General features: G+C 41.0%; 241 protein-coding genes, 2 pseudogenes and 6 riboswitches (2 of these 249 only partly in view). Of the genes and pseudogenes, 192 read left to right on the forward strand and 51 right to left on the reverse strand.

The features are described from left to right. The 4 genes from MHB69_RS06145 to MHB69_RS06160 all read left to right on the forward strand — a co-directional run. Nucleotides 1-256: the 3' end of a glutamate-5-semialdehyde dehydrogenase gene (locus MHB69_RS06145; RefSeq protein ID WP_342496082.1), read on the forward strand. 992 nt of this gene lie to the left of the window's left edge; 256 of the gene's 1248 nt are visible here — the last part of the coding sequence; its start codon lies beyond the left edge, outside the window; its stop codon occupies nt 254-256. 124 nt (nt 257-380) lie between these two features. Beyond that, nucleotides 381-1517: a Rap family tetratricopeptide repeat protein gene (locus MHB69_RS06150; protein ID WP_034281507.1), complete on the forward strand. Its 1137-nt coding sequence runs from the start codon at nt 381-383 to the stop codon at nt 1515-1517. Beyond that, entirely contained in the window at nt 1471-1641 is a 171-nt protein-coding gene (locus MHB69_RS06155; RefSeq protein ID WP_235362209.1) for a phosphatase, read from the forward strand. The genes MHB69_RS06150 and MHB69_RS06155 overlap by 47 nt, the downstream gene beginning before the upstream one ends. Before the next feature lie 175 nt (nt 1642-1816). Continuing rightward, on the forward strand, nt 1817-2245 hold the full coding sequence (locus tag MHB69_RS06160) for an organic hydroperoxide resistance protein (protein ID WP_041116420.1): 429 nt from the start codon (nt 1817-1819) through the stop codon (nt 2243-2245). 33 nt (nt 2246-2278) lie between these two features. Here MHB69_RS06160 and MHB69_RS06165 read toward each other — a convergent pair whose 3' ends face one another. After that, nucleotides 2279-2725, reverse strand: a complete 447-nt coding sequence (locus MHB69_RS06165) for a MarR family transcriptional regulator (RefSeq protein WP_024424644.1) — start codon at nt 2723-2725, stop codon at nt 2279-2281. Between the two features lie 161 nt (nt 2726-2886). Here MHB69_RS06165 and MHB69_RS06170 point away from each other — a divergent pair, with 161 nt between their 5' ends. Beyond that, the gene (locus MHB69_RS06170; RefSeq protein ID WP_034281509.1) at nt 2887-3303 is read left to right on the forward strand and encodes an organic hydroperoxide resistance protein; all 417 of its coding nucleotides are present in this window, start codon (nt 2887-2889) and stop codon (nt 3301-3303) included. Nucleotides 3304-3361: 58 nt separating this feature from the next. On the opposite strand, the gene MHB69_RS06175 is transcribed toward MHB69_RS06170, so the two are convergent. From MHB69_RS06175 to MHB69_RS06185, 3 genes are all read right to left on the reverse strand, one after another. Beyond that, the gene (locus MHB69_RS06175) at nt 3362-3832 is read right to left on the reverse strand and encodes a nucleoside deaminase (protein ID WP_342496083.1); all 471 of its coding nucleotides are present in this window, start codon (nt 3830-3832) and stop codon (nt 3362-3364) included. Nucleotides 3833-3971: 139 nt separating this feature from the next. Continuing rightward, nucleotides 3972-6260, reverse strand: coding sequence for a 5-methyltetrahydropteroyltriglutamate--homocysteine S-methyltransferase (gene metE, locus MHB69_RS06180; RefSeq protein ID WP_046310735.1), 2289 nt, complete (start codon nt 6258-6260; stop codon nt 3972-3974). A gap of 149 nt (nt 6261-6409) precedes the next feature. Continuing rightward, nucleotides 6410-6601, reverse strand: a riboswitch (cobalamin riboswitch). 113 nt (nt 6602-6714) lie between these two features. Beyond that, on the reverse strand, nt 6715-7674 hold the full coding sequence (locus MHB69_RS06185) for a S8 family peptidase (protein WP_024424648.1): 960 nt from the start codon (nt 7672-7674) through the stop codon (nt 6715-6717). Between the two features lie 453 nt (nt 7675-8127). On the opposite strand from MHB69_RS06185, the gene MHB69_RS06190 reads away from it, so the two are divergent. From MHB69_RS06190 to MHB69_RS06230, 9 genes are all read left to right on the forward strand, one after another. Beyond that, entirely contained in the window at nt 8128-8427 is a 300-nt protein-coding gene (locus MHB69_RS06190) for a hypothetical protein (protein ID WP_039178021.1), read from the forward strand. Beyond that, the gene (locus tag MHB69_RS06195) at nt 8428-8631 is read left to right on the forward strand and encodes a helix-turn-helix transcriptional regulator (RefSeq protein WP_039178022.1); all 204 of its coding nucleotides are present in this window, start codon (nt 8428-8430) and stop codon (nt 8629-8631) included. Nucleotides 8632-8843: 212 nt separating this feature from the next. After that, nucleotides 8844-9530 carry a response regulator transcription factor gene (locus MHB69_RS06200; RefSeq protein WP_034281512.1) on the forward strand — a complete coding sequence of 229 codons (687 nt, stop codon included), beginning with the start codon at nt 8844-8846 and terminating at the stop codon, nt 9528-9530. 3 nt (nt 9531-9533) lie between these two features. Continuing rightward, on the forward strand, nt 9534-10883 hold the full coding sequence (locus MHB69_RS06205) for an ATP-binding protein (protein WP_034281513.1): 1350 nt from the start codon (nt 9534-9536) through the stop codon (nt 10881-10883). Between the two features lie 66 nt (nt 10884-10949). Continuing rightward, nucleotides 10950-11639: a PepSY domain-containing protein gene (locus MHB69_RS06210; RefSeq protein WP_034281514.1), complete on the forward strand. Its 690-nt coding sequence runs from the start codon at nt 10950-10952 to the stop codon at nt 11637-11639. A 93-nt stretch (nt 11640-11732) separates the two neighbouring features. Further along, complete coding sequence (locus MHB69_RS06215; protein ID WP_061109744.1) at nt 11733-12251, forward strand: PepSY domain-containing protein; 519 nt, start codon at nt 11733-11735, stop codon at nt 12249-12251. Nucleotides 12252-12532: 281 nt separating this feature from the next. Further along, nucleotides 12533-12673, forward strand: coding sequence for a hypothetical protein (locus MHB69_RS06220; RefSeq protein WP_003212346.1), 141 nt, complete (start codon nt 12533-12535; stop codon nt 12671-12673). Between the two features lie 132 nt (nt 12674-12805). Continuing rightward, a riboswitch (M-box (ykoK) riboswitch) is annotated at nt 12806-12970 on the forward strand. A gap of 207 nt (nt 12971-13177) precedes the next feature. Continuing rightward, nucleotides 13178-14536: a magnesium transporter gene (gene mgtE / locus MHB69_RS06225; RefSeq protein ID WP_024424654.1), complete on the forward strand. Its 1359-nt coding sequence runs from the start codon at nt 13178-13180 to the stop codon at nt 14534-14536. 308 nt (nt 14537-14844) lie between these two features. Next, entirely contained in the window at nt 14845-15243 is a 399-nt protein-coding gene (locus MHB69_RS06230; protein ID WP_268456748.1) for a hypothetical protein, read from the forward strand. Nucleotides 15244-15277: 34 nt separating this feature from the next. Here the strand turns inward: MHB69_RS06230 and MHB69_RS06235 are convergent, their stop codons facing one another. After that, on the reverse strand, nt 15278-15607 hold the full coding sequence (locus MHB69_RS06235) for a MerR family transcriptional regulator (protein WP_024424656.1): 330 nt from the start codon (nt 15605-15607) through the stop codon (nt 15278-15280). A gap of 192 nt (nt 15608-15799) precedes the next feature. Between MHB69_RS06235 and MHB69_RS06240 the strand changes: the two genes are divergently transcribed. From MHB69_RS06240 to MHB69_RS06250, 3 genes are all read left to right on the forward strand, one after another. Continuing rightward, nucleotides 15800-15955: a hypothetical protein gene (locus tag MHB69_RS06240; RefSeq protein WP_087975683.1), complete on the forward strand. Its 156-nt coding sequence runs from the start codon at nt 15800-15802 to the stop codon at nt 15953-15955. 37 nt (nt 15956-15992) lie between these two features. Next, entirely contained in the window at nt 15993-16157 is a 165-nt protein-coding gene (locus MHB69_RS06245) for a stress protein (RefSeq protein WP_342496084.1), read from the forward strand. Between the two features lie 356 nt (nt 16158-16513). Further along, nucleotides 16514-16978 carry a MarR family transcriptional regulator gene (locus MHB69_RS06250; protein ID WP_087975546.1) on the forward strand — a complete coding sequence of 155 codons (465 nt, stop codon included), beginning with the start codon at nt 16514-16516 and terminating at the stop codon, nt 16976-16978. Between the two features lie 30 nt (nt 16979-17008). On the opposite strand, the gene MHB69_RS06255 is transcribed toward MHB69_RS06250, so the two are convergent. Next, the gene (locus MHB69_RS06255; RefSeq protein ID WP_268481369.1) at nt 17009-19429 is read right to left on the reverse strand and encodes an EAL domain-containing protein; all 2421 of its coding nucleotides are present in this window, start codon (nt 19427-19429) and stop codon (nt 17009-17011) included. A gap of 246 nt (nt 19430-19675) precedes the next feature. Here MHB69_RS06255 and MHB69_RS06260 point away from each other — a divergent pair, with 246 nt between their 5' ends. The 4 genes and pseudogenes from MHB69_RS06260 (at nt 19676) to MHB69_RS06275 (ending at nt 23507) form a co-directional block, all read left to right on the forward strand. Further along, nucleotides 19676-20290: a DedA family protein gene (locus MHB69_RS06260; RefSeq protein ID WP_098677349.1), complete on the forward strand. Its 615-nt coding sequence runs from the start codon at nt 19676-19678 to the stop codon at nt 20288-20290. 77 nt (nt 20291-20367) lie between these two features. After that, nucleotides 20368-20474: riboswitch (yybP-ykoY riboswitch) on the forward strand. Then, nucleotides 20470-21361 (forward strand): annotated as a pseudogene (locus MHB69_RS06265) (TerC family protein). It overlaps the preceding riboswitch by 5 nt. A 215-nt stretch (nt 21362-21576) precedes the next feature. After that, on the forward strand, nt 21577-22332 hold the full coding sequence (sigI, locus tag MHB69_RS06270) for an RNA polymerase sigma factor SigI (RefSeq protein WP_003210952.1): 756 nt from the start codon (nt 21577-21579) through the stop codon (nt 22330-22332). Next, entirely contained in the window at nt 22329-23507 is a 1179-nt protein-coding gene (locus tag MHB69_RS06275; RefSeq protein WP_342496085.1) for an anti-sigma factor domain-containing protein, read from the forward strand. Before sigI ends, MHB69_RS06275 begins: the two co-directional genes overlap by 4 nt. A gap of 36 nt (nt 23508-23543) precedes the next feature. Here the strand turns inward: MHB69_RS06275 and MHB69_RS06280 are convergent, their stop codons facing one another. Together MHB69_RS06280 and MHB69_RS06285 are read right to left on the reverse strand one after the other, a co-directional pair. Continuing rightward, nucleotides 23544-23741: an alpha/beta-type small acid-soluble spore protein gene (locus MHB69_RS06280; protein ID WP_034281522.1), complete on the reverse strand. Its 198-nt coding sequence runs from the start codon at nt 23739-23741 to the stop codon at nt 23544-23546. A 123-nt stretch (nt 23742-23864) separates the two neighbouring features. Beyond that, nucleotides 23865-24581, reverse strand: a complete 717-nt coding sequence (locus MHB69_RS06285; protein ID WP_025092320.1) for a DUF1836 domain-containing protein — start codon at nt 24579-24581, stop codon at nt 23865-23867. 278 nt (nt 24582-24859) lie between these two features. On the opposite strand from MHB69_RS06285, the gene htpX reads away from it, so the two are divergent. The 5 genes from htpX (at nt 24860) to MHB69_RS06310 (ending at nt 28400) form a co-directional block, all read left to right on the forward strand. Next, nucleotides 24860-25759, forward strand: a complete 900-nt coding sequence (htpX, locus tag MHB69_RS06290) for a protease HtpX (RefSeq protein ID WP_065214289.1) — start codon at nt 24860-24862, stop codon at nt 25757-25759. A gap of 144 nt (nt 25760-25903) precedes the next feature. Further along, the gene (locus tag MHB69_RS06295) at nt 25904-27250 is read left to right on the forward strand and encodes a TrkH family potassium uptake protein (RefSeq protein WP_080701186.1); all 1347 of its coding nucleotides are present in this window, start codon (nt 25904-25906) and stop codon (nt 27248-27250) included. Between the two features lie 294 nt (nt 27251-27544). After that, complete coding sequence (locus tag MHB69_RS06300) at nt 27545-28063, forward strand: YetF domain-containing protein (protein WP_034281527.1); 519 nt, start codon at nt 27545-27547, stop codon at nt 28061-28063. Between the two features lie 6 nt (nt 28064-28069). Continuing rightward, nucleotides 28070-28234 carry a hypothetical protein gene (locus MHB69_RS06305; RefSeq protein ID WP_087975542.1) on the forward strand — a complete coding sequence of 55 codons (165 nt, stop codon included), beginning with the start codon at nt 28070-28072 and terminating at the stop codon, nt 28232-28234. Continuing rightward, the gene (locus MHB69_RS06310; protein ID WP_170825835.1) at nt 28227-28400 is read left to right on the forward strand and encodes a hypothetical protein; all 174 of its coding nucleotides are present in this window, start codon (nt 28227-28229) and stop codon (nt 28398-28400) included. The genes MHB69_RS06305 and MHB69_RS06310 overlap by 8 nt, the downstream gene beginning before the upstream one ends. Nucleotides 28401-28427: 27 nt before the next feature. Here the strand turns inward: MHB69_RS06310 and MHB69_RS06315 are convergent, their stop codons facing one another. Next, nucleotides 28428-29447 (reverse strand): acyltransferase family protein, encoded by a 1020-nt coding sequence (locus MHB69_RS06315; protein WP_342496086.1) that lies wholly within the window; start codon nt 29445-29447, stop codon nt 28428-28430. 293 nt (nt 29448-29740) lie between these two features. On the opposite strand from MHB69_RS06315, the gene MHB69_RS06320 reads away from it, so the two are divergent. From MHB69_RS06320 to MHB69_RS06330, 3 genes are all read left to right on the forward strand, one after another. Next, entirely contained in the window at nt 29741-31951 is a 2211-nt protein-coding gene (locus tag MHB69_RS06320) for a PAS domain S-box protein (protein ID WP_342496087.1), read from the forward strand. Nucleotide 31952: 1 nt separating this feature from the next. Beyond that, nucleotides 31953-32444 (forward strand): methylated-DNA--[protein]-cysteine S-methyltransferase, encoded by a 492-nt coding sequence (locus MHB69_RS06325; RefSeq protein ID WP_046310751.1) that lies wholly within the window; start codon nt 31953-31955, stop codon nt 32442-32444. An 89-nt stretch (nt 32445-32533) separates the two neighbouring features. After that, nucleotides 32534-32671 (forward strand): hypothetical protein, encoded by a 138-nt coding sequence (locus MHB69_RS06330; RefSeq protein WP_162860203.1) that lies wholly within the window; start codon nt 32534-32536, stop codon nt 32669-32671. Nucleotides 32672-32695: 24 nt separating this feature from the next. Here the strand turns inward: MHB69_RS06330 and mtnA are convergent, their stop codons facing one another. Further along, on the reverse strand, nt 32696-33757 hold the full coding sequence (gene mtnA, locus MHB69_RS06335; protein WP_342496088.1) for an S-methyl-5-thioribose-1-phosphate isomerase: 1062 nt from the start codon (nt 33755-33757) through the stop codon (nt 32696-32698). A 6-nt stretch (nt 33758-33763) separates the two neighbouring features. After that, the gene (gene mtnK, locus MHB69_RS06340) at nt 33764-34957 is read right to left on the reverse strand and encodes an S-methyl-5-thioribose kinase (RefSeq protein WP_041116443.1); all 1194 of its coding nucleotides are present in this window, start codon (nt 34955-34957) and stop codon (nt 33764-33766) included. Between the two features lie 79 nt (nt 34958-35036). After that, nucleotides 35037-35196, reverse strand: a riboswitch (SAM riboswitch). Between the two features lie 163 nt (nt 35197-35359). Between mtnK and MHB69_RS06345 the strand changes: the two genes are divergently transcribed. From MHB69_RS06345 to MHB69_RS06370, 6 genes are all read left to right on the forward strand, one after another. Beyond that, nucleotides 35360-36550, forward strand: a complete 1191-nt coding sequence (locus tag MHB69_RS06345; protein ID WP_176967484.1) for a pyridoxal phosphate-dependent aminotransferase — start codon at nt 35360-35362, stop codon at nt 36548-36550. 44 nt (nt 36551-36594) lie between these two features. After that, a riboswitch (SAM riboswitch) is annotated at nt 36595-36696 on the forward strand. A 72-nt stretch (nt 36697-36768) separates the two neighbouring features. After that, nucleotides 36769-38019, forward strand: a complete 1251-nt coding sequence (gene mtnW / locus MHB69_RS06350) for a 2,3-diketo-5-methylthiopentyl-1-phosphate enolase (protein ID WP_268480768.1) — start codon at nt 36769-36771, stop codon at nt 38017-38019. Continuing rightward, nucleotides 38019-38714 (forward strand): 2-hydroxy-3-keto-5-methylthiopentenyl-1-phosphate phosphatase, encoded by a 696-nt coding sequence (locus MHB69_RS06355; protein WP_041116448.1) that lies wholly within the window; start codon nt 38019-38021, stop codon nt 38712-38714. The genes mtnW and MHB69_RS06355 overlap by 1 nt, the downstream gene beginning before the upstream one ends. Continuing rightward, on the forward strand, nt 38678-39316 hold the full coding sequence (locus MHB69_RS06360) for a methylthioribulose 1-phosphate dehydratase (RefSeq protein WP_034281536.1): 639 nt from the start codon (nt 38678-38680) through the stop codon (nt 39314-39316). Before MHB69_RS06355 ends, MHB69_RS06360 begins: the two co-directional genes overlap by 37 nt. 16 nt (nt 39317-39332) lie before the next feature. Beyond that, a complete protein-coding gene (locus MHB69_RS06365) occupies nt 39333-39863 on the forward strand; it encodes a cupin domain-containing protein (protein WP_034281537.1) in 531 nt (176 codons plus the stop codon). 300 nt (nt 39864-40163) lie between these two features. Then, the gene (locus tag MHB69_RS06370; protein WP_024424676.1) at nt 40164-40406 is read left to right on the forward strand and encodes an aspartyl-phosphate phosphatase Spo0E family protein; all 243 of its coding nucleotides are present in this window, start codon (nt 40164-40166) and stop codon (nt 40404-40406) included. Nucleotides 40407-40452: 46 nt separating this feature from the next. Here the strand turns inward: MHB69_RS06370 and MHB69_RS06375 are convergent, their stop codons facing one another. Beyond that, a complete protein-coding gene (locus MHB69_RS06375) occupies nt 40453-41958 on the reverse strand; it encodes an ATP-binding protein (RefSeq protein ID WP_034281538.1) in 1506 nt (501 codons plus the stop codon). Between the two features lie 204 nt (nt 41959-42162). Between MHB69_RS06375 and MHB69_RS06380 the strand changes: the two genes are divergently transcribed. Further along, on the forward strand, nt 42163-42618 hold the full coding sequence (locus tag MHB69_RS06380) for a MarR family transcriptional regulator (protein ID WP_034281539.1): 456 nt from the start codon (nt 42163-42165) through the stop codon (nt 42616-42618). A 193-nt stretch (nt 42619-42811) separates the two neighbouring features. Here MHB69_RS06380 and motB read toward each other — a convergent pair whose 3' ends face one another. The 3 genes from motB to MHB69_RS06395 all read right to left on the reverse strand — a co-directional run bounded on the left by motB (nt 42812) and on the right by MHB69_RS06395 (nt 46849). Further along, on the reverse strand, nt 42812-43582 hold the full coding sequence (gene motB / locus MHB69_RS06385) for a flagellar motor protein MotB (RefSeq protein ID WP_034281540.1): 771 nt from the start codon (nt 43580-43582) through the stop codon (nt 42812-42814). Continuing rightward, complete coding sequence (motA, locus tag MHB69_RS06390; protein WP_024424680.1) at nt 43575-44369, reverse strand: flagellar motor stator protein MotA; 795 nt, start codon at nt 44367-44369, stop codon at nt 43575-43577. The genes motB and motA overlap by 8 nt, the downstream gene beginning before the upstream one ends. Nucleotides 44370-44746: 377 nt before the next feature. Beyond that, nucleotides 44747-46849: an ATP-dependent Clp protease ATP-binding subunit gene (locus tag MHB69_RS06395; RefSeq protein WP_120207160.1), complete on the reverse strand. Its 2103-nt coding sequence runs from the start codon at nt 46847-46849 to the stop codon at nt 44747-44749. Between the two features lie 244 nt (nt 46850-47093). Here MHB69_RS06395 and MHB69_RS06400 point away from each other — a divergent pair, with 244 nt between their 5' ends. The 5 genes from MHB69_RS06400 to queF all read left to right on the forward strand — a co-directional run bounded on the left by MHB69_RS06400 (nt 47094) and on the right by queF (nt 50747). After that, complete coding sequence (locus tag MHB69_RS06400) at nt 47094-48137, forward strand: hypothetical protein (RefSeq protein ID WP_342496089.1); 1044 nt, start codon at nt 47094-47096, stop codon at nt 48135-48137. Between the two features lie 71 nt (nt 48138-48208). Then, nucleotides 48209-48253, forward strand: a riboswitch (PreQ1 riboswitch). A 159-nt stretch (nt 48254-48412) separates the two neighbouring features. Beyond that, complete coding sequence (queC, locus tag MHB69_RS06405; RefSeq protein ID WP_024424683.1) at nt 48413-49069, forward strand: 7-cyano-7-deazaguanine synthase QueC; 657 nt, start codon at nt 48413-48415, stop codon at nt 49067-49069. Next, entirely contained in the window at nt 49070-49510 is a 441-nt protein-coding gene (gene queD, locus MHB69_RS06410) for a 6-carboxytetrahydropterin synthase QueD (protein ID WP_034281544.1), read from the forward strand. Next, a complete protein-coding gene (queE, locus tag MHB69_RS06415; protein ID WP_041116452.1) occupies nt 49503-50234 on the forward strand; it encodes a 7-carboxy-7-deazaguanine synthase QueE in 732 nt (243 codons plus the stop codon). The genes queD and queE overlap by 8 nt, the downstream gene beginning before the upstream one ends. Nucleotides 50235-50249: 15 nt before the next feature. Continuing rightward, nucleotides 50250-50747 (forward strand): preQ(1) synthase, encoded by a 498-nt coding sequence (queF, locus tag MHB69_RS06420; protein ID WP_024426839.1) that lies wholly within the window; start codon nt 50250-50252, stop codon nt 50745-50747. A 464-nt stretch (nt 50748-51211) separates the two neighbouring features. Here queF and MHB69_RS06425 read toward each other — a convergent pair whose 3' ends face one another. Continuing rightward, nucleotides 51212-51580, reverse strand: a complete 369-nt coding sequence (locus tag MHB69_RS06425; RefSeq protein ID WP_342496090.1) for a winged helix-turn-helix transcriptional regulator — start codon at nt 51578-51580, stop codon at nt 51212-51214. 168 nt (nt 51581-51748) lie between these two features. Here MHB69_RS06425 and MHB69_RS06430 point away from each other — a divergent pair, with 168 nt between their 5' ends. Next, nucleotides 51749-52495 (forward strand): glucose 1-dehydrogenase, encoded by a 747-nt coding sequence (locus MHB69_RS06430; RefSeq protein ID WP_034281548.1) that lies wholly within the window; start codon nt 51749-51751, stop codon nt 52493-52495. A gap of 389 nt (nt 52496-52884) precedes the next feature. Further along, complete coding sequence (locus tag MHB69_RS06435; RefSeq protein ID WP_070325762.1) at nt 52885-53103, forward strand: hypothetical protein; 219 nt, start codon at nt 52885-52887, stop codon at nt 53101-53103. A 123-nt stretch (nt 53104-53226) separates the two neighbouring features. On the opposite strand, the gene MHB69_RS06440 is transcribed toward MHB69_RS06435, so the two are convergent. Then, complete coding sequence (locus MHB69_RS06440) at nt 53227-53415, reverse strand: DUF2187 family protein (RefSeq protein ID WP_003211747.1); 189 nt, start codon at nt 53413-53415, stop codon at nt 53227-53229. 167 nt (nt 53416-53582) lie between these two features. Here MHB69_RS06440 and MHB69_RS06445 point away from each other — a divergent pair, with 167 nt between their 5' ends. From MHB69_RS06445 to MHB69_RS06470, 6 genes are all read left to right on the forward strand, one after another. Next, nucleotides 53583-53777: a hypothetical protein gene (locus MHB69_RS06445; protein WP_034281552.1), complete on the forward strand. Its 195-nt coding sequence runs from the start codon at nt 53583-53585 to the stop codon at nt 53775-53777. Nucleotides 53778-54083: 306 nt separating this feature from the next. Next, nucleotides 54084-54734 (forward strand): cell wall hydrolase, encoded by a 651-nt coding sequence (locus MHB69_RS06450; RefSeq protein ID WP_034281553.1) that lies wholly within the window; start codon nt 54084-54086, stop codon nt 54732-54734. Nucleotides 54735-54847: 113 nt separating this feature from the next. Further along, complete coding sequence (locus MHB69_RS06455) at nt 54848-56164, forward strand: polysaccharide biosynthesis protein (protein ID WP_024424690.1); 1317 nt, start codon at nt 54848-54850, stop codon at nt 56162-56164. Between the two features lie 54 nt (nt 56165-56218). Beyond that, a complete protein-coding gene (gene stoA, locus MHB69_RS06460; protein WP_034281555.1) occupies nt 56219-56707 on the forward strand; it encodes an endospore biogenesis thiol-disulfide oxidoreductase StoA in 489 nt (162 codons plus the stop codon). A gap of 288 nt (nt 56708-56995) precedes the next feature. Continuing rightward, the gene (locus MHB69_RS06465; protein WP_342496091.1) at nt 56996-58915 is read left to right on the forward strand and encodes a heavy metal translocating P-type ATPase; all 1920 of its coding nucleotides are present in this window, start codon (nt 56996-56998) and stop codon (nt 58913-58915) included. A 104-nt stretch (nt 58916-59019) separates the two neighbouring features. After that, nucleotides 59020-60114: a Xaa-Pro peptidase family protein gene (locus tag MHB69_RS06470; RefSeq protein ID WP_034281559.1), complete on the forward strand. Its 1095-nt coding sequence runs from the start codon at nt 59020-59022 to the stop codon at nt 60112-60114. Nucleotides 60115-60167: 53 nt separating this feature from the next. On the opposite strand, the gene MHB69_RS06475 is transcribed toward MHB69_RS06470, so the two are convergent. Further along, complete coding sequence (locus MHB69_RS06475) at nt 60168-60311, reverse strand: hypothetical protein (RefSeq protein WP_162842493.1); 144 nt, start codon at nt 60309-60311, stop codon at nt 60168-60170. A 93-nt stretch (nt 60312-60404) separates the two neighbouring features. Between MHB69_RS06475 and MHB69_RS06480 the strand changes: the two genes are divergently transcribed. The 10 genes from MHB69_RS06480 (at nt 60405) to MHB69_RS06525 (ending at nt 71958) form a co-directional block, all read left to right on the forward strand. After that, nucleotides 60405-61394 (forward strand): LacI family DNA-binding transcriptional regulator, encoded by a 990-nt coding sequence (locus MHB69_RS06480; RefSeq protein WP_342496092.1) that lies wholly within the window; start codon nt 60405-60407, stop codon nt 61392-61394. A gap of 55 nt (nt 61395-61449) precedes the next feature. Next, on the forward strand, nt 61450-62304 hold the full coding sequence (locus MHB69_RS06485; protein WP_024424695.1) for a transcription antiterminator: 855 nt from the start codon (nt 61450-61452) through the stop codon (nt 62302-62304). 202 nt (nt 62305-62506) lie between these two features. Further along, a complete protein-coding gene (ptsG, locus tag MHB69_RS06490; protein WP_024424696.1) occupies nt 62507-64606 on the forward strand; it encodes a glucose-specific PTS transporter subunit IIBC in 2100 nt (699 codons plus the stop codon). 93 nt (nt 64607-64699) lie between these two features. Then, nucleotides 64700-64966 (forward strand): phosphocarrier protein HPr, encoded by a 267-nt coding sequence (locus MHB69_RS06495; RefSeq protein WP_003211078.1) that lies wholly within the window; start codon nt 64700-64702, stop codon nt 64964-64966. Further along, nucleotides 64966-66684, forward strand: coding sequence for a phosphoenolpyruvate--protein phosphotransferase (gene ptsP / locus MHB69_RS06500; protein WP_041106058.1), 1719 nt, complete (start codon nt 64966-64968; stop codon nt 66682-66684). The genes MHB69_RS06495 and ptsP overlap by 1 nt, the downstream gene beginning before the upstream one ends. Before the next feature lie 100 nt (nt 66685-66784). Next, complete coding sequence (locus MHB69_RS06505) at nt 66785-67027, forward strand: transcriptional regulator SplA domain-containing protein (RefSeq protein ID WP_044331928.1); 243 nt, start codon at nt 66785-66787, stop codon at nt 67025-67027. Between the two features lie 82 nt (nt 67028-67109). Further along, nucleotides 67110-68138, forward strand: coding sequence for a spore photoproduct lyase (splB, locus tag MHB69_RS06510; protein ID WP_342496093.1), 1029 nt, complete (start codon nt 67110-67112; stop codon nt 68136-68138). A gap of 113 nt (nt 68139-68251) precedes the next feature. Then, nucleotides 68252-70213, forward strand: coding sequence for a methyl-accepting chemotaxis protein (locus MHB69_RS06515; RefSeq protein ID WP_335370593.1), 1962 nt, complete (start codon nt 68252-68254; stop codon nt 70211-70213). Nucleotides 70214-70286: 73 nt separating this feature from the next. After that, the gene (locus MHB69_RS06520; protein WP_342496094.1) at nt 70287-71072 is read left to right on the forward strand and encodes an SDR family oxidoreductase; all 786 of its coding nucleotides are present in this window, start codon (nt 70287-70289) and stop codon (nt 71070-71072) included. A gap of 13 nt (nt 71073-71085) precedes the next feature. Continuing rightward, nucleotides 71086-71958 (forward strand): NAD(P)-dependent oxidoreductase, encoded by an 873-nt coding sequence (locus MHB69_RS06525; RefSeq protein WP_061109765.1) that lies wholly within the window; start codon nt 71086-71088, stop codon nt 71956-71958. A gap of 97 nt (nt 71959-72055) precedes the next feature. Here MHB69_RS06525 and MHB69_RS06530 read toward each other — a convergent pair whose 3' ends face one another. Beyond that, nucleotides 72056-72850, reverse strand: a complete 795-nt coding sequence (locus tag MHB69_RS06530) for a CAP domain-containing protein (protein ID WP_061109766.1) — start codon at nt 72848-72850, stop codon at nt 72056-72058. A 337-nt stretch (nt 72851-73187) separates the two neighbouring features. On the opposite strand from MHB69_RS06530, the gene MHB69_RS06535 reads away from it, so the two are divergent. Together MHB69_RS06535 and MHB69_RS06540 are read left to right on the forward strand one after the other, a co-directional pair. Then, the gene (locus MHB69_RS06535) at nt 73188-75314 is read left to right on the forward strand and encodes a penicillin-binding protein 2 (protein WP_101677255.1); all 2127 of its coding nucleotides are present in this window, start codon (nt 73188-73190) and stop codon (nt 75312-75314) included. A gap of 156 nt (nt 75315-75470) precedes the next feature. Then, nucleotides 75471-77300 carry a PAS domain-containing sensor histidine kinase gene (locus MHB69_RS06540; RefSeq protein ID WP_034281571.1) on the forward strand — a complete coding sequence of 610 codons (1830 nt, stop codon included), beginning with the start codon at nt 75471-75473 and terminating at the stop codon, nt 77298-77300. A 25-nt stretch (nt 77301-77325) separates the two neighbouring features. On the opposite strand, the gene MHB69_RS06545 is transcribed toward MHB69_RS06540, so the two are convergent. Then, complete coding sequence (locus tag MHB69_RS06545) at nt 77326-78495, reverse strand: aminotransferase A (protein ID WP_024426854.1); 1170 nt, start codon at nt 78493-78495, stop codon at nt 77326-77328. A 293-nt stretch (nt 78496-78788) separates the two neighbouring features. On the opposite strand from MHB69_RS06545, the gene MHB69_RS06550 reads away from it, so the two are divergent. Next, complete coding sequence (locus tag MHB69_RS06550; RefSeq protein ID WP_144496613.1) at nt 78789-79673, forward strand: cation diffusion facilitator family transporter; 885 nt, start codon at nt 78789-78791, stop codon at nt 79671-79673. Nucleotides 79674-79737: 64 nt separating this feature from the next. Here the strand turns inward: MHB69_RS06550 and MHB69_RS06555 are convergent, their stop codons facing one another. Next, on the reverse strand, nt 79738-79890 hold the full coding sequence (locus MHB69_RS06555; protein WP_162842519.1) for a hypothetical protein: 153 nt from the start codon (nt 79888-79890) through the stop codon (nt 79738-79740). A gap of 302 nt (nt 79891-80192) precedes the next feature. On the opposite strand from MHB69_RS06555, the gene MHB69_RS06560 reads away from it, so the two are divergent. The 3 genes from MHB69_RS06560 (at nt 80193) to MHB69_RS06570 (ending at nt 83144) form a co-directional block, all read left to right on the forward strand. Continuing rightward, entirely contained in the window at nt 80193-80732 is a 540-nt protein-coding gene (locus MHB69_RS06560) for an RDD family protein (RefSeq protein ID WP_024424707.1), read from the forward strand. 119 nt (nt 80733-80851) lie between these two features. Continuing rightward, a complete protein-coding gene (locus tag MHB69_RS06565) occupies nt 80852-82162 on the forward strand; it encodes an MFS transporter (protein ID WP_342496095.1) in 1311 nt (436 codons plus the stop codon). 73 nt (nt 82163-82235) lie between these two features. Continuing rightward, on the forward strand, nt 82236-83144 hold the full coding sequence (locus MHB69_RS06570; RefSeq protein WP_024424709.1) for a chemotaxis protein: 909 nt from the start codon (nt 82236-82238) through the stop codon (nt 83142-83144). Between the two features lie 34 nt (nt 83145-83178). Here the strand turns inward: MHB69_RS06570 and MHB69_RS06575 are convergent, their stop codons facing one another. After that, a complete protein-coding gene (locus MHB69_RS06575; RefSeq protein WP_008356877.1) occupies nt 83179-83640 on the reverse strand; it encodes a YkyB family protein in 462 nt (153 codons plus the stop codon). A gap of 495 nt (nt 83641-84135) precedes the next feature. Here MHB69_RS06575 and MHB69_RS06580 point away from each other — a divergent pair, with 495 nt between their 5' ends. After that, complete coding sequence (locus MHB69_RS06580; RefSeq protein ID WP_252050393.1) at nt 84136-84312, forward strand: hypothetical protein; 177 nt, start codon at nt 84136-84138, stop codon at nt 84310-84312. Nucleotides 84313-84438: 126 nt separating this feature from the next. On the opposite strand, the gene MHB69_RS06585 is transcribed toward MHB69_RS06580, so the two are convergent. Then, on the reverse strand, nt 84439-85356 hold the full coding sequence (locus tag MHB69_RS06585) for an AraC family transcriptional regulator (protein ID WP_342496096.1): 918 nt from the start codon (nt 85354-85356) through the stop codon (nt 84439-84441). A gap of 113 nt (nt 85357-85469) precedes the next feature. Here MHB69_RS06585 and MHB69_RS06590 point away from each other — a divergent pair, with 113 nt between their 5' ends. Beyond that, the gene (locus MHB69_RS06590) at nt 85470-86366 is read left to right on the forward strand and encodes an EamA family transporter (RefSeq protein ID WP_176967474.1); all 897 of its coding nucleotides are present in this window, start codon (nt 85470-85472) and stop codon (nt 86364-86366) included. Nucleotides 86367-86518: 152 nt separating this feature from the next. On the opposite strand, the gene MHB69_RS06595 is transcribed toward MHB69_RS06590, so the two are convergent. From MHB69_RS06595 to MHB69_RS06610, 4 genes are all read right to left on the reverse strand, one after another. Then, entirely contained in the window at nt 86519-86734 is a 216-nt protein-coding gene (locus tag MHB69_RS06595) for a hypothetical protein (protein ID WP_024424712.1), read from the reverse strand. Nucleotides 86735-86993: 259 nt separating this feature from the next. Continuing rightward, nucleotides 86994-88271, reverse strand: a complete 1278-nt coding sequence (locus MHB69_RS06600; protein WP_034281582.1) for an MFS transporter — start codon at nt 88269-88271, stop codon at nt 86994-86996. A 73-nt stretch (nt 88272-88344) separates the two neighbouring features. Beyond that, nucleotides 88345-88842, reverse strand: coding sequence for a L,D-transpeptidase family protein (locus MHB69_RS06605; protein ID WP_081124328.1), 498 nt, complete (start codon nt 88840-88842; stop codon nt 88345-88347). A 156-nt stretch (nt 88843-88998) separates the two neighbouring features. Beyond that, the gene (locus tag MHB69_RS06610; RefSeq protein WP_342496097.1) at nt 88999-89856 is read right to left on the reverse strand and encodes a metallophosphoesterase; all 858 of its coding nucleotides are present in this window, start codon (nt 89854-89856) and stop codon (nt 88999-89001) included. Nucleotides 89857-89994: 138 nt separating this feature from the next. Here MHB69_RS06610 and fadH point away from each other — a divergent pair, with 138 nt between their 5' ends. The 14 genes from fadH (at nt 89995) to MHB69_RS06680 (ending at nt 100648) form a co-directional block, all read left to right on the forward strand. Then, nucleotides 89995-90759, forward strand: a complete 765-nt coding sequence (fadH, locus tag MHB69_RS06615) for a 2,4-dienoyl-CoA reductase (protein WP_081124330.1) — start codon at nt 89995-89997, stop codon at nt 90757-90759. 64 nt (nt 90760-90823) lie between these two features. Next, nucleotides 90824-92044, forward strand: coding sequence for an EAL-associated domain-containing protein (locus MHB69_RS06620; protein ID WP_034281946.1), 1221 nt, complete (start codon nt 90824-90826; stop codon nt 92042-92044). 426 nt (nt 92045-92470) lie between these two features. Continuing rightward, complete coding sequence (locus MHB69_RS06625) at nt 92471-93367, forward strand: manganese catalase family protein (RefSeq protein ID WP_081124331.1); 897 nt, start codon at nt 92471-92473, stop codon at nt 93365-93367. A 184-nt stretch (nt 93368-93551) separates the two neighbouring features. Beyond that, nucleotides 93552-93794 (forward strand): DUF1797 family protein, encoded by a 243-nt coding sequence (locus MHB69_RS06630; protein ID WP_003212254.1) that lies wholly within the window; start codon nt 93552-93554, stop codon nt 93792-93794. 146 nt (nt 93795-93940) lie between these two features. Further along, on the forward strand, nt 93941-94456 hold the full coding sequence (locus MHB69_RS06635) for a ribonuclease H-like YkuK family protein (protein WP_034281591.1): 516 nt from the start codon (nt 93941-93943) through the stop codon (nt 94454-94456). A 149-nt stretch (nt 94457-94605) separates the two neighbouring features. Beyond that, a complete protein-coding gene (gene abbA / locus MHB69_RS06640; protein WP_003210802.1) occupies nt 94606-94797 on the forward strand; it encodes an antirepressor AbbA in 192 nt (63 codons plus the stop codon). Between the two features lie 146 nt (nt 94798-94943). Further along, nucleotides 94944-95387: a cyclic-di-AMP-binding protein CbpB gene (gene cbpB / locus MHB69_RS06645; protein ID WP_034281593.1), complete on the forward strand. Its 444-nt coding sequence runs from the start codon at nt 94944-94946 to the stop codon at nt 95385-95387. Between the two features lie 96 nt (nt 95388-95483). Then, nucleotides 95484-96365, forward strand: a complete 882-nt coding sequence (locus MHB69_RS06650; RefSeq protein ID WP_120207134.1) for a LysR family transcriptional regulator — start codon at nt 95484-95486, stop codon at nt 96363-96365. Between the two features lie 123 nt (nt 96366-96488). Further along, nucleotides 96489-96965: a flavodoxin gene (locus tag MHB69_RS06655; RefSeq protein ID WP_176967468.1), complete on the forward strand. Its 477-nt coding sequence runs from the start codon at nt 96489-96491 to the stop codon at nt 96963-96965. Continuing rightward, the gene (locus MHB69_RS06660) at nt 96955-97848 is read left to right on the forward strand and encodes a hypothetical protein (protein WP_070325768.1); all 894 of its coding nucleotides are present in this window, start codon (nt 96955-96957) and stop codon (nt 97846-97848) included. The genes MHB69_RS06655 and MHB69_RS06660 overlap by 11 nt, the downstream gene beginning before the upstream one ends. A 16-nt stretch (nt 97849-97864) precedes the next feature. Then, complete coding sequence (locus MHB69_RS06665) at nt 97865-98323, forward strand: flavodoxin (RefSeq protein ID WP_176967466.1); 459 nt, start codon at nt 97865-97867, stop codon at nt 98321-98323. Nucleotides 98324-98432: 109 nt separating this feature from the next. After that, a complete protein-coding gene (gene dapD / locus MHB69_RS06670) occupies nt 98433-99143 on the forward strand; it encodes a 2,3,4,5-tetrahydropyridine-2,6-dicarboxylate N-acetyltransferase (RefSeq protein WP_008347987.1) in 711 nt (236 codons plus the stop codon). A gap of 33 nt (nt 99144-99176) precedes the next feature. Continuing rightward, nucleotides 99177-100355, forward strand: a complete 1179-nt coding sequence (locus tag MHB69_RS06675; protein ID WP_342496098.1) for an N-acetyldiaminopimelate deacetylase — start codon at nt 99177-99179, stop codon at nt 100353-100355. A 50-nt stretch (nt 100356-100405) separates the two neighbouring features. Beyond that, nucleotides 100406-100648 (forward strand): YkuS family protein, encoded by a 243-nt coding sequence (locus MHB69_RS06680; protein WP_024424725.1) that lies wholly within the window; start codon nt 100406-100408, stop codon nt 100646-100648. Nucleotides 100649-100670: 22 nt separating this feature from the next. On the opposite strand, the gene MHB69_RS06685 is transcribed toward MHB69_RS06680, so the two are convergent. Next, the gene (locus MHB69_RS06685) at nt 100671-101480 is read right to left on the reverse strand and encodes a mechanosensitive ion channel family protein (protein ID WP_024424726.1); all 810 of its coding nucleotides are present in this window, start codon (nt 101478-101480) and stop codon (nt 100671-100673) included. Nucleotides 101481-101751: 271 nt separating this feature from the next. Between MHB69_RS06685 and ahpA the strand changes: the two genes are divergently transcribed. The 3 genes from ahpA to rok all read left to right on the forward strand — a co-directional run bounded on the left by ahpA (nt 101752) and on the right by rok (nt 103889). Beyond that, nucleotides 101752-102294, forward strand: coding sequence for a biofilm-specific peroxidase AhpA (ahpA, locus tag MHB69_RS06690; RefSeq protein WP_003211758.1), 543 nt, complete (start codon nt 101752-101754; stop codon nt 102292-102294). A gap of 82 nt (nt 102295-102376) precedes the next feature. Beyond that, nucleotides 102377-102835 (forward strand): TlpA disulfide reductase family protein, encoded by a 459-nt coding sequence (locus MHB69_RS06695; protein ID WP_024424727.1) that lies wholly within the window; start codon nt 102377-102379, stop codon nt 102833-102835. Between the two features lie 481 nt (nt 102836-103316). Beyond that, nucleotides 103317-103889, forward strand: coding sequence for a transcriptional regulator Rok (gene rok, locus MHB69_RS06700; RefSeq protein ID WP_024426871.1), 573 nt, complete (start codon nt 103317-103319; stop codon nt 103887-103889). 47 nt (nt 103890-103936) lie between these two features. Here rok and MHB69_RS06705 read toward each other — a convergent pair whose 3' ends face one another. Beyond that, on the reverse strand, nt 103937-104854 hold the full coding sequence (locus MHB69_RS06705) for a hypothetical protein (protein ID WP_046310808.1): 918 nt from the start codon (nt 104852-104854) through the stop codon (nt 103937-103939). 85 nt (nt 104855-104939) lie between these two features. On the opposite strand from MHB69_RS06705, the gene MHB69_RS06710 reads away from it, so the two are divergent. The 6 genes from MHB69_RS06710 to moaD are packed head-to-tail and all read left to right on the forward strand — an operon-like array spanning nt 104940 to nt 109074. Continuing rightward, nucleotides 104940-105521 (forward strand): molybdenum cofactor guanylyltransferase, encoded by a 582-nt coding sequence (locus tag MHB69_RS06710; RefSeq protein ID WP_046310811.1) that lies wholly within the window; start codon nt 104940-104942, stop codon nt 105519-105521. A 29-nt stretch (nt 105522-105550) separates the two neighbouring features. Then, on the forward strand, nt 105551-106567 hold the full coding sequence (locus MHB69_RS06715; protein WP_342496099.1) for a thiazole biosynthesis adenylyltransferase ThiF: 1017 nt from the start codon (nt 105551-105553) through the stop codon (nt 106565-106567). A 9-nt stretch (nt 106568-106576) separates the two neighbouring features. Beyond that, nucleotides 106577-107854 carry a gephyrin-like molybdotransferase Glp gene (glp, locus tag MHB69_RS06720; RefSeq protein WP_342496100.1) on the forward strand — a complete coding sequence of 426 codons (1278 nt, stop codon included), beginning with the start codon at nt 106577-106579 and terminating at the stop codon, nt 107852-107854. Beyond that, nucleotides 107836-108360, forward strand: a complete 525-nt coding sequence (gene mobB / locus MHB69_RS06725) for a molybdopterin-guanine dinucleotide biosynthesis protein B (RefSeq protein ID WP_101677244.1) — start codon at nt 107836-107838, stop codon at nt 108358-108360. Before glp ends, mobB begins: the two co-directional genes overlap by 19 nt. Then, nucleotides 108357-108848, forward strand: a complete 492-nt coding sequence (locus MHB69_RS06730; protein ID WP_034281605.1) for a molybdenum cofactor biosynthesis protein MoaE — start codon at nt 108357-108359, stop codon at nt 108846-108848. The genes mobB and MHB69_RS06730 overlap by 4 nt, the downstream gene beginning before the upstream one ends. Beyond that, on the forward strand, nt 108841-109074 hold the full coding sequence (gene moaD / locus MHB69_RS06735; protein WP_342496101.1) for a molybdopterin converting factor subunit 1: 234 nt from the start codon (nt 108841-108843) through the stop codon (nt 109072-109074). The genes MHB69_RS06730 and moaD overlap by 8 nt, the downstream gene beginning before the upstream one ends. A gap of 47 nt (nt 109075-109121) precedes the next feature. Here moaD and MHB69_RS06740 read toward each other — a convergent pair whose 3' ends face one another. After that, nucleotides 109122-109499 carry a hypothetical protein gene (locus MHB69_RS06740; protein ID WP_034281609.1) on the reverse strand — a complete coding sequence of 126 codons (378 nt, stop codon included), beginning with the start codon at nt 109497-109499 and terminating at the stop codon, nt 109122-109124. A gap of 517 nt (nt 109500-110016) precedes the next feature. Between MHB69_RS06740 and MHB69_RS06745 the strand changes: the two genes are divergently transcribed. From MHB69_RS06745 to lepB, 8 genes are all read left to right on the forward strand, one after another. Beyond that, nucleotides 110017-110643, forward strand: coding sequence for a YIP1 family protein (locus MHB69_RS06745; protein ID WP_342496102.1), 627 nt, complete (start codon nt 110017-110019; stop codon nt 110641-110643). 9 nt (nt 110644-110652) lie between these two features. Then, nucleotides 110653-111759 (forward strand): efflux RND transporter periplasmic adaptor subunit, encoded by a 1107-nt coding sequence (locus MHB69_RS06750; protein ID WP_342496103.1) that lies wholly within the window; start codon nt 110653-110655, stop codon nt 111757-111759. Continuing rightward, nucleotides 111756-112457 (forward strand): ABC transporter ATP-binding protein, encoded by a 702-nt coding sequence (locus MHB69_RS06755; protein ID WP_034281612.1) that lies wholly within the window; start codon nt 111756-111758, stop codon nt 112455-112457. Before MHB69_RS06750 ends, MHB69_RS06755 begins: the two co-directional genes overlap by 4 nt. Continuing rightward, on the forward strand, nt 112444-113637 hold the full coding sequence (locus MHB69_RS06760; protein WP_034281613.1) for an ABC transporter permease: 1194 nt from the start codon (nt 112444-112446) through the stop codon (nt 113635-113637). The genes MHB69_RS06755 and MHB69_RS06760 overlap by 14 nt, the downstream gene beginning before the upstream one ends. A 318-nt stretch (nt 113638-113955) precedes the next feature. Continuing rightward, entirely contained in the window at nt 113956-114711 is a 756-nt protein-coding gene (locus MHB69_RS06765) for a DeoR/GlpR family DNA-binding transcription regulator (protein ID WP_034281614.1), read from the forward strand. Beyond that, a complete protein-coding gene (gene pfkB / locus MHB69_RS06770) occupies nt 114708-115619 on the forward strand; it encodes a 1-phosphofructokinase (protein WP_034281616.1) in 912 nt (303 codons plus the stop codon). The genes MHB69_RS06765 and pfkB overlap by 4 nt, the downstream gene beginning before the upstream one ends. 13 nt (nt 115620-115632) lie before the next feature. Beyond that, on the forward strand, nt 115633-117525 hold the full coding sequence (locus tag MHB69_RS06775; protein ID WP_024424741.1) for a PTS fructose transporter subunit IIABC: 1893 nt from the start codon (nt 115633-115635) through the stop codon (nt 117523-117525). Nucleotides 117526-117736: 211 nt separating this feature from the next. Beyond that, on the forward strand, nt 117737-118309 hold the full coding sequence (gene lepB, locus MHB69_RS06780) for a signal peptidase I (RefSeq protein ID WP_029706712.1): 573 nt from the start codon (nt 117737-117739) through the stop codon (nt 118307-118309). Nucleotides 118310-118372: 63 nt separating this feature from the next. Here the strand turns inward: lepB and MHB69_RS06785 are convergent, their stop codons facing one another. Further along, nucleotides 118373-118648 carry a hypothetical protein gene (locus tag MHB69_RS06785; RefSeq protein WP_070325775.1) on the reverse strand — a complete coding sequence of 92 codons (276 nt, stop codon included), beginning with the start codon at nt 118646-118648 and terminating at the stop codon, nt 118373-118375. Between the two features lie 143 nt (nt 118649-118791). On the opposite strand from MHB69_RS06785, the gene MHB69_RS06790 reads away from it, so the two are divergent. Then, the gene (locus MHB69_RS06790) at nt 118792-120411 is read left to right on the forward strand and encodes an ATP-binding cassette domain-containing protein (RefSeq protein ID WP_024426884.1); all 1620 of its coding nucleotides are present in this window, start codon (nt 118792-118794) and stop codon (nt 120409-120411) included. 35 nt (nt 120412-120446) lie between these two features. On the opposite strand, the gene MHB69_RS06795 is transcribed toward MHB69_RS06790, so the two are convergent. The 3 genes from MHB69_RS06795 to mreBH all read right to left on the reverse strand — a co-directional run bounded on the left by MHB69_RS06795 (nt 120447) and on the right by mreBH (nt 123000). Beyond that, the gene (locus MHB69_RS06795) at nt 120447-121679 is read right to left on the reverse strand and encodes an aminopeptidase (protein ID WP_342496104.1); all 1233 of its coding nucleotides are present in this window, start codon (nt 121677-121679) and stop codon (nt 120447-120449) included. Between the two features lie 107 nt (nt 121680-121786). Continuing rightward, nucleotides 121787-121918 (reverse strand): protein YkpC, encoded by a 132-nt coding sequence (locus MHB69_RS06800; protein ID WP_003210922.1) that lies wholly within the window; start codon nt 121916-121918, stop codon nt 121787-121789. 74 nt (nt 121919-121992) lie between these two features. Then, nucleotides 121993-123000 (reverse strand): rod-share determining protein MreBH, encoded by a 1008-nt coding sequence (gene mreBH, locus MHB69_RS06805; RefSeq protein ID WP_024424745.1) that lies wholly within the window; start codon nt 122998-123000, stop codon nt 121993-121995. 276 nt (nt 123001-123276) lie between these two features. On the opposite strand from mreBH, the gene MHB69_RS06810 reads away from it, so the two are divergent. The 5 genes from MHB69_RS06810 to ade all read left to right on the forward strand — a co-directional run bounded on the left by MHB69_RS06810 (nt 123277) and on the right by ade (nt 128551). Then, nucleotides 123277-123555 carry an AbrB/MazE/SpoVT family DNA-binding domain-containing protein gene (locus MHB69_RS06810; RefSeq protein ID WP_024424746.1) on the forward strand — a complete coding sequence of 93 codons (279 nt, stop codon included), beginning with the start codon at nt 123277-123279 and terminating at the stop codon, nt 123553-123555. Nucleotides 123556-123700: 145 nt separating this feature from the next. Beyond that, nucleotides 123701-125011, forward strand: a complete 1311-nt coding sequence (locus tag MHB69_RS06815) for an ATP-binding protein (RefSeq protein ID WP_111927327.1) — start codon at nt 123701-123703, stop codon at nt 125009-125011. A 4-nt stretch (nt 125012-125015) separates the two neighbouring features. Continuing rightward, nucleotides 125016-125852, forward strand: coding sequence for a gamma-glutamylcyclotransferase family protein (locus MHB69_RS06820; protein WP_070325777.1), 837 nt, complete (start codon nt 125016-125018; stop codon nt 125850-125852). 37 nt (nt 125853-125889) lie between these two features. Next, nucleotides 125890-126558, forward strand: a complete 669-nt coding sequence (locus tag MHB69_RS06825) for a TrkA family potassium uptake protein (protein WP_008345123.1) — start codon at nt 125890-125892, stop codon at nt 126556-126558. A gap of 262 nt (nt 126559-126820) precedes the next feature. Next, nucleotides 126821-128551, forward strand: coding sequence for an adenine deaminase (gene ade, locus MHB69_RS06830; RefSeq protein WP_342496105.1), 1731 nt, complete (start codon nt 126821-126823; stop codon nt 128549-128551). A gap of 92 nt (nt 128552-128643) precedes the next feature. Here the strand turns inward: ade and rnjA are convergent, their stop codons facing one another. Further along, nucleotides 128644-130311, reverse strand: a complete 1668-nt coding sequence (gene rnjA, locus MHB69_RS06835; RefSeq protein ID WP_012009818.1) for a ribonuclease J1 — start codon at nt 130309-130311, stop codon at nt 128644-128646. Between the two features lie 5 nt (nt 130312-130316). Beyond that, the gene (locus tag MHB69_RS06840; protein WP_008345114.1) at nt 130317-130526 is read right to left on the reverse strand and encodes a DNA-directed RNA polymerase subunit epsilon; all 210 of its coding nucleotides are present in this window, start codon (nt 130524-130526) and stop codon (nt 130317-130319) included. 397 nt (nt 130527-130923) lie between these two features. Between MHB69_RS06840 and MHB69_RS06845 the strand changes: the two genes are divergently transcribed. Beyond that, complete coding sequence (locus MHB69_RS06845) at nt 130924-131703, forward strand: Cof-type HAD-IIB family hydrolase (RefSeq protein WP_340889206.1); 780 nt, start codon at nt 130924-130926, stop codon at nt 131701-131703. Nucleotides 131704-131741: 38 nt separating this feature from the next. On the opposite strand, the gene def is transcribed toward MHB69_RS06845, so the two are convergent. Both def and MHB69_RS06855 read right to left on the reverse strand, forming a co-directional pair. Then, complete coding sequence (def, locus tag MHB69_RS06850; RefSeq protein ID WP_034281628.1) at nt 131742-132299, reverse strand: peptide deformylase; 558 nt, start codon at nt 132297-132299, stop codon at nt 131742-131744. A gap of 111 nt (nt 132300-132410) precedes the next feature. After that, nucleotides 132411-132599 (reverse strand): YjcZ family sporulation protein, encoded by a 189-nt coding sequence (locus tag MHB69_RS06855; RefSeq protein WP_034281949.1) that lies wholly within the window; start codon nt 132597-132599, stop codon nt 132411-132413. A 233-nt stretch (nt 132600-132832) separates the two neighbouring features. On the opposite strand from MHB69_RS06855, the gene MHB69_RS06860 reads away from it, so the two are divergent. From MHB69_RS06860 to lpdA, 5 genes are all read left to right on the forward strand, one after another. After that, entirely contained in the window at nt 132833-133501 is a 669-nt protein-coding gene (locus MHB69_RS06860) for a YkyA family protein (protein ID WP_034281630.1), read from the forward strand. Between the two features lie 410 nt (nt 133502-133911). After that, on the forward strand, nt 133912-135027 hold the full coding sequence (gene pdhA / locus MHB69_RS06865; protein ID WP_024424754.1) for a pyruvate dehydrogenase (acetyl-transferring) E1 component subunit alpha: 1116 nt from the start codon (nt 133912-133914) through the stop codon (nt 135025-135027). Nucleotides 135028-135030: 3 nt separating this feature from the next. Continuing rightward, the gene (pdhB, locus tag MHB69_RS06870; RefSeq protein WP_012009824.1) at nt 135031-136008 is read left to right on the forward strand and encodes a pyruvate dehydrogenase complex E1 component subunit beta; all 978 of its coding nucleotides are present in this window, start codon (nt 135031-135033) and stop codon (nt 136006-136008) included. A 107-nt stretch (nt 136009-136115) separates the two neighbouring features. Further along, nucleotides 136116-137456, forward strand: coding sequence for a dihydrolipoamide acetyltransferase family protein (locus tag MHB69_RS06875; RefSeq protein WP_024426891.1), 1341 nt, complete (start codon nt 136116-136118; stop codon nt 137454-137456). 4 nt (nt 137457-137460) lie between these two features. Then, nucleotides 137461-138873, forward strand: a complete 1413-nt coding sequence (gene lpdA / locus MHB69_RS06880; RefSeq protein ID WP_024426892.1) for a dihydrolipoyl dehydrogenase — start codon at nt 137461-137463, stop codon at nt 138871-138873. A 326-nt stretch (nt 138874-139199) separates the two neighbouring features. Here the strand turns inward: lpdA and MHB69_RS06885 are convergent, their stop codons facing one another. Beyond that, nucleotides 139200-139580, reverse strand: coding sequence for a hypothetical protein (locus MHB69_RS06885; protein WP_227001729.1), 381 nt, complete (start codon nt 139578-139580; stop codon nt 139200-139202). A gap of 320 nt (nt 139581-139900) precedes the next feature. Between MHB69_RS06885 and MHB69_RS06890 the strand changes: the two genes are divergently transcribed. Then, nucleotides 139901-140020 (forward strand): GapA-binding peptide SR1P, encoded by a 120-nt coding sequence (locus tag MHB69_RS06890; protein WP_003212464.1) that lies wholly within the window; start codon nt 139901-139903, stop codon nt 140018-140020. A gap of 43 nt (nt 140021-140063) precedes the next feature. Here MHB69_RS06890 and MHB69_RS06895 read toward each other — a convergent pair whose 3' ends face one another. Further along, a complete protein-coding gene (locus MHB69_RS06895) occupies nt 140064-141536 on the reverse strand; it encodes an aminotransferase class I/II-fold pyridoxal phosphate-dependent enzyme (protein WP_340889211.1) in 1473 nt (490 codons plus the stop codon). Nucleotides 141537-141726: 190 nt separating this feature from the next. Here MHB69_RS06895 and MHB69_RS06900 point away from each other — a divergent pair, with 190 nt between their 5' ends. Continuing rightward, nucleotides 141727-141996 (forward strand): UPF0223 family protein, encoded by a 270-nt coding sequence (locus MHB69_RS06900; protein WP_342496106.1) that lies wholly within the window; start codon nt 141727-141729, stop codon nt 141994-141996. A gap of 27 nt (nt 141997-142023) precedes the next feature. Here the strand turns inward: MHB69_RS06900 and MHB69_RS06905 are convergent, their stop codons facing one another. Continuing rightward, a complete protein-coding gene (locus MHB69_RS06905; protein WP_024426894.1) occupies nt 142024-142659 on the reverse strand; it encodes a DUF1054 domain-containing protein in 636 nt (211 codons plus the stop codon). 286 nt (nt 142660-142945) lie between these two features. On the opposite strand from MHB69_RS06905, the gene MHB69_RS06910 reads away from it, so the two are divergent. The 6 genes from MHB69_RS06910 (at nt 142946) to MHB69_RS06935 (ending at nt 147175) form a co-directional block, all read left to right on the forward strand. Then, nucleotides 142946-143134 carry a hypothetical protein gene (locus MHB69_RS06910; protein ID WP_024424761.1) on the forward strand — a complete coding sequence of 63 codons (189 nt, stop codon included), beginning with the start codon at nt 142946-142948 and terminating at the stop codon, nt 143132-143134. A gap of 133 nt (nt 143135-143267) precedes the next feature. Next, nucleotides 143268-144074 carry an inositol monophosphatase family protein gene (locus MHB69_RS06915; protein WP_024426895.1) on the forward strand — a complete coding sequence of 269 codons (807 nt, stop codon included), beginning with the start codon at nt 143268-143270 and terminating at the stop codon, nt 144072-144074. Between the two features lie 111 nt (nt 144075-144185). After that, nucleotides 144186-146111 (forward strand): hypothetical protein, encoded by a 1926-nt coding sequence (locus MHB69_RS06920; protein ID WP_342496107.1) that lies wholly within the window; start codon nt 144186-144188, stop codon nt 146109-146111. Next, nucleotides 146101-146364, forward strand: coding sequence for a hypothetical protein (locus MHB69_RS06925; protein WP_252050404.1), 264 nt, complete (start codon nt 146101-146103; stop codon nt 146362-146364). Before MHB69_RS06920 ends, MHB69_RS06925 begins: the two co-directional genes overlap by 11 nt. Beyond that, entirely contained in the window at nt 146364-146882 is a 519-nt protein-coding gene (locus MHB69_RS06930) for a sigma-70 family RNA polymerase sigma factor (RefSeq protein WP_252050405.1), read from the forward strand. Before MHB69_RS06925 ends, MHB69_RS06930 begins: the two co-directional genes overlap by 1 nt. Beyond that, the gene (locus MHB69_RS06935; RefSeq protein WP_061109793.1) at nt 146879-147175 is read left to right on the forward strand and encodes a zf-HC2 domain-containing protein; all 297 of its coding nucleotides are present in this window, start codon (nt 146879-146881) and stop codon (nt 147173-147175) included. The genes MHB69_RS06930 and MHB69_RS06935 overlap by 4 nt, the downstream gene beginning before the upstream one ends. Before the next feature lie 42 nt (nt 147176-147217). Here MHB69_RS06935 and MHB69_RS06940 read toward each other — a convergent pair whose 3' ends face one another. Both MHB69_RS06940 and MHB69_RS06945 read right to left on the reverse strand, forming a co-directional pair. After that, complete coding sequence (locus tag MHB69_RS06940) at nt 147218-147853, reverse strand: hypothetical protein (RefSeq protein ID WP_034281643.1); 636 nt, start codon at nt 147851-147853, stop codon at nt 147218-147220. Between the two features lie 275 nt (nt 147854-148128). Then, nucleotides 148129-148308, reverse strand: coding sequence for a DUF5325 family protein (locus tag MHB69_RS06945; protein ID WP_070325786.1), 180 nt, complete (start codon nt 148306-148308; stop codon nt 148129-148131). A 113-nt stretch (nt 148309-148421) separates the two neighbouring features. Between MHB69_RS06945 and typA the strand changes: the two genes are divergently transcribed. Both typA and MHB69_RS06955 read left to right on the forward strand, forming a co-directional pair. Next, nucleotides 148422-150260 carry a translational GTPase TypA gene (gene typA, locus MHB69_RS06950; protein ID WP_041084955.1) on the forward strand — a complete coding sequence of 613 codons (1839 nt, stop codon included), beginning with the start codon at nt 148422-148424 and terminating at the stop codon, nt 150258-150260. 54 nt (nt 150261-150314) lie between these two features. Beyond that, the gene (locus tag MHB69_RS06955; RefSeq protein ID WP_003210819.1) at nt 150315-150638 is read left to right on the forward strand and encodes a YlaH-like family protein; all 324 of its coding nucleotides are present in this window, start codon (nt 150315-150317) and stop codon (nt 150636-150638) included. Between the two features lie 31 nt (nt 150639-150669). On the opposite strand, the gene MHB69_RS06960 is transcribed toward MHB69_RS06955, so the two are convergent. Both MHB69_RS06960 and MHB69_RS06965 read right to left on the reverse strand, forming a co-directional pair. Then, nucleotides 150670-150903 carry a YlaI family protein gene (locus MHB69_RS06960; protein ID WP_223250959.1) on the reverse strand — a complete coding sequence of 78 codons (234 nt, stop codon included), beginning with the start codon at nt 150901-150903 and terminating at the stop codon, nt 150670-150672. A gap of 99 nt (nt 150904-151002) precedes the next feature. Then, entirely contained in the window at nt 151003-151620 is a 618-nt protein-coding gene (locus tag MHB69_RS06965; RefSeq protein ID WP_214755226.1) for a YhcN/YlaJ family sporulation lipoprotein, read from the reverse strand. Between the two features lie 140 nt (nt 151621-151760). Between MHB69_RS06965 and MHB69_RS06970 the strand changes: the two genes are divergently transcribed. Continuing rightward, complete coding sequence (locus MHB69_RS06970; protein WP_025092370.1) at nt 151761-153083, forward strand: PhoH family protein; 1323 nt, start codon at nt 151761-151763, stop codon at nt 153081-153083. A gap of 15 nt (nt 153084-153098) precedes the next feature. Here the strand turns inward: MHB69_RS06970 and MHB69_RS06975 are convergent, their stop codons facing one another. Continuing rightward, nucleotides 153099-153581 (reverse strand): peptidyl-prolyl cis-trans isomerase, encoded by a 483-nt coding sequence (locus MHB69_RS06975; protein ID WP_342496108.1) that lies wholly within the window; start codon nt 153579-153581, stop codon nt 153099-153101. Between the two features lie 120 nt (nt 153582-153701). Here MHB69_RS06975 and glsA point away from each other — a divergent pair, with 120 nt between their 5' ends. The 5 genes and pseudogenes from glsA (at nt 153702) to MHB69_RS07000 (ending at nt 161508) form a co-directional block, all read left to right on the forward strand. Further along, a complete protein-coding gene (glsA, locus tag MHB69_RS06980) occupies nt 153702-154631 on the forward strand; it encodes a glutaminase A (RefSeq protein WP_034281651.1) in 930 nt (309 codons plus the stop codon). 122 nt (nt 154632-154753) lie between these two features. Beyond that, complete coding sequence (locus MHB69_RS06985) at nt 154754-155035, forward strand: YlaN family protein (protein WP_003212509.1); 282 nt, start codon at nt 154754-154756, stop codon at nt 155033-155035. Nucleotides 155036-155245: 210 nt separating this feature from the next. Beyond that, on the forward strand, nt 155246-156457 hold the full coding sequence (ftsW, locus tag MHB69_RS06990; protein ID WP_046310843.1) for a putative lipid II flippase FtsW: 1212 nt from the start codon (nt 155246-155248) through the stop codon (nt 156455-156457). A gap of 79 nt (nt 156458-156536) precedes the next feature. Continuing rightward, on the forward strand, nt 156537-159983 hold the full coding sequence (gene pyc, locus MHB69_RS06995) for a pyruvate carboxylase (protein ID WP_327827899.1): 3447 nt from the start codon (nt 156537-156539) through the stop codon (nt 159981-159983). Between the two features lie 134 nt (nt 159984-160117). After that, nucleotides 160118-161508, forward strand: a pseudogene (locus MHB69_RS07000) (deoxyribodipyrimidine photo-lyase). A gap of 37 nt (nt 161509-161545) precedes the next feature. Here the strand turns inward: MHB69_RS07000 and MHB69_RS07005 are convergent. After that, nucleotides 161546-162469, reverse strand: coding sequence for a heme A synthase (locus tag MHB69_RS07005; protein ID WP_041118118.1), 924 nt, complete (start codon nt 162467-162469; stop codon nt 161546-161548). 393 nt (nt 162470-162862) lie between these two features. On the opposite strand from MHB69_RS07005, the gene cyoE reads away from it, so the two are divergent. The 6 genes from cyoE (at nt 162863) to ctaG (ending at nt 169035) form a co-directional block, all read left to right on the forward strand. After that, nucleotides 162863-163780, forward strand: a complete 918-nt coding sequence (gene cyoE / locus MHB69_RS07010) for a heme o synthase (RefSeq protein WP_034281660.1) — start codon at nt 162863-162865, stop codon at nt 163778-163780. A gap of 279 nt (nt 163781-164059) precedes the next feature. After that, nucleotides 164060-165127: a cytochrome c oxidase subunit II gene (gene coxB / locus MHB69_RS07015; RefSeq protein ID WP_034281662.1), complete on the forward strand. Its 1068-nt coding sequence runs from the start codon at nt 164060-164062 to the stop codon at nt 165125-165127. A gap of 175 nt (nt 165128-165302) precedes the next feature. Continuing rightward, nucleotides 165303-167174, forward strand: coding sequence for a cytochrome c oxidase subunit I (gene ctaD / locus MHB69_RS07020; RefSeq protein ID WP_342496109.1), 1872 nt, complete (start codon nt 165303-165305; stop codon nt 167172-167174). Further along, entirely contained in the window at nt 167171-167794 is a 624-nt protein-coding gene (gene ctaE, locus MHB69_RS07025; RefSeq protein ID WP_087977219.1) for a cytochrome c oxidase subunit III, read from the forward strand. The genes ctaD and ctaE overlap by 4 nt, the downstream gene beginning before the upstream one ends. 2 nt (nt 167795-167796) lie before the next feature. Further along, nucleotides 167797-168126, forward strand: a complete 330-nt coding sequence (gene ctaF / locus MHB69_RS07030) for a cytochrome c oxidase subunit IVB (RefSeq protein WP_024426910.1) — start codon at nt 167797-167799, stop codon at nt 168124-168126. A gap of 30 nt (nt 168127-168156) precedes the next feature. Next, nucleotides 168157-169035, forward strand: a complete 879-nt coding sequence (gene ctaG, locus MHB69_RS07035) for a cytochrome c oxidase assembly factor CtaG (RefSeq protein ID WP_034281665.1) — start codon at nt 168157-168159, stop codon at nt 169033-169035. A gap of 67 nt (nt 169036-169102) precedes the next feature. Here ctaG and MHB69_RS07040 read toward each other — a convergent pair whose 3' ends face one another. After that, nucleotides 169103-169468, reverse strand: a complete 366-nt coding sequence (locus tag MHB69_RS07040) for a YugN family protein (protein ID WP_024426911.1) — start codon at nt 169466-169468, stop codon at nt 169103-169105. 161 nt (nt 169469-169629) lie between these two features. Between MHB69_RS07040 and MHB69_RS07045 the strand changes: the two genes are divergently transcribed. The 9 genes from MHB69_RS07045 to coaD all read left to right on the forward strand — a co-directional run bounded on the left by MHB69_RS07045 (nt 169630) and on the right by coaD (nt 174688). Continuing rightward, a complete protein-coding gene (locus MHB69_RS07045) occupies nt 169630-170052 on the forward strand; it encodes a CBS domain-containing protein (protein WP_029707658.1) in 423 nt (140 codons plus the stop codon). A gap of 122 nt (nt 170053-170174) precedes the next feature. Continuing rightward, entirely contained in the window at nt 170175-171218 is a 1044-nt protein-coding gene (locus MHB69_RS07050) for a CAP domain-containing protein (RefSeq protein ID WP_024426913.1), read from the forward strand. Nucleotides 171219-171328: 110 nt separating this feature from the next. Beyond that, nucleotides 171329-171742: a YlbD family protein gene (locus tag MHB69_RS07055; protein WP_061109800.1), complete on the forward strand. Its 414-nt coding sequence runs from the start codon at nt 171329-171331 to the stop codon at nt 171740-171742. A 19-nt stretch (nt 171743-171761) separates the two neighbouring features. After that, a complete protein-coding gene (locus tag MHB69_RS07060) occupies nt 171762-172010 on the forward strand; it encodes a YlbE-like family protein (RefSeq protein WP_024424278.1) in 249 nt (82 codons plus the stop codon). A gap of 70 nt (nt 172011-172080) precedes the next feature. Further along, complete coding sequence (locus MHB69_RS07065) at nt 172081-172491, forward strand: hypothetical protein (RefSeq protein WP_340898775.1); 411 nt, start codon at nt 172081-172083, stop codon at nt 172489-172491. A 57-nt stretch (nt 172492-172548) separates the two neighbouring features. Next, nucleotides 172549-172998, forward strand: coding sequence for a YlbF family regulator (locus MHB69_RS07070; RefSeq protein WP_061109802.1), 450 nt, complete (start codon nt 172549-172551; stop codon nt 172996-172998). Between the two features lie 65 nt (nt 172999-173063). After that, complete coding sequence (locus MHB69_RS07075; RefSeq protein WP_024424276.1) at nt 173064-173336, forward strand: YlbG family protein; 273 nt, start codon at nt 173064-173066, stop codon at nt 173334-173336. Between the two features lie 280 nt (nt 173337-173616). Next, complete coding sequence (gene rsmD, locus MHB69_RS07080) at nt 173617-174204, forward strand: 16S rRNA (guanine(966)-N(2))-methyltransferase RsmD (RefSeq protein WP_342496227.1); 588 nt, start codon at nt 173617-173619, stop codon at nt 174202-174204. Between the two features lies 1 nt (nt 174205). Next, on the forward strand, nt 174206-174688 hold the full coding sequence (gene coaD, locus MHB69_RS07085; protein WP_024426917.1) for a pantetheine-phosphate adenylyltransferase: 483 nt from the start codon (nt 174206-174208) through the stop codon (nt 174686-174688). Nucleotides 174689-174701: 13 nt separating this feature from the next. Here the strand turns inward: coaD and ylbJ are convergent, their stop codons facing one another. Further along, entirely contained in the window at nt 174702-175910 is a 1209-nt protein-coding gene (gene ylbJ, locus MHB69_RS07090; protein WP_120207105.1) for a sporulation integral membrane protein YlbJ, read from the reverse strand. 156 nt (nt 175911-176066) lie between these two features. Here ylbJ and MHB69_RS07095 point away from each other — a divergent pair, with 156 nt between their 5' ends. Both MHB69_RS07095 and MHB69_RS07100 read left to right on the forward strand, forming a co-directional pair. After that, complete coding sequence (locus MHB69_RS07095; RefSeq protein ID WP_342496110.1) at nt 176067-176846, forward strand: patatin-like phospholipase family protein; 780 nt, start codon at nt 176067-176069, stop codon at nt 176844-176846. 4 nt (nt 176847-176850) lie between these two features. Next, nucleotides 176851-177879 (forward strand): SepM family pheromone-processing serine protease, encoded by a 1029-nt coding sequence (locus MHB69_RS07100; protein ID WP_024426920.1) that lies wholly within the window; start codon nt 176851-176853, stop codon nt 177877-177879. Between the two features lie 233 nt (nt 177880-178112). Here the strand turns inward: MHB69_RS07100 and MHB69_RS07105 are convergent, their stop codons facing one another. Further along, nucleotides 178113-179360, reverse strand: coding sequence for a nucleotidyltransferase (locus tag MHB69_RS07105; protein ID WP_342496111.1), 1248 nt, complete (start codon nt 179358-179360; stop codon nt 178113-178115). Between the two features lie 206 nt (nt 179361-179566). On the opposite strand from MHB69_RS07105, the gene MHB69_RS07110 reads away from it, so the two are divergent. The 3 genes from MHB69_RS07110 (at nt 179567) to gerR (ending at nt 180958) form a co-directional block, all read left to right on the forward strand. Further along, on the forward strand, nt 179567-180085 hold the full coding sequence (locus tag MHB69_RS07110) for a DUF177 domain-containing protein (RefSeq protein WP_019743276.1): 519 nt from the start codon (nt 179567-179569) through the stop codon (nt 180083-180085). Nucleotides 180086-180106: 21 nt separating this feature from the next. After that, entirely contained in the window at nt 180107-180280 is a 174-nt protein-coding gene (gene rpmF / locus MHB69_RS07115; protein WP_008354700.1) for a 50S ribosomal protein L32, read from the forward strand. A gap of 138 nt (nt 180281-180418) precedes the next feature. Continuing rightward, nucleotides 180419-180958, forward strand: a complete 540-nt coding sequence (gene gerR / locus MHB69_RS07120) for a sporulation-specific transcriptional regulator GerR (protein WP_176967451.1) — start codon at nt 180419-180421, stop codon at nt 180956-180958. Between the two features lie 46 nt (nt 180959-181004). Here the strand turns inward: gerR and MHB69_RS07125 are convergent, their stop codons facing one another. Next, nucleotides 181005-181484, reverse strand: coding sequence for an N-acetyltransferase (locus MHB69_RS07125; RefSeq protein ID WP_007499784.1), 480 nt, complete (start codon nt 181482-181484; stop codon nt 181005-181007). 210 nt (nt 181485-181694) lie between these two features. On the opposite strand from MHB69_RS07125, the gene MHB69_RS07130 reads away from it, so the two are divergent. The 46 genes from MHB69_RS07130 to MHB69_RS07355 all read left to right on the forward strand — a co-directional run. Next, entirely contained in the window at nt 181695-182594 is a 900-nt protein-coding gene (locus tag MHB69_RS07130; RefSeq protein ID WP_214755223.1) for a 2-dehydropantoate 2-reductase, read from the forward strand. A 65-nt stretch (nt 182595-182659) separates the two neighbouring features. Beyond that, nucleotides 182660-184279, forward strand: coding sequence for a bacillithiol biosynthesis cysteine-adding enzyme BshC (bshC, locus tag MHB69_RS07135; protein WP_061109805.1), 1620 nt, complete (start codon nt 182660-182662; stop codon nt 184277-184279). 128 nt (nt 184280-184407) lie between these two features. After that, nucleotides 184408-184839, forward strand: a complete 432-nt coding sequence (gene mraZ, locus MHB69_RS07140) for a division/cell wall cluster transcriptional repressor MraZ (protein WP_003211163.1) — start codon at nt 184408-184410, stop codon at nt 184837-184839. Nucleotides 184840-184905: 66 nt separating this feature from the next. Next, nucleotides 184906-185838, forward strand: coding sequence for a 16S rRNA (cytosine(1402)-N(4))-methyltransferase RsmH (rsmH, locus tag MHB69_RS07145; RefSeq protein ID WP_034281682.1), 933 nt, complete (start codon nt 184906-184908; stop codon nt 185836-185838). 37 nt (nt 185839-185875) lie between these two features. Then, nucleotides 185876-186223, forward strand: a complete 348-nt coding sequence (ftsL, locus tag MHB69_RS07150; protein WP_024424265.1) for a cell division protein FtsL — start codon at nt 185876-185878, stop codon at nt 186221-186223. Nucleotides 186224-186230: 7 nt separating this feature from the next. Then, nucleotides 186231-188381 (forward strand): penicillin-binding protein, encoded by a 2151-nt coding sequence (locus tag MHB69_RS07155; RefSeq protein WP_034281955.1) that lies wholly within the window; start codon nt 186231-186233, stop codon nt 188379-188381. Between the two features lie 128 nt (nt 188382-188509). Then, a complete protein-coding gene (locus tag MHB69_RS07160; RefSeq protein WP_024424263.1) occupies nt 188510-190429 on the forward strand; it encodes a stage V sporulation protein D in 1920 nt (639 codons plus the stop codon). Between the two features lie 211 nt (nt 190430-190640). Then, complete coding sequence (locus MHB69_RS07165) at nt 190641-192116, forward strand: UDP-N-acetylmuramoyl-L-alanyl-D-glutamate--2,6-diaminopimelate ligase (RefSeq protein WP_342496112.1); 1476 nt, start codon at nt 190641-190643, stop codon at nt 192114-192116. Between the two features lie 135 nt (nt 192117-192251). After that, nucleotides 192252-193226 carry a phospho-N-acetylmuramoyl-pentapeptide-transferase gene (gene mraY, locus MHB69_RS07170; RefSeq protein WP_003211854.1) on the forward strand — a complete coding sequence of 325 codons (975 nt, stop codon included), beginning with the start codon at nt 192252-192254 and terminating at the stop codon, nt 193224-193226. Then, nucleotides 193227-194582 (forward strand): UDP-N-acetylmuramoyl-L-alanine--D-glutamate ligase, encoded by a 1356-nt coding sequence (murD, locus tag MHB69_RS07175; RefSeq protein ID WP_211042811.1) that lies wholly within the window; start codon nt 193227-193229, stop codon nt 194580-194582. 59 nt (nt 194583-194641) lie between these two features. Further along, nucleotides 194642-195742 carry a stage V sporulation protein E gene (spoVE, locus tag MHB69_RS07180; protein WP_024424259.1) on the forward strand — a complete coding sequence of 367 codons (1101 nt, stop codon included), beginning with the start codon at nt 194642-194644 and terminating at the stop codon, nt 195740-195742. Between the two features lie 197 nt (nt 195743-195939). Further along, on the forward strand, nt 195940-197034 hold the full coding sequence (gene murG, locus MHB69_RS07185; RefSeq protein WP_046310860.1) for an undecaprenyldiphospho-muramoylpentapeptide beta-N-acetylglucosaminyltransferase: 1095 nt from the start codon (nt 195940-195942) through the stop codon (nt 197032-197034). 31 nt (nt 197035-197065) lie between these two features. Continuing rightward, nucleotides 197066-197977 carry a UDP-N-acetylmuramate dehydrogenase gene (murB, locus tag MHB69_RS07190; protein ID WP_034281685.1) on the forward strand — a complete coding sequence of 304 codons (912 nt, stop codon included), beginning with the start codon at nt 197066-197068 and terminating at the stop codon, nt 197975-197977. Nucleotides 197978-198102: 125 nt separating this feature from the next. Then, nucleotides 198103-198882 (forward strand): cell division protein FtsQ/DivIB, encoded by a 780-nt coding sequence (locus tag MHB69_RS07195; protein ID WP_061109806.1) that lies wholly within the window; start codon nt 198103-198105, stop codon nt 198880-198882. Next, nucleotides 198879-199568, forward strand: a complete 690-nt coding sequence (locus MHB69_RS07200) for a DUF881 domain-containing protein (protein WP_034281688.1) — start codon at nt 198879-198881, stop codon at nt 199566-199568. Before MHB69_RS07195 ends, MHB69_RS07200 begins: the two co-directional genes overlap by 4 nt. Nucleotides 199569-199588: 20 nt before the next feature. After that, nucleotides 199589-200314, forward strand: a complete 726-nt coding sequence (locus tag MHB69_RS07205) for a DUF881 domain-containing protein (protein ID WP_342496113.1) — start codon at nt 199589-199591, stop codon at nt 200312-200314. Continuing rightward, nucleotides 200314-200682 (forward strand): small basic family protein, encoded by a 369-nt coding sequence (locus tag MHB69_RS07210; protein WP_003210988.1) that lies wholly within the window; start codon nt 200314-200316, stop codon nt 200680-200682. The genes MHB69_RS07205 and MHB69_RS07210 overlap by 1 nt, the downstream gene beginning before the upstream one ends. A gap of 159 nt (nt 200683-200841) precedes the next feature. Beyond that, on the forward strand, nt 200842-202164 hold the full coding sequence (gene ftsA / locus MHB69_RS07215; RefSeq protein ID WP_342496114.1) for a cell division protein FtsA: 1323 nt from the start codon (nt 200842-200844) through the stop codon (nt 202162-202164). A gap of 33 nt (nt 202165-202197) precedes the next feature. Next, nucleotides 202198-203343, forward strand: a complete 1146-nt coding sequence (gene ftsZ, locus MHB69_RS07220) for a cell division protein FtsZ (protein WP_024426931.1) — start codon at nt 202198-202200, stop codon at nt 203341-203343. Between the two features lie 308 nt (nt 203344-203651). Next, complete coding sequence (locus MHB69_RS07225) at nt 203652-207962, forward strand: S8 family serine peptidase (RefSeq protein WP_342496228.1); 4311 nt, start codon at nt 203652-203654, stop codon at nt 207960-207962. A gap of 250 nt (nt 207963-208212) precedes the next feature. After that, the gene (gene spoIIGA, locus MHB69_RS07230; protein WP_342496115.1) at nt 208213-209142 is read left to right on the forward strand and encodes a sigma-E processing peptidase SpoIIGA; all 930 of its coding nucleotides are present in this window, start codon (nt 208213-208215) and stop codon (nt 209140-209142) included. 58 nt (nt 209143-209200) lie between these two features. Further along, on the forward strand, nt 209201-209920 hold the full coding sequence (gene sigE / locus MHB69_RS07235; RefSeq protein ID WP_007499746.1) for an RNA polymerase sporulation sigma factor SigE: 720 nt from the start codon (nt 209201-209203) through the stop codon (nt 209918-209920). Between the two features lie 143 nt (nt 209921-210063). Then, entirely contained in the window at nt 210064-210843 is a 780-nt protein-coding gene (gene sigG, locus MHB69_RS07240) for an RNA polymerase sporulation sigma factor SigG (RefSeq protein ID WP_024424250.1), read from the forward strand. Nucleotides 210844-210993: 150 nt separating this feature from the next. Beyond that, nucleotides 210994-211932, forward strand: coding sequence for a sugar-binding transcriptional regulator (locus MHB69_RS07245; protein ID WP_046310871.1), 939 nt, complete (start codon nt 210994-210996; stop codon nt 211930-211932). A gap of 244 nt (nt 211933-212176) precedes the next feature. Then, nucleotides 212177-213421 carry an SAF domain-containing protein gene (locus tag MHB69_RS07250; protein ID WP_342496116.1) on the forward strand — a complete coding sequence of 415 codons (1245 nt, stop codon included), beginning with the start codon at nt 212177-212179 and terminating at the stop codon, nt 213419-213421. 12 nt (nt 213422-213433) lie between these two features. Then, entirely contained in the window at nt 213434-213865 is a 432-nt protein-coding gene (locus MHB69_RS07255) for a transcriptional regulator GutM (protein ID WP_024424247.1), read from the forward strand. Between the two features lie 18 nt (nt 213866-213883). Next, complete coding sequence (locus tag MHB69_RS07260) at nt 213884-214414, forward strand: PTS glucitol/sorbitol transporter subunit IIC (RefSeq protein ID WP_024424246.1); 531 nt, start codon at nt 213884-213886, stop codon at nt 214412-214414. Nucleotides 214415-214427: 13 nt separating this feature from the next. Beyond that, a complete protein-coding gene (locus tag MHB69_RS07265; protein ID WP_024426936.1) occupies nt 214428-215438 on the forward strand; it encodes a PTS glucitol/sorbitol transporter subunit IIB in 1011 nt (336 codons plus the stop codon). 24 nt (nt 215439-215462) lie between these two features. Beyond that, the gene (locus MHB69_RS07270; protein ID WP_007499733.1) at nt 215463-215819 is read left to right on the forward strand and encodes a PTS glucitol/sorbitol transporter subunit IIA; all 357 of its coding nucleotides are present in this window, start codon (nt 215463-215465) and stop codon (nt 215817-215819) included. Nucleotides 215820-215949: 130 nt separating this feature from the next. Beyond that, entirely contained in the window at nt 215950-216726 is a 777-nt protein-coding gene (locus MHB69_RS07275) for an ABC transporter ATP-binding protein (RefSeq protein ID WP_041118122.1), read from the forward strand. A 79-nt stretch (nt 216727-216805) separates the two neighbouring features. Next, a complete protein-coding gene (locus MHB69_RS07280) occupies nt 216806-217042 on the forward strand; it encodes a YlmC/YmxH family sporulation protein (protein WP_008344958.1) in 237 nt (78 codons plus the stop codon). 235 nt (nt 217043-217277) lie between these two features. Then, entirely contained in the window at nt 217278-218117 is an 840-nt protein-coding gene (pgeF, locus tag MHB69_RS07285) for a peptidoglycan editing factor PgeF (protein WP_342496117.1), read from the forward strand. Between the two features lie 6 nt (nt 218118-218123). After that, nucleotides 218124-218813: a YggS family pyridoxal phosphate-dependent enzyme gene (locus MHB69_RS07290; protein ID WP_041118124.1), complete on the forward strand. Its 690-nt coding sequence runs from the start codon at nt 218124-218126 to the stop codon at nt 218811-218813. A 1-nt stretch (nt 218814) separates the two neighbouring features. Continuing rightward, entirely contained in the window at nt 218815-219273 is a 459-nt protein-coding gene (gene sepF / locus MHB69_RS07295) for a cell division protein SepF (RefSeq protein WP_024424241.1), read from the forward strand. Nucleotides 219274-219279: 6 nt separating this feature from the next. Further along, nucleotides 219280-219561, forward strand: coding sequence for a YggT family protein (locus MHB69_RS07300; protein WP_024424240.1), 282 nt, complete (start codon nt 219280-219282; stop codon nt 219559-219561). 53 nt (nt 219562-219614) lie between these two features. Next, nucleotides 219615-220391 (forward strand): RNA-binding protein, encoded by a 777-nt coding sequence (locus MHB69_RS07305; RefSeq protein WP_024424239.1) that lies wholly within the window; start codon nt 219615-219617, stop codon nt 220389-220391. Between the two features lie 26 nt (nt 220392-220417). Further along, the gene (locus tag MHB69_RS07310) at nt 220418-220912 is read left to right on the forward strand and encodes a DivIVA domain-containing protein (RefSeq protein ID WP_008344947.1); all 495 of its coding nucleotides are present in this window, start codon (nt 220418-220420) and stop codon (nt 220910-220912) included. Nucleotides 220913-221266: 354 nt separating this feature from the next. Further along, the gene (ileS, locus tag MHB69_RS07315; protein ID WP_342496118.1) at nt 221267-224032 is read left to right on the forward strand and encodes an isoleucine--tRNA ligase; all 2766 of its coding nucleotides are present in this window, start codon (nt 221267-221269) and stop codon (nt 224030-224032) included. 160 nt (nt 224033-224192) lie between these two features. Next, on the forward strand, nt 224193-224567 hold the full coding sequence (locus MHB69_RS07320; protein ID WP_024424237.1) for a hypothetical protein: 375 nt from the start codon (nt 224193-224195) through the stop codon (nt 224565-224567). Between the two features lie 94 nt (nt 224568-224661). Continuing rightward, the gene (lspA, locus tag MHB69_RS07325; RefSeq protein WP_024424236.1) at nt 224662-225129 is read left to right on the forward strand and encodes a signal peptidase II; all 468 of its coding nucleotides are present in this window, start codon (nt 224662-224664) and stop codon (nt 225127-225129) included. Further along, entirely contained in the window at nt 225126-226040 is a 915-nt protein-coding gene (locus MHB69_RS07330) for an RluA family pseudouridine synthase (RefSeq protein WP_024426940.1), read from the forward strand. The genes lspA and MHB69_RS07330 overlap by 4 nt, the downstream gene beginning before the upstream one ends. 170 nt (nt 226041-226210) lie before the next feature. Beyond that, nucleotides 226211-226753 (forward strand): bifunctional pyr operon transcriptional regulator/uracil phosphoribosyltransferase PyrR, encoded by a 543-nt coding sequence (pyrR, locus tag MHB69_RS07335; protein ID WP_024424234.1) that lies wholly within the window; start codon nt 226211-226213, stop codon nt 226751-226753. A 155-nt stretch (nt 226754-226908) separates the two neighbouring features. After that, nucleotides 226909-228237, forward strand: coding sequence for a solute carrier family 23 protein (locus tag MHB69_RS07340; RefSeq protein ID WP_025092549.1), 1329 nt, complete (start codon nt 226909-226911; stop codon nt 228235-228237). 130 nt (nt 228238-228367) lie between these two features. Continuing rightward, nucleotides 228368-229291: an aspartate carbamoyltransferase catalytic subunit gene (locus MHB69_RS07345; protein ID WP_024424232.1), complete on the forward strand. Its 924-nt coding sequence runs from the start codon at nt 228368-228370 to the stop codon at nt 229289-229291. Then, entirely contained in the window at nt 229275-230561 is a 1287-nt protein-coding gene (locus MHB69_RS07350; RefSeq protein WP_024424231.1) for a dihydroorotase, read from the forward strand. Before MHB69_RS07345 ends, MHB69_RS07350 begins: the two co-directional genes overlap by 17 nt. Further along, nucleotides 230558-230686 carry the beginning of a carbamoyl phosphate synthase small subunit gene (locus MHB69_RS07355; RefSeq protein ID WP_024424230.1) on the forward strand. Its footprint extends 966 nt past the window's final position, so the window shows 129 of its 1095 coding nt (coding positions 1-129); the start codon lies at nt 230558-230560; its stop codon lies off the right edge, out of view. Before MHB69_RS07350 ends, MHB69_RS07355 begins: the two co-directional genes overlap by 4 nt.

Below are 230686 nucleotides of genomic sequence, written 5' to 3' on the forward strand. Positions count from 1 at the left end.
TCAAACATATAGCTCTAAGCACTCTGAAGCGATCATTACGGAAAGCGATGAGCATGCAGCCCTGTTCTTAACAGCTGTCGATGCTGCCGCTGTTTATCATAATGCCTCTACTCGTTTCACAGATGGCTTTGAGTTTGGCTATGGAGCGGAAATAGGAATTAGTACACAAAAACTTCATGCAAGAGGGCCAATGGGTCTGCCAGCCTTAACGTCTGAAAAATTTGTCATTCGTGGTCAAGGACAAATAAGAGAATAACGAATTTAAAAGAGAGTCTTGTGACAACAGGCTCTCTTTTTCCTTTCATTTTTGTATTTCTCCGGTCAAGTATGATAAAATATGGTAATGTTTTATATTTTGAGAAGATTGGAGAAGGCAACGTATGGCGAAAATCATTCCCTCTTCGGATATTGGAGTGAAAATCAACAAGTGGTATGAATTAATCCGCAGATTTGATTCAGAACAAGCAGAACAGTTAAAACAGGAAATTCGCACCTCTCTTGATTCAATGGAAGAAGATCAGAATTTGCTTCTCTATTTTTCTTTAATGGAATTTAGGCATGAGGTCATGCTCGATTATTTAAAGCCATTAAAGGAAGGAAAGCTTCGCGCCAACTTTTCCGAGCTTTCGAAAGAAATAGATGAGCATCAAACGCATGTTACAGGCATGCTTGAATACTACTATCATTTTTTTAGAGGCATGTATGAATTCGGACGTAGGGAGTACATTGCTGCCATATCGTCTTATCAAAAGGCAGAGCATAAGCTTTCTTTTGTATCAGATGATATTGAACGTGCGGAATTTCATTTTAAAATGTCAGAAATATATTATCACATGAAACAAACACATATCTCGATGCACCATGCTAAACTAGCGCTGGATGTTTATGTTCAGCATGAACTGTATGCGCTTCGCACGATTCAGTGTGAATTTATTGTGGCAGGTAACTACGATGATATGAGAAGGCATGAAAAAGCATTACCACATCTCGAAAGAGCACTTGCGAGATCAAGAGAGTTTCAGAATGTGCGTTTTATTGCCTCCTCTTTGTTTAATATGGGCAACAGTTATTACCGAATGGGAGACTTGACCCGCGCACTCGAATTAATGAAAGAATCCATCTCGTTATTTGATCAAAATCAATCCGATCATCTTCGTCGATCTATAGACCCTCTTTATACAGCCGCTCAGATATTATACAAACAAGGAAAACACGAAGAAGCATTACACTACAGAGAAGAATGTATGAAGCGAGCAGAAGCTCTTCAAGATGACATTCATCTTCAGAAAACCATATTTCTAGAAGCATTGTATTTAAGACAAGATGCTGAGCATATCAAACGAATTTTCCATTTTTTAGAGTCTGTCTATGCATATCCAGATATAGAGGAGTTGGCATTAGATACCGCAAAGTATTATAATGAAATGGGGGATTATGAAAAATCTTCCATGTTCTATGGGGAAGCGGAACATGCTCGAATCTATATTCAGAGAGGGGATTGTTTATATGAATTTTAAAAAATGGGCAGTCGTCTGTACAAGCATCACCATCATGGCATTGTGGCTGGCAGCAGCAAATGCCGACCCAGATAACAGAAACCATACGCTGGAACAACCGAATCCGCAGCACGACACGATCTAAAAGCCCTTGTTAAAGGGCTTTTTTTACTGCCTAAACACCATTCTGCGGGACATGCTCATAAAAAGGAAACGAGGAGGAAAACTTAAAAAAGAGTATTTATTGATTGACTCTACAATTTAAATTGTGTACAATTCAATTGTAGGAAATATTATTGGAGAGAAAGAGGGTTATATTCATGTCAGACGTTTTATTTACAGCAACGGTATCAGCTGTCGGAGGAAGAGAAGGTAAGGTTGTTTCAACAGATGGTGTACTTGAGCATGATGTAGCAATGCCTGGAACACCAAGAGCAAAAAAAATCGAAAAAGCAACAAATCCAGAGCAATTATTCGCAGCAGGCTACTCTGCATGTTTTGATTCAGCCCTTCAAATGGTAGCAAGACAAGAGCGTATCCGTTTTGAAAGTGAAGTAACAGCACATGTCAGCTTATTAAAAGACAGTTCAGATGGCGGCTTCAAACTAGGTGTTCAATTAGAAGTAAAGGGAACTGGAATTGAGCAGTCAGCATTAGAAGAACTTGTTCATAAAGCGCACGGCGTATGCCCATATTCAAAAGCAACTCAAGGAAACATCGAAGTAGAACTAGTAGCTGTCGCACAATAATAGATATCAATAAAAGGCTGAGGGAACATTCCCTCAGCCTTTTGATTGTGTTAAATTTTGCAAAAGCTCATGTAAAGAGGCACGCAGTGTTTTTAGCTCTTCTTCCGATCTTCCTGTCCCAGTCAGCATGTGAGACGGAATCGCAGTGGCCTTTTCTTTTAGCTGCTCTCCATATTCCGTTAAACGAATTTGCACAGACCGCTCATCCTCTTTCGAACGTTCTCGGATAATGAGTCCGTTTTGCTCCATTCGTTTCAGCATGGGCGTGAGTGTACCGGAGTCTAAATAGAGAAGCTCTCCCATCGTTTTCACATTTAATGTTCCATGCTCCCACAATAAAAGCAGTGCTAAATATTGCGGATACGTAATGTTTAATTCTTCTAACAACGGTTTATACTGCTTCGTCATCTCTCGTGAACTTGCATATAACAAGAAACAAAGCTGATTTTCCAGCTTCATATGTTCAAATTCATTTGTCATGTCAGTCACCAACTATTTTTTGTCATACTTATCATTGTATAAGATTTTCTTCCTTTTTAAAATAAATACAGACGAAAAATGAAAAATTCTTCAATGTGCCATCAATGTTTGAGAAATGAAGAGAACGTGAAAAGGATGAATAGATGAAGGAGGAGATGAAGATGAAACCATTATTCACAGCAAAAGTAAAGGCGCAGCATGGAAGAGCTGGACATGTTCGTTCAGAGGATGGTGTGCTCGATCATAACATTGTCATGCCTAACGCTAAGAAAGATGGAGAGACTGGTACAAACCCAGAGCAATTATTTGCAGCAGGCTATGCAGCTTGTTTCGGAGGAGCACTTGAGCAGGTAGCGAAGAAGCAAGGGATAGAAATAGAATCGGAAGTAGAAGGACATGTCAGTCTTTTAAAAGATGAAAGTGACGGCGGCTTTAAGCTTGGCGTAAAGCTGATTGTATCTGCGAAAGGTCATGATCATGACAAAGTGAAAGAGCTTGTCCATGCTGCACATGAATTCTGTCCATATTCAAAAGCAACAAGAGGGAACATTGAAGTAGAGCTTGAAGTGGCTGAATAAAAAAGTTTTCTATCACGCTGAAAAGAGAAACACCTGCTGATGAGCAGGTGTTTCTTTTTTAATATTCTTTCTTTTGTTCGTATGCTTCCCATGCTTCAAATGGCGCAAGGGTTTTTTGAGGTGTCAGCTTGTAAAATGGTATATTTCTTGATTCGTATTCTTTGTTGATTTCTTCATAAATAAATGAGTCATCAAAACCAGAATCCGCTGCATCCTGGTGCCCAGCGGCAAAATACACAGCTTTTGGTCTAGCCCAGTAAATAGCGCCAAGGCACATCGGACAAGGCTCGCAGCTTGTGTATAGAGTGCAGTATTCTAATTGGTATGTATTCAGCGTCTGGCACGCCTTTCGAATGGCTGTGACTTCAGCATGTGCGGTTGGATCATTTGCTGTTGTCACGTTGTTGCTTCCCTCGGCAATAATCTGACCATCCTTGACAATGACTGCTCCAAAAGGGCCGCCAGTACCACTATTGACTCCTTCTACTGCAAGATCAATTGCTCGTTGTAAAAAATCTTCGTGATTCATTGTCTTCCTCCCTTTGTTCGACTGACTTCTCTAGTATAAACGAATCATGCTAGAAAAGAAATCATCATAGTAGAAGATCGAACAGGCCAAATTACGCATAAAAAACCCCTGCCGCGTTCAGCAGGGGAGAGACATTCAATTATGCATGCTGCGCCAGCTTTTTGCGAGCGACTTCAGCAGCTGTGACCATGTTTTTCAAAGCAGCAATGGTTTCAGGCTCTTGTCTAGTTTTTAGACCACAATCCGGATTCACCCAGAAGCGATCTGTCGGACAAACGTTCAGCGCATCATCAATGATTTCGCTCATTTCTTCAACAGATGGAACGCGCGGGCTATGGATGTCATAAACGCCTAGTCCAAGTCCTTTCAAATACGGGTGTTTTTCTAAGTAATCGAGGAATCCGCCATGACTGCGTGAATGTTCAATTGTAATCACGTCAGCATCCAAGTCTTCGATTGTATCGACAATATCCTCGAAGTTACTGTAGCACATATGTGTATGAATTTGTGTTTCATTTTGAACGGATGATGTAGATAAACGGAATGACTCTGCTGCCCAGTTTAAATATTCTGCCCAATCACTTTCTTTGAGCGGAAGTCCTTCTCTTAGCGCAGGCTCATCCACTTGGATCACTTGAATACCAGCTGCTTCTAAAGCTTCTACCTCTTTACGCAAAGCGAAAGCAATTTGGAAAGCAATGTCTTTGCGAGAGATATCCGTTCTTGGGAAAGACCAGTTTAAGATGGTAACAGGTCCTGTCAGCATGCCCTTGACTTTTTTCTCTGTTAAACTTTGTGCGTATACCGTCTCTTTCACTGTCATTGGCTCTGTAAACTCTACATCTCCATAAATGATTGGCGGCTTCACGCAGCGTGATCCATAGGATTGTACCCAAGCAAATTTTGTAAAGGCAAATCCGGCTAGCTTCTCACCGAAGTATTCAACCATGTCTGTACGTTCAAATTCCCCATGTACGAGCACATCCAGACCAATTTCTTCTTGAATATCAATCCATCGTTTTGTTTCTTTCTTAATAAACTCATCATACTCTGCATCTGTCCACTCATTTTTGCGCCACTTTTGACGAGCACTGCGCACTTCGGCAGACTGCGGGAAACTGCCAATTGTTGTTGTTGGAAGAAGCGGGAGCTCAAGAGATTCGTTTTGGATACGAAGGCGTTCTTCAAAGGCAGCTGGACGTTTAAAATCTTTCGAGGAAAGATTGTTGCGTTCCGCTGTTAGATCCGCATTTGTTCCTTTTGCGAACTCTTTTAAGGTAAGAAGTGCTTGTGCTGCTTCGTTAATATCAGCATCAATGGCAGCTGCTCCTTTTGTTAAACCTTCTTTTAGTAATGTCAATTCAGCCAGCTTTTCAGTGGCATAAGACAGTCCGTTTAATAGTTTTTCTTCAAGCTGTTCGCTTGGGTGTTTGGCAACTGGCACATGCAACAAGCTGCTTGATGGCTGCAGCCACACTTCTTTCGGCTGAACGTCAGCAATGACTTCAGAAATAAAGGATAATCTTTCGCCAAGGTCTGATCTCCAAATATTTCTTCCATCAATGACGCCTGCTGCTAAAATTTTATCTTTCGGGAAGCCGTGCTTTTTCACTTGATCAAGGTTGCGCCCTTGATCATGGACAAAATCAAGACCGATTGCTTCAACAGGATATGTGACAAGCTCTTCATACGCATCTACTGAATCAAAGTATGTTTGAAGAAGAATGTTCAAGCCAGGTACGGCTTCTTTGATCGTTTGATAAATTTCTTTTACGGATTTTACGTCTTCACTGGAAGCTGTGACAAGTGCAGGTTCATCAATTTGAACCCATTTGACGCCTGCTTCTTTAAGTTCTTTTAATAGCTGAGTATAAAGCGGCACTAGACGCTGCTGGATTTCTTTCACTTCATTTGCTTCATAACCTTTAGAAAGTGAGACAAATGTATATAGACCAAGTACAACCGGTTTTGTTTCAACACCAAACGCCTTTTTCACCTTTTCGTAAGCTTCAAGCGGCTTGTTGTGTGTGAGTTTAAATTCTGTGCTTTTTTCGTATTCTGGAACGATGTAGTGATAGTTTGTATTAAACCATTTTGTCATTTCACTTGAGACGGCATCTTTTGTTCCTCTTGCCATCGCGAAGTATGTATCTAGCGGGTCTTTTAAGCTGCGGAAGCGCTCTGGAATCCAATTGAACATAACAGCGGTATCCAGCACGTGATCATAGAAGGTAAAGTCTCCAGAAGGAACAACATCAATTTGTTGATCGATTTGTGTTTTAATGGCAGTTAAAAATTGTTCATCCAGTGTGCTTAAGAGGGTTTCGCGGTCTGTTTGACCTTTCCAGTAAGACTCAAGTGCTTTTTTCCATTCTCTGTTTAAACCAATGCGCGGAAAGCCTAGATTACTTGTTTTAACAATTGTCAATTCCAATTCCTCCTCTAAATATAAAAAGACATTTACGCTCATGATCATGATTGATGAGGTAAATGTCTGGTTTAAAAGACAAAATGTGTGTGCGAAATAAGGCGTGAGTATCACTGACGCTTTTCCGACATCTCCTATCAACCGTAGGGGGTTTGATGTGATAGAGCGGCTGGTATCCTGGCTGGTGAATCTGCAAGCTTTTCATCCTTCCCATCCTAATGACAGTGGATTCCTGAGAAAAGCTCTCCTCACTCACAGTGGCGGGACCGCGCCGGATTTTCACCGGTCTTCCCAATTAAAATTCGACGTGTAATCGAATTACCGACTCTCAAACTATGAATTTATTGTGTTCGATTATATAACGTTCACTTCATTTCGTCAAAGTAAATTTTGAATAATTTTAATTAAAAAAATCCTGAGAAAATTCTATCTTTTCTCAGGACCTCTATTTAAGCTATAGAGATAAAAGATCTGCTTCTAATGTTTTTTCTAAAAGGACATCAGGCGCAGTTAAATATAAAAATCCATTCCCTACAAGGGCTTTCGACTGTTTTAATGGAAGGGTTCTTCTGACAAGCTGAGCATAAACCTCAGGCTCTGTCAGCTTGCGCTGGAACGCTTCTTCTTCGGCGTTTTTAATAATGGCTAGTGCACCGCTTACGTGAGGGGCAGCCATTGAAGTCCCTGTGAGCCTGCCATATTTATGGTTAGGGAGAGTGGATAAAATGTCTTCTCCTGGAGCGACGAGGTCGATTTCTTTATTGGCGTTAGAAAATTCAGAGGATTCTCTAGCAAGGGAAACAGAACCGACGGCAATGACTTCATTGTATGCTGCTGGGTAGGAGAACTCTTCCGTACGCTCGTCCCCGTCCCCTTCATTTCCTGCTGCGCACACAACAAGCACACCGCTTTTTACCGCATTTTGAATGGCTTCCTGCAGGGCAGGCTCATTGCTTGGACCACCGAGAGACATAGAGATAATATCCACCTTCTGCTCTGCGGCATAGTTGATGCCATCAATGATCCACTCATATTTTCCGCTGCCATTTTCACCGCCAAGAACTTTCACGATGAGCAGCTTGGCTTCAGGGGCAACCCCTAAAATTCCGCCATTTTGATCGGTTGCGGCAATCGTTCCTGCTACATGGGTACCATGCCCATTATAGTCTTTTACATTTTCAGCATCTCCATCGTCATCATCGGTAAAGTTCTTCCCACCGATAATCTGATCTTTTAAGTCGGGATGCTCTGTGTCACAGCCTGTATCAAGGACAGCAATGGTTATGCCTTTTCCTTTGAAGCCACTTGACCAAAGTTCGGGTGCTTTAATCTCCTGAATACTTTCCGGCGTCTCTTTCGCTTCCATCACATTGGCTTTTACTTCATACGGAATTAAGCGAATTTCACCTTTCATAAGAAAGCCCTCCTTATTTTGTTTTCAAAGTAGATTCAGGCTGCATAATGTTATTGTATAAAAGAAACTTTTGATCGGAAAGGGTCAATTGTAATAATTTTTCAAATAATCAATCTATTATCAAAAGTGCAGTTCTCCTCACATATTGACGAAAGAGCTCACCTTTTGAAGAAAACTCTTGATATCATATGAAAAAGAAGGAAATGCTGCATAGTGAGGTTGCACCTGTACAGATGAAAATGGGTGAATAGAACTAAAAGAGGCAGATTGAAAAAGAATCAATAGATGAAAGAAGAGAAGAAAATAGATAAACCATGAGAGCAGATTATTGCTTTTCAATGATAATTTTATTAAGAATAAGAAATGTAAAAAGTATTTGACATTTAGGAGACTAATGCTATGATTATAAATGTAAAGAGTATTTGACATTTTTTTTTGGAAGGGGACTAAAGATTGGATTACGTAAAGGTTGTCTATTCAGTTATAATATTATTGATCGGATTGTTCATTTTGATTACTTCGATGATTCAAAAGGGTGATGAACGAAAGAGATTTATTTACTCGAAAGCTCAATCTTATGCGTTTATTGTGGTTTTCGGTATGCTTTTATTAGAAGTCGCACAGAATATCTTTCTAACGATTCAAGGGAACTCAAATCAGGGCATTGGGATTTCACCTATCGCGTTCCTGTCTGTGGTTTCAATAATATATGTATTCACATTCCTCATTTACAGAAAAAAATATGGTGATTAAATGCAGAATCATATTAGAGAGCTAAGAAAATCTAATAAATTGTCTCAAGAAGAATTAGCTAAACTTTGTAAGGTGTCGAGACAAACCATTAACGCGATCGAAAATGATAAATATGACCCCACTTTGCAGTTAGCTTTTGACATAGCTTTTGTTTTAGGAACTTCAGTAGATCAGCTCTTTGTCAGCAGACCTATAAAAAAGTAATCAAAAGGCCTCAAGATGAGGCCTTTTTTGAGTGGTTAGCCGTTTTATGTTCCTTTCAATTGATGTGCGGTTACTGTGTTAAAAAACATCTTCATTCAATATATTTCTTCTTTTATGAAAAAATAGATGTGAAGATTGTGACTGTTCCAAATGAGAAAGGCAACATATAATAATGGAAAGACAAGCTTGCCTTTTAGATAGGAGAGATAGAGATGAACAAAGGGAAGATACTCGTAGTCGAAGATGAAAAGAAAATCGCAAGGGTACTGTCACTTGAACTTGAATATGAAGGATATGAGGTGACAGTCAAAGAGACAGGAATGGACGGGCTTCAGGCTCTTGAAGAAGACAGCTTCGATTTGGTGCTGCTTGACGTCATGCTTCCAGAGTTAAGCGGTCTTGAAGTGCTGAGAAGGGTTCGGAAAACAAATACAGCGACACCTATTATTTTGATTACAGCAAGGGGAAGTGTTCCTGATAAGGTAAGCGGGCTCGATCTTGGGGCGAATGATTATATAACAAAACCTTTTGACATAGAAGAATTATTAGCGCGAATTCGCGCACAGCTAAGGTTGAATATACATGCACAAGAAGAAAAGGAGACAGAGCTGAGCATAGCAGATTTAACGGTCAACGAGAAAACAAGAGAAATCCAAAGGGCTGGGCAAATGCTTGAACTCACACCGAGAGAATATGACCTGCTTGTCCACTTACTGAACCATCAGCAGCAAGTGCTCACAAGAGATCAGCTTTTAACAGCGGTTTGGGGTTTTGATTATTTCGGTGATACAAATGTGGTAGATGTCTATATCCGTTATTTAAGGAAAAAAATCGATTACCCATTCGAAAAACAGCTGATTCACACAGTGAGAGGTGTGGGTTATGTGATGAAAGGATAAAGAATGAGATTAAAAAATAAGATTCAGCTTTATACGTCGTTGTCTTTGTTTTTAATGGTGCTCTTGTTTCATACAGCCATTTATTTTATTTTTTCGATGACCTTGACGCAAAAAGATATGTCCCGCTTGTCTGAGGTGGCTGAAAATATTGCCATTGCTTTAAAAAAATCAGAGGAAGAGGGTCTTCCGTCCTCGGAGCTGCTGAAGGCGTACCTGCCTCAAAATGGTATGATCCGTGTCGTGACAGAAACGGGAGAGTCAAAACTGACTGTCACAAAGGAATCAACGTTTAGCTCACTGCCTTTTACATACGAATCTGGCCAGACAGCAGAAATCAAAGAATACAATAAGCATATGATTGCGTTCGCTGCTATTCCGGTCATTTGGACAAATGGTGAGATTATGTCGCTTCAAGTATATGAAGAAATCGAAAATACGGAAGAGAACTTAGCGTTATTAAAAATGATTTTAATCGCTACCGGCGTTTTGTTTATTGTGCTTTCCTATTTTGCAGGCCACGTTTTAACAAAGCAAATTGTCCGGCCGATTAGCAGAATGACGAATACCATGAAGGCAAGTATGAAAGAGAAGGCGTTTAAACGAATTGAATTAACAGGCGATTCAAAGGACGAACTATATCAAATGGGACAAACCTTTAATGAAATGTCCGAGATTCTCGAGAAGCATTATGAAAAAGAACAGCAATTTTTGCATGATGCCTCCCATGAATTGAAGACACCGATTACCGTCATTATGAGCTACAGCAATTTACTCAAACGCTGGGGGCAAACACGTCCAGAGGTTGTAGAAGAATCCTCCCAAGCGATTCATGATGAAGCGAAAAAAATGAAAAGACTGACAGATCAATTATTGACATTGGCGAAAAACGGCCAGCCGTTATACTTGGATATGAAGCCGGTTGATCTTGGTCATTTGTGCAAGCAGCTTTGTCATACACTTGAAGTGGCTACCAATCGAACGATTCAATCTCATGTGCAGACAGATCAGCCGCTGATCGCAGAAGGAGACGAAGAGAAAATCAAACAGCTTTTGACCATCTTAATTGATAATGCGGTCAAATATAGCAGAGAGCCAGTTGATGTGACCTGCGGATGGGCAGAAGACAAGCCATTTATTTCAGTGATTGATCAAGGAATTGGCATAAAAGAAGAGGATCTGCCGAAAATCTTTGACCGCTTTTTCCGTGTGGATGAAGCGAGAAACAGTGAGACGGGCGGAACCGGACTCGGTCTTTCAATTGCGAAGCAAATTGCAGAAGAACATGAGGCCGAGCTGAAGGTAGACAGCCGTATCGGCGAAGGGACAGCCATGACCATTCTTTTTCAGAAATAAATGGGTCTTTTCTCATCAATTTCTCATTTCCTCCTTATAAAATAGGAAATAGGAAGGAGGCGCTGCATGTCTAGAAAAACGAAAATGGTGCTTGCGCTCGCAGGATGTCTTGTGATTCTTGCGGCCTTTGCAATGCTCATGATCCAAACCATTGATCAAAAAATATTAAGTGAAGCAGAAATGAAAAAAATGATCGCAAAAGACTACAATGGAAACATTACACATATTGATTTAATCAATCATAAACAGGACTATACAATGACGCTGGAAAATGCAAACGGCATCTATCAAATCATTGCATCTTCTGCAAGCGGTCAAATGAAAGAAATTAGACAGTTAAAAAGCTATCAAAAGCCAAATGAAAAAAATGCTGAGCTCCAGGCAGAAGAGGCGGCTGTTAAAAAGGTGAGCGGAACTGTCATTCAAAAAAAAGAGACGTCAGATCGTTTCATTTTTACCATCCAATCAAAAAAAGAATTATATCAAGTCGAGGTCGACAAACAGTCATTTAAGGTGCTTGAAGCAGAAAAGAAAAAACCAACCTCTAAAGAAAAGAAGCTTACGAAAATCACTGTCGAGGAAGCCATCCAAATTGCCGTCAAAGAAGTTGGCGGAACAGTGGATGATGCTGATCTTGAAACATTCAGCGGTATGCTCGTATTTGAGGTGGAGCTGGATTTGCCTGACGGCAGAGAGGCGGAGGTGCTTGTGAACGCCTATACAGGGGATATTGAGGGCATTACGTACGAAAACTAATCCTTTTCTCATGATATTCTCATGTTTCTTTCCTTCCTTTATCATCTTGTTTTCTTAAGATAGAGAAGAAATCAAATAGAGGAGGAAATGAACATGATGAAAAAAGTACTAGTAGCTACAGCATTAACGGGAACTCTTGTCGCAGGTGGTTTCACACTTCAAGCGCAAAATACAAATCAAACAGCAAACGCCGAGCAAGTCGTGCAAAAGAAATCGTCATTTGTTTCAAAGAAACAAGCTGAAAAAGCAGCCTTAAAAGTGGTGAAAGGCTATGTGGATGATGTGGATCTTGAGCGTAAAAAAGGAAAATGGGTGTATGAAGTCGAGATCAAAAAAGGCGGCTTTGAATATAAAGTATATGTCGATGCCAAAACTGGAAAAGCGCTGAATGATCCAGTCAAAGAAAAGAAACAGAACGTGAAGATCACGAAAAAACAGGCTGAAAAAATGGCTCTTGCAAAAGTAAAAGGCACAATCACTGATTCTGATCTAGATAAAGAAAATGGTGTGTACATTTACGAAATTGAAATCACAACACCAAGCGGCGAGGAAGTTGATTTTGAGATTTCCGCTAAAACAGGCAAAATCCTGAAGCAAGAATGGGATGATTAAGCTATGACCAAACCTTACACTTTCATGTGTAAGGTTTTCATCGTGTAGACAAACCCTCGCATTCGGTGTCAGGTCTGCGCTCCGGTGCTCACGAATGTCGAATTCCCTCCGCTCCGGTGCTCGCCCTTCCTAGACTGCAAAGGTTTTCTATCACGCTGAAAAGAAGACAAAGGGTTAAAATAAAGATCATTTTAGCCCTTTGTCAACAATCTGCAAACCTTACACTTTCATGTGTAAGGTTTTTTCATTGGGACAAACTACGGGAAAGGAGGCGAGAGAATATGAAGAAAAAAGAAGAAGAGCAAACAATGGATCACGCGGAATACGTTCCGCATCCTGATGGAGAAGGATATGCTTTGTTTTTGCATGATTCCTTTCATCTCCTCTCCCAAGAGGATATGAATCAGCCGGAAGAGGAATAAAAAAACGTGAAAGGGCGATAGCTGAGCTGTCTATCGCTCTTTTTTTGAAAAGTAAGCGAATACATAAGGATACTTGGCATCTTGCTTATTGACATCATTCCGCTTTTTCTGTAATCTCAGTGTGTTAACAATATGAGACTTCGTTAGGTGAGGCTCCTGTATGGAGATACGCTGCTGCCCAAAAATGTCCAAAGACGCCAATGGGTCAACAGAAATCATCGACATAAGGTGATTTTTAATGCAGCTGGATTTTATCCTATGCCATACAGTGCTAAAGCTCTACGATTGAAGGAGCAAGTGTTTATTTTGTCATGCTTACAAAGCGCCTTCATTCGGTTGAAGGTGCTTTTTTATGAGAAAAGGAGGTGTGGGGATGGATCATCCCGATTCGAGACACATAGAGAGTATGTCAAAAGATCAGATTGACGCATCAGACAGAGGAGATCCTGACCCCGCACATTCTAAGGGATTCGGGTATCTCCTGACTTTGGGGAGGTAACAGCGATGATACAGAACATTACGTACGATGAACTCATTTTAAGAATCATTATTTTATTAAGAGATGGCAAACGCAAAGAATTTAAAAACATTATGGAAGAACTTCAGCCATATGATATGGCCTATTTATTTAAAGAACTTCCAGAAAAACACCGCGGCCGTTTCCTCAGCTTTTTAACAATCGATGATGTGACGGAAATGATGGGTGAGCTTGAGCGCGAATACCAAGAAATTGTGCTTGAAAAAGTAGGAAAAGACAAAGCCACCTTCGTCACAAACAAAATGGATAACGATGACCTAGCCAACTTGTTTGATGAAATGGATGATGAGCTGAAAGATCAGCTTTTATCAAACATGGAGGCAGAGGAATCAAAGGCCGTCCAGCTTCTCATGAATTATCCTGCTGAGACAGCAGGCCGGATCATGACCAACCGGTACGTATGGATTCCTCAGCACTATACGGTTCAGGACGCAGTTGTAAAGCTGAAAAGCTTTGCTGAAATTGCAGAATCGATCAACTATTTATATGTCATTAATGATCAAAAGCAGCTTGTAGGGGTTCTGTCGTACCGGGATCTCATTTTAGGTGAACCAGATGAAAAAGTGCAGGATCTTATGTTTACAAGAGTCATTGCCGTTGGAGCCTTTCAGGATCAGGAGGAAATCGCAAAGCTGATTGAACGGTATGATTTTCTTGCCATTCCTGTTGTAGAAGAGAACAATGTCCTGGTCGGAATCGTCACAGTCGATGATATCATTGATGTCGTCATTCAAGAGGCAGGAGAAGACTATGAGAAGTTCGCTGCCTCTGGTAAAGATATTACGTTCGACACGCCCGCTTTTGTTGCAGCATACCGGCGTCTCCCGTGGCTCATTTTGCTCTTATTCATTGGGCTGATTTCAGGCAGTATTTTAAATTACTTTGAAGATACCCTTCAGCAAGTCGTCGCCTTAGCCTTCTTCATGCCGATGATTGCCGGAATGACAGGGAATACAGGCACACAGTCGCTTGCGGTCGTCATTAGAGGACTTTCAAAAGAAGAATTAACGAAAAAAACCATTATGCGCCTGATTTTTAGAGAGCTCCGAACAAGTATTTACATTGGGATTGTCTGTTCCATTATTATTACAGTCGTCGCAATGGTGTGGCAGGGCAATATGATTTTAGGGTTTGTTGTTGGTTCGTCACTGCTTGCCACACTGATTATTGGAACGATGGCAGGTACGATCGTGCCTATTATTTTACACAGATTAAACGTGGACCCTGCGATTGCATCTGGGCCGCTGATTACAACATTGAACGATATTTTATCACTGCTCATCTATTTTGGTATTGCGACAGCTTTCCTTCATACACTTATGTAGCAAGAAGACTGTAAAACATGACGTTTTACAGTCTCAGCGCGCCGACAAACCCTTGCATTCGTTGTCAGTCCTTGCGTGCCGGTGCTCACGAATGTTCAATTCGCTCCGCTCCGGTACTCGTCCTTCCTAGACTTCAAAGGTTTTCAGATCGCGCTGAAAGGTAGACAAAGGACTAAAATAAACATCATTTTAGCCCCTTGTCCACAATCTAAGACTGTAAAACATGACGTTTTACAGTCTTTTTTTGTATAAAGATTGCATATAGCGCTTCCATCCTTTACATTTTAAGGAGAAGGTGGGAGAAAAACATGAAGAAATTCTTATTCGTTTTGATATGTATGTTTTTGCTGAGTGCATGTCAAAGGGAGGACGAGGGGAAAGACCGAAGGCTAGTGGCTGCAGAGCATATGCTTGAAGCCATCACCGAAGGAAATAAAAGAAAAATGGAAGACATCTACGTCGAAGGCGCAGTCCCGAGCCCAGATGACATTCTGAAACTGAAAAAAGAATGGGGCATAGACACGCTTTCTTATGAGGATTTTCAATTGGAAGAAGCCAGCATTCATGTGTTCCACGCGAATTATGAAGATGCAAAAATCGGGAAGAAAAAGGCACTTGCCCTGCGGGTGAAAGAAGATCCTGAAAGAGGCGGCGTGCTGATTGACTTTGTAGGGGTTGTAGAAGGTACTGAAGCTTCCTCTAAATAAAAAGAATCGTTCAAAAGAGCGATTCTTTTTTTGTTTAACGATTTTTATACCGAAAGTGTGCGTTAATCTGGCCTTCCAGCATTTTTTTCTTAAATTGTCCGCTTTTTAGCGCTTGTTCTTTTTTCTTCATGTCTTTTAAAATTTCAGCTGTCTGCACACCGTCTTCCCGTTTATTGGCGATGTCCATCAAACGTTCAACATCTGCAAAAGAATATTTCCGTGTGCCTCTTGTTGAGCGCTGGGGGTAAATGAGTTTACGTTCCTCATAATATCGGATTTGCCTGACGGAAAGCCCTGTTAGCTCACTGACAATCCCGATTGAAATGACTTTTTTATCTTTATAAGATACATCTTCCTGCGTCATATACTCACCCCTGCAAGTCTTTTCTTCATATTATATAGAACGAGAAGTGAAAAAACCTATCGTTTGTTAGAAAATATAACACAAAAACGAAAAAAATGAAAAAACCATGGAAGGAAAGATAACAGGGAGTGTGCAATACATCTTACGGCGGCATATAATCATGGTGAGTTGACATAGGAGGAGGAGCATATGATGGAGCAAGCACAGATCATTCGTATGGCAAAAGAAATCATCGCATTAGATGTGAAGAGGGATGAATTGCTTGAGCAATTCATGCAGGCTGCAGGTCAGAATGCACATGCGCTTCTAAGAGCCATGCAAAATGATTTGTATAAGAAGTCTTCATAAGCAACCGATCCAAATCACTTGATAGGAGGGATAATCGGTGCGGCGTATATTAAAAGAAGCTTTAGCAAAGGAAAGACATTATTATACGAAGCAGCTATGTTCAATAGGGGTTTACAGCCCTGATGCGGCCAAGAACATGACAATTAGTGACTTAAAAAAAGAGTATCATTTCTTTTTCAACAAAACAGAACGCTATCTGTAAAAATCCCTTGAAATGTGCGTATGTCACATAAAGGGTTCTTTTTTTTGTTTAATATTATAGCAATATTGAATTTTGTAGAAATTTGGCGAATGAAGTGCAAGAAATCATAGATTCTTTACAGATTTTGTTAAAGTGTGTCGCATCTTGATGGTTTGCTGAAAAAGCTTTTTTTCGAGATGATTGTGAAAAATAAGAAGGATTTTAAAAGTTTATATCGAAACCTTATACATAACACGAATGGAGTCACTTATGTGGTTGAAAGGGTTTTCAAAAACGTACTTCTATTTTTTACGAAAGGCTCCAACTGCACCGCAAGACAGCCTTGAAGTTAAAAAAATATTATAAGAGGTAGATATGTGATGAGACTATCGTTTAATGAAGAAGAAGTAGAACGCTCAATGACGCTTTACAAGGTTTTTGCAAGAGCATTTAAAAGCGTTTCAGAACACAGTATTAGAGACAGCAAAGAGCATGGGTTTAATCCAACTGAATTTGCCGTTCTTGAATTACTGTACACAAGAGGTGCTCAAAAGCTTCAGCAAATCGGCTCAAGACTCCTGCTTGTCAGCGGGAATGTGACGTACGTAATTGACAAATTAGAACGAAATGGTTTCATTGAAAGAGAACAGGACCCCAAGGATAAACGGTCTGTTTATGCCCATTTAACGGAAAAAGGACGAAGCTATCTTGACAAGATTTATCCGATCCACTCTCTTCGGATTGCGCGTGCATTCTCTGGTCTGACGCGTGAAGAGCAAGAGCAATTGATTAGTCTATTGAAAAAAGCAGGTATTCACAGTCAGCATTTATTATTTAGATAAAACGAAAAGGTGCCAATGATGGCACCTTTTTTATGTGTCAAGCAGCGCCGGATAGGCGATGAATTTTTCAATATCGCTTGCTGGCAGCGGCTTGGCATAATAAAACCCTTGCAGGTCGTCACAGCCCTGGGCAGATAATAGCTGAGCCTGTGCAAATGTTTCAACACCTTCTGCTATCACTTCGAGAGATAATTGATGTCCCATCGCTATAATAGCCCCTGTAATCTGTTCAGACTTTGAATCACTTAAAATATCCTCTATAAAGGATTTATCAATTTTCAGTCGATGAATCGGTAAATCCTTTAAATAGCTTAATGAGCTGTGGCCTGTACCGAAATCATCAATACTAATGCGGACGCCAAGCTGTTTCAGCGACGTTAACACCTGTTTTGATTGCTTGATATTGTCCATTGTCATACTTTCTGTGACTTCAAGCTCCAAGAGTGACGGTTTCAGATCGTATTTTTTCAGTGTCAGCTTGATCAAATCAATTAGATCTTCAGAATTGAATTGTTTCGCAGATAAATTGACAGCCACAGGAATCTTCAGCCCATCGTCATACCACATTTTTGCCTGCTTGCCAGCCGTATCAATGACCCATCTGCCAATATCAATGATCAGACCTGATTCCTCTGCCAGCTCAATAAAAGCCTCAGGTGACTTTAAGGAACCATCTGGTGCCTTCATTCTCAAAAGGGCTTCAACCCCAGTCATCTTTCTTGTTTTGGCACTGACTTGCGGCTGGTAGTGAAGGACAAATTGTTCTCTTTGAATGGCATCCCTCAGCTCCAGCTCCCGGTTTAACCTGTCCTCACTCAATCTTTCCATGGATTCGGTAAAGAATTCATAACGGCTTTGCTTATGTTTTTTGGATAAATACATGGCCATATCGGCTTTTCTCATCAGCTCCATCCCGTCTTTGCCATTTTGCGGAGAGATAGCGATCCCAATGCTGATTGACGTAATAAGCTGATGGTTCTGGATGAAAAAAGGACGTTCAAATTGATGGATGATATTTTTAGAAAATTGTTCGATTTTATGTGTATCATGATCCATGTGGGGAAAGATCATTAAAAATTCATCACCGCCAAGTCTTGCGATAAAGCCATTGTCCGGTAAACATTGCGTTAGTCTGTTTGCGGCAGCTTTCAGCAGTAAGTCTCCTATGTTATGACCAAGTGCATCATTAATAATTTTAAAACGATTTAAGTCCAGAAACAGAACCGCTGTTGATGTTTTTGACTTTTCTTGAGCGGAGAGAACATCATTTAAATGATTGATGCCGTGGCGGCGGTTAGGAAGCTCTGTTAGTGCATCATAATGTGCCATCACATGAATTTCTTTTTCTGCAATCCGCTGCTGTGTTAAATCTTTTAAAACAAGATAAATGCTGTCGAGTGAATTGTTCACATGAACAGGTATGTAAGTGACATGATAATAATAAAAACGATCTGCTGTTTTCAGTTCTGCTTCGCGTGTGATGGCCTTTTTTGACTGAGAAATAAATTCTTCCCACAACTCAGTCGGCATCACATATTGGCTGACATCATCACCAATCTTAGAATTGCACAACTCTAAGATTTGTTTACCAGAGTCATTTGCAGAAAGAACCTTTTGATCGACAGATAACACGATAATGCCGTCTATATTATGTTTGATGAGCGATTGAAACCGCTGTTCATTTTCTTTCAGCTGATCTGACTGCGTCATGATCCGGTGATCAATATAGGCACCAAAGATCATCAGCGTTTGAACAATAAGTGTCATCAATCCGATGAAAATCGACAGACTGAATGGCGACATTTCAAGATAGCCGCCTGCAGCAGCCTGTCCATTTGAATGATAAAACATGGTAGAGGCAGCCATACCAGTATAATGCATGCCTGCTATAGCACCGCCCATCAACATTGAACCAAGGCTCTTTAAAAGATAATTCTTCCGTTTACTTTTCATGTGCTCAACACGAAAGAAGAGCTTCAATGAAAAGTAGGAGGCAATGGCAGCGATGAAAAATGAAAGAAAAAAGAGGACTGGATCATAGCTGATTGAGACATTGGCCATTGATTCCATTCCAAGATAATGCATGCTGCAAATAGCTGTACCTATAGTGATTGAACTAATGAGCAGCCTTCTTCTAGAGACCTGCTTTTGAATGCATATTGAAAAAGCAATCAAGGATCCGATAAATGAGGCCAAAATCGATAAAATCAGTAAGGACGTATCATATGTAATGCCAACACGCATTTGAAATGCCATCATGCCAATAAAATGCATCGACCATATCCCCATTCCCATGATCATTGCACCAATGAGCAGCCATACCTTTTTCTTTGCACCGCTTGACTGTGCTACCCTGCTGGCTATATGAAGAGCTGAGTAGGAGGCGACAGCGGCGACAGCGATTGACAGAAAGACAAGCCATCCATTGTAGCTTCCTGTTAAATGGGTCATGTAAGAAAACCTCCTGTATCTTAAAACAGACATATACTTAATATATCGGATCGAATGGCTTCTGTGTTCACCTTTCCTTCACTTAAATAAAACAATCAACGTTTTTTTCATCCTTCTTTTATAGTAAAATCAAATTTAATGTAAAAAAACGATGAAAAGTGAATCGTTTCTTCGGTTTTATTCGTTTAATATATGGTGTGATTCTAAAAGAGATAGAATCAGTCAAATGATTATGTGTGAAAGGGATTGATAAACATCGAAGATTTTATTATTTCATTAGCTGATGCCTTTAAGAACTTGTCATACTTTGGCATCTTCCTCGCATTATGCATTGAATTTGTACCTGCTGAAGTGGTTTTGCCTCTTGCAGGTTACTGGGTCTCAGAAGGGGACATGGCCTTTATCGGTGTTGTGGCGGCCGGCTCCATAGGCGGCGTGGCTGGCCCGTTGACCTTGTACTGGTTAGGACGTTACGGCGGCAGACCCTTTTTAAATAAATATGGAAAGTACTTTTTTATAAAACCTGAGTCACTTGATAAATCGGATGCTTTCTTTGAAAAGCATGGCGGATTGGTCGCATTCAGCGGCCGGTTTATACCAGGAGTCAGAACACTGATCTCCATCCCGTGCGGTATTGCTAAGATGAATGTGTGGGTCTTTTGCCTGTATACGTTTTTGGCGATTACACCAATTACGTTTGTATATGTGTATCTTGGGTTTATGCTTGGGGAGAACTGGAAAGAGGTTGGCGCTATGTTAGATCCTTATCTTCTACCAATTGGTATCGGTGTTGTGTTATTGTTTGTTCTCTACCTGTTGATAAAACGAAGAAAAAGAAAAACAGAAACGCCAACTGCTTAATCAATGGATCGAACAGAAAGTCACCTGTTGACAATCGAGTGTCTATTGATTATGATATAAGTAATCTAAATATTCTAAATCCCGCCAAAGGGGAGTAGCGTCCGGTTTTTACCGGAAACAAAGTCGTCATTACATGGACTGATGTTCATCGGCTTTGTTGGCATGATTCTACATATCACATGTCTAGCAAGACCTTTGCCATTACAGGCAAAGGTCTTTTTTGCATTCATAAGCCTTTGTCTGTTGTGGGACAATAGATAAAAACAAGGAGGAATGATGATGGATGCAGCCATTATTTTAGAGTACGGGTGGGTTCTGCTCGTACTGATTGGATTAGAAGGGATTTTAGCAGCTGATAACGCGCTGGTCATGGCCGTGATGGTCAAACACCTTCCTGAAAAACAAAGAAAAAAGGCACTGTTTTACGGACTTGCAGGTGCGTTTGTCATGCGATTTGGTTCTCTGTTTCTTATTTCGTTTTTAGTGGATGTGTGGCAAGTTCAAGCCATTGGTGCCATTTATCTTCTTTATATTTCCATTCACCATATTTTAAAATCGCACGTATTTAAGAAAAAGGAAACAGATACAAACATGAAACAAAGCGGCTTCTGGGCAACAGTCGTGAAAGTAGAGCTTGCCGACATTGCTTTTGCTGTAGATTCCATTTTAGCGGCAGTCGCTTTAGCTGTGACACTGCCAAAAACAAGTCTTCCGCAAATCGGTGGACTCGATGGCGGTCAATTTATTGTTATTCTATTAGGCGGTATCATTGGTCTTGTTATTATGCGATTTGCAGCAACGGTCTTTGTGAAACTGCTCAAAACAAGACCGAGCCTAGAAACAGCAGCATTTGTCATTGTCGGATGGGTGGGTGTGAAGCTCACGCTTTATACACTGTCACATCCAGCCATCGGGGTCGTATCGTCTCATTTTATCCATTCAGCATTATGGAAAGTCATTTTCTGGACAGTGCTTCTCGCAATTGCAGCATTTGGCTGGTTTTTATCAAGTCCATCAAGAAAAGGCGGGCAGGAAAACGAGGAGAAACAAGAGGCACGCCTGGGAGAGTAGGTTTTTTGAAAGAAATATCATTTCATTTTCATAACACGTATATTACAAATAAGGGGGAGATACCCCCTTATTTCTTTGCTTTTAGACGAAACATTGTAAAGTAGATGGTGACATACATGTCATAATTGAGTAACAGGAAATGAATTCCTCATTTCTTCCTTTGCGCTTCCCTCATAAATTAGCTATCATAAATGAGTAATATAGGGAGAACTGAGGTGAAACCATTGCTTAGCCTTTTGTTTAAAAAAGGAAAGAAAAAGCAAACATTAGAGCAGTCGGCTATCAGTATTCAACAAGGTGATATCGAACTGCAAAATGCATTAATAGAGCAATACAAACCATTTGTCGCTAAGACGGTTTCATCCGTTTGTAAACGATATATAGATGAAAAAGATGATGAATTCAGCATAGGCTTAATAGCCTTTAATGAAGCGATAGAAAAATACTCTGCCGAAAAAGGAAACTCACTGCTTGCTTTCGCAGAATTAATTATTAAAAGAAAAGTGATTGACTATATTCGAAAAGAAGCAAGAAATGCGCCAACGGTTCAAATGGACCTGCAAGAAAGTGAGAATGGCGAATACTCTCAAAGCATGATTGAAGCAGAGCTCTCTGCAAATGAATATAGGCGTTTAATTGAACAAGAACATAGAAGAGAAGAGATTGAACATTTTAAAGAACGATTGAAAGTTTACGGTCTCACGTTTCAAGAGCTGCTTGAGCATTCACCAAAGCATGCAGATGCCAGGCAAAATGCCATTAAAGTAGCCCATACACTCGTTGAACACGATGAGCTGAGAACCATTTTATTTCAGAAAAAACAATTGCCTGTCAAACAGCTGGAAAAGCTAGTGGAAGTCAGCCGCAAAACGATTGAGAGAAATAGAAAATATATCATTGCGATGGCGATCATTATGACAGGTGACTATGTGTATTTGAAAGATTACCTTAAAGGGGTGCTTAATTCATGAGAAGAGGCATTATAGTAGAGAAAAACAAAAAATATGTCACGCTGCTGACCCCTGATGGACAATTTCTGCGGACAAAATATGAAGAGCAAAACTATGAAATCGGCCAAGAAGTGACATTTCCGAATGAATCACGTCTCGAAAGAAAAAGAGCCGGTTTTTTTGACCTGCTTCGTTTACGTCCGTTAAATGCAGGAATCCTATCAATAGCAGCGATTATTGTCGTAATTTTTACTATGATGCCATCTTTCTCAAGTCAAAAAGCATATGCGTATATGACAATTGACATTAATCCAAGCTTTGAGCTGAAGCTTGATCACAATTATCAAGTGATCGGTGTCACACCGCTGAATAAAGATGCAAAGCAAGTACTGGCGAGTATGAAGGATTTAGAAAAAAACGACATGACCAAAGTCGTGCAGGAAATTATAGATGACTGTGACAAAAAAGGATATGTGAACAATTCTAAAAGTATTTATATTTCAACCGTTTATGAAAACAAGCAGGACAATACATATAAAACAAACGTAAAAAGCAAAATTAACACCATTTCTGGTGAATATCAAAAACGCAATTATAAGCTGGAAACTGTGGAAAGTGACCTGGAAACAAGAGAAAAAGCTCAAAAGGCAGGCATTTCAACAGGAACATATATTAGAAATCAAGAAATGCAAAATAAAGAACATGAAGACATCAAAAAGGATGAAGACGCAGCAGAGAACGATGCTGTGAAGGAAGAAGATCCTAAGAAACATGAAGAAGAACAAGCAGATAAAGACAAACAAGAAGACGTAGAGACAGACGATAGCGAAGAGATGCAGCCAGATCAAGAGGCTCCTGAAGCTGAGCACAAAGAGCAGAAGGAGGCAGAGAGGGAAGAGCAAGGATCTGTTCAAAAGCCTCAAAAACCTGATAATGAAAGCAAAGACAGCAACATAAAGGAAGAAAAGGATCATTCTTTCGATAAAGAGCAAAAAAAAAATCACTCAACTGATCCTGATGAAAGAAGACACTGGAACGGTACATCACGTGGTGATGCAGAAAAACACGCAAAAAAAAACAGCAGGGATCAGAACAATCCATCCGCTGAACAAAAAAGAGAACATGCAAAGCAAAAAGGGAAAGGTGCACCGTTTCCTTATCGCGAGAACCGGCATGAGCACACATATCAACAATAAAAAAACGCCAGAATAGCTCCGGCGTATTTCACCATGTCATGATTTAGATTGATTACCCATTTGTGATTGAGCCTGTTGAACGAGTCTTTTTGTGATTTCACCGCCAACAGAACCGTTTGCACGTGAAACTGTATCTGAACCGAGAGTGACGCCAAATTCTTGAGCGATCTCGTATTTAAATTGATCTAAAGCTTGTTCTACTCCAGGAACAAGAAGTTGATTTCGATTTGCCATGTTCGTATTCCTCCTTTCACCTCATGTTTGTTGCGCCTTCTTATTTTGAAAAAAAAGCCGTACAATTATGCTGGCAATTGCTGTACAAAAAACCGAGATGATGAAGGTCACCTCGGTTCTTATTTATCCCTTATTCAGCTGCAGCGTATTATACATCATTTCTTGAGCTGTACTTTGCAAATGAGAAGTAAAGACAGAGAAGACGGTAGAACTGATAATCCCTTTAATCAAATTCCATTGGCTCTTCGTCAATTCTGTAAACTCGTCATGAAGCTTGTCTGTCTGCTCCTCGGTTATTTCTCGTAAATTTGTTTCCTTTAATGGAAATTGTGTATGGTGATAAATAAAATCAAGGACGTGCGCATATGCTTCATAAAAACGGATTGGACTAATAATATCATCTGTTCGATCTGTGATGGTGTTAAATAAGGCAGATAAGATCATACGTATGGTATCGAAGTCAAAAACTGATTTTAAATCCCTGACAATTAATAAAATAACGACCTGATCAATAGAGTACTTCTTGCCAAGCTCTGGATGGCCAATCATATCTTTAATATCACGTTTGATCCAATTTTGGATCGCCGTCGATTTAAGAGAAGTCAGCTCACACAAGTTGCCAAGCTCAACAATTTCATTTGTAGAAAGACCATGCTCTGATTTTTGCTTCCGCCGTTCAAGCTTCTCAAAAAAAGACGGGATCTTTAATTCATCATAGTCATGATCCTTGCCATTTTTTACAGATAGTTTCAAAAGCTGAAGCGGAGTCAGATCTCCCTCTCCTTTTAGAGAATACAGAAGTCTTGTCATGTCAATTCTCGTTAATTTAAAAGTAACCATGTTCCACCTCATTTGTACGTCAAAACGTGATTATTGATCTAATTCAACATCATAGTCTCTTTTTGATGAAAATGCAAAATAAACTCAAAATCAGACCTGTGCGTCACAATTTGTTCACTTTTCTGCTGGGGTAAATGTCGTAAATATTGATGTGACGGGGCTTTAGCCGTTATGATAAACAAAGAAAGTGATTCCTTTTTCCTTGCAATTTGAGACGTTTATTTTTATAATTTTATTAATAAGTTCATTTGAACTTAATATGACAGCGGAGGTTATGTATGGGTAAGAGAATATTTCTGTTTATATTAACGAACATTCTTGTTATCACTACGATTGGTATTGTACTGTCGGTTATTAGTGCAGCAACTGGTGTTGGTTCTTATATAGGAGCAGACGGTGGAATTAATTTTGTTGCACTGCTTGTATTCAGTGCAGTTGTTGGTTTTGTTGGCTCGTTTATGTCACTTGCAATGTCTCGCTGGATGGCAAAAATGATGATGGGTGTACGTGTGTTGAATCCAGAAAAGGATTCATTAACATATGATGAGCAGCAGCTTGTTGACCGCGTGCACAGACTATCAAGAGCAGCAGGCCTTTCTAAAATGCCTGAGGTTGGTATTTATCAATCATCTGAAGTAAATGCTTTTGCAACAGGTCCTTCTAAGAGAAGATCACTTGTTGCGGTATCAACTGGATTGCTTCAGGAAATGGATGATGCAGCAGTTGAAGGTGTAATCGCCCACGAAGTCGCTCACGTTGCAAATGGTGACATGGTGACGATGACGCTGCTTCAAGGAATCGTCAACACGTTTGTTGTGTTCCTTTCAAGAATTGCGGCATGGATCGCTAGCCGTTTTGTTTCACGAGAAGAGCTTGTGCCGATTGTTCATTTTATCGCTGTGATTGTTTTCCAAATCATTTTCTCTATCCTAGGAAGCCTTGTCGTGTTTGCATATTCTAGACACCGTGAATTCCATGCAGACCGCGGCGGAGCCGACCTTGCAGGTAAAGATAAAATGATTCATGCGCTTCGTTCACTTGAGGCGTACACGTCAAGAATCAAAGATGATGATCAAACAGCAGTCGCTACACTTAAAATCAGCGGTAAACGAAAAGCTTCTCTTTTCTCAACACACCCTGATTTAAACGAAAGAATCAGAAGACTAGAAGCAAAATAAGAAAGAGGAAAAAGACATTCTTTTACAGGATGTCTTTTCTTTTTGATGAAAAAGAAAATAAAGCATAAAATAGCTTTAAAATCATGTCTCTTTTCATTAAAATGATAAAGGTATTCGAAAAGATAGATAAAAGAAGGAATGACAATGAATCCTATAAAAAAGCTAATTGACCGGCTGTCAGCTTTTCAGTTGATTGCCCTTTATTATTTTCTTGCTGTGACCGTGTCGTTTATTCTACTCAGCCTGCCAGTGGCTCATCAAGAGGGAGTCAAATGGACATTCATTGATGCCTTGTTTACAGCGGTGAGTGCTGTAAGTGTTACAGGACTGACTGTTGTCGACACCTCACAAACATTTAGTGTGGCAGGGATGTGGATCCTTGCATTTGTTCTGCAAATCGGAGGCATCGGCATTATGACGCTCGGTACTTTCGTATGGCTAGTTATGCGAAAAAGAATTGGAATTAAAGAAAGAAAGCTTATCATGGCAGATCAAAACCAAAGCAATTTATCTGGAATTGTGAAACTAATGAAGCAGGTCTTATATTTAATTTTGCTGATTGAGTTTGTCGGCGGGCTGATTTTAAGCATGTATTTTCTCAAGTATTACGATGTGCAAGGCGCTTTCTTACATGGCTTCTTCTCAAGTATTAGTGCGACAACTAATGGGGGCTTCGATATTACAGGGAGTTCTCTTATTCCTTACAAAGATGATTATTTCGTCCAGTTTATTACGATGCTGCTGATCATCTTTGGAGCGATTGGTTTTCCTGTGCTCGTGGAAGTGAAGGATTATTTGTTCAATCAGGACCGAAAGCACGCATCATTCTCACTGTTTACAAAAATCACAACGCTCACGTTCGGCGGCCTTGTGGTTGTTGGAGCGATTGGAATCTATGCACTTGAAGCAGGGTTTAGCTTTGTAGGGAAAAGCTGGCATGAAATCTTGTTCTATTCTTTGTTTCAATCGACTGCAACAAGAAGCGGGGGGCTGACAACGTTAGATATTACGCAGCTGACGGAACCGACGCTTTTATTTTTATGTATGCTCATGTTTATCGGGGCTTCCCCAAGCTCTGTGGGGGGCGGCATTCGGACAACTACGTTTGCTCTTAATTTACTCGCCTTGTTTCATTTTGCTAGGGGAAATAAGTCCATTAAAATCTTCAAGAGAGAGCTTCATCAAGCGGATATTAATAAATCCCTTATGGTAACCATGATGGCCTTTATTTTGGTCTTTGGCGCTACGTTCCTGTTATCCTTAACAGAGCATAATACACTTCTTGAAAATTTATTTGAAGTCTGCTCTGCTTTCGGAACAACGGGGCTGTCGCTTGGGATCACCTCAGATCTCACTGTGTTTGGTAAATGTATCATCATGGTGGTCATGTTTATTGGCCGGATCGGTATTCCAAGCTTTTTATATTTAATAGGCCGAAGAGAAAGCGAAGCAAATTATCATTATCCGAAAGAGCGCGTCATTATTGGCTAAACAGCATTCAATTTGAATGCTGTCAGCGTGTAAACAAACCCTCGCATTCGCCCGCAGTTCTGCGCTCCGGTACTCACGAATGTCAAATTCGCTCCGTTCCGGTGCTCGTCCTTCCTAGACTTCAAAGGTTTTCTATCACGCTGAAATGAAAACAAAGGGCCAAAATGATCTTCATTTTGGCCCTTTGTCAACATCTTACAGCATTCAATTCGAATGCTGTTTTTTTATTTCCATTATCTAACTGGCTAAATCACATGGGATGTTCGCAATCTATAGGTAAGAGGTGAACGAGACGTGCTGGATGTGTTATGGAAAGCAATTGTCATGCTGCTAGTTGGTACCTTGCTGCTGAGAATAGCAGGGCCTAAATCGATTAGTCAATTAACTGTACAACAAACAGTCATCATGATTTCAATCGGATCGATTATTATCCAACCCTTTATTGAGCATAATTTACTTGAAACCATTTATGCAGCTACCATCTTTATTGTGGCACTTGTCATTATGGAGAAGCTGTCGATTCAATCGGATTTTTTTGAAAAATTGCTTTCAGGAAAATCGGTCGTTATTCTACAGGATGGCGAAATGCTTGATCATAAGCTGAAGAAAACAAGACTCACAAGGGATCAATTTAAAATGCGTTTAAAGCAGCAAGGCATCACTGACATCAGCAGTCTCAAAAGAGCCACGCTAGAAGCCAATGGACAAATTGGCTATGAGTTAAAACCTGAGGAAAAGCCAGTGACGGTCAAGCAAATGAAAGAACTCCTTGACCAATTAAGAGAAGAACTAAACCTGTCAAAAAAGGACTGAATTCAGATGAAAAGAAAAGCAGCGAAAAATGAAGCATTAACAAATAATATGACGCCGACAGAAAGTATGGCACATGATCAAGGACAAACTCAATTTGACGAACAATCAAGAGATCGTCAGGCAAACCGAAATTCTCATAAAGGGAAACAAGGGGGAGCATCTCGTGACTAAGAAGCATATGAAGAGCAAAGAGATGAAGGACCATAAAAAGCCAATGGACCCAGATATTTTAGAAGAGGAATTTGGCAGTGAGCTTGGAGATATTAACAGCAGCAAATGGATTGATACATTGGTGAAGCCAAAGAAAGATGATGCATGTCAGCAGAATAAGAAATAGAAAAAACGATCCATGAAGGATCGTTTTTTATTTGATATAACTCCCTTGCCTGCCGGTGATCGTTCGCATGAGATTGTTCATTTTGAGCTCGATCACTGGCTGTGCAACGGTTTTGACAAAAGTGCTAGACAGGGTAAAGGTTAACAGAATGGTCAGCAGCAATAAAATGAGTACACTTGCTGCATTTAGCGCCCAGTCATCAAACCAAGTGGTTCTTAGCAGCTTGATCACAAAGCCGTGTAATAAATAAACATATAACGTTCTTGTTCCCCATTTTGTAAAGAAGAAACGGCGTGTTGGAACTAATGCAAAGAAGCTGAAAGTAGCGCCAAATGCAAGCAAATACCATGCCATTCGTTTCATCGCCGCAATCATTCCTTCATCCCCAAGAGAAGCATACGACTTTGAGCCAAATAAGAAGGAATAATCAAATTCATAGAAGTAGCAAAACAGGAACACAGCCATTAATACAAAAAGTGCTGCCAGCTTTCCTTTGCTTGTACGGATGAATTCAAAATGCTGCTTTTTTAAATAGAATCCAGCTAAAAACATAGGCAAAAAGACAAACGTACGTGATAAGCTGAGTGTATCGCTGATGCTGTCCACATAACCGACGAGTAAAGCAATCGATAAACTGACGATCATCGCCCAGTGAAACGGCAGTTTTGAAAAAGGAATGAGCAGCAAATTCCAAAAGAATAAACTAATTAAAAACCATAAGGACCATTGTGGATCAATTGGATTTAAATTGGCCATGCTTTGATCCTGCAAGAGATAATAGTAAACCGAATAGATCACCTGAAAGATTAAATATGGGATGATCAGCTTAACGGCGACTTTTTTCATAAAGCCCGGTTTTCTAAACCCTTTTGCAAAAAAGCCAGAAACTAAAATAAAGGCGGGCATGTGAAAGGTATAAATAAACTTGTATAAATAGAGCATCCAGTCATTATCATGAATGAATGATCGTAACAAATGACCAAAAACAACTAGAAAAATCAGAAGGAATTTCGCATTATCAAAATAACTATCTCGTGAAGATGCCATAACATCACCTTTCCTGCTCGATTTCAAACATAAATGTTCTAAGTGCACTGTTCCCTTATTTGCCTCATTCTAAAATACATTTTCGCTCAATTCGCTATTTGATGTGAAATTGTAGAATGGTTGTAAAAGAAGCGTAAGAAAAGTGAACCGTTATACAATCCTGTCATCCAAATGAAATAAATGAGACAGTCTTCGTGTAAAAAGTTATCTTTTTTTATGAGTCGAATGAAGGAACAATGAAAATATTGTAGAAATATTGTAGAGGAATGAGGCTGGAAAAGGAGTGTAAGAGAATGACTGAAACGCTCGATGGCAATAGGTTAACCCCTGCGGGAGATATCAGAAAATTAGAAAAAGAGAACGAATATTTGCGAACTGAGTTAATGCAACAAAAAATGCTATTAAATAAGACGCTAGATGCCATTTTTATATTTGATCAGCACCTCAACATCATCCAAGCCAACGAAGCAACATGCAGGCTTGTCCAGACACCGAAAGAAGACCTCCTCAATAAATCCGTTCTAGATTTCCTATACGGCATCCCGAAAGATAAAATTGAATGTTCACTCGATCTATTTTTTCGAAAAGGTATGTTAAAAAGAGAGATCTCCATTCAGCTGGAAAATGGTGAGACAAAATACATTGAATTTGTCGCAGAGCACGATACCATGAGTCAGCAATATATTGTGGTCATGCGAGATATTTCTTCAAAGAAAATATTAGAACGAGAACGCTCCATGAATGAGCAGCTGTTCAAAGATTTGTTTGACCGAGCCATTGACGGGATGGTCATTTTTGATCAGGATGGCTGCATGATTGATGCGAATCATTCTTTTTGTCAGAGCTTTGAGCTGCAAAAGACTGATTTAACCGATCGCTATTTACATGAATTTGTCGAAGAAGAAAATCTTCCCGCCTTGCAGCACCTTTTGACGTCACTTAAAGAAACAGGAAAAGCAAAAGGAGAGCTTCCTGTTACTCTACAATCTGGCCAGCACAAATTATTCGAACTCACCATTACATCAAATGTGATGAGTGGTTTTTATATGTCCATCATGCGGGATATTACAGAAAAAAGACTGATGGAAGAGAAGCTGTTAAAAAGTGAAGAACGCTTTAGAGAAATTTTTGAAAATGCAATGGATGCCATCATCATATGGGCGGACGATGGAGAGATTGTGAAAGCCAATGAATCAGCCTGCCGAATTTTTGAATTACCGATGCACTCGCTGATTGGCAAAAAACTCACCGACTTTCTCGTCAAATCTGATAAGAGATATAGACCAACAAGAAGACGCTATATCCGGAATCATGAAATAAGGGAAGAGCTATTGTTCAAAATGGCAAATGGACAGTATAAAGAGCTTGAGTTTACATCAAAGCATGCGGTATTAGAAGGACAGCACTTAACCATTTTACGTAATGTAAGTGATCGAAAAAGAATGGAGCAGGAGCTGCGCGAAAGTGAGCTTAAATTCCGCAAAGTATTTAATGGATCAATGGACGGCATTGTTCTTTTTGATAATCAATACCGAATCATTGAAGTCAATCCATCTGCCAGCGAGCTGCTTCAATTGAAGGACGATCATTTAACAGAAATGAATCTTTTCCACATTCTTGCCCCTTATCAAATAGAAAATTTGGCTCAGCCAGCCGAGGCGATGTCATTAGATGAAATGGATAATGAGGTTCCGTTTGTACTGAACCATCCAGATCAGCGTATACTGGAATTCTCTTTTAAACGCAACATTATCCATAATATGAATTTGGCGATCTTTAGAGATGTGACAGAGCGGAAGGAATTAGAAGAGCGGGTGAGAAAATCAGATACCCTTCATGTGGTCGGAGAGCTTGCCGCTGGAATTGCTCATGAAATTAGAAACCCGATGACAGCCTTAAAAGGCTTCATTCAGCTGTTAAAAGGAAATATAGAAGGGGAGTATTCGCTCTATTTCAATGTCATCACATCAGAGCTGAAAAGAATTGAATCCATCATCACCGAATTTTTGATTTTAGCGAAACCGCAAGCCATTGTATATGAAGAAAAAAATGTGGTGCAGATTGTGAAAGACACGATGGATCTTCTGCACGCACAGGCGAATCTTGGCAATGTTCAAATGCATCTCAATGTGCTGGATGAGATTCCGCTCATTTATTGTGAACAAAACCAATTAAAGCAGGTCTTTATTAACATTTTAAAAAATGCAATTGAAGTCATGCCGCGCAAAGGAAATGTCTATGTGAGCATTCAGCGGAAGGGTGAGGAGCATATTGTCATTTCACTGCGTGATGAAGGCTGCGGAATGGCAGAGGATAAGCTAAAGCGTCTAGGTGAGCCTTTTTATACAACGAAAGAAAGAGGAACTGGACTTGGCTTAATGGTTAGTTATAAAATTATTGAAGAGCATCAAGGAACCATTGAGGTAGAAAGTGAGGAAGGCGTAGGAACCGTCTTCCATCTCACGCTGCCACTTAGGCAGCAGAAACAAGAAGGAGAGCAGTAACGTGTATTATACCGTCTATCACGCACCTATCGGGGAATTATACATACTAGAAAAGGATGGTGCCATCATCGAGGTGATGTTTGATGATGAACCGTTTTTAGCAAAAAAGCAGGCAGCGAATCTAAAGCAAGCAGATACGCCTGTCTTACAAGAAGCGAAAAAGCAGCTAGATGAATATTTCAAAGGTGAGCGGCAAGTATTCGATCTCCCGCTCAAGCAAACTGGTTCTCCGTTCCAAGAGCAGGTGTGGGAAGCATTGTCAGCCATACCATATGGTGAATCAAAAAGCTATGCAGACATTGCAGAAGCGATTGGCAATCCAAAGGCTGTAAGAGCCATCGGACAAGCTAACAGACGAAATGCATTACCTATTTTTATCCCGTGTCACAGGGTGATTGGAAAAGACCGGACTCTGACGGGCTATGCAGGATCGAAAACAGACATGAAAGCGGTCCTGCTTGAATTAGAAGGCATCCCATTTGTTCAAAAATAAAACGATTGACCTGTTCCAAATGTTTGTCAAGCGACATATCCTTTTATTAAGCTAAAAAAGTTGGTTGAGGGAAAAAGGAGGGCGCTGGCATGTTTTGGGGCAAAAAAGGCAAAATGTATGCCGTTACGTCACTATGTGTCAAAATGAACGTTTTGACAGAAGAACAAAAAAAAGAAATCTTAACAAAAACGAATCAAGAAACAAAAAAGCGCGGTGCTCTTAAATGACAAGAACACGGCGCTTTTTTGCGATCATTGAGAGATGCTTTCGGCGAAAAGAGCATCAATCTCTTCTGCATAGTTCGATGTGATAATTCCCTTTTCTGTAATGATGCCTGAAATAAGATGATGAGGAGTGACATCAAAGGCGGGATTGAATACCTGAACATCAGGCGGTGCAATGGGGACGCCGTTTAATTCCTTTACTTCCAGCGGGTCGCGCTCTTCAATTGGAATATCTGACCCGTCGCGGGTGGATACATCAAAGGTTGAAAGCGGTGCTGCTACAAAAAACGGAATGTTAAAATGCTTGGCTAGAACGGCAAGACCTAACGTTCCAATCTTATTCGCTGTATCTCCATTACGGGCGATACGGTCAGCTCCAACAATGACAGCAGAAATTTGCTTTTCCTTCATCGTATGGGCTGCCATGTTATCTGTAATGAGCGTCACATCCACGCCGCCTTGCATGAGCTCCCATGTTGTCAGACGAGCGCCTTGAAGAACAGGGCGTGTTTCACATGCATAAATGTGAAGATCAAGATTTTTCTTTTTGGCTAAATAAAAGGGAGCAAGGGCTGTACCATACCGGCTCGTTGCGATGGAGCCTGCATTACAAATGGTCATGATACGGTCACCTGATTTAAAGAGCTGAAGTGCATTTTGACCGATTTGTCTGCATGTTTCTTCATCTTCTATTTGAATTTGAATGGCTTCATGCACAAGGTCTGTTTTGGCTGCATTCACTGATGCTGCACGCTGAATGCGCTGCAGCAGCCGGTCTAATGCCCAGGCGAGGTTCACAGCGGTTGGACGAGCACTGTTTAAATATTCTTTGATTCGAAAGACTTCTTGTCTAAAAACATCCAATTCTTCTGTTTCAATTGCTTGTGCACTGAGCGCCAGCCCAAAAGCTGCTGTAATGCCAATCGCAGGCGCTCCGCGTACTTTTAATGACACAATCGCATCATACACATCTTCTTTCGTATATAAATGCTCAAATACGGTTTCGGTTGGTAATTTTTGCTGATTTAAAATGTTAATACGGTTTTCTTCCCATTCGACAGAACGGGGGACTTCAAATTCTTTTGACAAAACCCGTCACTCCTTTACAGATGGCTGGAATAATGCGACGAGGTCAGACGCTGTTTCCACTGCATGATATTGTTTGATAAATGTTTTTCCAAGTGTCAGTGCTGCTTTTTTCTGCTGAATCCGTCTAGTTGGTGATGGAATTGCATCAAGGTCAGCGGCATGAGCAAGACCAATTGTTCGGCGGACAAGCTCACAGCCGGCAAAGCCTGTCGCTTCTTTTAAAATCCGGTCAAACGTTGTTTCTAAAAAGCTGTCCGATACACTAAACGCTTCAATGCTGTCCTCTTTCCAAGCTTTTGTGAACACTTCTTTGAAGGTTGCCCATACATTGACGACATGGTTAAAAAGGTGCTGCTGCTCGTGTTCATTCTCGCGAGATAAAGCATTCAGGAACAGATTGGCGATAAAGTGGCCGATATCGAATCCGAAGGGACCGTAAAACGCGAATTCTGGATCAATGATTTTCGTTTCAGTTTCATTTGCAAAAATACTGCCTGTATGAAGATCTCCATGAACCAATGTTTCAGCTGATGTCAGGAAGATACGCTTTAATTCTGCTGCCCTAGCTTGCACTTCAAGATCTGCCCAAAGCGCTTCTGCAGATTCTCTTAATTCTTCTTCGAAGTCATTTGTTTCACTATCGAAGAAAGGGTCTGTGAAGACGAGTTTTTCTGTGATATCGCACAGGTCAGGGTTCGTAAATTGCTTCACAAATTGTTTTTTGATTTTAGGATTTGTAGCAAAGTCAGATGTGTAAAAAAGTGTTTTTCCTAAAAATTCTCCAACATGATCAGATAAATGCGGATATTGTTTTCCGGCAATTAGCCCTTTTCTGACGATTTCTAAGTGGGAGAGATCCTCCATGGCTGTCACTGCAAGAGCTGTATCTGAATAATAGACTGCTGGTACGAGGTGAGGCGCATATTCTGACTGCTTGATCAGGGCGGCACTTTCAATTCTTGCCCGGTCTAATGTAAGCGGCCAGCTCTCCCCTACCACCTTTGCATAAGGCAGCGCCTGCTTGATGATCAAACCTTTTTCTTGTTTGTGATCATAAATATGAAAGACGTAATTTAAATTCCCGTCCCCAATTTCAGTGCATGTCAAATGACTGCTTTCTTGGATCAAGCCAAGTCTAATTGCGAGTGCAACTGCCGAGCTTTCTGTTAGTTCTTCATATGATGCCGTAAGTGTAACCAATTGCTTCCCCTCCAAATCATATAAAAAAGCCTCTTTCTCCTGAGAGAAAGAGGCTTGATGGTGTGTATGCCCAAAGCCTCTCTTATCTCTCAGCACATACGTCTGACGGAATTAGCACCGTGCCCTATAAGACAATTGTCTTGGCGCTTTATTTGCTGCGCCCCACTTCACAGTGGTATTAACGGTCGGTTGCTGTTGGGGTCAAAAGGCCAAATCCCTCGCCCAACTCTCGATAAGAGAAATCAATATGTAATTGTTTCGTGTCTGATTGCATTTCTTAATTCAAGATATTATCAGAGCTGCGCTTTACATGTCAATCTTTTTTCAAAATTGCTTTACAATTCATAAAACAATCCATTACAGTGATTGTATTGTCACGTAACTTGAATAGAAGGTGAAGAAATGGAATTCCAGCAATCAGATGTGTTGAAACAATTACCGAAACAATTTTTTGCGTCCCTTGTCCAAAAGGTGCAGAAAAAAGTACGGGAAGGGGCAGATATCATTAATTTGGGGCAGGGAAATCCTGATCAGCCAACTCCTCCGCACATTGTAAAAGCCATGCAGGAAGCGGTAGCAAAACCTGAAAATCATCAATACTCCTCATTCCGTGGAACAGCGAAATTAAAAAAGGCTGCTGCCGCTTTTTATGAAAGAGAATATGGGGTCGCACTTGATCCAAAAACGGAAATTGCGATTTTATTTGGCGGGAAAGCAGGGCTTGTTGAGCTGCCGCAATGTCTGCTGAATCCGGGTGATACGCTTCTTGTCCCTGATCCTGGTTATCCTGATTATTGGTCAGGCGCTGTGCTTGCTGGAGCGCATATGGTAACCATGCCACTTCTTGAAAAAAATGATTTTTTACCTGACTACGATTTGCTGCCTGAAGATGATAAGAAAAAGGCAAAATTAATGTATTTAAATTACCCCAACAATCCGACGGGTGCTACGGCAAGCCGTGCATTTTTTGAAGAAACCGTTACGTTTGCGAAAGATCACGAGCTATGTGTAGTCCATGATTTTGCATATGGCGGCATTGGATTTGATGGAGAAAAGCCGCTCAGCTTTCTGCAAGTAGAGGGAGCGAAAGAGACGGGAATAGAAATTTACACATTATCTAAAACGTACAATATGGCAGGGTGGAGAGTAGGATTTGCAGCAGGAAATTCGTCTGTTATTGAAGCGATTGAGCTTTATCAGGATCATCTGTTTGTCTCGCTGTTTAAAGCCACTCAAGATGCAGCAGCGGAAGCGCTATTAAGCGATCAAACGTGCGTGCAGGTGCAAAATGATCGATATGAGAAAAGGCGGAATGTGTGGATGGCTGCCTGCAAAGAAATTGGCTGGGAAGTCAGTGCACCAAAGGGTTCATTTTTTGCTTGGTTAAAGGTGCCGGAAGGATATACATCTGAAGCCTTTTCTGACTTATTATTAGAGAAGGCACATGTTGTTGTTGCGCCAGGTAATGGCTTTGGTGCTCACGGTGAAGGGTACGTGAGAGTAGGGCTTCTAACAAGTGAGGAGCGGTTACAAGAAGCCGCTCAGCGCATCGCTGCTTTGAAGCTGTTTGAAAAAAAGCCATTGACAACATAAAAAAATGGTGCGATAATTCAGGCAATATTTAAGAAAATTGAATATTCTTATCAAGAGTAGGCAGAGGGACTAGCCCAATGAAGCCCGGCAACCGACTTCCATGAAGCACGGTGCTAATTCTTGCAGCAAGCGCTGAGAGATAAGATTCGGATGAATGACACGAAACAACCTCTTTAAGGCGCTCATGAAGCACTTGAAGAGGTTTTTTTATTGAACATATGCATGACGCAATCGAAAGGGGATTCCTAGTGAGTGAATTACTGGCAACATACGTATTAACACATCGAGAGGATGAACAAATAAATCGAAAAGCAGAGCAGATCGCGCTTGGTTTAACAGTTGGATCATGGACGGATTTGCCGCAGCTCAAAAAGGAGCAGCTTCAAAAGCATAAAGGCCGAGTTGAAAAAGTATTAGAAAAGGCTGTTCCAGCCGAAAATGGCCTTTATCAATCAGAGGTGACCATTGCTTATCCTGAGGCAAACTTTTCAGCTGATTTACCAGCTGTTTTTACGACGATTTTTGGAAAGCTTTCACTAGACGGAAAAGTGAAGCTAGTCGATATCCAATTTTCTGAAGAATTTAAAAAAAGCCTGCCAGGACCTGTATTTGGAATTGATGGCATACGAAAAAAGGTAAATGTGTTTGATCGTCCATTATTGATGAGTATTTTTAAAGGCGTTATCGGCCGTGATATGCAGGATTTAAAAGAGCAGCTCCGCTTACAGGCATTAGGCGGGGTTGACTTCATCAAAGACGATGAAATTTTATTTGAAAGTCCATTAGCTCCTTTTGAAGAGCGAATCAAAGAAGGAAAAGCGATTTTAAAAGAAACCTATGAAGAAACAGGACACCGCACACTGTATGCTGTCAATTTAACGGGCAGAACCTTTGACCTGAAGGATCGAGCGAGAAAGGCCGCTGAACTTGGGGCAGATGCGCTCTTATTCAATGTCTTTGCATACGGCCTTGATGTCATGCAAAGCCTAGCTGAGGACCCAGACATTCCACTGCCGATTATGGCGCATCCCGCTGTGAGTGGTGCTTTGACATCCTCTCCTGAATATGGATTCTCGCATTCTCTTCTTTTAGGCAAATTAAATCGATATGCTGGCGCTGATTTGAGCCTCTTTCCCTCACCTTATGGATCGGTTGCACTTCCGAAAAAAGATGCCATTGGAATCTATGAAGCTTGCGTGAAAGAGGATACGGTTCAAAAAACATTCCCTGTCCCGTCAGCAGGCATTCATCCAGGAATGGTTCCAGTATTGATCAAAGATTTTGGAATTGATCATGTGATAAATGCAGGTGGAGGCATTCACGGACATCCGGGGGGAGCCATTGGCGGAGGGAAGGCATTTCGTTCGATCATTGATGCAGTGATTCACGAAGAGTCCATCCGAGATAAGGCGGCTTCCTGCCAAGACTTAAAAGCGGCACTTGATCTTTGGGGAAGGGTAGCAGAATAATGAAAAAACCAATTGTATGCTGTGATTTTGATGGAACAATTACAAAAAATGATAATATCATCCGCATCATGAAACAGTTTGCACCAAGTGAATGGACGAAGCTGAAGGATGGTGTCCTGTCAAAGGAAATCACCATTCAAGAAGGCGTCGGGCAGATGTTTCAATTACTGAAAAGTGATCAGAAGGATGCCATTCAATCATTTATTTTAGAAGATACAGAGATTCGAGAAGGATTTAAGCAATTTGTCGATGAGGTAAAAAAAGCAGATATTCCTTTCTATGTACTTAGCGGGGGGATGGACTTTTTTGTCTACCCCATCCTCGAAGGCATTGTCGATCGAGACGATATTTATTGCAACCATGCATCATTTGTGGAAGACCATATTCAGATTGAATGGCCGCATGCCTGCGATACGCAATGTCAAAATGGCTGCGGATGCTGCAAGCCCTCAATCATTCGAAAGCTGACTCATGAGGATGACTTCATCATCATGATCGGAGATTCAGTGACTGATGTGGAGGCGGCGAAGCATGCGGATCTTACGTTTGCGCGCGACTACTTGCTCAATGAATGTCAAGAGCTCGGGCTCGTACACAAGGAATATGACACATTTATTGATCTACAAGCGCAATTTGTTCAAATAAAGGAAGTGAAGGAATGGCAGACGCAAAGAGCAAACGCTGGCAGGAGCTAGCAGACGTTAAACGTGAACTGGCTCAAAGAGATTGGTTTTTCGGAACAAGCGGTAATTTATCGATCAAGGTGTCGGATGATCCAATCACGTTTTTGGTGACGGCAAGCGGCAAAGATAAACGAAAAGAAACAAACGAAGATTTTGTGCTAGTAAATGCGGCAGGCCAGCCCCATGATCCGAACGAGCCTCTTAGACCATCAGCTGAAACACTGCTTCACACGTACGTATATGAACGGACGAAAGCAGGCTGCTGCCTCCATGTCCATACAATCGATAATAATGTGATGTCAGAGCTGTATGGGGATAAGGGAGAGATTCGTTTTAAAGGCAACGAAATCATCAAAGCGCTTGGTTATTGGGAAGAGGATGCAGAAGTGTCGATTCCGATTATTGAAAATCCAGCTCATATTCCGCAGCTTGCAGAGCAATTTGCCAAACATCTGACACTAGAGGCGTCATCTGGTGCTGTACTCATTCGCAATCATGGTATTACAGTCTGGGGAAAAACAGCCTTTGAAGCAAAACGAGTATTAGAAGCATATGAATTTTTATTTAGCTATCACTTAAAATTAGCGCTTTATCAACAGCAGCTTGTAAGATAAAAAGGAGGAAAAACACATGGCGACGATTTTGATTCATAATGAAGAGAACACATTACTTGAAAGCGAGCAAGAGGTAGCATCATATTTGGAAAACCAAGGGGTCATTTATGAGCATTGGGATATTGAAAAGCTGCCAAACCGTTTATCAGAAAAGTATGATTTAACCGATGAGGAAAAGGAAGAGATTTTGACTGTTTTCCAAAAGGAAATCCAAAGTATTTCTGAAAAAAGAGGGTACAAAGCGCAGGATGTCATTTCATTATCTGATGCCACGCCAAATCTTGATGAGCTGCTCCAAAACTTTAAACGTGAGCATCACCATACAGATGACGAAGTACGCTTTATTGTGAGCGGGCACGGAATCTTTGCTATTCAAGGCAAGGATGGCGTCTTTTTTGATGTGAGATTGAATCCAGGTGATTTAATTTCTGTTCCGCCAAACATTCGTCATTACTTTACACTTCAAGAGGATCGCAAAGTGGTCGCAGTTCGCATATTTGTCACAACTGAGGGCTGGGTGCCGATTTACGAGGAAGAAACGGTTTAATGATAGAGCTGATCATTCCGCATGAGGCGGAAGATCAGCTTTTTTTTAGGAAATTAGACATAAAATGAGAAAGAAAATAGTTGATTTTGATCTTCTGCATAGGATAAAATTCTGTTTAATCAATGTGTCAGTCCTGTCCAAATTTGAAGTTTACCCCCAAATTTGATTGGGTAAAAGGTCTTTAGGCTGTAAAAAATTAAATAAAATAAGCATATTTAATTTAATTTACAAATAAAGTATAATTTTGGTGTCGGATCATTTTGAGCATAGACAGTCGAAATCATTGCGGGAGCTGAGATCATGAATATTTACGTAAGGAAAGAACAATTGCTGATGTCCATTGATGAGAAGAGAAAACAAATGGTAGAAGCTGCTCAAGTGGAAGGTTACACTGGTGAGAAGACAATTAAATATAGTCAAGAACTGGACAACCTGATGAATGAGTATCAGCATCTTCTTTTTCATGAGAAACAATCTGCCCCCTCCTTTCATGATCTTGTGTCTCAAATGAGTCTTTTATCTGTGAACCGCCCCTCTTATTGACATGAAAAACCGGTCTTGCATAAGCAAAACCGGCTGACATCTTCAGTTATGCTGAGTGAGCAGAAGGAAGCATGATCATGACAGTCGTTCCTTTATTCACTTCGCTATGAATATCAATTGTTCCGCCATACATCGAAATGATTCGTTTACACACGACAAGCCCAAGACCTGTGCCTTTTTCCTTCGATGTAATAAAGGGGAGGAAGATGTGCTTTAACATCTCTTCTGGTATGCCTTCACCTGTATCCTCTACTTTAATGATGACATGTTCTTTTTCAGCTTCGATCACAATCTTCAAATGACCGCCGTTTGGCATCGCTTCTAAAGAGTTCTTTGCTACATTTAAAACAACTTGTTTAATATGATCCTTTGTGCAATACACGCCCACATCTTGAATCGTATTGATTTGCAAATCCACTTCGACATTATAAAGATTTGCCTCAGAGAAAACGATCGGCATGATCTCACTTACAATTTCTTTTACAGAATTATTCTGCCATTTTTCTGCCGTTGGTTTTCCTAATACAAGAAATTCACTGACGATTTGGTTGATCCGTTTAATTTCTTCCTCGATGACAGAAAAATAGAGCTGATCTTCTTCTGAATGATACTTCTTTTGCAATAGCTGGATAAATCCGCTAATCCCTGTTAATGGGTTGCGAATTTCGTGTGCTGTACTTGCTGCGAGTGTTCCGATCAATTCAAGCTTTTGCGCTTCATTTTGATGACGCTCCTGCTGAGTTTGCCGCCTTAACACGATATATTGGACGAGTGTGAATAAAATATTTAATAAAATAAACGCACTGGATAAAGGGATGAGCATCACAGACAGCACTTCACTTGTTGAAGCACGCTGCGGAAAGACCTCCAGCTTCCAGCTGTTTTCATCTAAATATGTAGACACGGTGCTGCCGCCCTCGGGTACTGGCTGTGGACCGCTTGTAAAGACGACATGTCCATTTTGATTCAGCATCTTAAAATGAAGATCAGGGTTCAATACATTCATAATATTTCTTAAATAGTCAATTTGAATGGCGGCAATCAGTACATTGGTGACCTCTTCGTTTTCATCGAGAACAGGCACACAAATGGAGAGAATCCGCTGTTTTGTAATTCGGCTCACATAGTTGTCTGTGATCACGGTCTGCTTGGTCACTTGAATGCGTTTAAAGTAATCTCTGAATGATAGGTTAATTTTTTCCTTTAACGGGGTGGTGCTTGCTGTTACATTTCCTTTTTTGTCTAGGAGATACAGACCTGAAAAACGAGGTTCTTGTTTATAGATTTTCTCTAGGATGTTTTGTACTTTTTTCGTCTCAAGCGGCTGGTCAAATCCCATGGCGAGGGAAGTTAATCTCGCTTCTGTTTCACTTATTAAATAATTCATTTGATTTTTGTGAATATTTAACATAAGTGTAGCGGTTTGTTTGTTCTTTAAATCGATTTTTTCAGTTTCTTTTTCGTAGATAAAATAACTAATGATTAGGGTTGGAAGCATGACCAAAATAAGGTAAAGCCTGATCTTCTTCCAAAACCCTTTCAGTATACTCATCATTCATCGCTCCAACGTATTACCTAATAGACTTATTATAGCATTGAACCTATCTTTATTACGATGACTTGTGTGATTTTTAAAAAATTAGGTGATTCGTTCTGGTCTCATTTTCGTGCTAAAGATGGATCAAAATGTTGACATTTTACTTATTGTTTATTAATGTCACATTAGTGGGTTGCATTTCATAAAGGATGATAAAAAATGGAAAATCATAATGTTGAAAAATCATTGAAACTATTTATTGTATTATCACGTGCCTATCGCTCAATTAATCATCACATGAACAAACATATTGTGAAGCACGGGCTGAATCCAACTGAATTTGCTGTGCTAGAATTGCTGTATCATAAAGGTGATCAGCCGCTTCAGCAAATCGGTGATAAGATTTTACTTGCAAGCGGCAGCATCACGTATGTGGTTGATAAATTGGAGAAGAAAGAACTCCTCAGCCGCAAGGCTTGTGCAGAAGACCGCAGGGTGACATTTGCGCATATTACCAAGCAGGGACGAGCTTTGCTTGATGACATCTTCCCAGATCATGCGAAAGAAATTCATGAGATGATCAGTGTCCTCAGCGAAGAAGAGAAAGATGCCTGCATCGATATGCTCAAACATGTAGGGCTGCGTGCAAAGCATTTATATGATCATCAAGAATAAATAAAAAGGAAGCCGCTGGCTTCCTTTTCAGCGCGCAAGCAATCCCTCGCATTCAGTTGTCAGCCCTGCGTGCCGGTGCTCATTCCTAGACTGCAAAGGTTTTCTATCACGCTGAAAAGAAGACAAAGGGCTAAAATAGAGATCATTTTAGCCCTTTGTCAACAATCTGTAAAGAAGCCGCTGGCTTCTTTTTTTATTTCGCTTTTTTCTCAATCGGTAAAATGAGTACTTCTACACGCCGGTTTTTACTTCTGCCTTCTGCTGTATCGTTCGAGGCAATCGGTTTGAATTCGCCGTATCCTTTTGTACTAAAGTTCTCTTGGTTTAGATTGCTGTTTTCAAGAAGAATATTTAAAAAGTTCACAGCGCGAATGGCGCTTAAATACCAGTTTGATTCAAATTCTGAATTTCTGATTGGTACATTATCTGTATGTCCGCTAATGACAATGTCACGAGCAGGATTAATGACGAGCAGTTTTGAGATTTCTTTTGCTAACGGGACATCCTGAGGGCGAATAACTGCCCGTCCAGAGTCAAAGAAGATACTGTCCTCAATCGTAATGAGAAGACCTTCATCCGTAAGCTTTGTTTCGAGCTTTGAACCAAGTTTTTTATTTGCAATGAATGAATCGACCTGCTTTTTGACCTTTGTGAGAACCGCTTGGTCCCTAGCCTTTGCTTTGGCTTCTTCATCTTTCTCTTCCTCGGCTGCTTTCTTGACTTGGTTGCTGTTTTCAGTTTCTTCCGTGCTTTGCATGCTGGATTGATCCATAACACCAGTACCGCCAGTAAAAACTACATTAAAAGACTTAGCCATCTGTTCATATTTTGCCGCATCAATTGAACTAGATGCAAAGAGCACAATGAAGAGGGCGAGAAGAAGCGTTAGTAGATCGGCATAAGGGATAAGCCAAGATTCATCTACATGGTCTTCATGATCATGGTTTTTACGTTTCCTAGCCATTTTGATTTTCTCCTTCTTCAATGACAAGATTTGCACGTTCTTTTGCTGGTAAGTACATAAGAAGTTTTTGTTCAATGACTTTTGGAGATTGACCTTCAAGAACAGAAAGAATACCTTCGATCATAATCAGACGAAGCTTTACTTCTTCCTTTGATTTACGCTTCAGCTTGTTGGCAAATGGATGCCATAACACATATCCGGTAAAAATCCCAAGCAGTGTGGCGACAAAGGCAGCACTGATCGCATGTCCAAGTGCTTCAATATCTCCCATGTTGGCAAGTGCGGCAATAAGTCCGACAACGGCGCCAAGTACCCCTAGCGTCGGAGCGTATGTACCAGCTTGTGTAAAGATTAATGCACCTGACTGATGTCGTTCAGACATGGCGTCAACTTCTTCTGTTAAGACGTCTCGAATAAATTCAGCACTTTGGCCGTCAACTGCCATGCTTAACCCGTTCTTTAGAAAATCATCATCGACTTCCTCAAGACTTGCTTCTAATGCCAAAAGACCTTCACGACGCGCAATTTGTGCCCAGTTTGAAAATAGAGGGATCATTTCTTGAATCGTTGGAAGCTGGCTGTCTTTGAAAATTTTGCCGAACAATTTTGGTGTTTTCTTAATTTCACTAGAAGGGAATGCGATGACAACAGCTGCAACCGTCCCAACAATGATGATTAATATAGCCGCCGGGTTGAGAAGAGCAGTTAGACTCACACCTTTCAAAACCATACCGACACCTAGTGCAATAAATGCTAAAATAATACCAATTAACGATGTTTTGTCCATTATCTCACCAAATCCTTTAACTATCTTTTTCTATAGTTAATATCGGTGTGTTCCAGAAGGGTTTTAGTCAGAATATAAAATTAAGACACTTTCTGTGAAGAATTTTTGACGAAAGCGCTTTCTATCTGCGTAAAAAGAAAACTCCCTCTCATATAAAGGGAGTCTCCATTTAATCGTTTTGAGCTGGTTCATCTAAATGAAGCAGCTCTTTTAATTTTTCTTCATACATGATTTTAACAAGATCGTAGCTCCAATTCATCATGTGATCCACCTCTTTTTCTTTTATCGTAAAGGAAAAGAGGCGGGGGAGCGTCGTCGTTCAGATGGAACTTAGACGCCGCAACATGATGGAGATGCATATCATCCTGAAGATGTAGTTATCCTTTTTTTACGACGATTTCGTCATGTTCAACATCCACAGTAAATCCAGAAAGCTGCTCCTCTTCAAGCAGGATCTCCGTCATTTGGTCTTCAACGTGCTCTTGGATGGTTCTTCGAAGTGGACGAGCGCCAAATGCAGGGTGATATCCAAGCTCTGCGATTTTTTCTTTCGCTTCATTTGTGACATGGACTGTTAAATTCTGCTCTTTTAATTGCTCTGACAGCTCATTGAGAAGAAGATCAACAATCTTCACTAAATCATCTCTGTCTAATGATTCAAACTGAATGATGCTGTCAAAACGGTTCAAAAATTCTGGTTTGAAGTAGCTGCTTAGTGAATCAATGAGTGATTGTTCCTCAATCGCTTCTTCCTGATCAGACTGGAAGCCGACCTTGACCGTTTTATCTGCGCTGCCTGCGTTACTTGTCATGATGATGACTGTATCTTTAAAGCTGACCGTTCTGCCTTGGCTGTCTGTTAAGCGGCCATCTTCCATGATTTGCAGGAACATGTGCTGTACATCTGGGTGTGCTTTTTCGATTTCATCCAGCAAAATGATGCTGTATGGTTTTCTGCGCACTTTTTCAGTCAGCTGGCCAGCTTCATCATGTCCAACGTAACCAGGAGGAGAACCGATGAGTTTGGACACAGAGTGTTTTTCCATGTACTCACTCATATCTAAACGAATGATCGCATCTCTTGAACCGAATAATTCTTCAGCTAACGTTTTAGACAATTCGGTTTTCCCGACACCTGTTGGTCCAACGAAAAGGAAGGAGCCTGTTGGTCTATGTTTCGATTTTAAACCAGCTCTGCTTCTTTTCACGGCTTTCGCCACTTTATCAACCGCATGTTCCTGTCCAATCACTCGTGCTTTTAGACGGACGTCAATTTCTTTCATTTTGGTTTGTTCGTCTGCTTGGAGTTTCCCGACAGGAATGCCTGTTTTTTGTTCCACAATGGCCTGAATGTCCTCTGCTGTAACGATATGCTCTTTTTCAGTTGTTTTGTTTTGAAGTCTTGCTTCAATGGCTTCTTCTTCATCGCGTAGCTTCGCTGCTTTTTCATATTGTTCTTCTTTTAGCGCAGCTTGTTTTTCTGCGGCAATTTGCGCTAGTCGGTTTGTCAGCTGATCTTCACTTGCTGCATCAATGGAGAGGTTCGCTTTTGAACCAGCTTCATCCATTAAATCAATGGCTTTATCCGGCAAATGACGGTCTTGAATATACCGCGAAGATAATTGAACGCACGCTTTGATTGCTTCATCTGAATAGGTGACACCATGATAGGCCTCGTATTTATCTTGAATGCCTTTTAAGATGTCGATTGCTTCATCTTGTGTTGGCTCATCTACGATAACGGGCTGGAAGCGCCGTTCGAGTGCAGCATCTTTTTCAATTTGGCGATATTCTTTTAATGTCGTCGCACCTACTAGCTGCAGCTCGCCTCTTGCAAGGGCTGGTTTTAAAATGTTTCCAGCATCCATTGATCCTTCTGCAGATCCTGCGCCCACAAGAAGGTGGATTTCATCTACAAATAAGATGATATTTTTACGGCTTTGCAGTTCTTTGATTAACTGCTTCATTCTTTCCTCAAATTGACCGCGTACACCTGTGTTTGCGACAAGTGAGGAGACATCTAATAAATAGATTTGTTTGTTCTTTAATTTATTTGGCACATCGCCGCTCGCAATTTTGAGCGCGAGTCCTTCTGCGATCGCTGTTTTCCCAACACCTGGTTCACCAATAAGAACAGGGTTATTTTTATTTCTTCTATTTAAAATCTCAATGACTCTTGCGACTTCTTCATCTCGGCCAATGACTGGATCAATTAAACCAGCATTTGCTCCATCTGTTAAGTTACGGCCAAGCTCATCGAGTAAGCCTTTTTGCTTTGGCTGCTCCATGTTTGGGGCATGACTTGCTGCCTGAGAGAAGAATGAACTTCCTCCAAAAAGCTGAGGTCCCATTTTCATTTTTGACTGCTCCATCAAAGAGGTATAGCAGTCTTCACATAAAACCATTTGGCTCCGGGACGAATTTACTTGCATATTCAGGCGAATAGTTGCTTCATTTACTTGACAATGTTGACAACGCATTTGCCATGACCTCCTTAAAATAAAGTTTGACTTTATTTGACCAATGAATGTTAAAGAAAATGGCCTATTGTTTGACCATCTTTGACTATAGTATACTCTGACCTATTTTGACTTTCAACTGTTTTGCTCAAAGGGGAATAAAAATCCTTTTTTGCATTTAATCATGGTTTGTCCTTCTTTTCAAGGAACTTGTCTCATAGGATAAAAAAGAGACAATCGAAAGTGATGGGTGCGGAGGGGTCACATGAAACGTTCAAATGAATCCGCTTTTCAGCTTGCCTTTGTTTATGTAGGAACAGTGGTTGGAGCTGGGTTTGCGACAGGGAAAGAAATCGTAGAATTTTTTGTTCGTTTTGGCTGGATTGGACTATTAGGGATCCTGATTAGCGGTGTTATTTTTACTGGCCTTGGGGCAAAAATGATGCTGATTTCGAAACGAATCGAAGCAGAATCTTATCAAGATATGAACCGTTTTTTATTTGGCGCAGCTGCGAGTCGATATATTAATATTGTCATGTTTTTTATTTTACTTGGTGTCACCTCAGTCATGATTTCAGGCGCAGGGGCTATTTTTGAAGAACAGCTTGGCATATCGAAGGAGTATGGGATCTTTTTGACGATCATTTTGAGCGTCATTGTACTCTTTAAAGGTTCAAAAGGGCTATTTGGAGTCAACGTCCTTGTCGTTCCAATGCTGATTTTCTTTTCAATGATCGTGTTTCTTGATTCATTTGTGTTTAGCAGCAGTGAAAGTTATGTTCTTGCGCTGCAAATGGGTGAGGGCGAGTGGATATTATCAGCCGTGTCATATGGTGCCTTTAATTTAGCACTGTCACAGGCAGTGTTAGTACCCGTCGCAAATGAAATGGCCTCTGAAGCAGTCATTAAAAAGGGAGCGGTGCTTGGGGGCGTCATGCTGACACTCATTTTGCTTGCTTGCTTCTTATCTCTTTCTTCATTAGATATGCTGGAGGCGTTTGATATTCCAATGGCCCAGGTAGTGTATCAAGTCGCAAACTCCATTCATCTCATTTATTTATTTGTCATCTTCGGTGAAGTTTTTACATCCGTCATAGGCAATTTATACGGGCTGGAGAGACAAGTGAGGGCATATATCCGAATGAACAGCATCTTTACGATATCCCTTATTCTCATATGCTGCTATGTGATTAGTAAAATTGGTTACGGTACACTGATTTCAACGGTTTATCCGGTTTTTGGCTATGTCAGCATCTTTTTTATCCTCTTTCTTTGTCTAAAAAAAGTGCCTGCCCCGCTAGATAAGTAAAGAAAGGATAGCCTGCATGAAAAATATGTGGTACACTATCCTCTGTGAAAATTGAACAAAAATCCGTGAAGACGGGAGAGGTTCTAGCAAAACCCTCTATAAAAAACTAAGGACTTGCCGTATCCTTGGATGTGGCATTTTTTATTTTTTATGGCTGGGACACCTCATACACATGTAAAGGTGTCTTTTCTTTTGAGAAAAATAGGGGTTTTCAGGAGCCTTTCAGATGCAGTGTTGTACGGTTGTACTCATCTGCAAAAGGAGGAGAACAGAAAATGAAAAATGAAAAAGCAGTCGTTGTCTTTAGCGGGGGACAGGACAGTACGACATGTTTATTATGGGCACTTCAACAATTTGAAGAGGTAGAAACCGTGACCTTTCATTATAATCAGCGTCATCAAGAAGAAATTGATGTCGCCAAAAGAATCGCAGACAAATTAGGTGTGAAGAATCATCTGTTAGATATGTCTCTTTTAAATCAACTGGCACCTAATGCTTTAACAAGAGATGACATTGACATTGAGGAAAAAGAAGGAGAGCTTCCTTCCACATTTGTACCAGGAAGAAACTTAGTGTTCTTATCTTTCGCCTCTATTCTTGCGTATCAAATTGGAGCAAGACATATTATCACAGGTGTTTGTGAGACAGACTTTAGCGGCTATCCAGATTGCCGTGACGAGTTTGTGAAATCTTGCAACGTCACAGTGAATTTAGCAATGGAAAAACCATTTGTGATTCATACACCACTGATGTGGCTGAATAAAGCAGAAACATGGAAGCTGGCAGACGAGCTTAATGCGCTGGATTTTGTGAAAAATGAAACGCTCACTTGCTATAACGGCATCATCTCTGATGGCTGCGGGGAATGTCCTGCGTGTAAGCTGCGGAAAAATGGCTATGACACTTATATGGAAATGAAGGAGGCAAAATAAATGCTTTCTCAAATCTATCCACAAACCGATCATCCATTTTCATTTGAATTAAATAAAGACATGCATGTTTCTGCTGCCCATTTCATCCCGCGAGAAGATGCGGGCGCATGCAGCCGTGTTCATGGTCATACGTACACCATCAATATCACGATTGCGGGAGACGAGCTAGATGAATCGGGTTTCCTTGTCAATTTCAGTACATTGAAAAAGCTCATTCATGGGCAGTACGATCACACGCTGCTCAATGATCATGAGGAATTCTCATCAAACGATCGATACGCGATGCCAACCACTGAGGTGGTGGCAAAGACCGTACATGACAAAGTCGCAGCGTATTTATCGACTTTAGCGAACAAGCCAGCATGTGTTCAGGTCTTTGTCAGAGAGACACCAACAAGCTATTGCATTTACCGTCCGAAACGAGTTGAGATCAATGGCTAAAGCGATTCCCGTATTAGAAATCTTTGGTCCAACCATTCAAGGAGAAGGAATGGTCATTGGACAAAAAACCATGTTTGTCAGAACGGCTGGCTGTGACTACTCGTGCAGCTGGTGTGATTCCTCCTTTACATGGGATGGCTCAGCGAAGCATGACATTCAGTGGCTTGAGGCAGAAGACATTGTCAAAGAATTAAAAAGAATAGGCGGACAGGCTTTTTCTCATGTCACCATTTCAGGGGGAAACCCAGCGCTTTTAAAACAAATGGAATCCCTCATTGATTTACTGCATGAAGAGGGAATTGATACAGCGCTTGAAACACAAGGGACGATGTATCAGGAATGGTTTTTGAAAATTGATGATTTAACCATTTCTCCTAAGCCGCCAAGCTCGAATATGAAAACAGATTTTACGAAACTAACACGTATTATAGATGAGCTGAAAAGCGGGAATAGATTGCAGCATGCTAGCCTGAAGGTCGTGATCTTTGACGATCGTGACCTAGCGTATGCGAAGGATGTTCATGCAAAATACCCTGAGCTTCCTTTTTATTTGCAGGTAGGAAATGATGACACGACGACAGCTGATGATGCGTACTTATTGACGCATTTATTAAAGAAATATGAAGCGCTTGTCGATCAAGTAGCGCAAGATCCAGACTTAAACCGCGTAAGAGTGCTGCCGCAGCTGCACACGTTATTGTGGGGAAATAAACGAGGCGTATAGAAAGGAAGAGATGACATGACGACAAGAAAACCAGAAGAATTAGAAGGTGTCACGCTACTGGGAAACCAAGGAACCAATTATTTGTTTGATTATGCACCACAAGTGCTTGAAACGTTTCCAAATAAACATACAAATAGAGATTACTTTGTGAAATTCAACTGCCCAGAATTTACCTCACTATGTCCGCAAACAGGTCAGCCGGATTTTGCGACAGTTTATATCAGCTATATCCCAAATGAAATCATGGTTGAAAGTAAATCGTTAAAATTATATTTGTTCAGCTTCCGTAACCATGGTGACTTCCATGAGGACTGTATGAACATTATTATGAACGACCTGATTGAATTGATGGACCCAAGGTATATTGAAGTATGGGGCAAATTTACGCCAAGAGGCGGTATTTCCATTGACCCGTATACGAACTACGGGAAACCTGGCACGAAATATGAGGAAATGGCAGAATACCGTATGATGAACCATGATATGTATCCGGAGACAATTGATAATCGGTAATTATTCCGCTGTGTGAGACGGAGTGTGAAACGAATTGGTGTCACATTAAAGTGGAAAAAGTCATACCTGAAAATACTCATGGGAATTGTATGAAAAAGTGTGACCTGAGGTGCAACCTGAACTGTGACTTTTATGCAGTGAAAAATTGATAGTGCAGAAGCAGATGAAGGCGTACAATTTGTACGTCTTTTCTTTTTTATCCGAAAGAAAAAATGCCTATTTAGAGATCATAGGCATTAAATATTATGATCATATCTTCATTTATTGTTTAAAGTTAAGTTTCTGAACCTTCTCTTTAACATTTGAAACAGCTCTTTTTTGAATTTCATCAAAGTTCTCCTGAATATAGTCCATGACACTTCTGATTAGAACTTCACTTTCAAAATTGACTATCTCATTTATTTCTGACTGTTCTTCATCTGTTAGGTGATGGTATTGATGTTGTTTAGCATTTACTTCAGCAGCTACTTCAATCCTAACTTTAGTTGTTCTGGTTGTACAATTTCATATTCACCTTCTGCATACTCTTGCTCCGCATAATGGCTCCCCCATTGACAGAGTTCCTGCAAGATAGGTTTAAGAGAGTCTCCAAGTTCAGTGGATGAATATTCAACCTTCGGCGGTACTTGATTATACATCTTTCTGGTCACAAGTCCACTGGCCTCAAGCTCTCTAAGTGTTTGAATCAGCATTTTCTGAGTGATATTTGGGATAGTGCGCTTTAATTCACTCGTTCTCTTTGGTCCATTCATTAAAAAGTATAATACAAGGCCTTTCCATTTTCCGCCAATCACTTCCTTTGTCACTTCAAACCCACAGCTGAATTTTTTCATGTCTAAAGCTCTCCATTCCACATTTATTACTTTTTAGTTACTATATCACAAAAAAGTGGGTACTTCCGATAATGTGCTTGCTGGAGGATACTATATCTTGTAAGTTGCTCTTCAAGTACTTAAAGGTACTAGACATAAAATAATATGAATTCTAAAGGAGTGTTAAGTATGGGTAAATTTGAAGGTAAAATAGCGCTTGTAACGGGTGGAACAAGTGGGATTGGTCTTGCTGCTGCACAAAAATTTGTAAACGAAGGTGCATATGTGTATATCACGGGACGTAGACAAAACGAACTTGATAAAGCTGTTAACCAAATTGGCAAGAACGTAACCGGTGTTCAAGGTGATATTTCTAAGCTTGAAGACTTAGACAAACTATATGACATGATAAAGCAGGAAAAAGGTAAGTTGGACATCCTTTTTGCTAATGCAGGCATCGGCAACTTCCTTCCATTAGGTGAAATTACTGAAGAGCAGGTTGATAGAACGTTCGACATTAACGTGAAAGGAACCATTTTTACTGTTCAAAAAGCGCTATCACTATTCCCGGACAAAGTAGGTTCTATTATTGTAACGGGCTCTACTGCTGGATCAATTGGCAACCCAGCATTTAGTGTATATGGAGCATCTAAAGCAGCATTAAGAGCACTAGTTCGCAACTGGATTCTTGACCTAAAAGGTACTGAAATTCGTGTAAATGTGGTAAGTCCAGGAGTGATTCTTACACCTGCATACGATGAGCTTTTTGGTGATGCACTTGAAGGAGCGATGGAAAATGCCAGAAATACTGTTCCAGCTGGAAAAGTTGGGACACCTGAAGAAGTAGCAAACGCTGTAACTTTCCTTGCTTCAGATGAAAGCAGTTACTTGACGGGTGTTGAATTGTTCGTAGATGGCGGGCTAGCACAGGTATAATGTCACTGCGAAGAGATTACAAATCGTCCCCAAAAAAAGTTAATGGGGATTTACTTGAGTCGTATAAAAAAGTCGTTTTCCTTATGTCCTGAGTAACCACAAATGCTGCAAACTAAGTTTGGTGATGGATATGTAAAATGAAAAAAAAGGAAAAGACATGCCGGATGCATGTCTTTTTTTGCGAAACAACCATAAAAAAAGAGAAGAGTCATGTCACTCTTCTCATACGAATGGGAATAGAACTTGCTAGGACGGCTGGGGGCTACCAGCTCGTAAACATATTATACATGACAGAACGTACGTTTGTAAAGGGGGATCATGTTTTTTTGCTTATCTCATTTGATGTAAGATAAAATAGAGGGAGTGAATGATAAACGGAGGCGTTTGAGTTGGCAAACAAAGAAGAGCGGGCAGAGCAGCTGCTAATGGATCTAAGGGAAGAGCTTCAAATGCTCGAACATCAAAACAAAGAACGGTATAAATGGAGTGCCTCCACATTGCTTGGAGTGATTGCCCTCTTGATTGATAAAGGAGTGATCACACCCGAGGAAGTCGAGATGTACAAGACAAAGGCGGAAATGCAAACCTTTCATACGCAAAAAGACTGACCCCTCTTTAAGTGGTATCAGTCTTTTTCATATGTGATTGTTCAAATAGAGCAAAGTTGTCAAACGAGCCAAATTTGCTTTATATATACGTATGTACCGATTGTCTGAATTGAGGATTGCAAATTAATGTACGGAGTCTTTGATGATTTTATAGTTTTTATGATTAACGACTGTTAGTGAATCCAGTTCTAGATCTCTATAGTTGTCCATAATGGTGACATCCACAATGACAGAGTTTTCATTCACTTTTTCAACTACACCTGTTAAACCATTTCTAAATTCGATCACATTTCCAATTTTTGCAATCTTCAACCGATCCCTCTCCTTTAAAAACAGATTTCATTCCCTATTAAAAAGTATTTTGCAATATTTTCATACCAATGTAAAGGATAAAGACGTTTTTGTTTTGTTTTCGTTGTATCCTCTTCTAACGAATGGTATATTTAATAATTGATCATGGCTGAAAAGGAGCGGTTTTTTTGACTGAAGAACAAATCCTCACAATCCTCGAATCTTTACGGAATGGGACGGAAAAACAGGTGGCCATCCAAAAAGATGACTTTTTAACGTTTCGTTCTGTTTTGGTGAATCAAGATGATTTTAAACATTTTCGCGGGATCGCCAAACATGGTGGAGATGTTATTTTTGAATATCTTACAGAAGCAAGAAGCTAAAGCTTTTTCTCATTGATGAGAGAAAGCTTTTTTATTTTCGTTCTTTTGTCACACTTCAAACGACTCTGATACATATGAAAAGAAAATGTAATAACCCATAATCAGGAGCATAAGGATGATGATAGGTGAAAAAGGGACCTTTTTAAGCGCTAACAATTCCATTTTATGTGCGCTCAACTAGGACATGCCATTTAATGACGGAATTTGGACAGGCATGTAAATCTTTGTGCGTGAAAATAGAATGAGCTCTTGTTAGAGTGGACAAGTATCTTACAGCCTACTTTGATTAAAGGAGGAAAAAGGCGAATGATTAAAATTCATACAGCTCTTTTTGTCATCCTTATGCTCGTTGCAGCAATGAAGATGGACAATATACAAGAGCAGCAAGGCACATTAAGTCACGAACTTTCACAAGCACCTGTTAAACATCAGCTTTCATATATAGATCAAGACCACGATCAAGTCATCCCAGCATTTTCTGAACAAAAGCGTCAGCCAAAAGTGAAATTGCTAAGTACGTCAACAGAAGAAAAGTCTTCAAAACCGAAGCAAAAGAAAAAAGTAAAATCTGAAACAACGAATAAGGCAAGCGGCAAACAGTATTCTAATGAAGAAATGGACTTGCTTTCTCGGTTGGTACACGCTGAAGCGAAAGGTGAATCTTACGAAGGGAAAAAAGCGGTGGCAAGTGTTGTCTTAAACAGGGTGGAGCATCGTTCTTTTCCTGACAGCGTGAAAGGTGTGATTTATCAGCGAAATGCCTTCCAGCCAGTATCGAATGGAAGCATTCATGATAAGGCAGATCAAGATTCCATTAAAGCGGTGAAGCAGGTAGTAAAAGAGCATGACAGAACAACAAAGGCTATCTATTTTTATAATCCAAAAACGGCAACAGATCATTGGATTCGTTCCCGCAAAATTGTAGAACGTATCGGACGTCACGTGTTTGCCGTATAGAGAAAAAGAGCGATCAATGAGATTGCTCTTTTTTTGTCTTCAATTATTAAAATATTTTTTGGACTTGTCTCATAGAATGTGAAAAGAATTTGCTTTAGACAAGGGGAGGCTACATGAATCGATTTGTAAAAGGGGTCATTCTGCTATCTGTCGCAGCTTTTATTGCGGAGTGTATAGAGTTTTTAGTCAATATGATTTTAGCGAGAGAGCTTGGAGAACATGGAATGGGTTTATATATGAGTATCCTTCCAATCATCATGCTTGTCCTTGTGATCGCCAGTTTAGAGCTGCCAGTCTCCATTTCTAAATTCATTGCAGAATCACATGAGCGTCTCCACAAAAGCATGCTCCGTCATGCCTTTAAAATGACACTTGTGGTGACAAGTACAACAACAGCTATAGCAGCTATTGTACTGCCTTTCATTCCAGTGTTTCAGTCGTATCATCCGCTTATGAAGGGCCTAGTGCTGTCACTTATCCCAATTATTGCGTTTACCTCCATTGCCCGCGGCTATTTTATGGGAAAGCAGCAAATGGGCAGAATTGCTTTAGCCAATATGCTGAAGAAAACGATCCAGCTTATCTGCTTGTTTTTGTTTTTTCATTGGTATTCGTTTGATATTGAAACAGCAGTACTCATCGCCATTGGTGTCATTGTTGCGAGTGATCTTGTTGTCTTTATTTATTTATACTCCCAATACGTCATGGCAAAAAATGCTGTGAATGTCAGGTCTGTTGAATTAAGAGGAAGTGATGTGCGAAAGCGCCTATTAGCCGTTTCCATTCCGACAACGGGCATGCGCATCTTTCATGCGATCGCCAATGCGGTTGAACCATTTTTAATCAAAGGAGCGCTCGTAGCAGCAGGCATTTCTGGAACACTTGCTGTTGATCATTACGGCATGCTGGCTGGTGTCGCAATGTCGATCGGTTTTTTCCCAGCGTTTATCGCTCATTCCATCATGATTGTGATGATTCCGAGTGTCTCTGAAGCCTATGCTTTAGGTCAGTATGATCTTGTGAAAAAACGTGTCAGACAGGCGATTCTTATAACGTTTGGATATGGGGTGCCGGCAGTGATGGTCATGTATTATTTTGCTTACCCGCTCACACAGCTCTTTTTTGATTCACCGCAAGCTGCTGTCTATTTACAGCTGCTATGGCCATACTTTTTATGCCACCTGTTTGTGATGCCGTTTCAAGCGTGTTTAATCGGAATGGGGCTCATCAAAGATGTGTTCCTACATAATATATGGGTGCATGTCGTCTCTTTTTCTATGGTGTATTTCCTCGGTTCAATTGAAAGCTTGAATATGATGGGGGTCATTTTAGGGATGAACACAGGCATGCTGCTGTTGACTGCACTGCATTATGCGACGATTTGTAAGGAGCTCGGCGTTTCAATGTTTCTTACATTGAAAAAAGCTTGAATGTCATCGCCATCGAGAGGGCAAGCTAGAAGAAAACTGGGAAGGAAGATCATGATGAATCGTAAACATCTACCCGCCAGTCTTCTGATGATGACCCTGCTTCTATTTCTAACGAGCACAGCAGCAGAAGCAAAAGAGCCTGTGATGGCGCCAAGGATAGAGGCGCCGACATTAAATGGTGACATGCAGATGGTTCCCGAAAAAGGGAAAAAGACCATTTTGCATTTTTGGACAACATGGTGCCCGTCCTGCAAAATGGAGCTGCCCGAATTTGAACAGATTGTGAAAGAAAATCAGAGTGATGTTGACATATTGACCGTGAATTTACTAGGTGCTGAACAAAGTAAACATGCTGTTGCCCAATTTGTGAAAGATAGAAGGTTTACATTCCCGATCATACTAGATGAACACGGAGAAATGATGAAGAAATATCAAATCATCACCATTCCAACGACCTTTTTGATTAACGAAAAAGGAGAAGTGGTGAAAAATCATGTAGGTCCACTGACGAAAAAACAAATCAAAGAGTGGACAAATTCGTAGAACAAATCCTTTCTGTGAAAGAACCAATTCTGTTGGTTCTTTTTTGTGTTCGTTTGCTTTTCATCTGAATACACTGTGCTCAGAAGAAGACAGAACGGTCTATATCAATAATGATAATTATTATCAAAAAGAAATTATAATAATTATTAATTGAAAATTAATCAGAACCTGTTATAATGAGTGACAGACCAATAAAAAGCTTGAAATAGCAGAAAATATAGATGGAAAAGAAACGGGCAACGATTGATAATATGAAAATGATTATCAATTAGAGAGGAGAAAACAATCATGAATGAGAATACAGCACTTTACCAAACGACAAATCAAAAGGAATCGAAATGGTCCTTACATAAATGGGCACAGCACGGAGAATTAATTGCAGCAGGTATATCGGGGATTCTTATTCTAACTGGATGGATTCTAAAGGATCAGAGCATGTGGAGCATTCCTCTTTTCATCCTAGCATTTGTCATTGGAGGTTTTGCAAAGGCGAAGGAAGGAATTGAAGAAACGATTTCGTCGAAGACCTTAAATGTGGAACTTTTAATGATTTTCGCAGCGATAGGATCAGCTCTGATTGGCTATTGGGCAGAAGGCGCTATCTTAATTTTTATTTTCTCACTGAGTGGTGCGCTTGAAACGTATACGTCAAATAAAAGCAAGAAAGATTTAACAGCATTAATGAGCATTGCACCGGATGAAGCAACTTTAATTGAAGAAGATGGTACGACCATTCAAATCGCCGCTTCATCATTAACACCAGGTGACCGGATTATGGTCAAAGCTGGGGAACGCATTGCAGCAGATGGTGTCATTTTAAGCGGGAGAACAAGTGTGGATGAATCTGCCCTCACAGGCGAATCTGTTCCACAGGAAAAAGGGCAGGGGGAAGACGTATTTGCAGGAACAGTGAATTTAAATGGTTCCTTAACAGTGGAAGTCACGAAACATAATGAAGAAACGCTATTCCATAAAATTATTAAACTTGTTGAATCCGCTCAAGAAAGTGTTTCGCCAAGCCAGGCATTTATCGAAAAATTTGAGGGTGCCTATGTAAAAGGTGTGCTGATTACCGTTGCGGTATTAATGGTTCTGCCTCATTTTGTCCTCGGCTGGAGTATGAGTGAAACCTTCTACCGGGCAATGGTGTTTATGGTCGTTGCTTCACCTTGTGCTCTAGTTGCATCCATCATGCCAGCAGCACTGTCACTGATCTCAAATGGCGCGAGAAATGGAATGCTTGTTAAAGGAAGTGTCTTTTTAGAAAAACTAGGCACAAGCAGCATGATTGCTTTTGATAAAACGGGGACAATTACAAGCGGGAAGCCAGCCGTAGAACAAGTCGTCATGACGAAAGGGCAGGATGAATCTGCTTTTTATCAGGCACTCTATCAAATTGAGAGTCAATCAAACCACCCATTAGCGAAAGCAATTTCTGATATGGCAAAAGAACACCAAACAGAAAGATCAGTCCATGTCACCATTGAAGAAACCTCTGGATTTGGTGTAAAAGCACAATTAAATGGAGAAACGTGGTGGATTGGGAAGAAAGACTTTGCGGGTAAGGCGTCAATCGACCGCGAGATTGAAGAGACAGGTGATGACCTTTCAGCTCAAGGATACACAGTGGTCTACGTTCAAAAGGGTGAAGAAGTTGTTGGCTGTCTTGGCCTTAAGGATCAAATCAGACCTGAAGCCAAAAAAATGATTCAAGAACTAAATGATTTAGGCATCCAAACCGTCATGCTGACAGGAGATCAGCAAAAAACGGCTGAAGCGATTGCGCAGGAAGCCGGTATCCAAACCGTAGTGGCTGAATGTCTTCCAGATGAAAAGGTACATGAGGTCAATCAATTAAAAAAACAAGGTAATTCAATCATCATGGTAGGAGACGGAATCAATGATGCACCAGCGCTCGCCACAGCAGATGTTGGGGTTGCGATGGGCGGAGGCACAGATGTTGCCTTAGAAACAGCGGATCTCATTTTAATGAAGAACAATTTAAGTAACCTAACAAAGATGATCCGTCTTTCAAGAAAAATGAATCGAATCATTAAGCAAAACATTATTTTCTCATTAACGGTGATCTGTCTGTTAATTTGTGCGAATTTCTTACAAGTGCTTGATTTGCCTTTTGGTGTCATCGGGCATGAAGGAAGTACGATTTTGGTCATTTTAAATGGTCTGCGTCTGCTTCGTGCATCTTAAATCAATCATCAGGGCGCACTGGATTCATGCCAGTGCGCTTTTGTGCGAAATACAGCAAAAACTGATACAATAGACCAGTAGTAAAACGTGTGAGGAGGATCATGATGAACCGAATGAAGAGCTTGTCTTCTTGGCTTAAGAAAGAAGACATTCAAGGTGCATTTATACATACAAAGGAAAATGTGTTTTATCTATCTGGATACTTCACAGAGCCGCATGAAAGAGTGATGGGGCTGTTTGTGTTCCAAGAGGCAGAACCATTTTTTATTTTGCCTAAAATGGAAGTCGAGCAGGCAAAAAATGCAGGATGGTCCGGCGATATCATTGGATATGAAGATCATGAGAATCCATTTGATTTCATTCAATCAGCGATAGAAAAACGAGGTATTCAAGCGGCGCGTCTTGCGATTGAAAAAGAATCGATTCCGCTTCAAAGAGCAGAACAGCTCCAAGCTGTCACCGGGGCAGAAACGTTCGTCCGGGCTGAAGATGCGCTCGATCAGCTCAGACTGATCAAAGATGAATCTGAAATTGCTACACTGAAAAAAGCGGCTCAATTGGCAGATGAAGGTGTAAAAATTGGTGTTAACGCCTTAAAAGAAGGAATCACAGAAACAGAAGTGCTCGCTGTCATAGAATATGAACTAAAGAAAAAAGGCATTCAAGGCATGTCCTTTTCAACCATGGTTCTCTTTGGTGAAAAATCAGGCGAGCCTCATGGAAATCCGGGACAGGCAGCCTTAAAAAAAGGCGATTTTGTGTTATTTGACCTTGGCGTCATTGTCGATGGATATTGCTCAGATATCACAAGAACATTTATCTATCAGGAAGCTTCTGAAAAGCAAAAGGACATCTATCAAACCGTCTTAAATGCAGAAATGGCAGCACTTGAAATGAGTAAGCCAGGCGTGAGAATCGGCGATCTTGACTTAAAAGCCCGCGGGCTGATTTCAGAAGCGGGGTATGGTGAATATTTCCCACATCGCCTCGGACATGGGTTAGGGATTTCTGTTCATGAGTTTCCTTCTATGAGTCAGGCAAATGACGACCTTCTGCAAGAAGGTATGGTGTATACGATTGAACCAGGAATTTATGTCCCGGGAGTCGGCGGCGTAAGAATTGAAGATGATGTTCTCATTACGGCAGATGGTCCAGTCACCTTAACCAATTATCCGAAAGAGCTGACGATCATCAAGTAATAAAAAAATCACGATGAACGTCCAGGTCTTGGAAGTGTCATCGTGATTTTTTATCACTCTTCTCGATCCTTATCAACAAAAAAATCATCAATTGATTGAAACGGTTTGATTTTATGTTCTTTTCCTAAAGGATGTAATGCAAAACGAGCAGAAAACAAAACAGTCATACATAATATAATCCATATGATGAAACCCATCTTGAATTCCCCTTTCCATCCCGTGATTTGTTCAGCTCACATACATCTTAAAGTATGAAACGCTTACCATATCAAGAGAAAGTAGGAGAAAAAATGGCAAACATAAGGGAGATTGCGAAAAGAGCGGGCGTATCTGTGACAACCGTATCACGTGTGTTGAATGAGCATCCTTATGTTAAAGAAGAAAAAAGGGAACGTGTTCTACAAGCGATGAAAGAGCTCAAGTATACGAGAAACATCCAGGCGGTTCATTTAGCGAAGGGCTATTCGAATATGCTTGGCATTGTCCTTCCAAACATTGAACACTCTTATTTCAGCACACTCGTCACAGGTATTGCAGAAAAAGCACAGGCGCGCGGTATGCATTTTGCTTTATTTCAAACAGGATATGACCCATTAAAAGAAAAAGAAGCGTTAATGAGTTTAAAAGAACGCCGTGTGGACGGTTTAATATTTTGTTCAAATGCAATAAGTGAAAGGCACATTTTAAAGTGGCAGGAATCAGGACCGATTATATTTTGTCATCCTGCGCTGCACGATCAATGCTCAACCGTGTCGATTGCGCATGATCAAGCATTTAAGGAAGGCCTGTATCATTTGGCGGCATGCGGCCATCAACGAATTGCGATCGTTCTCGCTAGAACAGAAGGAGCGAATAGCGAGTCGCGCCTTCAGGCTTATCAAGACATGATGCAATCGCTCGGGCAGACCATTGATGAGGAATGGATCATCGAAGGGAAGTTATCCCTGCTTGATGGGAAGCAATTATTTGCAGAATGGCAGGAAATGAAAAATCGTCCTACAGCTTTATTCATCACAAATGACGAAGTCTCTGCAGGCTTTTTATTAGAGGCGCAGCGTCATGACATAAAAGTAGGAGAATCACCAGCCATACTCAGCTTTCAAAATAACCAATTGAGTGAGGTTTTGGGGATTTCCAGCATTCATATTCCCCTAAAACAAATGGGACAGGAAGCTTTTGACTTGTTCGACCGGGCATTAAAGGGAGAGAAATCAGAAAAAAGAATGCTGCCATTTCACCTGATTGAGCGGACAACAACCGTTTTGAAAAACAATCGTTGACGCACGTTTCATCTGTTTTGTACGATAAGAGGGATTGAATAAGAAGGAGGTGGGGATGTTCATGGAATCCTTCACCGTTGATAAAGCGTTAAATAATAATGTCATCATCGCAAGACACCCTTCTTTGGGCGAAGTGGTTCTGATTGGGAAAGGGATCGGCTTCGGTAAAAAATCGGGGGATCTTCTCGATCAAGACGTGTTTGAAAAAATGTTTGTGTTAAAAAACACGAAGGAACAAACAGAATATAAACAGCTGCTTCATCATATTGATGAGAACATGATTGAGCTTGCCAATGACGTCATTTATCATATACGAGAAAAAATGGGACAGCGATTGAATGAGCATATACATGTTGCACTGACCGACCATATTGCGTTTAGTTTTAAGCGGGTGCAGCAAGGCTATGATATCACGAACCCTTTTATGCTTGAGACGCAATCGCTTTACCCGAAAGAATACGAGGTTGCAAAGGAAGTCGTTGAACTGATTAACGAGCGGCCAGATGTCGAAACGAAGCTGCCAGAAGGAGAAATTGGCTTTATAGCGCTCCATATCCATTCAGCTTTGACGAATCGGCCTTTATCTGAGGTGAACCGTCATTCGCAGCTCATTACACAAATGGTCCAAGTCATTGAAGATTCATTTCATATGAAAGTAGACAGAGAAAGTATTCATTATTTACGCTTATTACGCCATATTACGTTTTCAATTGAGCGTATTAAACGGGGAGAATCATTAGAGGAGCCAGAAAAATTGCTTCATCTATTGAAAAATGAATATCCTTTATGCTACAATACTGCTTGGAAAATGATCAAAATTTTGCAGCATGCATTGAAAAAGCCTGTACAGGATGCTGAGGCCGTCTACCTGACACTTCATCTGTACAGATTGACAAATAAAATTTCATAGTTTCCTTGAAACGTGTAACTGATTCGATCAGGCATGAGTGACTTAAGGTAAATACAGGATAAGATCCTGTTATTTGCGCAACCTTATATCACCATGCCTTTTTTTGCGTTTGAAAGTGAAATGTAAACGGTTAATTATGAAATGTACGTCAGGGAGCATCCCAAATGTATGTTGTAAGCGAAAACAAAAGGAGGTTCAACCAGTGTTTAAATCACTTTTTGGTGTGTTGCAAAAAATTGGACGAGCACTCATGCTTCCAGTTGCGATCCTTCCTGCTGCCGGTATTTTACTAGCACTTGGGAATGCGATGCAAAATCCGCAGCTGATTGATGTAGCTCAATTTTTAAGCAACGATACAATTCAGCTTGTTGCAAGTGTCATGGAGAATGCGGGGAACATCGTCTTCTCGAATCTTCCGCTATTATTTGCTGTAGGGGTTGCCATCGGTCTTGCCAATGGAGACGGAGTGGCAGGAATTGCCGCTATCATCGGTTATCTTGTCATGAACGTAACGATGAGTGCCGTATTAATGGCCAACGGATCCATTCCATCCGATTCACTCAAACTAGCCCAGTTCTTCAAGGAAAGCCATCCAGCATATATTAATATGCTCGGTATACCGACCTTGTCTACCGGCGTTTTTGGCGGGATTATCGTCGGGGTATTAGCAGCTTATATGTATAATAAATTTTACAAAATTGAGCTCCCGCAATATCTTGGCTTCTTTGCTGGTAAGCGTTTTGTTCCAATCGTTACTTCTATTTCAGCACTTATTTTAGGGCTATTGATGCTAGTCATTTGGCCGCCAATCCAAGGTGCACTGAACTCATTTTCAACAGGACTGCTCGCAGCGAATGAGCCGCTGGCTGCCTTTGTATTCGGTGTCATTGAACGATCATTAATTCCGTTTGGTCTGCACCACATTTTCTACTCACCATTCTGGTATGAGTTCTTTAGCTACAAGAGCTTGTCAGGAGAGCTTGTCCGTGGTGACCAGCGTATTTTCATGGCGCAAATTAAAGATGGTGTTCAGCTGACAGCTGGTACATTCATGACAGGGAAATATCCGTTCATGATGTTCGGTCTTCCAGCAGCAGCACTTGCGATTTACCATGAAGCAAAACCAAAGAATAAAAAGCTAGTAGCAGGAATAATGGGATCAGCGGCCCTTACTTCTTTCCTAACAGGGATCACTGAACCGCTTGAATTCTCATTCTTGTTTGTTGCACCAGTATTATTTGCGATTCACTGTGTATTCGCTGGATTATCCTTTATGATAATGGATATTCTAAACGTGAAAATCGGGATGACCTTCTCAGGAGGGTTAATCGACTTCTTCCTATTTGGTATCCTGCCAAATAGAACCGCTTGGTGGCTCGTCATTCCAGTAGGTCTTGTCCTTGCTGTCATTTACTACTTCGGATTTAGATTCGCCATTCGCAAATTTAATCTGAAAACGCCAGGCCGCGAGGATGAAGCAGCAGACGGAGCAAGTGAGGCGAAGTCTGAAAAAGGTAATGACTTGCCTTATGAAATCCTTGAAGCAATGGGTGATCAAGAAAACATTAAGCACCTTGATGCTTGTATCACGCGTTTACGTGTTACTGTCAATGATCAGAAGAAAGTGGACAAGGACCGCTTGAAAAAGCTTGGCGCTTCAGGTGTTCTCGAAGTAGGGAACAACATCCAGGCAATCTTTGGACCGCGCTCTGATAATTTAAAAACACAAATGCAGGACATCATTGCAGGCCGCACGCCTCGTCCAGCGAAAGACCCTTCCGCAAAAGAAGAAGTCAGCCAGCAGGTCGAAGAAGTCATTGCAAAGCCGCTTCAAAATGAGCAAGGGGAAGAAATTTTTGCTTCACCAATTACAGGGGAGCTTCATCCAATTACAGATGTACCAGATCAAGTATTCTCAGGGAAAATGATGGGTGACGGTTTCGCCATCTTGCCAACAGATGGAACGGTTGTTTCACCGGTAAGAGGGAAGATCTTAAATGTGTTCCCGACGAAACACGCCATTGGCCTGCAATCTGATGGTGGACTTGAAATTTTGATCCACTTCGGAATTGATACGGTCGGCCTCAAAGGAGAAGGGTTTGAAGCATTTGTACAAGAGGGAGATCAAGTAGAAATCGGTCAAAAACTTTTAGAGGTTGATATTGATAAAATTAAGTCTGAAGTACCATCTTTGATGACTCCAATTGTATTTACCAACTTAAGTGAAGGACAATTTATTGACCTTCAAGCATCCGGTGAAATCAAAGCTGGACAAGAAAACATCATGAAAATTTCAAAATAATTTTCATAACTGCCGTTCTTGTTAGATGACAAGCTCGGCAGTATGATATAATATTGTGGATGTATTAATTGTATAAAAAGGAGATTGATAAAAATGGCTCAACAAACATTCAAAGTAACTGCAGATTCTGGAATTCACGCACGTCCTGCAACAGTTCTTGTACAAACTGCTAGTAAATATGATGCTGATATCAACTTAGAATATAATGGTAAAACAGTGAACCTGAAATCTATTATGGGTGTAATGTCTCTAGGAATTGCGAAAGGTGCTACAATCACAATCTCTGCTTCTGGTTCTGATGAAAATGATGCACTTGCTGCGCTTAAAGACACAATGAAAAGTGAAGGCCTAGGCGAGTAATGCAACAACTGAAAGGAATCGGTGCTTCAGCAGGCGTTGCGATTGCAAAAGCGTATCGTCTGGAAGAACCAGATTTAACAGTTCACCAAAAAGACATCAATGATCCAGAGACAGAAGTGAAGCGTTTTGAAGAAGCAATTCATGTTTCTAAACAAGAACTTGAAGCAATTAAAGAGCATGCGCTAAAAGAGCTTGGCCAAGACAAAGCAGATATCTTTTCTGCCCACCTTCTTGTGTTAAGTGATCCTGAACTGCTAAGCCCAGTAAAGGATAAAATCAAATCTGATAAAGTAAATGCTGAATTTGCTTTAAAAGAAACAGCGACGATGTTTGTCACAATGTTCGAAGCAATGGACAATGAATACATGAAGGAACGTGCGGCGGATATTCGCGACGTAACGAAACGTGTGACTGGACATTTGCTAGGCGTTGACATTCCAAACCCAAGCATGATTTCTGAAGAAGTCATCATCATTGCTGAAGATTTAACACCTTCTGATACTGCTCAGCTGAACAGACAATTTGTCAAAGGCTTTGCAACAGATATCGGCGGTCGTACTTCTCACTCAGCGATCATGGCAAGATCTATGGAGATTCCAGCAGTTGTTGGGACAAAAGAAGCAACAAAAACGGTGAAAAACGATGATCTGATCATTGTGGATGGTATTACTGGAGACGTCATCATTCAGCCTTCTGAAGATGAAGTGAAAGCGTATCAAAAAAAGCATGAAGACTACTTAGCTCAAAAAGCGGAATGGGCGAAACTTGTTGATCAGCCAACGGTTACAAAAGACGGCGTTCACGTAGAGCTAGCTGCAAATATCGGAACACCTGAAGATGTAAAAGGTGTACTTGAAAATGGCGGCGAAGCAGTCGGATTGTACCGTACTGAATTTTTATACATGGGCAGAGACCAGCTTCCTACAGAAGAAGAGCAGTTCGATGCGTATAAAACAGTTTTAGAGAAGATGGAAGGGAAAGCAGTGGTTGTCCGCACACTAGATATTGGTGGCGATAAAGAACTTCCTTACTTGCAGCTTCCAAAAGAAATGAACCCGTTCCTTGGCTATAGAGCCATTCGCCTTTGCCTGGAAGAGCAGGAGATTTTCAGAACACAACTACGCGCCTTACTTCGTGCAAGTACATATGGAAACTTGAAAATCATGTTCCCTATGATCGCGACGTTATCAGAATTTAGAGAAGCAAAAGCCATTTTACTTGAAGAAAAAGAAGCATTAGTTGCCGCTGGTACAGACGTTTCTGATTCGATTGAAATCGGAATGATGGTAGAAATTCCATCAACAGCTGTCATCGCAGACCAATTTGCAAAAGAGGTAGATTTCTTCAGTATTGGAACGAATGATTTGATTCAATACACAATGGCTGCTGATCGAATGAACGAACGAGTGTCTTACCTTTACCAGCCTTACAACCCAGCGATTTTACGTCTTATTACGCTTGTGATCGAAGCAGCGCATAAAGAGGGTAAATGGGTCGGCATGTGCGGTGAGATGGCAGGAGATGAAATCGCAATCCCGCTACTACTTGGATTAGGATTAGATGAATTCTCAATGAGTGCAACATCCATTCTTCCAGCTAGAACGCAGCTAAGCAAGCTTTCTAAAGAAGAAGCTGCGTCATTTAAAGAGCATATTTTATCACTTAGCACAACAGAAGAAGTGGTTGATTTCGTCAAGAAGACGTTTCAACAGAACTAAGTGAATGAAAACCAGACAGGTGAAACTGTCTGGTTTTTTTGTCGAATTTTATCATATTGAGTCATATTGGGCAGTGAGAAGGGCACCCTATAATTAAAAAATGGAGGTGACCAGATTGCCTTTCTCAGACTACAAACCGGGTGATCAAGTATATGTGATTTATCGAAATCCACATGCTGCAAACGTAGCACAAATTAAAGAAGCAGAAATTGTTTCACATCCATACAACGAAGAAGAGCTTGCCCTCTTTTTGCTTGAAACGTATCATCCACTAGCACCAGATGATGCTGTTTTTCCAACATATGAAGAAGCAGAAGCTCTTTATCAAGACTTGTTTGAATAAGGGAGATTTTAGAAAGGATAAAAGCCATCCTGTGCGGTTAAAGTAACGGTATGAAAACCTTAAAGGTAAGGATGTGCTTAATATGATCAAACCTTTCGTTCCCCAGCTTGTTTACATTGAACCCCGGGCGTTAGAGTACCCGTTAGGACGAGAGCTGAAGGAAAAGTTTGAGGGTATGGGAATCGAAATAAGAGAAACGACTTCACACAACCAGGTCAGAAATATTCCGGGAAAAAATGACTTGCAAAAATATCGTAACGCAAAGTCAACGCTTGTCATTGGTGTAAGAAAGACATTGAAGTTTGACTCGTCTAAACCATCTGCAGAGTATGCGATCCCATTTGCAACAGGATGTATGGGGCATTGTCATTATTGCTATTTGCAAACAACAATGGGAAGTAAGCCGTACATCCGAACGTACGTCAATGTAGAAGAAATATTAGATCAGGCTGAGCAGTATATGAACGAGCGCGCTCCGGATATCACGAGATTTGAAGCATCATGTACTTCAGACATCGTAGGAATTGACCATTTGACACATACACTCAAACGAGCGATTGAATACTTCGGGCAGACGGACCTAGGAAAACTTCGCTTCGTCACGAAATTCCATCATGTCGATCATCTGTTAGATGCAAAGCATAACGGCCGGACAAGATTCCGTTTTAGTATCAATGCCGATTATGTCATTAAATATTTCGAGCCTGGCACATCACCGCTAGATCAGCGGATTGAAGCGGCTGTTAAGGTTGCAAAGGCAGGCTATCCTCTAGGCTTTATTATTGCCCCAATCTACATCCACGAAGGCTGGCAGGAAGGGTATAAAGTTCTTTTTGAGAAGCTTGATGCAGCTCTTCCTGAAGATGTGAGAGACGATATCACCTTTGAGATGATTCAGCATCGCTTTACAAAACCAGCAAAGCGTGTGATTCAAAAAAACTATCCGAAATCAAAATTAGAATTAGACGAAGAAAAAAGAAGATACAAATGGGGAAGATATGGGATAGGAAAATATATCTATCAAAAAGATGAGGAACAAGAACTAAGAGAGGCTTTAGAGTCATATATAGATCAGTACTTTCCTTCTGCAAAAATTGAATATTTTACTTAAAACAAGCCTATATGGCTTGTTTTTTCTATTTAAATTTTCTTACAACTATTGAATGCGGTATCATTTTGCCGATATATAAATTAAGGTGTGAAAGTAGATGTAGGGGTGATGAGATGTTTAAGAAACTTCAAGTGAGAATAGCTGTTTTCATCTCAGTTATTTTAATTTTAACCGTCGTGGCTGTTCAAGTGGGTTCCAACTTAGTGTTAAGACCACTGATTGAACGAGATGCAAAAACCACCGCAGCAGCAACGGCAGAAAGTATGAGAGACATTATTACAGAAAAGCTTGATAATTACGGCAATACAATTAATAAACTCGCAACAAGTACAATGACTGAAGAATTTGCGCGAAAACAAACCAAGCAAACATTGGCTTTTGAAAACGATGAACTAAAAAACATGCAGGAACAGGATAAACTCATTTCGTTTGCCTATATAGGTACAAGTGACGGAAAAATGTTCGGCTTTCCGGAGTTCGATCTTGGCGAAGGGTATGATCCATCGAAACAAGGCTGGTTTAAACAAGCAGCCGAAAAGCCTGATCAGGTCGTTTGGACAGATCCATATGTTGATGAAGCAACGAAAAAAATGATTGTCTCAGCCACGAAGGCGATTGTCAAAAATGGAAAAGTCATTGGGGTCGCTGGACTTGATTTGAAGCTGTCCTCCATTCAAACGTATATAAATGAACAAGAGATTCCTTATAAGGGGACCGCTTTCTTAGTTGATGGCACAGGCACCCTTTTGGCGCATCCAACAGAGCAAGGAAAAAACATATCAAAGGTCGCTTCTGTGAAAAAAGCGCTTGACAACTCAGGTGTTGATGACAGCAAAGAACTGACGGTCCTATCTAAAATCAAAGAAGCCGATTGGACGGTTGGTGTCAGCTTTGAGAAAAGTAAACTGCTTTGGATCACAGAAAAAATGAATCAGACAAGTATCATTATATCCGTCATTGCCATTATTCTTGCGATGATCCTCAGCTTCTTATTGGCAAGAAGCATTACAACGCCAATCAAGCGTCTAATAGAGCACGCTCGTAAGGTGTCAGAAGGCGATTTAACAAGCACGCTTGAAACGAAGTCCCAAGATGAAATTGGTTTCCTCACGAAAAGCTTCAATCAAATGACCGAGGATATCAGGGAGTTAATTGAAAAAGTGAAAGGGGCTTCAGATCAAGTTGTGAAATCAGCAGATGAAGTGACCCACATTTCAAATGAGACTTTGCTGTCTAGCGAACAGATTGCAACGGCCATTCAAGAGGTGGCAACAGGAGCGACTAAGCAGGCATCAGATGCAGAAACGATTAATGAAAAATCAGAGCATTTGTATGAGAAAGTACGTCATATGGGTGAGCTTGCCACGCAAATGCAGACCAACTCAAAATCATCTGAAGATGCCAGCTATAAAGGACTTGACGCACTTGGTGTGCTCGTCCAAAAATCAACACAAGCGAACGAAGAATCGAAAAAGGTAGAGCAAATGCTGCTAGACCTTGAGCATAAAACGAAAAATATTGAAAACGTCGTGACTGCTATTTCTGAAATCTCGGATCAAACGAATTTACTTGCACTGAATGCAAGCATTGAAGCAGCGAGAGCAGGAGAAAGTGGACGAGGATTTGCTGTAGTTGCAGAAGAAGTGAGAAAGCTTGCTGAACAATCTGCGCAGTCAACAAAACATATTAGTGAAACCGTCAAACTCATTCAAGATGAATCGAAGAAGGCGGCTGAAGCGATGACAACAGCAAGTAAAATGAATGAGGAACAAGGTGCCGCCATCAATGCAACAGGTGAGGCACTCAGCAGCATCACAATGGAAATGCAGGCACTTGTCGGTTCAATCGACAGCATTCATACACAGATCAATGAAATGACAGAAGAACAGCAGAAGATGAGTGACTCGATTCAAAGCATTGCTGCCATTTCAGAAGAATCTGCTGCCTCAGCTGAGGAAGTGCATGCGTCTACAGATGAACAAGTTCAAGCGTTAGAAAGAACGAAAACTTCAACTGAAATGCTGAACGAATCAAGCCAGGCACTGCGTCAGGCGGTTGACCGATTTAAGGTGTAATGAGCGGAAAGGAACCTTGCGATGTGAGCAAGGTTCTTTTTGTATGATAAAATAAACGAGAGGAGGTGTTGACATGGATGTCAATCTAACTGGAAAAAAAGCATTGGTAGCTGCAAGCAGTCAAGGTATCGGAAAAGCGATTGCCTTTGCTCTAGCAAAAGAAGGAGCAGATGTGATGCTCTCGGGAAGACATGAACAGAAGCTGAAAGAAACAGTCAACGAGCTGTCTCCGCTTGTTAAAGGACAGCTGACTTATCAAGTATGTGATGTATCTGACGCCGGGCAAATCAAGGCGCTTGTTCAAGCGGCGGCCGGTGATGAGAAGTGTCTAGACATTCTTGTGAACAATACAGGCGGGCCAAAAACAGGGACGCTTGACACCTTAACAGATGAAGATTGGATCGAATCATTTCAGCTTCATTTACTCAGCTATATTCGATTATTAAAAGAGGCATTGCCTTATTTGAAAAAAAGCGGCGCACGTGTGTTAAATATTGCGTCAATGTCAGTGAAAGAACCGATACCGGGCTTGATGCTGTCGAATACATTTAGACCTGCCATTGCCGGCTGGACAAAAACAGCCGCTCAGGAGCTTGCGAAGGATGGCATTTTGATCAATACGTTAGCACCGGGAAAAATTGAAACAGACCGTGTGAAACAGCTGGAAAAGCACCGAGCACAAAGAGAGAATCAAACGGTTGAAGAAATCAAAGCACAGGCTGAACGAGCGATCCCGCTTGGCCGTTACGGACAGCCAGAGGAATTTGCAGCATATGCAGTGTTTCTTTTATCTGAAGCCAATACATATATGACAGGTCAAACACTGATCATTGATGGTGGATTGACAAAGTCTCTTTAAGGAGGAACAAGTGATGGCACAAATCAAAACAGTTGGTTTTATAGGAATCGGTGTAATGGGACGCAGTATGGCAGGGCATTTAATGGATGCAGGCTATGAAGTTATCGTTTATACAAGAACGAAAGCAAAAGCAGAAGCATTGATTCAAAAAGGGGCATCATGGAAGCCGGCAGTAAAAGAGATTGCAGAAAGTGCAGATGCCGTCATCACAATGGTGGGATATCCATCGGATGTAGAAGAGATCTATTTAGGTGAAGATGGGCTTGTGGCACATGCCGCTCCAGGTACATATCTCATTGATATGACGACATCGAAGCCTCAGCTTGCAAAAGAAATTGAGCTGAAAGCGAAGGAAAGAGGTGTATATGCATTAGATGCACCTGTATCAGGCGGAGACATAGGAGCCCAAAATGGCACGCTGGCCATTATGATCGGCGGAGAAAGGTCAGCCTATGAAGCCTGTCTGCCGCTATTTAAGCAAATGGGTGAAAACATTCAATATCAAGGACCGGCAGGAAGCGGTCAGCATACAAAAATGTGTAACCAAATTGCCATTGCAGCGGGGATGGTCGGTGTCGCAGAGGCAATGGCCTATGCCGAAAAATCAGGGCTTGATCCAGAGCAGGTGCTCAAAAGCATCACAACAGGTGCAGCCGGCAGCTGGTCCTTGTCAAATCTTGCACCAAGAATGCTGAAAGGCGATTTCGAGCCAGGGTTTTATGTGAAACATTTTATCAAGGATATGGGCATTGCACTTGAAGAAGCAGAGCTGATGGGGGAAGAAATGCCAGGGCTCTCACTTGCGAAGTCACTTTATGAAAAGCTGAGCGAACAGGGTGAAGAAAACAGCGGGACCCAGAGCATCTATAAATTATGGGTCAAATAAATAAACTGCCCCGCCTAGGTGGAATAGTTTGCAGCTTTAAACAAACTCTCAAAACAAACTAAAAACCTGTCCCACATAGGGACAGGTTTTTTTGATATTATTTTCCGATGAATTGCTGCGTCCAGTAGTTGCCAGATTTCACATAACCAACACCGATATGTGTATAGCTTTTGTTTAAAATGTTCGCTCTGTGGCCTTCACTGTTCATCCATGCTGTCACAACTTCTTGAGGGGATCTTTGACCTTGGGCAATGTTTTCACCTGCTGATTTGTAAGTGATACCGAATTGCTTCATTTGATCAAATGGAGATCCATAAGTTGGGCTTGTATGAGAGAAATAGTTTTTATCTTTCATATCTTGAGATTTTGCGCGAGCAGATTTGCTTAATTTAGAATCAACAGAAAGTGCCTTTAAGCCTTGCTTTGCACGCTCTTTATTTGTCAGCTCAACCACTTCTTTTTCAAATGCATTTAAGCTGCTGTCTGCTTTTGATGCCGCTGTGTCTTTTTGGTCAGCTTTAGTGTTGCTGTTTGTGTTTTCTTTTGCTGGAGTGCTTGGCTTAGAAGCAGTTGGTTTTTTCACTGATTCTTGTTTTTGTTCTTGTTTTGCTTTGTTTACTTCTTTCACTACTTTTGTTCCAGTAACAGGTTGACCGCTTTTGATCAGTTTGTTTAATAGAGCTTCGATCTCTTTTTGATTCGACTTGCTTAGCTTGTTTACATCTGAAGAGATATGTAATTTTGCTGCTAGTGTATGAAGATCAATGGCTTGATGCTGTACATTTATTACTTGTTTCAGGTTAAGCTCCTTCGCATCAGCTGAATGTCCTCCAGTGAATGTGATGAGTGCAGCAGCTGTCAGCGCTGAAAAAAAGAATGATTTCTTCTTCATATTGTAACTCCTCCTAAAATCTTTGTTTTGTTTTCTCACAAAAAATCATAACATGGACTTTTTGTTATAAACGTACCAGCATCCTCCATTGACAATGCCAGTTTGTCATTTTTGTTAAAGTCATCGTAAGAGCCGCTTCATATCAAAGGATAGGGAATTCTTCCATTTAAAGAAAACGACATAAACATACCAATATTTTAAAGTGTTAGTATATTTTTTTGCAGATTAGGGATTGACAGCTTTTTTTCACTCGTTTCGCTGTAACAACTATTACAAAAGTGTTACAATAATGAGTGGTAATTGTAAAAGATTGAAAAGGATGAGAGGAGCTACATAAGTGGGAGAGAAACAGCATCAAGGTGCTGCCGAGCAAAAAAGAATGAAGCGCCGGAACGCCTGGAGAATTAATCTCTTTTTCTTCGCTGTATTTAGTTTATTTGCTGGACTTGTGATCAAGCTTGGTGTGCTGCAAATCGTCAATGGTGAAGATTATAAAAAGCAAGCCAACCGAACAGAGGTCAAAACAGCATCATACCCGTCTCCAAGAGGAAAAATGTATGACGCGAGAGGAAGAGTCGTCGTTGATAACGAAAGTGTGCCTGCCATCGTTTATACATCAGAAAGCGGTGTGAAAGCGGAGGATAAGATTAAGGTAGCAAGAAAACTTGCGACTTATATAAAAATGGATACTGATTTTTTGAGAGAGCGTGACATTCGGGATTTTTGGCTGGCGAGTCATCCGAAAGAAGCGGATAAACTCATTTCAAAAGCGGAGAAAAAAGATATCGATGCAAAGGATGTCTATCCGCTTCAAGTAGAGCGTGTCCCAAAGAAAGAAGTCAAGGCCATCGAAAAGGATGCAGAGGAAAAAGCTGTTGCAGCGATCTACCGTAGATTTACAGGCGGATATGCCTTTGAGCCCCAAATCGTGAAGGCAATGGACCCAAACGAAGAGAAAAAAGGGGACGAAAAAGTGGCTTTACTCGATGAAACGAAAGAATCAAAACAGACTTCATCCGTGAGTTTGACATATGAAGAGATTTCACTTGTCTCAGAGCATCTTGATGAACTGCCTGGTGTGAACGTCATCAACGACTGGACAAGAAAATATCCGTATGAAAAGACCCTTTATAATGTACTTGGCGGTGTGACGACACCAGAGCAAGGAATTATTAAAGAACGTGAAGATTACTATATGGCAAGAGGCTACTCGCGAAATGACCGGGTAGGGAAGAGCTATTTAGAATATCAATACGAGGATTTTCTAAACCCAGAGAAAGCGACCGTTCAATATACACAGGTTGGCGGGAAGCTGCTCGATGAAATCAAGCGGACAGAAGGACGAAGAGGACTTGATCTTGCGCTGACATTTGATATGGAGCTGCAAAAGGAAGTCGACAAAATTGTTGAATCAGAGCTTAGATCTGCCAGCGCGAGAAACTATATGATGGATCGTGCCTTTGTCGTCATGATGGACCCTCACACAGGGGATGTTCTCGCCATGTCGGGCAAGAAAATGGACGGCAGAGACGTTACAGATTATGCGATCGGAACATTTACGACCCAGTACGAAATGGGCTCTGTTGTCAAAGGAGCCACAGTACTTGGCGGTTATCAGGACGGGATGTCACACAACCAAGCCTATATGGATACACCGCTCTATTTTGCAGGAAGTAATGGAAAGCCGAAACAGTCTTACAAAGTTCTTGGATGGGTTAACGACATTCAAGCACTCCAAAAAAGTTCCAACGTCTACATGTTCCAAGTAGCGATGAGAATGGCGGGCATCACCTATCAAAAGGATGGTCCGTTACCTGCAAGGCCTGAACACTTACAAAAAATGAGAAACTACTATGCGCAATTCGGTCTTGGCGTGAAAACGGGGATCGATCTGCCGCAGGAATCAAGCGGGATGCAGACGCATCCTAAGACGGTCGGCGGACTCTTGCTTGATGAAGCAATTGGTCAGTATGACACGTATACACCGCTTCAAGTGGCGCAATACATGTCGACGATCGCCAATGGAGGCAGCCGTATTCAGCCAAGAGTAGTGAAAAGTGTTCATCTTCCAACGAAGAATGATGAAGTAGGCCCAGTCGTAAAAAAATATGAGCCGAAGGTGCTGAATACGATTAACAACTCGAAAGCAGATATTGACCGCGTAAAAACGGGACTGAAAATGGTCACATCAACAGGCGGAACTGCCGCTGGCCGGTTTGGTCAGCATGATGTCGCAGGAAAAACGGGTACAGCACAAACCTTCTACTATGGCGCCAACCGCAGCTGGTGGGGAAATTCAACATACAACTTAACCTTTGGAGGATATTATCCTTCTTCTAATCCAGAGGTAGCCTTTAGTGTCGTGACACCTTATGTTTCAGATAAAGATCCTGTCATCAAAAACATCCCAAGTAAAATTGTGGATAAGTACGTTGAATTGCAAAAGAAATATGAAAAACAATAAACCGCAGGGAGCACAGCAGCAGAAAGTGCTCCCTTTTTGCTGAATTTATGGACGTTTCCCTCGATGACAGAAGGAAAATACGGGTTTTCTAGCGAATCTTTTTTATACATCAATCTAAGGACAACCCTAAAAAATGAAAAGGAGGGTCGGACGACGATGGAACAACAAATGAAAGATTCGAATCAATTGTATTCGAACATCGATTTACATGCCGTTCTTTCTTCTAATGGCCGCTTTCTCTACATTTCTTCCAACTGTAAGCAGCTTTTGCTTTATGAACAAAAGGATTTACTAGGGTGTTTTTTGAAAGACTTTGTTCATACCGAAGATCAATTTCTCGTCGAAAGTTATTTTTACAATCAGCACATGCTAGAGGTTTGCCACTTTAGACTGCTAAGAAGTGATCTGACAGCTGTATGGATCGAAGCAAGCATTGATTTTGTTGCTTGTGATGGGTTAGGTAGCGAAGTAAGTAGAGAAATGATCCTGAAAATGAGGGTGCTGGATACTGAGCCCCAAAAAGCAGCATTTCAAACAACATCAAAAGTAGCAGAACAGTCGTTAGGCAGTCTGCCGGCTTTCCAAAATGTCGGTGAAGCTGAACAATTGATTGCCATGCTGCCAAATCCGTTATGTATTACGACTTTAGGGAAAATTGTGTATGCGAATGATGCGATGCTGCAATTAATGGGGGTAAGTGCAAGAGATGACATGATCGGCAAGTCCGCGTTTGATTTTATTGCTGAAGAGTACCATGACATTGTCAGAAGCCGAATAACAAGGCTGCAGCAAGGCCTTCCAGTCGGAATGATTGAACAGATATGGAAGCGTCAAGATGGGAGCAGTATTCATATTGAGGTAAAGTCATCACCGACGATTTATCAAAATCAGCGGGCAGAGCTTTTACTGCTCGTGGACATCTCATCCCGTAAAAAATTCCAAACCGTTCTTCAAAAAAGCCGGGAGAGGTATCAGCTGCTCATTCAAAACTCCATTGATACGATTGCGGTCATTCATGATCACAAGTGGGTATTTATGAATGAATCAGGCATTAAATTATTTGAAGCCGAGCATTACGATAAATTAATAGGAAAGGATATCTTTCATCAAATTCATTCCTGTGATCAGCAAAAGGTCAAAAAGAGCTTATCACGTATTATTGAAAGAGCATCAGATTCTGAGATTGTCACAATGAGCTGTCATACGTTTAAACATAAGCTGATTTATACAGAAATGGTCTGTATCCCAACTACATTTTTTGGAGAAACAGCGGTTCAAATTATTTTAAGAGATATCTCCGAACGTAAGCAGACAGAAGAGCTCATGCTCCGCTCTGAAAAATTATCGATCGCAGGTCAATTGGCGGCTGGCATTGCACATGAAATCAGAAATCCATTGACCGCCATCAAAGGCTTTTTGCAGCTCATCAAACCGAAAACAAAAGACCGCGATCAATACTTCGAGATTGTTTTCTCTGAGCTGAGCCGAATAGAAATTATCTTGAGTGAGCTGCTAATGCTGGCGAAACCGCAGCAAACGTCCTCAATGCAGACGCTTGATTTGAAAAAAATCATCAGCGAAGTCACAGCCTTGTTAGAAACACAAGCGAACTTAAATGGCATTTTAATGAACACAAGTGAGATAGAGGAGGGTCTCCTGATGAACGGGGATCAAAATCAGCTCAAGCAAGTGTTTATCAATTTAATCAAAAATGCCGTAGAATCCATGCCGGACGGAGGAAAGGTAGACATCACAGCCAAAGCAGAAGGTGATGGAATACTTGTCACCATTCGTGATGAAGGGGTTGGCATTCCTGAATCGGTGATGAAGCGGATTGGAGAGCCCTTTCTAACCACAAAGGAAAAAGGAACCGGACTTGGCCTCATGGTCACATTTAATATTTTAGAAAATCATAACGGGACGATCCGTGTGGATAGTCAGCCTGAAAAGGGCACCGTATTTCACATCATGTTTCCTGCAAAATAAAAACAACGGCAAGAGAGCCGTTGTTTCAATCTAGCGAATGAATGGAACGTTTTTCAAGTACAAATTGTTCTAGCCGGTCAAGTCCTTCTTTCAGCGTTTCAAGTGAATAAGCATAAGACAGGCGCACGTACCCTTCGCCGAGTGGAGAGAAGGCTGAGCCTGGTACGACCGCAAGTCTTGTACTTTCTAACAGCTCCATGCAAAAATCAAAGGAACTCATCCCAAACGATTCAATGGATGGAAAAATATAAAAAGCGCCAGAAGGTTTAATTACCGGAAGCCCCATAGAAATGAGCCGATCATATACATAATCGAGTCTTTTCTTATATTGCTCTCTCATGATCAGTGCATCATCTACACCATTTGTCACAGCTTCAAGTGCCGCCTTTTGTGAGACAGCCGAGGCACAAGACACGTTATATTGATGTACTTTTAATACATGTTTAGCAATTGGAGCTGAAGCAAATAAAAATCCAATTCTCCATCCAGTCATGCTATGAGATTTAGACAGTCCATTGATGACAATGGTCTGTTCTTTTAAGAAAGAGGCAATTGAATGATGCGGCCGGTCAAATGTCAGCTCGCTGTAGATTTCATCGGATAAAATAAAGATGTCTTTTCCTTCAAGGAGCTGGGCAATTTCTTTCAATTCTTCTTCTGAAAGCGTGACACCAGTCGGGTTTGAAGGGTAAGGAAGAACCACACACTTTGTCTTTTCCGTTAGCGCATCCTCAATCAGCTTGGCATTCAATTTAAAGCCGGCATTCGTTGTGTCAATATGTACGGGCATGGCACCGCACATTCGAATGATCGGTTCATATCCGGGGTATACAGGTCCAGGTAAAATGACCTCATCGCCTTCTGTTAAAATGGTTCGAAACGCAGCATCAATTGCTTGACTTGCACCTGTCGTCACAATGATTTCTGACTCTGCATCATAATCAAGATTCACTTTCTTCTTGATATAATGCTGGATCGCTTGTCTTAGCTCTAGGAAACCAGCATTGTGAGTGTATGAGGTGAAATTCTCGTCAATGGCTGCTTTGGCAGCTGTTTTGACATGATGCGGCGTATAAAAATCGGGCTGGCCTATCGTCAATGAAACGACATCCTCATATGACGATACGAGATTTGAAAATGTTCGAATGCCTGAAATTTCAATATCCTTTACTCTTGGATTCAGCAAATGCTCCATTTCTCATCACCTTAAAAATTTATGTTTTTATCCTATTTTACCATTCACTGCATAAATGTCACCTGCGAAAGGCACTGGATATCGTTATATGTAGTCTATTCTCCTATCCATCACCGCATGAGTGATATATTGAAGAAAGAGCAACATTTATTATAGCGTAACCTCAAGAGAAAATACAGGCTGTGATGAAGATGATTAGAAAACGGCAAAACTGCGTAAACTGAAAGAACATGAGAATCAGGGTCATGGGAATGGCTTTCATAGACATACGATCTCCTAAAGGAGGACGATAGATGGAACAATCAGCGAAGACATCGAAAATCGCGTTCCTATCCGTGCTGAGCAACACATTTGTGGTCATCTTAAAAATCATTGTGGGTCTTTTAACCGGATCTGTTGCGGTTTTATCAGAAGCCATTCATTCGTTTCTCGATTTAATGGCGTCGTTTATTGCATTTATTTCTGTTCGTATTTCAAGAAAGCCAGCAGATTCTAAACATCCTTATGGACATGGAAAAGTCGAAAATATTTCTGGAACGATTGAGACCCTGCTGATTTTCGTTGCTGGCATTTGGATTATATACGAATGTGTTCACAAATTAATGCATCCAGAGCCAGTCAAGCTGCCTGTGCTTGGTATTGTGGTCATGCTGCTAGGCGCGCTCATCAATTTTGTTGTATCGAGGGTTGTGAACAAAGAGGCTGAGCGAGTACATTCAGTTGCCATGAAATCAAATGCACTGCATCTTTTAACGGATGTGTTTACGTCATTAGGGGTGGCATTTAGTTTATTGCTTGTGGCATTAACCGACTGGTATTTCCTAGATCCGATCATTGGAATGGTTCTGGCCCTCTTTATTATGCGTGAAGCGTTTAAACTCATGAAGGAAGCCTTTCCGCCGCTTGTTGATGCTCGGTTAACACCAGAGGAAGAACAATCGATCGAAGCGATCATTCAAGGATTTAGTCAAGAATTTATTGAATATCATGACTTTCGAACAAGGCGGTCTGGTGCCGAGGAATATATTGATTTTCATTTGATTGTAGATGGAAAGACAACGATTGAAGATGTTCACCAATTATGTGATCGAATTGAAGAGAAGATTCAGCTGGAATTTCCGCATGCACAAATCTTTATTCATGTGGAACCTGAAAGTGAAAGAAGCGGACAAACGTAAAAAAGGCGATCAACCTATTCTCAGGTTGTATCGCCTTTTTTTACGCTTCATCTATGAAATGAAATCAATATCCATAAGCAGTATCGTAGTCTTCATACCAAGAGATATAAGCTGTGTCATCATTTGACAAACCATGCTTCATATCTAAAAAATCAGCCTCGCAAATATCTTCAATTACAGTCATTTCGTTGTTCTTTAATAATACGACAGTTCCCATCATGAACACCTTTCTTTAAAAAAATCCTTGACTATTGTACCATTTGAAGAATCATTGTCAACAGAAGAATGGAAACAAGACGAAAATATCACAAAATGTTAAAAAATCAGGAGGTAAAAGAACTAGAAGTGCCATGATTTTCACAAATTTTCAGTATTTATTCACATAAATCGCTTAGATCAAACTGATCTAAAATGTATGTAAAAGTGTAAAGCTCCATTGATCTTGCTATATTCATAGGATATAATAACGAATGATTATAAGAAATTTATAGAAAACATACATAATAAAGGAGAAATAGGATGGAAACCAACATAACAGAACCACACATTCAAGAAAAGAAGCATCCTGAGCTAGCAGGTGTAGGCTATCGTTTTCTTGCACACCTTTTGGACGGTATCATTATCGGTGTACCAATTGCATTTATCATGTTTATTTTGGCGTCAGTCTTTTTTATCTCAAGCCCAGAGGCAGCAATGATGATGGATGACGACAGTTATTACTATTCTTCAACCGTCATAACGGATGAGGAATGGGAAGCTATTATGGGACTGATCTTTTTCTATATAGGGGCAATCTTGATGGGTACCGTGGTGACATGGCTTTATTACGCCATCATGGAATCATCAAAATTGCAAGGAACACTTGGAAAGATGGCTCTCGGCATCAAAGTAACAAAAGTCACAGGCGAAAAGGTCACATTCGGACGTGCAACTGGCCGCTTCTTTGCAAAAGGCTTTTTGTCTCCGATCTTATATATTGGCTATATCATTGCTTTTTTCACAGAAAAAAAACAAGCACTTCACGATTTGATTGCAAGTACCATTGTTGTGAAGAAATAATGAAAAAAGCACCTCTTCTATATGGTAAGAGGTGCTTTTTTTCATAGATCGCTTGTATGGATGAGGGAAACAGCACATAAAATAGAATGATAGTGAAAATGAGGAAGGGAGACAATCGATTGAGAACAGGAAAAAAAACCGCACAGAAAAAAGGGGCAGGCTTTGGGCTGTTTTTGACAGCACCTGTGTTAGCCTGGGCGTTGTATGATTTTGCAAATACGATCTTTTCATCAAACATGATCACCATTTTCTTCCCGTTTTACTTACAGGAAACGATCGGGGACAGTGCGAGAATGGACCAGATCGCCAGCACCTTTATTTCTTATGCAAACGCACTAGCCAGCTTTTTTCTCGTCATTTTTACACCTTTATACGGAGTGCTGATTGATCGTACAGGAAAAAAGAAACGCTACATTACGGTGTTTACGTTCATATGTATTGCTTGTACGCTTTTGATGGGGATTTTTGCTGGGATTGATTTCTCAAGTGAATGGTTTGGGCTGCCTGTTTCTTTATTGGTCGTGGTCACCTTGTTTGTGATCGCAAAGTTTTTTTATCATTCTAGTCTTGTTTTCTATGACACCATTTTGCCCGATCTTGGAACAAAGGAAGAAATCCCGCTTATTTCTGGATTTGGTATCGCTGTTGGCTATTTAGGAACACTTGTCGGCCTCTCTGTTTATTTACTTGTCGGCAATGACCAGTTTCATGAAGCATTTATTCCGACAGCTCTTTTATTCCTTCTCTTTTTTCTACCCTTTCTCTTTTTTGTAAAAGATCCTTATCCGCTGCCACAGCGAGAGAAAAAGGCATCTTTTTTCAGCGGGTATAAAGAGATTATTCACACGTTTAAAGAGATGAAAAAGTACAAGCCAGCTTTTATCTTTATGATTGCTTTCTTTTTTATGAATGATGCTTTACAAACAGCGATTGCAATGATGGCTGTTTATGCCAAAATCATCATTGGCTTTACCGCTGGGCAATTTATTTTGCTCTATCTTGTGTCGACCATTTCAAGTATCATTGGCTCCTTTCTGTTTGGATATATCACAAAAGCGATAGGGGCAAAGCGATCGATTACAGTCGTGTATGTCATTTTAATTGTGGCGCTGATTCTGGCTGTGACAGCGGCAACCGAATGGGTCTTCTGGATAGCGGGCAGTTTATTCGGGATTTCACTTGGCGCAAGCTGGGGGGCATCACGAATCTTGATTATTGAACTGACACCGAAGGAAAAAAGGGGACAGTTTTTTGGCCTCTTTGCATTCTCAGGGAAGGTATCTTCCATTATCGGGCCGATCATTTATGGCTCAGTTACCCTGCTGTTTGCAGAGCACGGAAATCTCGCAAGCCGCCTTGCACTAGGGTCTTTGCTCATCCTTGCAGCGATAGGACTTGTGATTCATCAATTCGTTCGAGAGAAAGCGTAAAGAAACGTCAACTTTTTACCTATGCTGCCGATATAAAAAGTACAATCTTATATTGAAGAATAGAGGGATTTCCGTGGCTTTAAACAAACAAGAAATTTTACTTGACTCTGGTACCAATGAATTGGAAATTGTGAAGTTTGAAATTGGTGCAAATCAATTCGGCATTAACGTCATGAAAGTAAGAGAAATCATTCAGCCGGTTGAGGTGACGGTTGTACCGCACTCTCACCAAGATGTAGAAGGGATGATTAGTTTACGAGGCGAGATTTTACCAGTCATCAATCTATTTTCCTTTTTTAATGTCGAGTCAGATCAGTCAGAACAAGAGAAATATATTGTGACTGAATTCAACCAACGGAAATTTGTGTTCCATACAGGAACGGTATCACAAATTCACCGCGTCAGCTGGGAAGAGATTGAGAAGCCGACTGCACTCAATCAAGGGATGGACCGTCATTTAACGGGCATCATTAAGCTTGATGAAAAAATGATTTTCCTTCCAGATTACGAAAAAATCATTTATGATATTGAATCCGCTTCTGGTGTTGATACGTATCATATGTTTGACGGTGAGAAAGACGAGAGAAGAACAGGGAAGAAGCTGTATGTCGTTGAAGATTCTCCGCTTCTCATGCGTTTATTAACAAATGAATTAACCGAAGCAGGCTATAAAAACATTGTGACCTTTGAAGATGGCAAACAGGCATATGATCATGTCATGGACCTTGTCAGCAAAGGAATCAGTGTCACAGAAGAAATTGATATGATTATTACGGATATTGAAATGCCTAAAATGGATGGCCACCGGCTAACAAAACTGCTGAAGGACAATCCTTTAACAAATTCCATTCCGATTCTTATTTTCTCTTCGTTAATCACTGAAGATTTGCGTCATAAAGGGGAAACGATCGGGGCAGATGATCAAATCAGTAAACCAGAAATTCATCAGCTGATTGAAAAAGTCGATCATTTTATTATCTAAACAAAAAACCACTCGGTATGAGTGGTTTTTTTGTTTAAAAATAACTTTCCCCGAGTCGTTTGAAGACGGGCTTTGTGTAATGTGATTTTTGTTTTGTGGCGGCAGGTTTTTCTTTTAAACCGACATACGTTTGAAGTATTTGCTTTGCTCGGTTTAATGACATATTCGCTTTCGGATTGCGATATGATTGATTTAAATTTCCTAAGTGTGGCAAAAATTCGAAGTCTTCTTTCGTTGGTGGCAGGTGAAAATAATAATCTCCAATTTCAATCAGCACGTCGGACTGTTGTTGACTATACTTGGGATTGTTAGAGAAATGTAGGCCCACTTTTCTTCCTTTACCTTCTTGCAATAGTTTTTGCAGCGCGCGTTTTTTCAAAAGATAAAGAAACTTGGGGTTTGGTGCGGTTTTAGCATGGCGGTTAACAGTATAAATGGCTTTTGCGATGTTTTCTGCTGTAGGTTCTATGTCTTTAGTATGAGCATAATCGTCCATTTTTTCTCTCCTTTGTCTTTCGTCTTCCTGTGCTTAGTATAAATTATACGTTTTTATTAGTAAATTGCAAATAGAGTTATTGTAAAAAGAAAACCTTTGGTATAAAGGGATTAGGGAGGATTAAAAATTTTTGTGTGTTTGAATCCTTCTCAACTTCCCCAAAATTTATAAATCCGCCTCTTCAACAAATTCAACTGATTCTATTTCTGTTGATTATATAGTAAGTATATAAGTTATGAATCATTTGAGGGTTATTTTTTAGAAGGTCTGCACTATTCTTTTGCTTATCAGTATAGTCGCATGAGTATGTCGTAAACTGTGAACGGTAAATTTTTAGATTAGATTGACAGCATAAAGGAGATGTCAGAGGAACAGTCTCGAAAAGCGTTAAAACAAGTAAAGCTTTTGTCCATAAATGGATAGGGGCTTTAACTGGATAAACTTGGTTATTCGGTTAGTTAAAACGTGATATGATTGTAAAAAGGAGGTAATATCATGACATTCAAAAAAGCGTTCAATATAGGTTATTTTGTTTTGCTTTTATCTTTTATTGTCGTATATTTCTTGCTTCCAGTCGATCAATTATTTACAGCAATTATGATCCTAACCGCATTATTTGGAGTATATCAATTTGTGATTTTCAAGAAACTAAAAGAACAAAAACAGCAATAAAAAATGCCCTAGTCTGCATTCGTCGAGGGCATTGAAATTTAAGCCATTCTCATTGCTTGTATTTTCAATAGTTATTTATGATGGGTTTAAACACCTTCTTCATTTTAGCAAACACACTATCTGTCATCAGTTTTCTTCTACCCGTTTAATCTGAAGAGAATCAGTCTGTTTTAATTTTCTATATGCTAAAGGTGTCGTATTTTTTATTCTTTTAAACAAATTAATAAAATAGCTTGTGCTGTTGAAACCTACTTGGTAGGCGATTTCTGTGATATTGAGATCCGTTTCTTGGAGCAGGATGAGGCTTTGCTGAATTCTATATTCATTTACATAATGCATAGGTGATTTCTTTAAAATGTCTTTGAAGGATCTGCAGCATTCTGAGCGGCTAAGCTGTCCTGCACGAGCAATATCTTGGAGAAGGATCTTTTCATGATAGTGCTGATGAATCCAATTCAGCATGTGTTTCATCCGTTCATTTTTATCGTGTTTACGCGCATCATGTTTCATTTGGAAGCCATTTTGTAATAAGCTTTTCCAAATGGTGATGAGCTGAATATTGAGTTCAAGTTCATAATAGACTGGAGTTTCATCAATTAATTGTTGAATGGTTTGAATACATTGATAAATCTGCTTTGGCCAGTGATCTTTTCGGTTGAGTAAAATATAAGGTGTCTGGCTCGCATGCATATAAGGATGGACAAAAGTGGTGAATAATTCATTCGCTGTGATGAAGTAGGGAGAGACATTTAAACAAACATAAGTACATGCCGTCCCATTCGCATCTTTTGCCATGTGCAGGCAGCCACTATTGATGAAAATGCCATCTCCTTGCTTTACATATAATGTCTCTTCATTGATATGAAATTCAGTCTCACCCTCTAAAATAAAGACAAATTGAAACTCGTCATGCCAGTGAAGAGGAATATAGCCGCTTCTATGATGACGAATTTTCGTATGATAAAGAGCAATAGGCCATGCTGTCGTGGAATGCTCCGTTAATTCTTTCAGGTTGTAGTCAATCAGAAAATGATGGTTGTGCATGATTCTCCTCAATATTCTTTTATTTTTATGTTCAATTCATATATCAATATGTAACAAATTGAACTACTATCAACTATATTATCATGATTTGTTGAGAATTGAGGAGAATGAAAATGAATAGGAGAAAGGGCATTTTACTTGTACTCATAGGCGCCATCTGCTGGGGTGTAGGAGGAACGATTTCACAAAAATTGTTTCAGCAATATGGGATTGATGTCGATTGGCTTGTGACGGTCCGGCTGCTCATCTCAGGGGGATTGCTTTTATTTGTTCATGTGATGACAAAAGAAAAAACACATCTGATGGGTGTGTGGCAAAAGAAGAGGACAGCGATGCAAATCCTTCTATTTGGGCTAATGGGGATGCTGTCTGTTCAATATACGTATATGGCATCCATTCAACATGGAAATGCTGCTGTGGCAACGCTGCTGCAGTATACTGCCCCTGTTATGATTATCGTGTATTTGGTCATTCGCAGGCAATCAACCTTCACTAGAAGAGATCTGGTCACAGTGGTATTGGCTTTAGCGGGTATGTTTTTCTTATTGACGAATGGTTCTATTTCAACATTAACCGTTCCATTTGCGGCAGTGATTTGGGGAATATTATCGGCTGTGGCGCTCTCGTTTTATACGTTATATCCAATTAACCTGTTAAAACAATTCGACTCTCTAGTGATTGTCGGCTGGGCAATGCTGATAGGAGGAGGCGCCCTTAGCTTGATCCATCCCCCATGGAAGGTTAATCTCACTCATTTACCTTTTGAAGCGTATGTCTATTTATTATTTGTGGTCATATTTGGAACGATGATCGCTTTTTGGTTTTACATAGAAAGTTTGCAATACTTATCACCAAAAGAGTCGAGCTTAATTGGAAGTGTTGAGCCCCTTGCAGCAGTCGTTACGACTGTTTTCTGGTTAAAAGAGCCATTCGGACTTTTCCAATGGATAGGGACAGCTTGTATTGTCTATATGATTTTATTCTTGGCATTGTATCAGCCGAAAAAATGAGAGGGATGGGTGTTGAACAATAGAAGGAATGATAAGAAGAATTGACTGAATGAAATATAAATAAAGTGAACTATTAGTTCATGATAACTACCTATTTATTAAAATGGGTAGTTTCTCAAATGATATTTTTTTATATGATGTAAGCAGATGAATTATTTTGTATGAATAGAATAAGCGCAATAAAAACAACCATTAAAGTCAGTTTCATTCGTCATTTGTTTGGCTTCACCCATGGCGCTTTCCCCATTCATATGCATGCCAATCAATGTACGGCTTGCAGCATCACCTAAAAATGCACAATCTTCTGTATGTACAACAAACTGTCCCTGTTCATTCTTTGTATGAATAAAATAGTAACTTTTTAGCATTTCCTTCACCTCCAACCTGACTATCCTACTATAAAACGTTTAATGATGTAAAGGAATTTTATTGTGAAAAACAAGAAAAAATGGATCAACAAAACAAAACGAGAGGTTCTAAATGGATGGAGGCGTTAGTAAAGCGAGGTATATGTGATTTATTTATGCATGCTTCAAACAGATTCTATGGGCAGAGGAAATGACATGAAGGATGTTTCAGCCATGCAAAAAGGACTTTCCTGAAAAGAAAGTCCTTTTTGCTATTTACTTATTGAACTCCCTGACCCTTTAGTTCACGCTGCACATCTAAGTCGGCAGCTTCTCTGCTGAATTTTGGCAGTGTAATGAAGTAAAAAAGGAAGACGAGTAAAATAATAAAGCCCATTCCGTAATAAATATAAGAAACATTTGTAATGAGTTTTGGAAACAATACAGCAATCAGACCTAATGTCATTGATTGAGCAAACATAGTAAGCGGATCAACCCATCCTGACACACGGCCCATCAGGCGAGGGTGGACGATTCTAGGCAGCCAGCCGCCAATGACAATGTTGACTGGGCCAATGCATGTACCAATGACAAATGATGTGACATAAAACAACCATAATGTATGGGTAGAACCAAGGACAAAAATCAAAATACCTGCGACCAGAATTGGAATCGACATGAGATATTGCATCTTTACCTTCTTAGCGAGGACAGAGCCCATTAAGCTTCCAACGAGCAGACCTGCACCAATCGCAATGGTAAAGAAGGATGTATGCAGTTCAAAATGGTCCGGTGAAAGTCCATATTTCATTGTAAACATCGGAAGAACGGCAAATGCGCCATTGACAAGACCGAAAACAAAAAAGCCAAAAATTAAAGAAGCCAATAATTTGTTTTTTAAAATATACAGAATGCCTTCTTTAAAATCTTTCAGAGACGTTTTGATGGTCATGCCTCTCCAGCCAGCTTGTCCATTTGGCTGGCGCGCTTCAATTGGAATGTTACATGAACGAATCAGGATGCCTGAAATAATAAAGCTGACTAAATCAATTGTAATGGCACCGTGAAGTCCAATCGTTTTATACATAATGGCACCAATACCAACGCCAAATACCATAAATAAACTAAACAGCATTTGATTTAAGCCAGCGGCTTTTGCATATTGATCTTTATTTAAAATGGCCTGAACGAGAGAAGCTTCAGCTGGATAGAAGAATTTCGTAATGGCACTTCGAATAAACAAGATCAAGAAAATAAGTGGCAGTGAATTAAAATAAATAACGATGAATAATACAATCGTCAGCCCAGCTCGTATCCAATCACAATTCTCTGCGACTTTTTTACGATCAAAACGGTCTGCGACTACACCGACCATAAAAAAGACAAAGACGGTAGGAAGAGAATACATGAGCTCAGCCAATGTGGCGTATGCGGGCTGATGACTAAAATGGTCGAGCAAATAAAAGGCAAACGCCATATTGCCTACTGTTGTCCCCATTTGCGAAGCAAGTGCTGCAAAAAAGAGACGAACAAAATTTCTGTTTTTAAAAATATCCATAAATACGCTCCTTAACCTGAAGATCCCACTTTATATCATATAAAATTTTAACCATTCGTACAATTGATTTCATCTACTGGCTAATGGTCACAGGTGTTCCGTTTGGAACGAGTGAAGCAAGCTCGATGACATTCTGATTATACATGCGGATGCATCCTCTAGAAACAGCTTTACCAATTGAAGACGGGTTATTCGTACCGTGAATGCCGTAATGAATTTTTGAGAGGCTCAGCCAATAAGCGCCAAAGGGACCTCCTGGGTTTGGCTGTCTGTTGACAATATAATAAGAACCTGTCGGTGTCATATTTAAAATTTTCCCTGTTGCAATCGGATACGAACGAATAAGCTGTGATCCAGAAAACAAAACGAGACGTTTCGTTGAAATCGAAACAAAAATGCGGTAAGGGATCGTATTAGGATCCGGCAAACCAGGAATGATAATGACCTCATTTTGTTCGGGCTCGCGAGCTTGAAGTGACGGATTTGCAGCCTTTAAGGCATTTGTTGTAGTTCGAAAATCAAGTGCTATAGAAGCAAGGGTTTCTCCACTTTTCACCGTGTATCGAAGCACCAAAGCACACTCCTTTTACTCAAATAAAAGAAGCCATGATGCCGTCACTTGACATACTATATGGACGGAATCAGGCCCAGTAAGGTTTCTCCTAACATTTGTCATGAAAAAGAACTTTGATTATACATATGCAGGAGAGGGCGGTTTGGCTTCTATTTATACGCGAGATGTCAAGGTAAAAAAGGTTAACTCGGGTTTGGCTAAAAACCGAAGCGGCAGCCGCGTTGTTCCAAGTCCACGGTTGACATAGATGCGGTGCTGATCGATGCCGTATAAACCTTCTACATATGTACGGCCGTAAGGTGCTGTGAGAACCGGTCCATAGAAAGGCAGCTGCACTTGACCGCCATGCGTATGCCCGGAAAGCTGCAAGTTAATAGGTGTTGTTTTCAGCTCTAAAGCGGCATCAGGCTCATGGACGAGCAGTAACGTAAATAAATCAGATGATACTTCCCGTTTGATCAAATCGTAATCAGGCACGCTCATCATGAGATCATCCAGTGAAGCAATCTGAATATGCGCATGATCTTTTTCTAATAGAAACACATCATTTTTACATAAAGTAAATCCACAAGCCTCCATTGTTTTCTCATAGAGCTCCACGCCAAATGGTCCGTAGTCATGATTTCCGTAGATGGCAAGCTTACCGAACGGAGCATGAAGCTTATTCAAATAAGCCTTCGCTTTTTCATGCTCTTCAGAGGATGCTTGAAAATCAACGAGATCACCTGTGAACACAATGAGATCTGGAGATGCAGCATTGATTTTCTGGACGATGGTTTGTAGATCCTTCGCAGGGAATGTATCACTCAAATGAACGTCACTAAATTGGGCTATTTTAAACTGGTCAAATGAAGCTGGAAGCTGAGCATCTTGAATGGTCAGTGACACGGTATCGATCATGCGCGGCTCAATGTACCTGGCATATCCATAGCCACAACTTGCAGCCAAAAAACCGAGAATACTCGCACCAGCTGCTCCTTTTAAAAATTGTCTGCGGGAAAGCTGCTTCATATAAGACTCCTTTATAAATAAAATTAAGTATAGCATCATATTTGGAAAATCTCCCATATGGTGCACCGAGGGTCAATCATGATATGATAGACAATAATGAATGAATAATCATTCAAATGACACAGAGGGGGAGAACAAATGACGAAACAAACAGTGATTGTCACAGGAGGATCAAGCGGTATGGGGAAGGCGATGGCTGCTCATTTGGCAGCTGAAGGCTGGAATGTCGTGATTACTGGTAGAACGGAAGAGACGCTGGAAAAGACGGCAAAAGAAATGAAGCAGAAGGGCGGATCGGTCGCTTATTTCCAAATGGATGTACGAAACCCGGAGGATGCTGACCATATGGTCAAGTTTGCAGTGGATACATTTGGTGATGTCGATGCCCTCATTAACAACGCAGCAGGAAATTTTTTAGTGCCAGCAGAAAAACTGTCTCCTAACGGCTGGAAGGCTGTCATTGATATTGTGTTAAATGGTACATTTTTTTGCAGCCATGCAGTGGGGAATTACTGGATTCGTCAAAAGAAAAGGGGGAGTATGATTAACATGGTGGCCACCTATGCATGGGGTGCTGGTGTAGGCGTGGCGCATTCGGCGGCAGCAAAGGCCGGTGTGTTGTCTCTCACTCGAACGCTTGCTGTGGAATGGGGGAAGCAATATCGCATTCGCGTCAATGCGATCGCACCAGGTCCAATTGAGAGAACAGGCGGTGCAGATAAACTATGGGAATCTGAAGAGGCAGCGCAAAGAACAATAGATAGTGTTCCTCTTGGCAGACTGGGCACACCTGAGGAAATTGCAGCGCTTGCGAGCTTTTTATTGTCTGAGCATGCGTCTTATATAAATGGAGATTGTATCACGATGGATGGGGGACAATGGCTCAACCAATCACCATTTTGATTGACGATGTAAGACCTGCTTTTGATGTGGTATAATCACACAAAGAGAGAAGCAGGTGATGAAAATGGTCGATCCATTGGATATTTTAACGAATATTGAAGATGTTTTCCCGCACTATCAAGCAATATTCAGTGCGGAAGAGCAAAAAGTGATAGGCTATGAGATTCTAGGAAGAATGAAGCTTGAGTCAGAAACGGTCAGCCTAGGCTCCTTCTTTACGGATTCATCTATTCCTGACGAATATAAATTGGAAGTAGATCACAAAGTATTGACTCAAGCACTTGATCTCTTCACAACTGCAGATGACGATTTGCTCATTTTTATTAATCATGATGCCAATATCCTCATGCTGGATCATGGTGAAAGCTTTTTAGAACTTTTAAAGGAATATGAAGCAAGGGGCATTCAGCTTAACCGGTTTGTTATTGAGTTTGCAGAGCATACGTTTAGCGGCGACATTGAACAGCTATACCATACGTTAACGTATTATCGTACATATGGGATTAAAATCGCCGTCTCAAATATAGGAAAAGAAAGCAGTAATCTGGACCGGATTGCCTTGCTTTCACCTGATTTATTAAAAATAGATTTACAGGCATTAAAGGCATCGGCTCCATCTCCTTCCTATGAATATGTCTTGTACAGCATTTCATTGCTTGCAAGAAAAATAGGAGCTGCCTTAATTTATGAGGATATTGAAGCAAATTTCCAGCTGCAGTATGCTTGGAGAAATGGCGGGAGATATTTTCAAGGGTTCTATCTTCATGAGCCTGCAGGAGAATTAATCGACCGAAGCCACCGAAAAGATCAGCTTAGAGAAGAATTCCAGCAATTTATTGCCCATGAGAAAAAGAAGCTGCAAGCTGTCTACGAACATTCTGAAACATTCTATAAACGAATTCATCTAGCTGTTACGACTTTAAAGAAATCGTGCAGCACAAATGATGAGCTCATTCAAAAACTGGCACTTGAACTAACAGATTGCAGCTTCCGGATTTATATGTGTAATGAAGAAGGCTTTCAAATCACTGGAAATGTGTTTAAAAAAGAAGAAGAATGGCTGTTTCAGCCGGAGTATATAGAAAAAAACTGGAGCTGGCGTCCTTATTTCCTAGAAAATATTCTTCAAATGAGAATTAGCGGAAAAGGATTTTTCAGCGATATTTACAGTGATTTAGAAACCGGTGAGAGGATACGTACGTTTTCTTATCCTTTAGAGGGTGATATGTATTTGTTTATAGACCTTCCGTATGCTTATTTATATGAGCAAGATGGATTAATTTGAAGACGCGGAGTGAAGACAAACCCTCGCATTCGTTGTCAGTCCTATGTGCCAGTGCTCACGAATGTACAATTCGCTCCGCTCCGGTACTCGTCCTTCCTAGACTTCAAAGGTTTTCTATCACGCTGAAATATAAACAAAAGGCATTTTAGCCTTTTGTCTCAATCTGAGCAGCCTCGCAGGCTGCTTTTTTTGATAGAAAAAAGAAATAAAAAATGGTTGACAATGAAACTGATAATCATTATCATTTAGTTATAGAGAGAAGCTACTCTCTGTTCCCCAACCCCTCTATCAGATCAAGATCCAAAAAACTTGGCGCTACCCCCGCCAAGTTTTTTTTGTGCTTCAATCTTTCCCTTCATGCATAGGACAGCCCAAACTCTCCATACATCTTAAGTGATGATAGTTAGACGGTAGGAGGGAAACATCATGATCAAACGTGACATGCGGCTGCTCATCGATTTGCCAAGACCAGATCACCCAGATGCAAATGGTGCCGCTGCTGTGCAAGAATTACTCGGCGGGAAATTCGGTGAAATGTCCACATTAAATAATTACATGTTTCAATCCTTTAACTTTAGAGGAAAACGAAAACTCAAACCGTTTTATGACCTCGTATCCAGTATTACGGCTGAAGAATTCGGTCATGTCGAGCTCGTAACCACAGCCATCAATCTCATGATTACAGGAACCACCCATGGCGGGGATCCAGATACGACGCCGATGAAGGCAGCTGTCGATAAACGAAATACACAGCATTTTATTCAAACAGCCCAAACAGGCTATCCGTTTGATTCAATGGCAAAACCTTGGACCGGAGAGAATGTGTTCTCAAGTGGCAACCTCATTCTTGATCTCCTCCATAATTTCTTTCTTGAATGCGGGGCTCGTACGCACAAAATGCGTGTATATGAAATGACGGACCATCCTACAGCAAGAGAGATGATCGGTTATTTACTTGTCAGGGGCGGCGTGCATATTGTGGCATATGCAAAGGCACTTGAAGTCGCTACAGGAGTAGATTTAGGGAAAATGCTGCCAATCCCAAATCTCGACAACAAATACTTTGATTCAGCGAGGAAATTTGAAGAACAGAATGTTCATACAAAGCTGTACACATTTAGTGATACGGATTACAAGGATATCAATAAAATTTGGAAAGGAAGCCACCCGATTGATGGAAAGCCGCTGACAGTCATTGAGGGCACCCCGCAAGGAGCACCTGTGCCAGATTATAGAGAATTGCCAGAAGAGTTTGCTCCGGGGATTTCTAAAGAAGATTTTGATGAAATTGCGAAACGGCTGATGAGATCTGCCGGTTTATAAAAATCATGGTGCATGAGATGAGAAAAAAGACTCAAACTAAAAAAACAGATTCTTTTTCTTTTTTTGAATTCAAGAGGAAAAATATCATCTGAGAACACTTTATGGTATGATGCTTTGTAGGACTTGTGTATAATCAATACGGGTTCATCTTGAGTTGTTTTTTTGAAAGGAGTCTTTTTTTAGAATGTCACAATTAATGGGTATCATTACAAGGCTGCAAAGTCTTCAAGAGACAGCAGAAGCTGCAAACGAGCCGGCACAGCGTTATTTCGAAGTGAACGGTGAGAAAATCTGTAGTGTTAAGTATTTCGAAAAGAATCAAACGTTTGAATTGACTGTTTTTCAACAAGGGGATAAGCCAAATACTTTCCCATTTGACAACATTGATATGATTTCGATTGAGATTTTTGAGCTTCTACAATCCTAAGCTGAATCGTATGAAATGTTTTTTCTGAGGATTCCTTCGTTTATTGCGGCAGCATACATGGATCATCATAGATGAGATGTACAAATGGAAGATGATCAATCAGCGCATTTTTCGGATAAGAGACCATTAAAAAGGAGTTCCTTTCTGTGAGTGATTCTTTTTTCTACAATCTTTCTGAAGATCATTTAGCGTTTTCTGATGTCGTCATGAGAATGAAAGACTTTATTCGAAAAGACCCTAGATCCGCCTATGTGTTATCAATTGGTACGGACTCTCAGGTCAATCAAAATGTCACAACATTTATGACTGCAATTCATCTCCACCGGATTGGCAAAGGAGCTTGGGGTTGTCTCACACAACAAGTGATCGAGAGAGCCGTGCAAAGTCTTAGAGAAAAAATTTCATTAGAGACAGCGTTTAGCCAAAAGGTATGTGCAGACATCCTTGAGGGGCCTTTAACAGAACTGATGGATTTGCTTCTTCCGTTTGCTGAGGAAGGGGCAGACCTTCGTTTTGAAGCCCATCTGGATATTGGCAAAAAAGGAAGTACGAAAGAGCTGATTCAGGAAATGACCGGAATGATCACAGCTATGGGAATTGAAGCAAAAATAAAACCCGACTCATATGCAGCATTTTGCTATGCCAATCGATACACAAAATAAATTCCGTCATTTTTCTCCAAACCTTGTCGAAACGTGCGGTTGACGATTCGATTCTAGTTCCTTATTCTAGCTGTATAGAGAGGAAGCAGACATTCAAAAGCCTGCTAATCAATATAAAAGCATATATGAAACAGGGGGCCTGATGTTGAATGAGCGTCATCGAAAATCGTTTTAATGAAGAAGAGAAAAAGCTATTATTAAACGTATTGCTGAATCAGGAATATGCTGTCGAATTACTAAGCAGTGAGATCAATGATATAGAATGTGGAACAAAAAATGTCGACGACAATACGTATAAGCAATTGATCACATTGTATGACAGAGTAAGGTTTGAGAATTAATATTGATTTAACATTCTATTAGATACTCGGGGGCTGAGTATCTTTTTTATGCAGAAAAAATCTTTCGACAAATTTCGTTTTAGTTTATGCTTAATGGTAAAGGGGAATGTATGATTGATGATTGAGAGAAAAGGGGTCGAAGAAACATGATAGAGATAGAACCGACTCAATTGCTTGAGTCAACAGTAGCCGAGCATATGATTGATGCAGATAAGGTGGCACATGTTCAAATTGGAAATAATCTTGAGCATGCCCTATTGGTTCTAACAAAAACAGGATATACAGCCATACCGGTATTAGACGCTTCTTATCATTTACACGGGTTAATTGGAACGAATATGATTATGGATAAAATCTTCGGTTTAGAACGTATCGAATTCGAGAAGCTGGACCAGTTGAAGGTTGAAGAGGTCATGCTGACGGATATTCCGAGACTTAAAACAACAGATCCTGTACTAAAAGGCGTTCACGCTGTGACGAATAATGGATTTGTTTGTGTAGAAAATGAGGAGCAGGTCTTTGAGGGCATTTTTACACGACGAGTTGTATTAAAGCGCTTAAATGAGGTCATTCATTCCGCGAAAAAATGAGCTGCAGCCCAGCTTATTTTTTTTGCCTTCATAAGTTAAAATTTATATAATGAGCATATAGAATAAGAAAAACTTATAGAGAGAAAGGGGACGCCCATGCAGCTTCAGGAGTTACATATGCTTGTTGTGCTAAGTGAAGAATTGAATATGAGAAAGGCTTCAGAGCGGCTCTTTGTCTCTCAGCCTGCTTTATCTCAAAGATTGCAGACGATTGAAAAGGAATGGGGAACCAAAATCTTTTTTCGTTCTCAGAAAGGGCTCACCGTGACTTCGGCAGGAGAACAGATTATTCAATTTGCAAAAGAGGTGACGGTTGAGCAGGATCGAGTGAGAGAACGAATCGATGAACTCGAAGGGGAAATTCACGGTACACTAAAGCTTGCGGTTGCATCCATTATTGGACAGCACTGGCTGCCGAAAGTGTTAAAGCGGTATGTCGAAAAATACCCAAATGCCAAGGTGTCACTCGTGACCGGCTGGAGCAGTGAAATGCTCAAAAGCTTGTATGAGGACCATGTGCACATTGGGATCATTCGCGGCAACCCTGATTGGAAGGGGACAAAGGAATACTTGATGACAGATCATTTATATTTAGTCGATTCCGTGATCAAGGACGTAGATGAATTAATCAAGACGGAGCGGCCATTTATCCAATTTAAAAGCGACAGCACATATTATCAGGAAATCCAGCACTGGTGGCACCAAAAATTTAAAGTGTCTCCAAAGCAGACGATTCTCGTGGACCAAATTGAAACATGTAAACAAATGGCCTACCACGGCATCGGCTACGCCATTTTGCCTTCTGTTACCTTATATGACCACGAAAAAAGTGTTTATAAAACACCGCTTGTTGATGTGAATGGAGAGCAAATCGGCCGTGACACATGGCTGCTAGGCTATGAAGCGTCTTTTCAGCTAAAACAGGTGCAAGCTTTTGTCGGTGTGGTTAAAGAAATGCTTGAAAATGATGCGGTGTAAGTACCTTCTTGGAATAGGGAGGTACTTTTTTTTATGAAATCATTTGACAATGAAAATCATTATCATTTAAAGTGTACATATAATAATTGAAAATGATTATCATTTAGATGAGGTGACCGATAGATGAAAGCACTAATTACATTTGCGAGTATGTCTGGAAATACGGAAGATATGGCAGCAATCTTAAAGCGAACACTTGAAGGAAAAGGGATCGATACAGAAATGATGGAATTTGATGATACGAATGCAGAAGACCTTTCCTCATACGATTACGTATTCATTGGTTCTTATACATGGGGTGATGGAGATTTGCCTTATGAAGCAGAGGATTTTTATGAAGAGGTCTCTACTCTTGAACTTAGCCACATCAAAGCAGCTGTCTTTGGATCGGGTGATTACAGCTATCCGAAGTTTTGTGAGGCTGTCCATACATTCCATGACATGCTGAAATCAACGGGTGCATCCGTTTTTCCTGAAACATTAAAAATGGAGCTTGCACCGGATACAGATGAAGATGTGGCGTGCTGTCAGGAATTTGCTGCGAGCTTTTTAACGTGGGCTGCTTTATCTGAGAAACGAGTTGAAAATCATGTTTCATAAAGGAGCAACAGCCGTTGCAGCATCTAAAAGCGGTGGATACTTTGTTGCTGTAAAACGTGAAGGTATTTTTCACTATAGTGTGGAGAGCGGATGGCAGCAGCTATTTAAGCTCAAGCATAAAATCCATGCGATCAGCTATATTGGCCCTTATTTATTTGGTGTTGGTGAAAATGGCACAGTAATTAGATCAGGAGATGAAGGCAGTACATGGGCGTTATCTTCATTCCCAACAAATGCAGTCGTTTGGTCTATTACAGGACGCAAAGATGGATTTGTGTGTGCGCATGGAAAACATAGTATCTATGTGTCAAATGATTTCGGAATTTCCTGGGAAATTATGAAGCCATTTGCTCATGTGAATCATCCGCCGGTCATTCGTTCTTTATGTGCTGCAGGTGACCATCTTTATATTGGAACACAGATTCATGAGGTTCACGGAGGAATATGGGTGTATGACTTGCAAAGTGAACAGATTTTTCTTCTAAACAGAGAGGAGCACCGCATGACAGCTTCTATGCTGCTCTGTCATGAACATCTTCTTGTTTGTGCGTTAGGTTCAAAAAAAGGCAAAAAAGGATCTGTTCAAATTTTAGATTTACATACAAATATTCTGCATGATATTCAATCACAGGCCTTTGCTAGAGAAGAATCATTTTTGGATGTGTCAGAGGATAATGGCATTGTGTATGTGACCACCTCACAAGACGAACACGGATTTTCTAAAGTGTATCAGCTTGATATTGAGCAAAAAGAGCTCAAATGGTTTGATACGATCAAAGGACATGGTTTTCGTGTAGCCAATCAAAACGAAAACTTTTTCTGTGCGGGTTTATATGAAAGTAAGTTTGTCAGGCCATATGAGGAGCCTGCATTGATTCATTGATAAGGAGGAAGAAAAAGTGACAGAAAAGGTTTTATTGGTATATGCCACGATGTCTGGAAATACAGAAGCGATGGCAGATTTAATTGAAAAAGGGTTAACGGAAGCAGGAGCCAGCGTGGACCGGCATGAAGCGATGGATATTGATGCCGAGCTGCTCAATGATTACTCTCACATTATGTTAGGTGCGTATACTTGGGGAGATGGCGATCTTCCGGATGATTTTATTGATTTATATGAAGAAATGGAAGAGCTTGATTTAACGGGTAAAGCATTTGCAGTATTTGGTTCTGGCGATACATCTTACGAACATTTTTGCGGAGCTGTCGACCTAATTGAAGAAAAAGTGAAGGAGCTTGGCGGTGACATTGTCCTGCCTTCAGTTAAGATTGAGCTCAATCCAGAAGGGGAGGAAGAAGACGAATTAATTTCTTTTGGCAGACAATTTGTTCAGCTTCACCAGCAAGAAGCGGGATAATCGGTCCCGCTTGTTTTATTTTCCATTGCGGAGATGACTCTAACACTTGTCATTAAAACACTCCTTTGGTACAGTAATGAAGTATAAATTAAGAGGAGGACATACATACATGAAACAAATGGACGCTAATGAAATTATTTCATTTATTCAAAATAGTACAAAATCAACACCTGTCAAAGTCTATATTAAAGGTGACTTAGAAGGTATTGAGTTTGGTGAACATGCAAAAACATTCATCACAGGAAACACTGGAGTTGTTTTCGGTGAGTGGAGCGAAATTCAAGAAGCGCTAGCATCTAACAAAGATAAAATTGAAGATGTTGTCGTGGAAAATGACCGCCGCAACTCTGCAATTCCGATGTTAGATTTGAAAAACATTAAAGCCCGTATTGAGCCAGGGGCAATCATTCGTGACCAAGTTGAAATCGGTGATAATGCAGTCATTATGATGGGTGCTTCTATTAATATCGGTTCTGTGATTGGCGAAGGTACGATGATTGACATGAACGTGGTGCTTGGCGGCCGTGCGACAGTAGGTAAGAACTGTCATATCGGTGCTGGATCTGTTCTTGCAGGTGTCATTGAGCCGCCGTCTGCTAAACCAGTTGTTGTAGAAGATGATGTTGTCATCGGTGCGAACGCTGTTGTTCTAGAAGGCGTGACAATTGGTAAAGGTGCAGTAGTAGCTGCTGGTGCGATCGTTGTAAACGATGTAGAGCCTTACACAGTTGTAGCAGGTACACCTGCTAAGAAAATCAAAGACATTGATGAGAAAACAAAAGGTAAGACTGAAATCAAACAAGAACTGCGTCAGCTTTAATCATATAATTCGCAGCTGAAGACAAAGACGTGGATGAGATATCCACGTCTTATTCGTATAGAGGAAAGGAAGCGAGTTCACTTGTTAAATCGTGAGCAATTAATATCCATTCGAAGAGATTTACACCAAATCCCTGAGCTTGGTTTCCAAGAATTTAAAACACAAGCGTATCTCATTCAGCACCTTAGCACCTATTCAAAAGATCGAGTTGAGATTGAAACGTGGCGAACTGGGCTTTTTGTGAAAGTGAAGGGAACAAATCCAACGCGCGTATTTGCTTATCGTGCAGATATGGACGGTCTGTCTATTCCTGAGGAAACAGGGTATCCATTTGAATCTGTGCATGAAGGAAAGATGCATGCATGTGGACATGACCTTCATATGACCATTGCACTTGGTATCATTGATCATTTCGTTCATGAACCGATCAAAGAAGACGTATTATTTATCTTCCAGCCGGCAGAAGAAGGGCCAGGCGGAGCTGAACCGATGCTTGCAAGTGATGTATTGAAAAAATGGACACCAGACTTTATTACAGCGCTGCATATCGCACCTGAATATCCTGTTGGAACAATTGCTACGAAGCCTGGTTTGTTATTTGCCAATACGAGTGAGCTTGTGATTGAGCTTGAAGGAAAAGGCGGACACGCTGCATATCCTCATTTAGCAAATGATATGGTTGTTGCTGCAAGTGCACTTGTAGGTCAGCTGCAATCGGTCATTTCGCGTAATGTCGATCCCCTTGATAGTGCGGTCATTACAGTCGGTACAATTACCGGTGGAACGGCTCAAAATATTATTGCGCAGCATGCAAAGCTTGACGGTACCATTCGCACACTATCCCCAGAGTCTATGGACAAGGTGAGAAAGCGAATTGAAGCATTGGCAAAAGGCGTTGAAATTGGCTACGAATGCAAGGCAACCGTTCAATACCCTTCCTCTTATTACGAAGTGGACAATTCAAAGGATTTGACAGAGGAATTTATGTCATATGTAGCCGAAGAAGGGCTAGCAAATGTGATTGAATGCAGAGAAGCCATGACAGGAGAAGATTTTGGCTACATGCTGAAAAAATATCCTGGCTTCATGTTTTGGTTAGGGGTCGATTCAGAATACGGCCTGCACCATGCAAAGCTCCAGCCTGATGAAAACGCGATTGAAACAGCTGTGAATGTCATGACGGCTTATTTTAAAAAGCAAGCTGGGGAATGAATAATCGAGCTGCCTCCTGTACACCTTATGAACAGGAGGTGTTCTTGATTATGACAAGAATTGGTGTAGAACAATCTTTATCCGATGTAGAAGAACTATTGAAGCAAAAAGGATATGATGTCGTACGTATTCAAAATGAACAGCAAATGGATCAGTGTGACTGTTATGTCGTCACAGGACTAGATTCAAATGTTCTTGGCATTTCAGACACAACAACAAAGGCATCTGTTATTACAGCATCAGGTATGACGGCTGATGAAATTTGCCAAGAAGTAGAACAGCGTGTTCAATAAAACAAGAAAAAGAACCGGTAGATTATGATCCCGGTTCTTTTTGCTCTTTTTCTATATCGAGTACTTCTTTCATTTTTTTGCGCAAGATTCGTTCCACTCGCCATTGCTCCATTGTTTCAGTTTTCGCTATGATGCGCAGCACAAGGGAAGAGGAACCGAACGCCTCTACGCCGACAACTTGAGGACCTTCGATAATTTGAGGAGTTTCCTCCCGTACCTCATCACAGGCAGCTTGGAGGGCTGTGATCATCTGATCCACATTTTCATCCGGTGACAGCTCAATATCAACGAGTGCCTGCATTGTCCCTCTTGAATGATTGCTTACATTCAGTATGCTGCGATTTGGAATGAAATGAAGGGTGCCGTCAAAGCTTCGAAGCTGCGTGGTTCTTAGGCCAATTTGTTCGACAATCCCATCGAAGCCAGCGACCGTTATATATTCTCCTACATCAAATTGTTTTTCCAATAATATAAAGAATCCAGTCACAATATCACTCACTAACCCTTGAGCGCCAAAGCCGATCGCAAGTCCCACAACGCCCGCACCTGCCAGTAAAGCGGTCGGGTTATAATGAAATAAGTCGAGGATCATCACAACTAGAATAAAAATCAATAAGTAGGCGAAAATATTTAACGTCAAACTTTGCAGTGTCTGAGCTCTTGATAAAGAGACCTCATGCTTTTCAGCGAATGTTGAATAGGCGCGCTTAATCATCTTGTTTCCTATGGCTCTGATGATAAAGTAAATGGCAAAGATGGCGACTAGTTTTAGCAAAATCATACTGCTATTGAGGATAATGGAAACCCAATCTACTTGTTGAAATGCTCTCATAATCTTCAAAACCTTTCTATGTATGCTCTAAAAGAGAAGCTAATCATTTGTTCCCTTATGCAAGTCATGTTAAACTTTTGATAAGTAGAGCAGGAATTGTGACAAATCGTTAATTAAATTTATTATTAATTAATATTGACTAAAAATCGCATAAGTATTATAATTGTAATTGTGAAGTTATTAACTAAATGAGAATTTTAAGTTTTGATTCTCATTTTATATACAGCTAAGAAGACTGTATAAAGATATTATTTTTTGGAGGGATTTACATATGGCAGAGCGTTTTGTAGGAAAACAAGCTCCACGTTTTGAAATGGAAGCAGTACTTGCTAACAAGGAATTTGGTAAAGTAAGTTTAGAGGAAAACATGAAGAATGACAAATGGACAGTTCTTTTCTTCTATCCAATGGATTTCACATTTGTTTGCCCAACTGAAATTACAGCAATGAGCGATCGTTATGACGAGTTCGAAGATTTAGATGCAGAAATCATTGGTGTATCTACTGATACAATCCACACGCATCTTGCTTGGATCAATACAGACCGTAAAGATAATGGTCTAGGTGAATTAAAATACCCGTTAGCTGCTGATACTAACCACACAGTATCTAGAGAATACGGCGTTTTAATTGAAGAAGAAGGAATTGCTCTTCGCGGTTTATTCATCATTAACCCAGAAGGCGAACTACAATACCAAACAGTATTCCACAACAATATCGGTCGTGATGTAGATGAGACATTACGTGTTCTTCAAGCATTACAAACTGGTGGACTTTGCCCAGCGAACTGGAAACCTGGTCAAAAAACACTTTAATTGATAACTGAAGAAACAGGAGGGTCTAACTGATGTTAGACCTTTTTGTTTCGACACATACAATGGATGGAGGCGCTTCATAATGAAATTACGTCAACCAATGCCAGAACTAACTGGTGCAAAAGAATGGTTAAATGGAGAAGTAACAAAAGAAGATTTGATTGGTGACAAACCAACATTGATTCATTTCTGGTCAGTCAGCTGTCATCTTTGTAAAGAGGCAATGCCTCAAGTCAATCAATTCCGTGATGAATACAAGGATCAACTAAACGTTGTGGCAGTTCATATGCCTCGTTCAGAGGATGACCTAGATCTAGAAAAAATCAAAGAAGTTGCGAAAGAGCATGAAATCACGCAGCCAATCTTTGTGGACAGTGATCATCACTTAACAGAAGCCTTTGAAAACGAATATGTACCGGCATATTATGTATTTGATAAAACAGGTGCTTTGCGCCACTTCCAAGCCGGCGGAAGCGGAATGAAAATGCTTGAAAAACGTGTCAATCGAGTGCTTTCTGAGTCTGAAAAGGCTGCAGAATAAGCTTTTCCCCCATAAATGGGGGTTTTTTCATGGACAAAATTAGGAAGCATATGGCTTCGGATGAGTTTTTATGTAGGTGTTATTCCTAAGAAAAGAGAAAATGAGGGAGTTTATTAAAAAATATCCCTGAAACAAAAAGGTATAACGACCTATTTACATTTTTGTTTTGAAATGAAAATGTAAAGATTTTAACTTTTTACTATTCAGAACGTTTTTGCACAAAAGAAATTTCAGTTAGGTAAATAACTATATAAATCAAGTAGTATAAGCGTTTATTCAATTTTTTTACAATATTTTAAGGTTTGTCAAAAGCCTATAGTGGCAATGAAATGGGTGCCGATTTTTCCTCTTTGGCAAAATTTTAGTTGAAAATACCTATCTGTTAGCAAACTGTAAAATGATAAAAAAATAGTTGATAAAATTAGTTTTCTAATCTAATATTTACTATAGAATATTTTTTATATGATGAGGGGGAAATCCATTGTTTAATGAGAGGGAAGCGTTACGTTTACGATTGGAACAATTAAACGAGGCAGAAGTAAAGGTCATCCGTGAATATCAAATTGAGCGAGATGCGATTTATGCAAAATTAAGAGAATTAGACCGTCAAGGAACAGGTCTAGTGTCAGATACAAAAAAAGAAGTACGTACAGAGAGAAAGACGGATTCACTGCCTGTATTAGCTGAGCTTGCTGCGCAAGAAATGAGAAGCTACCAGCAGCCGGCTCAACCACAATCATCATCTTTAGGAACAGGACAGCTAAACGGTGCGCCTGTAGGTATTCCGGAAGGATCGACAAGACGCAGAAGAGGCACAGCTCGTCCTGGCTCTAAGGCAGCGAAGCTTCGTGAAGCTGCGATTAAAACGTTAAAGCGTCATAATGCAGCGATTAAAAGCTCAGAGCTTCAAAAAGAGATCGAAAAAGAGAGCGGTCTTGAAATCCCAAATATGACAACGTTTATGCAAAGCTTAATTAAAATGTACCCTGAAGTGAAGAAGCCTTATCGCGGACAGTATATTTTAGAAGGCGACATTCAAACAGAAGACGAATAAATAAAAAACTGCTGGGCGTAAAAGCCAGCAGTTTTTTATTTTGAGAATTATTTCTTTTGATCAACTGTATAGACAATTTTGCGTTCCTTGGGCAGGTGATCACGCTGTTTTTTGAAGCTGTCGATTTTGACTGTCATGACCTCTCCATTACGCTGCACTGCATCGACTTGTTCCTGAAGTGTTTGAACTTGTTCGTTGAGTTTCTTCAAGATCGGTTCGATTTCTTCTGTCGTTTGCAGGATGCGGTCTCGTGAGAATGGCTGTGCATTTGTTTGTGCTGACTGGTCAATATCAGCAAAATGAGAGGCAATCCATTCTTCGCTTTCTGCTAACTGTTTTTGATAGCTTGTGAGCGTTTCGTAAAAAATCGCTTCTTTTGCTTTTTCAATTTGCAGTAATTTCTCCTGTGTTTCATAAAAACGCTCTTGAAGATGTCTGACGCCTTCCTGTAATACATGGAGCTCTGCGTTTTTATTGCCCAATGTTTGCTGCAGCTTCTCAATCACTGCGGATAAAGTATTTCCTTTTTTCTCCTCTTTTGCAAGTCGTTTATCTTGATCCTCTATCCGTTCATTTAATTGTTGAGAGATTTCTTTATATTTGACAACTTTCAAATGCAGCCTGTGTTTTTCTTCTGTTTCTTTTCTTCTATGATAGGTTTCCTTTTGCAGCATCTCATGGAGAAGGACCATTTTATGTAATAATTCTGATTTGCTGTAGGAGAGATCCTGTATTTTTGAGGCAGCATCGTGTTGATCATTGGTCATTTCATCCAATTGTTGTTTTAATTGCGTGAAATCCTTTTTCATCTCATGATATTCTTGAGTTAACTTCTTATTTTTAGAATACGTATATGAGGACTGTAAATCAGAGATCATTTGTTGATATTTGGCAGTTTCAGCTTTTAAGTATAAATTCTCTTGAGATAAATCATGGAATAGGGGAGAAGCATGACGCCTGTTCATCGATAGACCCTCCTTATTCATGTTACCAATAAAGTATGCGAAAGGAGTGCGATTAGAACAACCATATCAAAGGAGGACTTAGAGGATGCACGTAGTGAATGTAATTTTAGCTGGAGGCGCTTCCAGACGCTTTGGAGAGCCAAAGGCAAGTCATATGTATCAAGGGAAACCATTATATGAGCATGTGAAAGAGCAGCTTTTAGGAGGGCAGACGGTTATCATCAGCCATCCGTCGCTTCTTCCTTTTTTCAAAGCAAGAGGTGAACAAAGTGTGTGGTTAGATGATGAAGAGGTGCGCGGATGCGGACCGCTTGCCGGCATATATACGGCGATGCAAAAGCAAAAGGCAGAATGGTATTTAGTAACGGCATGTGACATGCCTTTCATCCGGAAGGAAACGGCGAAAGTATTATCGTCCTATTGTAGCGAGCACACAGACGCCATCATTCCGCTTGTTGAGGGCAGATTACAGCCTTTGTTTGCGCTTTATCACCGCCGCTCTCTGCCGTTTATTCGCGCGTGTTTAAAAGAGAATCAATTAGCCATTAAAGACTTGCTTCAAAAGCTTCAAGTGCGCATCGTTTCAGAGGAAGAACTGAACGTGACATCAAACGAATTTCGTAATATCAATAAAAGAAGCGATTTACCTGAAAACGGTATGATATGATACATAAAAACGGTGAGGAGAGAGCAGCATTGAATGACCGATATTCAAGACAAATCTTGTTCCCTCCGGTGGGGGAAAAAGGACAGCATGCGCTGGCTGAAAGTCATGTTCTGATCGTTGGAGCCGGTGCTCTTGGTACCGCCTCTGCGGAAGGGCTTGTTCGGTCTGGCATCGGTACGCTTACGATTGTCGATCGTGATTATGTGGAATTTTCAAATTTACAGCGGCAGCAGCTGTACACGGAACATGATGCAAAGGCGCATGTGCCAAAAGCAGCAGCGGCAAAAAAACGTCTCGAGCAGATCAATCATGAAGTGAAGATACATGCCCTGATTGAAGATGCAGGGGCGGAGCTGTTAAGGCCGTTATTCCAGAGAGCAGATATCGTCATTGATGCAACAGATAATTTTGAGACAAGAATGGTCATGAATGATTTATCACTAGAAACAAAGACGCCGTGGATATATGGCGCTTGTGTGAGCAGTCAGGGGATGTATATGGCCATATTGCCGGATAAAACGCCATGTTTATCATGTGTGTTCACGGCAATGCCTGTTGGCGGCTTGACGTGCGATACAGCGGGGATTATTTCACCTGCCGTTCAAATGGTTTCTGCTTATCAGCAAACAGAGGCACTCAAATATTTAACAGGTCATGAAGAGCAAATCGAGCGGAAATTTGTCACGTTTGATCTTTGGCAGTCTACATCCTTTAAAATGGATTTATCTCGCACGAAGCAGAAAGACTGTCCAACTTGCGGCACGGCAAGAACCTATCCTTATTTACATGACCAGCGTAAAAAATCGACGGTCCTTTGCGGACGTGACACCGTTCAAATTGTATCAAAGGATTTAGCAAAACTATCATTTCAGCATATAAAAGAGCGGCTCTCATCTATATGTGAGGTGGAAGTAAACGACTTCTTAATCCATGTACGCTACGAAAATTACCGAATGGTCTGTTTCAAAGGGGGACGTGCATTAATCCATGGAACAAACGATGAAAAAGAAGCCAATTCATTACTAGCAAGACTGCTAGGGATATAGGAGTGAAGTGTGATGGAAAGACGGCAGCCAATACAAGTAGAAGAGGCCATAAAGAAAGTCCACCAATACGAAAAACATGGAGAAATAGAATGGGTCCCTTTAAAGGACAGCCTTGGACGGTTTATTGCAGAAGATATTTTGGCAGACCATGATGTTCCGGCATTTGATCGTTCTCCGTATGATGGCTTTGCACTTCGGGCAGAAGATACAAAAGAAGCATCAAGCGAGCATCCAGTTGAATTCGAAGTCATTGATCATATTGGTGCAGGAATGGTCTCAGCAAAAACCATCGGTCCCTTTCAGGCCATTCGTATTATGACAGGAGCAAAAATTCCAAATGGCGCAAATGTCGTTATCATGATTGAACTGACGAAGACTTTTGAAAAAGGCGGCAAATCATTCATGTCACTGAAAAGACCGCTGAAAAAGGGAGACAATATTTCTCGTCAAGGAGAAGAGGTACTCAAAGGAAACGTGATGGTCAAAAAAGGAACAGATGTCACTCCTGGCGTCACGGCTCTATTGGCGACATTCGGATATGCGGTAGTGCCAGTTGTCAAAAAACCGGTGATTGGCATTATCTCAACAGGCACAGAGCTTCTTCAAGTAAGTGATGCCATGGTGGACGGCAAGATTAGAAATAGTAATCTTAGTATGGTCTATGCGCAGGTACTTGAGGCCGGAGCTGAGCCGCTTGATTTAGGCGGAGTCTCCGATGACTTTGACAAAAGTTATCATGCAGTAAAAGCAGCCATAAGCAAGGTAGACATTCTGATCACAACAGGCGGTGTGTCAGTGGGCGATTTTGACTTTCTGCCTGCCATTTATGAAAAACTGGGAGCCAAGGTGCTGTTTAATAAAGTAGCCATGAGACCTGGAAGTGTGACGACTGTGGCTGCAATGCCAAATGGTCAATTGCTGTTTGGGCTGTCCGGAAATCCTGCTGCCTGTTTTGTGGGCTTTGAATTATTTGTGAAGCCGATCATCTATAAATGGTATATGAAAGGAAATCCATTTCCCGCTTTTGCTGAGGCGAAACTCACACATGATTTTCCAAAAGCCAATCCGTTTACTCGTTTTGTCAGGGCTGCCCTTCAATTCACTGGCAGTCACATCAGTGTGACTCCGACAGGTCTTGATAAATCAAGTGCAGTGACCTCTATTGCAGAGGCTAATTGTTTCATCGTGCTGCCTGGGGGAACAAGAGGTTTTCAAGCAGGTGATCAAGTTGCTGTTCTGCTGTTTCAGCACAAAGGCGGTGGTTCCTCGTGCTGGATGACAAATTAAGCATATTACAGGTGGTCGGTTATCAAAATAGCGGCAAGACTACCTTGATCGAAAAGCTCTGTCAGCTGGCTGAACGTGAAGGGCTGAAGCTAGGCTGCTTTAAACACCATGGACATGGCGGGACACCAGATCGTCTTTTCAAAGAAAAAGATACCGATCGATATGTACAAGCAGGGGCATATGCCGCAGGTGTGGAAGGAGAGGGTGAATTTCACTTTTCGATGCAGCACATCACGTTAGAGCAACTGCTCAGCATGTGTCAGCTTCTTCCGTTAGACGCTGTTCTCATAGAAGGGTACAAACAGGCGCCTTATCGCAAAATCGTTTGTGTAAAGAATGAAGAGGAGCTTATTGACCTTTCAACTCTTTCTAATATACAAGCAGCTATTTATTTTTCTCAAGAGGATCCATTAACCGAAAATTACCCGTTTCCTGTGTTTTCAGCTTTTGATAAGCGCGGGATGACATTTGCTTTTCACTTATTGAAGGGAGGCGGCACGTTTTGAGCGAACTTTTTAAAATAACAAAAACGCCGATTGAGGTAAACGAATTGATTCAGCATGTGACAAGACGAAAGGCAGGCGCGATTACAACGTTTATCGGGACGGTCAGAGAATGGACAAACGGCAAGAAAACATTGCGTTTAACGTACGAAGCATACATACCAATGGCGGAAAGCATGCTAAGGCAGATTGGACAAGAAATGAAGAATCGGTGGCCTGACACTGAAGCAGCGATTGTGCACCGTATTGGAACACTTGAGATAACGGATATTGCTGTTGCGATCGCCGTTTCTTCTCCTCATAGGAAGGCTGCCTACGAAGCCAATGAATATGCTATTGAACGAATCAAGGAAATCGTTCCTATTTGGAAAAAAGAATATTGGGAAGATGGAGAGGCCTGGATAGGTAATCAGCTTGAAACGGTTTCATATCCAGAAGGTAAACCTAGCCATCTTCAACTTGCAGAGAAAGAAGGTGATCAGCATGATTAATGTGTTATTGTTCGCCGGCCTTGCTGAGAAGGCCGGGAAACAACAAATCATCATTCAAAAAGAACAAACAACGGTTGATGAGATTAAAATAGAATTACAGGAGGTATATGGTGTTGATGCTACACAAAATGTAATGGTTGCAGTCAACGAAATATATACGAGGGAAAATGCTGAAGTGCGTAGCGGGGACACTGTTGCACTCATTCCTCCTGTAAGTGGTGGATAATAGATATTAGAGGATTTGGTTATGGCCGCCCGGCTGTAACCAATTTTTTATGTGTGAAAAGTTTGTAGAGGTACTTGGGTATGATCTTCGTAAATAAAACATCCCCTTCTTGCTTTAGAAATGTGAGGATCGAGCTGCTGAATGAGATCATACAATTCGCTGATTCGTCTCACATTGAAATCTGTTTGGGCTTGAAGCTGTTCCTTTAATTCTTTTGTGCTCACAATGCTTCCCTTTTTCTCTTTGATAATATCTACACATCTTGCAGCGTAGTATATTTTGTCGTTAGAAGGTCTGCTTTCTTTCATATCAAGTAATTTGAGCTCATGATAAATCGATTCTCTTTCCTTTCGAAAGTATTGCCATGCTTCTTGTTCCTTTTCATACAGTAAAATCAATTGCATTTTCAATTTTTCTCTTAACATTCACTTGACTCCATTTCCACTATCATTTAACCTACCTCTATTTTACATTATATGAAAAAATAACTTTTGATCAAGTAAAATCCCTTTATTTTTAATTTTTTAATATGAAAGTATTGATACTAAAGACTTATTTGTTCTGTAAAAGAAACCAATCATAGTCCTATAAAGCCGGGATTTGTCCAAATTACTAGGATTATTTTAACAAAAAATTGTTGTGTCTATCTAAGACCATGCGAATCCAAAAGAAAAGGATATTTATTCCGAAAGACATATTGTTTACTTAATAAAATGTTTTTAAGTCAGTAAAAGCACGATTCTTGATATGAATATGGTCGGATCATGGGGTCATTTGAAGGGTTTCATTCGTGAAAATAGAATAATAGATAAAATTTTTTCTCAACGAAAATAAGAAAATCAAATGATCGATCACTTATTGGCAATCTTTTGATAAAATAGAAAGAAAAAGAGCGTCATTGTGCGTTTGCATATTTGCTTGACATAGAGAGGATGACATTTGGTGAAAGAAAACATGCAAAAACCTACGATCATTGGAGTGAGCACAAGACCATCAGAGCACCTGAAAAGAGTATGGGAACATCCAGTTGTTTGGTGGCCTTTATCTTGTGTGCTTATTTTAACAGTTGTTGTGACTTATTTGTCTGAGCTCGTAAATAAGGGAATGTGGGCAGATTTAAGTTTGCCGGTACCTGTTGTTTATGTGGTGACGCTCATTGGTCTGGTATTTGGGATTGTCATCAATGCTGCTATATATAAGTTCATCGTATTTTTAGCGAAAGGTGATGCATCATTTCGGCAGCTGTTTTCAGCGGTTCTGTTCATTACACCCGTTACGATCATTGGGACGATTATTTCTCATTTGGCAGTCATCCTTTTTCATGTTCCAAAAGATGTCACGGTTACTTCGTTAAACGCACTCATTCGAATTTCTGGTCCATGGCATGCGGTGTTAGCCAATATCGATCTATTTGTGATCTGGAATCTTGTTTTAACAGGCTTTTTATTCATCCAAGTTGGGCGTATATCACCGAGAATTTCTTGGGTGATTATAGGCGTCTTTTATATCTTATCGTTAATTTTTCAATATGTAGGAACAGCAATTAACATATCAGTAAGCTGGGGGTAGAATGTTTTTATGAGAAAGAAAATCATCATCGGATCTATTTTAATTATTGTGATTGGACTATTTATTGGATTTAATATTGCGAAAAACCAAGCAAAGCCTGTTTCTACAGCAGCGATTAAAACAGTCAAACTCACGCCGAAAGAAATCACATCTACGGTGATGACACCCGGGACACTTTCATTCTCTGAAGAGCAGTTCATCTATGAAGAAGAGGAAAAGGGGAAATTGAAGGGAATTGCTGTGAAAGAAGGGGAAAAGGTAAAGGCTGGAACGCCGCTTCTTACATATGAAAACAAGGAACTGGAGCTTGAGGAGCAGCAGCAAGCATTAGCCGCTGAGTCAAGTACATTAAAATTGGAACAATTGCAAAATAGGCTGAGTGAATTAGATGAGAAAAAAGCAGGCGGTTCTGACGCTAATGCCAAAAGCGAGCGAGATCAGCTTCAATTAGAACTGAAAGCGGCTGAATTAGAACAAAAGCAAGCAAAGATCAGCCAAGAAAAAGTAAAGGCGCAAATAGAAGATTTAACCGTACATAGTAAAATTGATGGAACAGTGATTTCCATTGAGCAAGAGGCCGGAGCAGGGGGGCCGGAAGATAGGCAGCCGATCATCCATATTGGTAATGAGAAAAAAATGATCGTGCGGGGTTTGATCTCAGAGTATGATGCCATCAAAATCAAAAAGAAACAAAAAGTGAAGGTAACGTCTGATGTCATTCGCGGGAAGAGCTGGCAAGGAGTCGTGAAAAAAGTAGGTGCTGTTCCTGTCCAGACTGCGGCCGAAACAACTTCGAGCGATCAAACGGTTCAATATCCTGTTGAAGTTGAAATAAAGGGGAAGAAACCTGAGGCGAAGCCTGGTTTTAAAATGATCATGGAAATTGAAACAGATAAGCGCCAGGCGCAAACAATTCCTGAAACAGCAGTAAAAAAAGAGACTGATGGACAATACGTTTATGTTGTTCGAGAAAATGTACTGAAAAAAGTAAAAGTGGTCATAGGGGAAACGTCAGGTCATGATCTTGAAGTGACAAAAGGTGTCAAGGCAGAGGACCAAATCATTGCTTATCCAACAGATGACATGTATGACGGAATGGAAGTGAATGCTGAATGATTCAGCTTTCCAACGTAACAAAAAGCTATGAGGTCGCACACGAAACATTTGATGTATTAAGTGACATGAATCTTGTCATTGAAAAAGGTGAGTATATGTCCATTATGGGCCCGTCAGGCTCTGGAAAGTCAACATTAATGAATATTATTGGCTGTTTAGACCGTCCGACGACGGGACAATATCATTTTCAAGGTACAGAGCTGTCAGCAGCAAAGGATCAAGAGCTCGCGGTTATTCGAAATCAATCCATTGGATTTGTTTTTCAGCAATTTCACCTCTTGCCAAGGTTAAATGCGAGACGCAATGTTGAACTTCCGATGATTTACGCTGGGATCAGCCAAAAGGAAAGAAAAGAACGTGCGGAATTGGCACTTGAAAAGGTTGGTTTGGCAGATCGAATGAAACATATGCCAAGTGAGTTGTCAGGAGGACAAAAGCAAAGGGTGGCAATTGCACGAGCGATTGTCAATAAGCCTCAGCTTATTTTGGCAGACGAACCGACTGGTGCTCTCGACTCAAAAACAAGCATGTCAATTATGGAACAGTTTACACAGCTGAATGAGGAAGGGACAACGATTGTGCTTGTCACCCATGAAGAAGAAATAGCTGCTTATACAAACCGTACGGTCGTTGTGAGAGATGGACGGCTTGTTGAAGATAGATGGATGCAAGGGGACGCTATGAATGAAACTCTTTGAAAATATCAAAATAGCGCTGAATTCGGTTTTAGCTCATAAATTACGTTCTATTTTAACGATGCTTGGGATTATTATTGGTGTTGGATCAGTCATTGCAGTCGTGGCGATCGGTCAAGGCGGTGAGCAAATGTTAAAAGGATCGATTTCAGGTCCAAACAATACCATTGATATGACATATACGCCTTCTGACGAAGAGTTAAATGCAAATCCAAATGCTTTATTCGAAGCCTCATTTACTGAGGAAGACATAAAAAGCATTAGGACAATCAATGGGGTGAAGCAGGTCGCCTCCTCGACTGCACAAGGAATGCAGCTGAGATTTCAAGATACGACAGTTGATGCGACAGTTAACGGCATAAATGAGGGGTATACGGATGTACATTCATTACAAATCGCAGAAGGAAAGAATTTAAGAGATATTGACTTTAGAAGCGGCAGAAGAGCTGCCCTCATCTCGGATGGCTTACAAAAAGAACTATTCAATGGACAAAAGGCATTAGGTGAACTGATTTGGATGAACGGACAGCCAGTTGAAGTCATCGGTGTGTTAGCAAAACAGAAAGGGATGTTTTCATTTGATATGAATGAATTATATGTCCCATTTGCGATGCTCACCTCCACATTTGGTATGAATGAATATGATAAGTTGTCTATTCAAGTCGCACATGCGGATCAAATGAAGGAAGTAGGAAAGAGCGCGGCTGCCATATTAAATGAAAATCATCATACAGAAGATGCTTACGAAATGATCAATATGGAAGAAATCGCAGAAGGGATCGGTCAAATAACGTCCGTTATGACAACGATCATTGGCTCAATAGCCGGAATCTCTTTACTTGTCGGCGGCATCGGTGTGATGAATATTATGCTCGTTTCTGTGACAGAGAGGACAAGAGAAATCGGTATTCGAAAGGCGATGGGCGCAACAAGGGCGCAAATTCTCGTTCAGTTTTTAATTGAGTCTGTCGTTTTAACACTCATCGGCGGGCTGATGGGAATTGCACTTGGTTTAGGCGGTGCTTCGCTAGTTTCACTATTTGCCGGCTGGCCGTCTCTCGTATCTTGGCAAGTGGTTTGTGGAGGCGTACTGTTTAGTATGCTCATTGGTATTGTTTTTGGGTTAATTCCTGCGAATAAAGCAGCGAGACTAGACCCTATTGAATCGCTCAGGTATGAATAATTCGGAGAAGAAAAAAGCATACAAACGGTTTACATTCGCCTTCATTACCCATCAAAAGCTTTTATGCAAATCGCATAAAAGCTTTTTTTAGTTCCATTGAATGAAATAAAAAATGATAGAAATGCTAATATCATGACTTTCATCTTAATGTCACATATTTTTCAGTTTACAAATGGTACATATAAAGGTAAGATGACCATGGTGAAAGATTTTGATAGTTATTGAATGTATTTGATTGTTTTGTATTGATAATGTTGAAAAAAGCGATTACAATAAAGGTGCGCGCAAAATGAATACGTTTTCAAAAGGGGTGTTCTCATGTTAACACCGGAAAGACATCAACTCATTATCGACAGCTTAGAAGAAAATGATGTCATTAAAATACAGGACTTAACGATGATGACGGATGCGTCTGAATCTACAATTAGAAGAGATTTATCAGCCCTTGAAGAAAAAGGATTTCTGAAAAGGGTTCATGGAGGAGCGGCCAAGGTTTCGAGTATTCGCCTTGAACCAGATGTATTTGAGAAATCTGCCAAAAACCTTCAAGAAAAGTCATTGGTAGCAGAGGCAGCGGCATCTCTTTTAAAACAGGGTGACTGTATTTATTTAGATGCAGGTACAACCACACAGCAAATGATTGAATATATCGATCCAGATCAAGATATTGTCGTGGTGACTAACGGTGTGATGCACATTGAAGCACTTATGAGAAAAGGCATTACCTTTTACTTGACAGGCGGATCAGTGAAACATCGAACAGGAGCCATGGTGGGAGCCTCAGCTTTGACAGCGATGGAAAATTATCGTTTTGACAAAAGCTTTGTTGGGACAAACGGCATTCATCCCGAGGCGGGTTTTACAACACCTGATCCAGAGGAAGCACTCATGAAAAAAAGAGCCATGAAACAGGCGAAAAAAACCTATATCTTATCAGATGCCTCGAAGTTTGGCGAAATATCGTTTTCAACCTTTGCTAGTTTACAGGAAGCCACCATTATCACAAACGACGCAAAAGAGGATTCATTCGATAATTACCATGAAAAAACGGTTATAAAGGTAGTGAAAACATGATTTATACAGTTACTTTAAACCCATCAGTTGATTACATTGTACACGTGGAGGATTTTGCAGTCGGCGGTTTAAATCGTTCAACCTATGATCAAAAATATCCAGGTGGTAAAGGAATTAATGTCTCAAGGCTATTAAAACGTCACGGTGTTGAATCAAAAGCACTTGGATTCATTGGTGGATTTACAGGCAAATATATTCAAGATTTTTTACAGAACGAACAATTACAAACAGCCTTTCACGAGGTGTCAGAAGATACAAGAATTAATGTGAAACTAAAAACAGGTGAAGAGACAGAAATCAACGGCCTCGGCCCATCAATTACTGAAGCGCAATTTGAGTCATTTCTATCTCAATTTTCTTCATTAACTGAAGGAGATGTCGTGGTTTTAGCTGGCAGCATTCCTTCTTCATTACCTCATAACACATATGAGCGTATTGCTGAAGTTTGCAAAGAGCAAGGTGTAAGAGTTGTTCTTGATATTTCTGGCGAAGCGTTAAAAAAAGCAGCTGACATGAAACCATTCTTAATGAAGCCAAATCATCATGAACTGGGTGAAATGTTTGAGACGAGTATTTCATCAGCAGAAGAAGCAATTCCTTATGGGAAAAAGCTGTTAGAACAAGGTGCTGAACATGTCATCGTCTCCATGGCTGGAGATGGCGCCCTTTTATTCAGTAAAGAAGGAATCTATCAGTCCAATGTTCCAAAGGGAACGCTCGTTAATTCAGTTGGAGCAGGAGATTCAGTCGTTGCAGGGTTTTTAGCCGGCGTTTCAAAAGGCCTTTCAATTGAAGATTCATTTAAGCTTGGTGTTACTTCAGGAAGCGCTACAGCCTTTTCTGAGGAGCTTGGCACAAAAGAGCTTGTTGACACACTATTACCACAAGTAAAAGTCACACGCATTTAAAGGAGGAGTCATCATGAAAATTACAGAACTACTCACGAAGCATACCATTAAGCTTCAATTAGACAGCCAGCAGAAAGAAGCAGTCATTGAAGAGCTGGTCACTGTTTTAGATACAGCAGGCAAGTTAAATGATAAAGAGGGCTACAAAGAAGCTGTGATCAATCGTGAAAAACAGAGCTCTACTGGTATTGGCGAAGGAATTGCCATCCCGCACGCTAAAACAGCAAGTGTAAAAGAGCCTGCCATTGCATTTGGCCGCTCAACTGCTGGTGTTGATTATGAATCACTAGACGCGCAGCCGAGTCATCTTGTCTTTATGATTGCCGCAACTGAAGGCGCAAACAACACGCACTTAGAGGCACTTTCTCGTTTATCCACACTTCTAATGCGTGAAGAAATCCGAAAGCAGCTCCTTGAAGCGGCGACTGAAGATGAAATCATTGAGATCATCAATACACATGATCAAGATGATGAAGAAGAAGAGGAAGTTCAAGAGGAGCCGGCAGCAGAAGGAAAACCCGCTAAAATTTTAGCAGTAACAGCTTGCCCAACAGGCATTGCCCATACATTTATGGCAGCAGATGCTTTGAAAGAAAAAGCAAAAGAAATGGGCGTTGACATTAAAGTTGAAACAAATGGCTCTGGCGGTATTAAACATGCCCTTACAGCAAAAGAAATTGAAGAAGCACCAGCCATCATTGTGGCAGCGGACAAGCAAGTAGAAATGGAACGCTTTAAAGGCAAGCATGTCATTGAAGTCCCTGTAACAGCTGGTATTCGCCGTCCACAGGAATTAATTGAAAAAGCAATCAATCAAGATGCGCCGATTTATAAAGGTTCAGGCGGCAGTTCTTCTAAAGAAGAAAATGAATCATCTGGCAAAGGAAGAAGCGGATTTTACAAGCACTTAATGAGTGGTGTAAGTAACATGCTTCCATTTGTTGTCGGAGGCGGTATCCTTGTTGCGATTTCATTCTTTTGGGGCATTAACTCAGCAGATCCTAAGGACCCTTCATTTAATTCATTTGCAGCTGTCTTAAAAGGAATTGGCGGCGATAATGCGCTTGCCTTAATCGTTGCTGTATTAGCTGGGTTTATTGCCATGAGTATTGCAGATCGTCCAGGTTTTGCGCCAGGTATGGTCGGTGGTTTTATGGCGTCAGCAGCAGGTGCAGGGTTCTTAGGCGGACTGATTGCTGGTTTCCTAGCAGGTTACATTGTTGTGCTGCTCAAAAAAGTATTCACATTCGTACCGCAGACACTCGACGGGATTAAACCGGTTCTGCTGTATCCATTGTTCGGTATTTTCTTCACAGGCATTATCATGCATTATATTGTCAACACACCAGTGAAAATGGTGATGGACGGATTAACACATTGGCTTGAATCATTAGGTACGGGAAACCTTGTCTTAATGGGTATTATTTTAGCTGGTATGATGGCAATTGATATGGGAGGCCCAATTAACAAAGCGGCTTACACATTTGGTCTTGCAATGATTGCTGCTGGCAACTATGCACCGCATGCTGCAATTATGGCAGGCGGAATGGTACCACCACTAGGTATTGCACTTGCAACAACGATCTTTAGAAATAAGTTCTCAAAACGTGACCGTGAAGCAGGGATTACATGTTACTTCATGGGAGCTGCCTTCATCACTGAAGGGGCGATCCCGTTTGCGGCAGCAGATCCTCTTCGTGTGATTCCTTCAGCTGTTATTGGTGCAGCAGTTGCTGGCGGATTAACGGAATTCTTTAGAGTGACGCTTCCTGCACCGCATGGCGGACTATTTGTTTTCTGGGTAACAAATCATCCAGTTCTTTATATCATCAGCATCTTAATCGGTGCTGTTGTGACAGCGATTTTACTGGGTATTTTGAAAAAACCAGTCAGGCAAGAAGCGTAATGCAGAAGAGAAGCATCGTGAAAAACGGTGCTTCTTTTTGTTTAATCATCAGTGAATTAGGAAAAAATATCTAATTAGATGGTTGTCTTGTGAATTTTTAAATGACATATGATAAAGTAAAGTTATTCAATTCACGTTTCAAGTCTTTTAGCAGAAAGTCTTAGGAGGAAGCAGTATTTTGAACGAAGAAAACAAACAAAACGAAAATGAAATTCAATCTGATGCGAAGCAAGCCAAAACAGAGAAGAAAAGTTCACTGTTTGAATGGATCAAAGCCATTTTAATCGCACTTGCACTCGTCTTGCTCATCCGTACGTTTATATTTGAACCGTATGTGGTGGAAGGAGAGTCAATGGAACCAACACTTCATGATGGGGAAAAGCTGTTTGTCAACAAAACCATTAACTATCTCGGTGGTGTAAAACGCGGTGACATCGTGATTATTAATGGAAAAGATGGTCAGAAGATTCATTATGTCAAACGATTGATCGGCCTTCCAGGTGATACGATTGAAATGAAGGATGATACGCTTTACATTAATGGTAAAAAAGTAGATGAGCCTTATTTAAAAGAGAATAAGGCGCATGCGAAAGAGTATGAAGTGCATTTAACTGGAGATTTTGGCCCAGTGAAAGTACCGAAAAACGATTACTTTGTGATGGGGGACAACAGACTGAATTCCATGGACAGCAGAAATGGACTTGGCCTCATTGAAAAGGATCGGGTTGTCGGGACATCAGAATTTGTTTTCTTCCCATTTGGCGACATTCGACAGACAAAATAAAAGCACCTTCTCATGGGCAAGAGAAAGGTACTTGAACGAGCGACCCTTACAGAAGGGTCGTTTTTAATTTGGCGTGAGCACTGTAACAATGATCACAATCGCTAGAACAGAAGCGAATACAGATCCGGTAATGGCTAAAACGGATCGAAACAATCCGATCTTTTGGTTTTCTTTTCCCCGCTTTTGTAAAAAACGTTTGGAAAAGATGTGAACCAGTGTGTAAATGAGGATAAGCCCAATATAAAGGCCAAAGTCCCTCGCATTAAAGCCTGTTGCAGATAAATAAATGCCCATAAAGAAAATCAATAAACAGTATTCCATCAGTGTGAGTAATCTCAAATCGCCCAAACTCCTTCAATCAATCATTCCCGTTTATTATATCATAATAGATAAAAAGCCTTCGTTCTTAGCGAGAGACGTTTCTATCAAACGTTATTCATGTTATACTTCATATTGATGAATGAGTGATGGAGGATTAATAAATGATTGCAGTAAATAATGTTAGTTTGCGCTTTGCTGATCGTAAACTATTTGAAGAAGTAAATATTAAATTCACTCCTGGCAACTGCTACGGATTAATTGGTGCCAATGGAGCTGGTAAATCAACGTTCCTAAAAATTCTTTCTGGAGAAATTGAACCTCAAACGGGCGATGTTCATATGAGTCCTGGTGAGCGTTTAGCGATTTTAAAACAGAACCACTTTGAATACGAAGAGTTTGAAGTGCTGAAAGTCGTCATCATGGGTCACAAACGTCTATATGACGTGATGCAGGAGAAAGATGCGATCTATATGAAACCTGATTTCTCAGATGAAGACGGGATTCGTGCAGCGGAGCTTGAAGGTGAGTTTGCTGAATTAAACGGCTGGGAAGCTGAAAGTGAAGCAGCGATCCTATTAAAGGGCCTTGGCATTCCAGAAAGCCTTCAATCGAAGAAAATGTCTGAGCTTGGCGGTTCTGAAAAGGTAAAAGTACTTTTAGCTCAAGCTTTATTTGGCAAGCCTGACGTTCTTCTTCTCGATGAGCCAACGAACCACTTGGACTTACAAGCAATCCAGTGGCTCGAAGAGTTCCTCATTAACTTTGAAAATACCGTCATCGTCGTGTCGCATGATCGTCATTTCTTAAACAAAGTATGTACACATATTGCGGACCTTGATTTCGGAAAAATCCAAGTATACGTCGGTAACTATGATTTTTGGTATGAGTCCAGCCAGTTAGCGCTGAAACTAAGCCAAGAAGCAAATAAGAAAAAAGAAGAACAAATTAAGCAGCTTCAAGAATTCGTTGCCCGGTTTAGTGCGAACGCTTCTAAATCGAAGCAAGCGACATCAAGAAAGAAATTGCTTGATAAAATCTCTTTAGATGACATTAAGCCGTCTTCACGTAAATATCCGTATGTTCATTTTGCGCCAGAGCGCGAAATCGGAAATGATGTCCTTCAAGTAGAAGGTCTATCAAAAACAATTGACGGTGTGAAAGTACTGGATAATGTCAGCTTTATTATGAACCGCGAAGATAAAATTGCGTTCTTAAGCCGTAACGAGCTTGCTGTGTCCACTTTATTTAAAATCCTTGCTGGTGAAATGGAGCCAGACAGCGGATCATTTAAATGGGGCGTCACAACGTCACAAGCCTTTTTCCCGAAAGATAATAGTGAATACTTTGAAGGAAACGATGTTGATCTCGTTGATTGGCTTCGTCAATATTCTCCGAATGATCAAAGCGAAAGCTTCCTGCGTGGTTTCCTAGGACGTATGCTTTTCTCTGGGGAAGAAGTGAAGAAAAAAGCAAGTGTCTTATCAGGAGGAGAAAAGGTTCGTTGTATGTTATCAAAAATGATGCTGTCTGGAGCGAATATTCTGCTGCTGGATGAGCCAACGAACCACTTAGACCTAGAATCCATTACAGCGCTGAATAACGGCCTCATGAGCTTTAAAGGAGCTATGCTCTTCTCATCTCATGACCATCAGTTTGTTGAAACAGTCGCAAACCGGATTATCGAAGTGACGCCAAATGGCATCGTCGATAAACAAACAACATATGATGAGTTCTTATCAGATCAAGACATCCAAAAAAGACTTGAAGAGCTTTACGCATAAATAAAAAAAGACATCCATAGGATGTCTTTTTTTGATTAAATCGCCCAGTTTCCATTTCGGAAGATCGGTTCGCGTTTCCCGTCTTTTGTGATCCCGTCAATATTCATTTCCTTTGAACCAATCATAAAATCAACGTGTGTAATACTGCTGTTCACACCCGCTGCATCTAATTCTTCTCGTTTCATTTCTTTTCCGCCTTCGATATTAAACGCATATCCGCTGCCGATGGCAAGGTGGTTTGATGCATTTTCATCGTAAAGTGTATTGTAATAAAGAATATTTGAGTTAGAAATTGGTGAATCATCTGGTACGAGGGCAACCTCACCTAGATAATGAGAGCCTTCATCTGTTTCAACGAGAGATTTTAACATATCTTCGCCTTCTTTTGCTTTCACATCCACAATCCGGCCATTTTCAAAGGTTAATGAGAACTCATCAATGATGTTTCCAGCATAGCTGAGCGGCTTTGTGCTTGAGACTGTCCCGTTTACACCGTCTTTTTTCGGTACGGTAAAGACTTCTTCTGTCGGCATGTTGGCCATGAACGAGACGCCGCGTTCACTTACGCTGCCAGCACCTACCCAAATATGCTGCTCTGGAAGCTCAATCGTTAAGTCTGTGCCCGGTGCTTCATAATGAAGCTTGTGGTAGTGGCGTTCATTGAGTATTTTGACCTTTTCATTTAATGACGCATCGTGCTTTTTCCAAGCCTCAACTGGATCTGATTGATCAGCGCGTGCGACTTTAAAGATTTGATCCCACAATAACGTGACAGCTTCTTCATCTGTATGATCAGGGAAAATCTTTTTCGCCCATTCTTTTGATGCAGCACCTACGACTGTCCAAGCGACTTTGTCAGATTGAACGTATTGACGATATGTATGTAGTGCTGAACCAGCAGCTTTTTGCTGTGCAGCGATTTTTTTCGAATCAATGCCTCGCAAAAGGTCAGGGCTTTCTGACAGGATGGTAATAAAAGCGCCTCCGCGTTTTGCGATGGTTTCCATCATCTGTGCTTCCCATTCAGGGAATTGCTCAAATACATCTTGCGGTGCATGTTCATACTTTAAACGAGTGAGAACACCATCACTCCAGCGGATATGTACGTTTTTCGCCCCGCGCTCATACGCGTGTTTCGCTACAAGACGAACAAGATGTGCAGATTCAGTAAATGCGGATACAACGACTTCCTGCCCCTTTTGTACATTCACACCGACTTCAACGATGGTCTTCGCATATTGATCTAGTTGTTTTTCAAATGAACTCATAAAAACCCCTCCTTTAGTCATGTTCATCATATCAGATTTATGACCGAAAAGGAAAATGGGGAGCCCGTTTAAAGCCAAAATAAAAAAGCCGCTTTCGTGCGGCTTTTTTAGCGGTTCAGTTGTTTCACAGGCTGTGCATTAGAAGGCGGCATATGTGAAAACGACAGGCTCATTCCTCCTAAAATAATACCCGTTAAAATGACTGTGACAACGACCCGTTTACCTAAATCAAGCAACATGTTCTTCCTCCTTCACGTTTATCCATTTCTCACGATATGATCGAAATGACAAAAAAAGAAGTAGAACAAGAAGATTATTTTAAAGTTTTTTGCAATTTGTCGATCACTTCTAATGAACGACCTGTTCCAATTGCAACAGATTCAAGGGGATTGGCTGCAATATGGACTGGAACAACAATCTCTTGAGAAAGCCATTCTTGAATTCCATTTAAAAGAGCGCCTCCGCCAGTTAAAATGACGCCGCGGTCTACAATATCTCCGCTTAGCTCTGGAGGGCTGTCCTCTAATGTGGCACGGATCGCTTCTAAAATATGAAGAAGTGATTCTCGCATGGCGCCTTGAATTTCATGAGAGACAAGTGTGATCGTTTTTGGCAGACCTGTCACAAGGTCGCGACCGCGCACTTCTAATGATTCAGGCTCATGTTCAATAAGACCATATCCAATTTCCATTTTCACCTGCTCGGCAGTCCGTTCGCCGATTAATAGGTTATATTTCTTTCTGACAAACGTAATGATATCTTCATCCAGCTGATCGCCGCCAATTCGGATCGAATGACAAGAGACAACGCCGCCAAATGAAATGATCGCAACTTCTGTTGTTCCGCCGCCAATATCGACTACGACGTTTGCCACAGGCTCGTCTACCGGAAGATCAGCACCGATTGCAGCTGCAACAGGTTCTTCAATTAAATGCACATGCTTTGCTCCGCAGTTTTTCACAGCATCGCTGATGGCGCGGCGCTCAACAGCTGTTGAACCAGAAGGTGTACATACAACGACAGTTGGCTTTCTGAAGGTAAACCCGATATTTTTTCCTGCTTTTTTCATGATTTGTTTAAGTAAATCTGTTGTCATATCATAATCAGCGATGACACCGTCTTTCATCGGACGGATCGCAACAATTTTCCCAGGTGTTTTCCCGATCATTTCTTTTGCTTCTGATCCGACGGCAAGTACAGTCTTTGTTTCTGTATCGACTGCTACGACGGACGGTTCATTTAAAATAATCCCCTTATTTTTACTATAAACCAATATGTTAGCTGTTCCTAAATCAATTCCAATTTCGGCATTTTGAAACATGTTTTCACCCAATCTCTATTTTTGCTGTTTTAAACAATTTTACATTTAAAAGTTCAGAGGGTTGATGTCATTTGTGGGGGTTTGTGATCACCTTGAAATGAATCTGTAAAATTCAAGTATCATTTTGACAATCACAATAAATTTTCCCTTTGTTTTTTCTTTTATGAAAAAAATTTTTATAGAGGAGAAACCTTTTAAGAATCTCTAACGTCTACGATATATCAATTGGTGAAAAACAGATTGATCTTGAGCTAATGAAAGAAAGAGGGAACGAAATTGAAATCTATCGGAGTCGTAAGAAAAGTAGACGAACTAGGGCGTATTGTGATGCCAATCGAATTGAGAAGAGCACTTGATATCGCTATTAAAGACAGTATGGAATTTTTTATAGATGGAGATAAAATCGTCTTGAAAAAATATCAGCCAGAGGGCGTTTGTCTCATGACTGGTGAGATTACATCAGAGAACCATGAATATGGAAATGGTCAAATTACATTAAGCGCTGAAGGCGCAGAACTGCTGTTAAAAGAACTGCAAGAAGCTCTTCAGAAGTAATCAAAATAGCCTGCTCTCTTCCTTTGTGCTGAGAACAGGCTATTTTTTCTTTAAAAAAGTTCCTTAAAAATGCCCCATCTCCCTCAAAAAATAAGTGGAAAATGGTACAATTGACAAAGAATCTCAGGGCGGCAGGTGGAATCATTTGAACAAAACATATCAAGTTCGGATCGTGTTATCTGTTCTTACATTTATCTTAATCATAAGCTGGGATTTCTTTTATTATGTAGGCGGCTATCAAATTAATTGGCCGCTCGATCTAGCCTTTACAGTCGTTGTGTTAGTAGGGATCTGGGTTGTCTCAGGATATGTAGACCGCTTGAATTTACTTGTGTCAGATCTAAATAAGAGAGAAAAAGAAGCACACGAACTGACAGAGCGGCTGAATCGAATTACAGATAACTTGCAAGAAATTGTCTTTGAAACAGATGAAAAAGGGCACATCATTTTCTTAAATCAAGCATGGAAACAAATGACCGGCTATGACATAGATGAATGTCTAGGTACGATGTACAATCAGTACTTTGATCAAGAAGAAAGAGTTATTCAGCATTTGTCATCTGTCATCAAAGAGCATAAAGATTCAGGGCGGATCGAGCTGCAGCTTCTTCATAAAGAGGGAAAGAAAGTATGGGGAGACGTTCATTATAAGCTCTACTTTGATGAGGAGCACCAGTTTACTGGAGGTATTGGAACAGTTGCAGATATTACAAAACAAAAGCTGGCAAAGCTTGAGCTTGAAAAATCAAATCAACAAGTGCAAATGCAGGCGCAAAAGCTGGCCGTTGCAGGACAAATAGCCGCTGGAATCGCCCATGAAGTCAGAAATCCGCTGACCTCAGTAAACGGCTTTTTACAGCTGATGAAAACACAATATCCTGAAAGAACCGATTATTTTGACATTATCTTTTCTGAAATTAAACGGATTGATTTTGTTTTAAGTGAGCTGCTGGTGCTGGCAAAGCCGCAGTCGGTCCATTTTCAAGAAGTTCAGCTTCATGGACTGTTAGAACAGGTGATTACATTGCTAAAAACCAATGCAGTCCTTTCGAATATTGATCTCAAACAGCCATTTAAAAAGCAGGATGCCGGCGCTATATTAGCAGACGCTAACCAAATGAAGCAGCTGTTCATTAATTTAATCAAAAATGCCATTGAGGCAATGCCTGAAGGCGGCAGTATATACATATCAACAGAAAAAGTGATGAACGAATGGAAAATTACCATTCAAGATGAAGGAAAAGGGATGTCTGAAGAGGATATTCAGAAAATATATGATCCTTTCTTCTCCACAAAAACAGAAGGGACGGGACTTGGCCTCACCATCTGTGCAGCGATTTTAAAAGATCATCACGGTAGGATGGATGTGGTCAGTGAGCTGGGAAAAGGTACAGCTTTTCATATCTATTTACCTGTGTGGCAAAAAAGCAGACACCAGCAAGGCGAGAGGACGTGATTTCATGAAGGAGAAAGCTTTATTTGTATATGGGACGCTTCTGCAGCATGAAGAGCACCACGAGACGTATATGAAAGAAAGCAGGCCATTAGCTAAATCTGCTTGGATCAGCGGCAGAATCTATGATACAGGTCAAGGATACCCTGCGTGCGTTCTAAAAGAGAAAAGCACAGTATATGGAGAATTGTACGAGGTAACCGCAAGCACGCTGAATAAGATAGATTTGCTTGAGGAAGGGTATGACAAGCAGGTGGTCGATGTCATGACAGACAAAGGGCCGGTGGCGGCTGTTACATACACTTTACCAAAGCAGAAAGCATCATCGCTGAAGGAGATCGAGAGCGGCTGCTGGAAGGAATATAGAATGTGGCAGCAGCAGCCGGCATCCTTCTATTATTTTGCCTATGGTTCCTGTATGGATGATGCAAGATTTAAACTGGCGGAAGTTGATCATTATTTTAAACAAATCATCGGCGGCGGTGCTCTGAACGGCTTTACAACTAGATTTACATTGGTAAGGCCTGATGGATCAAGAGCCGATATGGTAGAAGACGGCGGAGAAACAGAGGGTGTTTTATATGAGGTTCCTTTTGATGCCATTCGATATTTGTACAAACGAGAAGGCGTCTATGAGGGCACATATCGTCCAGCTTTTGTCGATGTCAAAATAGGTGATCAAATATATGAAGACTGTTTAACCTTTCTTGTTCTTCAAAAGAGCGAAGAAATTGCTCCGCCAGGTCATTACCGCAGTGAAATTGAAAAAGGAGCAGATCTTTACTTAAGTGAAGCATTCCGCAAAAAAATTCGCTCGCATATGGATTCATTAATCAAACCGTAGTAAAATGCATGGTAAGTGAGATAAAAGGAGTCTGAACATGAAAAAGGAATATGCAGTCATTGGTCTTGGACGCTTTGGCGGAAGTATTTGCAAGGCGCTGAGCGAAGAAGGACTTGAAGTCATGGCCATGGATATGAATGAAGATCGAGTGAACGAATACGCGAAAATTGCCTCACATGCGGTGATTGGTGATTCGACGGACGAATCTGTTTTAAAAAATCTCGGCATTCGCAATTTTGATCATGTCATCGTTGCGATTGGTGAAAACATTCAGGCCAGTATTTTAACGACGATTATGCTGAAAGAGCTTGGCGTCAAAATGGTCACAGTAAAAGCGCAGAACGATTACCACGAAAAGGTGTTAAATAAAATTGGAGCTGATCGCATCGTTCATCCAGAGCGGGACATGGGCAGACGAATTGCACATAAAATCATCTCCAATAACGTATTAGATTATCTTGAGCTGTCAGATGAGTACAGCCTCATTGAAATCGTTGCCAACAGCAGGCTTGCAGGGCATTCTCTTTTAGATCTCGATATTAGAGCGAGATATGGCATTAATATTGTGGCGATTAAGCGTGGAAAAGAAGTGATTGTTTCACCGCTCGCAGATGAAATGATTCAAAAAGAAGATATTCTGATTGTCATTGGGGCAGTTGCCGATATCGGACGTTTTGAAAAACGAGAAATGCAGAACGATTATTAAACACTCCTAGGCGGGGTGTTTTTTAATATGATTATGTACACATGAGGTGGACAGTGAAGAGGGAAGAAGACATTTAAAAGGGCTGTTTTGTTCTGCATAAACAGCTAAAGTCATTCATTATATTTTTCATGCAATTATCACTATTCAGAAATAAAAATCAGTCTTTTTATCTGGGTGATTTTCTCTAAATGTCATTGACTGGGCAAACAGATTCGTTTACGATAAGAAACATTATATTGTTTACTTGGAGGAGGCAGTGTCGTTGGATAAGGAGCTTTTCAGACATCAAATTGAGGTAGCTGCAAAGAGAAAAAAAGCAGCCCTAGTGATTAAACATGCGAAAGTTATGGACGTGTTTAACCAGGAATGGATAGACGCTGATGTCGCTGTTGAAAATGGACAAATAGTAGGGATTGGAGAGTACGAGGGAGAACAGGAGCTGGATGCAGCAGGTCAAATGCTTGTACCCGGTTTTATTGATGGCCACGTTCATATCGAGTCCTCTATGGTTACCCCTGCTGAATTCTCCAAAGCTGTCGTCCCGTGCGGTGTGACAACTGTCGTAACAGACCCGCATGAAATTGCCAATGTGTCAGGGATCACAGGCATCCGTTTTATGCTGGAAGAAGCGAGAAAAGCTGCCTTAAATATTTATTTCATGCTGCCATCCTGCGTACCGGCAGTCAGTTTTGAACGATCAGGTGCTGTTTTAAAAGCGAAAGATTTAAAGCCTTTGTATCAAGAGAAAGAGGTTCTTGGTCTTGCTGAGGTGATGGATTACGTCGGTGTGGAGCAGGCAGAAGAAGATATGCTTCAAAAGCTGCTTGATGCTCAAAACGAGAATAAATTGATTGATGGCCATCTAGCAGGCTTAACAGACCGATTAATAAACGTTTACCGCACAGCGAATGTCCAAACAGATCACGAGGTGACAACAGCCGAAGAAGCCCTTGAACGTGTAAAACGAGGCATGTATGTCATGCTGAGAGAAGGCTCTGTTGCCAAAAACGTGAAAAGCGTTTTACCAGCTGTGAATGAAAAGAATGCGAGACGCTTTTTCTTTTGTACCGATGATAAACATTTAGATGATTTAATGGCTGAAGGAAGTATTGATGAACAAGTACGTATGTCTATAAAAGAAGGGTTAGACCCATTTTTAGCGTATCAAATGGGAAGTTTAAACGCAGCAGAGTGTTTTGGCCTCAAAACAAAGGGAGCCATTGCGCCAGGCTTTGATGCTGATTTTATGCTCGTCTCTGATCTTCATCAAGTAGACATTACCAGCGTATTTATTGCTGGAGAATTAGTGGCGCAGCATGGAGAGTACAAGCCAGGTGTCGAAAAAATTGCACCGAGTCCAGCCTTATTACAATCTGTTCATGCTATAGACGTTCAAGAGCAAGATCTGGCTCTGTCTATCACAGCTCATCAAAAGATGAATGTCATCCGCATTATTCCAAATCAGCTAGAAACAAAATTAGAACAAATCTCTCCTTCAGAAACGAACGGACAATTCACTAGTGATACAGAAAGAGATCTATTAAAAATGGTGCTTGTCGAACGCCATCAAGGCTTATCTGAAATGGGGATAGGGATTGTCAACGGCTTTGGATTAGAAAAGGGCGCAATTGCAACAACGGTTGCACATGATTCTCACAATTTAATTGCGGTTGGCACAAATGATGCTGATATCGTGAAAGCCATTGACGCGTTAAAAGAAGCAGGCGGCGGTTTGACTGTTGTCAAAGAGGGCCAGACTCTTCATACACTGCCATTACCGATCTCTGGTTTACTTTCAGATCAGCCGGCACATCTTGTAAATGAAAGCCTTCATGCACTCCATGAAGCGTTAAAAGAAACAGGTTTTATTTTAGACTTTAATCCGTTTTTGACGCTGTCCTTCTTGGCACTCCCAGTCATTCCTGATGTGAAAATGACGACAAAAGGTTTGTTTGATGTCAGAAGCTTTCAGCATCTCCCAATTCAATCATAAAAAGAGAGAAACCGCATATGTATATATGCGGTTTTTTCAATGAACGGTGAAAAAAAGAGACACAGCCAAGCGGCTTGTGTCTCTTTTTGTGATTACACTTCCATAATAATCGGTAAGATCATTGGACGGCGTCTTGTTTTTTCATAAAGGAAAGGTGCAAGGGTGTCAGTAATTTCGTTCTTAATTTCAGACCACTGAGTTGTCTTACGTTCCATTACTTTTTCAAGATGCTTCGAAATTAAATCCTGTGCATCGTTGATCAGGTCTCCAGATTCTCTCATGTAGACAAAACCTCTTGAGATCAAATCAGGACCAGCAGAGATTTTGAATTCTTTCATGTCCATGCTGACGACCACAATAACAAGGCCCTCTTCAGAAAGAATGCGGCGGTCTCTTAAAACGATGTTTCCGATATCGCCAATACCGCTTCCGTCGATATACACGTTGCCTGATGGGATTTTGCCAGCGACACTTGCTTCGTCACCTTTCAGTGCAAGAACTTCACCGTTATCCATGATAAAGCAGTTTTCCTCAGGGATGCCGCAATCATTCGCAAGTTTGATATGCGTTTTTTGCATGCGGTATTCACCGTGAATCGGCATAAAGAATTTTGGTTTAATTAAACGGAGCATGAGTTTTTGTTCTTCTTGTCCGCCGTGACCAGATGTATGAATATTATTAAGGGAGCCATGAATGACCTCAGCACCTGCACGATAAAGCTGGTTAATGGTGCGGCTTACACTAATATTGTTACCTGGGATCGGTGAAGATGAGAAGACAACAGTGTCTCCAGGGTTAATGGAAATCTGGCGGTGAGTACCGTTCGCAATACGAGAAAGAGCTGCCATCGGTTCACCCTGGCTTCCAGTACAAAGAATGGTCACTTTGTTTGCTGGAAGGCGGTTGATTTCATTATGTTCAATAAACGTGTTTTTTGGACATTTAATATAGCCAAGATCTTGTCCAATATCAATAGCAGACTCCATACTGCGTCCAAATACAGCGACTTTTCTGCCGTTGGCAACAGCAGACTCAATCACTTGCTGAAGTCTGTGAATGTTTGAAGCAAACGTGGCAAAGATGATACGTCCATCGACTTTTCTAAAGATGTCATCAATGCTTTCACCTACGCGTCTTTCAGACATCGTAAATTCTGGGATTTCACTGTTTGTACTATCAGATAAAAGACAAAGAACGCCTTCTTTTCCGATCTCAGCCATTTTGGTTAAATTGGCAGGCTCGCCAACAGGAGTAAAGTCAAATTTGAAATCACCTGTATGTACGATGTTACCAGGAGGTGTCTTGACGACAATTCCATAAGAATCTGGAATACTGTGTGTCGTTCTAAAGAAAGACACAGCTGTTTTTCTAAATTTAATGGTATCTTCTTCTTCAAAAATATGAAGTTTTGTTTGTCTCAAGAGACCGTGCTCTTCCAATTTATTACGAAGTAGGCCGATTGCGAGTTTGCCGCCGTAAACTGGAATATTCACTTGCTTGAGAAGGTAAGGGATACCGCCGATGTGGTCTTCATGTCCATGAGTGATGAAAAGACCTTTGATTTTATCTTCGTTTTTAACTAAGTACGTATAGTCAGGGATGACGTAGTCAATTCCAAGAAGCTCGTCTTCAGGAAACTTAATGCCTGCATCAATTAAAATGATTTCATCTTGAAATTGAACGCCATACGTGTTTTTACCGATCTCGCCTAAACCGCCGAGCGCAAAAACTGCCGCCTGATCGTTTTTAACAAATTTCATTCCTCTCATAGCTCCAATACTTTAAAATTTTCACTTTCTCGTTCATAGTCTAAAAAAGCACCGTCTACAGGCTGAATGAATTCAATGTTGTAGTTATGTTTTTTCAACTTATCGCGTACGTCTCTTTCAGAAACCGCTTCAACGTATAGTGAATCTGTGTGTTCTCTTACAGGTACCTCAGTAGTACTTGCCTGAAAAAATACCTTATATATCATCCAAATCTCTCCTTAAATACCGTATGTTACACTCGCTTATTCTATTATATTAAAAAAACGCGCATAAGAAAAGTCTCTGAGAAAAAAGGACCTTCGGCAAATGTGCGGAAGATCCTTTTAAGCAATTGATTTTTTGCGAAGCATGTCCTTCCATTGTCTTCGAATTTTCTTACGCAGACGACGAAGCATCACATGCCGCCTCCTTTCGGGTTGAAGTAAGCTTAACCAGTGTGTTCCGGTCTCTCTATATACTTGTATTATATGATGTTTCTATTGAATGTTACATGGTTATATGTGGGAAATAGGCGCTTTCAAAAGGAATTGGTTTCGAAAGCTGAAATCTTTCTGTATGATGAAAGGGAGTGTGTATACATAACGAAGAGCAGGAGGGCGAGATATGAATAAAAAAGTCATCTTCTTTGATATCGACGGTACTTTATATGACCATGATAAAAATATACCTGAGTCAACGAAGCGAGCGGTTCATTTATTAAAAGAAAAAGGTCATCATCTCTTTATTGCATCTGGGCGTTCTCCTTTTCTGATCCGGCCCATTTTAGAAGAATTAGGGCTTGACTCATTCATTGCTTATAACGGTCAGTATATCATGTATGAGGGAGACGTTATTTACGGCAATCCGCTGAAGCAGGAGCTGATGGAGCGGATTTATGAGACAGCGGATCGTCATGATCATCCGCTCGTTTTTATGGGAGAAGAAACGATGAAGGCGTCTGTGCCGAATCATCCGTTTATCCATGAAGGAATCGGTACTTTGAAAACAGAGCATCCTGAGCACGATGTATCTTTCTTTAAAGAAAACGACATTTTTCAAATGCTGTTATTTTGTAAGGCAGAAGAGGAAGTGGAGTATAAGGCATTCCGCGAAGAAATTGACCTTGTCAGATGGCATGAGCTGTCAACAGACGTTCTGCCAAAAGGCGGATCAAAAGCTGAAGGAATCAAACGAGTCATCGAAAGACTTCCTTACGATCAAAAGGATACCATTGCCTTTGGAGACGGACTGAACGATAGAGAAATGATTTCGTTTGCTGGAACAGGCGTGGCGATGGGAAATGCTGTGAGTGAACTGAAAGCATTGGCTGATTTTGTGACAAAGCCAGTAGATGAGGACGGCATATTCCATGCAGTGACCCAGCTTGGCCTCATTGAAGAATAAAAAAGAAGACCCTTAGAACGACGGGTCTTCTTTTTATGTCATGATCTGCCGATCGCAACAGAGTTTTCTGGCTCAGCGAATGGCTGATCCTTTTGAATATGATCATAAAACATAATGCCATTTAAATGGTCAATTTCGTGCTGAAAGACAATGGCAGGGAACCCTTTTAGACGGATATCAATGTCCTCTCCTTCAAGCGTAGTGGCCTTGACCCTGATTTTTTGATATCGAGGAACAAATCCAGGGATGGCTTCATCAACTGATAAGCAGCCTTCACCAGTCGCTAAATAAGCTCTTTTGACTGAATGACTGACAATACGCGGGTTGAACAGAGCATAGCTGTATTCTTCTCCGTCTTCATCCTCACAGTGAACAGCGATCATGCGTTTACTAATATTGATTTGCGGAGCTGCCAATCCAACGCCGGGTCTTAGTCCGTATTTTTCAGCAATGTCAGCATCCTGACTGTTTTTGACGAATTCGATCATGTCAGCTAATTGCTGTTTTTCCTCTTCTGTCGGCGGGAGCTCGACCGATTCAGCTGTTTGTCTTAAGACGGGATGTCCGTCCCTTACGATATCATCCATGGTAATCACAAAACTTCACTCCTATTTCCTTTGTATGTAAAGTATATAAAATGATACACAACATATGCAATGAAATAAAGAAGACCGGTCCTGTGAGACCGGTCAGAGGCTTAAACAGCCTTAGCAGCAGCCACCGCCGCCGCCTAAGAATGCTGCGCCAACGATAATTAATAGGATGAAAAGCACAACGATTAAAGCGAATGTACGTCCGCCGCCGTATCCGTATCCACCGCCATAACTTGGGTAACAACAGCCGCCGCCATATCCGCCACCGAATCCATACCCGTAACCGCCGTATCCACCATACATACTTCCATGACTATAATTAGACATACTTTTGACCTCCTTTGGAAATACACTTGGCCTCTCATAAGTGAAGGCGAAGCGTGTAATATAAACTATGTATGAATGCACTATTTGTATAGTCATGCGCCTATTGCTTGAAAAAAATCTTCTCCGCCTCATCTGACTGACCTCTTTCCTTGTCACAAACGTCTATAAAAATTATAGTGGTATGTGGAGACGTAAAGGGGGACCTTGTCATGAGACAGATGAAAAAAAGCATGAAAGCAGGTGCTGCTTTAGCGGGGATATGTACCCTTTTGCTGACAGGGTGCGGAGGTCAAAGTCCGTTCAATGATATGCAGGACGCGATGAAGAAAATGAGTGAAAAAGAAGCATCCTTCGAAAAAGAGCAAGGTACACTGCAAAGCTATGAGGAAAAAGAGCAGAAGCTGTATAAAAAAATGATTCAAACAACAAAGGACCATACAAAAACAGTGGCAAGCCTTTCTGATCAGGCGTTAGCATCGGCAGCACAAAGAGAAGAACATTTAAAAACAGAAAAAGTCAGTATGGATGAATCGAAAAAAGAATTGAAAACAGTAAAGGAATCTGCTGCACGATTGCAAGATGCGGAGTTAAAAGAGAAAGCAGATCAAACGGTCAAATCAATCGAGAAACGATATGCGTCATATGATCAGCTTTACAAGGAGTATCAAAAGGCGCTGAAACAAGATCAGCTTTTGTATCAATCTTTAAAGAAAAAGGATCTAGGATATGAAGAGCTGAAGTCAAAGCTGAAGACCGTGAATCGTTCATATAGCAAAGTCAGAAAAGAAAGTAAGAAGTTCAATCGATATACAGATCAATTGAATGATCATAAAAAGGCTTTGTATAAAGCAACAGATCAAGGATCGAAAAAGAGCTGAAAAAACAGCTCTTTTTTTATTTTTCGACAAAAACAAACATTTTCTATTGTAGTACAGCAGTACACTCTATACTAGTACAGATTAGGTTGTTTGTTAAACAGATTGATACAGTTCACCATAAAAAGTAAAGCGAATACATTTATTTAAATAAAGCCGTTAAATCAATTGACGGACTATTTTTCTTGTTGTAAACTATTCCTTGTTAACAGAAGTTGTATTAGTTTTTTGTGAACTATCGTTAATACAGTTATAAGGACTCAAAAACGAGTGATCAACCAATGTTTCGACAACGATCTTAGTGGCTATTATATACAGGAGTCATATGAGTATTTTGGGTTATCCTATATCTGTATGTATAAATGGATTCACGACAAATGGACTGTTAAAAGAAAGGAAGAGGTGACTTTAGAATGGCTGCAAAAACAAAAAAAGCAATTGTTGATAGCAAAAAGCAATTTGATGCCATCAAAAAGCAGTTTGAAACGTTTCAAATTTTAAACGAAAAAGGCGAAGTCGTAAACGAAGCGGCAATGCCGGATCTTTCAGATGACCAATTAAAAGAATTAATGCGCCGTATGGTGTTTACACGAGTATTAGATCAACGTTCAATTTCATTGAACCGTCAAGGACGTCTTGGCTTCTATGCGCCAACAGCTGGACAAGAGGCTTCTCAGCTTGCAACTCACTTTGCACTTGAGAAAGAAGATTTCATTCTTCCAGGATATCGTGATGTACCACAATTAATCTGGCATGGTCTTCCGCTAACAAAAGCATTCTTGTTCTCTCGCGGACACTTTGTTGGTAACCAAATGCCTGAAGATGTGAATGCACTTTCACCGCAAATCATTATCGGTGCTCAAATCATTCAAGCTGCTGGTGTAGCTCTTGGTTTGAAAAAGCGCGGTAAAAAAGCTGTTGCAATCACTTACACTGGTGACGGTGGAGCTTCACAAGGTGATTTCTACGAAGGTATTAACTTTGCAGGGGCTTACAAAGCGCCAGCGATTTTTGTTGTCCAAAACAACAGATATGCGATCTCTACACCTGTTGAAAAGCAGTCTGCTGCACAAACAATTGCACAAAAAGCAGCTGCAGCTGGTATCGTAGGCGTACAAGTTGACGGGATGGATGCATTAGCTGTTTATGCAGCAACTGCTGAAGCTCGTGAGCGCGCTGTAAATGGTGAAGGTCCAACATTAATCGAAACTCTTACATTCCGTTACGGCCCACATACAATGGCTGGTGACGATCCAACAAGATATCGTACAAAAGAAGATGAAAACGAGTGGGAGCAAAAAGATCCATTGGTACGCTACCGCAAATTCTTGGAAAACAAAGGCCTATGGTCTGAAGAAGAAGAGAATAAAGTGATCGAAGATGCAAAAGAACAAATCAAACAAGCGATCAAAGAAGCTGACGAACAGCCTAAGCAAAAAGTCACTGACTTGATTGAAAACATGTACGATGTAAAACCATTCAACTTAGTTGAACAGCTTGAAATTTACAAACAGAAGGAGTCGAAGTAAGCCATGGCGCAAATGACAATGATTCAAGCGATCACTGATGCGTTACGCACAGAACTGAAAAATGACGAAAACGTTCTCGTTTTCGGAGAAGACGTTGGTAAAAACGGCGGCGTATTCCGTGCGACTGAAGGATTGCAAAAAGAGTTTGGTGAGGATCGTGTATTCGATACTCCACTTGCTGAATCTGGTATTGGCGGTCTTGCTATTGGCCTTGGACTACAAGAATTCCGCCCGGTAATGGAAATTCAATTCTTCGGATTCGTTTACGAAGTATTAGATTCTGTTTCTGGACAAATGGCTCGTATGCGTTACCGTTCTGGCGGACGCTGGCATTCCCCAGTGACAATCCGTTCTCCATTCGGCGGGGGAGTTCACACACCTGAGCTTCACGCTGACAGTTTAGAAGGACTTATCGCACAACAGCCTGGTATCAAGGTTGTTATTCCTTCAACACCTTACGATGCAAAAGGACTTTTAATTTCTGCAATTCGTGACAACGATCCTGTAGTGTTCCTTGAGCATATGAAACTTTATCGTTCTTTCCGTCAGGAAGTTCCTGAAGAAGAGTACACAATTGAAATCGGTAAAGCTGACGTGAAACGTGAAGGTTCTGACCTTTCAATCATCACTTACGGTGCAATGGTTCACGAATCACTAAAAGCTGCTGAAGAGCTAGAAAAAGAAGGCGTTTCTGCTGAGGTTATCGACCTTCGTACAGTAAGCCCGCTTGATATTGAAACAATCATCGCTTCTGTTGAAAAAACAGGCCGTGCGATCGTTGTTCAAGAAGCACAAAAACAAGCTGGTATTGCTGCAAACGTAGTAGCTGAAATCAATGACAGAGCGATCCTTAGCTTGGAAGCACCAGTACTTCGTGTAGCTGCACCTGATACTGTATTTGCTTTCTCTCAAGCTGAGAGCGTATGGCTTCCAAACCATAAAGATGTACTTGAAACAGCGAAGAAAGTTCTTGAATTTTAATTAAATGACAGAGGGGAAAAGAATTTATTTCTCTTCCCCTTTATCAATTACATGACCGTGTAAATATACACAACAAGGGTTCAACAAAATCTAGGAGGCGAAAAATAGTGGCATTTGAATTTAAACTTCCGGACATCGGAGAAGGTATCCACGAAGGTGAGATCGTTAAGTGGTTTGTTAAACCAAACGACGAAATCAATGAAGATGACGTTTTAGCAGAGGTACAAAATGATAAAGCAGTTGTAGAAATTCCTTCACCTGTTAAAGGAAAAGTATTAGAATTAAAAGTTGAAGAGGGAACAGTTGCAACTGTAGGACAAACAATCATTACGTTTGATGCACCTGGTTACGAAAATCTTCAATTTAAAGGCAGCGAAGAAGAAGGCGAAGCAAAAACTGAAGCTCAAGTACAAGGTACTGCTGAAGCTGGTAACGAGCCAGAGAAGAAAGAAGTAGCACAAGAAGAAGCGGCAGCAGCAACTGGTGCAGGCGCACAAGAGCAAGTAGACGCTGATCCAAACAAACGCGTGATCGCTATGCCATCTGTACGTAAATATGCTCGTGAAAAAGGCGTTGAAATTTACAAAGTTGCAGGTTCTGGTAAAAACGGCCGTGTGTTAAAAGAAGATATCGACAGCTTCGTTAATGGTGGTTCTGCAGCTCAAGAAGCAGCACCTCAAGCAGCTGAAAGTGCGAAAGAAGAAGCAGCTCCTAAAGCGGCAGCAGCTCCAGTTCTTGAAGGAGAATTCCCAGAAACTCGCGAGAAAATGAGCGGAATCCGCAAAGCAATCGCAAAAGCAATGGTGAACTCTAAGCATACAGCTCCTCACGTAACATTAATGGATGAAGTTGATGTAACAAACCTTGTTGCACATCGTAAACAATTCAAACAAGTTGCAGCTGATCAAGGAATCAAGTTAACTTACTTGCCTTACGTTGTAAAAGCTCTAACTTCTGCTTTGAAAAAGTACCCAGTACTTAACACTTCTATCGATGATAAAACGGATGAAGTTGTTCAAAAGCATTACTACAACATCGGAATTGCAGCTGACACTGAAAAAGGCTTGCTAGTTCCAGTTGTGAAAAATGCAGATCGCAAAGCGATTTTCGAAGTTTCTAACGAAATCAATGAGCTTGCAACAAAAGCACGTGATGGTAAATTGGCTCCAGCTGAAATGAAAGGTGCATCTTGCACAATCACAAACATCGGTTCTGCTGGTGGACAATGGTTTACTCCAGTCATCAACCACCCAGAAGTAGCGATCCTTGGTATTGGACGTATCGCTGAAAAAGCGGTTGTTCGTGATGGCGAAATCGTTGCAGCTCCTGTCTTAGCTCTTTCCCTAAGCTTTGACCACCGTATGATTGACGGAGCTACTGCGCAAAATGCCCTTAACCACATCAAGCGTTTATTGAATGATCCACAATTAATTTTAATGGAGGCGTAATGTCATGGTAGTAGGAGATTTCCCAATCGAAACAGATACTCTTGTCATCGGTGCAGGTCCTGGTGGATATGTAGCTGCTATTCGTGCTGCACAGCTTGGACAAAAAGTAACAATCGTTGAAAAAGGAACACTTGGCGGTGTATGTCTAAACGTTGGCTGTATCCCTTCAAAAGCATTAATCAATGCTGGCCATCGTTTCGAAAATGCTAAGCATTCTGAAGACATGGGTATCAAAGCTGAAAACGTAACAGTTGATTTCACAAAAGTTCAAGAGTGGAAAGCTTCTGTTGTTAATAAGTTAACAGGTGGAGTTCAAGGTCTTCTTAAAGGAAATAAAGTAGACATCGTCAAAGGTGAAGCTTATTTCGTAGACAGCAACTCTGTACGTGTAATGGATGATAATTCAGCACAGACTTATACGTTCAAAAATGCAATTCTTGCAACTGGATCTCGTCCAATTGAATTGCCTACTTTTAAATACACAGACCGCGTGATCAACTCAACTGGTGCTTTAGCGCTTAAAGAAGTACCTAAAAAGTTAGTTGTCATCGGTGGTGGATACATCGGTACTGAGCTTGGTACTGCTTATGCAAACTTTGGAACAGAAGTTGTGATCCTTGAAGGTGGAGACGAAATCCTTCCAGGTTTCGAAAAGCAAATGAGCTCATTGGTTAAACGTAACCTGAAGAAAAAAGGAAACGTTGAAATCCATACAAACGCTCTTGCAAAAGGCGTTGAAGAAAAATCTGATGGTGTCACTGTTACGTTCGAAGTAAAAGGCGAAGAAAAAACAGTTGATGCTGATTACGTACTTGTGACTGTTGGTCGTCGTCCAAACACTGATGAGCTTGGTCTTGAGCAAGTTGGTGTTGAATTGACTGACCGCGGAGTTGTCAAAACAGACAAACAATGCCGTACAAGCGTATCTAACATCTATGCAATTGGTGACATCGTTGATGGACCACCACTTGCTCACAAAGCTTCTTACGAAGGTAAAATTGCAGCTGAAGCAATCGCTGGAGAGCCAGCTGAAATTGATTACCTTGGTATTCCTGCTGTTGTATTCTCTGAGCCAGAACTTGCAACTGTTGGATACACTGAAGCAGAAGCAAAAGCAGAAGGTATCGAAATCGTTGCAGCGAAATTCCCATTCGCAGCGAACGGACGTGCACTTTCTCTTGATGCAACTGATGGCTTCATGAAAATGATCACTCGTAAAGAGGATGGTCTAGTGATCGGTGCTCAAATCGCAGGTGTTGGCGCTTCTGATATGATTTCAGAGCTTAGCCTTGCAATCGAAGCTGGAGTGACTGCTGAAGATATCGCTATGACAATTCACGCTCACCCAACATTAGGTGAAATTACAATGGAAACGGCTGAAGTAGCAATCGGAAGCCCAATCCACATCGTAAAATAATGAAACCTATGAAGCCCTCTCCTTGATGGAGAGGGTTTTTTTGGTGCCCTGAACACCATATGAAAAACCCCTCATGAGGTGAGGGGTTTCAGCGTGTAGACAAACCCTCGCATTCTTTGTCAGTCCTGCGCGCTGGTGCTCACGAATGTCAAATTCGCTCCGCGCCTGTGCTCGTCCTTCCTAGACTTCAAAGGTTTTCTATCACGCTGAAAAAAAGACAAAGAGCTAAAATAAAGATCATTTTAGCCCTTTGTCAACAATTTGAAACCCCTCATGAGATGAGGGGTTTTTTCATATGGATATATATAAGTGTAAGGTAAATATCATTAGTTTGTATTGACGCGGTCTAAAGCATGACATAAAGGCGATAAGATCTCCTGTTTACTGCGGACATTTCCTTCCACCTTCACGATCACTTTTTCATCATTGACAAGTAAAATAGCCGGTAATTCGTCCACTTCATTTTTCCAGCCTTTACGATCTTCTTTCACAATCATTTTTGACATTTCCTTAGGGTATTCATTTTTTAATTCAAGGACTGCATCATAATATGGGCTTTCTTTATCAAGGTTTTCTGCATCAGTAAAAAAGAGAATTCTCGGTTTTTGAATATGACGGACTTGGTCGGTCTGATTCGGTATGATATACGCAAATGAGCATGAACTAAGTACAAAGAGCATGGGGAATATAATGAGAAGTGTCCTCATAAAATTCAATCTATTCACCTCAAAATCAATCATTTGGGGTTGTCCCAACATTTTTAGGAGCTTGTTCCCTGTTAGTCACTCTAGTGTATCATGTCCCTTTTGACAATTTTCGATTGTTACTCAATTGTTACAGAATTGATATGAAGCAAAATACAAATGAAACGTTCCCTCAATATGATGAGAAAAAAGCACATATTTATAAAAAATGATTAAATGTGTCATACAATTAACCGTTGACAACTTAAATGTGACATCATATTATAGAAATAAGAAATAGATCAAACGCTTTCAAACTATGAATGAAGAAAAGGGGAATGTACGTGGGTACAATTATTTGTCAAGATTGCAATGAAACCATTGATCAGTTTGAAAATGAAAAAGTGACAACGCTATACGGAACGTGCGGTCACTGTCATTGCTGTGATGAAGCCTCTGAATAAATAAAAAAGCATGCAGCTCCATTTGGGGCTGCATGTTTCTTTTTTATAAAATGGGTTTTTGTTCCTTAATCACACGGATCATTTCAAGCGTTGAATCTTCAGGTCCTTGGACAGGGAGACCAATTTCAATATTTTTAAAGATATACGATATATTTTCTTCTGTGATAATTTCACCTGGTATAAAAATCGGAATACCTGGCGGATACACCATCACAAACTCTGCGATAATGCGGCCGACTGCTTCCTTAAACGGAACGATTTCCGTTGTAGCGTAAAAGGCGTCACGCGGCGTCATAGCAAGCGATGGAATCTCAGGCAGCAGCACTTCCGTTACCGCTTGTTTGCCGCCCTCACGAGTAGAGGCTGCGGCAATTTCCTGCATCGCCGTCACGAGCGTATCAATTGTCTCATCTGAATCGCCAGGGGTGACGATACATAAAATGTTGTACAGGTCAGAGAGCTCTACTTCAATTCGGTAACTTTCTCTCAGCCACTTTTCGACATCATGTCCGTTTAACCCAAGGTCTTTAATAGAGATAATTAATTTCGTTGGGTCATAATCGTAAGTGGAAGCTGAACCGAGTACTTCCTTGCCAATGCAGGTAATGCCGTCAATTTGATTCAAACGGTCTCTCGCTGATTCAGCCAAACGAATGGCTTCATCTGCAAGTGCCTTACCTTCAGTGGCTAATCGTTTTCGAGCGACATCAAGTGACGCTAAGAGCAAATAAGAAGTGGACGTTGTCGTCAGCATACTCAAAATCGATTGCACGCGGTCTTTTGAAACAAGCCCTTCCTTCATATTTAAAATAGAGCTCTGCGTAAGAGAGCCGCCAAGTTTATGGACACTTGTTGCTGCCATGTCGGCACCTGCCTGCATGGCAGAGAGGGGAAGCTCATCATGAAAATGTATATGCACACCGTGTGCTTCATCGACAAGGACAGGCACATCAAATGAATGGGCAATGTCTACGATTGATTTTAAGTCTGCTGAAATACCAAAATACGTTGGATTAATGACAAGCAAACCTTTCGCATCTGGATGCTCAGTGAGCGCCTTTTTGGCTGATTCAGGTGTAATCCCGTGAGAGATGCCAAGTTCTTTGTCTATTTCTGGGTGAATAAAAACAGGAACTGCGCCAGAAAATACAATCGCGGACATAATTGATTTATGGACATTACGCGGAACGATAATTTTATCTCCAGGTCCGCATACTGTCATCACCATTGTCATGATGGCCCCGCTTGTTCCTTGAATGGAGAAAAACGTATGATCAGCACCGAAGGCTTCAGCAGCAAGCTCCTGTGCTTCTTTTATCATCCCTCGAGGTGAATGTAAATCATCGAGAGGTTCTATATTAATGAGGTCAATGCTTAATGCATTGTCGCCAATGAATGCTCTAAATTCAGGATCCATTCCGGCTCCTTTTTTATGGCCTGGAATGTGAAATTGGACTGGATTCGTTGCTGCGTGTTTTTTTAGTCCAGTATATAAGGGTGTATCATGTTGTGACAATTGCTTTCCCACCTTCATCGAAATACCTGCTATTATTGTGCCAATTACAGCAGATTTCATTGCATAAAACAAAAGAATTATATTATGAACTGATCGGAATGTAAAGCATAAAATCAATCGGTTTCTGATCAAACAGATGCTATAATAAAAGTTCAAATGAGAAATGAGTGTTAAAGTGAGGGACAAGTAAATGGAATATCAATATCCAATGGATGTCGACTGGACGACAGAGGAAAAAATTGCGGTCATTTCATTTTTTCAGGCTGTTGAAAAAGCCTATGAAAAAGGAATTGCGAAGCAGGAGTTATTAGATGCTTATAAACGATTTAAAGAGGTTGTGCCATCAAAAGCAGAGGAAAAAACGCATTCTGCGGCTTTTGAAAAGGGAAGCGGGTATTCCCCTTATCGTGCAGTGAAAGCCGCAAGAGAGGCAGAAGAGACAGCCGTTATACGCATGTAAAAAACGAGCCTATAAGGGCTCGTTTTTTTATACAGATTCTTTTTGTGTGAAGCGGTATAGATACGTCAGCGTGCGGAAGGCATTTTCGATTTTCGATAGGAATTCTTCATTATTCATTTGAACGACTTCCTCTCTAGGCAGCTGGATGCCGCATAGAAGCTCGGCTTTCTTGACTGTTTGAACACGTTCAAAAAGCGTTTTCAGCTGTTCGGAATCTAATTCGCTGTGCCGCATGACATCTGGTTTCATATGATCTTTAGACCAAACAAAATCTTGCGGTATTTTCTGCTGGATGGTGTCTAGCTCTTTTTCAAATAGCTGGCCGTACTCACCTTTCACTGGAGATTCATAAATGAGCGCAAACCAGACAAAGACATGTGTTTTCCAAAGCCCAATTTGAAAATGAGGGAGCTTTTTATATCCGCGCTTACTGTTTGCAAAAGCAACCCAAGTATCATTTGGCGGGTTGACAGATCTTCTAGCATGCTTTGCGACGTGTACAAACATTTCGTCTCCTGTAATAGAAGAAAGAAGTGGTGCAAAATGTTCGCCAAGTGCCTCAAGCTTTGGCCGGACTCTTTCTTTTAATACAGTCATTCGTTCATCTAAACCATCAACTGTGAATGTTTCAAAATCTTCATCTCTAAAACGCATTTCACTCATGTTATGCCTCCTGTATCTTTTCGCTGATCATATTTTATCATAGCTTGGGTCAAGCTCAAAAAAAGATGCACCGTCAGATAAAAGATTGTAAAGGGCGTGGTGCAGCGTTTAAAACCTTTCATTATGTGGTACATCATTAATAGGTAAAGACACAATTTTCAGAATGTCGTTGCGGTTATGCGATCGCTTCATACGATATAAGCAAGAACCATTTCTCTTATCGATTGAATTTTTATCAATGAAAACTGACAAGGAATGAATCATTCTCTGGAAGGGGCGTTGACCAATGAAGCAAATCGTGAAGCAGGGGTATAGACAGGAGAAGAAAAATCGCATCGCTGTGTGGAGATTAGAGGTTGATTATGAGCTTTCTACGCTTCATGAAGCCATCGAACAAAAAGATGACATCCAAATCGAACGCAGCAAACGAAAGCTTGAGCGCCTAAGAAAAGAATGGGAGCAGCTTCAAGGGTAAAACAGGGTGAGGTAAAAACGAACCAATTCATCGGTTCGTTTTTGTATGAAGCTGCTTTTTTCTTGCTTTTACGTACATAATATCAGTATGCTATTACAAATAGGTCCTACATAGAAAAGAGGTTTACAATCTGATGACAAACTGGGTGGAAATTGACCGTCTTGCAAAGCTCTGGGTAAAAGAAGCAGGGAGCCGTATTAAAGCGTCCATGCAGGAAGGTCTATCAATTGAAACAAAATCAAATCCAAATGATCTAGTCACGAATATCGATAAAGAAACAGAACGTTTTTTTATTGAAAAAATACAGTCGACATTTTCAGATCATCACATTTTAGGAGAAGAGGGACAAGGGGAAGAGGTGACCTCACTTGATGGGATTGTGTGGATTATTGATCCGATCGATGGCACAATGAACTTTGTCCATCAAAAACGCAATTTTGCCATTTCAATCGGGATATTTGAAAATGGTGTGGGGAAAATCGGTCTTATTTATGACGTCATTCATGACGAGCTCTACCATGCCATTAAAGGAGAAGGAGCCTATATGAACGATATCCTGCTCCCTCCATTAAAAGATGTGGAGATTGAAAAAGCCATTGTGGGTATTAATCCGACATGGGCGATTGAAAGTCCTTATTTTGACGCCAAACCATTTGCCCGTCTAGTGCGTGACGTGAGAGGGACACGAACGATTGGATCAGCTGCCCTTGAGCTTGCTTATATTGCAAGCGGCAGAAGTGACGCATATGTCACCTTAAGGCTTGCACCGTGGGATTATGCAGCGGGCTGCGTGCTGCTTGATGAAGTAGGGGCCGTTTACTCAAATATTCACGGAGAACGTCTTACGTTCCTAGACAAAAACAGCATAGTGGCTGGAAATCGATCCATTTGTGAAAAAATCTTGCATGATTACATAAAAGGAAGCGGAAATAAAAAATAAACGACATCACTTCATGAGAATGAAGTGATTTTTTGTTTTTCCTGAAACTTTTTGGTAAGGCGGATGTCTATACGAATGAGGCCTTAATTTCATGTAAAGGATTGTGTATCAATGTTTGATTTGTTTAGTGATTTATCGCTCCATTTTGAAAGGTATTATATTTTAAATGAGTACAGTATCCACATCATTCAATGGTGTGTACTTGGACTATTTGTCCTTTTCGTGACACTCCCCATATGGAAAGAAAAGAGGAGTAGTTATGTATTCTATGCTGGTATCATATTAAGAGTAGTGCTATTAGGCGGGATGACAGTTGAAATGATCCACCAAGTCCTGTCTAGACAGTATACGATCGAAACATTTGAAGTGCTGACAGATTTCATGCAATTTCTCATTTATGGGTACGTCTTGCTTGCATCACTGTACTATGTGATTACTCTTTCTTATTTAAAAAATAAAGGTATGTTCTTTGCTTTTGATTTATCTGTATTACTTCTGCCTTTATGTCAAACAGTGTTTATTGTGTTTGCTGAAAGCAAAAAGTTCTTTCTTAGCAGTGATACGGGGCTAATATGGAGAGATATGATCACCATTTTGGCTATGGCTTGCTTTGCCGCTTTGCTGCTCCACCTTTTCTTTCGCTTGTTTTGGCATTGGAAGTGGAAGGAATTGCTTTTGTTTTATATCTTGATTTTCGCAGCCTTGCTTTATATATTTTATCCTTCTATTTCGAAGTATGAGCTTCAATCTACATTTAAATCGATTGTCATTTTAGTAGCAGCGGCAGGAAGCTTTATGACGATTGATTTGTTATCTGCTTTACTACGGGACAAGGTGAAATTAAGGCAGTGGGGCGCTGGTTGTATAGCTGTCTTTTTTCTGCTATTACTCAACCCGATTGTCAATATTCCTCATACCATGTTCCAATTCACCAAAACGGAACTGGTAGATACTTTTTCAGAAGAATATCGCCCTTTATCAGCAGTAAGTGCAAAAGCATTCGCTTCAAAATTTGTACCAGAGGATCAATCGCTTTATTTAAATGCTAGTCATCAGCCTATCCCTTATCATTACGTGTTTGCAGATGATCAGTATGAAGTGAATATTTCTGCGTTTACAGGCGATTTAAGCGGGTATTCTTATCGAGGTCGTGTAGAGGGGAAGGAACTGACCGATAAAGAATATAAGAAAAAAACCATTGAATTTTTCGAAAGAAGCGGGCGGTCAATTGATCTACAGCGCATTCAATTAGCTGTAAAAAAAGAGGACGGAGAGACGGACGTTCTTCTTCTGCCAAAAATGTCTCAGAATGAAGAGGACAGTTTAGCGTTTGCCACCTGGAAAAAAGGGACGCTTCGACAAGCGCAATACGAAAACGCTATCTTTCAATTAAAGGATATAGACGGCATCCGTTTAACAGAAATGGAGATAAAAAACAGGATCAACAGTATTTATAAACATTTAAACCTAAAGCTGCCAGCTTATCAAATCACAGGCATCAATGATTTTTATTTGGATTGGCAGCATGAAGTGAGAGTCACAACAAAAGATCAATCTGAGTTTTTGTTTAATGGCTCAACAAAAGATATCATCAGCTTCAAGTTGTCAAAATCACTTCTTCAACAGAAAAAAGAGAACGTCAGCGATGAAGATTTGTTAAAAATTATAGGGAAAAAGCCAAAAGACGTAAGAAAAGTAACAGGCACTAGTGAAAGTAAACAATATATATTTAAACGCTCCTCTCATGTCGTCAATCTGTTTAAAGGGGATGATGGAATTGAGTTGAGAGTGCAAGCAGCTTCTTCTATCCCGCACGGAGTATCTAATCAAGATCGTAATGAAGTCTATCAGCAAGTACTTAAAAGGTATAAAGCATATACGATCTATAAAAAACAAATAAAACCTGTGAGGATGATCGACAAAGAAGGGAATATCGACATTTCATGGCTTGTCATTATACAAACCTTCGGATCAAGTGAGCATAAAATCTATGAAGTGAATGGACGAACAAAAGAGGTGCATCGTTTTGACAGATAAAGAAAAACAAGCCATCTTTCAAGACTTATATGAACTGTATCAAGAAGGGGAACTAGGAGCCGAGGCAAATAGCTGGATGAAGGCACACAAACAGCAATTTCAGCATACGGCCGCGGGAAGAAAGCAGTCTTCAGCGTCGATGGAAAGCCATAATGACTATGACGAGTTAAAACGCATGAAAGGGTTTATTTACTCGTTATACTTCTTTTTTATCGTTTTATCCATTTGGATGACTGTGTGGTTTTATTTTTGATGTCCAGACCAGCCGACCAAATTGAAAAAATCTATAAAGAATATTTTCAGGAAATCACCAAATATTTATATCGCCGGACGGGAAATATGGAAACGGCCAAGGACCTTGCGCAAGACGTATTTATGAAGGCACTGCATGGGTTGTCCTCCTTTAAGGGACATTCTAGTATGAAAACATGGCTTTATACCATTGCGTATCACACATTTGTGAATGACTATCGCCGAAAAATAAAATGGACTTTTACGAACGTAGAAGAAATGGATTTCTTAGAGCAGCAGTCGTTCACAACACCAGAAGATTACATCGAAACACAAGCTGACATAGAAAGGCTGTGGCATCATATTCATCAGTTGAAGGATTCATATCGAGATGTCCTCATTTTAAGAGATATTCAAGAATTATCATATGAAGAAGTAGCTGAAATTTTGAATTGGACTTTATCTAAAGTCAAAACAACCCTTCATCGAGCGAGATTAGAGCTGAAGCGAATGCTACATTGTGAGGAGTTCAATAAATGAGCTGTTATTTGATTGAAGAATTGTTACCACTTTATATAGAGGGAGACACAAGTGCAGAAACAAATAAAATTGTTGCAGAGCACATACAATCCTGCGAAAGCTGCCGTCACCTTTATCACGAAATGAAAGAGCCAATAACTCTTATACAGGCTCCTGATCTCGTGCCATATATAGATGAAAAGGAAGAAAAAAGAAAATTTGAAAAGCGCTACTATGGTAAGCTGCTTTATCGAGCAAGTATCGCGTTTGGTATAGGGTACGTCATGATGATCATTCTTTATTGGCTGAAATAAAAAACCCCCATCTGGATGAACCAGGTGGGAGTTTTTCTGAGATTAGCTTAATTTTTCTTTCGCAATTTGAACTGCATCATAGAACGTTTTCAATTGCTCTTGAGGAATTTTCTTAAGCATTTGGTTGAAAACAAGTAATTCAGTAGAGCTGAATCCAAGACCTTTTGCGATTTTTGAATCAATCACAACGTTTCCTTTTTTGTCTAGAACAAGGGCATCACCAGCAAGATCAGCAATTCTGATCACTGATTTGAAAAGCTTTTCAAATTTAGCCGCTTCTTCTTTTGTAAGACCAAGTTCAACAGCTTTTGCTGCATCAAAAACCAATTTCCCTTTTTCGTTTTTAGTGATGCTTTCACTGAAAACGATTGTAAGAACAGCTGCGCGATCTAAGAATTTCTCAGCAGTCGCCGCTTCTTCTTCAGTTAGTCCGAGCTCAACAGCTTTTTTCACATCAAATGTGTAGCTGTTGTCTTCCTCAACAAATGAATTGATGAGAATGTTGATGACACGCTCGTTTTTCTCCAATAATTCTTTAATGATTTGCTGCTGTTCAAAAGGAATTCCTTTGAAAGTTGCAGCGCTTGCTTGCCCAGGAGCTACTGTTGTGAAAGTAAGAATGATAGCTAAAGCGAAAAATACAACAGAGCTGAGCGATTTGCTCAAAAACTTCTTCATGCTTCTTTTCTCTCCCTTTTCTGTTAAATTTTGTTGCAAGAAAAGCATACCATGAGAAACTTTGTGGAAGAATAGGAAAAATGTAACTTTCTGTTTGATTTTGGAGAACTATAAAAGTTCTTGTCGAAAAATATAGGGGTGCAGATTGCTTACTTTTGTCAATTCTTCAAGATACGTTCCGTCTGCAAAATGGAGCTTTCATAGGTGATTTGTCTTGTTTTTACTCAAAATAAAAAGCCTTCTACATATAGAATGTAAAAGGCTTTTAACTAATTTTATGATTGCACGTTTAATTTTCTTTTTAATGTAAATCCTGTACCCATGAAAATCATGGCGAACACGATACTAAAACATATGCCCAGCATGTTTTTTTCTGCAAGAGATACCCCAATAAACGCCATACTGACAACTGCAAGTAATGCACATAATAATAGAAGCCATTTGATTTGTTTCATTTGTCTCCATCCCTTTTTTTAGAGTTAATATAAGTTTACAGAAAAACGATCGGCATTTAAAGGGGATTGTGATATAATATGAAAGTTATCTAATTATTTTAGGAGATGAAAATGTGAAACTTCGAAAAGACCTTCGCAACATCGCAATTATTGCCCACGTTGACCATGGTAAAACGACGCTTGTTGACCAATTGCTCCATCAAGCTGGTACTTTCCGTGCGAATGAAAATATCGCTGAGAGAGCCATGGATTCAAATGATTTAGAGCGAGAGCGCGGTATTACGATTTTAGCTAAAAATACTGCGATCCATTATAAAGATACACGCATTAATATTTTAGATACACCAGGACACGCCGATTTCGGTGGTGAAGTTGAGCGTATCATGAAAATGGTAGATGGTGTACTCCTCGTTGTGGATGCTTATGAAGGCTGTATGCCTCAAACACGCTTTGTGCTGAAAAAAGCACTTGAGCAAAACTTAACACCAATCGTTGTCGTCAATAAAATTGACCGCGACTTTGCTCGTCCGGCTGAAGTAGTTGATGAAGTGATCGACTTGTTCATTGAATTGGATGCAACAGAAGAACAGCTTGAATTCCCAGTTGTCTATGCATCAGCAATCAATGGTACAGCAAGTAACGATGCGAGCAAGCAAGATGAAAACATGGAATCTTTGTTTGAAGCCATTGTGAACCATATTCCTTGCCCAGTTGATAACCATGAAGAGCCGCTTCAATTCCAAGTGGCACTACTTGATTACAATGATTATGTTGGCAGAATTGGAATTGGCCGTGTATTCAGAGGAACAATGCAAGTAGGACAGCAGGTAGCCTTGATGAAAGTCGACGGCACTGTGAAACAATTCCGAGTAACAAAGATCTTTGGTTTCCAAGGGTTAAAACGAGTGGAAATCAACGAAGCGAAAGCGGGAGATCTTGTCGCTGTATCTGGAATGGAAGACATCAACGTAGGTGAAACGGTTTGTCCGGTAGAACACCAAGAAGCACTTCCAATCCTTCGTATTGATGAGCCGACACTTCAAATGACGTTTGTTGTAAACAACAGCCCATTTGCAGGCCGTGAAGGAAAATACGTGACATCACGTAAAATTGAAGAGCGTTTAGAGCAGCAGCTTCAAACAGACGTCAGTCTTCGTGTGGATCCAACTGATTCACCTGATGCTTGGGTTGTTTCTGGACGCGGAGAGCTTCACTTATCCATTCTCATTGAGAATATGAGACGTGAAGGATTTGAATTACAAGTATCGAAGCCAGAAGTTATTGTAAAAGAAGTTGATGGTGTTCGATGTGAACCTGTTGAGCGCGTTCAAATTGATGTACCAGAAGAGCATACTGGCTCTGTTATGGAATCAATGGGTGCAAGAAAAGGTGAAATGATTGACATGATCAATAATGGTAACGGTCAAGTTCGCCTGATCTTTACAGTGCCATCACGTGGTTTAATTGGTTATACAACTGAATTTCTTTCATTAACTCGTGGTTTTGGTATTTTGAACCATACGTTTGACAGCTACCAGCCAATGCAGTCTGGTCAAGTTGGCGGACGCCGTCAAGGTGTACTTGTTTCAATGGAAACAGGTAAAGCGACTGCTTACGGAATCCAAGGTGTTGAAGAGCGCGGTGTGATCTTCGTTGAGCCGGGTACTGAAGTATACCAAGGGATGATTGTTGGGGAGCATAATCGTGAGAATGACCTTGTTGTAAACGTAAGCCGTATGAAACAACAAACAAACGTACGTTCAGCGACGAAAGATCAAACGGTTAGCATGAAAAAACCTCGTATTATGTCACTTGAGGAATCTCTTGAGTACTTGAATGAAGACGAATACTGTGAGGTTACACCTGAATCAATTCGTCTTAGAAAGAAAATTTTAGACAAAAACGAACGTGAGAAAGCAGCGAAGAAGAAAAAGCTAGCAGGATTATCTTAATTCCATGAAGAATTAAAAAGATAGAACCCTGAAAGATAAGGGGAGGGAATCTTTTTGAATGATCAGGAAGTAAGTGAAAATCTATCCTTTTTCGCGATGCTGTTTCGTGTCGATGAAAATCCGCAAACAGGGATGTGGCTCCTATATGGCACCATCCTTGTTTTAGCGATTATTGTTTTTAAACTCGGCTTTGCAAGACGTTTACCGATTTTAAAAGCGCTCGTGATTTATTTGTTTTTGATTTTTGGCTGCACGTTTCTCACATTTCTAGGTATCTTCCTTCCAGTAGCGGAAGGACTGGTTGTGGCAGCTGCCATTTTGATTATTTATAAAATACGGCTGCATCGTGCGAAAAAAGAAGGAACAGTTAATACGTAAAAAAAGACCTGAACATGTGTCAGGTCTTTTTTTATGTCTTTTGTTCTTTCTTTCCTTTTTTCTTCTTTTTCTCTTTCGTCGCAGGATCCTGATAAAGAGAGAATCTGCCAGTTTTGATGCGAGCTTCAGTCTTTATTTTAATGCGTTCTTGGCAGTCATCGCACATATATGTATGAATTGGCCGGTTTCTTAACCGTTTAGCAACAAGTGTATCATCATCAATGGTTTCAAGCTTTTCACATAATGAGCACTTCACTCTCATCATTTTCACCTCACTTTATTGCATTTATTATAGCATGTTTTCCAACTACTTAAAATCAGCGTAGAAAAAGGCTTATATCACAGGAGATATAAGCCGTTCTCATTATTTCTTCTGATTCATATGATGGTTTGATTGGTCGTTTTGATTTTTTTCTAACTGCTTTTGATCATGTTCTTTGAGCTGATTATTCGGATCATTTGTCGGATCTTTTTCGTTACGCTCGATCTCATTTCTCGGCATCTCTGGCATCACGCGGCCGACAATGGCAGCCAGTTCGTCCATAATACCGCTTACCGGACGGCCTGCTTGGATTTCTTTGCCCATTTCTTTTAAACGGCTGACTGTATCTGGATCAGCAACCACAACAGCATTTGCACCTTCAGGGTCATTTCTCAGCGCTTTTGCAACTGAATATTTAATGGTTTCTACTTTGCTTCTATCTAAATCATCTTTTACATCAATACCAACAACAGCATAGCGGCCGATGACAATTGCCGTTGCATCATTGACATCTGCTACATGCTCTGTCACATTGACAAGATGCTGCGCAACATCTGTAGATGGGCGGGCTTGATTTGTCTTTTTCTTGGATGAGTCTGACACCCGTACTAAGTGCTGGCGTCCATCTTGCTTGTCCAGCGCTTCTGGCTTTTCCTGCTGCTGGCAAGCGCCTAACAGAATGATCGTTTGAATCATGAATAATGTTAAAAATAGTCGCATCTAAATTCCCTCCTTCACAAACTGCATGATTTATTTTATTGTTGAATTAACCTTCTAACTTTATTCATGAAAACATATATTTTAACAATCGTTTTGGGAAAGACAAGGATGAATGAAACCCCGATCAGGAGGCGAAGGACCTGAGTAAAATTTATGTATTAGACACAAATGTGTTATTACAGGATCCGAATTCAATCTTTTCATTTGAAGACAACGAAGTCGTCATTCCGGCCGTTGTGTTAGAAGAAGTAGACTCGAAAAAGAGATACATGGACGAGGTTGGGCAAAACGCCCGGCGCGTCTCACGTTTAATCGACGGTTTGAGATCGAAAGGGAAACTGCATGAAAAAATCACGCTAGAGTCAAAAGGGACGCTGCGCATCGAGCTGAATCATCGCTCTTTCCATGAACTTCAAGAAATTTTTATTGAAAAAACGAACGATAATCGGATTTTAGCGGTCGCGAAAAATTTGAGCTTAGAGGAAGAAACAAAGCCTCACGGCCGGCCTGTCATTTTGGTCAGTAAGGATGTCTTAGTCAGGGTAAAGGCAGATGCGATAGGTCTTCAGGCAGAGGACTTCTTAAGTGACCGTGTGCTGCAAAACGAAGACATTGATAACGGCTATCATGAGCTCTATATTCCGACCGAGCAATTGAATACATTTTATAAGCAAAGTCAATTGCCGATAAAAGAGGTCACAAGTGCACCATTAAACCCTCATCAATTTGTCATTATGAAGGGGAATGAAGGCGGTTCTGCTTTAGGAATGCTTGATCAAAAGGCAGAGCACGTGAAACGCCTCATTTATGATCAAGAGCATGTTTGGGGAATCCGTCCGAAAAATGTTCAGCAGACGATGGCCCTAGAGCTGCTATTGCGCCGTGATATTCCGCTTGTGACATTGATCGGAAAAGCGGGTACTGGTAAAACACTGCTTGCACTTGCTGCCGGATTAATGCAGACAGAGGATCTCGGCATGTTTAAAAAACTGATCGTAGCCCGTTCCATTGTTCCTGTCGGCAAGGATTTAGGCTACTTGCCAGGTGAAAAGGAAGAGAAACTCAGACCATGGATGCAGCCGATTTATGACAACCTGGAATTTTTATTTAATACAAAAAAACCTGGTGAACTTGATGCGATTTTGGCGGGTATTGGTTCTATTCAAGTCGAAGCTTTAACGTATATCCGCGGAAGAAGTATCCCTGATCAATTTATTATCATTGATGAGGCGCAGAATTTAACGAAACACGAGGTGAAAACATTATTAACGCGCGTCGGAGAGGGAAGTAAAATTGTGCTGATGGGGGACCCGGAGCAGATTGATCATCCTTATTTAGACAGCTTAAATAATGGGCTTACGTATGTCATTGAGCGGTTCAAAGGACAGCAAATATCTGGACATGTCAAGCTTGTCAAAGGAGAAAGGTCTGGACTTGCACAGCTTGCAGCTGATTTGCTGTAGTCCAGACCCTCTGTCTTATGTAATGATGAGCTCTTTGACACCTGTTATCGGCTGAGTGAGGTTGGACTGATCTGCGAAATAAACGTGGATTGGTCCTTCTTCAGTCATCGGCTTCCCATTTTGGCTGAAGTGTGCAATGCTTTCCATTGCCTGAGAAAGCGGAACAGCAATTGTCTCTGTTTCTGTGACAAATTCGCATGTGTCTGCATGTTCAAGCGGTTCTGCATTTTTCAGCATATCACCCAGCTTCATTCCGAAGCTGCCTGTGACGAGTCTTTCCTTTTCGTACTTCTTCTCTGTTTTTAAAGTGGGTGGAAGTGTTTGACCTTCTCTGATCACCCGCTCTTGGTCAAGCTCCTGATCCAGCTGATTTTCTTCATTTGCTGCGCTGTTTTCAAAAAATGAATCCATTAAAAATTTGCGGTCATCAAAAATCCATACACTTGGATCAATGGTGATCTTGTACTTTACGTTCCCCTTAATTTGAATGATACTCATGTTCAAGACAACCCCTTTCCACCATAAATTATAGAAGTTTTCTCCTGCTTTGTCACTTTCATAAACATGCTTCTCCTTGTACACACTAATCGTACATGAAACATAGGGAGGATATTGGGCATGGCATGTCGCGACAATGAAGAGCTTCAGCGATTTGTAGAAGAAGCAAAAAAAGTGGCCAAAGATGGCAAAGTAGCATCCTATATTCCCGCTCTTGCCAAAGCGGATCAGACGGATTTATCTGTGGCTGTGTACCATGTGAGTAATACTTGCCACTCGGCAGGAGATGTAGATAAACGCTTTACCCTGCAAAGTATTTCTAAAGTATTAGCCCTTGCGCTCGTACTCTCAGAAGAAGGGCCAAAAAAAGTCTTTCAATTTGTTGGACAAGAGCCTACAGGTGATCCGTTTAATTCAATGATTAAGCTGGAAACAGCAAGTCCGAATAAGCCGCTAAATCCAATGATTAATGCAGGAGCGCTTGCAGTCACAAGCTTAATAAGAGGAGCGACTCCGCAAGATCAGCTGAACCGCCTTCTTGGCTTTATTAGAGAGCTCGCAAATGATAAAAGCATTACATACTGCAAAGAGACAGCGGCATCCGAATTTGAGACATCGATGATTAACCGGGCTATGTGCTATTATATGAAGCAATATCATATTATTAGAGGGAACGTAGAAGAGGTCATGGACGTGTATACGAAACAATGCGCCATCATGATGAACAGCTTAGATTTGGCGAAAATTGCTTGTGTTTTTTCATTAGATGGCAGACATCCAGAGACGGGCCAGCAAATTCTTTCAAAAGATGTCGCTAGAATTTGTAAAACCTTTATGGTGACGTGCGGCATGTATAATGCAAGCGGGGAATTTGCCATTAATATCGGCATACCTGCTAAAAGCGGTGTTTCAGGCGGGATTATGGGAGCGGCACCATATGATTTTGGGATCGGAATTTTCGGTCCTGCCCTGGATGAAAAAGGGAATAGTATTGCTGGGATTAAGCTGCTTGAGCTCATGAGTGAAAAATATGAGATGAGTATCTTTTAATGAGGAATGTCTTCTTTTTATTTTTACAAAGCGAACTGTACAAATCTGCTTGCAATTTTGGGCGTTTCGCTTTATGATAAATAGAAGAATTAGGTACTCGCCTGGGGAACGGAGGGATACTTTTGGCGTCAGAAATTTTAGTCGATCATCGGCAAAAAGCACTGGCTTTATTAAAATTGGATGCAGATAAAATTTTAAAATTGATCCAAGTGCAAATGGACAACTTAACGATGCCGCAATGTCCTCTTTATGAAGAGGTTTTAGATACTCAAATGTTCGGATTATCGAGGGAGATTGATTTTGCTGTCCGGCTTGGATTAGTTGATCAACATGAAGGCAAGAAACTACTCGATAAACTTGAGAGAGAGCTTTCCGCACTTCATGATGCGTTCACAAAAAAATAACGATTGAAAACTCAAACTTCCACAACATAGGTTTGAGTTTTTTTGTCCTCTCATTTCTTTTGATGGATTGACGGCAAACGGACTTGATTCTTTCATGAATGACGAACAATATAAAAGAGGTAAAACGGGATCAAACGGAGAAAATGTAGTAGAATAAGAACAGCTAAGAAGATATCAAGCAGTAGAAACAGACGTTAGGAAGAGGATTATATGTTAAAGAGAATGCTAAAATCGTATGACTACTCATTATTGTTCGCCATCATCTTAATCAGCGCATTCGGTTTGGTTATGGTATATAGCTCAAGTATGATTACATCTGTTATCAGATACGATGCCGCGCCAGATAACTTTTTTAAGAAACAGCTCTTATTTATGATTGTTGGAGCAGCCATCTTAATCTTTACAGCATTAGTTCCATATCAGCTGTTTTCAAATAAGAAATTCCAGATTGGTATGCTGCTGATTTCAGTTTTTTCCCTCATCTATGTGTACTTTCTCGGTCATGTTGCAGGGAACGCAAGAAGCTGGATCAAATTAGGCCCTTTTAGTCTTCAGCCAGCTGAATTTGTGAAGATTGTCGTCATCATCTATCTTGCTGCGGTCTATGCCAAAAAGCAGCATTATATTGATCATATTTTAAGAGGTGTCACGCCTCCAATCGTGATTGTCTCTATCCTGTGCGGATTTATCATTTTGCAGCCAGACTATGGGACAGCCTTTATTATTGGCATGATTGCCCTTGCGATGATTTTATGCTCAGGCTTTAGCGGCAAAACGCTTGCGAAGCTGCTGGCGCTATTTAGTGCAGTGATGGTCGTCGTGACCCCGTTTATTATTCTTTTTTGGGATAAAATTTTCACGCAGAATCGTCTCGGACGTTTTGAGAGTTTCCAAGATCCATTTAAAGATGCAGGGGCTACTGGGCATCAATTGATTAATTCATATTATGCGATTGGATCAGGCGGCTTTTTTGGACTCGGTCTAGGGGAAAGTGTTCAAAAGTACGGGTATCTTCCAGAACCGCACACAGATTTTATCATGGCAATTATCTCAGAAGAGCTTGGTTTTTTCGGCGTGTTTTTTGTTCTCGCTCTTCTTGGTTTCATCGTCGTGAAAGGTTTTTATATTGCGAGAAAGTGTGAAGATCCGTTTGGAAGTTTGCTTGCAATAGGAATTTCCTCCATGATTGCGATCCAAACTTGTATCAATTTAGGCGGTGTTTCAGGTCTTATTCCAATTACTGGGGTGACACTTCCGTTTATCAGCTACGGGGGATCGTCTATCATTTTACTTAGCATCTGTATGGGAATGCTGCTGAATATCAGCATGTTTACTGAATATAAAGAGCGTTATAAAAAGAAAAAATCAATGAGCAAACCATCGGTTGAAAAAAATGGATTGCAGAAAACTTTGAATCTTTAGAAAACAAAAGTGTACAGTTTTCATTTCTTCCTTTATTATAGAGTACATATAAAATTTTAAGGGATATGGAGGAGTGAGAATGTCACAGAGAACAATTCAAAAGGTTCTAGTTGCAAACAGAGGGGAAATCGCTATCAGAGTCTTCAGGGCCTGTACGGAGCTCAACTTACGTACAGTGGCCATTTATTCCAAAGAAGACTCGGGCTCTTATCATCGCTATAAAGCTGATGAAGCATATCTAGTTGGAGAAGGGAAGAAACCGATTGATGCCTACCTCGATATCGAGGGGATCATCGAAATTGCAAAACGAAATGACGTGGATGCGATTCATCCAGGCTACGGATTTTTATCCGAAAACATTCATTTTGCAAGACGATGCGAAGAGGAAGGCATTCAATTTATCGGTCCAACTTCTCAGCATTTAGATATGTTTGGAGATAAAGTAAAGGCGAGAGATGAAGCGAAAAAGGCTGGTATTCCAGTCATTCCAGGAAGTGACGGACCAGTTGATTCGGTCGAAGAAGTCGAAAAATTCGGTGAAGAATACGGTTACCCGTTTATTATTAAAGCTTCACTAGGCGGCGGCGGCCGGGGTATGCGCATTGTCAGATCAAAAGAAGAGCTGAAGGAAGCCTATGACCGTGCGAAGTCAGAGGCAAAAGCTGCTTTTGGAAATGACGAAGTATACGTTGAAAAGCTGATTGAAAATCCAAAACATATTGAAGTGCAGGTGATTGGAGACAATCACGGCAATATCATTCATTTATATGAGCGTGACTGCTCTGTTCAAAGGCGGCATCAAAAGGTCATTGAAGTGGCGCCAAGTGTGTCTCTAACAGATCAATTGCGTGAAGATATTTGCGAAGCAGCTGTCCAGCTGGCCAAGAATGTATCGTACATTAATGCAGGGACTGTAGAATTCCTTGTTGCAAATGGAGAGTTTTACTTTATTGAAGTCAATCCAAGGGTGCAGGTAGAACACACGATTACAGAAATGATCACAGGTGTCGATATCGTTCAAACCCAAATTCTTGTTGCAAAGGGGCATAACCTTCACAGCAAAGAAGTTGGTATTCCAAAGCAAGAAGATATCTTTACACACGGCTTTGCCATTCAATCAAGGGTCACAACAGAAGATCCTTTAAATGACTTTATGCCAGACACAGGAAAAATTATGGCCTACCGCTCAGGTGGGGGATTTGGTGTACGTCTTGATACAGGGAACAGCTTCCAAGGTGCGGTCATTACACCTTATTACGACTCACTATTGGTCAAGCTGTCTACATGGGCGCTCACATTTGATCAAGCGGCTGCTAAAATGGTCCGAAATTTACAAGAATTCAGGATTCGCGGGATTAAAACTAACATCCCATTTCTTGAAAATGTGGCTAAGCATGAGAAATTCCTAAAAGGGGAATACGATACATCGTTTATCGACTCAACGCCAGAGCTATTTAATTTCCCTAAGCAAAAAGACCGCGGAACGAAGATGCTGACTTATATTGGTAACGTTACCATTAATGGGTTCCCAGGTATTGCGGAGAAAAAGAAGCCTCATTTTGACAAGCCAGACGTACCGAAGCTTCCTCTTAATCAAGAGATTCCGTCTGGAACAAAACAATTGTTAGATACGCATGGACCTGAGGGACTTGCCAACTGGGTAAAAGAACAAAATAACGTCCTTTTAACTGACACAACCTTTAGAGATGCGCATCAGTCTCTGCTTGCGACACGCTTCAGAACACATGATTTAAAGAAAGTTGCCCAGCCGACAGCAGGTTTATGGCCAGAGCTGTTTAGTATGGAAATGTGGGGCGGCGCTACATTTGATGTTGCGTACCGTTTCTTAAAAGAAGATCCTTGGGAACGATTGAAAGAGCTTCGTCATGAAGTGCCAAACACGCTGTTCCAAATGCTGTTAAGATCATCAAATGCTGTCGGATATACAAACTATCCGGATAATGTGATCAAAGCATTTGTAAAAGAATCAGCCGAGGCAGGCATTGATGTGTTCCGTATTTTCGACAGCTTAAACTGGGTCAAAGGCATGACGCTTGCCATTGATTCTGTTCGGGAATCAGGCAAAGTGGCAGAGGCGGCCATTTGTTATACGGGAGATATTCTTGATCCATCTCGTCCAAAATATGATCTTGATTACTATGTATCTCTTGCAAAAGAGCTTGAATCTGCCGGCGCGCATATTTTAGGTATTAAAGATATGGCGGGGCTATTAAAACCGCAGGCAGCCTACGAGCTAGTCTCTGCTTTAAAAGATGAGCTTACGATCCCTATCCACCTTCATACGCATGACACGAGTGGAAATGGACTGTTCACCTATGCAAGAGCGATTGATGCAGGTGTTGATATTGTGGATGTTGCCGTCAGCTCTATGGCAGGACTCACATCGCAGCCAAGTGCAAGCTCGCTTTATTATGCTTTAGATGGTCATGAAAGAAAGCCAGACATGAACGTCCAATCTGTCGAACGCCTTTCTCAATACTGGGATTCCGTCAGAAAATACTATCATGAATTTGAAAGCGGCATGAATTCGCCTCATACAGAAATTTATGAGCATGAAATGCCTGGCGGTCAATATAGTAACTTGCAGCAGCAGGCGAAAGGTGTCGGTCTTGGCGAGCGCTGGAATGAAGTAAAGGAAATGTACAGACGTGTGAATGACATGTTTGGTGATATTGTAAAGGTAACACCATCCTCTAAAGTAGTTGGAGATATGGCACTTTACATGGTGCAAAATGATCTAACAGAAGAAGATGTTTATGAAAAAGGCGCAACACTAGACTTCCCGGATTCTGTTGTGGAATTATTTAAAGGCTATTTAGGCCAGCCGCATGGCGGATTCCCAGAAAAGCTGCAAAAGCTGATTTTAAAAGGGGAAGAGCCTCTTACTGTCAGACCTGGTGAGAAGCTGAAGCCAGTGGACTTTGAAGACATTAAGAAGCAGTTCAAAGAATCTCATGACCTGACGTTAACAGAGCAAGACGCAATTGCGTATGCCTTATATCCGAAAGTCTTTTCTGAATTTGTCCAAACAGCAGAAAGCTATGGTGACATCTCTGTTCTTGATACACCAACGTTCTTCTACGGGATGAGGCTTGGAGAAGAGATTGAGGTAGAAATCGAAAAAGGAAAAACCCTGATTGTCAAACTCGTATCAATTGGTGAACCGAATCCAGATGCCACAAGAGTTCTTTACTTTGAGTTAAATGGCCAGCCGCGTGAAGTGGTGATTAAGGATGAAAGCATCAAATCCTCCGTTCAAGAAAAAATGAAGGCTGACCGTTCAAATCCAAATCACATCGCCGCATCGATGCCAGGCACTGTCATTAAAGTACTCGTGGAAAAAGGGCAGAAAATTTCACAAGGTGAGCATTTGATGATCAATGAAGCCATGAAAATGGAAACGACTGTACAAGCACCATTTTCTGCGGTCGTAGATGAAATACATGTGACAAATGGAGAACCGATTCAAACCGGTGATCTGTTAATCGTATTAAAGCCTGAATAAGAAGTGAGACACATCCACCGTGATGTGTCTTTTTTGAGCGCATTAAAATGTGCAGCAGCCAGTGAGAGTGATTACACTATAGAGTGAGGTGAAGAAGGTTGGACAACATTGTTGTGATTTGGTTTCGCCGGGATATGCGATTAGATGATCATATCGCCTTATCAAAAGCGATCACATATGCAAAAAAACACGAGTACAAATTATTTGCTCTTTATCATCTAGATCCATTTTTTACTGAAATGGACCTCGATTTAAACAACGAACATTTTTTTCAAAGCTTGGCGCATTTTATCAAGAAAGCAAGAGAATCTCAAATGTATGTTCATCTTCTCTATGGCGATGTCTTGCGTGCCTTTCAGCAAGTTATCGATGTGTATGACATCAAAGCTGTCTTTTTTAATGAAGATCAAGTGGGAATCGGTCAAAAGCGTGACCATCAAGTAACCGATTTTTTAGAAAAGAAGGGCATTCATGTATCAAAATGGCAAGATACACACCTTCACGGGGCGCAAGATATTTTAAAAAGGGATGGCACTCATTATCAAGTGTTTACTCCATACTATCAATCATGGCGAAAGCAAGAGAAGCAGCCTGTGATAAAAGTTGACAAATCATTTCTCAATAGCGCTCATACGATTTGTGATGAGTCACTTTCACACAAAGGGAATGACAAACTGCGCAGTCTAATCATGAGATGCTCAAGAAAATTTGATCAAATCGGCTCACACAAAGCGATGAACACGCTGCAAGACTTTATCCAAAAAAGACTAACACGTTACCATGAAAAACGAGATATTCCATCTGTTTTTGGAACGAGTAAGCTGTCACGTTTCTTAAAAACAGGGACCATCTCAATTCGAACGATCTTTCATGCGATTCATGAGGAGGGGCTGTTTGACGACGAGGGCAGAGAAACCTTTATCAAAGAGCTGGCGTGGCGAGATTTTTACCATATGATTTATGCTCATTATCCAGAGATGAAAGAAAAAGAAATCAATTCAGCATTTCAAGGAATGAAGATGAGACGCTGTTTGAAGCATGGTGTAAGGGTGAAACAGGCTTTCCTCTCGTTGATGCAGGGATGAGACAATTAAATGAGGAGGGCTGGATGCATAATCGTTTAAGAATGGTTACCGCTTCATTTTTAACAAAGGACTATTTGATTGATTGGAGAAAGGGAGAAGCGTATTTTGCAAAAAAGCTTGTGGATTATGATGAGGCTTCGAATATTGGAGGATTTCAGTGGGCAGCTTCTGTTGGGACAGATGCCGTGCCGTACTTCCGTATTTTTAACCCAACGACCCAGTCGAAGCGGTTTGATCCAAGCGGGGAATATATTAGAAGATATGTACCAGAGCTAGAGCATGTTGAGGAAAAATGGATTCATGAACCAAGTAAAATGCCGGTAGATGAACAACTGAAATCGAGCTGTGTGCTGGGTGATACATACCCGCTGCCGACAGTTGATCACAAGGAAAGACGCAAAAAAGCCATCTCGCTATTCGAAGAAGCAAAACGACAATAAAGAATCCCCCTCTCTACATGAAAGGGGGATACAATTTTTATCTAAATGGCTCTTTGCTTTCATATTTAAACCGGGCAATAAGTAAGCAGAAGTAGCATAGCACCCCAAACAAACAAGAAATAAAGAATGAATGAGCCAGCGCGTAACCAAGTGCAAGCTGAGAATAAACAGACATCACACCTGAAATGGCTTGAAGTGTAATGAGAATGGCTGAAATGATCCATCCATAATACAGCTGCTTCTGTTCTTTATAATGTTTCAGGGCATGGAACATAGCGACAAATATCCAGACGAATAAAAGAAGTGCTGCTGCTCGGTGAGACATTTGAACCCACTGATTAAAATACGCTGGAAGCGCACCGTCTTTTGAACAAAACGGGAAGACAGAACAAGCAAGGCTTGACTTTGTATGTCTCACATAAGCGCCCGTATATACCACGATATACGTATACGTGATCAACCCATAAATATGGAACTGCATTTTTTTGCCGATATGAAGCGGCTTCACAAGCTTTGTTTCAGATCTGGTTGCTTCAAAGACAAGAAGTGCAAGCAGTAATACTGAAGCAAATGAAATGAGTGAAATACCGAAGTGCAGTGCCATCACAAGTGCGTTAGAACCAAATACGACGGCAAGAGCTCCTAACAGCGCTTGAAGCATTAAAAATATAATGGACATGATGACCAAAAATTTGGTTTCACGGAATACTGGACTAATTTTTTTCCAGCATAAGACCGCCAGTGCCAGAACAAGAATGGTGGAAACCCCTGTTGACATGCGGTGACTCCATTCGATGATGGAAGCGGGGTTCATTTCAGGAAAGAAACGACCGTGGCAAAGGGGCCACTGTCTACCGCAGCCAAGACCCGAACCGGTTTTCGTCACAAGCGCACCGCCAATCAGCACGATCAGCATCACAAACGTTGTGATCACGCTCAATAGCCTTAAAGCAAATTTCATCAAATTATTTCACCTTCTCTAAAAAACTTCTGATGTAAATGAAAACCTCACATGCTCTCAAGTTTAAGCCAAATGCGTGTTCTGTTGCAATTCATAATGACCAAAGTTCACAAAAAAATGATATGTTAGTTCACAAAGTTTACAGATTTAGAGTGCTTGATCTTTCTTTGACAGTCTGATAGAAATAGAGGAGAGAATATTTCATTTTGCACCGCCTTCTGAAACACACATATATCCTAATAAATTCACGAAAAGTTCACAAATAACTTCAAGTTTGTCGTTTATTATTTAATAGGATGTTTTTTTACAGCTGTTTATCTTGTATGATAGAGTTGTAATGATTTTACGTGTCATTCGTTCGTTTGAAGGTTTGGGCAAGGGAGGTTATACACATTGGCAAATTCCAAAACAGCCGCGGAAGCAGCTATTCATGGACAAATAGAAGAAACAACAGCGTGGAAAGATTTTCTTGCTCTGATTAAAATGGGCATCGTCAATTCCAATTTCATTACGACATTTACTGGAATGTGGCTTGCTTTTTATTTTACAGGTATGAGTTTTCTTGGAAATCTTGATATTGTGCTGTTAACAATGATTGGTTCTTCTCTTATTATTGCCGGTTCATGCGCAATTAATAATGCGTTTGACCGTGATATTGATATATTAATGGAAAGAACAAAAACAAGACCGACGGTTACAGGTAAAATTCAGCCGGGGCAAGCGTATGCATTTGGCATTCTGCTTGTTGTATTAGGACTCATTATGCTTCTGATGACAACCATTACATCAGCAGTGATTGGATTTATTGGAGTCTTTACTTATGCGGTTCTTTACACCATGTGGTCTAAACGCCATTACACGATCAATACAGTTATCGGAAGTGTATCTGGCGCGGTTCCGCCATTAATCGGCTGGACAGCTGTCACAGGTACAATCGACACAACGGCTTGGGTTTTGTTTATGATTATGTTCATTTGGCAAATCCCGCACTTCCTGTCACTTGCGATTAAGAAAACGGAAGATTACCGTAAGGCGGGCATTCCAATGCTGCCAGTTGTTTACGGCTTTGAAGTCACAAAACGCCAGATCATCATTTGGACAGCATGTCTTCTACCGCTTCCATTTTTCTTAGGTGGATTAGGATGGCCGATTGTCGCACTTGGTACATTGCTTAATATTGGATGGCTTGTTATTGGCCTTATGGGCTTTAAAATGAAAGACATCATGAAGTGGTCGACGCTCATGTTCGTTTATTCATTAAACTACTTAACCATCTTTTTCGTAGCGATGATTATTATTACACTATTCTAGAGTGAAATACACTTTGATCACATCAAAACAAAGGCTATATCTTATAACACAACATTTTCTAACAACTATGAAAGCCGCCTGATATTCAGTTCTATTTAGGCGGCTTTCTGTTTATACATAGATGGTATTTTGAGTAAAAACATCATTTTTTTATGAAAAGAGGAAATGTAAGTGCTTTTATAAGAGGCGGGGGTTATAGATGGGTGAGAAGTGATTTTATAAATAAGAGGTAAAAAGCGAAAGGCAAAGGAGATCAAGCAAAAGGGGTTGGGACAAATTATGATAAGAAAATGGCGTGTTTATTCACTGTTTCTCTTACTGACGCTCGTTTTGGCGGGCTGTGGTGAACCATACTTATCAACACTCAAGCCAGTTGGGGAAGTAGCAGATAAACAGTTTTTCCTAACGGTACTGAGTACACTTATTATGGTTCTTGTCGTCATTGTTGTATCGATCATTTTCTTTTACGTCATCATTAAATTCAAACGTTCTAAAGTGGGAGAAGATACGATTCCAAAGCAGGTGGAAGGGAACCGCAACTTGGAAATCACATGGACAGCGATTCCGATTCTTCTACTCATTATTCTCGTTGTACCTGTTGTTGCATACACGCTTGAACTAGGGGACACAAGCGCTATGGATAAGAAAAAACGAGATCCTGAAAAGACACTTGTTGTTAATGTAAGGGCCAGCTTATATTGGTGGGAATTTGAATACCCTGATTATGGGATTGTCACAAGTCAGGAATTGATCGTACCAACAGATCAAAAGGTGTATTTTAAGCTGAAAGCATCCGATGTCAAACACTCATTCTGGATTCCATCGGCTGGCGGTAAAATTGATACAAACACAGATAATGAGAACAAATTTTATTTAACCTTTGACTCGAAACGAACGAAAGATGCAGGGGAATATTTCTACGGGAAATGTGCGGAGCTTTGCGGGCCGTCACATGCTTTAATGGACTTTAAAGTTAAAACGCTTTCTCAAGATGAGTTCTTAGGATGGACGAAAAAAATGGCTGATTACAAGAAGCCTGAATCCACAAAGGATCTCGCTTTAGAGGGTGAAAAGCTATTTAAAGAGAAAAACTGCTTAAGCTGTCACGCAGTAGAGCCTGGTGACAAGCGGCCGGAAGCAGCAAGGACAGCACCAAACCTTGCGACCTTCGGAGAGCGAACGAAAGTAGCTGGAATCAAAGACATGAACAAAGAAAATGTGAAAGCATGGCTGAAAGATCCGGAAAGCTTTAAACCAGGTAATAAAATGACAGGAACGTACCCTAAATTAAATGACTCAGAAGCAGATGCACTTTACGAGTATTTAAAAGGTCTTAAAATCGAGTAACAACTAGAGCAGATATTCAAGAGGGTATGTGATCGATGTGAAGTTTTTGTTAAGAGCTCCCGAATATGTCTCTACAACCGAGAAGCCGTCATCTGTCAGACATAGTCTGCTTAAAGGATCGTGAAGAAAGACATCTATATGAAAAGGGGCAAATGGGAGATAAGAGGGGGATTTCATGGTGAGTACAATAGCTAAAAAGCGGGGGTTTGGCGCTGTCTTATGGGATTACTTGACAACGGTTGACCACAAAAAAATTGCCATATTATATTTAGTGGCAGGGGGATTTTTCTTTTTGGTTGGCGGGATAGAAGCGATGTTTATCCGTATTCAGCTAGCCATCCCTGAAAGTGATTTTGTCAGTGCAGGGGTTTACAATGAAATCATGACGATGCATGGAACGACAATGATTTTCCTTGCAGCTATGCCGCTTTTATTTGCATTAATGAATGCGGTTGTACCAATTCAAATTGGTGCACGTGACGTAGCATTTCCGTTTGTGAATTCACTTGGTTTTTGGTTATTCTTTTTCGGAGGAATTTTCTTAAACCTTGGATGGTTTATGGGCGGAGCACCTGATGCTGGCTGGACTGCATACGCTTCGCTCACGCTGAATTCAGAAGGGCATGGAATGGATTTCTATATTTTAGGTTTGCAGATTGCGGGTATTGGTACGCTGATTGCCGGGATTAACTTTCTTGCAACGATTATTAATATGAGAGCGCCTGGCATGACGTATATGAGAATGCCGCTCTTTACTTGGACGACATTTGTCGCCTCTGCACTTATTTTATTCGCATTCCCGCCGCTGACAGCAGGGCTTGCGATGCTGATGCTTGATAGAATGTTTGACACGAGCTTTTTCAATCCAGAGCTTGGAGGAAATACAATCATCTGGGAGCATTTGTTCTGGATTTTCGGACACCCGGAAGTATATATCTTGATCCTGCCGGCATTCGGAATCTTCTCTGAGATCATTCCGGTGTTTGCAAGAAAAAGATTGTTTGGTTACTCGTCCATGGTGTTCGCTACTGTATTGATTGGTTTCCTTGGATTCATGGTATGGGCGCATCACATGTTCACTACGGGGCTTGGACCTATCGCCAATGCGATCTTTGCTGTAGCGACCATGGCAATTGCGGTGCCAACAGGAATTAAAGTATTCAACTGGCTGCTCACGATATGGGGCGGTAATGTTAAGTTTACAACGCCGATGCTTTATTCTGTTGCCTTTATTCCGTCGTTCTTACTTGGCGGGGTAACTGGGGTCATGCTTGCGGCAGCTGCAGCGGATTATCAGTTCCATGATACGTATTTTGTTGTGGCGCATTTCCATTACGTCATTATCGGCGGGGTTGTATTCGGTATTCTAGCAGGTGTGCATTACTGGTGGCCGAAGATGTTTGGAAAAATACTGAATGAGAAGCTTGGAAAAATTGGCTTTGTGCTGTTTTTCATCGGTTTCCATTTAACTTTCTTTATCCAGCATTTTCTCGGTCTATGGGGCATGCCGCGCCGGGTCTTTACATTCCTGCCAGGTCAGGGTCTCGAGCTTGGGAACTTGATCAGTACGATTGGGGCACTGTTTATGTTTGTAGCTGTTGTGATCATGCTGATTAATATCATCTGGACAACAGCCAAAGGGGAGCGTGTATCGAGCGATCCTTGGGGAGATGGAAGAACACTTGAATGGGCAGTGTCTTCGCCTCCGCCAGAATACAACTTTAAACAGCTTCCGCTTGTTAGAGGACTAGATCCATTATGGATTGAAAAAATGGATGGTAAAAAAGGAATGACAGCATCTGAACCGGTCGATGATATTCACATGCCGAATAACTCCATCTTGCCTGTCATTATCTCATTCGGTCTATTTGTGTCAGCGTTTGGTTTCATGTATCGTCAAGAGCACAGCTGGGGGCTTCCGGTGATCTTCATTGGTCTTGGCATTACGTTTGCGACCATGCTGGTTAGGTCTCTGAAAGATGATCATGGATACCATATTCACAAAGAAGATTTGACTGACGACGATGATAAAGGGGTGAAAGCATAATGGAACCACAAAAAATGACGGCGGAAACCTTTCCGGCTTCTCCTGAGAAGGCCACGTTAGAAGGGAAGAATAAGTTTGTCGGGTTCTGGCTGTTTCTTGGAGGAGAAACCGTTCTGTTTGCATCGCTTTTCGCCACTTATTTGGCGCTGAAAAACTCAAATGCAGGCGGAGCAAAAACAACTGATATGTTTGACCTCACACTTGTCTTTATTGCCACAATGCTTCTATTAACGAGCAGTTTAACGAGTGTGTATGCCATGTATCATATGAAAAACTTTGCCTTTAAAAAGATGCAGCTTTGGCTTGGTATCACGGTCCTTTTAGGTGCTGGATTTTTAGGGGTTGAGATTTATGAGTTTTATCACTATGTGCATGCGTATGAGTTTACGATTACCAGCTCAGCTCTTGGTTCTTCCTTCTATACACTTGTAGGAACTCACGGAGCTCACGTTGCCTTCGGACTTTGCTGGATTACCGCTCTTATGATTCGAAATATGAGACGCGGACTTGATTTATACAATGCGCCGAAATATTATGTGGCAAGTCTCTATTGGCACTTCATTGATGTTGTGTGGGTCTTCATCTTTACCGTTGTATATTTAATGGGAATGGTGGGATAAGAATGGGAAATAAAAACACAAATCAGTCCAAAGTCGATCTTGTATATCGTAAAAAGAAAAATGCCGAGGAAATGAAGCATCAGCTCATTTCCTTCGGCTTGATGATTGGATTAACATTTGTTGCGTTTTTAACGATCGCCTCAGAAGACGTTGGAAATTGGTTCGCAGTACCATTTATTTTACTGCTTGCAGGCATTCAGGTAGCTTTTCAGCTTTATTATTTTATGCACATGAACCAAAAAGGGCATGAAACACCCGCCTTGTTTCTATACTCAGGTGTGTTTGTTGCGTTTATTACCGTATTAGCCTTTTTGACCATTATATGGTGGTAAACCCGCTTTGCCCTTGAAGGAGGCGCAGCAATGGAGAACTTAGAAATATTCGGATTTCGGGCATTATGGAGCCCTTATTATTTGACTTGTATTGTGATAGCAGCTGCTCTTTATCTGCTTCTTGTGACAAAGGGAAAGCACCGTGCGACGGTGAAAGAGAAAACGTTATTTCTGACGGGGCTTGTTCTGTTATATGCTGTGAAAGGGAGCCCAATTGATTTAATGGGGCATATTATGTTTAGTGCACATATGGCGCAAATGGCGGTGCTATACCTAGTCATCCCGCCTCTCCTTATTACAGGATTGCCTCCAGCCATATGGGAGCGGATCATTCAAACACCAGGTATTCAAGCTGTTTTCCGTTTGTTTTCCAAACCTTTAATTGCACTGCTTGGATTTAACGGATTGTTTTCGCTGTATCACATTCCGCTTGTGTTTGATTTTGTGAAAACAGATCCGTTTTACCACGCATTGATGACGGTGGTTATTTTTATCGCTGCCTTTTTCATGTGGTGGCCGCTTGTCCATAAAGTCCAAAGTCAGCCGCAGATCACAGGCATTTTGAAGCTTGGATATATCATGGCAGACGGGATATTGATGACTCCGGCCTGCGCACTCATCATGTTTAGTGAGGCACCGATTTATGCAACCTATTCAGATGCAGGCGCCTGGATACAAGCACTGCATTTATGTGTGCCAAGTGATATGCTTGCTGGCCTTGCTCTCACTGGCCCTGATATGTTCCACACCTTGCCGCTGCTAGAGGATCAGCAGCTAGGTGCCATTTTAATGAAAATTATTCAGGAGATTGTGTACGGCTCTATTCTTGCTGTTGTCTTCTTTGACTGGGCAAGAAAAGAAAGAGCGAAAGATGCCGTACCAGATGCGCTTATTCCGAAATATGAATAAAAAAAGCACAGCCATCTGGCTGTGCTTTCATCTAGGGCTAAAATAAAGAATATTTTAGCCCTTTGTTTTATGCTTCAGCCGTCATGGCTTCTAGTTTTTCCTTCAGCTGTGCAAGTGTTTTTTTGCTCGATTGGATGAGAGACTTAGGGAATTCTTCGCCTTCGCCGTATTCAACGCCATGTGGATAATAGTGTTTTCCAAGTAATGGTGTTAGAAGCTGAATGTGTGCCTTTTTGGCACCGACATCTCCTTCAGTAGCGTAGCCGGAAATCCGTAAATAAAAGGTTCCCTCTACCATGCTGTACTTTCTGTCGTACGTCACACGCTCATAATCCCATTGATCGGCTCGTACAAATCCTTCGCTTTCCATAATGAAATCTAATTTATTTAAGTCAGCTGATACCTCTTCAATCCCCGTACCTTCAAACTTCACCCAAAACCCCTCCTTATAAAATTTCCCTTTACTGACAATCATAGTATGAAAGCGTTAAACTTTCAACTGTGAAAGGTATGTTCTTTTATAAGCTGGTTACAGTAATAAAGAAAATAACGGATGGAGGAATCAACGTGAAAACGAAAAAAATCAAAGATATTATGACAAAAAAAGTAGTGACATGTCAGCAAGATGACAATACGTATGAAGCAGCAGTCAAAATGAGAGATGCTGATATCGGTGCCATTCCAGTGGTTGACGGAGATCAGCTCGTTGGGATAGTGACAGACCGTGACCTTGTGCTTAGAGGCATTGCAGAAAAGAAGCCAAACTCACAGGAAGTGGGCTCGCTGATGACAAAGGAAGTACTAACAGCTGAAGAAGATGCAACACTTGAAGAAATTGTCCGGCTCATGTCAGAGCATCAGCTCCGCCGCATTCCTGTTGTTAAAAACGGCGCATTAACAGGGATTGTCGCTCTAGGAGATTTATCAGTCGAAGATTTATCAAATGATCGCGCGGGAGAGGCACTGACAGAAATCTCTCAACAGGATCAAGATCATGGACAAGGATTTCTTCATTAAGAGGGGCATATTTTAAATTCGTGTTAAATAGGCTGTATTGTCGTTGATAAATGGAGCAAGTTTTGTTTAAATGACAGTAGAAGGTACTTTTTGTACCTTGCCAATTTAACGGAGGTGTTTATTTGAAAACTGTGCTCAAAACACTCCTCATCCTCCTGATTATATCTGGAACGTACGTTCTGTTTATTCAATATGGATCTTCACCAGAAAAAGAAAACAGCAATGAACCGAAGGTGTCTAATGAAGAAACATCTAGCGATAAGCCGATCAACATCCCAAAAAAGGGACTCATGTCCTTTATGGGGAAATCTTCAAACGAAGTGCTTAAACAGCTGGGAGAACCAGATCGCATTGATCCTTCCGCATATGATTATGACTGGTGGATTTACAACCAATCGAAGAAGCACTATATTCAAGTAGGGGTAAAGGATAGTAAAGTGGTGACCTTGTTTGCAACAGGAGACGGACTGAATGTAGAACCGTTTAAAATCGGTCAAGCCACAAGTGAAGTATTTAAGAAAACACAAATTGCACCTTACATTCATGTAGAGGATGAACAAAATTCATACCGCTTTGAATTCTCAGAAGATGATATGAATACAAGACCCACTGTGAAAGTGGGAGATGATGTGTATGTTCAGCTTTACATGGATAAGTTTGAAAGCACCCTTTCAAGTATCAGGGCCTTCAACGCAGATACATTTGTGAAACAAAAGCCGTATGAGGTGGTCTATCGAGGTCAATTGATAGAACCTGAGGCGATATCAGGTGAAAAGTGGAAAGATATCGAAGCTTCCAGTCAAAAACAAATTTTTGATATGACCAATATTATCCGCCATAAGTACAACCTGCCGATCTTAAAGTGGGATGATGAAACCTCTGAAGTGGCCTTCATGCATAGTGAGGACATGAAAGAGAATCATTATTTCTCCCATGAATCTAAAAAATACGGTACGCTGAAAGACCGGTTAGAAAGAGGCGAGGTGGGCTTTCAGCTCGCAGGTGAAAACATTGCTTATAACTATGTCGATGGACCCGCAGCGGTAGAGGGCTGGCTCAATAGTGAAGGTCACAGGAAGGCGTTATTAAATAAAGATTACACGCATCTTGGCGTAGGGGTAAAAGAAAAATATTACACCCAAAATTTCATCAAGAAAACATCTTAAACGAAAGCAGCTGCATGGTCGCAGCTGCTTTTTTGATGGTTAAAAAGAGGCTCACCAAAACAGATGCTGATGTATATAGTATAGTAGGCATTTGTATGGGGGGTGAGGATATGACAAACAAGCAAAAACAAACATCCATTGATGAATTTAAACAATTCGTCAGACGCCATCCGAAGTTAATTCAAGAAGTGCAATCGCAAGAAAAAAGCTGGCAAAGTGTATACGAGAATTGGGTCATGTTTGGTGAGGAAGATGAGATGTGGTCACCTTACCGGCAATTGAAATCTGAAGATGCGAAAGAAGAAAAAGCCTCTAAGCCAAGTGAAACAGGAAAAGCAGATTTTATGTCTAAAATGGTTTCTGCTGTGAAAAAAATGGACGCTGATCAAATGAATGAACAGATTAACAAAATGAGCCAGTCTATTTCCTCTTTACAAAGCTTACTCGGCCAATTTTCATCCAATGGTTCAAAGAAAGGTTCATCTGGAGGCAGTCAGCACCCATTCTCCTTCAGGAAAGATTAAGTGAAAGGGGATGCTTCTGGTGCGAAAAGAAGTACAGGAATTTGTCATGGCCGAAGAGGAGCGAATCAAATTCATAAGGCAGCGTCCTATCTGGTACAGACAGCTGACGCGGCATCCTGAAAATCTAACGTCCTTTGAATTAGATAAAATGAACTTTTACGAAAAAACCATTCCTCATCGTGTGAGTCAGTTGAGCAATAGCGTCCAAATGGCTGAAATGATGATTCAAATGTTCCAAGCAATGCGCAATCAAAATGGAGCCGGCTGAGGCTTTTTTTGAGTTGATTAAGATGTCTATTTCCTGAGCATCCTATAAAAGTAGATGAAAGGAGAATCAGATGATGAAATGGATGCTGTCAATAGGCGCATTGCTTTTTCTTGTCACCGGGTGTCAAAGTCAACATGGAGAAGAGCAAGTGATTAAGCAAGACCCAGCAGTACCAGTCATGCAGCAAGCCCAAAGCGAAATGAAGCAGCAAGGCTTTTTGAAATACAAAGTGCAAGGGGCATCTGTCTATATAGAAAGTACACTTCAAGATTTTCATCTTCAGCCAGAGCGTCTGAAAAAGAACGAGAAGGCGGGATATTTTACAGTGTATGTAGACGGGAAACGTGCAGGGAATGAGTATACCGCGGCATTTGTGGTCAAGCATCTTTCAAAAGGAAAGCATAAAATGACCGTTGTGCTGAATTCCCGTCATCCAGAATATAAACAGAAAAGAGAAACATGGGATGTATTTGTCACGTAAAAGCATTTTCTGATCCATAGGTTTCGTGGTAAACTATGAATTGGAGGTGCAACATTTATGTATGCGACAATCGAATCTGTGGAGCTCCAAGAGGAAGCAAATCAATTGGCTGCCATGATTCTTCAGTCGGAGGAGGCTGAACATTACCGCAACTGCTTTAAGCGTCTCCAGCAAGACGAAGAAGCCCAACAAATTATTGCCCATTTTACAAAAGTAAAAGAGCAGTATGAGGATGTGCAGCGGTTCGGCAAGTATCATCCGGACTATAGAACGATCTCAAAGGAAATGCGTGAGGTCAAAAGAAAGCTAGATCTTCACGATACAGTGGTTGATTTCAAAAAAGCAGAAACAGCGATTCAATCCATCTTAGATGAGATTAGTATTGAAATCGGTCAAGCTGTATCAGCATATATTAAAGTTCCAACAGGGAACCCATATTTTGATGGTCTATCATCATGCAGCGGCGGCTGTGGATCAGGTGGCAGCTGCGGCTGTAAAGTATCTTGACGAGACTTGAATGTCTCGTCTTTTACATAATGAATGAAAAGAATTGAAAAGCGGCAGGTGAAAAGATGGAAACCAAACGTCAAGGGATGGTTGTCTGGCTGCATTCGTTAAAGCAGTCAAAAGCGCTAAGAAAATTCGGGAATGTTCACTATATTTCAAGGAAAATGAAATATGCCGTGATCTATTGTGATATGGATGATCTTGAGCGCCATATGGCTAAACTCAGCTCGTTACCATTTGTGAAACGTGTTGAGCCTTCATATAAACCTTTTATTAAATTAGAGTACGAATCCAAATTGGACAAAGCAAAAGAGTATGATTATAAGGTGGGCTTTTAAAGACACAAAAAAATCCCCGCGGCATCACCCGCGGGGTCCTTCTATTCTTAATGATTCATTAAGGAGAAGGCAAAGGGAGAGGAGAAACCGGAGGAAGAACTTATGGGGAAACGTAAGTCTTCTCCGCGGTTGGCAACAGCACCACATCAGATGCTGTTATAAGTAGTATGACCCCGGATTTCGTGATCTATACATAGAAAATGAATGAATATCCGCGCATTGTTCCTTGAGGAGTGATGTGGTAAGATAATGTTGAATTTTTTGTCATAAACAATGACGAATAGAAGCAAGCAGAAAAAGTGGTGGAAAAATGAGAGTCATCTCTGGAACGAGAAAAGGCCGCACACTTAAAGCGGTACCAGGTCAATCAACAAGACCGACGACAGATAAAGTAAAAGAATCAATATTTAATATGATCGGCCCGTATTTTGATGGCGGATGGGCTCTTGATTTATTTGCAGGAAGCGGTGGTTTAGGGATTGAAGCGCTTTCTAGAGGAATCGATCATTGCATATTTGTTGATCGAGATATAAAGGCGATTCAGACGATTAAAGGAAACCTGAATCAATTGTCGCTAATGGATCAAAGTGAAGTGTTTCGAAATGAAGCAAAGCGTGCACTCGCAGCTGTTGTGAAACGAGAGGAATCCTTTCAAGCCATTTTCCTTGATCCGCCCTATAAAGATCAACAGCTAAAAGCACTTCTTGAAATGATTGACGAGCACGCCTTGTTAACAGATGACGGCGTGATCGTGTGTGAGCATGATAAAGATGTGAAGCTGCCAGAAGAAGCAGGGCAGCTCCACATCACAAGGCAGGAACTGTACGGATTGACTGGTATTACGATCTATAGAAAGCGGGGAAATTAGCATGGGGAACATAGCCGTTTGTCCGGGCAGCTTCGATCCAGTTACATTGGGGCATTTGGATATCATCAAAAGAGGTGCAAAGATTTTTGATGAAGTGTATGTATGTGTATTAAATAACTCATCTAAAAAACCGTTATTTACTGTTGAAGAACGGTGTGAGCTTATTCGCCAAGCGACGAAGGAGCTGCCAAATATCAAAGTTGAATCGTTTCACGGCCTGCTTGTTGATTATGCAAAGCAAAAAGAAGCCAAAGTCATTTTACGCGGATTAAGGGCTGTGACGGACTTTGAGTATGAGATGCAAGGCACCTCAATGAACAAAGTGTTAGACGATGAAATTGAAACGTTTTTTATGATGACCAACAATCAATATTCCTTCTTAAGCTCCAGTATTGTCAAAGAAGTAGCGAAATATCATGGGGCAGTCAAAGATCTTGTACCAAAAGAGGTAGAAGCAGCGCTGAAGGAAAAATTTAATGGATGAGTGCACCCAGCACTCATCCATTTTTTAATTTCCGATAGTACAGTGCGATATACACAATCAAGCTGCAAAGTGTGATCAAAGGACCAGCTGTCACAAGCTGATTCCAAACCACGCTGCTGAACATGACGACCTGCTGGCCTGCCTCAAAAGCACCCGCTGGGAGAGCCATGTCTGATCGAGAGACATAAAGAGGCTTGAATAATAAAAAGGCAAAAACAGCTGCATAAATTCCGTGAAGCAAACGGGCGAAGAAAAACGGTTTAAAGCGGATATCGGTTGCCGCCAAAATGCCGGCGACTTGGGCTTGAACAGAAAACCCGCTGAATCCTAAAATAAAGCTGACGACAATGGTTTTAGCGAGAAGGGTGACTTCCTGTGACCCCGTCATCTGGCTTCCTAATGTGATTTCAAATAAACCGGCAATCATGGCAAGGTCTAATTCTGGCGGAAGATGCATCGTTTGCAGCATATATCCGAGCCCGATGGATAAAAGGTCTGTCACATGGACAACTGACAGCATTTTACTAAACACAGAAAATAAGATAATAAAGCCGCCAATCATAAAGAGTGTTTGGACTGATGACATGACTGCATCACTTAAAATTTGGCCGAGCGGTCTTTTCTCTGCGAGTCTTGCTGTATGAAGAGCATTGAATGCCTCTTTAAACGGCGGGAATAAAAACTTCTTGCGGCTTCTTAGGTGTGCATCATGCCGCGCCTTATATCCCCGCATCGTCACACCAACAGCGAGATTCCCTAAATAATGAGCGCTGGCGAGTACAATGCCTAAAGCTGGATGATGAAAAAAACCAACAGCCACCGCACCGAAAATAAACAATGGATTCGATGAATTTGTAAAAGAAACGAGACGCTCTGCTTCGATTCTCGTCAACTGCCTTTCCTGCCTGAGTCTTGTTGTTAATTTTGCTCCAGAAGGAAAACCTGAAGCCATTCCCATAGCCAGTACAAATCCGCCTACACCCGGCACCCGGAAGATGGGGCGCATAAATGGCTCTAATAATACCCCGACAAATCTGACAATCCCGAAACTAATTAATAGCTCGGACAAAATAAAAAAAGGAAGCAATGATGGAAATACAACCTCCCACCACATTGCAAGTCCATTTTTCGACGCTTGCAAAGAGGCTTGTGGATGTGTAATCACAGTGGCTGTTAAAAAAATAAAAAAAGCAGCGATGAACAGAGTGTTCCATTTTTTCATGGAGATTTCGCCCCTTGCCGTTATGATCTATTGGCGAGCTCGTGATATTAGAAAAAGAAACTAGCCGAGCCTGTCTTCTATTACTATACGAGCAGTAGGGGCATGTTTAGACCTATAGATTCGTATATATGCATAGAAAGAGGAGGGTGGATTTTCATGAAGCGACCGATCATCGGGCTTGCACTAGGCTCCGGGGGTGCGAGGGGAATGGCGCATATCGGGGTATTGTCTAGTCTTGAGAAGCAAGGAATACAGGTAGATATGATTGCTGGAAGCAGTATTGGCGCACTTGTTGGGAGCTTTTATGCGGCAGGACAAGACGTAGAAAAAATGAAAAAACTTGCACTTGTCTTCAGAAGAAAGTATTATGCTGACTATACACTGCCAAAAATCGGTCTTTTAAAAGGAAATCGAATTTTGCAGCTGATTCACACGTTTACATATGGGAAAACATTCGAAGAATTAAGAATGCCCCTTGCGGTGGTTGCCTGTGACCTCGAAACAGGGGAGAAGGTTGTGTTTAAAGAAGGGTCTGTCTCACAAGCAGTCAGAGCAAGCATCAGCATTCCAGGCGTGTTTGTTCCTCACGAAATGGGCGGCAGACAGCTAGTGGATGGAGCGGTTGTTGACCGCATTCCTATGTCTGTTTTAAAAGAAATGGGCGCAGACCTTATTATCGCCTCTGATGTATCAAGGGTGAAAAAAACAGAAAAGGCGACGAGATTATCGGATGTGATTATGCAAAGTTTGGACATCCTTCAAAATGAATTGGTCCGTCATCAAACCATTCATGCAGATCTCATGATCCGGCCGAGGCTTGAAACATTTAGCTCTAGTTCGTTCACCCAGGTTCAGGAGATGATTGAAGCTGGTGAGCTCGCCGCAGATCAACTAGCAGGTAAACTGAAAGATGTCATTGATAAATGGGAGTGTTAATCGAATGAAAAAATTGAATATTCGCTGGCTCAGCTTTTTTGTCGTTGTTCTTGTCTTATTTGGCTTAACTTTTGTTAAACTGCCGTATTACGTGACAAAGCCGGGTGATGCAACAGAGATTGCCCCTCACATTCAAGTGGACGGTGGATACGGCGAGAAGGGCAGCTTCTCTCTTATGACGATAAAAGTAGGTCCAGCCAATCCGTATACGTATTTACTTGCGAAAATGAATAAATATGACGAGATCGTCCCAGAAGAAAATATTAAAGCGGACGGAGAGTCGGATGAAGATTATATGAAAAGACAGCTTCAGCTGATGAAAAGCTCTCAAGAAAATGCCATGATTGCAGCGTATACAAAAGCAGGCAAAAAAGTAGATTATACGTTTAATGGGGTATATGCGAGCTACGTCATGAAAGGCATGCCTGCTTATGGCAAAATTGAAGTGGGCGACCGGATTAAAAGCGTTGATGGCAAGACGTATGATTCTGCTGATAAAATGGTGTCGTATATCAGCCGTCAAAAAGCTGGTACATCTGTCCGTTTTGTCCTTGAACGAAACGGCAAGGATATCACGCAGAAAGTGAAGTTAAAACCTTTTAAAGAAGAGCCGAACCGAGTTGGAATTGGCGTATCATTATTTACAGACCGAAATGTGAAAGTCTCGCCTTCCATTAAGGTCGATATTGAAAATATCGGCGGCCCGTCGGCAGGTTTAATGATGTCACTTGAAATTTATAACCAGCTAACAAAAGAAGACGAAACACATGGCTATGCGATTGCAGGGACTGGAACGATTGACGCTGATGGTACGGTCGGGCCAATTGGCGGAATAGATCAAAAGGTTGTTGCAGCAGATAAAGCAGGAAAAGATATCTTCTTTGCACCAAACGATAAAGGTGATCCAAATTCAGACTACAAAAATGCAGTGAAAACAGCAAAAGATATTAAAAGTAATATGAAAATCGTTCCTGTGGACACAATGCAGGACGCACTGAACTATTTAAACAAGTTAAAAGAGAAAGCATCTTAAGTGAAAAAAGAGCAGCCTTTATCACAGGCTGCTCTCAGCGTGTAGACAAACCCTCGCATTCGGTGTCAGGTCTCTGCGCCGGTACTCACGAATGTCAAATTCGCTCCGTTCCGGTGCTCGCCCTTCCTAGACTTCAAAGGTTTTCTATCACGCTGAAAAGAGGACAAAGGACTAAAATAAAGATCCTTTTAGCCCTTTGTCAACAATCAGAGAGCAGCCTTAGGCTGCTTTTTTTATCGAGATTGGAAGAGACCAGTCTCTTCATCATAGCGGATCGGTGAGGTTTTAAATTCTGCTTCTGTTAACTTTGTTTGCATTGGTTCGCTGATGGGAAGGCTGAAGACGCGGGAAGCGCGAATGTCAAGATCAAGGGCAGGATGTGAAAAGGAAGACAGCTTGCTGACAAGCGGTACGTCCAATTCCTTTTTTACAAGAGATAAGTATTGCTGACCTTTCTTTGACATACCAAGTAAACGAATGTATGGTGCTTGTTTCTCTTTTAGCAGCTCATGCATGACCGTTTTCTTCACCCTCATTAAAAGGTGCGTATTCATCCGCTGCAGCCTTGTCCACGTATATCGTTTTGTTTTCACAAGTGATAGATATTCCTCGTAGGAGGACGCATGTGTGATCGCCTTTTGCATGCGGTGTTCGATGCCTTCTTCAATTTCATAGATGCCTTCTAGTTCTGCTGTATCCATTGTGTGAAACACATGTTTTAAGAAGCTGAAATAGTCTTCTTGCGTATGTAAAAGATCATAAGAAGAATAATAGTCATGTAATTGCTTAAGCGAGGCTTCCGGGAGATAAGAGGCGACAGTTTCAAATGTCCCATTCTCTTTTATGGCTTTTCGGATGCTTGTAGCGCTTGCGATTTTCTGATGTTTAGGAAGCTCTTGATCATGATAACCGGATGCAATTCTTTGAGAGGTAAAGGGCTCTATGTGAGGAGATCTCTCTAAGATGGCTTTGACATAATGGAAGCCTAAAATGTTATTAGGCCTAGACAGATCCAGTAAGTGTTTCGGATCAATGACCTCTTGAAACGCAGCGGCAGCGGCAGCCGGATAACTAAGACCTTCTTTTACCTTTGCTTTTGTGAAAAGGTCGATTTCTTCTTTTTTCTCATGCCAAGCGTGAGCTGTTCGCTCAAATGCTCTGATGTTTCCGTCCTCACTTCCGAAAAAAAGGGAGCGGCATTTTAAAGCATCTAGAATAGACACAGCGCCGTTTGCGAAGGTTTCTGCCTTTTGCACTGCATATATGTATGGAAGCTCACACACGATGTCTACACCGTTTTGCAATGCCATTTTTGTTCGTGCCCATTTCGAGACGATAGCGGGCTCTCCGCGCTGGAGAAAGGATCCGCTCATGACGGCAATGGCTACATCTGAGGAGGTATGTGTTTTCGCCTGGCGAACATGATAGGCATGTCCATAATGAAATGGATTGTACTCGACAACAACTCCTGTTGCTTTCAATAGATGTTCCGCCTTTCTTGCTATGGTTAAATGGTCTATGCTACAGTAGCATAAGGGAAAAATGAAGCCCATTTTTTTCAGTGTAGGCATTCCGTGAACTGATGTCAAACAACGCTCTGACATCACAAAGGACTGTAAAGAAAAAATATTGACAAATAGCATGATGAAAGCTATAATCATGTTTGTTGCTCTTAGAGGTGATACAATTGAAATGGACAGTTTATCAGTTACATCAAAAAGCTAAAAACAGCTTCGATTTTCATGAGACGGTTGACTTAAATGAACTTACTAGCCTTCATTCAGATATACGTCGTATTTCACCGGTAGAGGTGAAAGGGACTGGAGTGATCGAATCAAAGCAAGTCGCATTTGATTTAACCATCACAGGTGAAATGACATTGCCTTGTTCAAGAACGCTTGTTGATGTAAATTATCCATTTGCGATTTCAACGAAAGAACTATTTGTACTTCATAAGACAGACGATATAGAAGATGAAGACGTATCTGTTGTAGAAGACGATATCATCGACTTAACGCCTATAGTCAAGGAAGAAATTCTTCTTGAAGTGCCGATGCAAATCTTTTGCGACCAAACAGACGTAAAAGGTGCTGCACCACAGGAAGGGAATGACTGGGCGGTCATTTCGGAAGATGCACATCAAAACCGAATTGATCCGCGTCTGGAAGGCTTGAAGAAGCTCTTAGAAGAAAATAATGAATCTTAACTCTTTAAGGAGGTGGGAATAATGGCTGTACCTTTTAGAAGAACTTCTAAAATGAAAAAAAGATTGCGTCGTACGCATTTCAAACTACAAGTACCTGGTATGGTAGCTTGCCCAGAATGCGGTGAAATGAAAATTTCTCATCGTGTCTGCAAATCTTGCGGAACATACAAAGGCAAAGACGTAAAAAGCAACTAATGCTTGATAAAAAAGCGTAAGGGAATCTTCCCTTGCGTTTTTTTATTTGTCTATTTTTTAGGTTTCTCTCCTGCAAATAGTCTATCTACTCTAGTAAGCGCATATGATGTGGTATTCAGATTCAGGGGGGATGATCAATTGACGATTACAAGGCAGGACGCATGGACACAAGATGAAGATTTACTTTTAGCAGAAGTCGTCTTAAGGCATATTCGAGATGGAGGAACGCAGCTTTCCGCATTTGAGGAAGTCGGGAAAGCATTGTCAAGAACAGCGGCAGCATGTGGATTCAGATGGAACTCATACGTCAGAAAACAATATCAGGCAGGCATTGAGCTGGCGAAAAAACAGCGGAAAGAACTGCGTAAAAAGATTGGAATTCATTCCTCGGGTTTACCACAGAATACGTTAACGATAGAAGAAAAGGCAGCTTCAGATCAGGCTGAATTGACCTTGCGAGAAGTGATTCAGTTTTTAGAGAAGCTTGAAAAAGAACCTGCTGGCTCTGCTTATTTACGCGAAGAACTGGCGGACACGCAGCATCAACTGAAGTCGCTCACAGAAGAAAATGAACATTTGAAGCGGCAATTAAAAATGACGGAAGAAGACTACCGGGCACTTATTGGGATTGTTGAAAGAGTCAAACAGAATATCAACTTAAAAGAATATGCTAAATAAGAAAACGCCCCTCACAGAGAAAGGAGGGGCGTTTTGCCATCAGTGATTAAGCGGATTCACCTGTATTCTTTTGAATATGGGCAGGTTCCCAGATGAGTGGATTTTCACCTTTGTCGCGTTCCATATCATATTTTACCGCTTCAAAGCCCATTTTATCCCAAAAACCAGCAGATTTGACGCGTGGATTGGTCCGGATTGGCAGTCCGAAAGATTTGGCGAAATCAACAAGTGCTTCGCCGTACCCTTTACGTTGATACCCAGGAAGCACTTCCAGCTTCCACAGCTCTAAATAATCATGATTGTGGTCAAAATACGTTGTCGTCGAGCCGTCCACTTGATAAAGGCTCATACGTGCAACCAGCTTATCTCCAAAATAAATCCCGTAAAATGGAGAGTTGCTGTCATTTTCAATCATATTACTTTCAAGGTCTTCAAGCATGGATAGTTCTTGTATGCCATATTCCTTAAATTGTTTAAATTCCTCTAAAGTTTTGTAATTGATTAGAAGTCGTTTTACTTGTGTCATATGATCTTCCCCCTTACACACATAATGTTGACAGTGATGTCGTTGAAGGCGTTTTCATCCCATCCGCCTCAAAAAGTTTTTACACTTATTATTATAGTTTTTAAATTAAAAAAATTCAATCGCGGCGCGCCATCTGCTTTTTGCATCGCGGCTTGAAACTGTTAAAATGGTTGATATGATGAAGTAAACAGAAAAAGGGAAGTGCGGCAGTTGAACATTGGAATCATTGGCGGCGGTGCGATTGGTCTGCTTTGTGCCAGTTATTTATCACAGCATCATGACATCACTGTTTTGACAAGAAGAAAAGAACAAGCAGAGGAGATTCGAACATCAGGTATTAAGCGAACGGTAAAAGGAGACACATTCCTGGCGTCTGCGGAGGCAAGGGCAGGGATTACAGGAGTATTTGATCTGCTGATTGTGACGGTGAAATATCACCAGCTGCAAGAGGTGCTTGATGAACTATCCACATTACCTCGTCAACGAATCTTATTTTTACAAAATGGCATGGCCCACTTATTAGATTTAGAAAACTGGGACACGCCGCATTCGATATATATCGGTGTTGTAGAGCACGGGGCGATGAAGGTATCAGATCATGCAGTAAACCATACAGGGATTGGTGTCATCAAGTGGGGGGCTTTTCATCCTGAGGATGCAGCTGCTGTGAGAAATGCTTTGAATGAAATGCCGGCCCAATTTCAGATGATTTATACGGATGAATGGAAAAAAGTGCTGGAGGAAAAACTGCTGGTCAATGTCTGTATTAACCCGCTCACGGCTTTATTGCATGTGAAAAATGGAGAATTGATCGCAACTCCTGCATATGAATACATGATGAAATGTGCATTTGAGGAAGCATTGTCCATTCTAGGTCTGGCTGAAAAAGAGCGGCTCTGGTCACACGTCGTTTCCATTTGTAAGAAAACGGCCGCCAATCAATCGTCAATGCTTCAAGATATCGTCAAAGGCCGTGAAACCGAAAGAAAAGCCATCGTTGGCTATCTTTTAAAAAAGGCTCAAGCTCAAGAAATTCTGGCGCCACATCTTACTTTCTTCAATCGAAGCTTGGAAGTATTGGAAAAAAAGCAAACAAAATCTTTTGAGTGAGCTCATTTACATGCTATACTTTTTTCGGGAAACTAACTATTTATTGAAGAAAGGAAGTTCTAAACATGCAATTGACTGAACTTTCCATCCGAAGTCAGAATTTATTCATACGTGATTATATAGAAGAAAAAAAAGAGATGACTGCTTTTTTTGATTATGATATACATTCTGAGCACACATGGAAAAAAAGATACGACGATCTCATGGAAATGAGCTTCCCGCGCGAGGCTTTAGCGGATTATATGAGCGCATACCACGCAAAGTTTGAATCGACAGCGATGCGTCAGAACATTGAAAAGATCCGTGATGAACGGAGTGTCATGGTGGTTGGAGGACAGCAGGCAGGCCTACTGACAGGACCGCTTTATACCATACATAAAATCATATCCATTATTCAGTTCGCAAAAGAAAAAGAATCAGTGCTTGGCGTTCCTGTGATTCCAGTCTTTTGGGTAGCAGGTGAGGATCATGACGTAGATGAAATTAATTTTGTCTACACATCTGGCGAAAAAGGTCCAGTCAAGCAAAAGCTGCCATTACATAACGTCAAAAAAACTGCTGCCAAAAGAACACCTCTGCATCAAGAAAAAACAGAGAAATGGCTCCGCGATGTGTTTTCAACATATGAAGAATCTGCGTATACAAATGACTTGCTTGATCAGCTTCTTCGATGTTTACGCAAATCACAAACATTTACGGATTTCTTTGAATGGATTGTATGCGACCTTTTTGAAGAAGATGGACTGCTTCTATTTAATTCAGGAGACTTAGGCGTCAAACCACTTGAGCGTACGTTATTCAAGCATATTGTTGAGACAAATGATGCGGTCACAGCTCGTTTGAATGAAACGCAGGCTGCCATGAAACGAGCGGGATATCAGCCTATCATAGAAGCTGGTGACAATCAGGCGAACCTGTTTTACGAATATGATGAAGAGCGTTTCCTTATTGAAAAAGAAAACGGCCAGTTTTCTATATCAGAAGTGGGGCTTACGTGGACAAAAGAAGAGCTTTTGCAGGAAATTGAGGAGCACCCAGAACGGTTCAGCAACAATGTGGTGACGCGTCCCTTAATGCAGGAAACCCTTCTCCCAACACTTGCTTTTATGGCAGGCCACGGTGAAGTCAACTATTGGGGAGAACTGAAAGGAATTTTTGAGCATTTTGAATTAAAGATGGCACCCGTTCTTCCAAGACTGCACGTGACCATTCTTGAAAGGCACATCGATAAGAAGCTGCCGGTCAGAGAACTTTCTCTTGAAGAAGTGCTCACAAACGGAGTAAAAGAAAAGAAAGAGGCTCACTTTGAGCAAAGCCTTCCAGACAGCTTTGTTCAAGCCGTTGATCAGGCGAAACGTGAATTAGCGAGTGTTCATGGCGTACTGAGGCAAGAAGCACTGGAGGTTGAACCAAACTTCGAACAGCTGCTAGATAAAAATGCCAAATTTATCGAAGACCAGCTTCAATTTGTTTATCAAAAGGTGGCGCAGCGTGTGGAAGAGAAGGAAGGATATATCCTTCGAGATTTTGAACGGATTGAAAACAGCTTAAAACCATTAGATGCCCCGCAAGAAAGAATTTGGAATATCATGTACTTTTTAAACAAATATGGTCCAGAATTCTTCAAAACGTTCAAAAATCTGCCATTTTCATTTCAAAACAAGCAGCAAATTGTCAAACTTTGAAATAAAGTTTTAATGAACCCTGACTAGTTCAGGGTTTTTTTTTATGTAGAAACAGTGTAAAATAAGTTTTGTGGAGAGAAGTGGTGGATAGTGGAGAGTAAGGGTGAGAAAGTGGGGCTCTGATTATCATGTTCATGGGTGAATACCAACATACGATTGATACAAAAGGGCGCATGATCATCCCTGCTAAATTTAGAGACGGTCTCGGAGAACAGTTTGTGCTGACGAGAGGGCTTGATCAATGTTTATTTGGCTACCCTATGAGTGAGTGGAAACTAATCGAAGAGAAACTCAAAGCACTGCCGCTAACGAAAAAAGATGCACGTGCGTTTACCCGGTTCTTCTTCTCTGGCGCAGTTGAATGCGATCTGGACAAGCAGGGGCGTATTAACATCGCATCAAACCTACTCCAATATGCAAAACTCGAAAAAGAATGTGTGGTCATCGGCGTTTCAAATCGAATTGAGTTGTGGAGTAAGTCGATCTGGGAACAATATACAGAAGAGCAAGAAGATTCTTTTGCTGAAATTGCTGAAAACATGATTGGATTTGATATATAATAATCCCTTGTGCAGCAAGCTTTCTACACATTCATTTCTATTTGAAAAAGGTGGGACCATAACATCATGTTCCAACATGAGACAGTATTATTAAAAGAAACAGTTGACGGTTTAAACGTCAAAGAAGACGGTACATATGTAGACTGCACGCTAGGCGGAGCAGGTCATAGCTCATATTTACTATCTCAACTATCAGAAAAAGGTACATTGATTGGATTTGACCAAGACGATGCTGCACTGGATCATGCACGAGAGAAGCTCGCGGATTCTAAAGCGAACATTCTTTTCATAAAAAGCAACTTCCGATATTTAAAAGAACGTCTGAATGAACAAGGTATTACAAGCGTAGACGGTGTGATTTTTGACCTTGGGGTTTCATCTCCTCAGCTCGACACACCAGAGAGAGGCTTTAGTTATCACCATGATGCACCTCTTGACATGCGAATGGATCAAACAGCCGCATTGTCGGCAAAACAAGTGGTGAATGAATGGCCATTTGAAGATCTAGTTCGGATTTTCTACAAATATGGGGAAGAAAAATTCAGCAAGCAAATCGCACGCAAAATTGAAGAAGCTAGAAAAAAAGGACCAATTGAAACTACAGGTGAGCTTGTCGACATTATCAAAGAAGGAATTCCCGCACCTGCAAGACGAACTGGCGGACATCCAGCAAAAAGAGTGTTTCAAGCGATCCGAATTGCCGTAAATGATGAATTGAAAGTTTTTGAAGAAGCACTAGAACAAGCAATAGAGTTACTCAATCCGAAGGGGAGAATTTCTGTCATTACATTCCATTCACTTGAAGACCGGATTTGTAAAAGTACATTTAAAGAAATGTCTTCTCTTCCAGAACTTCCGCACGGACTACCAGTGATTCCAGAAGGACTTGAACCAAAGCTGAAGCTGATCACGAGAAAACCAATCGTTGCATCAGAACAAGAGCTGGAACATAACAACCGTGCCCGTTCAGCGAAGCTCCGAATTGCAGAAAAAAAGTAAAACGACACCATAGATGATGATAAAAAGGAGGTTTCTTATGAGTAATTTGGCTTACCAAAGAGAAGTAAAACAATATCAAACAGAGCAGCAAGGCCAATCGGTTGTTATTAAAAGAAGAGGTTCTATCACACTTGGTGAAAAAATCTTACTTGTCATGTTTGTCATGGCTCTTATGTGCAGCTCCATTCTCATCATTTCTAAAGCCTTTGCTGTCTATCACGCTAATATTGAAGTCCAGAAATTAGAACAGCAAGTATCTTTAGAATCGAAGAAGATCACTGAGCTTCAAAAAGAAAAAGACTTGCTGAGTGAACCGGAGAGAGTCATTGATACTGCGAAAAAAGCAGGCTTAAGCATTTCGAAAGATGTTAAGAAGGTCGATTAAGATGGCGATGCCTAAAAAGAATAAAATGATGAACAGAGGCGCGGCAATTGCGAGTATTTGCTTCGCCCTGTTTTTCTTTATCATCCTTGCACGTTTTATCTATATTCAGATTACAGGAACGGTCGATGGCCAAGTGTTAGCCGCAAAGGCAAATGAACAATATCAATCGAAGAAAACACTTGAAGCCAAAAGAGGGTCTATTTTAGACCGAAATGGAAATGTGATTGCAGAGGATACGTCTGTTTATAAGCTCATTGCGGTCATGAGCAAGAAAATGACAGTCGACCCAAAGCACCCGATGCATGTCGTCGACAAAGAAAAGACAGCAAAAGAGCTGTCAAAAGTCATTGATATGAGTGAAAGCGAAATTTTAAAGCGTCTGAATACTAAAGGTGCGTTCCAAGTGGAGTTTGGTAAAGCTGGGAAAGACATCAGTTTTTCAACAAAGGAAAAAATTGAAAAGCTAAAGCTTCCAGGGATCGCATTTGAAAAAGACACGAAGCGATATTATCCAAACGGCATGTTTGCGTCGAACCTGATCGGTTATGCAAGATTAGATGAGGCAACGAAGGACATGTCAGGCGCGATGGGACTTGAGAAGGCGCTGAACAAATTTTTAAAAGAAAAAGACGGCTATGTGACATATAACAGTGACAGAAGCGGATGGGCTCTTCCAAATAGTAAAGAAGACATTGTCGCTCCGAAGGATGGGAAAAATGTCACGCTGACTATCGATCAAAAAATCCAGGCGTTCCTTGAAGAAAGTATGACGCAGGTTGCCAAAAAATATAAACCGAAGAAAATCATTGCCACAGTCGTTGACCCAAAAACGGGAAAGGTGCTCGCGATGGGACAGCGGCCAAGCTTTAATTTAAATGAATTAGACATTACGAATTATAACAATGATGTCATTTCATATGCGTTTGAACCAGGTTCAACGATGAAAATCTTCACACTTGCTGCAGCAATCCAAGAAGGGGTCTACCAAGGCAATGATAAATATCAATCTGGTACTTATAAAGTAGGAGGAGGCCTTGTAAGAGACCACAACAATGGAAATGGCTGGGGAAAAATTGACTTTCATGAAGGTGTTCTCCGTTCGTCTAACGTAGCTTTTGCAAAGCTGGCAAAAGAAAAACTAGGCTTCACGCGCTACGAACAATATTTGCAGAAGTTCCATTTCTATGACAAAACAGGTATTGACTTGCCGAACGAAGCGTCTAGTAAAATCAATTACAGATACGAATATGACAAAGCATCGACGGCTTACGGTCAAGCGTCTGCCATTACACCGATTCAACAAATAGAAGCAGCGACAGCGATAGCAAACGGCGGAACGATGATGAAGCCATATGTCATTGATCATATTACAGACCCGAACACAAACAAAACAATTTTACAGCACGAACCAACAGTAGCTGGAAAGCCAATTTCCTCTGATACAGCAAAGCAAGTCCGTGACATTTTAGGTGAGGTGGTTTCCTCGAAGATTGGAACAGGCCAGCCTTACCAAATCAAAGGATTTGACGTTGCTGGGAAAACAGGAACAGGACAAATTGGCGGTGCCGGCGGTTATCTCAAAGGAAGAAACGATTACGTCTTTTCATTTATGGGAATGGCGCCAAAAGATGATCCGAAGCTGCTCGTTTATGTAGCTGTACAGCAGCCGCAGCTGTCTGACACAGAAACTGGCTCTGCCCCAGTTGCACAAATTTTTAACCCAGTGATGAAAAATAGTCTGCTATATTTAAATATTGCACCAACAAAAACAGACGATAAAAAATCAGGCGAACAAAAAGTGAAGCAAGAAACAATGCCTTCATTCTTAGATTTAGAAGTGAAGCAGGCGGAAACAGAAGCCAAAAACAAAAACTTAACGCCTGTTGTCATCGGCGACGGCCTCTCCATTAAACGACAGTGGCCAAGTGCAGGCTCTGAATTCTCTGAAAGCCAGAAAGTTTTCTTGAAAACAGCAGGAAAAACGATAAAAATGCCTGATATGACAGGCTGGTCGAGACGGGAAGTCCTTCAATATGCATCCATTTCCGGTGTGCATATCGAAACAAAGGGACAAGGATATGCTGTCAAACAAAGTGTGAAAAGAGGATCGGAGATTTCAGATGAAGTCGTCACTGTGACATTTAAAAGTCCGAATTAACTGCAAAACCTAGCAAACCACTTGCTAGGTTTTTTCTTTTGCCGAGCGGGATAGACGAGACGTTCTACATAAGGACGGGCCTGCATATGATGGAAACAAGCCATATGTATGTAAGGAGTGAACCAGGCGTGCGAGTATCAAGTGTAACAGTGAGAAAACGATTGCTTTTCGTGCTGCTGTTTGGGGTGATCATTTTTTTCATCATAGATACTAGATTAGGATATGTACAGTTTATTATGGGCGAGAAGCTCACAAGCTTAGCAAAAGATTCATGGAGCCGGAACCTCCCGTTCGAACCAGAAAGGGGAGATATTTTGGACCGAAATGGGGTAGAGCTTGCGACGAACAAAAGTGCCCCATCTATATTGGTCGTCCCGCGGCAAATTAAAGATCCGGCAGAAACAAGCAAAAAACTGGCGGCAGTACTGAATATGTCTGAAGAGAAAGCGTACAAGCACGTCACAAAGAAAACATCCATCGAACGAATTTCTCCAGAAGGGAGAAAAGTATCTCATGAAAAAGCAAAAGAAGTCAGAGAGCTTGATTTAGATGGTGTTTATGTTGCAGAAGACAGCATCAGACACTATCCGTTTGGCAGTTTTCTTTCTCATGTGCTGGGCTTCGCTGGAATTGATAATCAAGGGTTACTTGGACTGGAAGCCTATTATGATGATGACCTAAAAGGTGAAAAAGGCTCTGTGAAGTTCTATTCCGATGCAAAAGGGCAGAAAATGCCAGATGAAGCAGATGATTATACACCGCCTAAAGATGGTCTTGATATGAAGTTAACTGTCGATGCGAAGGTGCAAACCATTATAGAACGGGAATTAGACAATGCGCAGGCAAAATATAACCCAGATGGGATGATTGCAATTGCGATGAACCCGAAGAACGGTGAAGTGCTTGGGATGTCGAGCAGACCGGATTTTGATCCAGCGGATTATCAATCAGTTGACTCGAAAGTGTTTAACCGAAATCTACCGGTGTGGAGCACATATGAGCCAGGTTCGACGTTTAAAATTATTACGCTTGCAGCAGCACTAGAAGAGAAAAAAGTCAATTTAAAACGCGATCATTTTTTTGACAGCGGTTCTGTGACAGTTGATGGTGCAAGACTTAGGTGCTGGAAAAAAGGCGGCCACGGATCACAGTCATTTTTAGAAGTGGTTCAAAACTCCTGTAACCCCGGTTTTGTTGAACTAGGCGACCGTCTAGGAAAGGATAAATTATTTTCCTATATTAAAAATTTCGGGTTTGGCCAAAAAACAGGAATCGATCTTCAAGGGGAAGGACGAGGTATTTTGTTCCCGCTGGACCGGGTTGGTCCTGTAGAGCAGGCGACAACTGCCTTTGGTCAAGGTGTATCTGTTACGCCGATACAGCAAGTAGCTGCCGTAGCAGCTGCGGTAAATGGCGGAACACTTTACACGCCGTACATTGCAAAAGAATGGATAGATCCAATCACAAAAGAGGTAGTGAAAAAGCAATCACCGATTGCCAAAAAGAAAGTGATTTCAGCAGAAACATCCAAAGAAATCAGATATGCGCTTGAAAGTGTAGTCGCTCAAGGAACTGGCCGAAATGCATTTGTTGAAGGATATCGAGTTGGCGGAAAAACAGGGACAGCACAGAAAGTAAAAGACGGCAAGTACATGGAAAATAACCACATTGTGTCGTTTATCGGGTTTGCGCCTGCTGATGATCCAAGTATCGTTGTATATGTGGCTGTAGATAACCCGAAAGGCACTATTCAATTTGGCGGGACAGTTGCTGCACCAATTGTGGGTCATATTATGCGGGACAGCCTGCCTGAGATGGGTGTGAAAAAAAGAAAAGGACAAATTGAAAAGAAGTACCAGTGGCTGGACACAAAAACCATTGAAGTACCGAATCTTGTAGGGGGATCTGTTTCAGACCTTGAATCCTTACTGATTAACCTTAAGATCGATGCTTCTGGAACGGGCAGTAAAGTGGTGAAGCAATCACCTGCTGCCGGGACAAAGGTCAAGGAAGGCTCCACCATCAGATTATACTTAAACGATGAATAATAAAGAATGAACAGAGGGTAGCCGCACTCATTCGGCTGCCTCTTTTTGTTGAAAGAGAAGGTCTGTTTGAAAAAAAGAGCCTAAAGTGTGTTTTTTCCAAGAGAAACTTAAGGAATACGCTGGATGTATCCTTTTTTTTACGATAAAATATAGACTGTGTGTTTTTTTCACAAGACATGCACGTGAACGAATTTGAGAGGTTTGATATGAAATGAAATTACAAGAACTCCTTACATACTTTAAAAGTGAAAATGACGAATTAATAAACGAAAATCCTGATATCACTTCCATTGAAATGGATTCAAGAGAGGTGAAAAAAGGAAGCCTTTTTGTCTGTATAAAAGGCTATACAGTAGATGGACACGATTATGCTGAAAAAGCGGTGAAAAGCGGGGCTGCAGCGATTGTAGCAGAACACCCTCTTAACATATCAGATGTACCAGTCATTATTGTAAAACACTCTCAAAGAGCTCTTGCAAGAATAGCTGATGCGTTTTACGAGCAGCCAACTCATAAGCTGAATCTCATCGGGATCACAGGAACAAACGGAAAAACTTCGACAACACACATGATTGAACAAATGATGAGAAAAGCTGAAAAGAAAACAGGCTTAATCGGTACAATGTATATGAAGGTGAATGATGACATTCTCGATGTGAAAAACACTACACCTGAAAGTGTCACACTTCAGAAAACCTTTAAACAGATGCTTGACCAAGATGTAGACACAGCCATTATGGAAGTTTCATCACATGCACTGCATCTTGGCAGGGTACATGGATGTGATTATGATATTGCCGTTTTCACAAACCTTTCGCAGGACCATCTTGATTACCACAACACAATGGAAGAATATAAACATGCGAAAAGCTTGCTATTTTCACAGCTTGGCAGTGCCTTTCATCACGATAAGCCAAAGCATGCGATTTTAAATGCAGATGATGACGCTTCGAGTTATTATGAAAAAGTTACAGTTGCTGAAGTCATGACATATGGCTTAGAGCAAAAAGCAGATGTGATGGCAAAGAATATTCAAATCAAACCGAAGGGAACTCAATTTGATTTGATCACTCCAATTGGCACAAAAAATGTGACAGTTGCCCTCATCGGTAAGTTTAATGTGTACAACATCCTAGCAGCTGTATCAGTAGGGATCGTATCTGGCTTAACATTTGAAACGATTGTAAGTGCTATTGAAGAGCTGGAGGGAGTCAAAGGCCGATTTGAACTTGTGAACTGTGATCAAGATTTTCCTGTTATTGTCGATTACGCCCATACACCTGACAGCTTAGAAAATGTCCTGACAACGTGTAGAGAATTAACAGAGGGCAAAATTTTCTGTGTGATAGGCTGCGGCGGTGATCGTGATAAAACAAAGCGGCCTCAAATGGCCCAAATCGCTGTGAAGTATGCAGATGAACCTGTATTTACATCAGACAACCCAAGAAGCGAAGATCCTTCAGCTATTTTAAAGGATATGGAAAATGGGGTGCCAGACGCATATTATCATAGTTTTGTGAATCGCAAACAAGCCATCTTTTTTGCAATTGCCAATGCGAAAAAAGGTGATACAGTCTTAATAGCGGGTAAAGGTCATGAGACATATCAAATCGTTGGCGATCAAGTTTACGATTTTGATGATGCAAAGGTTGCTATGGACGCTATTTTAGATCTAAACAAATCTTAAAATGATGAAAAGAGTGTAATGAAATGAAGCATTTTGTACAAAAACAACATACGAAGAACGTGAATGAATACCTTAATAATGAATGTAATTTTCTGATGGAAAACGGCTTTGGAAATTCGGAAGGAGTAAAGAACGATGCTTGAACAGGTGATATTGTTTACAATCATAATGGGATTTTTAATCAGTGTTCTTTTATCCCCGATTTTTATTCCGTTTTTAAGAAGGCTTAAATTTGGTCAAAGTATTAGAGAAGAAGGACCACAGTCTCACCAAAAGAAATCAGGTACTCCGACAATGGGCGGAATTATGATTATCTTTTCTATTACAATTACAACGATTGTGATGATCAACAAATTTTCTGAGATTAGTCCAGAAATGTTTTTATTGTTATTTGTCACGCTTGGCTACGGTCTATTAGGATTTTTAGATGATTATATTAAAGTAGCGATGAAACGAAACTTAGGTTTAACATCGAAACAGAAATTAATCGGTCAAATTGTGATCGCAGTGATTTTTTATGCAGTCTTCCATTATTATCAGTTTGCAACGACGATTCGCATTCCAGGAACAGATGTCAGCTTTGATTTAGGATGGGCTTATTTTATCCTTGTCGTTTTCATGCTTGTCGGAGGTTCTAATGCCGTGAACTTAACGGATGGACTGGATGGTCTATTATCTGGAACTGCTGCAATTGCCTTCGGAGCCTTTGCTATACTGGCTTGGAATCAATCACAGTACGATGTAGCGATCTTTTCAGTAGCTGTTGCTGGAGCCGTTCTTGGGTTTCTTGTGTTTAACGCGCATCCTGCAAAAGTATTTATGGGTGATACAGGGTCGCTTGCTTTAGGCGGAGCGATTGTAGCGATTGCCATTTTAACAAAGCTTGAAATTTTGCTTGTCATTATTGGAGGAGTATTTGTTGTCGAAACGTTATCTGTTATTCTTCAAGTGATCTCCTTTAAAACAACTGGAAAAAGAATCTTTAAGATGAGTCCGCTTCACCACCACTATGAGTTAGTTGGCTGGTCTGAGTGGAGAGTAGTTGTCACCTTCTGGACAGCTGGTTTATTACTTGCTGTTTTAGGAATTTACATCGAGGTGTGGTTATAATTGAATAAGATGCAAATGTTAAAAAACGAAAATGTACTAGTATTAGGTCTTGCAAAAAGCGGATATGCGGCAGCTTCAATTCTTCATGAGCATGGAGTAAATGTCATAGTAAATGACCAAAAGCCGTTTGAAGAAAATGAACCTGCTCAGCTTCTTTCTGAAAAGGGGATAGATGTCATTTGCGGCAGCCATCCTCTTCGTATGTTCGATGATAAAGAAATTACGATTTTAATTAAAAATCCTGGAATTCCATATGAAAATGTGATGGTTCAAGAGGCGCTTCGCCGCCAAATTCCAGTTTGGACGGAAATAGAATTAGCTTATCATTTAACCTCAGCTCCTTTTATTGGGATTACTGGATCAAATGGAAAAACCACTACCACGACTTTGATTTATGAAATGTTGAAACAAGACCGTCAAAAAACTTTAGTGGCAGGTAATATTGGCACAGTTGCCAGCGAAGTCGCTGCAAAGGCAGCTGGCGATGAGTGGATCGTAACTGAACTCTCTTCTTTTCAGTTAATGGGCACAGTTGAATTCAGACCTAAAATCAGCTTAATATTAAATATTTTTGATGCACATTTAGACTATCACCACACTCGTGATGAATATGAAAAAGCAAAGCAGAAAGTTTACGCACATCAACTGGATGATGACATAGCAGTCATTAACCTCGATGATCCATCAGTCGTAAAACTGGCTGAAGCTTCAAAAGCAAAAAAAGTGTTTTTCTCCGTGAAAGAGCGAGTAGAACATGGTGCGTATATTAAAAATGGTGCGATCTACTACATGAATGAACATATCATCGATTTAAAGGATGTTGTTCTTCCTGGTGAGCATAACCAAGAAAATATTTTGGCAGCTATTTGTGTCGTGAAAAATGCAGGCTGTTCAAATGAAGCAATCGCACACGTTCTCACGACATTTAGTGGAGTGAAGCACCGTCTGCAGTTTGTAGATACAATTCAAAGCAGAAAATTCTATAACGATAGTAAAGCCACCAATATACTGGCAACAAGTAAAGCATTGTCAGCTTTTGAGCAGCCGACTATTTTATTAGCCGGCGGACTTGACCGCGGCAATGAATTTGATGAATTGAAACCTTTTATGAAAAATGTAAAAGGAATTATTACATTTGGTGAGACGGCACCTAAGTTTGTGAAGCTTGGTGAAGAACTGGGAATACATCACGTAAAACATGTCGATAATGTTGAACAAGCAGTACCTGCGGCGTTTAACATTTCTGAAGAAGAAGACGTGATTTTATTATCTCCGGCTTGTGCAAGCTGGGATCAGCATAAAACATTTGAAGAACGTGGAGACATGTTTGTAAACGCCGTGCATATGCTTAAATAAGGGCTTGTCTCTCGTATGACTGACAGCCCAAATGAAATTATGCTTGGGGTGTCGGTCTCTTGACGAATAAGAAAACTTCTCCGGACTTTTTGCTTGTTGTCATTACGTTACTTTTATTGACGATTGGTTTAATTATGGTGTACAGCGCTAGTGCTGTGTGGGCATCGTATAAATTTGATGATTCGTTTTATTTTGCAAAAAGACAGCTTTTGTTTGCCGGAATCGGAGTTATCGCGATGTTTTTCATTATGCGAGTCGATTATTGGACGTGGCGGACTTGGTCAAAGATATTGATTGCTGTTTGTTTTCTCCTTTTGCTGCTTGTACTTATTCCTGGTATCGGTATGGAGAGAAATGGATCAAGAAGCTGGATCGGTGTCGGTGCGTTTAGTATTCAGCCCTCTGAATTTATGAAGCTTGCGATGATTGCGTTTCTTGCAAAATTCTTATCTGAAAAACAAAAAAATATCACATCCTTTCGTAAAGGTTTTGCACCAGCATTAGGCATTGTGTTTTCTGCATTTGCCATCATCATGCTGCAGCCAGATTTGGGAACAGGGACGGTAATGGTTGGAACCTGTATTATTATGATATTTGTTTCAGGTGCGAGAATTGCTCACTTTATATTTCTCGGTCTTTTAGGGCTCAGCGGATTTGCTGCACTAGTCTTATCAGCGCCCTACCGCATAAAACGAATTACATCGTACTTAAATCCTTGGGAAGATCCACTAGGCAGTGGGTTTCAAATTATTCAATCCTTATACGCTGTTGGTCCAGGCGGTTTGTTCGGGATGGGTCTCGGTCAAAGTAGACAAAAATTCTTTTATTTACCTGAGCCTCAAACAGACTTCATCTTTGCAATATTGTCTGAAGAACTTGGCTTTATAGGAGGATCACTCATTTTGCTTCTCTTTAGTGTTCTATTATGGAGAGGCATACGAATAGCACTTGGAGCTCCAGACTTATATGGAAGTTTCCTAGCAGTTGGCATTATTTCAATGGTTGCCATTCAAGTGATGATTAATATCGCAGTTGTTACTGGACTTATCCCTGTGACAGGTATCACGCTCCCATTCCTAAGTTATGGCGGCTCATCACTGACATTAATGCTGATGGCCATTGGCGTACTCTTGAATGTAAGCAGGTACGCTAGATACTAATGCTGCTAGTTCATGAAACCATGATGACATTTATTTTGCAAAAGTACAAAAAAATGATTTGAAGAGTGAAAAAGACAGCTTTAGTATCCGAAAACATGTTTTTTACCTCTTCTTTACAGGTTTTAACGGAGCCCTGTTGTTTAAAACAGGGTTTATACTTTGTTCAGAGCAGAAAAAAATTGAGGGGAAATGGTATAATGCGTATAGTAATCAGTGGAGGCGGAACAGGCGGACATATTTATCCGGCCTTAGCTTTTATTAAAGAAGTGAAAAGACTGCATCCTGATGTAGAATTTTTATATATTGGTACTGAAAATGGACTTGAAAAGAAAATTGTAGAAAGAGAAAATATCCCTTTCAAGTCCATAGAAATTTCAGGTTTTAAAAGAAAGCTTTCCTTTGATAATGTAAAAACGGTGATGAGATTTCTAAAAGGCGTTCAAAAAAGCAAATCTTACTTAAAGGAATTTAAGCCAGATGCGGTCATTGGAACAGGTGGTTATGTGTGCGGCCCTGTTGTTTATGCAGCTTCTAAGCTGAAGATTCCGACCATTATTCACGAACAGAACAGCCTGCCTGGTATCACAAATAAGTTTTTAGCAAGGTATGTTGATAAGGTAGCCATCTGTTTTGAAGAAGCAAAGGCACATTTTCCATCTGAAAAGGTTGTATTTACGGGAAACCCTAGAGCCTCTGAAGTCGTCTCTATAAAAGAGGGGAAATCTCTGAAGGAGTTTGGGCTGGATGAAAAGAAAAAAACGGTTCTTATTTTTGGCGGGAGCCGGGGGGCTGCGCCGATTAATAGAGCAGTTATTGACATGCAAGATGAATTAAAGGCTAAGAACTATCAGCTTTTATATATCACAGGTGAGGTTCATTATGAAAAAGTGCTGAACGAACTAAAGGAAAAAGGTGCAGCACCTAATATGATTACAAAGCCTTTCTTGCATCAAATGCCGGAGTACTTGAAATCGATTGATGTGATTGTTGCAAGAGCGGGAGCCACAACGATTGCTGAAGTGACAGCCCTTGGAATTCCAACTATTTTTATTCCAAGTCCATACGTGACGGCAAATCACCAGGAAATCAATGCAAGATCACTAGAAAAGCATGACGCTGCAATCGTTTTAAGAGAATCAGAGCTTTCTGGAGAGAGCCTCCTTCATGCCATTGATGAAATTGCTGGTCATGAAGAAAAATTAAACGAAATGAGCCGTTTAACAAAAGAACTCGGAGTACCAGATGCGGCTGGACGTTTATATAATGTATTAAAAGAAATTACGACTACATGATGGAATGATATTAGGTAAGGCGGAGGGTAATATGGAGAACTTGAAGAATGAATTATTAGAAGCGCAAGTCGGTAAAGTGCTTGAAAATGAGCCGCTTGCAAATCATACGACAATGAAAATAGGCGGGCCGGCAGATCTATTGATCGTTCCTAAAGATATTGATGCAGTTAAAACGATCATGGATCAGATAAAAAAACACCACGCGGACTGGACGGTTATTGGAAGAGGATCAAATTTACTCGTACTTGATAAAGGAATACGCGGTGTCGTCCTGAAGTTAGGCGCTGGACTTGATCACTTAACTGTAAATGGTGAAGAAATTACAGTTGGCGGCGGCTATTCTGTTGTAAGGCTTGCAACGTCTCTTAGTAAGCAGGGTCTTTCAGGGCTGGAATTTGCAGCTGGTATCCCAGGGTCTATTGGCGGCGCTGTTTATATGAACGCAGGTGCGCACGGATCTGATATCAGTAAAATTCTTGTGAAAGCGAGAATCTTATTTGAAGATGGAAGCATCGAGTGGCTAACAAATGAGCAGATGAACTTTAGCTACAGAACGTCTGTCCTTCAAAAGGAACGACCAGGCATTGTTCTCGAGGCCGTGTTTAAGTTAAAACAGGATGATCGCGAGAAAATCACAAAGAAAATGCAGCAAAATAAAGACTATCGCAAGGAAACACAGCCTTATAATCGACCATGTGCGGGAAGTATTTTTCGAAATCCGCTGCCTGAATATGCAGGACAGCTTGTAGAAAAAGCGAATTTAAAAGGGTACCAAATTGGCGGAGCAAGAATCTCTGACATGCATGGAAACTTTATTGTGAACGCTGGCGGGGCTACTGCTCAAGACGTGCTGGACTTAATTCAGTACATCCAAAAGAAAATTAAAGATGACTACAATGTAGATATGCATACAGAAGTAGAAATTATCGGTGAAGCAAATTAAAAGCAAGATTTATGAATGATGGCATCACAGGAAAACAAACGGCATGAAGAATGCCGTTTGTTTTCTCATCAAAATGATGACCCAAAGGTGTGGACAAGCAGCTTTGAATGGGGTGAAGAATATATATGCGGCCTGATCATGAAAATGAAAAGATCGTCAATATAGAAGAACGGATTCCTAAAATTAAAGAACAAAGGAAGCAGAAAGCGAATCGGAGACTAATCTCTTTTATTCTACTGTTTTTTATCATGGTTTTAATCATTATTTATTTGCAGACACCAATCAGTAAAATTTCTTCTTTAACTATTACGGGTAACGAGCATGTTCCTACAAAACAGCTTGTAAAACTTTCCCAGATTAAAGAAGGCGAAACAGAGTTTTGGAATTTAAATAAAGATTTAACAGCAGATCATATTAAGCAAAACAAACTGATTAAAAGTGTCAGTATTAAAAAACATTTTCCAAATAAGGTTAGTATTGCTGTCAAAGAATATGCCAATATTGCTTATCTTCAAAAGGGAAATCTATACTATGAGCTTCTTGAAAATGGGACAGTATTGCCAGAAGAAGTCACACCAAGTCATGCAGGACCTATTTTTGTTGATTGGGACAATAAAGAGAAGCTGAAGCAAACGGTTAGAACTTTAAATCAGCTGCCAGCCTCTATTCAGGAACTCATCTCAGAAATATATTATGTGCCGACAAGCTCAAACCAGTGGCTCGTTAAATTTTATATGAATGACGGGAACACCGTGATTGCATCAATTAAAACATTCGCTGATAAAATGAAAACCTATCCTGCCATTGTAAAAGAACTTTCGCCATCTGAAAAAGGCACAATCCATATGGAAGTCGCGACGTATTTTGAAGCGTTTAAATCTAAGAAAAAGGAAGATGAACGTTGAGAGGCAAAACAGTTATATTCTCAATTGTAATGCTTGTTCTTGGTTTTCTGATTTCTTTTTCATACCAATATACAAAGCAGCATCAGGCAGATGTCATCCGAACAGAGCAATGGAAAAAAGAATATTCCTTGAAAAGTCAGCTGACAAAGCAAGAAAAGGCGAATCAGAAACTTGAAAAAGAATTATATAGCCTACAATCACAGGTTCAAGCCACTGAGGCCAATTTGAAAAATGAAAAAGAGCAGTATTTTAATGTATTGGAAGATGTTGAGAAATACAGGATGTTTACAGGAGAGATCGGTGTAAAAGGAAAAGGGGTAAAAGTATCCCTTGAAGATGCATCTTATATCCCGAGTGGACAAAATGTCAATAATTACATTGTTCATGAGAGCCACATTTTTCATGTGATAAACGAACTGTTTATATCAGGGGCCTCTGCTGTATCTATTAATGGACAGAGAATTACGCACCAATCGTACATACATTGTAACGGCCCAGTTGTCACAGTTGACGGGGTTCAGCATCCAGCGCCATTTGTTATTTCTGCTATCGGTGATCCGGCTGTGTTAATACCTGCATTAAATATTGCAGGAGGAGTAGTCGATCAGCTGACAAGTGATCACATTTCGATGACGATTGAAAAAAAGGATATTCGTATGAATCCTCTTTTAAAACACAAAGATTAAAAGTGAAAAGGTGAGTGGTGTTGAGGAAAAAGAAGCCTTTACTTAGTTTGACAGCCTTAATGGTGATATTCGGCATCATGGTCTCCATCCAATTTAATTCATTGCAAAAGCCCAAAGTTCGTGATACTCGCGATGTGTGGGAGCTAAGAGAGGATTTATCTGCATCTAAAAGTAAAGAATTGGATTTACTGAAAGAAATTGATAAATACGATGAAATGCTGAAAAAGTATGGTCATCAAGGAGATCAATCAAAAGAAGCTCAACTGACAAAAACATTAAAAGATTTAAAAGAAAAGGCTGGTTTTACAGAAGTGACAGGGGAAGGAATTGAAGTTGACATCTCTCAGCTTTTCTCCAAGGAACTGACCGGGGAAGAAGTGAAAAATATCCCGCCTGATCTTCTGAAAAAGTTAATCAACGAAGCCAATATGTATGGGGCAAAACATATTTCCATTAATGACCACCGTGTGATTAATACAAGTGTGATTCGAGATATTAATGGCACGACGAAAATGGATGGCTACAGCTTAGATGGTGATGAAGTGACCATCAAGATGATCAGCGACCAGGCCGACAAATTATACAGCCGTTTAAATGTATCAGATATTGGTGATTTGTTTGCTCAGGAAAATTTCGGCTTAAGTATTAGCCAGCCGAAGCAGCAAATTCAATTAAAACCATATGACGGTGCGATTCAGTTAAACGAGTTGAAGCCTCTTGACGATGTAAAGGAGGGAAAATCTTAATGTGGCTTCCTGTACTTGGCTTAATCATAGGAGTTGCGATCGGTTTCTTAACAAATTTTACGATACCGAATGAGTATTCTAATTATCTTTCCCTCGCTGTACTTGCTGCGCTTGATACATTGATTGGTGGAATCAGGGCACATCTGCAAGGGGCATACGATGAACTAGTGTTTGTATCAGGCTTTTTCTTTAATATTATACTTGCAATAAGTTTAGCTTTTCTGGGCGTCCATCTTGGTGTAGACTTGTATTTAGTCGGAATGTTTGCTTTCGGCGTTAGATTGTTTCAAAATATAGCAGTTATTCGAAGAATTCTACTAACAAAATGGACAATTTCTAGAGAAAAAAAGAAAAAAAGTGAGTCATAAAAAAGGATATACATATGATGTAACGAATATTTTCAGTAATCCTAATAAAAAATGTTGATTTTTTAAGTTTTGTTACACACTTGTAAAAACACATTCATTGTATTGTTGTTCAGCAAATAATAGAATAGAAAGTATTGATATGTGAGGAGGTGCCATAGAATGAACAACAATGAAATTTACGTCAGCCTTGACATCGGTACATCCAATATAAAAGTCATCGTCGGAGAAATGGCGGATGATTCGCTTAACATTATAGGTGTTGGAAATGTCCCTTCAGAAGGGTTAAAAAAAGGATCGATTGTTGATATAGATGAGACAGTTCATTCTATTAGACAAGCATTTGAACAGGCTGAAAGAATGGTAGGTTTTCCTTTACAAAAGGCGATTGTCGGAATTAACGGAAACCACATTCATATTCAGAACACGAGCGGCGTGGTCGCAGTATCTAGTGAAAACAAAGAAATACATGCTGAAGATGTGAGACGTGTCTTAGATGCTGCACAGGTAGTATCTATTCCTCAAGAACATCTCGTCGTAGACGTCATCCCGAGACAATTTATCGTCGACGGAAGAGATGAGATCACTGATCCGAAAAAAATGCTTGGTGTTCGGCTAGAGGTGGACGGATCGTTAATTACAGGTTCTAAAACGATTCTACATAACTGGCTCCGATGTGTAGAAAGAGCTGGAATTGAAATTATGGATATTTGCTTGCAGCCGCTCGCATCGGGTTCAGCAGCGTTATCGAAAGATGAAAAAAATCTAGGGGTAGCTCTCGTCGATATTGGCGGCGGATCTACAACGATTTCCGTATTTGAAAACGGGCATCTCTATTCTACTCACAGTATCCCTTTGGGCGGAGAGAACATTACAAAAGATTTGTCTATAGGACTTAGAACTTCTACTGACGAAGCTGAACGAATCAAAAAACAATTTGGACATGCGTTTTATGATGAGGCATCGTCTGAGGAAACATTTGAAGTTTCTGTCATCGGTACCGATCAGAAACAGACGTATACACAGCTTGAAGCGGCTAATATCATCGAGGCGCGGCTGGAAGAAATCTTGCTCTTTGTGGCAGAGGAATTAAGAAATATGGGTGTCCATGATTTGCCTGGAGGATTCGTTTTAACAGGTGGACAGGCAGCTATACCAGGTATCCTTTCTCTTGCACAAACGGTCTTGCAAAACAATGTTAGAATTGCAAGTCCGAATTATATTGGGGTGAGAGAACCTCAGTATATGACAGGAGTGGGTCTGATCCACTTTGCTTATCGCAATGCAAAGATTCAGGGCAGACAGGTTGGATTCCAAATGCCGGATGAGGCGTTTCATGAAGTAGGCGCGTCCATGGAGCCGGTTTCTTCTGCACCACAAGTGAAAGAAGCGCAGCCAAGACCGAAAGTAAAACAAAAAGCACAAGAAGAGACAAATAAAAAACCGGGCAAAATGAAAAAACTATTTAATATGTTCTGGGAATAGAATTAGATTTTCGACGGATTAGGAGGATTCAGCATGTTGGAGTTTGAAACAAATATAGACGGCCTAGCATCAATTAAAGTAATCGGAGTAGGTGGAGGCGGAAATAACGCTGTCAACCGAATGATCGAAAATGACGTACAAGGTGTCGATTTCATTGCAGTCAACACAGATGCACAGGCGTTAAATCTATCAAAAGCAGAAACGAAAATGCAAATCGGTGCTAAACTGACAAGAGGGCTTGGAGCAGGTGCGAATCCTGAAGTCGGTAAAAAAGCTGCTGAGGAAAGCAAAGAACAGATTGAAGAAGTATTAAAAGGCGCAGACATGGTCTTTGTTACTGCTGGTATGGGCGGTGGAACCGGTACGGGTGCTGCACCTGTCATTGCAAAAATCGCAAAAGATTCTGGTGCATTGACAGTTGGTGTCGTGACTCGTCCTTTCACATTTGAAGGAAGAAAGCGTCAGCTTCAAGCAGTCGAAGGAATTGCTTCTATGAAGGAAGCAGTTGACACATTAATTGTGATTCCAAATGATCGCTTGCTTGAAATTGTTGATAAAAACACGCCAATGCTTGAAGCATTCCGTGCAGCAGATAACGTGCTACGACAAGGTGTTCAAGGGATCTCAGATCTTATTGCTACACCAGGTTTAATCAACCTTGACTTTGCTGACGTGAAAACGATCATGTCCAATAAAGGTTCTGCTCTTATGGGTATCGGTGTTGCGACTGGTGAAAATCGTGCCGCTGAAGCTGCGAAGAAAGCTATTTCTTCACCACTTCTGGAAACGGCAATCGACGGTGCACAAGGTGTCATCATGAATATTACTGGTGGTACGAACCTAAGTCTTTATGAGGTACAAGAAGCAGCGGACATTGTGGCTTCTGCATCTGATGAAGATGTAAACATGATTTTCGGTTCTGTCATTAATGATAACTTGAAGGATGAAATTGTGGTAACCGTGATCGCAACGGGATTTATTGAGCAAGAGCCAGAGGTGTCAAAACCACAAAGAAATCCATTAGGGCAAGGATTAAAGCAAAATCAATCCATTCCTCAAAAACGTGAAGTAAAGCGTGAGGAACATCAGCAGTCATCATCTCAGCCGAGACAAAATACACAATCAAGCGATGATACGCTGGATATCCCAACGTTCTTGCGCAATCGTAATAAACGCTAATCGAGTATCACTCATCCCCTTCCACCGGAAGGGGATTTTTTCATGTCCAATATATAAAGAAACCTGTATCACTCCTAATCAAAAAGTCTTAAATCTGTCTGGGCTACTTTATTCAACATATGTATTTCGACTTAGAGTGATTAAGTAAAAAGAATCATTTTTAAATCCTATTACAAAAAGCGACAAAATGATGAACTTTATTTGACTACATTAAATAGAACACCATGAATCTTGTCATGAACAAAGGAAAGGGAGGAGTTAAACCCATACACTGTTTGACCATTTGAGGAGGAGGGATTTGATTGAAAGTGAAGTTTCGCAAGACCGCCGGCTATCGTTTGATGAGTCTTTTGGTGATTGGTACTTTAACGATGACAAGCTTTGGGATGGTTCAAGCAAAATCGACTTCTACCTCATATCAAGAGGAAGCTGTTTCCTCCAAGAAAACAAAAGCAAAGATCTCATCTAGATTAATGAAACAGTTTCAACAAGAAGACAAGGTGACCTTTTTAGTCAAAATGAAGGAACAAACCAATGTCAAAAAAGTGGCGAAGGATGCTGTGTCAAAGGCCAAAAAACAGAAGTTAACAGCAGCTAAAACGCAGTACACAAAAAGATCAGCTGTCGTATCAGAACTAAGAGCGACGTCTGAAGAGACGCAAGAAGCGCTGCTTGCTTATTTACAAAAGGCACAAAAGAAAAAACAAGTGAAGGATATTCATTCGTACTATATTGTAAATGGTCTCGCTGTGACGGGAACGAAAGAAGTCATGGAAAAGGTGGCTTCCTTCCCAGAAGTAGATCAAGTGCTGCCAAATGAAATCCGTCAAATCCATCGTCCTGTTGATTTGAAAACTTCAAAGAAAAACAAACAAATCAAAGCAGCAGATGGAATCGAGTGGAACATTTCTCAAGTTCATGCCCCAGAAGCGTGGGCTTTAGGCTATGACGGAACTGGTACCGTTGTGGCAAGTATTGATACAGGTGTGGAATGGGATCATCCTGCATTAAAAGAAAAATACCGTGGATTTGATCCTGCACGTCCGAATGAACCTTCTCATGAATTCAATTGGTACGATGCAACGACAGGTTCTGAAGCGCCATACGATGATTTAGAGCATGGTACACATGTAACGGGAACGATGGTTGGCTCTGAGCCAAATGGAGAGAATCAAATTGGAGTCGCACCAGGTGCAAAATGGATCGCGGTGAAAGCTTTCTCAGAAGATGGTGGATCAGATGCTGATCTGCTTGACGCAGGTGAATGGATTTTAGCTCCAAAAGATAAAAACGGAACTCCTCATCCAGAAAAGGCGCCAGATGTGGTCAATAATTCTTGGGGCGGTGGGCCTGGTCTTGATGATTGGTATAAAGATGTGGTCAATGCTTGGAGAGCAGCGGACATCTTCCCAGAATTTTCAGCTGGTAATACGGATTTATTTAACCCTGGCGGTGAGGGATCTATTGCAAATCCTGCGAACTATTCCGAAGCCTTTGCGACGGGTGCAACAGATCAAAACAACACACTGGGTTCTTTCTCTTTGCAAGGTCCCTCTCCATATGGGGTCATGAAACCAGATATTGCGGCCCCAGGGGTAAACATTCGTTCTTCTATTCCAGGGAAAGGGTATGAGGATGGCTGGAATGGAACCTCGATGGCAGGTCCGCATGTTTCAGCTGTTGTGGCTCTTCTGCGCCAAGTACAGTCAGATCTGTCTGTTGAAGAGATTGAAGAAATTCTCATTGATACTGCAAAACCACTGACAGATCAACAATTCCCGGAATCCCCTAACAATGGCTATGGGGCAGGATTAGTTGATGCAAAAGAAGCGATTACAGCATTAACAGATGGAATTGGCAAGATTGAAGGGCAGGTAACAAAAGAAGGAGAAGATACAGAACCACCTGTTTTTTCTCATAAAGGACCGAATGAAATTTTTGCCTCTACGCCAACACCTCTTAGTATTACAGCAGAAGATGAAGTAGCTGTGACAAATGTCTCCTTGAGCTATCAAGTGGATCAAGGGAAAAGGGAGACGCTGCAAGCAAAACGAACGGATGGAAATCATTTAAAAGGGACATATGTTGTCCAGCTCCCAGAACTTGAGGGAGAAAACGTCACGTACCGATGGATTGTGAAAGATTTTGGAGAAAATGAAGCCGCATCAGAACCGTATACGCTTCCGATTAAAACATCCATCACGACTGGCTACTCGCAAGATTTTGAAGCTTGGCCAAGTGGATGGTTCAGTGGTGGAACAAAAGATCCTTGGCAGTGGGGGAAGCCGACCACAGGTCCGAAACAAGCCTTTACTGGAGATCATGTCTACGCTACAAACCTAGACAGTCCTTATGAAAATCAAACAGATGCTCATTTATCTATGCCGATGATTGCTGTACCTGAGTCAGGCTCCTCCTTTTTACAATTTCAATACTGGCATGACCTTGAAGCAAATTATGACTATGTGCATATTCATGTGCAGCCTGAGGGGGAAGATGCTGTCCAAGTGGCAGCCTACACAGGCAAAACAAGTGGATGGACAAAAGGAGAAGTTGATTTATCTGCCTACAAAGGTCAGAACGTGAGAGTTATTTTTCAGCTAAGAACGGATGGCAGTGTGACAAAAGACGGTTTTTATTTAGATGATGTGAAAATAACAGATCAAGCCTTGCCTCAAAAGGCAAAGAAACAACTTGGCGTCATCAAAAAAGAAAAGCCAGCACAGGAGCAGAAGAAACCCGTCGATCCGAAAAGTGCAAAGCCTGCTAAACTAAAAGAAAAACATGTCCAGATGAAAAAGGAAAAAAGCTTAGATGCCCCATCTATCAAAGCTCTTCCGATGAAGGCAGAAATCAGTGTTCTTGAAAGCGGCAAGTCCACGTACACAGATGAAGCGACAGGGAGATATCAGCTTTCTCATGGTGCAGGGGAATTTACAGTGAAAGCTGAAGCATATGGCTTTGAATCACGCACACAAAAAGTCAATATTTCTGCAAATGATCAAGCAGAGGCAAATTTTTCATTACAGCCACTAGAAAAACGAACGATATCTGGCACAATTTTCAATGAAACAACGGGTGAAAAAGTAAAGGATGCTACGGTTTATCTTGTAGAGGATGCGAAAATTGAGCCGGTGAAAACAGATGAATCTGGCGAGTTTTCTCTAGAGGCATTGAGCGGTGTGTATACAGTCAAAGTATTTGCGAAAGGGTTTAAAGGATATTCGTTTACAGCCGATGTGACAGAAAAACCGTTTGAAAAAGCAATCAAGCTGGAACCTTTCATCGGTTTTGCTGGCGAAATTGGCTACGATGACGGAACAGCTGAAAATGCGCGGGCGTTCTATGATCCTGGTAATGGCTGGGCGGTGAAATTTTCATTAGAAAAAGGGAAGAAACAAGCGCAGGTCACAGGGGGACTTTTCCGTTTCTGGACAACAGAGTGGCCAGCCCCTGGCGGGAATGAATTTGCGGTTGAAGTGTATGATGCTTCCGGAAAGGACGGTGCTCCAGGTAAGAAAATCGCGGGACCTTTCAAAGCGAATGCGCTGCGTAATGGTGAATGGACAAAAGTAGATTTAGAAGATCAAGCCATTACGGTGGATGGAGATTTCTATCTTGTCTATATTCAAACGAAAAAGAATACGGAATCTCCAGGCCTTGCAACAGATGAAGATGGACCAAATGCTGAAAGAAGCTGGCAGCTGACAAGCGGTGCCTTTTCTCCTTCTCCAAAAGAAGAGGGAAATTATATGATTCGTGCGCTTGTCCAATATGAAGCAGATGTGCCAGAAATAACATCTCCAAAGGCTGGAACGATCACGAACAAAGATGAATTGGAGATTGAAGGCAAAGCCTCTCCAGGACTTGATGTAGCGATCTATCAAAACGATGAAGAGATTGCCAAAGTGAAAGCAGATCAATCGGGTGTTTTCAAAGAGAAGGTCACAGTGTCAAGCGGAGAGCATGTATTTACGGCTGCCACTGTTACGGATAAAGGCGCAACGAAAAAATCCAAATCAGTCAAGGTGATTATTGATCAAACAGCCCCAGTGGTAACGATAGATACACCGAAAAAAGGGGAAAAATCTAACAAAGAATCACTCACTGTAGAAGGAAAGGTAACCGATGATCATCTTGATCAAGTCACTGTGAATGGAAAAAAGGCAGCAATAAAAGATGGGAAATATTCTGCAAGAATCTTGCTTGAGAACGGGAAAAATACGATCAAAGTTACAGCAAAAGATGCAGCAGGAAACAAAGCGACTAAAAAAGTCGATATCGATGTTCAATACGAAGCGCCTGAGATTTCTAAGCTGACACCAGCAGAGAATGTCAATCTATCATCAGGTGAGTCTGTTAAAATTTCATTTAACAGCAGAGAAAAGCTAGACGCAACGTTTGTCATTCATATGCCGCTGACAAACGCGAGATCAAAGCTGCAAAATACAACAGAGCTGCCGCTTCGTGAGGTAGCCGGCGGAACATATGAAGGCTACTGGACAGCTACTTCTACCGCTAAAGCAAAAGGTGCAGTCATTGAAGTGATTGTTCGGGATGATTATGGAAATGTTACTCGACAAAAGGCTTCAGGCACATTAAATATCAATGAAAAATAATCCTTAAAAAAAGGCACGACTCCTTGGAGCGTGTCTTTTTCGTTTCGAATAATTGTTTGAAAGCTTGTCCGGAAGCACACTCTCTTGCTTTGTGCTCTCATTCCTCGACAAAAACAATAACAATCCACCAAAAGTTCTCTATCATCCCCAACAAGAATTGACAGACTTCCATCTCTTGGCTGTTTTATACTGGTACAAACAAGTGCAAGTACTGCTTTTGATTCTTTGTTTCAGATGAAAGGAGCAGAAGGTGGTCATTTATTTAGATGTGATTTGGCTGTTAAACTTTTGTTTTGATCTATTGCTTCTCTTACTCACTGCATTTATTCTCAAACGACAAGTAAAAAAACGGCGATATATGTTAGGAGCTCTGATTGGATCGAGCATTGTTCTCTTGCTCTTTACACCATTTGCAATGTTTGTGTCACACCCTTTGGGCAAACTGCTTTTTTCTGTCTTGATCGTGCTTGCCACTTTTGGATTTCAAAGATTTCGATCCTTTTTTCAAAACCTGTTTGCTTTTTACTTTATCACATTTTTGATGGGAGGAGGCATGATCGGGGTTCATTCGTTTTTACAAACCAATACTGTTATTCAAGACGGGCTGTTGATTTCACAAAATGATGGCTTTGGTGATCCCATTAGCTGGCTTTTCGTTTTAACCGGCTTTCCTGCGATTTGGCTGTTTTCAAAGAAAAGATTAGGAGAGGTCGGTGCGAAAAAAAGACAGTTTGATGAACAAGTCCTTGTGGAGATACACATTCACGGGGAGATCATCCGTTTAAAGGGACTCGTCGATTCCGGTAATCAGCTGTATGATCCTATGACGAAAACACCTGTGATGATCGTTCAAGCAGATCATCTCATGTCCATTTGCGGAGAGCCATTTATAGAGCTTATGAAGCAGTCTCATCCTGTTGAAGTGATGCAAAAGCTCGATGATCAATTTCCGCTTCTTGACCGTTTAAGACTTGTTCCATATCGAGCGGTCGGTCATGATCACGGGTTTCTTCTATGCTTAAAACCAGATACGGTCATCATTTATTCAAAGACGCATATGATCCAGCCAGCCAAGTGTTTTGTAGGCATGAGTCTGAGCGGTTTATCAGCAGATCAGGAATTTCAATCCATCATTCATCCAGATATGTTAGACGGAAAAATCATCCAAGGGGTGTCTTAAGTTTTGGTGATGTCTTTTATCTTACGAGGTCAACTTGACATTTAGAAGGGAGAAGAAGATGAAAAAATTAAAATTTAAACTCACTTACTACTGGTATAAACTCCTCATGAAGCTAGGTCTAAAGAGTGATGAGATTTATTATATTGGTGGTAGTGAGGCGCTGCCGCCGCCATTATCAAAGGATGAAGAGCAGGAACTGCTTGTCAAATTACCAAAAGGTGATCAAACAGCAAGGGCCATCCTGATCGAAAGAAATTTGCGGTTGGTGGTCTATATCGCAAGAAAATTTGAAAACACAGGGATTAATATTGAGGATTTAATTAGTATTGGAACCATTGGCCTGATTAAGGCAGTCAATACATTTAACCCAGAAAAAAAGATCAAGCTTGCGACATATGCTTCGAGATGTATTGAAAACGAGATTTTGATGTATTTGCGCCGAAATAATAAAATTCGTTCAGAAGTGTCGTTTGATGAGCCGCTCAACATTGATTGGGACGGAAATGAATTGCTTTTATCAGACGTACTTGGAACAGATGATGATATTATCACGCGGGATATTGAAGCAAATGTAGATAAAAAACTGTTGAAAAAAGCGCTGGAGCAATTAAATGACCGCGAAAAGCAGATTATGGAGCTCAGATTCGGTTTAGTTGGCGGTGAAGAAAAAACCCAAAAAGATGTCGCTGATATGTTAGGCATTTCCCAGTCGTATATTTCAAGACTTGAAAAAAGAATTATTAAACGATTACAAAAAGAATTTAACAAAATGGTCTAAAAAAATTTTTTTGAAAGCTCTGTCCCTTTGCTGTCAAAGGTATCAACTTCTTTTCTCATGATTCTCATCATCACTCGTGCATATTTTTCCATCCCAAGGAGATACTGAACTTTGTACAACAGCTCCTGTAGGGAGGGAAAAAAGTGTCCAGAAATAAAGTGGAAATCTGCGGAGTCGACACCTCCAAACTGCCTGTTCTGAAAAACGAAGAGATGAGAAAATTGTTCAGACAGCTGCAGGATGAGGGTGACGATACAGCAAGAGAAAAGCTAGTCAATGGCAATTTGCGGTTGGTTTTAAGTGTGATTCAGCGTTTTAACAACAGAGGCGAGTATGTGGATGATCTCTTCCAAGTAGGCTGTATCGGATTAATGAAATCAATTGATAATTTTGATTTAAGCCACAATGTCAGATTTTCAACTTACGCGGTCCCTATGATCATAGGAGAAATCCGTCGATACTTGCGTGATAACAACCCAATTCGGGTGTCTCGTTCACTTAGAGATATTGCCTACAAAGCGCTTCAGGTTCGTGAGAGGCTGATAAGTGAGACAAGCAAGGAGCCAACGGCAGAAGACATTGCCAAAGTGCTGGAAGTGCCTCATGAGGAAATTGTCTTTGCCCTAGATGCGATTCAAGATCCTGTTTCTTTGTTTGAACCGATCTATAATGACGGAGGAGATCCGATTTATGTGATGGATCAAATTAGTGATGATCGGAACAAAGACACACAATGGGTAGAGGAATTGGCCTTAAAAGAGGGAATGCGCCGATTGAATGATCGAGAAAAAATGATTCTGCGCAAACGCTTCTTCCAAGGAAAAACGCAAATGGAAGTCGCTGAAGAGATCGGAATTTCTCAAGCACAAGTCTCAAGACTTGAAAAAGCAGCCATTAAACAAATGAATAAAAACATCTTTTAAAGCCGCCGCTTCATGTGCGGCTTTTTTCATTCTTGGAAAGAGCACGTCTCTAGTATTGACTCTGTTATTTTTTTCATTTAATCTGTTTTTAACAAATGTTATTTTAGATATCATTTGTTAGGGAACACTTAAGCGGAAAGAAGGGTTATTATGACATTCCATGATGAAAGAAGGCTGCTCATTAAGGTTGCGCATATGTATTATGAAGAAGGCGCCACTCAATCTAAAATAGCAGAAGCGGTTGGGGTTAGCCGTTCGCTCATATCGAAATATTTGGCAAAAGCACGTGAAGCAGGAATCGTGGAAATCATTATTCATGATGAAGTGAATCAACAATATGGATCGTTAGAAAGAAAAATAGAGCGGAAATATGGGCTGCGAGAAGTCGTCTGTGTGGAAACGCTCAGTCAAGAAACAACAAAAAGCCGAATTGGCGCTGCGGCGGCAGGCTTTTTATTAAAAGTCATGAAGGATGGACAAGTCATCGGTTTTTCCTCAGGAACCACTTTGCATGAAATGGCGAAAGCGCTTACGTCAGTTCAGCACTACCCATCCGTGACATTTGTTCCGCTAGTCGGGGGTGTGGGAAACGAAGATGTTGATATCCATGCCAATTATATTATTGCGAGATGCACAGAGGCACTCAAATCTAAATGTGAGTTTTTACATGTGCCTGTCATGCTTGATACGAAAGAAGCAAAGGATGTACTGATTCGGCAGCCGTCAATCAAAAAAGTGATTGAACTAGGAGAATCATCAAATATTGCGGTTGTCGGGATTGGCGGGGTTCCGCAGCATTCAACGATGGTGAAATCTTATATGACAAGCGGAGAGGAGGATATTCTTCAAGCGAAGGATGTAGCGGGTGACATTTGCTATAACTTTATTGATCACCAAGGGGAAGTGTATCCTCACCCATGGAACGACCGGGTAATGGGCATAAGCCCGCAAAAGCTGAAAGAAATCCCGCTTGTCATTGGTGTTGCTGGAGGAGAAGAAAAAATTGAAGCGATCCGGGCAGCATTAGAAGGTGGATTAATTCATGTATTAATTACGGATGAACGAACAGGAGATGCCTTATTAAAGTAACTACCTAATATGATTAGGTAGTTTTTTTGAGTCTTTAGACTCAAAAAGATTGAAAATTTTATCGATTTTATCTTGACACAAAGTTGACACATCATATAAACTAAGTTCATAACAAATGATAAATAAAATAACAAATGTTACAAGAAACAGATTTTTGTTAATTTTTATAACATTTGTTAAAAGTTTCAGATTATTTTTCTAGCAATCTACCCGAGAAGCAAGAAAACCTGAAAGGATGATTTAGATGTCAATCTATCAACAGTTGTTAGCTCGAGAACGCAGTGGAGATCCAATCAAAGTAGGAATTATTGGGGCAGGTCAAATGGGCTTTGGACTTATTTCACAAATTTCAAAAATCCCAGGCATGATTGTAGCAGGTGTTTGTGATATTCACCTTAGTGCAGCAGAGAAGGCAGCGAATTTTTACAAGCAGCATGCGAAGCCGCATCAAATGGTCGTCACAAATGATTATAGAGAAGTGATTCAATCAGATTTTGTGGAAGTTGTCGTAGATGCAACAGGAGTGCCAGAGGTCGGAGCAAACATTTCTTTGGAAGCGCTTAATTCAAAGAAACATCTCGTTCTTTTAAATGTAGAAGTTGATATTACCATCGGTTTGGCGATGCATAAATTATTCACAAATGCAGGACTTGTTTATTCTGGATCAGCTGGAGACGAACCGGCAGCAACACTAGAATTATATGAATTTGCAAAAACAATGGGACTTGAGGTGCTCGTTGCTGGGAAAGGCAAGAACAACCCATTCTTCCCAGAAGCAAATCCAGATACGTGTAAAGCCGAAGCAGATAGTAAACATATGAGTGCACATATGCTCGCTGCCTTCCAAGATGGAACAAAAACAATGGCAGAAATGAACTTATTAAGTAACGCGACAGGGCTTTTGCCAGATAAAGTCGGTATGCACGGAGTCGAAGCAAATTTAGAGAATGTAGCAGATAAATTGAATCAAAAACAACAAGGCGGCGTGCTCGATAACTTCGGAGTCGTTGAATATGTAAATGGACTTGCTCCAGGCGTATTCGTTATCGTCAAGAGTGATCTAGAGCCAGTAGATGAAGAGCTTCGTTACTTAAAAGTTGGAAAAGGTCCTCACTACACGCTTTACCGTCCTTTCCACTTAGCGAGCCTTGAAACACCTGTTACGATCGCAAAAGCGGTCTTACAGCATGATTCATCGATCCACCCGATTGGTGTACCAGTGTCAGAAACAGTCGCTGTTGCGAAAAGAGATATTAAAGCAGGAGAATCACTTGACGGAATTGGCGGATACTCCGTAAGAGGTGTACTTGAAACACATCAAGACATGAAAACGAACGGTCACATTCCAATTGGCTTAATCAGCGGAAAAGTTGTAGCGAAAAAAGACATCAAATTAGGACAGTTCCTTACTCATGATGATGTAGAGCTTGATTCAAACACAACCGTCTGGAAGCTGCGTTCATTACAAGATCACTTATTTCAATCATAAGGACGTGAAGCTATGGAAAAATTAGCAATCGTACTTTGTATCATTCTCATTGTGCAATATGGGTTATCTTTTATCCAAATCAAGTATTACCGCAAAAGCATGGACTCACTAATTGATGACTACAGAGGGAAACAGGGATATCACTTATTTTCAGGAATGGAACGGCGCAAAGTTGGCCCTGGAGCCATTGCGCTCATCATTGTGGATGAATCATATATCATTCAAAAATGCCATGTGCTTGGCGGCGTGTCGATCTTATCTAAATTTAAAGAAGTCCCTGCATATGAAGGCAAGCATGTAGGGGCTGTGCTGGACGAGCACCATATGATGAAGAAGACGTTGAAAAAGCGCAAAAAAGCGCCAGCTGTCATGCAAGCACTTTCCATGGCGGCTGAGCAGGCACTTGTCTCGATTTCGAAAAAAAATATAACAAATGTGAACTAAAGAAAGGGGAGATGAAACATGGAATGGATTCAATGGTTTGGAGAGCACTTTATCGGAATGTTTGAAGCCGGCGGAAAGCAGTTCATGGGTCTAATTACAGGTATCGTTCCAACGCTTGTTGTGTTACTTACTTTCACTTATGCTGTCATGAAATTTATTGGAGAAGAGCGAGTGAATAGAGCCATTCAGTTTGCAGCGAAATATACCATTTTGCGCTACACGTTAATGCCGATCTTATCTGTTCTTATTTTGACAAACCCAATGGCTTATACGTTTGGCCGCTTCTTACCTGAAAAACAAAAACCAGCATTCTATGATTCAGCTGTTTCATTTGTTCATCCGGTGACATCACTGTTCCCGTATGCCAACGCAGGAGAACTATTTGTCTACTTAGGAATTGCGAACGGGATTAAAGAAGCTGGATATTCAATGTCAGAGCTTGCTGTTCGTTACTTCTTAGTCGGGATCGTCGTCATTTTACTACGCGGAATCATTACTGAATGGATTACAAAATATTTAGCAGGAAAAATGAAAGCGAATTCACAATAGGGGAGGGTTAGACATGACAAACCACAAAGTATTTGTTGCAAAAGGTGCTGGCGGATGGGGAGAAGGCTTAGAGCTTGAACCAACTGGTAAAAGAAGAAAGGTTGTTTCCATTACAGGGGGAGGCATTCACCCGGTTGCACGTAAAATTGCAGAAATGACAGGGACAGAAGCATGTGACGGCTTTAAAAACTCTATACCAGAAGATGAAATGATGTGTGTTGTCATTGACTGCGGTGGAACAGCGCGAATCGGACTTTATCCAATGAAACGCATTCCTACTGTAGACGTTTTGGCATCCTCTCCTTCTGGGCCGCTTGCTAAACATATTACAGAAGATATCTTCGTATCAGGCGTAACAGAAAAAGATATTTCCTATGCAGAAGCATCTGATGGTGAGGCGAAAGCAGAAGGTCAGGAAAACAGTGAGTCGATTGACAAAGAGAATTTCAAAGAAACGTATGCAAAGCTGAAAGAGGAGAATATTGAGCGGCAGGAAAAAGGCAATTTCCTGATGAGATTCTCACGCGGAATCGGGAAAGTCACCGGTACGTTCTACCAGGCCGGCCGTGATTCTGTTGATATGCTTTTGAAAAACATTATTCCTTTCATGGCATTTGTCAGTATGTTAATTGGAATTATCAATTATACAAAAATCGGTGACCTGATTGCCCATTTTCTATCACCTTTGGCAGGATCTCTTTGGGGGCTCTTACTGCTCGTTGTGGTCTGTACACTGCCGTTCCTATCACCTGTCTTAGGACCTGGAGCAGTCATTGCCCAAGTCATCGGTGTTCTGATTGGTAGTCAAATTGCACTAGGAAACATTCCGCCTCAATTTGCACTTCCTGCACTATTTGCCATCAACGGCCAAGTAGGGTGTGATTTTATTCCAGTGGGGCTGTCACTTGGTGAAGCGAAGCCGGAAACGGTACAATATGGGGTACCAGCTGTTTTGTATAGCCGTCTTATTACAGGGGTTCTATCTGTTGTGATCGCATACGTTGCCAGCTTCGGTATGTATTAAGTATTAAAGGAGGAATCGAGATACATGGTAACACAATCTGTCGTAAAAGAAATTGGGATCTTAGTCCCTCAATTTAAAGAAGATAAGCTGATTGTTTTATTTGGACCCGCAGCGCCGCAGGAATTAAGAGATATGTCTGTCATTCATGAGTTCGAGCATCTAGAAGAAGAGCCGCTGAAGCTGGGCGGAACCATTCAAGTGGGCGATCAAACGTACACGATCACAGCCCTCGGCAATAAAGCAAATGACAACTTTAAAGAGCTCGGCCATATTTCGATCTACTTCCAAGAGCCGTTTGATGATGTATTACCAGGTGCTGTTTTTGCATCCCCGCACACGTTTCCTGATATAAAAGAAGGCGTACGAATTGAAATTTCGTAACCATGTAAAAAAAGCTGTTCCTAATAAGGAGCAGCTTTTTTATATGAGGTTTACCGGAAAGAGCATTTACGATATGCTGTAAACATTCATTATTTGTATATTCGGAATTTTTAATCAGGAGGAAGTTATGGTGTCACTTGAATTGAAGAATGTTTCATTAAAAAGAAATGGGAAATGGCTGCTGCAGTCTATTGACTGGCAGGTGAACAAGCAGGAACACTGGGTGCTTTACGGTTTAAATGGTGCGGGAAAAACCGCTTTATTAAATATGCTCTGCTCCTATTATTTCCCCACGTCAGGCGAGATGACAGTGCTGGGACATGTCTTTGGCAAGGAAGCTCTTGGTGAAAAGCTCAGGAGGAAAATTGGTCTCATCTCAGCGGGACTTGAAAAGAAATTGCATAGAGACGACAATGCTTTTGAAATTGTACTTAGCGGCGCATTTGCTTCTATCGGGCTTTATGAAACCCCGACAGATGAAATGAGAGAGAAAGCCATTGATCTATTAAAAGCATTTGGTTCATTCAAATATGCCAACAGAACATATGAAACCCTCTCACAGGGAGAGAAGCAAAAAGTCTTGATTGCGAGGGCTTTAATGAATGATCCGCAGCTTTTGATTTTAGATGAACCTGTGACGGGTCTTGATTTTTTAGCAAGAGAGCAAGTGCTGGAGACCATCTCATTTATTGCAGCAAAGCCTGATGCGCCTACTTTGCTCTATACGACCCATCATGCAGAGGAGATTCTGCCTGTTTTTCAGCACACCTTATTATTAAAAGATGGATCTGTTTTTGATCAAGGAGAAACGAAAGAAATGATGACAAGCGGCTTGCTTTCTTCTTTTTTTGAATGTCCGGTAGATGTCATGTGGAGAAATGGCCGTCCGCATTTAAGTAAATTGTAGATAAAAGAAACTATTGGTCTGCGTCCCTGCTTTTCCATCATACATATTATAGTAGAAAACGAAAGGCGGGGAAGGACAGATGATCAGTATTTCTGAATTCCAAATCAAGGATGTCGTCGATGTATCCAGCGGAAAAAAACTAGGCACCATTGGGGACATTGATATTAATGTGACAAGCGGCAAAATACAAGCGATTATTATTGGCGGCACAGGTAAAATGATGGGATTTTTCGGAAAAGAAGAGGAAATGATCGTCCCTTGGCGAAATATAGTAAAAATTGGCGAAGATGTGATACTTGTCCGATTGTCTTCTTAATTCGTCTAACTCCTCAATGAATCATTCAATTTTTCCTTAAAACAAGCTCTCCATTCTCAGCAAACAATGTCTTTTTCGGGTAAAAAGATTACGTTTTCATATCAATTTGAAAAAAAACCTGCAGAAAGGGCACATTTGAGTGTAATATTTAATGAATCCCACTAACTGTCTATGCATGTCTTGTGGTAAAATAGGAGCGATATAAAGAGAGATGAATGAAAGGTGGGAGGCAGCTTTGACACACAAATATGACCCCTTTCAGCAGAAATCACCATATGCAATGACCATTCATGATTGGACGAACATGACATGTTCTGGAAAAGAGGTATTGGCCGGATTTACGACAAAAAATGGCGGCTTCAGCCTACCTCCATATCAATCATTGAACACTGGACTCCATGTAGGAGATGATGCTTCTAGTGTTCAAATGAATCGTCAAGTCATAGCAGATGCTGCTGCTGTGCCGCTCTCTGATTGGGTGTTTGCAGACCAAACACACGAGGATCGCATCCTGAAAGTCACCAAGGAGCAAAGAGGAAGAGGAAGTCTTCATTATCATGAGGCACTGCCTGGTACAGACGGTTTATATACCTCTGAGACGAACATGATGCTCGCTCTTTGTTTCGCTGATTGTGTTCCGCTTTATTTTCTAGCTCCGCAAAACGGATTAATTGGAACGGCTCATGCCGGCTGGAAAGGAACCGTCAAGCAAATTGGTGCAAAGATGGTTGATGAATGGGTCCGCCAAGAAGGTGCCAAGGCCGATCATATTCAAGTCGTCATTGGACCATCCATTGGCAGCTGCTGCTACATAGTCGATGACGCAGTCATGGATCAAGTGAAACAGCTTCCTTTTTCAACAGAGGATGTGTATTCCGAGATTTCACAAGGACAATATAAAATTGATTTGAAAACATTAAACAAAAACATATTGCTTCATGCAGGAATAAAAGAAGAAAACATACATGTCAGTTCGATGTGCACAAGCTGCAATGATCAGCTATTCTTCTCACACCGGCGTGATCAAGGCAAAACAGGACGTATGATGTCTTTTGTCGGGTTTAAGGAGGCATAAGTGCAATTGAATGTACGAGAGAATCTCAGACAAATAAATGAACAAATAAACGAAGCATGTAAAAGAGCCGGTAGACATCCAGCAGATGTATCGGTCGTTGCTGTGACAAAGTATGTTTCAATTGAACGAGCACAAGAAGCCAAAGAAGCTGGAATTATGCATTTTGGTGAAAATCGTGACCAAGGGTTACTTGAAAAGCAGGCGGCCATAACCGATGAAAACATTAGCTGGCACTTCATCGGCAGTTTACAAACACGTAAAGTGAAATCTGTCATTCAGACAATTGACTACTTACATTCGCTCGACAGGATGTCTCTTGCGAATGAAATTGAAAAAAGAGCGGATCACACAGTTCGCTGTTTTGTACAAGTGAACACGTCACTTGAGGAGTCAAAACACGGCTTGAAAAGTGAAGACGTCATTCCGTTTGTGAAGCAGCTCGCTGATTTCAAACAGATTGAAATTGCTGGACTGATGACGATGGCTCCATTTACAGATGATCACACTGTGATTCGAAACTGTTTTAAAACATTAAAAAACCTTCGAGAAGAAGTAAAACATCTTAACCAAGTAAATGCACCTTGTCAGCATTTATCGATGGGCATGTCAAATGATTTTGAAATCGCAATTGAAGAAGGTGCGACATTCGTTCGGATTGGCTCTTCACTTGTTGGAAATGAAACAGGAGGTGCGTGACATGAGCATAAAAAATAAGTTTAAAAGCTTTTTCACTCTCGACGATGAAGAGTATGAGTACGAATATATTGATGAAGAAAGAGAACCCGTTCAAGAAGAAAAAGGAACGAAGGACAAAGCAGCATTTCAAGATCGTCCGCAGACAGGAAAACAAAATGTTGTCAGCTTGCAAAGCGTGCAAAAATCCTCTAAAGTGGTGTTAAGTGAGCCGCGTGTTTATGCAGAAGCGCAGGAGATTGCAGACCATATTAAAAACAGACGTGCAGTCGTCGTGAATTTGCAGCGCATTCAGCATGATCAAGCAAAGCGAATCATTGACTTCTTAAGCGGAACCGTTTATGCAATCGGTGGAGACATCCAGCGTATTGGCTCGAATATATTCCTCTGCACACCTGATAATGTAGATGTATCTGGCACAATATCAGAGCTATTGACAGAGGAAGAACCTCAGAGGTGGTAAATCATAGTGATTCTAAATTTCATTTTTAATATTTTAGGAACGGTATTAACGATTTACTCATTCGCGATTATTATTTACATCTTTATGTCATGGGTGCCATCTGCAAGAGAAACTGTGTTTGGCCGTTTTCTGACAAATATTTGCGAACCGTATTTAGAACCATTTCGTAAAATTATTCCGCCAATCGGCATGATTGACATCTCGCCGATTGTGGCATTGCTTGTGATTCGTTTTGCATCATCATATGGACTAACTGGTCTTTACAATATGATTGTGCGCTTCATGTAAACAGGCTGCCGGGCTTGGCACTGCCAGGCTCTTTTACATAAGAGGGGAACAAAATGAGCGATATCTATCAGCATTTTAGAAAAGACGAACAGCCATTTGTTGACCAAGTGTTAGGCTGGAAAAAAATCGCACTCGACCAATATCGAATGAAATTAACAGATTTTCTTGATCCGCGTGAGCAATTTATTACTGAATCCGTCATCCAGCATGGCGAAGAACTTGGGATCATGTTTTTTGGCGGGTATGAGGGAGCGGAGCGCAAAAGAGCTCTCATTTATCCTGATTATTTAGAACCTTCTATTCAAGATGTTGAGCTGTCATATTTTCAGGTGAACTATGCGAAAAAGTTTATTTCCTTAGAACACCCGAAGCTTCTCGGCTCATTGATTGGGACAGGCTTGAAGCGTCAAAAATTCGGAGATCTATTATTTTCAGAGGAAGATGTGCAATTTATTTGTACAAGTGATGTCGCCGATTTTGTGCGGGCGCAGCTGACACATGTCGGCAGAGCAGCCGTTTCATTAGAGGAAATCACGCAGGCAGAAATAAAGCCAGTGATCACGAAGACTGATATCAAAGAAGATACCATTTCTTCACTTCGGCTGGATGCTGTATGCGCTGCTGTCAGCCGTCAGTCTCGGCAAAAAGCACAGCTTTTAGTTAAAAATGGGCTTGTCAAAGTCAATTGGAAAGTCACTGAGGACCCTTCCTTTACAATCGGTGAAGGCGATCAGCTCTCTGTTCGGGGATTTGGCCGCTTTAGCCTCAAAACGATTGATGGGAAGACCAAAAAAGATAAATTCAAAGTAACATTTGAGCTTCTGACATAACGAACTTGAATCTGGAGGTGGCGAGGTTGCCATTAACACCTAATGATATTCATAATAAAACGTTCACAAAAAGCTTTCGCGGCTATGACGAAGACGAAGTAAACGAGTTTTTAAGCCAAGTACGTAAAGACTACGAGATCGTACTTCGTAAAAAGAACGAGCTTGAAGACAAAGTAAACGAGCTTGACGAAAGACTAGGTCATTTTGCAACAATTGAAGAGACATTAAACAAATCAATTCTTGTGGCGCAGGAAGCAGCGGAAGACGTAAAGCGTCATTCTGATAAAGAAGCAAAATTGATTATTCGTGAAGCAGAGAAAAATGCAGACCGTATTATCAACGAAGCGCTGTCAAAATCAAGAAAGATTGCAATGGAAATCGAAGAGCTGAAGAAACAGTCGAAGGTCTTTAGAACTCGCTTCCAAATGCTCATCGAAGCGCAGCTTGATCTTCTGAAAAATGACGATTGGGATCATTTACTGGAATATGAAGTAGACGCTGTCTTTGACGAAAAAGAATAAGCGCATCATCTTGACATGACGTGCTCATGTTGCATATAATACCATCATAAATTAACAAGAGATAAACGTTTGAAAGGGACACTCGCAGCTGTCACATGCGTAATAAAGCGAATCAGGGATGGTGGAAGCCTGACATTACGAGACGCTGCAATGAGATCACCCCTTTAGTTCCTTTTCTGAAAAACCAGTAAGAAAAGGCGTCTGATCACGTTACGATTTTTGAGTGGATAAGCGGCTCTTTCATATCGCTTGTCTAAAAGGGTGGTACCGCGAGACAAGCCTTCTCGTCCCTTATGGGATGAGAGGGCTTTTTTTATTGTTTTTTAATCAGAATTTGCATGTGGAGGAATGGGTATGAACTACAAAGACACCTTATTAATGCCGAAAACAGAATTCCCGATGAGAGGGAACTTGCCGAACAAAGAGCCTGAAATCCAAGAGGAATGGGCAGAGAAAGACATCTATCAAATGGTTTTAGAGCGGACTAAAGGACGCCCGACGTTTATTTTGCATGATGGACCTCCATATGCGAATGGTGACATTCATATGGGGCATGCACTCAATAAAATCCTAAAAGATTTTATCGTCCGTTTTAAATCAATGAACGGGTACCATGCACCGTACGTACCGGGCTGGGATACACACGGGTTGCCAATTGAAACAGCTCTCACTAAAAATAAAAAAGTAAAACGCAAAGAAATGTCTACAGCAGAATTCCGCAAACTATGCGAGGAGTATGCTTGGAAGCAAATTGAAGGTCAGCGCAGCCAGTTTAAGCGATTAGGCGTCAGAGCAGACTGGGACAATCCATATGTCACATTAAAGCCTGAATACGAAGCGCAGCAAATTCTTGTCTTTGGTGAAATGGCGAAGAGAGGCTATATCTATAAAGGATTAAAGCCTGTTAACTGGTCTCCTTCAAGTGAATCAGCCCTCGCTGAAGCGGAAATTGAATATAAAGACAAACGTTCACCATCGATTTACGTTTCGTTTAAAGTAAAAGATGGCAAAGGCGTTCTTGAAAACGGCGAACAATTCATTATCTGGACAACAACACCTTGGACGCTTCCTGCAAACCTTGGCATTTGTGTTCATCCAAACTTAGAGTACAGTGTTCTTCAAGTAGGTGCTGAGCGATATGTTGTCGCATCTGAGCTCGTTGAACAAGTGGCAAAAACGCTTGGCTTTGAAGAGTATGAAGTCGTGAAAACATTAAAAGGAAAAGAATTAGATAACGTCGTTGCAGAGCATCCGATTTATGGTAGAGATTCCCTTGTGATGCTTGGCGACCACGTGACAACTGATGCGGGAACTGGCTGTGTTCACACAGCACCAGGCCACGGGGAAGATGACTTTATTGTCGGTATGAAATACGGTCTTGATGTGCTCTGTCCAGTAGATGAAAAAGGTGTGATGACAGATGAGGCGCCTGGTTTTGAAGGACTATTCTACGAGGATGCCAATAAAGCCATCACAGAACAGCTTGAAGCAAAAGGTGCGCTGAAAAAGCTCGACTTTATCACGCACTCCTACCCGCATGACTGGAGAACGAAAAAACCAACGATTTATCGTGCGACAGCTCAGTGGTTTGCATCCATTAAAGATTTTAGAGAAGCGTTATTAGACAATATTAAAGAAACAAAATGGGTTCCAGCATGGGGAGAAACACGCCTGTTCAATATGGTGCGTGACAGAGGTGACTGGTGTATTTCAAGACAGCGTGTATGGGGCGTTCCAATTCCAGTCTTTTATGCGGAAAATGGTGAGCCGATCATCACGGACGAAACCATTCAGCATGTATCTCAATTATTTAGAGAGCATGGCTCGAATATTTGGTTTGAAAAAGAAGCAAAAGAGCTATTGCCAGAAGGCTTTACACATCCAGGCAGCCCGAATGGTGAATTCACAAAAGAGCAGGACATCATGGATGTATGGTTTGATTCCGGTTCTTCTCACCAAGCTGTTTTAGAAGAAAGAGATGACCTAGTCCGTCCGGCAGATCTTTATCTTGAAGGCTCTGATCAATATCGCGGCTGGTTTAACTCCTCTTTATCAACAGCAGTTGCTGTTACTGGAAAAGCACCATATAAAGGGGTCCTAAGCCACGGCTTTACGCTTGATAAAGAAGGACGTAAGATGAGTAAATCATTAGGCAATACGATTGATCCAACGAAGGTCGCGAAGCAGCTTGGTGCAGAAATTCTTAGACTTTGGGTATCTTCTGTCAACTATCAAGCCGATCATCCAGTGTCTGATGATATTTTGAAACAAGTAGCAGAAGTCTATCGTAAAATCCGTAACACCTTCCGCTTCCTGCATGGAAACTTATTTGACTTTGACCCAGCAGTTAATGCCGTGCCAGTAGAAGAGCTTCGCGAAGTGGATCAATACATCATGATCAAATTAAACAAATTGATTGATAAAGTGAAAAAAGCCTATGATGATTACGAATTTGCGGTCGTCTATCATGCGATTCACAATTTCTGTACGATTGAGCTCAGCTCTTTCTATCTCGATTTTGCAAAGGATGTCGTCTACATTGAGCATGCCGATCATCCAGACCGCCGCAGCATGCAGACGGTCTTCTACGAAACATTAATGGCATTAGTGAAGCTGACTGCACCAATTCTTCCGCATACCGCAGATGAGTTATGGAGCCACTTAAGCTTTGTTGAAGAGCCAAGTGTTCAGTTAACAGATATGCCAGAAGGTGTGCTAGTTCCTCAAGCTGAAGCGACAGAAGCGAAGTTTGACCGCTTTATGGAGGTACGTGACGATGTGCTAAAAGCGCTGGAGATTGCGCGTAACGAGAAAGTCATCGGACGTTCACTTGAAGCAAGTGTGACGCTTTATGCGACAGATGAAGTGAAAAACCTTCTTGCATCCATTAAAGAAGATGTGAAGCAGCTCTTTATCATCTCTGAATTAACGGTAGAAGATGAGCAGCATGCAGATACATCAGCGCCTGAATATACATCAGGACGAATTGTGGTTCAAAAAGCAGAAGGAGAACTGTGCGAGCGTTCCCGCATTATTTCAAAAGACGTTGGAGCAAATCCGAAATACCCAACATTGTCGCTGAAAAATGCTGAAATCGTGGAGAAATATTACCAGAATTAACAGTGCGATATCACAAGCTGGCGCCCCGTCATATGCGGGGCGTTTTCTTTTATGAGAAAATGACAGCGTTTAGAACGAAAGGAAAAATCTTATGGCTTTAAAGTGACCAGTCGGGGCAACAATATGATTATCACGACAGGGCAGGAGTTGAAATAGCGACATGAATGGCGATCTAGAGACGATTTACACGGAACTCCTTCAAATGAAAGAAGAGCTGCAATCTAAACTGTTTGAATACGCATCATTTCGTTCACCCGCTGAGCATGTCACATTGAATGAGGTCAAAACGACCACGCTTCTTTATCACATCAAAGAAGAGCTGCAAGATGTGTCTCTCGCTATTGCAAAAATTGAACAAGGAACCTATGGCATATGTGAGGCAACAGGAGATGTGATTCCGCTTGAACAAATGAGCATTCTTCCTACCGCCCGCACGGCTGACGACTTTTTATATCATAAGCAATACGAGAAAAAAGCATTCACTCCTTATCCTTACGAATCGAATGATTCTCATTTTGAAGCCTTCCACATGTAGGGAGGTTTTTGTCTGTCAACTAAAGTTTCTTTACTCCTTCCTGTTTTCTTGATAAAATGCTTAAAGATCAAAGTATGAAGATGGAGGAACGTGTGTGTTCTATTACATAATCGCATTCGTTATCATTTGTTTAGACCAATTAACAAAATGGCTCATTGTCAAAAATATGATGCTCGGTGATTCTGTTCCAGTCATTGATGGATTCTTTTATATCACGTCTCACCGAAATTCAGGAGCCGCATGGGGAATTCTCCAAGGGCAAATGTGGTTTTTCTATGTGATCACACTCGTTGTTATTGCGGGAATTGTTTATTACTTACAAAAACATGGACAAAAGGACAAGCTGCTGGGAGTAGCGCTGGCCTTAATGCTTGGCGGAGCGATCGGCAACTTTATTGACCGTATTTTCCGTCAGGAAGTGGTTGATTTTGCTCATTTCGTATTTGGGGATTATCACTACCCAATCTTTAATATTGCAGATTCTTCTCTCTGTGTAGGGGTTATTCTGCTCTTCATTCAAATGCTGTTAGATGGAAAGAAAAATAAGGAGTCAACTACATGAATCAAGTAAATATTGCCGTTTCAGAAGAACAAACGAGTGAACGGCTAGATAAATTTCTAAGCACGACAGAACCAGAATGGTCAAGAACCCAAGTCCAGCAATGGGTAAAAGATGGGCTGATCGAAGTAAACGGGAAACAAGTAAAGGCCAATTACAAAGTACAAGCTGGGGATCAAATCAAAGTGGAGATTCCAGATCCGGAAGCGCTAGATGTAGAAGCAGAACCAATGGATCTTGATATTTATTATGAGGATGCAGATGTGTTAGTCGTAAATAAACCACGAGGAATGGTCGTTCATCCAGCGCCGGGTCATGTGTCAGGAACACTTGTAAATGGACTGATGGCACATTGCAAAGACTTATCAGGGATTAACGGTGTGATGCGTCCTGGAATTGTCCACCGAATTGATAAAGATACGTCTGGGCTGTTAATGGTCGCGAAAAACGATATGGCACATGAGTCACTCGTCAATCAGCTGGTGGCTAAAACTGTTACAAGAAAGTATACGGCTGTTGTCCACGGTATTATCCAGCATGATACAGGAACAATTGATGCACCAATTGGCAGAGACAAAAAAGACCGCCAAAGCATGACGGTCACAAAAGAAAATGCAAAACAAGCCGTTACTCATTTTGATGTGATTGAACGCTTTAAAGACTTCACGGTTGTCGAATGCCGTCTTGAAACAGGAAGAACACACCAAATTCGTGTTCATATGAAATATATCGGCTACCCTCTTGCAGGAGATCCGAAATATGGGCCGAGAAAAACAGTCGATTTTAATGGACAGCTGCTGCATGCAGGTGTTTTAGGATTTGATCATCCTAGAACAGGAGAATATATCGAGTTTACAGCACCAATTCCAGCTGATATGCAGGCTTTTATCGATTCATTAAGAAATAACGATTGACAGGCCGTGCTTTTTCTGAAATAATAAACAAAGAAATTGAGATTCTTTAAAACAGTCCAGAGAGGCTGAGAAGGATAACGGATCAATTTGTGCACGCATATGCACAAATGAACGCCCCTCTCTGCCCTTTGCAGAAGGGGCTTTTTATTTGTCAAAAAGAGGTGTAAAAGATGGAACAAAAAGCAGTCATTCTTGATGAACAAGCGATCAGACGAGCGCTTACCCGAATTGCACATGAAATGATTGAGCGCAACAAAGGGATGAAGGATGTCATCCTTGCCGGGATCAAGACAAGAGGCATACATCTTGCAAAGCGCCTTGCAGAGCGCATCGAGCAAATTGAAGGGAATCCAGTCACTGTAGGTGAACTTGATATTACGCTATACCGTGATGACCTGACAAAAAAGACAGACAACCAAGACCCGCTTGTAAAGGGTGCAGACATACCAGCTGACATTAATGACAAAACACTTATTGTTGTTGACGATGTCCTGTTTACAGGCAGAACCGTCAGAGCCGCTATGGATGCCCTTGTGGATGTAGGAAGACCATCTTCCATTCAGCTGGCTGTGCTCGTTGACCGGGGACACCGGGAGCTGCCGATTCGAGCGGATTATATCGGGAAAAACATTCCGACTTCAAAAGCAGAGACAGTCATGGTTCAGCTCAATGAAGTAGATCAAAACGACCTTGTCGCTATATATGAAAAATAACCTTTTTAAATGCATTCCAGAGAGTTTGCAAAGAGGGCAATAACAGAGACACCGAGCACACGGCTAACATGACGTGTCTGGTTTTTCTAGGCCTCTTTGCGCATACTCGCAAAGAGGCTTTTTTAATGAAAAAGGACACATCTAGGAGGAAAATCATGAGTCAGCAAAAAGCCAATTTAGGCATTCGAGATATCCCAAAACCATTCACATGGCTGTCACTTAGCCTTCAGCATTTGTTTGCGATGTTTGGTGCGACCATTCTTGTACCAAAAATCATTGATATGAGTCCAGCCGTCGCGCTCATCTCAAGCGGTGTGGGAACGATTGTTTACTTAATTATCACAAGAGGACAAATTCCGGCGTATCTTGGATCGTCCTTTGCCTTCATCGCCCCCATACTGAATGTTAAAGCAACGGGCGGCCCTGGAGCCGCAATGGTTGGCGCCTTCATGGCGGGTGTCGCTTATGCACTCATCGCCCTGTTCATTAAATGGCTCGGCACAGGCTGGCTGATGAAGCTTCTGCCGCCGGTTGTCGTAGGACCAGTCATTATGGTCATCGGACTCGGACTCGCTGGAACAGCAGTCAACATGGCGATGTATGTTGATCCGAATGCCACCGAGCTAGTTTACAGCCTCAAGCACTTAATGGTTGCTGGCTTCACACTGGCTGTGACCATTATTAGTATGATTTTCCTAAGAGGATTCCTTAGCTTAATCCCAGTATTAATCGGCATCATCAGCGGCTATCTCTTTGCCTTAACACAAGGCATCGTGAACTTCCAGCCGGTCATTGACGCAAAATGGTTTGCTGTACCAGACTTCGTCGTGCCATTTGTCGACTATACACCTGCTGTGACATTAAGCATTCTCACAGTGATGGTGCCGGTTGCCTTTGTCACAATGTCTGAGCATATCGGCCACCAAGTGGTGTTAAGTAAGGTCGTAGGACAAGATTTTATTAAAAAACCAGGTCTTCACCGTTCCATTTTAGGAGACAGTGCGGCGACGATCTTCGCTTCACTTATTGGCGGACCGCCAACAACAACTTATGGAGAGAACATTGGCGTACTAGCCATCACAAGAGTGTTCAGTATCTTCGTCATCGGCGGAGCAGCCGTGTTTGCGATCTGCTTCGGTTTTGTAGGAAAAATTTCAGCATTAATCAGTACAGTGCCGTCCGCGGTGATGGGAGGCGTTTCGTTCCTGCTCTTTGGAATCATTGCTTCAAGCGGCCTGAGGATTCTGATTGATCATAAGGTGAATTTTGAAGAAAAGCGTAATCTCATTATCGCATCAGTCATCCTAGTCATTGGGATTGGCGGGGCCTTCATTGAGGTGAAACAAATCAATCTCACCCTATCTGGAATGGCACTTGCTGCGATTACGGGTGTCCTGTTAAATCTGATCCTGCCGCATCAAAAAGCAGAAGATGACAACTCAAATGAATCAAATACAGAAAACCTTTTAAAAGAAGTCCAGTGAGGCTGACAAGGGTTCTAAATGGAGCAGAATGCACGAAAGTGCCGCTGCTTCTTTTGGAGAACCCTAAGCTGCCGAGGCTTAGGGTTTTTTTGAACCTGAAAGTGATGAAAAACTAGAGGGGGAAGAAAAAATGAATGATTTATCGACAATGAGCAGCTTATCAAAAGAAGAGATTTTACAGCTGATTGAAGAAGCAGCTGCACTCAAAAAGGGGAAACAAGAACATGGATTAGCCGGAGAATTTGTGGCAAACCTCTTCTTTGAACCAAGCACAAGAACACGTTTTAGCTTCGAAGTAGCCGAGAAGAAACTTGGGATGAATGTCCTGAGCTTAGATGCGGCAAGCACCTCCGTTCAAAAAGGCGAAACACTTTACGATACGGTAAAAACACTCGAATCGATCGGAGTAAAGGCATGTGTGATCAGAGACAGCACTGATGAATATTATAACGAGCTGATCGGGAAGGTTGGAATTCCCATCATCAATGCAGGAGATGGCTGCGGACAGCATCCAACCCAATCACTGCTTGACCTCATGACCATCTTTGAAGAGTTTGGCGGCTTTGAAGGCTTAACGATTTCGATTCATGGAGACATCAAACATAGCAGGGTGGCAAGATCAAATGCTGAGGTTCTCTCAAGGCTGGGAGCGACAGTCCTCTTTTCAGGACCTGCCTCCTTCCAGGATGAACAAAACCCTCACGGAACGTATGTCCAAGTAGATGAAGCCATCGCACAATCTGATGTGGTGATGCTGCTTAGAATCCAGCATGAACGGCACGCTGAAAAAATGGGCAGCGAAGATTACTTATCAACTTATGGATTAACAGTAGACAGAGCAAACAAAATGAAAGAACGCGCAATTATTATGCATCCAGCACCAGTAAACAGAGGTGTTGAAATAGATGATTCATTAGTAGAGTCCAAGCAGTCAAGGATTTTCAAACAAATGGAAAATGGTGTTTATATCCGAATGGCTGTATTAAAAAGAGCTTTTCAAAATAGCACACTACATCAAAAAGGGAGAGATTCTGTCTATGTCATATCTCATTAAAAACGGGTTTATCTTAACAAGCACAGGTGAAAGAGTGCAGCAGGATATTAGGGTAAAAGGAAAAGTGATTCAAGCGATTGGTCACCTAGAAAGAGAAGACGGAGAAGAGGTTATTGATGCAGCAGGGCTATTTGTGTCACCGGGCTTGATCGATCTGCATGTGCATTTAAGAGAGCCGGGCGGAGAGAAAAAGGAAACGATTGAAACAGGCTCTAAAGCAGCCGCAAGAGGCGGATATACGACGATTGCAGCGATGCCGAATACAAGGCCGGTTCCAGATACAAAAGAGCAAATGGAATGGCTGATGAATCGAATCGAAGAGACCTCATCTGTGAGAGTGCTGCCATACGCCTCCATCACAACGAGACAAATTGGGGAAGAAATGACGGATTTTGCAGCACTAAAAGAAGCAGGCGCCTTTGCTTTTACAGATGACGGTGTCGGCATCCAAACAGCAGGCATGATGTACGAAGCGATGAAACAGGCAGCAAGTCTTGATCAAGCGATTGTGGCGCACTGTGAAGATAACTCGCTCATTTACGGCGGGTGCGTTCATGAAGGAGAATTTTCAAAAGCAAATGGGTTAAACGGAATACCGTCCATTTGTGAATCGGTGCATATTGCAAGAGATGTTCTTTTAGCAGAAGCAGCGAACTGTCATTATCATGTATGTCATATCAGTACGAAAGAATCTGTGCGGGTCGTACGCGATGCAAAAAAAGCAGGCATCCGTGTGACGGCTGAGGTGTCACCGCATCACCTGCTGTTGTGTGATACGGACATTCCAGGTCTTGATACAAATTATAAAATGAACCCGCCGCTCAGAGGAAAAGAGGATCGCGAGGCATTGATCGAGGGACTGTTAGATGGAACGATTGATTTCATCGCAACAGACCATGCGCCGCATACAGAAGAAGAAAAGAACGAAACCATGCAGCGTGCCCCGTTTGGAATTGTGGGACTTGAAACAGCGTTCCCGCTTCTGTATACACGATTTGTCAAAACAGGCGAATGGACATTAAAAGAACTTGTTGATTATATGACAATTAAACCAGCAGAAGCATTTTCTCTTCCATACGGAAAGCTTGAAGAAGGGCACATAGCTGATATCACACTTATTGATTTAAACAAAGAAATGGCAATCGATAAAACAAGCTTCTTATCTAAAGGGCAAAATACACCGTTTGACAAATTGACTGTATCAGGATGGCCGGTCATGACACTTGCATCTGGGAAAGTCGTTTATGAAGAGGGGAGACTAGTAAAATGAAGAGACGCTTAGTGCTAGAAAACGGAACAGTATTCGAAGGAACAGGCTTTGGCAGCTTAGAACCATCAGTCGGAGAAGTCGTCTTTAATACAGGGATGACGGGCTATCAAGAAATTTTATCTGAT

The sequence above is a fragment of the Bacillus sp. FSL K6-0994 genome, assembly GCF_038630815.1.
In the GTDB taxonomy this organism is placed as follows: domain Bacteria; phylum Bacillota; class Bacilli; order Bacillales; family Bacillaceae; genus Bacillus; species Bacillus safensis.

Coding starts and splice junctions, on each gene's coding strand:
- MHB69_RS06660 (WP_070325768.1), top strand. CDS start 96,955: ATGTTTCATAAAGGAGCAACAGCCGTTGCAGCATCTAAAAGCGGTGGA.
- MHB69_RS07195 (WP_061109806.1), top strand. CDS start 198,103: ATGCGGCCTGATCATGAAAATGAAAAGATCGTCAATATAGAAGAACGG.
- moaD (WP_342496101.1), top strand. CDS start 108,841: ATGATTAATGTGTTATTGTTCGCCGGCCTTGCTGAGAAGGCCGGGAAA.
- MHB69_RS07055 (WP_061109800.1), top strand. CDS start 171,329: ATGACAAACAAGCAAAAACAAACATCCATTGATGAATTTAAACAATTC.
- MHB69_RS06575 (WP_008356877.1), bottom strand. CDS start 83,640: ATGGACGATTATGCTCATACTAAAGACATAGAACCTACAGCAGAAAAC.
- MHB69_RS06155 (WP_235362209.1), top strand. CDS start 1,471: ATGCTCGAATCTATATTCAGAGAGGGGATTGTTTATATGAATTTTAAA.
- MHB69_RS07245 (WP_046310871.1), top strand. CDS start 210,994: ATGACATTCCATGATGAAAGAAGGCTGCTCATTAAGGTTGCGCATATG.
- splB (WP_342496093.1), top strand. CDS start 67,110: ATGATCAAACCTTTCGTTCCCCAGCTTGTTTACATTGAACCCCGGGCG.
- ctaF (WP_024426910.1), top strand. CDS start 167,797: ATGGGAAATAAAAACACAAATCAGTCCAAAGTCGATCTTGTATATCGT.
- coaD (WP_024426917.1), top strand. CDS start 174,206: ATGGGGAACATAGCCGTTTGTCCGGGCAGCTTCGATCCAGTTACATTG.
- MHB69_RS06765 (WP_034281614.1), top strand. CDS start 113,956: ATGTTAACACCGGAAAGACATCAACTCATTATCGACAGCTTAGAAGAA.
- MHB69_RS06540 (WP_034281571.1), top strand. CDS start 75,471: ATGGAACAACAAATGAAAGATTCGAATCAATTGTATTCGAACATCGAT.
- MHB69_RS07255 (WP_024424247.1), top strand. CDS start 213,434: ATGGAAAAATTAGCAATCGTACTTTGTATCATTCTCATTGTGCAATAT.
- MHB69_RS06235 (WP_024424656.1), bottom strand. CDS start 15,607: ATGACGCAGGAAGATGTATCTTATAAAGATAAAAAAGTCATTTCAATC.
- glsA (WP_034281651.1), top strand. CDS start 153,702: ATGGCATGTCGCGACAATGAAGAGCTTCAGCGATTTGTAGAAGAAGCA.
- MHB69_RS06465 (WP_342496091.1), top strand. CDS start 56,996: ATGAATGAGAATACAGCACTTTACCAAACGACAAATCAAAAGGAATCG.
- MHB69_RS06530 (WP_061109766.1), bottom strand. CDS start 72,850: ATGAAGAAGAAATCATTCTTTTTTTCAGCGCTGACAGCTGCTGCACTC.
- pfkB (WP_034281616.1), top strand. CDS start 114,708: ATGATTTATACAGTTACTTTAAACCCATCAGTTGATTACATTGTACAC.
- MHB69_RS06680 (WP_024424725.1), top strand. CDS start 100,406: ATGACAAGAATTGGTGTAGAACAATCTTTATCCGATGTAGAAGAACTA.
- MHB69_RS07005 (WP_041118118.1), bottom strand. CDS start 162,469: ATGAAATTTGCTTTAAGGCTATTGAGCGTGATCACAACGTTTGTGATG.
- MHB69_RS07045 (WP_029707658.1), top strand. CDS start 169,630: ATGACAAAAAAAGTAGTGACATGTCAGCAAGATGACAATACGTATGAA.
- MHB69_RS06200 (WP_034281512.1), top strand. CDS start 8,844: ATGAACAAAGGGAAGATACTCGTAGTCGAAGATGAAAAGAAAATCGCA.
- MHB69_RS06345 (WP_176967484.1), top strand. CDS start 35,360: ATGGAATTCCAGCAATCAGATGTGTTGAAACAATTACCGAAACAATTT.
- MHB69_RS06150 (WP_034281507.1), top strand. CDS start 381: ATGGCGAAAATCATTCCCTCTTCGGATATTGGAGTGAAAATCAACAAG.
- coxB (WP_034281662.1), top strand. CDS start 164,060: ATGATAAGAAAATGGCGTGTTTATTCACTGTTTCTCTTACTGACGCTC.
- MHB69_RS06320 (WP_342496087.1), top strand. CDS start 29,741: ATGACTGAAACGCTCGATGGCAATAGGTTAACCCCTGCGGGAGATATC.
- MHB69_RS06550 (WP_144496613.1), top strand. CDS start 78,789: ATGGAACAATCAGCGAAGACATCGAAAATCGCGTTCCTATCCGTGCTG.
- pdhA (WP_024424754.1), top strand. CDS start 133,912: ATGGCTGCAAAAACAAAAAAAGCAATTGTTGATAGCAAAAAGCAATTT.
- MHB69_RS06595 (WP_024424712.1), bottom strand. CDS start 86,734: ATGCTAAAAAGTTACTATTTTATTCATACAAAGAATGAACAGGGACAG.
- MHB69_RS06650 (WP_120207134.1), top strand. CDS start 95,484: ATGCAGCTTCAGGAGTTACATATGCTTGTTGTGCTAAGTGAAGAATTG.
- MHB69_RS06620 (WP_034281946.1), top strand. CDS start 90,824: ATGGTCGATCCATTGGATATTTTAACGAATATTGAAGATGTTTTCCCG.
- MHB69_RS07155 (WP_034281955.1), top strand. CDS start 186,231: ATGCCTAAAAAGAATAAAATGATGAACAGAGGCGCGGCAATTGCGAGT.
- MHB69_RS06430 (WP_034281548.1), top strand. CDS start 51,749: ATGGGTAAATTTGAAGGTAAAATAGCGCTTGTAACGGGTGGAACAAGT.
- MHB69_RS06685 (WP_024424726.1), bottom strand. CDS start 101,480: ATGAGAGCATTTCAACAAGTAGATTGGGTTTCCATTATCCTCAATAGC.
- MHB69_RS06160 (WP_041116420.1), top strand. CDS start 1,817: ATGTCAGACGTTTTATTTACAGCAACGGTATCAGCTGTCGGAGGAAGA.
- murB (WP_034281685.1), top strand. CDS start 197,066: ATGGAGAACTTGAAGAATGAATTATTAGAAGCGCAAGTCGGTAAAGTG.
- MHB69_RS06590 (WP_176967474.1), top strand. CDS start 85,470: ATGAATAGGAGAAAGGGCATTTTACTTGTACTCATAGGCGCCATCTGC.
- MHB69_RS06935 (WP_061109793.1), top strand. CDS start 146,879: ATGAGCTGTTATTTGATTGAAGAATTGTTACCACTTTATATAGAGGGA.
- MHB69_RS06965 (WP_214755226.1), bottom strand. CDS start 151,620: ATGCGACTATTTTTAACATTATTCATGATTCAAACGATCATTCTGTTA.
- MHB69_RS06755 (WP_034281612.1), top strand. CDS start 111,756: ATGATTCAGCTTTCCAACGTAACAAAAAGCTATGAGGTCGCACACGAA.
- MHB69_RS06630 (WP_003212254.1), top strand. CDS start 93,552: ATGTCACAATTAATGGGTATCATTACAAGGCTGCAAAGTCTTCAAGAG.
- MHB69_RS06885 (WP_227001729.1), bottom strand. CDS start 139,580: ATGAGGACACTTCTCATTATATTCCCCATGCTCTTTGTACTTAGTTCA.
- MHB69_RS06485 (WP_024424695.1), top strand. CDS start 61,450: ATGTTCATGGAATCCTTCACCGTTGATAAAGCGTTAAATAATAATGTC.
- MHB69_RS06555 (WP_162842519.1), bottom strand. CDS start 79,890: ATGGGAACTGTCGTATTATTAAAGAACAACGAAATGACTGTAATTGAA.
- MHB69_RS06515 (WP_335370593.1), top strand. CDS start 68,252: ATGTTTAAGAAACTTCAAGTGAGAATAGCTGTTTTCATCTCAGTTATT.
- MHB69_RS06960 (WP_223250959.1), bottom strand. CDS start 150,903: ATGATGAGAGTGAAGTGCTCATTATGTGAAAAGCTTGAAACCATTGAT.
- MHB69_RS06940 (WP_034281643.1), bottom strand. CDS start 147,853: ATGAAGAAGTTTTTGAGCAAATCGCTCAGCTCTGTTGTATTTTTCGCT.
- ptsP (WP_041106058.1), top strand. CDS start 64,966: ATGCAACAACTGAAAGGAATCGGTGCTTCAGCAGGCGTTGCGATTGCA.
- sepF (WP_024424241.1), top strand. CDS start 218,815: ATGAGCATAAAAAATAAGTTTAAAAGCTTTTTCACTCTCGACGATGAA.
- MHB69_RS06775 (WP_024424741.1), top strand. CDS start 115,633: ATGAAAATTACAGAACTACTCACGAAGCATACCATTAAGCTTCAATTA.
- MHB69_RS07340 (WP_025092549.1), top strand. CDS start 226,909: ATGAGTCAGCAAAAAGCCAATTTAGGCATTCGAGATATCCCAAAACCA.
- MHB69_RS06800 (WP_003210922.1), bottom strand. CDS start 121,918: ATGTTGCTTGATTTAGGTAAACGGGTCGTTGTCACAGTCATTTTAACG.
- dapD (WP_008347987.1), top strand. CDS start 98,433: ATGAAACAAATGGACGCTAATGAAATTATTTCATTTATTCAAAATAGT.
- MHB69_RS06210 (WP_034281514.1), top strand. CDS start 10,950: ATGTCTAGAAAAACGAAAATGGTGCTTGCGCTCGCAGGATGTCTTGTG.
- MHB69_RS06930 (WP_252050405.1), top strand. CDS start 146,364: ATGTCCAGACCAGCCGACCAAATTGAAAAAATCTATAAAGAATATTTT.
- MHB69_RS06425 (WP_342496090.1), bottom strand. CDS start 51,580: ATGAAAAAATTCAGCTGTGGGTTTGAAGTGACAAAGGAAGTGATTGGC.
- sigE (WP_007499746.1), top strand. CDS start 209,201: ATGAAAAAATTAAAATTTAAACTCACTTACTACTGGTATAAACTCCTC.
- MHB69_RS07305 (WP_024424239.1), top strand. CDS start 219,615: ATGAGCGATATCTATCAGCATTTTAGAAAAGACGAACAGCCATTTGTT.
- abbA (WP_003210802.1), top strand. CDS start 94,606: ATGAGCGTCATCGAAAATCGTTTTAATGAAGAAGAGAAAAAGCTATTA.
- motA (WP_024424680.1), bottom strand. CDS start 44,369: ATGGACAAAACATCGTTAATTGGTATTATTTTAGCATTTATTGCACTA.
- MHB69_RS06495 (WP_003211078.1), top strand. CDS start 64,700: ATGGCTCAACAAACATTCAAAGTAACTGCAGATTCTGGAATTCACGCA.
- MHB69_RS06525 (WP_061109765.1), top strand. CDS start 71,086: ATGGCACAAATCAAAACAGTTGGTTTTATAGGAATCGGTGTAATGGGA.
- MHB69_RS07100 (WP_024426920.1), top strand. CDS start 176,851: ATGAAAAAATTGAATATTCGCTGGCTCAGCTTTTTTGTCGTTGTTCTT.
- MHB69_RS06255 (WP_268481369.1), bottom strand. CDS start 19,429: ATGACCCATTTAACAGGAAGCTACAATGGATGGCTTGTCTTTCTGTCA.
- MHB69_RS06840 (WP_008345114.1), bottom strand. CDS start 130,526: ATGATATATAAGGTATTTTTTCAGGCAAGTACTACTGAGGTACCTGTA.
- MHB69_RS06795 (WP_342496104.1), bottom strand. CDS start 121,679: ATGAGTTCATTTGAAAAACAACTAGATCAATATGCGAAGACCATCGTT.
- MHB69_RS06185 (WP_024424648.1), bottom strand. CDS start 7,674: ATGAAAGGTGAAATTCGCTTAATTCCGTATGAAGTAAAAGCCAATGTG.
- ahpA (WP_003211758.1), top strand. CDS start 101,752: ATGGCAGAGCGTTTTGTAGGAAAACAAGCTCCACGTTTTGAAATGGAA.
- ftsL (WP_024424265.1), top strand. CDS start 185,876: ATGAGTAATTTGGCTTACCAAAGAGAAGTAAAACAATATCAAACAGAG.
- MHB69_RS07095 (WP_342496110.1), top strand. CDS start 176,067: ATGAAGCGACCGATCATCGGGCTTGCACTAGGCTCCGGGGGTGCGAGG.
- mtnW (WP_268480768.1), top strand. CDS start 36,769: ATGCATGACGCAATCGAAAGGGGATTCCTAGTGAGTGAATTACTGGCA.
- htpX (WP_065214289.1), top strand. CDS start 24,860: ATGGGTAAGAGAATATTTCTGTTTATATTAACGAACATTCTTGTTATC.
- MHB69_RS06740 (WP_034281609.1), bottom strand. CDS start 109,499: ATGTTAAGAGAAAAATTGAAAATGCAATTGATTTTACTGTATGAAAAG.
- MHB69_RS06750 (WP_342496103.1), top strand. CDS start 110,653: ATGAGAAAGAAAATCATCATCGGATCTATTTTAATTATTGTGATTGGA.
- ileS (WP_342496118.1), top strand. CDS start 221,267: ATGAACTACAAAGACACCTTATTAATGCCGAAAACAGAATTCCCGATG.
- ctaD (WP_342496109.1), top strand. CDS start 165,303: ATGGTGAGTACAATAGCTAAAAAGCGGGGGTTTGGCGCTGTCTTATGG.
- MHB69_RS06860 (WP_034281630.1), top strand. CDS start 132,833: ATGAGACAGATGAAAAAAAGCATGAAAGCAGGTGCTGCTTTAGCGGGG.
- queF (WP_024426839.1), top strand. CDS start 50,250: ATGACGACAAGAAAACCAGAAGAATTAGAAGGTGTCACGCTACTGGGA.
- ftsA (WP_342496114.1), top strand. CDS start 200,842: ATGAACAACAATGAAATTTACGTCAGCCTTGACATCGGTACATCCAAT.
- MHB69_RS07350 (WP_024424231.1), top strand. CDS start 229,275: ATGTCATATCTCATTAAAAACGGGTTTATCTTAACAAGCACAGGTGAA.
- queC (WP_024424683.1), top strand. CDS start 48,413: ATGAAAAATGAAAAAGCAGTCGTTGTCTTTAGCGGGGGACAGGACAGT.
- motB (WP_034281540.1), bottom strand. CDS start 43,582: ATGGCTAGGAAACGTAAAAACCATGATCATGAAGACCATGTAGATGAA.
- MHB69_RS06600 (WP_034281582.1), bottom strand. CDS start 88,271: ATGGATATTTTTAAAAACAGAAATTTTGTTCGTCTCTTTTTTGCAGCA.
- murG (WP_046310860.1), top strand. CDS start 195,940: ATGCGTATAGTAATCAGTGGAGGCGGAACAGGCGGACATATTTATCCG.
- MHB69_RS06625 (WP_081124331.1), top strand. CDS start 92,471: ATGATCAAACGTGACATGCGGCTGCTCATCGATTTGCCAAGACCAGAT.
- ftsZ (WP_024426931.1), top strand. CDS start 202,198: ATGTTGGAGTTTGAAACAAATATAGACGGCCTAGCATCAATTAAAGTA.
- MHB69_RS07270 (WP_007499733.1), top strand. CDS start 215,463: ATGGTAACACAATCTGTCGTAAAAGAAATTGGGATCTTAGTCCCTCAA.
- cbpB (WP_034281593.1), top strand. CDS start 94,944: ATGATAGAGATAGAACCGACTCAATTGCTTGAGTCAACAGTAGCCGAG.
- MHB69_RS07280 (WP_008344958.1), top strand. CDS start 216,806: ATGATCAGTATTTCTGAATTCCAAATCAAGGATGTCGTCGATGTATCC.
- MHB69_RS06910 (WP_024424761.1), top strand. CDS start 142,946: ATGAAGCAAATCGTGAAGCAGGGGTATAGACAGGAGAAGAAAAATCGC.
- MHB69_RS06710 (WP_046310811.1), top strand. CDS start 104,940: ATGCACGTAGTGAATGTAATTTTAGCTGGAGGCGCTTCCAGACGCTTT.
- MHB69_RS06355 (WP_041116448.1), top strand. CDS start 38,019: ATGAAAAAACCAATTGTATGCTGTGATTTTGATGGAACAATTACAAAA.
- ylbJ (WP_120207105.1), bottom strand. CDS start 175,910: ATGAAAAAATGGAACACTCTGTTCATCGCTGCTTTTTTTATTTTTTTA.
- MHB69_RS06760 (WP_034281613.1), top strand. CDS start 112,444: ATGAAACTCTTTGAAAATATCAAAATAGCGCTGAATTCGGTTTTAGCT.
- MHB69_RS06945 (WP_070325786.1), bottom strand. CDS start 148,308: ATGAAACAAATCAAATGGCTTCTATTATTATGTGCATTACTTGCAGTT.
- MHB69_RS06395 (WP_120207160.1), bottom strand. CDS start 46,849: ATGCGTTGTCAACATTGTCAAGTAAATGAAGCAACTATTCGCCTGAAT.
- mraZ (WP_003211163.1), top strand. CDS start 184,408: ATGTTCATGGGTGAATACCAACATACGATTGATACAAAAGGGCGCATG.
- MHB69_RS06280 (WP_034281522.1), bottom strand. CDS start 23,741: ATGGCAAATCGAAATCAACTTCTTGTTCCTGGAGTAGAACAAGCTTTA.
- MHB69_RS06375 (WP_034281538.1), bottom strand. CDS start 41,958: ATGAGTATACTGAAAGGGTTTTGGAAGAAGATCAGGCTTTACCTTATT.
- MHB69_RS06365 (WP_034281537.1), top strand. CDS start 39,333: ATGGCGACGATTTTGATTCATAATGAAGAGAACACATTACTTGAAAGC.
- MHB69_RS06475 (WP_162842493.1), bottom strand. CDS start 60,311: ATGGGTTTCATCATATGGATTATATTATGTATGACTGTTTTGTTTTCT.
- MHB69_RS06215 (WP_061109744.1), top strand. CDS start 11,733: ATGATGAAAAAAGTACTAGTAGCTACAGCATTAACGGGAACTCTTGTC.
- mreBH (WP_024424745.1), bottom strand. CDS start 123,000: ATGTTTCAAAATGCCGAAATTGGAATTGATTTAGGAACAGCTAACATA.
- rpmF (WP_008354700.1), top strand. CDS start 180,107: ATGGCTGTACCTTTTAGAAGAACTTCTAAAATGAAAAAAAGATTGCGT.
- MHB69_RS06705 (WP_046310808.1), bottom strand. CDS start 104,854: ATGAACAGGCGTCATGCTTCTCCCCTATTCCATGATTTATCTCAAGAG.
- MHB69_RS06205 (WP_034281513.1), top strand. CDS start 9,534: ATGAGATTAAAAAATAAGATTCAGCTTTATACGTCGTTGTCTTTGTTT.
- MHB69_RS07265 (WP_024426936.1), top strand. CDS start 214,428: ATGACAAACCACAAAGTATTTGTTGCAAAAGGTGCTGGCGGATGGGGA.
- mgtE (WP_024424654.1), top strand. CDS start 13,178: ATGATACAGAACATTACGTACGATGAACTCATTTTAAGAATCATTATT.
- queE (WP_041116452.1), top strand. CDS start 49,503: ATGGCTAAAGCGATTCCCGTATTAGAAATCTTTGGTCCAACCATTCAA.
- MHB69_RS07330 (WP_024426940.1), top strand. CDS start 225,126: ATGAATCAAGTAAATATTGCCGTTTCAGAAGAACAAACGAGTGAACGG.
- MHB69_RS07070 (WP_061109802.1), top strand. CDS start 172,549: ATGTATGCGACAATCGAATCTGTGGAGCTCCAAGAGGAAGCAAATCAA.
- MHB69_RS06175 (WP_342496083.1), bottom strand. CDS start 3,832: ATGAATCACGAAGATTTTTTACAACGAGCAATTGATCTTGCAGTAGAA.
- MHB69_RS06825 (WP_008345123.1), top strand. CDS start 125,890: ATGAAAAAGGAATATGCAGTCATTGGTCTTGGACGCTTTGGCGGAAGT.
- MHB69_RS07260 (WP_024424246.1), top strand. CDS start 213,884: ATGGAATGGATTCAATGGTTTGGAGAGCACTTTATCGGAATGTTTGAA.
- MHB69_RS07165 (WP_342496112.1), top strand. CDS start 190,641: ATGAAATTACAAGAACTCCTTACATACTTTAAAAGTGAAAATGACGAA.
- MHB69_RS06315 (WP_342496086.1), bottom strand. CDS start 29,447: ATGGCATCTTCACGAGATAGTTATTTTGATAATGCGAAATTCCTTCTG.
- MHB69_RS06855 (WP_034281949.1), bottom strand. CDS start 132,599: ATGTATGGTGGATACGGCGGTTACGGGTATGGATTCGGTGGCGGATAT.
- MHB69_RS06275 (WP_342496085.1), top strand. CDS start 22,329: ATGAGAAGAGGCATTATAGTAGAGAAAAACAAAAAATATGTCACGCTG.
- rnjA (WP_012009818.1), bottom strand. CDS start 130,311: ATGAAATTTGTTAAAAACGATCAGGCGGCAGTTTTTGCGCTCGGCGGT.
- MHB69_RS07075 (WP_024424276.1), top strand. CDS start 173,064: ATGGAAACCAAACGTCAAGGGATGGTTGTCTGGCTGCATTCGTTAAAG.
- rsmH (WP_034281682.1), top strand. CDS start 184,906: ATGTTCCAACATGAGACAGTATTATTAAAAGAAACAGTTGACGGTTTA.
- MHB69_RS06285 (WP_025092320.1), bottom strand. CDS start 24,581: ATGGTTACTTTTAAATTAACGAGAATTGACATGACAAGACTTCTGTAT.
- MHB69_RS06400 (WP_342496089.1), top strand. CDS start 47,094: ATGAAACGTTCAAATGAATCCGCTTTTCAGCTTGCCTTTGTTTATGTA.
- MHB69_RS06230 (WP_268456748.1), top strand. CDS start 14,845: ATGAAGAAATTCTTATTCGTTTTGATATGTATGTTTTTGCTGAGTGCA.
- MHB69_RS07065 (WP_340898775.1), top strand. CDS start 172,081: ATGATGAAATGGATGCTGTCAATAGGCGCATTGCTTTTTCTTGTCACC.
- MHB69_RS06900 (WP_342496106.1), top strand. CDS start 141,727: ATGGAATATCAATATCCAATGGATGTCGACTGGACGACAGAGGAAAAA.
- MHB69_RS06455 (WP_024424690.1), top strand. CDS start 54,848: ATGAATCGATTTGTAAAAGGGGTCATTCTGCTATCTGTCGCAGCTTTT.
- MHB69_RS07345 (WP_024424232.1), top strand. CDS start 228,368: ATGAATGATTTATCGACAATGAGCAGCTTATCAAAAGAAGAGATTTTA.
- MHB69_RS06675 (WP_342496098.1), top strand. CDS start 99,177: ATGAGATATCCACGTCTTATTCGTATAGAGGAAAGGAAGCGAGTTCAC.
- MHB69_RS07320 (WP_024424237.1), top strand. CDS start 224,193: ATGAATGGCGATCTAGAGACGATTTACACGGAACTCCTTCAAATGAAA.
- MHB69_RS06480 (WP_342496092.1), top strand. CDS start 60,405: ATGGCAAACATAAGGGAGATTGCGAAAAGAGCGGGCGTATCTGTGACA.
- MHB69_RS06195 (WP_039178022.1), top strand. CDS start 8,428: ATGCAGAATCATATTAGAGAGCTAAGAAAATCTAATAAATTGTCTCAA.
- MHB69_RS07210 (WP_003210988.1), top strand. CDS start 200,314: ATGTGGCTTCCTGTACTTGGCTTAATCATAGGAGTTGCGATCGGTTTC.
- MHB69_RS06920 (WP_342496107.1), top strand. CDS start 144,186: ATGTTTGATTTGTTTAGTGATTTATCGCTCCATTTTGAAAGGTATTAT.
- MHB69_RS07250 (WP_342496116.1), top strand. CDS start 212,177: ATGTCAATCTATCAACAGTTGTTAGCTCGAGAACGCAGTGGAGATCCA.
- MHB69_RS06915 (WP_024426895.1), top strand. CDS start 143,268: ATGACAAACTGGGTGGAAATTGACCGTCTTGCAAAGCTCTGGGTAAAA.
- pyc (WP_327827899.1), top strand. CDS start 156,537: ATGTCACAGAGAACAATTCAAAAGGTTCTAGTTGCAAACAGAGGGGAA.
- MHB69_RS06370 (WP_024424676.1), top strand. CDS start 40,164: ATGAATATTTACGTAAGGAAAGAACAATTGCTGATGTCCATTGATGAG.
- stoA (WP_034281555.1), top strand. CDS start 56,219: ATGAATCGTAAACATCTACCCGCCAGTCTTCTGATGATGACCCTGCTT.
- mraY (WP_003211854.1), top strand. CDS start 192,252: ATGCTTGAACAGGTGATATTGTTTACAATCATAATGGGATTTTTAATC.
- MHB69_RS06305 (WP_087975542.1), top strand. CDS start 28,070: ATGAAAAGAAAAGCAGCGAAAAATGAAGCATTAACAAATAATATGACG.
- MHB69_RS06520 (WP_342496094.1), top strand. CDS start 70,287: ATGGATGTCAATCTAACTGGAAAAAAAGCATTGGTAGCTGCAAGCAGT.
- MHB69_RS06820 (WP_070325777.1), top strand. CDS start 125,016: ATGAAGGAGAAAGCTTTATTTGTATATGGGACGCTTCTGCAGCATGAA.
- lpdA (WP_024426892.1), top strand. CDS start 137,461: ATGGTAGTAGGAGATTTCCCAATCGAAACAGATACTCTTGTCATCGGT.
- MHB69_RS06240 (WP_087975683.1), top strand. CDS start 15,800: ATGGAGCAAGCACAGATCATTCGTATGGCAAAAGAAATCATCGCATTA.
- MHB69_RS06580 (WP_252050393.1), top strand. CDS start 84,136: ATGACATTCAAAAAAGCGTTCAATATAGGTTATTTTGTTTTGCTTTTA.
- MHB69_RS06560 (WP_024424707.1), top strand. CDS start 80,193: ATGGAAACCAACATAACAGAACCACACATTCAAGAAAAGAAGCATCCT.
- MHB69_RS06380 (WP_034281539.1), top strand. CDS start 42,163: ATGGAAAATCATAATGTTGAAAAATCATTGAAACTATTTATTGTATTA.
- fadH (WP_081124330.1), top strand. CDS start 89,995: ATGACGAAACAAACAGTGATTGTCACAGGAGGATCAAGCGGTATGGGG.
- MHB69_RS06845 (WP_340889206.1), top strand. CDS start 130,924: ATGAATAAAAAAGTCATCTTCTTTGATATCGACGGTACTTTATATGAC.
- MHB69_RS06905 (WP_024426894.1), bottom strand. CDS start 142,659: ATGAGTGAAATGCGTTTTAGAGATGAAGATTTTGAAACATTCACAGTT.
- MHB69_RS06450 (WP_034281553.1), top strand. CDS start 54,084: ATGATTAAAATTCATACAGCTCTTTTTGTCATCCTTATGCTCGTTGCA.
- MHB69_RS06165 (WP_024424644.1), bottom strand. CDS start 2,725: ATGACAAATGAATTTGAACATATGAAGCTGGAAAATCAGCTTTGTTTC.
- pdhB (WP_012009824.1), top strand. CDS start 135,031: ATGGCGCAAATGACAATGATTCAAGCGATCACTGATGCGTTACGCACA.
- ftsW (WP_046310843.1), top strand. CDS start 155,246: ATGTTAAAGAGAATGCTAAAATCGTATGACTACTCATTATTGTTCGCC.
- MHB69_RS06655 (WP_176967468.1), top strand. CDS start 96,489: ATGAAAGCACTAATTACATTTGCGAGTATGTCTGGAAATACGGAAGAT.
- MHB69_RS06295 (WP_080701186.1), top strand. CDS start 25,904: ATGAATCCTATAAAAAAGCTAATTGACCGGCTGTCAGCTTTTCAGTTG.
- MHB69_RS06220 (WP_003212346.1), top strand. CDS start 12,533: ATGAAGAAAAAAGAAGAAGAGCAAACAATGGATCACGCGGAATACGTT.
- MHB69_RS06585 (WP_342496096.1), bottom strand. CDS start 85,356: ATGCACAACCATCATTTTCTGATTGACTACAACCTGAAAGAATTAACG.
- MHB69_RS06505 (WP_044331928.1), top strand. CDS start 66,785: ATGGAGGTGACCAGATTGCCTTTCTCAGACTACAAACCGGGTGATCAA.
- MHB69_RS06545 (WP_024426854.1), bottom strand. CDS start 78,495: ATGGAGCATTTGCTGAATCCAAGAGTAAAGGATATTGAAATTTCAGGC.
- MHB69_RS06470 (WP_034281559.1), top strand. CDS start 59,020: ATGAACCGAATGAAGAGCTTGTCTTCTTGGCTTAAGAAAGAAGACATT.
- MHB69_RS06975 (WP_342496108.1), bottom strand. CDS start 153,581: ATGAGTATCATTCAAATTAAGGGGAACGTAAAGTACAAGATCACCATT.
- pyrR (WP_024424234.1), top strand. CDS start 226,211: ATGGAACAAAAAGCAGTCATTCTTGATGAACAAGCGATCAGACGAGCG.
- MHB69_RS07125 (WP_007499784.1), bottom strand. CDS start 181,484: ATGACACAAGTAAAACGACTTCTAATCAATTACAAAACTTTAGAGGAA.
- MHB69_RS06360 (WP_034281536.1), top strand. CDS start 38,678: ATGGCAGACGCAAAGAGCAAACGCTGGCAGGAGCTAGCAGACGTTAAA.
- ctaG (WP_034281665.1), top strand. CDS start 168,157: ATGGAGAACTTAGAAATATTCGGATTTCGGGCATTATGGAGCCCTTAT.
- MHB69_RS06695 (WP_024424727.1), top strand. CDS start 102,377: ATGAAATTACGTCAACCAATGCCAGAACTAACTGGTGCAAAAGAATGG.
- MHB69_RS06330 (WP_162860203.1), top strand. CDS start 32,534: ATGTTTTGGGGCAAAAAAGGCAAAATGTATGCCGTTACGTCACTATGT.
- MHB69_RS06170 (WP_034281509.1), top strand. CDS start 2,887: ATGAAACCATTATTCACAGCAAAAGTAAAGGCGCAGCATGGAAGAGCT.
- MHB69_RS06610 (WP_342496097.1), bottom strand. CDS start 89,856: ATGAAGCAGCTTTCCCGCAGACAATTTTTAAAAGGAGCAGCTGGTGCG.
- bshC (WP_061109805.1), top strand. CDS start 182,660: ATGCAATTGACTGAACTTTCCATCCGAAGTCAGAATTTATTCATACGT.
- queD (WP_034281544.1), top strand. CDS start 49,070: ATGCTTTCTCAAATCTATCCACAAACCGATCATCCATTTTCATTTGAA.
- MHB69_RS06790 (WP_024426884.1), top strand. CDS start 118,792: ATGATTGCAGTAAATAATGTTAGTTTGCGCTTTGCTGATCGTAAACTA.